This window comes from Streptomyces sp. NPDC001544 (genome assembly GCF_042894285.1).
Taxonomy (GTDB): domain Bacteria; phylum Actinomycetota; class Actinomycetes; order Streptomycetales; family Streptomycetaceae; genus Streptomyces.
Map to the genome: position 1 here is coordinate 445053 of NZ_JBIAVN010000003.1, position 175097 is coordinate 620149.

143 protein-coding genes and 7 pseudogenes (1 of these 150 only partly in view) are annotated in these 175097 nt (G+C 70.9%); 93 read left to right on the top strand and 57 right to left on the bottom strand.

Annotated features, from left to right (window positions below):
- The 3 genes in view from ACFY0F_RS12055 to ACFY0F_RS12065 are tightly spaced (each overlapping or abutting the next) and all read right to left on the bottom strand, a layout consistent with a single transcriptional unit that may run on beyond the window.
- Positions 1–1974: the 5' portion of an ABC transporter permease gene (locus tag ACFY0F_RS12055; protein ID WP_388792132.1), read on the bottom strand. The gene continues 357 nt to the left of window position 1, outside the view; only the first 1974 of its 2331 coding nucleotides appear in the window; it begins with the start codon at positions 1972–1974; its stop codon lies off the left edge, out of view.
- Positions 1971–2660, bottom strand: a complete 690-nt coding sequence (locus ACFY0F_RS12060) for an ABC transporter ATP-binding protein (protein WP_388792134.1) — start codon at positions 2658–2660, stop codon at positions 1971–1973. Before ACFY0F_RS12060 ends, ACFY0F_RS12055 begins: the two co-directional genes overlap by 4 nt.
- On the bottom strand, positions 2657–3181 hold the full coding sequence (locus ACFY0F_RS12065) for a PadR family transcriptional regulator (protein WP_388789524.1): 525 nt from the start codon (positions 3179–3181) through the stop codon (positions 2657–2659). The genes ACFY0F_RS12060 and ACFY0F_RS12065 overlap by 4 nt, the downstream gene beginning before the upstream one ends.
- Before the next feature lie 318 nt (positions 3182–3499).
- On the opposite strand from ACFY0F_RS12065, the gene ACFY0F_RS12070 reads away from it, so the two are divergent.
- On the top strand, positions 3500–5887 hold the full coding sequence (locus ACFY0F_RS12070; RefSeq protein ID WP_388792136.1) for a transglycosylase domain-containing protein: 2388 nt from the start codon (positions 3500–3502) through the stop codon (positions 5885–5887).
- Positions 5888–6542: 655 nt separating this feature from the next.
- A pseudogene (locus ACFY0F_RS12075) lies at positions 6543–6659 on the top strand (DUF397 domain-containing protein); the annotation flags it as partial.
- Positions 6660–6993: 334 nt separating this feature from the next.
- On the opposite strand, the gene ACFY0F_RS12080 reads toward ACFY0F_RS12075, so the two are convergent.
- The 7 genes from ACFY0F_RS12080 to ACFY0F_RS12110 all read right to left on the bottom strand — a co-directional run bounded on the left by ACFY0F_RS12080 (position 6994) and on the right by ACFY0F_RS12110 (position 19927).
- Positions 6994–7425, bottom strand: a complete 432-nt coding sequence (locus ACFY0F_RS12080) for a hypothetical protein (RefSeq protein WP_388792138.1) — start codon at positions 7423–7425, stop codon at positions 6994–6996.
- Positions 7426–7480: 55 nt separating this feature from the next.
- Positions 7481–7762 (bottom strand): DDE-type integrase/transposase/recombinase, encoded by a 282-nt coding sequence (locus ACFY0F_RS12085; RefSeq protein WP_388792140.1) that lies wholly within the window; start codon positions 7760–7762, stop codon positions 7481–7483.
- Between the two features lie 530 nt (positions 7763–8292).
- A complete protein-coding gene (locus ACFY0F_RS12090) occupies positions 8293–12618 on the bottom strand; it encodes a hypothetical protein (protein WP_388792142.1) in 4326 nt (1441 codons plus the stop codon).
- A 642-nt stretch (positions 12619–13260) separates the two neighbouring features.
- Positions 13261–15354, bottom strand: a complete 2094-nt coding sequence (locus ACFY0F_RS12095) for a SpoIIE family protein phosphatase (RefSeq protein WP_388792143.1) — start codon at positions 15352–15354, stop codon at positions 13261–13263.
- Positions 15355–15631: 277 nt separating this feature from the next.
- A complete protein-coding gene (locus ACFY0F_RS12100; RefSeq protein WP_388792145.1) occupies positions 15632–16345 on the bottom strand; it encodes a DUF402 domain-containing protein in 714 nt (237 codons plus the stop codon).
- Between the two features lie 84 nt (positions 16346–16429).
- Positions 16430–17815 (bottom strand): class II fumarate hydratase, encoded by a 1386-nt coding sequence (locus tag ACFY0F_RS12105; protein ID WP_388792147.1) that lies wholly within the window; start codon positions 17813–17815, stop codon positions 16430–16432.
- Between the two features lie 417 nt (positions 17816–18232).
- Positions 18233–19927: a fumarate hydratase gene (locus ACFY0F_RS12110; RefSeq protein ID WP_388792149.1), complete on the bottom strand. Its 1695-nt coding sequence runs from the start codon at positions 19925–19927 to the stop codon at positions 18233–18235.
- A gap of 379 nt (positions 19928–20306) precedes the next feature.
- On the opposite strand from ACFY0F_RS12110, the gene ACFY0F_RS12115 reads away from it, so the two are divergent.
- A complete protein-coding gene (locus ACFY0F_RS12115) occupies positions 20307–21008 on the top strand; it encodes a DUF1707 domain-containing protein (protein ID WP_388792151.1) in 702 nt (233 codons plus the stop codon).
- A gap of 173 nt (positions 21009–21181) precedes the next feature.
- The gene (locus ACFY0F_RS12120) at positions 21182–21559 is read left to right on the top strand and encodes a WhiB family transcriptional regulator (protein WP_388792152.1); all 378 of its coding nucleotides are present in this window, start codon (positions 21182–21184) and stop codon (positions 21557–21559) included.
- Between the two features lie 114 nt (positions 21560–21673).
- Here ACFY0F_RS12120 and glpX read toward each other — a convergent pair whose 3' ends face one another.
- On the bottom strand, positions 21674–22708 hold the full coding sequence (glpX, locus tag ACFY0F_RS12125; protein ID WP_388792153.1) for a class II fructose-bisphosphatase: 1035 nt from the start codon (positions 22706–22708) through the stop codon (positions 21674–21676).
- Between the two features lie 127 nt (positions 22709–22835).
- On the opposite strand from glpX, the gene ACFY0F_RS12130 reads away from it, so the two are divergent.
- A complete protein-coding gene (locus ACFY0F_RS12130; RefSeq protein ID WP_388792155.1) occupies positions 22836–23360 on the top strand; it encodes a DUF4245 domain-containing protein in 525 nt (174 codons plus the stop codon).
- A 61-nt stretch (positions 23361–23421) separates the two neighbouring features.
- On the opposite strand, the gene ACFY0F_RS12135 is transcribed toward ACFY0F_RS12130, so the two are convergent.
- From ACFY0F_RS12135 to xseA, 3 genes are all read right to left on the bottom strand, one after another.
- A complete protein-coding gene (locus tag ACFY0F_RS12135; RefSeq protein ID WP_388792157.1) occupies positions 23422–24012 on the bottom strand; it encodes a malonic semialdehyde reductase in 591 nt (196 codons plus the stop codon).
- Positions 24013–24145: 133 nt separating this feature from the next.
- Complete coding sequence (locus ACFY0F_RS12140; RefSeq protein ID WP_388792159.1) at positions 24146–24370, bottom strand: exodeoxyribonuclease VII small subunit; 225 nt, start codon at positions 24368–24370, stop codon at positions 24146–24148.
- A 9-nt stretch (positions 24371–24379) separates the two neighbouring features.
- Positions 24380–25588, bottom strand: coding sequence for an exodeoxyribonuclease VII large subunit (gene xseA, locus ACFY0F_RS12145; protein ID WP_388792161.1), 1209 nt, complete (start codon positions 25586–25588; stop codon positions 24380–24382).
- Positions 25589–25680: 92 nt separating this feature from the next.
- Here xseA and ACFY0F_RS12150 point away from each other — a divergent pair, with 92 nt between their 5' ends.
- Entirely contained in the window at positions 25681–26697 is a 1017-nt protein-coding gene (locus ACFY0F_RS12150; RefSeq protein ID WP_388792163.1) for a 4-hydroxy-3-methylbut-2-enyl diphosphate reductase, read from the top strand.
- Between the two features lie 50 nt (positions 26698–26747).
- On the top strand, positions 26748–27518 hold the full coding sequence (gene ppgK, locus ACFY0F_RS12155) for a polyphosphate--glucose phosphotransferase (RefSeq protein WP_388792165.1): 771 nt from the start codon (positions 26748–26750) through the stop codon (positions 27516–27518).
- A 4-nt stretch (positions 27519–27522) separates the two neighbouring features.
- Here the strand turns inward: ppgK and ACFY0F_RS12160 are convergent, their stop codons facing one another.
- Positions 27523–28113, bottom strand: a complete 591-nt coding sequence (locus tag ACFY0F_RS12160) for a DUF6542 domain-containing protein (protein ID WP_388792167.1) — start codon at positions 28111–28113, stop codon at positions 27523–27525.
- A gap of 189 nt (positions 28114–28302) precedes the next feature.
- Between ACFY0F_RS12160 and ychF the strand changes: the two genes are divergently transcribed.
- Positions 28303–29391 (top strand): redox-regulated ATPase YchF, encoded by a 1089-nt coding sequence (gene ychF, locus ACFY0F_RS12165; RefSeq protein WP_388792169.1) that lies wholly within the window; start codon positions 28303–28305, stop codon positions 29389–29391.
- A gap of 90 nt (positions 29392–29481) precedes the next feature.
- Here the strand turns inward: ychF and ACFY0F_RS12170 are convergent, their stop codons facing one another.
- Complete coding sequence (locus tag ACFY0F_RS12170) at positions 29482–30024, bottom strand: hypothetical protein (RefSeq protein WP_388792171.1); 543 nt, start codon at positions 30022–30024, stop codon at positions 29482–29484.
- A gap of 130 nt (positions 30025–30154) precedes the next feature.
- Here ACFY0F_RS12170 and ACFY0F_RS12175 point away from each other — a divergent pair, with 130 nt between their 5' ends.
- Positions 30155–34222, top strand: a complete 4068-nt coding sequence (locus ACFY0F_RS12175) for a hypothetical protein (protein ID WP_388792173.1) — start codon at positions 30155–30157, stop codon at positions 34220–34222.
- 421 nt (positions 34223–34643) lie between these two features.
- On the opposite strand, the gene ACFY0F_RS12180 is transcribed toward ACFY0F_RS12175, so the two are convergent.
- Positions 34644–35702 carry a sugar ABC transporter substrate-binding protein gene (locus ACFY0F_RS12180; protein ID WP_388792175.1) on the bottom strand — a complete coding sequence of 353 codons (1059 nt, stop codon included), beginning with the start codon at positions 35700–35702 and terminating at the stop codon, positions 34644–34646.
- A 142-nt stretch (positions 35703–35844) separates the two neighbouring features.
- Positions 35845–36285 carry a MarR family winged helix-turn-helix transcriptional regulator gene (locus ACFY0F_RS12185; RefSeq protein ID WP_388792177.1) on the bottom strand — a complete coding sequence of 147 codons (441 nt, stop codon included), beginning with the start codon at positions 36283–36285 and terminating at the stop codon, positions 35845–35847.
- 101 nt (positions 36286–36386) lie between these two features.
- On the opposite strand from ACFY0F_RS12185, the gene ACFY0F_RS12190 reads away from it, so the two are divergent.
- The gene (locus ACFY0F_RS12190) at positions 36387–36926 is read left to right on the top strand and encodes a phenolic acid decarboxylase (RefSeq protein WP_388792179.1); all 540 of its coding nucleotides are present in this window, start codon (positions 36387–36389) and stop codon (positions 36924–36926) included.
- 28 nt (positions 36927–36954) lie between these two features.
- On the opposite strand, the gene ACFY0F_RS12195 is transcribed toward ACFY0F_RS12190, so the two are convergent.
- A complete protein-coding gene (locus tag ACFY0F_RS12195; protein WP_388792181.1) occupies positions 36955–38160 on the bottom strand; it encodes a serpin family protein in 1206 nt (401 codons plus the stop codon).
- Between the two features lie 142 nt (positions 38161–38302).
- Here ACFY0F_RS12195 and ACFY0F_RS12200 point away from each other — a divergent pair, with 142 nt between their 5' ends.
- The 6 genes from ACFY0F_RS12200 to ACFY0F_RS12225 all read left to right on the top strand — a co-directional run bounded on the left by ACFY0F_RS12200 (position 38303) and on the right by ACFY0F_RS12225 (position 44758).
- The gene (locus tag ACFY0F_RS12200) at positions 38303–39460 is read left to right on the top strand and encodes a DUF4190 domain-containing protein (protein WP_388792183.1); all 1158 of its coding nucleotides are present in this window, start codon (positions 38303–38305) and stop codon (positions 39458–39460) included.
- A 147-nt stretch (positions 39461–39607) separates the two neighbouring features.
- Positions 39608–40360, top strand: a complete 753-nt coding sequence (locus ACFY0F_RS12205) for a GntR family transcriptional regulator (RefSeq protein WP_388792184.1) — start codon at positions 39608–39610, stop codon at positions 40358–40360.
- Positions 40361–40691: 331 nt separating this feature from the next.
- Positions 40692–40889 carry an SPOR domain-containing protein gene (locus ACFY0F_RS12210; RefSeq protein WP_388792186.1) on the top strand — a complete coding sequence of 66 codons (198 nt, stop codon included), beginning with the start codon at positions 40692–40694 and terminating at the stop codon, positions 40887–40889.
- A gap of 30 nt (positions 40890–40919) precedes the next feature.
- Complete coding sequence (locus ACFY0F_RS12215; RefSeq protein WP_388792188.1) at positions 40920–41318, top strand: (deoxy)nucleoside triphosphate pyrophosphohydrolase; 399 nt, start codon at positions 40920–40922, stop codon at positions 41316–41318.
- A 115-nt stretch (positions 41319–41433) separates the two neighbouring features.
- Positions 41434–41862 carry an ATP-binding protein gene (locus ACFY0F_RS12220; protein ID WP_388792190.1) on the top strand — a complete coding sequence of 143 codons (429 nt, stop codon included), beginning with the start codon at positions 41434–41436 and terminating at the stop codon, positions 41860–41862.
- Between the two features lie 310 nt (positions 41863–42172).
- Complete coding sequence (locus ACFY0F_RS12225; protein WP_388792192.1) at positions 42173–44758, top strand: SpoIIE family protein phosphatase; 2586 nt, start codon at positions 42173–42175, stop codon at positions 44756–44758.
- A gap of 262 nt (positions 44759–45020) precedes the next feature.
- On the opposite strand, the gene ACFY0F_RS12230 is transcribed toward ACFY0F_RS12225, so the two are convergent.
- The gene (locus tag ACFY0F_RS12230) at positions 45021–46577 is read right to left on the bottom strand and encodes a hypothetical protein (RefSeq protein ID WP_388792194.1); all 1557 of its coding nucleotides are present in this window, start codon (positions 46575–46577) and stop codon (positions 45021–45023) included.
- 86 nt (positions 46578–46663) lie between these two features.
- Between ACFY0F_RS12230 and ACFY0F_RS12235 the strand changes: the two genes are divergently transcribed.
- Both ACFY0F_RS12235 and ACFY0F_RS12240 read left to right on the top strand, forming a co-directional pair.
- Positions 46664–47806 carry a hypothetical protein gene (locus ACFY0F_RS12235; RefSeq protein ID WP_388792195.1) on the top strand — a complete coding sequence of 381 codons (1143 nt, stop codon included), beginning with the start codon at positions 46664–46666 and terminating at the stop codon, positions 47804–47806.
- Between the two features lie 36 nt (positions 47807–47842).
- Positions 47843–48160 carry a hypothetical protein gene (locus ACFY0F_RS12240; protein WP_388792197.1) on the top strand — a complete coding sequence of 106 codons (318 nt, stop codon included), beginning with the start codon at positions 47843–47845 and terminating at the stop codon, positions 48158–48160.
- On the opposite strand, the gene ACFY0F_RS12245 is transcribed toward ACFY0F_RS12240, so the two are convergent.
- Genes ACFY0F_RS12245 through ACFY0F_RS12260 form a run of 4 tightly spaced genes read right to left on the bottom strand, consistent with a single transcriptional unit; the run spans position 48141 to position 52011 of the window.
- Complete coding sequence (locus tag ACFY0F_RS12245; protein WP_388792199.1) at positions 48141–48911, bottom strand: succinate dehydrogenase/fumarate reductase iron-sulfur subunit; 771 nt, start codon at positions 48909–48911, stop codon at positions 48141–48143. The two genes, ACFY0F_RS12240 and ACFY0F_RS12245, sit on opposite strands and share 20 nt — an antisense overlap.
- Positions 48908–50848, bottom strand: coding sequence for a fumarate reductase/succinate dehydrogenase flavoprotein subunit (locus tag ACFY0F_RS12250; protein ID WP_388792201.1), 1941 nt, complete (start codon positions 50846–50848; stop codon positions 48908–48910). Before ACFY0F_RS12250 ends, ACFY0F_RS12245 begins: the two co-directional genes overlap by 4 nt.
- Positions 50849–50865: 17 nt before the next feature.
- The gene (locus ACFY0F_RS12255; RefSeq protein ID WP_388792203.1) at positions 50866–51687 is read right to left on the bottom strand and encodes a hypothetical protein; all 822 of its coding nucleotides are present in this window, start codon (positions 51685–51687) and stop codon (positions 50866–50868) included.
- A 33-nt stretch (positions 51688–51720) separates the two neighbouring features.
- Positions 51721–52011, bottom strand: a complete 291-nt coding sequence (locus ACFY0F_RS12260; protein ID WP_388792205.1) for a hypothetical protein — start codon at positions 52009–52011, stop codon at positions 51721–51723.
- A gap of 286 nt (positions 52012–52297) precedes the next feature.
- Here ACFY0F_RS12260 and ACFY0F_RS12265 point away from each other — a divergent pair, with 286 nt between their 5' ends.
- The 9 genes and pseudogenes from ACFY0F_RS12265 to ACFY0F_RS12305 form a co-directional block, all read left to right on the top strand.
- A complete protein-coding gene (locus ACFY0F_RS12265; protein ID WP_388792207.1) occupies positions 52298–54439 on the top strand; it encodes an ABC transporter family substrate-binding protein in 2142 nt (713 codons plus the stop codon).
- Between the two features lie 244 nt (positions 54440–54683).
- Positions 54684–56591 (top strand): translational GTPase TypA, encoded by a 1908-nt coding sequence (gene typA / locus ACFY0F_RS12270; RefSeq protein WP_388792209.1) that lies wholly within the window; start codon positions 54684–54686, stop codon positions 56589–56591.
- A gap of 187 nt (positions 56592–56778) precedes the next feature.
- The gene (locus ACFY0F_RS12275) at positions 56779–57813 is read left to right on the top strand and encodes an ABC transporter permease (protein ID WP_388792211.1); all 1035 of its coding nucleotides are present in this window, start codon (positions 56779–56781) and stop codon (positions 57811–57813) included.
- 84 nt (positions 57814–57897) lie between these two features.
- Complete coding sequence (locus tag ACFY0F_RS12280) at positions 57898–59706, top strand: ABC transporter substrate-binding protein (protein WP_388792213.1); 1809 nt, start codon at positions 57898–57900, stop codon at positions 59704–59706.
- 92 nt (positions 59707–59798) lie between these two features.
- Positions 59799–60779 carry an ABC transporter permease gene (locus tag ACFY0F_RS12285; RefSeq protein ID WP_388792215.1) on the top strand — a complete coding sequence of 327 codons (981 nt, stop codon included), beginning with the start codon at positions 59799–59801 and terminating at the stop codon, positions 60777–60779.
- Between the two features lie 25 nt (positions 60780–60804).
- Positions 60805–61869 (top strand): ABC transporter ATP-binding protein, encoded by a 1065-nt coding sequence (locus ACFY0F_RS12290; protein WP_388792217.1) that lies wholly within the window; start codon positions 60805–60807, stop codon positions 61867–61869.
- A 42-nt stretch (positions 61870–61911) separates the two neighbouring features.
- Positions 61912–63027, top strand: coding sequence for an ABC transporter ATP-binding protein (locus ACFY0F_RS12295; protein ID WP_388792219.1), 1116 nt, complete (start codon positions 61912–61914; stop codon positions 63025–63027).
- A 197-nt stretch (positions 63028–63224) separates the two neighbouring features.
- Positions 63225–63992, top strand: a complete 768-nt coding sequence (locus ACFY0F_RS12300) for an alpha/beta hydrolase (RefSeq protein WP_388792221.1) — start codon at positions 63225–63227, stop codon at positions 63990–63992.
- A 239-nt stretch (positions 63993–64231) separates the two neighbouring features.
- Positions 64232–64605 (top strand): annotated as a pseudogene (locus tag ACFY0F_RS12305) (transposase); the annotation flags it as partial.
- A 63-nt stretch (positions 64606–64668) separates the two neighbouring features.
- On the opposite strand, the pseudogene ACFY0F_RS12310 reads toward ACFY0F_RS12305, so the two are convergent.
- The 4 genes and pseudogenes from ACFY0F_RS12310 to ACFY0F_RS12325 all read right to left on the bottom strand — a co-directional run.
- Positions 64669–64773: pseudogene (locus ACFY0F_RS12310) on the bottom strand (IS5/IS1182 family transposase); the annotation flags it as partial.
- Positions 64773–64945, bottom strand: a pseudogene (locus ACFY0F_RS12315) (IS5/IS1182 family transposase); the annotation flags it as partial. The pseudogenes ACFY0F_RS12310 and ACFY0F_RS12315, both read right to left, overlap by 1 nt.
- 156 nt (positions 64946–65101) lie before the next feature.
- Positions 65102–65722: a DinB family protein gene (locus ACFY0F_RS12320; RefSeq protein WP_388792223.1), complete on the bottom strand. Its 621-nt coding sequence runs from the start codon at positions 65720–65722 to the stop codon at positions 65102–65104.
- Between the two features lie 190 nt (positions 65723–65912).
- A pseudogene (locus tag ACFY0F_RS12325) lies at positions 65913–66437 on the bottom strand (transposase); the annotation flags it as partial.
- Between the two features lie 34 nt (positions 66438–66471).
- On the opposite strand from ACFY0F_RS12325, the pseudogene ACFY0F_RS12330 reads away from it, so the two are divergent.
- The 7 genes and pseudogenes from ACFY0F_RS12330 to ACFY0F_RS12360 form a co-directional block, all read left to right on the top strand.
- A pseudogene (locus ACFY0F_RS12330) lies at positions 66472–66826 on the top strand (translational GTPase TypA); the annotation flags it as partial.
- Between the two features lie 566 nt (positions 66827–67392).
- Complete coding sequence (locus ACFY0F_RS12335) at positions 67393–69051, top strand: ABC transporter substrate-binding protein (RefSeq protein WP_388792225.1); 1659 nt, start codon at positions 67393–67395, stop codon at positions 69049–69051.
- Positions 69052–69234: 183 nt separating this feature from the next.
- On the top strand, positions 69235–70161 hold the full coding sequence (locus tag ACFY0F_RS12340; protein ID WP_388792227.1) for an ABC transporter permease: 927 nt from the start codon (positions 69235–69237) through the stop codon (positions 70159–70161).
- A 33-nt stretch (positions 70162–70194) separates the two neighbouring features.
- The gene (locus tag ACFY0F_RS12345; protein WP_388792229.1) at positions 70195–71115 is read left to right on the top strand and encodes an ABC transporter permease; all 921 of its coding nucleotides are present in this window, start codon (positions 70195–70197) and stop codon (positions 71113–71115) included.
- A 48-nt stretch (positions 71116–71163) separates the two neighbouring features.
- Complete coding sequence (locus ACFY0F_RS12350; RefSeq protein ID WP_388792231.1) at positions 71164–72210, top strand: ABC transporter ATP-binding protein; 1047 nt, start codon at positions 71164–71166, stop codon at positions 72208–72210.
- On the top strand, positions 72203–73348 hold the full coding sequence (locus ACFY0F_RS12355; RefSeq protein ID WP_388792233.1) for an ABC transporter ATP-binding protein: 1146 nt from the start codon (positions 72203–72205) through the stop codon (positions 73346–73348). The genes ACFY0F_RS12350 and ACFY0F_RS12355 overlap by 8 nt, the downstream gene beginning before the upstream one ends.
- An 83-nt stretch (positions 73349–73431) precedes the next feature.
- Positions 73432–73869 (top strand): VOC family protein, encoded by a 438-nt coding sequence (locus ACFY0F_RS12360; RefSeq protein WP_388792235.1) that lies wholly within the window; start codon positions 73432–73434, stop codon positions 73867–73869.
- 68 nt (positions 73870–73937) lie between these two features.
- On the opposite strand, the gene ACFY0F_RS12365 is transcribed toward ACFY0F_RS12360, so the two are convergent.
- Both ACFY0F_RS12365 and ACFY0F_RS12370 read right to left on the bottom strand, forming a co-directional pair.
- Complete coding sequence (locus ACFY0F_RS12365) at positions 73938–74846, bottom strand: aldo/keto reductase (RefSeq protein ID WP_388792237.1); 909 nt, start codon at positions 74844–74846, stop codon at positions 73938–73940.
- 253 nt (positions 74847–75099) lie between these two features.
- A pseudogene (locus ACFY0F_RS12370) lies at positions 75100–75520 on the bottom strand (ATP-binding cassette domain-containing protein); the annotation flags it as partial.
- A gap of 309 nt (positions 75521–75829) precedes the next feature.
- Between ACFY0F_RS12370 and ACFY0F_RS12375 the strand changes: the two are divergent.
- From ACFY0F_RS12375 to ACFY0F_RS12395, 5 genes are all read left to right on the top strand, one after another.
- Positions 75830–77452, top strand: a complete 1623-nt coding sequence (locus ACFY0F_RS12375) for an ABC transporter substrate-binding protein (RefSeq protein WP_388792239.1) — start codon at positions 75830–75832, stop codon at positions 77450–77452.
- Positions 77453–77458: 6 nt separating this feature from the next.
- On the top strand, positions 77459–78382 hold the full coding sequence (locus ACFY0F_RS12380) for an ABC transporter permease (protein WP_388792241.1): 924 nt from the start codon (positions 77459–77461) through the stop codon (positions 78380–78382).
- Positions 78375–79355: an ABC transporter permease gene (locus tag ACFY0F_RS12385; protein WP_388792243.1), complete on the top strand. Its 981-nt coding sequence runs from the start codon at positions 78375–78377 to the stop codon at positions 79353–79355. The genes ACFY0F_RS12380 and ACFY0F_RS12385 overlap by 8 nt, the downstream gene beginning before the upstream one ends.
- 181 nt (positions 79356–79536) lie before the next feature.
- The gene (locus ACFY0F_RS12390) at positions 79537–80523 is read left to right on the top strand and encodes an ABC transporter ATP-binding protein (protein ID WP_388792245.1); all 987 of its coding nucleotides are present in this window, start codon (positions 79537–79539) and stop codon (positions 80521–80523) included.
- The gene (locus tag ACFY0F_RS12395; RefSeq protein ID WP_388792247.1) at positions 80504–81589 is read left to right on the top strand and encodes an ABC transporter ATP-binding protein; all 1086 of its coding nucleotides are present in this window, start codon (positions 80504–80506) and stop codon (positions 81587–81589) included. The genes ACFY0F_RS12390 and ACFY0F_RS12395 overlap by 20 nt, the downstream gene beginning before the upstream one ends.
- Positions 81590–81699: 110 nt before the next feature.
- Here the strand turns inward: ACFY0F_RS12395 and ACFY0F_RS12400 are convergent, their stop codons facing one another.
- Positions 81700–83832, bottom strand: coding sequence for a prolyl oligopeptidase family serine peptidase (locus ACFY0F_RS12400; RefSeq protein ID WP_388792249.1), 2133 nt, complete (start codon positions 83830–83832; stop codon positions 81700–81702).
- A gap of 189 nt (positions 83833–84021) precedes the next feature.
- On the opposite strand from ACFY0F_RS12400, the gene ACFY0F_RS12405 reads away from it, so the two are divergent.
- From ACFY0F_RS12405 to ACFY0F_RS12420, 4 genes are all read left to right on the top strand, one after another.
- Entirely contained in the window at positions 84022–84216 is a 195-nt protein-coding gene (locus tag ACFY0F_RS12405; RefSeq protein WP_190013027.1) for a hypothetical protein, read from the top strand.
- A 155-nt stretch (positions 84217–84371) separates the two neighbouring features.
- The gene (locus tag ACFY0F_RS12410) at positions 84372–87956 is read left to right on the top strand and encodes a DEAD/DEAH box helicase family protein (RefSeq protein ID WP_388792251.1); all 3585 of its coding nucleotides are present in this window, start codon (positions 84372–84374) and stop codon (positions 87954–87956) included.
- Positions 87957–87988: 32 nt separating this feature from the next.
- Positions 87989–89557: a restriction endonuclease subunit S gene (locus ACFY0F_RS12415; protein ID WP_388792253.1), complete on the top strand. Its 1569-nt coding sequence runs from the start codon at positions 87989–87991 to the stop codon at positions 89555–89557.
- A complete protein-coding gene (locus ACFY0F_RS12420) occupies positions 89554–91137 on the top strand; it encodes an N-6 DNA methylase (RefSeq protein ID WP_388792254.1) in 1584 nt (527 codons plus the stop codon). Before ACFY0F_RS12415 ends, ACFY0F_RS12420 begins: the two co-directional genes overlap by 4 nt.
- An 8-nt stretch (positions 91138–91145) precedes the next feature.
- Here ACFY0F_RS12420 and ACFY0F_RS12425 read toward each other — a convergent pair whose 3' ends face one another.
- The gene (locus ACFY0F_RS12425) at positions 91146–91355 is read right to left on the bottom strand and encodes a DUF397 domain-containing protein (RefSeq protein ID WP_388792256.1); all 210 of its coding nucleotides are present in this window, start codon (positions 91353–91355) and stop codon (positions 91146–91148) included.
- Positions 91352–92227, bottom strand: coding sequence for a helix-turn-helix domain-containing protein (locus ACFY0F_RS12430; protein WP_388792258.1), 876 nt, complete (start codon positions 92225–92227; stop codon positions 91352–91354). The genes ACFY0F_RS12425 and ACFY0F_RS12430 overlap by 4 nt, the downstream gene beginning before the upstream one ends.
- Before the next feature lie 154 nt (positions 92228–92381).
- On the opposite strand from ACFY0F_RS12430, the gene ACFY0F_RS12435 reads away from it, so the two are divergent.
- From ACFY0F_RS12435 to ACFY0F_RS12480, 10 genes are all read left to right on the top strand, one after another.
- On the top strand, positions 92382–92849 hold the full coding sequence (locus ACFY0F_RS12435) for an ATP-binding protein (protein WP_388792260.1): 468 nt from the start codon (positions 92382–92384) through the stop codon (positions 92847–92849).
- A gap of 222 nt (positions 92850–93071) precedes the next feature.
- Entirely contained in the window at positions 93072–93977 is a 906-nt protein-coding gene (locus tag ACFY0F_RS12440; RefSeq protein ID WP_388792262.1) for a helix-turn-helix domain-containing protein, read from the top strand.
- A 143-nt stretch (positions 93978–94120) separates the two neighbouring features.
- A complete protein-coding gene (locus ACFY0F_RS12445; RefSeq protein ID WP_388792264.1) occupies positions 94121–94783 on the top strand; it encodes a hypothetical protein in 663 nt (220 codons plus the stop codon).
- A 53-nt stretch (positions 94784–94836) separates the two neighbouring features.
- Positions 94837–95718, top strand: a complete 882-nt coding sequence (mshB, locus tag ACFY0F_RS12450; RefSeq protein WP_388792266.1) for an N-acetyl-1-D-myo-inositol-2-amino-2-deoxy-alpha-D-glucopyranoside deacetylase — start codon at positions 94837–94839, stop codon at positions 95716–95718.
- On the top strand, positions 95715–96131 hold the full coding sequence (locus tag ACFY0F_RS12455) for a DUF6113 family protein (protein ID WP_388792267.1): 417 nt from the start codon (positions 95715–95717) through the stop codon (positions 96129–96131). Before mshB ends, ACFY0F_RS12455 begins: the two co-directional genes overlap by 4 nt.
- Positions 96132–96288: 157 nt before the next feature.
- Positions 96289–98631: a hypothetical protein gene (locus ACFY0F_RS12460; RefSeq protein ID WP_388792268.1), complete on the top strand. Its 2343-nt coding sequence runs from the start codon at positions 96289–96291 to the stop codon at positions 98629–98631.
- Between the two features lie 359 nt (positions 98632–98990).
- Positions 98991–99926, top strand: coding sequence for an ABC transporter ATP-binding protein (locus tag ACFY0F_RS12465; protein ID WP_388792270.1), 936 nt, complete (start codon positions 98991–98993; stop codon positions 99924–99926).
- Positions 99923–100663: an ABC transporter permease gene (locus tag ACFY0F_RS12470; RefSeq protein WP_388792272.1), complete on the top strand. Its 741-nt coding sequence runs from the start codon at positions 99923–99925 to the stop codon at positions 100661–100663. The genes ACFY0F_RS12465 and ACFY0F_RS12470 overlap by 4 nt, the downstream gene beginning before the upstream one ends.
- A 5-nt stretch (positions 100664–100668) precedes the next feature.
- Positions 100669–101862 carry a sensor histidine kinase gene (locus ACFY0F_RS12475; RefSeq protein WP_388792427.1) on the top strand — a complete coding sequence of 398 codons (1194 nt, stop codon included), beginning with the start codon at positions 100669–100671 and terminating at the stop codon, positions 101860–101862.
- Positions 101859–102473, top strand: a complete 615-nt coding sequence (locus ACFY0F_RS12480) for a DNA-binding response regulator (RefSeq protein WP_388792273.1) — start codon at positions 101859–101861, stop codon at positions 102471–102473. The genes ACFY0F_RS12475 and ACFY0F_RS12480 overlap by 4 nt, the downstream gene beginning before the upstream one ends.
- A gap of 22 nt (positions 102474–102495) precedes the next feature.
- Here the strand turns inward: ACFY0F_RS12480 and ACFY0F_RS12485 are convergent, their stop codons facing one another.
- On the bottom strand, positions 102496–103347 hold the full coding sequence (locus ACFY0F_RS12485; RefSeq protein WP_388792275.1) for a tetratricopeptide repeat protein: 852 nt from the start codon (positions 103345–103347) through the stop codon (positions 102496–102498).
- An 18-nt stretch (positions 103348–103365) separates the two neighbouring features.
- Positions 103366–104400 carry a GNAT family N-acetyltransferase gene (locus tag ACFY0F_RS12490; protein ID WP_388792277.1) on the bottom strand — a complete coding sequence of 345 codons (1035 nt, stop codon included), beginning with the start codon at positions 104398–104400 and terminating at the stop codon, positions 103366–103368.
- Positions 104401–104540: 140 nt separating this feature from the next.
- Here ACFY0F_RS12490 and fdxA point away from each other — a divergent pair, with 140 nt between their 5' ends.
- A complete protein-coding gene (gene fdxA / locus ACFY0F_RS12495) occupies positions 104541–104861 on the top strand; it encodes a ferredoxin (RefSeq protein ID WP_030669097.1) in 321 nt (106 codons plus the stop codon).
- A gap of 105 nt (positions 104862–104966) precedes the next feature.
- Positions 104967–106064 carry a bifunctional succinyldiaminopimelate transaminase/glutamate-prephenate aminotransferase gene (locus ACFY0F_RS12500; RefSeq protein WP_388792280.1) on the top strand — a complete coding sequence of 366 codons (1098 nt, stop codon included), beginning with the start codon at positions 104967–104969 and terminating at the stop codon, positions 106062–106064.
- A gap of 99 nt (positions 106065–106163) precedes the next feature.
- Here the strand turns inward: ACFY0F_RS12500 and ACFY0F_RS12505 are convergent, their stop codons facing one another.
- Both ACFY0F_RS12505 and ACFY0F_RS12510 read right to left on the bottom strand, forming a co-directional pair.
- The gene (locus ACFY0F_RS12505; protein ID WP_388792282.1) at positions 106164–106670 is read right to left on the bottom strand and encodes an ATP-binding protein; all 507 of its coding nucleotides are present in this window, start codon (positions 106668–106670) and stop codon (positions 106164–106166) included.
- Positions 106671–106955: 285 nt separating this feature from the next.
- Complete coding sequence (locus ACFY0F_RS12510; protein ID WP_388792284.1) at positions 106956–107897, bottom strand: heavy metal transporter; 942 nt, start codon at positions 107895–107897, stop codon at positions 106956–106958.
- A 179-nt stretch (positions 107898–108076) separates the two neighbouring features.
- Between ACFY0F_RS12510 and dapE the strand changes: the two genes are divergently transcribed.
- Together dapE and ACFY0F_RS12520 are read left to right on the top strand one after the other, a co-directional pair.
- Positions 108077–109156 (top strand): succinyl-diaminopimelate desuccinylase, encoded by a 1080-nt coding sequence (gene dapE, locus ACFY0F_RS12515; RefSeq protein ID WP_388792286.1) that lies wholly within the window; start codon positions 108077–108079, stop codon positions 109154–109156.
- 112 nt (positions 109157–109268) lie between these two features.
- Positions 109269–110027 (top strand): TIGR00730 family Rossman fold protein, encoded by a 759-nt coding sequence (locus ACFY0F_RS12520; protein ID WP_388792288.1) that lies wholly within the window; start codon positions 109269–109271, stop codon positions 110025–110027.
- A 393-nt stretch (positions 110028–110420) separates the two neighbouring features.
- On the opposite strand, the gene folP is transcribed toward ACFY0F_RS12520, so the two are convergent.
- Positions 110421–111281 (bottom strand): dihydropteroate synthase, encoded by an 861-nt coding sequence (folP, locus tag ACFY0F_RS12525; protein WP_388792290.1) that lies wholly within the window; start codon positions 111279–111281, stop codon positions 110421–110423.
- A gap of 125 nt (positions 111282–111406) precedes the next feature.
- On the opposite strand from folP, the gene ACFY0F_RS12530 reads away from it, so the two are divergent.
- Positions 111407–111757: a DivIVA domain-containing protein gene (locus tag ACFY0F_RS12530; RefSeq protein WP_388792292.1), complete on the top strand. Its 351-nt coding sequence runs from the start codon at positions 111407–111409 to the stop codon at positions 111755–111757.
- The gene (locus ACFY0F_RS12535; protein WP_388792294.1) at positions 111754–112338 is read left to right on the top strand and encodes a DNA-3-methyladenine glycosylase I; all 585 of its coding nucleotides are present in this window, start codon (positions 111754–111756) and stop codon (positions 112336–112338) included. Before ACFY0F_RS12530 ends, ACFY0F_RS12535 begins: the two co-directional genes overlap by 4 nt.
- An 11-nt stretch (positions 112339–112349) precedes the next feature.
- Here the strand turns inward: ACFY0F_RS12535 and ACFY0F_RS12540 are convergent, their stop codons facing one another.
- Positions 112350–113153: an enoyl-CoA hydratase/isomerase family protein gene (locus ACFY0F_RS12540; RefSeq protein ID WP_388792296.1), complete on the bottom strand. Its 804-nt coding sequence runs from the start codon at positions 113151–113153 to the stop codon at positions 112350–112352.
- A gap of 380 nt (positions 113154–113533) precedes the next feature.
- Here ACFY0F_RS12540 and ACFY0F_RS12545 point away from each other — a divergent pair, with 380 nt between their 5' ends.
- Positions 113534–113701 (top strand): DUF3117 domain-containing protein, encoded by a 168-nt coding sequence (locus ACFY0F_RS12545; protein ID WP_018544333.1) that lies wholly within the window; start codon positions 113534–113536, stop codon positions 113699–113701.
- A 195-nt stretch (positions 113702–113896) separates the two neighbouring features.
- Here ACFY0F_RS12545 and ACFY0F_RS12550 read toward each other — a convergent pair whose 3' ends face one another.
- On the bottom strand, positions 113897–114568 hold the full coding sequence (locus ACFY0F_RS12550) for an O-methyltransferase (protein WP_388792429.1): 672 nt from the start codon (positions 114566–114568) through the stop codon (positions 113897–113899).
- A 259-nt stretch (positions 114569–114827) separates the two neighbouring features.
- On the opposite strand from ACFY0F_RS12550, the gene sigE reads away from it, so the two are divergent.
- The 5 genes from sigE to ACFY0F_RS12575 all read left to right on the top strand — a co-directional run bounded on the left by sigE (position 114828) and on the right by ACFY0F_RS12575 (position 120164).
- A complete protein-coding gene (sigE, locus tag ACFY0F_RS12555; protein ID WP_388792431.1) occupies positions 114828–115535 on the top strand; it encodes an RNA polymerase sigma factor SigE in 708 nt (235 codons plus the stop codon).
- A complete protein-coding gene (locus tag ACFY0F_RS12560; protein WP_388792298.1) occupies positions 115532–116512 on the top strand; it encodes an anti-sigma factor family protein in 981 nt (326 codons plus the stop codon). The genes sigE and ACFY0F_RS12560 overlap by 4 nt, the downstream gene beginning before the upstream one ends.
- Before the next feature lie 363 nt (positions 116513–116875).
- Complete coding sequence (locus ACFY0F_RS12565; protein ID WP_388792433.1) at positions 116876–118663, top strand: trypsin-like peptidase domain-containing protein; 1788 nt, start codon at positions 116876–116878, stop codon at positions 118661–118663.
- A 205-nt stretch (positions 118664–118868) separates the two neighbouring features.
- Positions 118869–119318 (top strand): sec-independent translocase, encoded by a 450-nt coding sequence (locus tag ACFY0F_RS12570; protein WP_388792300.1) that lies wholly within the window; start codon positions 118869–118871, stop codon positions 119316–119318.
- 174 nt (positions 119319–119492) lie between these two features.
- Positions 119493–120164: a hypothetical protein gene (locus ACFY0F_RS12575; RefSeq protein ID WP_388792301.1), complete on the top strand. Its 672-nt coding sequence runs from the start codon at positions 119493–119495 to the stop codon at positions 120162–120164.
- Between the two features lie 76 nt (positions 120165–120240).
- Here ACFY0F_RS12575 and ACFY0F_RS12580 read toward each other — a convergent pair whose 3' ends face one another.
- The 3 genes from ACFY0F_RS12580 to ACFY0F_RS12590 are packed head-to-tail and all read right to left on the bottom strand — an operon-like array spanning position 120241 to position 123343.
- Positions 120241–121374 (bottom strand): Mrp/NBP35 family ATP-binding protein, encoded by a 1134-nt coding sequence (locus tag ACFY0F_RS12580; RefSeq protein WP_388792303.1) that lies wholly within the window; start codon positions 121372–121374, stop codon positions 120241–120243.
- Positions 121375–121416: 42 nt separating this feature from the next.
- On the bottom strand, positions 121417–122040 hold the full coding sequence (locus tag ACFY0F_RS12585; protein WP_388792305.1) for a DUF1003 domain-containing protein: 624 nt from the start codon (positions 122038–122040) through the stop codon (positions 121417–121419).
- Positions 122030–123343, bottom strand: a complete 1314-nt coding sequence (locus ACFY0F_RS12590; RefSeq protein ID WP_388792307.1) for a magnesium transporter MgtE N-terminal domain-containing protein — start codon at positions 123341–123343, stop codon at positions 122030–122032. The genes ACFY0F_RS12585 and ACFY0F_RS12590 overlap by 11 nt, the downstream gene beginning before the upstream one ends.
- Positions 123344–123741: 398 nt before the next feature.
- Here ACFY0F_RS12590 and ACFY0F_RS12595 point away from each other — a divergent pair, with 398 nt between their 5' ends.
- The gene (locus ACFY0F_RS12595) at positions 123742–124488 is read left to right on the top strand and encodes a hypothetical protein (RefSeq protein WP_388792309.1); all 747 of its coding nucleotides are present in this window, start codon (positions 123742–123744) and stop codon (positions 124486–124488) included.
- Positions 124489–124881: 393 nt separating this feature from the next.
- Here ACFY0F_RS12595 and ACFY0F_RS12600 read toward each other — a convergent pair whose 3' ends face one another.
- Positions 124882–125400, bottom strand: coding sequence for a hypothetical protein (locus tag ACFY0F_RS12600; RefSeq protein WP_388792311.1), 519 nt, complete (start codon positions 125398–125400; stop codon positions 124882–124884).
- A gap of 34 nt (positions 125401–125434) precedes the next feature.
- Positions 125435–126553: a magnesium and cobalt transport protein CorA gene (locus ACFY0F_RS12605; RefSeq protein WP_388792313.1), complete on the bottom strand. Its 1119-nt coding sequence runs from the start codon at positions 126551–126553 to the stop codon at positions 125435–125437.
- 480 nt (positions 126554–127033) lie between these two features.
- Here ACFY0F_RS12605 and ACFY0F_RS12610 point away from each other — a divergent pair, with 480 nt between their 5' ends.
- Positions 127034–127618 (top strand): suppressor of fused domain protein, encoded by a 585-nt coding sequence (locus ACFY0F_RS12610; protein WP_388792315.1) that lies wholly within the window; start codon positions 127034–127036, stop codon positions 127616–127618.
- A gap of 30 nt (positions 127619–127648) precedes the next feature.
- On the opposite strand, the gene ACFY0F_RS12615 is transcribed toward ACFY0F_RS12610, so the two are convergent.
- Positions 127649–128872 carry an MFS transporter gene (locus ACFY0F_RS12615; protein WP_388792317.1) on the bottom strand — a complete coding sequence of 408 codons (1224 nt, stop codon included), beginning with the start codon at positions 128870–128872 and terminating at the stop codon, positions 127649–127651.
- A 155-nt stretch (positions 128873–129027) separates the two neighbouring features.
- On the opposite strand from ACFY0F_RS12615, the gene ACFY0F_RS12620 reads away from it, so the two are divergent.
- The 3 genes from ACFY0F_RS12620 (at position 129028) to ACFY0F_RS12630 (ending at position 131332) form a co-directional block, all read left to right on the top strand.
- Positions 129028–129669: a DUF6758 family protein gene (locus ACFY0F_RS12620; RefSeq protein ID WP_388792319.1), complete on the top strand. Its 642-nt coding sequence runs from the start codon at positions 129028–129030 to the stop codon at positions 129667–129669.
- A gap of 109 nt (positions 129670–129778) precedes the next feature.
- On the top strand, positions 129779–130636 hold the full coding sequence (locus tag ACFY0F_RS12625) for a PHP domain-containing protein (RefSeq protein WP_388792321.1): 858 nt from the start codon (positions 129779–129781) through the stop codon (positions 130634–130636).
- 90 nt (positions 130637–130726) lie between these two features.
- Positions 130727–131332 (top strand): MarC family protein, encoded by a 606-nt coding sequence (locus ACFY0F_RS12630; RefSeq protein ID WP_388792323.1) that lies wholly within the window; start codon positions 130727–130729, stop codon positions 131330–131332.
- Between the two features lie 89 nt (positions 131333–131421).
- Here ACFY0F_RS12630 and ACFY0F_RS12635 read toward each other — a convergent pair whose 3' ends face one another.
- Complete coding sequence (locus tag ACFY0F_RS12635) at positions 131422–131574, bottom strand: hypothetical protein (protein WP_388792325.1); 153 nt, start codon at positions 131572–131574, stop codon at positions 131422–131424.
- A gap of 193 nt (positions 131575–131767) precedes the next feature.
- Between ACFY0F_RS12635 and ACFY0F_RS12640 the strand changes: the two genes are divergently transcribed.
- Complete coding sequence (locus ACFY0F_RS12640) at positions 131768–132673, top strand: NYN domain-containing protein (protein WP_388792435.1); 906 nt, start codon at positions 131768–131770, stop codon at positions 132671–132673.
- Here ACFY0F_RS12640 and ACFY0F_RS12645 read toward each other — a convergent pair.
- On the bottom strand, positions 132670–133551 hold the full coding sequence (locus tag ACFY0F_RS12645) for an alpha/beta fold hydrolase (RefSeq protein ID WP_388792326.1): 882 nt from the start codon (positions 133549–133551) through the stop codon (positions 132670–132672). The two genes, ACFY0F_RS12640 and ACFY0F_RS12645, sit on opposite strands and share 4 nt — an antisense overlap.
- A 108-nt stretch (positions 133552–133659) precedes the next feature.
- On the bottom strand, positions 133660–136170 hold the full coding sequence (locus tag ACFY0F_RS12650; protein ID WP_388792328.1) for a DEAD/DEAH box helicase: 2511 nt from the start codon (positions 136168–136170) through the stop codon (positions 133660–133662).
- Between the two features lie 491 nt (positions 136171–136661).
- Between ACFY0F_RS12650 and ACFY0F_RS12655 the strand changes: the two genes are divergently transcribed.
- Positions 136662–137408, top strand: a complete 747-nt coding sequence (locus tag ACFY0F_RS12655) for a ferritin-like domain-containing protein (protein ID WP_388792330.1) — start codon at positions 136662–136664, stop codon at positions 137406–137408.
- Positions 137409–137462: 54 nt separating this feature from the next.
- On the opposite strand, the gene ACFY0F_RS12660 is transcribed toward ACFY0F_RS12655, so the two are convergent.
- From ACFY0F_RS12660 to ACFY0F_RS12675, 4 genes are all read right to left on the bottom strand, one after another.
- Complete coding sequence (locus ACFY0F_RS12660; protein WP_388792332.1) at positions 137463–137732, bottom strand: hypothetical protein; 270 nt, start codon at positions 137730–137732, stop codon at positions 137463–137465.
- Positions 137733–137926: 194 nt separating this feature from the next.
- The gene (locus ACFY0F_RS12665) at positions 137927–138154 is read right to left on the bottom strand and encodes a DUF3107 domain-containing protein (protein ID WP_355936001.1); all 228 of its coding nucleotides are present in this window, start codon (positions 138152–138154) and stop codon (positions 137927–137929) included.
- 163 nt (positions 138155–138317) lie between these two features.
- Positions 138318–138959: a TetR/AcrR family transcriptional regulator gene (locus ACFY0F_RS12670; RefSeq protein ID WP_388792334.1), complete on the bottom strand. Its 642-nt coding sequence runs from the start codon at positions 138957–138959 to the stop codon at positions 138318–138320.
- A gap of 180 nt (positions 138960–139139) precedes the next feature.
- Entirely contained in the window at positions 139140–139367 is a 228-nt protein-coding gene (locus tag ACFY0F_RS12675; RefSeq protein ID WP_388792336.1) for a hypothetical protein, read from the bottom strand.
- A gap of 208 nt (positions 139368–139575) precedes the next feature.
- On the opposite strand from ACFY0F_RS12675, the gene ACFY0F_RS12680 reads away from it, so the two are divergent.
- The 12 genes from ACFY0F_RS12680 (at position 139576) to moeZ (ending at position 154327) form a co-directional block, all read left to right on the top strand.
- The gene (locus tag ACFY0F_RS12680) at positions 139576–140619 is read left to right on the top strand and encodes an alpha/beta fold hydrolase (protein WP_388792338.1); all 1044 of its coding nucleotides are present in this window, start codon (positions 139576–139578) and stop codon (positions 140617–140619) included.
- An 8-nt stretch (positions 140620–140627) separates the two neighbouring features.
- Positions 140628–142328 (top strand): DUF3152 domain-containing protein, encoded by a 1701-nt coding sequence (locus tag ACFY0F_RS12685; protein WP_388792340.1) that lies wholly within the window; start codon positions 140628–140630, stop codon positions 142326–142328.
- Between the two features lie 56 nt (positions 142329–142384).
- The gene (locus tag ACFY0F_RS12690) at positions 142385–142480 is read left to right on the top strand and encodes an Ms4533A family Cys-rich leader peptide (RefSeq protein WP_338058722.1); all 96 of its coding nucleotides are present in this window, start codon (positions 142385–142387) and stop codon (positions 142478–142480) included.
- Positions 142481–142632: 152 nt separating this feature from the next.
- Complete coding sequence (locus ACFY0F_RS12695) at positions 142633–144351, top strand: ABC transporter substrate-binding protein (RefSeq protein ID WP_388792342.1); 1719 nt, start codon at positions 142633–142635, stop codon at positions 144349–144351.
- Between the two features lie 4 nt (positions 144352–144355).
- Positions 144356–145348, top strand: a complete 993-nt coding sequence (locus ACFY0F_RS12700; RefSeq protein WP_388792344.1) for an ABC transporter permease — start codon at positions 144356–144358, stop codon at positions 145346–145348.
- Entirely contained in the window at positions 145345–146343 is a 999-nt protein-coding gene (locus tag ACFY0F_RS12705; protein WP_388792346.1) for an ABC transporter permease, read from the top strand. The genes ACFY0F_RS12700 and ACFY0F_RS12705 overlap by 4 nt, the downstream gene beginning before the upstream one ends.
- The gene (locus ACFY0F_RS12710) at positions 146340–147932 is read left to right on the top strand and encodes a dipeptide ABC transporter ATP-binding protein (protein ID WP_388792348.1); all 1593 of its coding nucleotides are present in this window, start codon (positions 146340–146342) and stop codon (positions 147930–147932) included. The genes ACFY0F_RS12705 and ACFY0F_RS12710 overlap by 4 nt, the downstream gene beginning before the upstream one ends.
- Before the next feature lie 191 nt (positions 147933–148123).
- Entirely contained in the window at positions 148124–149923 is a 1800-nt protein-coding gene (locus tag ACFY0F_RS12715; protein WP_388792350.1) for a DUF3492 domain-containing protein, read from the top strand.
- Positions 149920–151185: a hypothetical protein gene (locus tag ACFY0F_RS12720; protein ID WP_388792351.1), complete on the top strand. Its 1266-nt coding sequence runs from the start codon at positions 149920–149922 to the stop codon at positions 151183–151185. The genes ACFY0F_RS12715 and ACFY0F_RS12720 overlap by 4 nt, the downstream gene beginning before the upstream one ends.
- A 206-nt stretch (positions 151186–151391) precedes the next feature.
- Positions 151392–152348: an NAD-dependent epimerase/dehydratase family protein gene (locus ACFY0F_RS12725; protein ID WP_388792353.1), complete on the top strand. Its 957-nt coding sequence runs from the start codon at positions 151392–151394 to the stop codon at positions 152346–152348.
- Positions 152336–153085, top strand: a complete 750-nt coding sequence (locus ACFY0F_RS12730; RefSeq protein ID WP_388792355.1) for a spherulation-specific family 4 protein — start codon at positions 152336–152338, stop codon at positions 153083–153085. The genes ACFY0F_RS12725 and ACFY0F_RS12730 overlap by 13 nt, the downstream gene beginning before the upstream one ends.
- Before the next feature lie 63 nt (positions 153086–153148).
- On the top strand, positions 153149–154327 hold the full coding sequence (gene moeZ, locus ACFY0F_RS12735; protein ID WP_388792357.1) for an adenylyltransferase/sulfurtransferase MoeZ: 1179 nt from the start codon (positions 153149–153151) through the stop codon (positions 154325–154327).
- Between the two features lie 80 nt (positions 154328–154407).
- Here the strand turns inward: moeZ and ACFY0F_RS12740 are convergent, their stop codons facing one another.
- The 3 genes from ACFY0F_RS12740 to ACFY0F_RS12750 all read right to left on the bottom strand — a co-directional run bounded on the left by ACFY0F_RS12740 (position 154408) and on the right by ACFY0F_RS12750 (position 160499).
- A complete protein-coding gene (locus ACFY0F_RS12740) occupies positions 154408–155949 on the bottom strand; it encodes an alpha/beta hydrolase (RefSeq protein ID WP_388792359.1) in 1542 nt (513 codons plus the stop codon).
- Between the two features lie 163 nt (positions 155950–156112).
- Positions 156113–157651, bottom strand: coding sequence for an alpha/beta hydrolase (locus ACFY0F_RS12745; RefSeq protein WP_388792361.1), 1539 nt, complete (start codon positions 157649–157651; stop codon positions 156113–156115).
- Positions 157652–157748: 97 nt separating this feature from the next.
- The gene (locus ACFY0F_RS12750) at positions 157749–160499 is read right to left on the bottom strand and encodes a lysylphosphatidylglycerol synthase domain-containing protein (RefSeq protein ID WP_388792363.1); all 2751 of its coding nucleotides are present in this window, start codon (positions 160497–160499) and stop codon (positions 157749–157751) included.
- 186 nt (positions 160500–160685) lie between these two features.
- On the opposite strand from ACFY0F_RS12750, the gene ACFY0F_RS12755 reads away from it, so the two are divergent.
- From ACFY0F_RS12755 to nudC, 5 genes are all read left to right on the top strand, one after another.
- The gene (locus ACFY0F_RS12755) at positions 160686–161072 is read left to right on the top strand and encodes an MGMT family protein (RefSeq protein ID WP_388792364.1); all 387 of its coding nucleotides are present in this window, start codon (positions 160686–160688) and stop codon (positions 161070–161072) included.
- A gap of 257 nt (positions 161073–161329) precedes the next feature.
- Positions 161330–164749, top strand: a complete 3420-nt coding sequence (locus tag ACFY0F_RS12760) for an ATP-dependent helicase (protein WP_388792366.1) — start codon at positions 161330–161332, stop codon at positions 164747–164749.
- Between the two features lie 101 nt (positions 164750–164850).
- Positions 164851–168438, top strand: coding sequence for a UvrD-helicase domain-containing protein (locus tag ACFY0F_RS12765; RefSeq protein ID WP_388792368.1), 3588 nt, complete (start codon positions 164851–164853; stop codon positions 168436–168438).
- A 10-nt stretch (positions 168439–168448) separates the two neighbouring features.
- The gene (locus tag ACFY0F_RS12770) at positions 168449–169852 is read left to right on the top strand and encodes a dipeptidase (protein WP_388792370.1); all 1404 of its coding nucleotides are present in this window, start codon (positions 168449–168451) and stop codon (positions 169850–169852) included.
- A gap of 90 nt (positions 169853–169942) precedes the next feature.
- Entirely contained in the window at positions 169943–170887 is a 945-nt protein-coding gene (nudC, locus tag ACFY0F_RS12775; RefSeq protein ID WP_388792372.1) for an NAD(+) diphosphatase, read from the top strand.
- Positions 170888–170952: 65 nt separating this feature from the next.
- On the opposite strand, the gene ACFY0F_RS12780 is transcribed toward nudC, so the two are convergent.
- Positions 170953–171195: a mycoredoxin gene (locus ACFY0F_RS12780; RefSeq protein WP_388792374.1), complete on the bottom strand. Its 243-nt coding sequence runs from the start codon at positions 171193–171195 to the stop codon at positions 170953–170955.
- 182 nt (positions 171196–171377) lie between these two features.
- Here ACFY0F_RS12780 and ACFY0F_RS12785 point away from each other — a divergent pair, with 182 nt between their 5' ends.
- The 4 genes from ACFY0F_RS12785 to ACFY0F_RS12800 all read left to right on the top strand — a co-directional run bounded on the left by ACFY0F_RS12785 (position 171378) and on the right by ACFY0F_RS12800 (position 174929).
- Entirely contained in the window at positions 171378–173576 is a 2199-nt protein-coding gene (locus tag ACFY0F_RS12785) for an ATP-dependent DNA helicase UvrD2 (protein WP_388792376.1), read from the top strand.
- 164 nt (positions 173577–173740) lie between these two features.
- Positions 173741–174067: a hypothetical protein gene (locus tag ACFY0F_RS12790; RefSeq protein ID WP_388792378.1), complete on the top strand. Its 327-nt coding sequence runs from the start codon at positions 173741–173743 to the stop codon at positions 174065–174067.
- Between the two features lie 173 nt (positions 174068–174240).
- Positions 174241–174609, top strand: a complete 369-nt coding sequence (locus ACFY0F_RS12795) for a WhiB family transcriptional regulator (protein ID WP_388792380.1) — start codon at positions 174241–174243, stop codon at positions 174607–174609.
- Positions 174606–174929, top strand: a complete 324-nt coding sequence (locus ACFY0F_RS12800; protein ID WP_388792382.1) for a hypothetical protein — start codon at positions 174606–174608, stop codon at positions 174927–174929. The genes ACFY0F_RS12795 and ACFY0F_RS12800 overlap by 4 nt, the downstream gene beginning before the upstream one ends.
- The last annotated feature ends 168 nt before the right edge of the window (positions 174930–175097 follow it).

Below are 175097 nucleotides of genomic sequence, written 5' to 3' on the forward strand. Positions count from 1 at the left end.
GGCCCCGACGAGCAGACCGGTGCGGATGGAGGCGAACTGGGCGGACCGCTGGCTGGACGTCCACACCATGACGTCCGTCATCGGGGAGATCTGCGCGGCCGTGTTGCGCGCGTACTCCTCCACGTCCGGAACGGACTTGTCCAGCGACAGATAGACGTGTTCGTACAGCCCCCCGGCCGCCTTCGCGGGCAACGCGCCGGTGGTCATCAGGATGCCGCCGCGCCGCACGTTCGTCGGGTCCGCGATGGACCGGGCAGGCTTGATGTGCGGGGGCACGGTCCAGGCGACCTCCTTGCCCGGGTCGTCGGAGAACGACGGGTCGAAGTACAGCGTCCGGCCGGGACGCGCGAACTTCGACACGTCGGTGCCCTGCTCGCCTCCCTTGACGAGGAAGACGTCACCGTCCCGGCAGGACGGCAGCGTGGCCAGCTCGCGCAGGGCGTCGCAGTCGCCGGCGCTGAACTGGCTGTAGGTCTCGGAGCCCTTGCGCCTGGTCGCGAGATCGCCGTCGGCCAGGGCCGTTGCCTTGCGCACGCCCTTGGTGCCGGCGAACTTCCGGGCCGCCGAGGTCAGTGGCACCCCGTTCGGCACCCGTACCTCCATCTGTGCCCGGCTCAGGTCGTTGGTCGACTGCTTGGTGTATTCGCTGTCCACCCCGGAGAACAGCATCTGCAGCGCGATCGCCCCGGCCACCGCGACGGCGATGCCGTTGACCATGCGCGCGGCCGTGCCGCTGCTCAACTGAAGCCTCCGTACGGCCAGTTGCCAGGCGACCCCGCCGGAGCCGAGCCGGGCGACGACCGTCTCCACCACCCACGGCAGCAGCGCCGTGACGCCGACCAGCAGCAGGATGACACCACCGGCGACCAGGTACTGGTTGAAGTCCCCGTTGTCGTGGCCCTTCCCGATCATCGGGTAGAGCATGGTCACCCCGGCCAGCGGCAGCAGCAGCCGCCACCACAGGCGCCGGCGGGGCGGACGTGCCGTACGGACCACACCCAGCGGCTCGATGACCACCCCGCGCAGCGCGAACAGCGTGACCGCCACGGCCGCCGCCGGGACCGCGACCGCGACCAGGGCGACGAGCAGGGGGGAGGGGTTGAGGTAGCTGGGGAAGACGCTGAAGTCCATGATCTCGACGGAGCCCGCCGCCTCACGGCCGATCAGGAAGAAGACAGTGCCGAGGGCCAGCCCGAGCAGCGCGCCCGCGAGGGCCTCGCCCGCCGCGATCCGGCGGGTCATCCGGCCGTCGGAGCCGACCAGGCGCAGCGCCGCCAGCCTGCGGTCGCGCCGCTCGCCACCGAACCGTACGGCCGCGGCGATGAACACGGCGACCGGCATCAGCAGCACGACGAAGACGACGAGGACGAGCAGGAGCAGCACCGGGTCCGTCTTCTCCTGCGTCGGCTTCCGGTCGCCGTAGCTGTCGATGCGGTCCACCTGGGAGTGGTCGATCCGCGCCGCGAGCCCCTTCGCCCCCGCGTAGTAGGAGAGTTCGTGCGAACCGACCACACCGCTCTCCCCGATGGTCCCGGCGATCCGGTACGGCAGCCGCTCCCGCAGCAGCTTCCCGTCCTCAGAGGCCAGCAGTGACTTCAGCGCGGGGGAGACCAGCATCTCGCCGGTCGCCGGGTACTTCTCCACACCGGGCGGCAGCGGCGCGTGCGGCCCCTCGGGCTCCACCAGGCGCCCGCGGATCTCGCTCTTGCGGAACTGCGAGTCGACGTCGGCGATGACCAGGGTGTCGTCCGCCTTGGGCATCGTCTTCTGGCTGTACGTGTAGTCCCGCCGCGCCTGCTCGCGCTCGTGGCGCACCGTGAGCGCGTTCGGTATCGCCGTCGTCATCAGCAGAAGCGCCACGCCGAGCCCGACGCCGACGCCCGTCAGCAGCATCCGTACCCAGCCCTCGCGTCCGCCGGTGACGGCGAACCGGGCCCCCATGGCCAGATCCCTGGACCACTGCTTGAGGTTCATATGGCCCGCTCCATGTCCCGCGACTTGCCGTCCCGTACGACGATCTCGCGGTCGGAGTAGGCGGCCACCCGGGCCTCGTGCGTCACCAGCACCACGGCCGCGTTGGTCGACCGGGCCGCGTCCGTCAGCAGTTCCATGACGCGCTCGCCGTTGAGCGAGTCGAGCGCGCCGGTCGGCTCGTCGGCGAACAGCACCCGGGGATCGGTGACGAGCGCCCGGGCCACCGCGACACGCTGCCCCTGCCCGCCGGAGACCTCGCCGGGCCGCTTGCCCTTGAGGTCGTCGACCTCCAGTCGCTCCATCCAGGTGAGCGCCGTGCGCTCGGCCTGCTTGCGGGACGTGCCGTTCAGCCGCAGTGGCAGCGCCACGTTCTCCACGCAGGTCAGCTCGGGCACCAGCTGGCCGAACTGGAAGACGAACCCGAACTCGCTGCGCCTGAGCGCACTGCGCTGGGCGTCGCTCATCGTGGCGAGTTCCCGCCCGTCATAGAGGATCGAGCCGGAGTCGGGCGGCACGATCCCGGCGAGACAGTGCAGCAGTGTCGACTTCCCGGAACCCGAGGGGCCCATCACGGCGACGACCTCGCCCGGGTGGATGGAGAACCCGGCGCCGTCCAGGGCGAGGGTCGGACCGTAGGCCTTGCGCAGGTCCTCGGCGACGAGCAGGGAGCCAGGGGGAGGAGTCATCGGGTTACCGCCTCACGGAGCTTGTCGAGGCGCGCGGCGGTCAGCTCCAGCCAGCGCAGGTCGGCCTCGAGGTGGAAGAGGGCGTGGTCGCAGATCAGCTGGTCCGCGAGGTCACCCCTGCGCTTGCGGTCGGTCAGGATCCGCATGCCGCGTAGGTGCTCGGAACGCTGGGTGTCGAGGATGTCGGCGGCGTTGCGGTGGGTGAGCAGCGCGAGCACGACCTTGGTGTACAGGGTCGACTGGAGGTACGGCTCGGGCTGCTCCGGCGTCGCCAGCCACCGCTCCACGTCGGTGATGCCGGCGTCGGTGATCGCGTACCGCTTGCGCTCGGGCCCGTCGCCCGCCTCGATCCCGTCGACCTCGACCAGGCCGTTCTTCAGCAGCCGGGACATCGTCGAGTAGACCTGGCCGTAGTGCAGTGGCCGGTCGTGACCGAACTTCTCGTCGAAGGCCCGCTTCAGGTCGTAGCCGTGGCGCGGGCCGGACTCCAGGAGTCCCAGAAGGGTGTGACCGATGGACATGGCCGCACACTACACACGGTGTATACGCGGCATGTATACGCCGAGTGTGTAGCCCGTGGCGGGCAGTGCCGCCCTGCAGGTGGGGGCCGATTGTCACGGTTCTGCTACACGGCGGGATCGGGCTCTTCCCGGGGATTTTGGCGTTCCGGGCAACCCCGCGACCCTGAAGACCGTCGGTTCCCTTGGGGGGAGTACTGGTTGCCCCGCGATGGCGTGCTGATTGTCACGTCCGTAAAAGAGCGGATCGTATCTCCTTTGTCATATAGAGCGGTGTTAGCTTTCAGAGCTGACCTGAGACGGAAGCGAGCGTAGGGATTCATGGGACGAGCGGAAGAGAGACGAGCGCGACAGCGCGGTGGCCGCCGCGCGGCGCCCAAACGCCACCGCTCGCAGCCCACGGCGAACGCCCCGGCCGCGACGGACGCCCAGCCGGCGGCGAACGCAGAACCCACGGCGCACATCAGCCGCGCCGCGACGAGAGGCAGAGCCGCCAAGTCCGCCAAGCCCGCCAAGGGCCGGATACGCAGGCTGTTCACCTGGAAGAAGATCCTCGGCACGGTCTTCGGGCTGTGCCTGCTGGGCATCGGCGGGTTCACCGCGCTCTACCTGTCCGTCGACATTCCCAAGTCGGCCAACAAACTCGCGCAGGGCGAGAGCAACGTCTACAAGTACAGCGACGGCAAGATCCTGGCCCGTGACGGCACGATCAACCGGGAGTCCGTGGACCTGTCGAAGGTGCCCAGGAAGGTCCAGCTGACCTTCGTGGCGGCGGAGAACAAGAGCTTCTACCACGACAACGGCGTCGACCTCCGGGGCACCGCCCGCGGCCTGATCAACACCCTGTCCGGCAAGGGGAAGCAGGGTGGTTCGACGATCACCCAGCAGTACGTCAAGAACTACTACCTCGACCAGGACCAGACCGTCACGCGCAAGCTGAAGGAACTGGTCATCTCGTTGAAGGTGGACCGCGAGGAGCACAAGGACGACATCCTCGCCGGCTACATCAACACCAGCTACTACGGCCGCGGCGCCTACGGCATCCAGGCCGCCGCCCAGGCCTACTACGGCGTCGACGCCGAGAAGCTCAGCGTCGCGCAGGGCGCCTACCTCGCCGCACTGCTCCAGGCGCCGAGCCAGTACGACTGGCAGGCCGCAACCTCCACCGGCAAGAAGCTGGTGAGGGCACGCTGGAACTACGTCCTGAACAACATGGTCGAGGAACACTGGCTGGACGCCGCCCAGCGCAAGGACATGACGTTCCCGATTCCCAACGAACCCAAGGGCGACCCGGGCCTGAACGGCCAGAAGGGCTACCTGGTCGCTCTCGCCAACACGCAGCTCGAGCAGCAGCTGATGAAGAAGGAAGGCCTCTCCCAGTCCGACGCGGAGGCCAAGGTCCGCAGGCAGGGCTGGACCATCACCCTGAACATCGACAAGAAGAAGCAGGCCGCGCTGGAGCAGGCCGTCAAGACCCAGCTGATCAGCAAGCTCGACCCGAAGAAGCGCAAGGTCGACGACGACGTCCAGGCCGGGGCCGTCTCGGTCGACCCCAAGACCGGCAGGATCGTCGCCCTGTACGGCGGCCGCAACTACCTCGACCACTTCTACAACAACGCCACCCGCAGGGACTACCAGCCCGCGTCGACGTTCAAGCCGGTGATCCTCGCCGCGGCGCTGGAGGGCAACGCGAAGACGCAGGACGGCAAACCGATCACCGCTGACACGGTCTACGACGGCACCAGTGGCCGCCAGGTCGTGGACAACGGCACCAAGGTCGGCTTCGGCCCGCCCAACGAGGGCGACGCGAGCTATGGCAAGATCACCGTCCAGCGGGCGATGAACCTGTCCGTCAACTCCGTCTTCGCACAGATGGGCGTGGACGTGGGGATGGAGGAGGTCATGTCCACGGCGAACAAGCTCGGCATGGACACCAAGGGCATGCAGGCGGTGTATGCGCAGACGCTGGGCTCCATGGGCGCCAGCCCGCTGGAGATGGCCGGGATCTACGCCACCTTCGACAACCACGGCAAGAAGGTGACGCCCACCATCGTCAAGTCGGCCGAGAAGAAGGGCAGCGAGGTCGACATGCCCGACCCGATCGGCAGCGAGGTGATCAGCCGGAAGGCCGCCGACACGGTCACCTCGGTACTGACCGGCGTGGTCGACGACGGTACGGCCAAGAGGTCCGTGGCGGACAACCCGCTGCGCGACGGCCAGCAGGTGGCCGGCAAGACGGGTACGTCGGACAACAACAAGTCCGCCTGGTTCACCGGCTACACACCCGACCTGGTCACCTCCGTGGGCCTGTTCGGCGAGGCCAAGAAGACCGGCGCCCACGTCCCGATGTACGGGGCGGGTGGCCTGCCGCGCGTCGACGGCGGTAAGTTCCCGGCGCAGATCTGGGCGGCGTACACCTTCGGCGTCACGCAGAAGGCCAAGTTCGACCTCGACACCACGCAGGGCGCGGCGGTCGAGCCGACGAAGAGCCCCACCCTCTCCCCGCCGCCGTCCCCGAGCACGTCCGCGCCGCACAGTTCCGCGCCGCCATCCTCCCCGCCCCCGTCGTCCTCGTCACCGTCGGCCCCGGCGAGCAGCAGCCCGCCGCCGTCGTCCGAGCCCCCGTCGTCGTCGCCACCGGCGAGCCCGTCGAACTCGGCGACGACGCCCGACAACCCGGAAGATCCGATCAACCCGCTCGATCAGTAGCAGCAACAGCGAGGAGCGCCCGGCGGGTGCCGGGCGCCCCTCGCGTTCTCGGTGGTGCTGTCGATCCGCCGTGTGGCGGTGTCTCAACTGGTGACGTCGGCGTCTTTCTACGGGTGTCGATGCGTCCCAAGGGACTGCCGGAGGTTCCGGTGCCGCCGCCGTTCTGCTCCGAGACCACAGCAGTGCCAGTGCGGTCACGAGGGCAACGCCCCGGCCGGACTCATCCATCGCGGGTGGCGTGTACCAGGATCGGCAGGGCGCGGGGGTCGCGGCGCAGTTGTTGTCGTAACTCAGGTACGGACTTCGCGGTGGTGAGCATCGTGACGTGTGCGGCGAGGCCGCTCACCGGTCGGCCGCTTCGCGGAGCACGGTGGCGAGCGCGCGGGCAGTCGCGGTGTTGCTGCCGAGCTTGATGAGACCGTCGGGTGGTGCGTACGTACGCGCGAACATCGGCAGATCCATGTCCAGGAAGGGCAATGTGATGCCGTTGCACTGCGTGTCGCGGTTCGGCGGCGCAGCGGGTGCTGTCGTCGGGGGTGGGTGGTCGCCTGTCCTGGCCGGACGCCTTCCTGTGCCCTGTGCAAACAGCGACGGCTCGATGCGTTCCGATGGATCTTGAGCGTCACATGGACCAAGCGTGGTCTGATACAAGAGCAGCAATGGCGACGGCGGCGACTGCGTGGAGGTCGCCGACGGCGTGCCCGGCATTGTCCAAGTCCGCGACAGCAAGAACCAGAACGGGCCTGCGCTCGTCCTGGCAGCCGGTACGTGAGCGCCGTCCGTCGGGGTGCTCAAGGCGGGGCGCCTGCAGAGCTGACAACAGGGGCTGCAGCGGGGTGCCGCTATGTCTTTCGCCAAGGCGCCCCTGCCGGGTGTCGGGCGGACGAGGCGAAGGAGGACCTGGGGCCGGTCCTGCCGCGAGCTCGGCGGTTTCTCGGCCGGGCCCTCGCCCACAGATCCGCGTCAGCACGAGCGCGGCGCTCCCGGTCGACAGCTACCCGCCGTCCGCGTGCTCGGCGCCCGATTGTCGGGCGCCTGCCCCGAGCCGGTGTGCCTCCCCTCGGCAGGAGTCGCGGGAAGGCACACGGGTGACGGCAGAGCAGGCGTCAGGAGACGCCAGCCGAGCAGTAGTTCAGCAGGTGCGAGCCCTCGAATCGGGCGACCTCGATGCCGAGGTCCCAGATCCCGCTGACCCCGCCCGCGGTGGCGGATGTGTCGAACTCCTTGGAGGTGCCGTATCCGTCGTAGTCCGAGTGCCAGGGGTAGTACCCCTTGGAGCCGTCGGCGTAGTACGCCACCACACGGATGCTCACATGGTGGCCGTCCTCGACCCAGTCATAGACCTTGAGCTTGATGGACGGCACCGTCCTCTGGCCGACGCCGCGTTGCCACCCGCTGGTGGCTATGGAACCGCTGGCACCCTCGGTGCTGCAATCCCCGTGGTACCTGTAGTCCGCAGCGTGCGCGGGAGTCACCCCGAGCCCCAGAGCGAGAGCCAGGCCGGCCACGAGTGTGCCGAACTTTGCTTTGCTAGCCATGCAATTACCCCCAGAAATATGTTGATCATTTACTACAGCAGGACCGGAGGAGATGTCAACGGATATTTATCTCCGGTGTCGTCGCTGTACTTGAAGAGGTTGGCCTGAAGCACGCCTGCGCCCGGGTCTGCCAGGCCGTGGTGCCGATCTCGGATTTGAGTACGGCGAAGAAGCTTTCCGCGGCGGCGTTGTCGAAGCAGGAGCCGGTTCGGCCAGTGCTCTGACGGATATCCGACTCGGCCAGGGATTCCCGGAATTGGCGAGATGTGTATTGCGATCCGTGGTCGGTGTGAAAGATTGCGTTACCGGCCGTATGCTCGCCGCCATGGGGTCGCATATCGCCCTCTGCGCGCGCAGAAAAAGCTGTGAGCCGGTGTCGTGTGCTCCTGGCACGCTGATGGCCTGTTTTGACGCCAGTGGTCCGTACCTGGAGCGCTTCCGGTGAAAGCGAATGCTCTCGGCGCGGCAACTACTCGCCTGCTGCCTGACCACCCACCGGCAACTCGGCCCCTCGTGTCAGCCGTTGTGAGAAGACCTGCTCGGCCTGCGTTCCCTGCGGCGAGCCCGCGGCCCCTCCAAGGCTCCGGATGCCTCCACGATGATCCGCACGACGGACGAGGAAAGCGCAAGGACGGCCGACCCGATGAAAGCTCCGTTCCAGAGGAAGCAACTCAGCAGGGCGAGCAGAGCACAGACCGCCGCAGCGGCTGCGCCTGCCTTCCTTCGGAAGGGGAACAGCACCCAGGGCAGAAACGGGGAGAGGAAGAACATGGCGAAGCCGATGAGCAGGGCGCCAGCCGCCATCGTGCGGGGCCTTTCTGTGGAGCGAGGAGCGTGGTCGCCCTCTGAACGAGGGCGACCACGAATCTAGCGAGTGTACTCAGGGTCAGGTTTCTTGTCGGGTGCGTTGCAGAAGTGGGTCGAATCCGGGTCCACCCCGGGGTTCGGTGAGAGATAGACGTTGATGTTCCACGGGTTTCCGGAGTGGCCTCCGGTCATGGTGCAGTTCGAATAGGGGTCATCCGTGCTCGGCGGCGAGGCGGGCCCGCTGAAGTGGTAGAAGTCCCCGGTGGTGATCGGTGCACTCGAACCGGTGTAAGCGCCGTCCAGGTCGATGGCCTTGCCGTTGCGGTAGAGGTACTGGCTCGGCATGTAGCTGGACCGCAGGATCGATGCGCCGCTGACCTTTTTGATGGTGCCGTCGGCGCAGGACTTGAAGTCCAGCTCCTGCCAGATGGGCGGCGCCTGGCCGAAGATCGAACCGGTCAGTCCCGGTTTGAAGAACATGTTCCGGATCTCCTGGGACATGAGAGCAACGGGGTTGTCCGACGACCCCGTGTCGTCGGAGACCCGCTTGACCCAGTCGGCCACGCTGTCGGTGAGATGCTGGTCCGCCAGGGCGGGCCGGTAGCCGATGGATCCGCCGGCCGTGTGCATCACGGCGACGCAGGTGCCGCTGTCGTCGGTGACGACCTTGTCGTTGTTGTCGGTGACGACCGGCCTGACGCCGATCGACTGGTACGCACGTCCGGGAAGGATGCCGTCGCTGTTGGTCGAGGTGGTGACCGGTCGGCCGTTGTGGACGTTGAGGTCCTTCGCGACGTAGTCCAGGTCGGGCGGCTGGGTGCCGTAGTCCTTCTTCAGCGCCGCGAAGAAGTTCCGAACGAAGTCCGGCATGTGCGTGTCGGCGGTGCGGTCGTCGTAGGAGACGCTCTGACTGCCGTTGATGATCTTCCCCGACGAGGTCTTGATGTACGACACGGTCGCCTTGTTGTACATCTTGTAGGCGGCGTCGTCGGTGCCGAACCACGAGGGTTTGCTGTCCGAGGTGGGGCGCTTGGTGTAGGCGTTGGCGAAATGCATCCACTGGGGCACGCTGTGCCCGTCGGGATGGTCGGTCGTGCTCGTGCCCGCCGCCTTGACATCGGCCTTCCACTGCTCGACCGCGGCCTTGGTCTCCGGCTTCACGCACGTGGGAGCCCCCACGTCGATGCAGGTCGGCAGATCGGTGATCTTCTGCGAGGTCTTGATCGCCCAGTCGTACAGGTCCTGCCGCGACTTCAGTGGCGTGTTGAACATGCTCGACTCGGGCCGGACGTCGATGTTCTGGTCCTCGTCGAAGAACGCGTCGGCCTCGATGGAGTCCGAGACGTAGGTGCCGGTGACGGGCTGGAAGGCGATGGCGCCGAAGGCTATGTCGTCATCGCCGGTGCCGTCGGGCGTGTAGTTCGTCAGGCTGACGCTCGGTGTGGAGGTGAACTTGTAGGCCCCCAGGGACACCCATTTGCCGTTGTTGTCGTTCTGGACGACGTACCGGTCGTAGGGGCCGCCGAGAGCGCCGCGGACCACGTAGTGCGCGTTCTTGGTCTGCGCTCCGGTGTCCGGGACGTGCACCCACACCTGGGCCAGGTCCATCTTCTCGCCGAGTGTCCAGGTGCCGTCGATCGACATCAGACCACCGTCACCGCCGAGATGGTCCTCGTTGCGGGTGTGGGTGTACCAGAAGTGACCGCCGTAGCCGCCGCCCACCTGGTGCAGATCGGCCTTCGCCTCGAAGTGGGTGCCCAGTGTGTCCGCGTTGAACGTGAACTGGAAGGTGCCCGAAGAGGTGGCCTGTCCACAGTCGCCCCATGTTTCGGTGCCGTTGGGCACCGACGCGACGACGTGCGCGCCGGTCGGCGCACCGGAACAGACGGGCATGCCGTTCTTGAGGCGGTAGCCACGCCCCGGTTCCGGTATCAGCGTCTGGTACTTGATCAGTTCGTGCCCGCACTGGTTGGCGCAGGTCGCCTTCCACGTGGCGTTGGGCTTGTTGTACCAGTACTTGGCGTAACAGGTCTCCGTACCGCAGTTCGGCGGCGTGGCCGGGTCGCAGTTGTTGTCGCTGTTGCAGAAGGTGCTGAGCGGCGGTGAGACCTGGCTCCGCGCGGCATTGGTGTTCCACCAGGCCGGCCGGAAGCCGGCCGAGGAGTAGCCGGACTCGCCCTTCCAGTCCTGGCGGCCGTCGGTGCCGTAGGAGTAGCCGGTGTCGATGGACCAGGCGGACCAGCCCATCACCTTCTCCTCGTAGGGCCAATCCTGCGGGTGGGCGGCGTCGTGGTTGGCTTCGGTGCCGTCCACGTCCGTGTCCATGAACGGGTGGTTCCAGCTCTTCTTGTAGATGGGGTTGGCCGGGTTGTTGTACCAGCCGAGCCCCCAGTGCCCGTCGTGCTTCGAGGCGTCGGAGGGCGGGTTGAAACCGAGGTTGTAGTTCCAGACCGCGGTGAACCAGTTCTCCACGTAGGAGGGGTCGTCATTGTTGACGGTGATCGTCTGGCCGGCCTTGTGGACCTCGTTCCACTTGTCGGCGAGGATCTTCATCGAGGCGGCGATGTTGGTCGCGTAGTCGATGGCGACGGCCTTCTGCAGGGCCGGCGACAGGCTCGTCTCCCCGGGCTTCTCGTGACCGGCGATGCGCATGCCGTCGGTGACCTGTCCGACGCCGTAGCCGCAGTCGGACTTGTCCCAGTTGATGGCCCAGTACGACTCCGGGGCGCCCGGGTCGATCTTGTGCCCGTAGTAGCCGTCGACCGCCGCGAGGGGGCTGCCCATCTGGCCGGGGATGGAACCGGACTCGGCCTGCCACAGGTTGGATTCCTGGGCCATGATGCCGAGCATCACGTTGGCGGGGATACGGCCGCCGCCGGTCAGGGTGGGCGGCGGGAACAGACCCTGCGGGTCGATGCTGCTCATCCCGGTCTGGTTGCGGTAGCCGCCCTGCCGGATGTAACTGGCGTGCAGATTACCGCGTACGGCCATGTCGACGGCCCACTCCACCTGGTTGGGAGTGGGCTGGAGCGCCTGTGCCTTGACGTCGTTGCGCGAGACGGAGCACCAGCGGTCGGGATCGGTCGGGTCGTGCGACACGATGATCGACGAGCTCCGTGACGGCTGCCCGTGCTTGCCCGTTGCCGAACCCGGTGCGCGGCCGGCGGTGAGCGCGGGCGACAGGTGCTCCTTGCCGGCGGGCTTCGCGGCGGGGGCGACCTTCTGGCTGATCTTCGAGCCGGTGGTGGTGGCGATGGAGGTGACCGTCACCGGCGTGGTCGCGGTCAGCGTGCCCGGGGCCTGTGCCGGACCGTCCTGCGTGTTCGGCTCGGTCCTGGTGAAACCCTTGCCGGCGTTCTTGACCCGCTCGATGCCGGCCCGGACGCCGGGAGTGAGTACGGGCTCGACGGCCAGCCGCCCCTGACTGGAGATGTCGGTGTCGGCCGGGGCGTTCACCCGGGTGATCCCGCTGCCCGCGGTGTGCAGGCTGCCGACGGGATGGCCGGTGAGGAACACCTGCGCCGATCCGCCGCGCTCGAGGTCGAGGTCGCCGAGCTTTCCGGTGGCGATGGTGGTGGTCGCCCCGCCGTTACCGCCCCACACCCTGGCCCGCGCGCGGTTGCTGCCGTCGCGTTCGACGAAGGCGATCTTTCCGCCCTTCACCGGGTGGAGGTCGAAGGCGACGCCGCCGGTCGTGAGGAGGTTCTTCACCTTGCCGGAGCGGTCGAGGTGGACCAGACGGCCGCCGACGGCGGCGACCGCGCCGTCCTTGACCGGGACGGCGCTGGTCAGCTCACCCTTCGTCGCGGCCTTGATGAGGGTCTTGCCGGCGGTGTTCACCGTCACGACCCGGGTCCTGGTCTTCGCGGCGTCGTTCATGTCGCGGAACGCGGTGAACGCGGCGGTGTGCGTGGCCGGATCGCACGAGGGGTCGAAATACGCCAGCGACGCGGTGAACGGCAGCTTCGTCACCTGGCCGGTGCCGAGGTTCACGATCGCGGCGAACGCGCCGCCCTGCATCAGGTCCGGCTTGTTGGTGAACGTGCGTGGTGCGTACACGGCGGCGACATGGTCGCGGTCCATGAGGCACTGGTTGCCGAGCCAGGAGTCCGCGGGCATGCCGGGCTCGGAAAGGACCGCGGCGGTCTTCCAGGCGTAGGCCTTCGCGCTGTCGGCGACCAGGATGTGCAAGCCGTCGCTGTCGGCCGCGGCGGTGACGGCGCGGTCGTCGGAGGTTCGCCATCCCTTGCCGAGCTTGCGGCCGGGGTCGCTGACACCTCCCCGCTGTGCCGACTCGCCCTTGCTTGAACTGGAGTTCGAACTGGGGGCGGCGGTGGCCGGCAGGGCTTGCAGGAGCGCGCTGGCGAGCGCGGCGGAAGTCACCACCGCGGCCAGGGGTATGAGTGTTGCTCTTCTGGGTCTCAAGAGAGACATTCCCCGTTTCTCGTTGAGTTGGTTCCCCGCTCCTGGGGGTCAGGCGCGGCGAGCCCGCCCGCGCCCGCTGACCGGGCCGGGCAGGAGACCTTGTGTCGCAGGGGTGGTGCGGGAGGGTTACCGGGGCCTCGCGGCCGTCGTTCCGGACGCGGGAGCGCGTGAAGTCCCGGGATGCGTCCACCGGATGAGCGGGCGGAGGGTGCTGAGAGTGCGCGGCCTCGTTGCCGCCGGGATCTGCGTCGGCTCAAGGGTGGCCGCAAGCTGCCCGTTCACCGGGGCAGGGCGACGCGGTGTGCATCATGCAGAGAAGTCCCCCTCACTGATCACCCGCTCGCGAGGGCCGGTGTGGTCAGTTCCGGTTCTCTGAGCGCCAGGTCACCTTATGCGAGGCATGGACACGCCATGCAAGGGTTTGATCCGGCCATGGCCGAAAATTCATTACGGCGCACCACAGCACCAAGGGACTCGTGCACCACACAAGTCACCGTCCCAGTCGCGGAGTTGCCGCGGCCAAGCCATGGCTCGGCGGTGATGCCCTCCGCTGGGAGGCGACTTGTTCTCGCTGTCAGTCCTGTGGTGGCCAGGCCGGCGCCATCAGCCCCGCGGCGCCGCGCCGTTGACCTCGAACCAGACCACCTTGCCCGTGCTCAGCCGGGTCGCACCCCAGCGCCGGGCCAGCCGGTTCACCAGGTACAGGCCGCGCCCGCCCTCGTCCGTGGCACGCGCCTGACGCAGCCGCGGCAACTGGGGCACGTCGTCGCCGACCTCGCAGCGCAGCACGTCGGTGCGCAGCAGCCGCAGCGTGACCGGGCGGGAGGCGTAGCGCACCGCGTTGGTGACGACCTCGCTGACCAGCAGCTCCACCGAGTCGCTGAGCTCCTCCAGACCCCAGCGGGCCAGCGCCCGCCGGGCCAGCCGGCGGGCCCGGCCGGGGGCCGCGTCCTCCGGCTCCAGGAACCAGTACGCCACATCGCTCGGCGCGATCCCGTCGAAACGGGCGGCGAGCAGCGCGATGTCGTCGTCCCGGTCGCCCGGACCCAGCATGTCGAGCACCTCGTCGCACAGGGCTTCGAGCGGCGGCGGATGGTCCGGCCCGGTCAGCTGCGCGGTCGCCGCCAGCTTCTCGCGCAGTTGCTCTATGCCGGTCCACACGTCCCTCAGCCGGGACTCCACCAGTCCGTCGGTGTAGAGCAGCAGCGTGGCCCCGGCCGGCGCGTCCAGCTCGACGGCCTCGAAGTCGACGCCGCCGACGCCGATGGGCGCACCCGCCGGCACCCGCAGCACCTCGGCCCGGCCGCCCAGATGCAGCAGGACCGGCGGCGGATGACCGGCGTTGGCGATGGTGATCCGGTGCGAGACCGGGTCGTACACGGCGTACAGACAGGTCGCCATCCGGTCGGTGCCCAGGCGCTGCGCCTGCTCGTCCAGGTGGTGCAGCACCTCCTGCGGGGGCAGGTCGAGCCCGGCGAGGGTCTGCGCGGTCGTCCGCAGCTGGCCCATGATCGCCGCCGAGGTCATGGAGTGGCCCATCACATCGCCGACGACGAGGGCGACCCGGCTGCCGGGCAGCGGGATCGCGTCGTACCAGTCGCCGCCGACCCGCGCGGTCTCCGCGGCCGGCAGATAGCGCGAGGCCAGCCGGACACCGGTCGGGCGGGGCAGCGTCTCCGGCAGCATGGTGCGCTGCAGCTCGTCGGCGATGTAGGCCTCACGGCCGTAGAGCACCGCCTTGTCGATGCCGAGCGCGCTGTGCGTGGCGAGCTGGGCGGCGACCAGCAGGTCGTCGGCCTCGAACGCCAGCCGCTCCGTGCGGCGCAGGAACAGCGCGGCACCGATGACCCGGCGCCGGCCGCGCAGCGGGGCGAGGATCGCGTGCCGGCCGTCGGGGACGAGCGACTCGCCGCCCTCGCCCAGCAGCTCGGGCAGCGCGGCACGGGCGGCGGGGGAGTCGGCGAACACCGGACGCACCCCCCGCAGCACCTCGTTGAGCGCGCCGCCGGGCCGCACCTCGCACAGCTCGGCGGTCACCGACGACAGCTCCGGGAGCTCGCTCTCCGCCGTCGGCGCGGGCAGGAAACCGCCCTCGGTGTCCCGCTCCTCCGGAATCCGGTCGGTACGGCGCAGCCGCAGCAGCACGGGCCCGGTCGGACGTTCGTCACCGATCGGCAGCGGGTCGCGCAGATACACGAGGATCGCGTCCGAGAACGTCGGCACGGTGGCCCGGCACAGCCCCATCACGATCTCGTCGAGATCGAGACCACGGGCGATCCGCCGGGTCGCGGCACCCACGAAGCGCAGCCGGTCGCCGTCCCGCCGCATGGGCAGCGGCCGTCCCGGCGGCAGTCCCCGTCCGGTACGGCGTTCCTGCCCGCCGGAACCGTCCTGCTGCTCGGCGACCGGCTGGACCGGGATGTGCTCGGCCGCGGGCCGCGGGCGGTGTGCGTCCGGTTCCGCCGCGGATGGCTGGGCGTGCTCGGGGCCGTTGACTGGGAGCTCCTTCCCCTTGCCGCAGGGCGTCGTGGTACCCGGCGAGGAGGGCGTCTCGCCGGCGCGGGCCTGTGCGGGTAATGCGGTGGGGCCGAGCGTCGTCGGGGTGTGCAGGAGCGCCCCGCGGGGCTCCGCGGGGTCGACGCCCGCCTGGGGGCGTTCGTATGAGGTCGGCTGCTCCGTCACGCGTGTCGAATCCATCCGTCCGGGGCCGCGTGTCGTGCACGCAGTTCGTCCCGCAGAAAACCCGATACCCGGAATACGTGCCCCGGGAACGGAATTCCCGCGTGGTCAGCGGACGGCCCTGTGCCGCCGGACCGTCGCGGGCCCGCGGTGGTGCTGCCCTCGTACCACTCGCTCACGTCCTGCCGCCCCTCGGTGACATTGGGTCAAGCCCGGTACAAGCCCCGGGAGTTGCGTCCGATCCTCCTTACGGAGGACGATCCTACGGTTGTGCACCGGGGGCGCATCAAGGGTCTCATGAGGACACGTGCGCGGGCGTACGGTCCCAGTCCTCCGGCAGAGACGGTACCGCCCAGGACGGGTCGGGGCGCCAGTGCGGCCAGCCGTCCGAGAACGGCGGGCCCCAGGCGCGGATCACGTCCACCGCGGCACGCCCCGCCGCCCGCACCCGTTCGGCGAGCCCGGCGTCCATCAGACCGTCCCGCTGGGCCTGCGCGAACTCGTCCTCGTCCCGCCAGTGCCAGCTGCGGTCGGGGTGCACGGAGATGTCGAGGAAGTGGTCCTCGGAGTCCACCCCGCCGTCCCAGCGGGACAGCGGCTCCTCGAGATTGACGTACCAGTTCTTGAACTGCCAGCCGGGCTCCCAGAACAGCCACACCGACCAGGGCTCCCCGGGCCGGGCCAGCTTCAGCACACCCGTCCCGAACCACCGGTCGCGCTGCACCGAGCGGGGCTTGGTGTAGCGCGACCGCAGCGGCTCCAGGTGTACGGGCGTGCCGTCGGCGAGCACCGGGCGCACGCACTCGGTGCCCGGCGCCAGCCACACGGCGAGCAGTTCCTCGTCGTCCCGGACGACGGTCACGGGGCGCGCGATGTGGAGGCGGTCGCCGGCGTTCTCCCGGTACCGCCACAGGATCTGACTCCCGGGCGTCCAGAACGCCGTACCACCGGCCGTAGTGCCACCCGCGTCCCCGCGGTCCACGCGTCTCACCGCTCCACCGTCTGCCATGCACAGATATTAGGTGCCCCAGGCATGCGACGCGGTGTCACGCGTCACGGTTCCGGCCGGTCGGCGCGAATGGTTTCCGGCCCGTCACGGGTGCGTCATACGCAGGACATCCAGCGCCTCGTCCAGCTGCTCCTGGGTCAGGTCGCCGCGCTCCACGTAATCGCTCTCCTCCATCACCTGCCGGATCGTCTTACGTTCCGAGAGGGCCTTCTTGGCCACCTTCGCGGCCTCCTCGTACCCGATGTACCTGTTGAGCGGGGTGACCACGGAGGGCGAGGACTCGGCGTACTCGCGGGCCCGGTCGCGGTGGGCGACGATGCCGTCCACGGTCCGGTCGGCGAGCAGCCGCGTGACGTTCGCCAGCAGCCGCACCGACTCCAGCACGTTCTTGGCGATGACCGGGAGCATGACGTTCAGTTCGAAGTTCCCGGCGGCGCCGGCCGTGGCGATGGTGGCGTCGTTGCCGATCACCTGGGCCGCGACCATCAGCGCCGCCTCCGGAATGACCGGATTGACCTTCCCCGGCATGATGGAGGAACCGGGCTGGAGGTCGGGCAGCGAGATCTCCGAGAGTCCCGTCATCGGGCCGGAGGACATCCACCGCAGATCGTTGGCGATCTTCGTCAGACCGACCGCGATGGTCCTGAGCTGCCCGCTCGTCTCCACGATCCCGTCCCGGGCGCCCTGCGCCTCGAAATGGTCGCGCGCCTCGGTGAGCGGCAGCCCGGTGGTCCGGGCGACCTCCGCGATCACGGCGGCTGAGAACCCCCGCGGGGTGTTGATGCCGGTCCCGACGGCGGTACCGCCCAGCGGCAGCTCGGCCAGGCGCGGCAGGGAGGCGTTCAGCCGCTCGACGCCGTACCGCACCTGGGCGGCGTACCCGCCGAACTCCTGACCGAGGGTCACGGGCGTGGCGTCCATGAGATGGGTGCGCCCGGACTTCACGACGTCGGCGAACTCCTCGCTCTTGCGGCCGAGCGCGTCGGCGAGGTGCTCCAGGGCCGGGATCAGGTCGTGGGTGACGGCGGCCGTGGCGGCGATGTGGATGGAGGAGGGGAAGACGTCGTTGGACGACTGGGACGCGTTGACGTGGTCGTTGGGGTGCACGGGCCGGCCCAGCCGCTCCGTCGCCAGCGTGGCGATGACCTCGTTGGTGTTCATGTTGGACGAGGTCCCCGACCCGGTCTGGAAGACGTCGACCGGGAAGTGCTCGTCCCACTTCCCCTCGGCGACCTCCTTCGCCGCCTCCTGGATCGCCTCGGCCACGTCCTTGTCGAGCACCCCCAGTTCGGCGTTCACCTTCGCCGCGGCGCCCTTGATCCGCGCCAGCGCCTCGATGTGCGCCCGTTCGATCCGCTGCCCGGAGACGGGGAAGTTCTCGACCGCACGCTGGGTCTGCGCCCGCCACTTCGCGTCGGCGGGGACACGGACCTCGCCCATGGAGTCATGTTCGATCCGGTATTCGCTCATATCCGTTACAGCGTTCGCGGCGGTGACGATGTTCCGCCCGGTGCGCCACCAGGGTGGCCCGCGGTCGAAGGGGCGGAGCCCCTGGGGCGGGAAGGGCATGGGCGGCGGGGGCGAGACCCGTCCCGGCGCGAATCCGCGACAGCGGCCCGATCTCCGGGGGGTGAAAGTGCGGGCGGGAATGCTGTACAGTGGATCTTGAGCTCGCCGCCACAAACGGGCAGGGCTCAATGCGTTGGTGGTCCAAGGAAAGACGTCCCGCTTCCTGCGGGGAGATGCAGGTGCAAGGCCTGCCCGGCGCTCCATGGAAAAGGGCCCGCCCCCGGTCGACCGGGGGCGGGCCCTTTTCGCATTCTGCGTGCCGTTCGGTCACAGGCCCCCCGGCGTCGCCGGGGGGCCTGTGCGGCTCTCAGGGGCGACTCAGGACAGGCCGGGCCCCCGCACCGGGATGCTGGTGAACGTCGGCTGAGAGAGTTGCTGCGGGCTGAAGAAGTCGTTGCCCTTGTCGTCTACGACGATGAACGCCGGGAAGTCCTCGACCTCGATCTTCCACACGGCCTCCATGCCGAGCTCCTCGTACTCGACGACCTCCACCTTCTTGATGCAGTCCTGGGCGAGCCGCGCCGCCGGCCCGCCGATGGAACCGAGGTAGAAGCCGCCGTGCGCGGCGCACGCGTCGGTGACCTGCTTGCTCCGGTTGCCCTTCGCCAGCATCACCTTGGATCCCCCCGCCGCCTGGAACTGCTCGACGTAGGAGTCCATACGGCCGGCCGTGGTCGGCCCGAAGGAACCGGACGCGTAACCCTCCGGGGTCTTCGCCGGACCGGCGTAGTACACCGGGTGGTCCTTCAGGTACTGCGGCATCTCCTCACCCGCGTCCAGCCGCTCCTTGATCTTGGCGTGCGCGATGTCGCGGGCCACGACCAGCGGGCCGGTCAGCGAAAGCCGCGTCTTCACCGGGTACTTGGTGAGCTCGGCGAGGATGTCGTCCATCGGCTGGTTGAGGTCGATCCGGACGACGTCACCGGACCCCGCGGCGGAGCCGCTGTCGGACTCAGTCAGGTGCTCGTCCGTGGTCTCCGGCAGGAATCGCGCCGGGTCGGTCTCCAACTGCTCCAGGAACACGCCCTCGGCCGTGATCTTCGCGACGGCCTGCCGGTCCGCGGAGCACGACACCGCGATGGCGACCGGGCAGGACGCCCCGTGCCGCGGCAGCCGCACCACCCGCACGTCGTGGCAGAAGTACTTGCCGCCGAACTGGGCGCCGATCCCGATCTTCTGCGTCAGCTCGAAGACCTTCTGCTCCAGCTCCTTGTCCCGGAAGCCGTGCCCCAGCTCGGAGCCCTCGGCCGGGATCTCGTCCAGGTAGTGCGCGGAGGCGTACTTCGCGGTCTTCAGCGCGTACTCGGCCGAGGTGCCGCCGACCACGATCGCCAGGTGGTACGGCGGGCAGGCGGCCGTACCCAGCGAACGGATCTTCTCCTCCAGGAACCTCATCATGGAGGCCTCGTTCAGGACGGCCTTCGTCTCCTGGTACAGGAACGACTTGTTGGCGGAGCCGCCGCCCTTCGCCATGAACAGGAACTTGTACGCGCCGCCGTCGGTGGCGTACAGCTCGATCTGCGCGGGCAGGTTCGAGCCGGTGTTCTTCTCCTCCCACATGGTGAGGGGAGCCATCTGCGAGTAGCGCAGGTTCAGGTTCAGGTAGGCGTCGTAGATGCCGCGGCTGAGGGCCTCCTCGTCGCGGCCCTCGGTCAGCACGTTCTGACCGCGCTTGCCCATGACGATCGCCGTGCCGGTGTCCTGGCACATGGGCAGCACGCCCGCCGCCGCGATGTTGGCGTTCTTCAGCAGGTCGAGCGCGACGAACTTGTCGTTGGCGGAGGCCTCGGGGTCGTCGATGATGCGGCGCAGCTGCGCGAGGTGGGCCGGGCGCAGGTAGTGCTGGATGTCGTGGATGGCCTCCTCGGCCAGCTTGCGCAGCGCCTCAGGCTCCACCTTGAGGAACGTCCGCCCGTCGGCCTCGAAGGTGGAGACACCCTCGGAGGTCACCAGCCGGTACGGGGTGGTGTCCTCTCCCTGGGGGAGCAGATCGGTGTACGCGAACTCAGGCATCTCAGCCCATTCCTCACTCTGCGGACGTCGGCCCGCCGACGTTGGCGGGCGCCCACCAGCGTAGAACCTGGCTCGGACAGTGCACCCGTGAGGTCGGGCTCACTCAGCCACGCCGAGGTTGTCCACACCTCGAGGGTCTGTCCGGCAATAGCCGCCTGGCCCGTGACGCCTGGCACGCACTCCCTCACGCTCGGCTTCGCTCGCGAGGGGGGACCCCCATCGAGGGCGCTCCGGCGCCTTGCGATCGCACGCTCCCCACGCTCGAACCAGAGCTCGCGCGGGACCCCATCGTCGCCACGGGGCCCGTCCTTCGAGCGGACGGCGGGAATTGCCGGACAGGCCCTAGTCGCGATCTATCGCGTTTCGGTACGCTGCTGCCGTGGACCTTCAGAAGCAGGCTCGACAGCAGGACGCCGGACAGCGCGTCGCGGAACTGCGCGCCTCCGACGCCGATCGTGACCGCATCGCCGACCTCCTGCGCGAGGCCCTCGCCGAGGGCCGGCTGACCGCGGACGAGCACGCCGAGCGCGTGGAGGGGGTGCTGGGCGCCAAGACGGTGGGCGAGTTGGAGGTCTTCATACGGGACCTGCCGGCGGCGCACGACCGTCAGGCGCCCCCGGCGTACACGCCTGTGCCGCCCCGCCCGGCCGCCGGTGCGATACCGGCCGAGGCCGATGCCAACGTGGTGGCGGTGTTCAGCAGCGCCGTCCGCCGGGGCCGTTGGCGCGCCGGGCGCCGACTGCACGCGTACGCCGTTTTCGGCAGTGTCGAGATCGACCTCAGCGAGGCGATCTTCGAGTACCAGCAGGTCGTGATCAAGGCGGTGTCTGTCTTCGGCAACGTCGAGATCCGGGTACCGGAGAACGTGTCGCTGCGCGGCACCGGCGGCGGCGTGCTCGGCAACTTCGAGGTGGACACGCTGGATTCGGTCGAGTCCGACGCCCCCGTCGTCTATGTGGACGGATGGGCCGTGCTGGGCAACGTGGAGGCGCGGCCGAAGCGCGGCAAGCTCGTCGCGGACATCCTCGACCGCGTGCAGCGCAAGGTGGACAAGGGTTTGCGCAAACACCTGGACCGTTGACGGTAGCGAAGGCGCGCGAAACGGAACGTTTCGGTCCTTCGACCGCGGGCGCACAGGGTCGTGAACCAGCCGCCGCGCTCCCAGGGCCGGGAACGCAGTGCATAGGCGCGCGCACAGCGGGTAGGGCTTGCTGCATCGTCTCTCGCTCGCGAAGCCGTCGTCAGGAGTAGACCGTGCTGCAACCGCCGCATTCGTCCCTGCAGGTAGCTGCCGTTCCGGCCCAGCGGGTGCCAGTGCGGGACAGGGACCAAGACGCACCCTGGCACACCGAGGCGGTGTGCCGGCGCGACGAGGCAGGCCTGTTCTTCGCCCCATCGAAGGAACCCACCGCCGCCCGGCTGTCCAGGGAGGAAGCGGCCAAGCGGGTCTGTGCGCGCTGCCCGGTGATGGTCGAGTGCCGCGAGCACGCGCTGCTCCAGCCCGAGCCGTACGGCGTCTGGGGCGGTCTCACCGCGGCGGAGCGACGCGTGGTCCTCGCCCGGCGCCGCCGGCGCGACATGGAGCTGAAGAAGGCGGCCCGCGCGGCGAGCCGCATAGCCGCGGCGGGATAGCTCCCGCTCACGGCACCGCCCACGCGAACGGGGCGCCCCCTCCGCACCGGGAGCGCCCCGTTCGCGTACTGCCCTGGGGCTGCCCGCCCCGGCGCTTCCCGCACGTCCTGGCGACTACTTCGCCCTGTCGAAGTCGATCGCGCTGTAGGCCCGCAGCTTGCTCAGCCGGTGCTCGGAGTCGATCTTGCGTACCGTCCCGGACCGGGACCGCATCACGATCGACTCGGTCAGCGCGGTCTCCGGCCCGTACCGCACACCGCGCAGCAGTTCACCGTCGGTGATGCCGGTCGCCACGAAGAAGACGTTCTCCCCGGACACCAGGTCGTCGGTGGTGAGGACCCGGTCCAGGTCGTGTCCGGCGTCGATGGCGCGCTGCCGCTCCTCGTCGTCCTTGGGCCACAGCTTGCCCTGGATCGTGCCGCCCAGGCACTTCACGGCGCAGGCCGAGATGATGCCCTCCGGCGTGCCGCCGACACCGAGCAGCAGGTCGACGCCCGTGCCCTCGCGCAGCGCGTAGACGGAGCCGGCCACGTCGCCGTCGGAGATGAGCTTGATGCGTGCGCCGGCCTCCCGGACCTCTCTGATCAGGCCTTCGTGCCGGGGCCGGTCCAGGATGACCACGGTGACGTTCTCGGGCGTGGACTTCTTGGCCTTGGCGATCCGCTTGATGTTCACGGCCACGGGCGCGTCGATGTCGACGAAGTCCGCGGCGTCGGGGCCGGTGACCAGCTTGTCCATGTAGAACACGGCGGACGGGTCGAACATGGCTCCGCGCTCCGCGGCCGCGAGGACGGCGATCGCGTTGGGCATGCCCTTGGCGGTGAGCGTGGTGCCGTCGATCGGGTCCACGGCGATGTCGACCTCGGGCCCGGTGCCGTCGCCGACGTGCTCTCCGTTGAAGAGCATCGGGGCCTCGTCCTTCTCGCCCTCGCCGATGACGACGACACCGTTCATCGACACGGTGGAGACGAGGGTCCGCATGGCGCGCACCGCGGCGCCGTCGGCGCCGTTCTTGTCGCCGCGCCCCACCCAGCGGCCCGCGGCCATCGCCGCGGCTTCGGTCACCCGGACGAGTTCCAGGGCGAGGTTGCGGTCGGGAGCCTCGGCGGGGACATCGAGCTCGGACGGCAGATGATGGTTTTCGGTCATCGGAGCGCACCTTTCTGATACGACGACGGCCGGATGAGGGTGTTGGCCCCGACTCTAGCGCCAGACAGACAAAATGAGCAGGGGACCCCACGGATGAGCGGGCCGGGCACCTGCGACGATAGAGGACGTGGCAGGCATGAAAGGCAAGCAGAAGACGGTCCGGGACATGATCCTCTCCCTGGCCGTGGTCGGGCTCGCGGCGGGAGTCATCTATCTCTTCGTCCCGCACGACGACCACACTCCCGACCTCGAAAGGGTCGACTACCGGGTCGAGCTGCTCACGGCGCGGCGCGCCGCGGACTACCCGGTGGCCGCGCCCGAGGGCCTGCCCAGCACCTGGAAGGCGACGTCCGTCCGCTTCCAGGGCGACCAGTTCGACCGCTGGCATCTGGGTTTCCAGAATCCCGGTGGTCAATACGTGGCGGTGGAGCAGTCGACTCAGAAGCGCGCCGACTTCATCGACACCGCGAGCCAGGGGGCGAAGGCCACCAAGGTGACCGAGCGGATCGGCGGCCGCACGTGGAGGCGCTACACCGGCGGACGCTACGACGCCCTCGTCCTCCAGGACACCCCCGGCTCCACGACGGTGGTGGCGGGCACGGCGTCGTTCGCGCAGCTCACGAAGATGGCCGAGGCGCTGAAGATGGCGTGAGCCGCCGACATGACGACAGGCCCCCGGCGGATGCCGGGGGCCTGTCGTATGCGCGCGGGGCTCAGACGGTGGTGACGACCTCGTCGTAGGCCAGGCGCGGCGAGCGCGGGTGGGAGGCGTTCTCGCCCGGCTTGCCGATGTTGACGACCATCAGCGGGGTGTGGTCGTCGTCGAGGAACTCCTTGCGGACGCCCTCGGCGTCGAAGCCGGTCATCGGGCCGGCGGCGAGGCCGGCGGCGCGGACGCCGATGATGAAGTACGCGGCCTGCAGGGCGGCGTTCATTCCGGCGGAGTGCTCACGCACCGGGCGCTCGCTGAAGAAGGCGTCCTTGGCCTGCGGGAAGGCCGGGAACAGCGTCGGCAGCTCCTCGTGGAACTCGTTGTCCGCGGAGAGGATCGCGACCAGCGGCGCGGTGGCCGTCTTGGGCCGGTTGCCCTCCATCATGTGCTGCACCAGGCGCTCGCGGGCCTCGGGGGAGCGGACCAGGGTGATGCGCAGCGGGGTCTGGTTGAAGGCGGTCGGGCCGAACTTGACCAGGTCGTAGATCGCCTGTACCTGCTCGTCGGTCACCGGCTCGTCGGTGAAGGCGTTCGCGGTACGGGCCTCGCGGAAGAGCAGGTCCTGGGCGGCGGGGTCGAGCACGAGGGACATGGCTGAACTTTCTCCTGATGACGTCGGGATCCGGCGTGCCGGACCGGCTGACGGCACGACCGTACGACAGGGAAGTTCAAAGTTCAACAAATCCCGGAGGTGCGTGATCCACTTAACAGCCCGCGACCCGCGCCTACTCCCCCTTCTCCCGCTCCTCCTCCTCGGCCAGCGCCGCGTCCAGCCGGGCCCGGGCCCCCTCCAGCCACCGCCGGCAGACCTTGGCCAGCTCCTCGCCGCGCTCCCAGAGCGCGAGGGACTCCTCCAGCGTCGTACCGCCCGCCTCGAGCCGTCGCACGACCTCGATCAGCTCGTCCCGCGCCTGCTCGTAACCGAGCGCCTCTTCCACCTTGCTGGTCATCCGCCCACCCTATGTGTCCACTCGTACGGAGAACTCGCCCTCGGCGACCCGCGCGCGCAGCGCCTCGTCCGCCGTCACCTCACCCGGATCGCGCACCACGTGGCCATCGGCCTTCTGCAGCACCGCGTACCCGCGCTTCAGGGTCGCGGCGGGGGACAGGGCCACCACGCGCGCGTGCGTGTGCGTCAGCTCCGAGTCGGCCCGGTCCAGGAGATGGCCGAGAGTGCGCCGGCCGCGGTCGACGAGGGACGTCACCTGGTCGGCACGCTCGTCGACCATCCGGTGCGGATCCTCCATGCAGGGCCGCGCGAGGGCGTGCGCGAGCCCCCGTTCCTCGCGCTCCACCAGCGCCGTCGCGCACCGCCGCGCCCGGTCCCGCAGCTGCCGCACCCGCTCCAGCTCCTCGCCGACGTCCGGCACGACCTTCTTGGCCGCGTCGGTCGGCGTCGACGCCCGCAGGTCGGCGACGTGGTCCAGCAGCGGGTTGTCCGGCTCGTGCCCGATGGCCGACACCACCGGCGTACGACAGGCGGCGACCGCCCTGACCAGCTGCTCGTCGGAGAACGGCAGCAGATCCTCCACACTGCCACCGCCACGCGCCACGATGATCACGTCGACGGCGTCGATCTCGTCGAGCTCCTTCACCGCCTGCACGACCTGCGGGACGGCGTGCACACCCTGCACGGCGACATTGCGCACCTCGAAGCGGACCGCGGGCCAGCGGTGCCGGGCGTTCTCCAGCACGTCCCGCTCCGCCGCGGACGCGCGCCCGCACACCAGCCCGATGAGCTGCGGCAGGAATGGCAGCGGCTTCTTCCGCTCCGGCGCGAACAGTCCCTCGCCCGCCAGGGTCTTCTTCAGCTGCTCCAGCCGGGCCAGCAGCTCCCCGACCCCCACGGGCCGTATCTCGGCGGCCCGCAGCGACAGCTGCCCGCGCGGGGCGTACCACTCGGGCTTGGCGAGCACCACGACCCGGGCGCCCTCGCCGACCACGTCGGCGACGGCGTCGAACACCTGCCGGTAGCAGGTGACGCTCACCGAGATGTCGTACGAGGGGTCGCGCAGCGTCAGGAACACCACCCCGGCCCCCGGCCGCCGCGACAACTGGGTGATCTGCCCCTCGACCCACACCGCGCCGAGCCGGTCGATCCAGCTCCCGATGAGCCGCGAGACCTCGCCGACGGGGAGCGGGGCGTCCGCGGACGTGTTCACAGCCATGCGCCCGAGCGTAACGGCCGGTACCGACAACCACCGAGGGCGCGGCTCCCGCCGTGGGCGCACGATCTTCGCCCCCCGGACGCGGCCTTACGATGGATGCCATGACTGCTTCGCCTGGCCGCCGTGTCCTGCTCGCCGCCCCCCGGGGCTACTGCGCGGGTGTGGACCGCGCCGTGATCGCCGTCGAGAAGGCCCTGGAGCAGTACGGGGCCCCGGTCTACGTCCGGCACGAGATCGTCCACAACAAGTACGTCGTGCAGACCCTGGAGAAGAAGGGCGCCGTCTTCGTCGAGCGGACGGAGGAGGTGCCCCCCGGCAACATCGTGATGTTCTCCGCGCACGGTGTCGCCCCGGTCGTGCACGAGGAGGCCGCCCGCGGGCGCCTCGCCACCATCGACGCCACCTGCCCCCTGGTCACCAAGGTCCACAAGGAAGCCGTCCGGTTCGCGAACGACGACTTCGACATCCTCCTCATCGGGCACGAGGGCCACGAGGAGGTCATCGGCACCTCCGGCGAGGCCCCCGACCACATCCAGCTGGTCGACGGCCCCGAGGACGTCGCCAAGGTCGAGGTCCGCGACCCGTCCAAGGTCGTCTGGCTCTCCCAGACCACGCTCTCCGTCGACGAGACGATGGAGACCGTCGACGCCCTCAAGGAGAAGTTCCCGCAGCTCATCTCCCCGCCGAGCGACGACATCTGCTACGCCACGCAGAACCGCCAGCTCGCCGTGAAGCAGATGGGCTCCGAGGCCGAGCTGGTCATCGTGGTCGGCTCCCGCAACTCGTCCAACTCCAAGCGGCTCGTCGAGGTCGCCAAGCTCGCCGGCGCCCGCGACGCCCACCTCGTGGACTTCGCGAGCGAGATCGACGAGGCCTGGCTGGAGGGCGTGACCACCGTCGGCGTCACCTCCGGCGCCTCCGTCCCCGAGGTCCTGGTCGAACAGGTCCTCGAGTGGCTCGCCGAGCGGGGCTACGGGGACGTCGAGATCGTCAGGGCGGCCGAGGAGTCCATCACCTTCTCCCTGCCCAAGGAACTGCGCCGCGACCTGCGCGAGGAGGCGGCCGCCCTGGTGGCGGAACGGGGCGGCTCCGGGCCCGCCGAGGGCTGACCCGCCCCCTCCGGAACATGGCAGTCCCCCGTACGTCGTAGCGTGGATCCATGCAGATCTTCGGTGTGGACATCGGCGGATCCGGGATCAAGGGCGCTCCCGTGGACCTGGAGAGGGGCGACCTGGCCCAGGAGCGCCACAAGGTGCTCACCCCGCATCCGGCGACGCCGGACGGGGTGGCCGACGTCGTCAAACAGGTCGTGGAGCACTTCGGCTGGACGGGCCCGGTCGGGCTCACCTTCCCGGGAGTGGTCACGGGCGGGGCGACGGTGCGTACGGCGGCGAACGTCGACAAGAACTGGATCGACACGGACGCGCGCGCGCTGTTCGGCGAGCGGCTGGGCGGTCTGCCGGTGACCGTCGTCAACGACGCGGACGCGGCCGGCGTCGCCGAGATGGCGTTCGGCGCCGGCCGGGGCCGCCGCGGCACGGTCGTCCTGCTCACCTTCGGCACCGGCATCGGCAGCGCCGTCTTCGTCGACGGCGTCCTCGTCCCCAACACCGAGCTCGGCCACCTGGAGCTGCACGGCCACGACGCCGAGAAGCGGGCCTCCAGCAAGGCACGGGAGGACGAGGACCTGTCCTGGGAGAAGTGGGCGCACCGGGTGCAGAAGTACCTCGCCCACGTCGAGATGCTCTTCTCCCCGGAGCTCTTCGTCATCGGCGGCGGCGTCAGCCGCAAGGCGGACAGGTTCCTGCCCCTCATCGAGGGCATCCAGGCGGAGATCGTGCCCGCTCAGCTGCAGAACAACGCGGGGATCGTGGGAGCGGCGATGCGGGCGGCGAAGGACGGTCAGGAGGCCGCCCCGCTGTCGCCGTGAGCCCTCAGCCGGTGCGCCGCCGCAGGGCCCGGCGGCGCACCAGCCGTGCTCTGCGGACGAGCACGATCACCCCCGCGACGAGCGTCCCCCCGTACAGCCATCCCGCCTGCGTGGCCAGCGCCGTCACCAGCCCCATCACCCGGCCCCCCATGCCCCCGCTGCTCTCCGCCACCGGGACCAGCCCCACGGCGAAGGCGATCGGCGCGACCACGGGTGCGGTCATCAGGTCGCCGCCGCGCACCCACAGCGCGGTGAGCACGCACACCGGCAGGAACAGCACCCCGTACAGCGTCAGGGAAGCCCCGAACAGCAACTGGTCGAGGAAGCCCAGCAGGAACATGGCCGCCGCGCCGAACAGCCCCCCGCCGAGCCCGGTGAGCCGGGGGTGGGGCAGCGGCCGCCCCGCCGGTTCCGGACGTGCCGCCGACCGCGCCGCTTGTGCCGGCCGTCCCTGTGCCGGCCGCCCCGCCCGTGGCGCTCCCGACCCGGGCCGCCGCTCATCCGCCTGGCGGCGCCTGGCCTGGGGCGGAAATGCCGTCGGTGGGGAACCGCGTCGCGGTCCGTATCGCTCGGGTGGCGTCCTGTGTTGCTCCATCGGACCAACCTAGGTCGGTTTATGTGCCGAATAGCCCGTCTGACACGCCGTAGGACCGAGCTTGTCCGGGCGTTCGACGCGGCCGTCGGGCGGTCGCCGGGACGCCGTAGACTGGTGGATCGGCCGGTCAGTCCCCTGGCCCCTCACCCCTGGCAGCCTCTGGCCCACTCACGTACGGGAAGTCGCAACGTGTCGCTCACGATCGGAATCGTCGGCCTGCCGAATGTCGGCAAGTCGACCCTGTTCAACGCCCTGACCAAGAACGACGTGCTGGCGGCCAACTACCCGTTCGCCACGATCGAGCCCAACGTCGGCGTGGTCGGTGTCCCCGACCCCCGCCTCGCCGAGCTGGCCTCGCTCTTCAAGTCGGAGCGGATCCTGCCGGCCACGGTCGACTTCGTCGACATCGCGGGCATCGTGCGCGGAGCCTCCGAGGGGGAGGGCCTGGGCAACAAGTTCCTGGCGAACATCCGCGAGTCCGACGCGATCTGCCAGGTCATCCGCGCCTTCAAGGACGAGAACGTCGTCCACGTCGACGGCAAGGTCTCGCCCAAGGACGACATCGAGACGATCAACACCGAGCTGATCCTCGCCGACCTCCAGACGATCGAGAAGGTCCTGCCGCGCCTGCAGAAGGAGTCGCGGATCAAGAAGGACATCGCGCCGAAGGTGAAGGCCGTCGAGGAGGCCAAGGAGATCCTCGAGAAGGGCGACACCCTCTTCGCGCACGGCATCGTCCAGGGCACCGAACGCAACGAGCTCCTGCACGACCTGCACCTGCTCACCACCAAGCCGTTCCTGTACGTCTTCAACGTCGACGAGGACGAGCTGGTCGACGAGGACTTCAAGAACGAGCAGCGCGCCCTGGTCGCCCCCGCCGAGGCGATCTTCCTCAACGCCAAGCTGGAGGCGGACCTCGCCGAGCTGGACGAGGACGAGGCCCTGGAACTGCTGCAGTCGGTCGGCCAGGAAGAGCCCGGCCTCGCCACCCTCGCCCACGTCGGCTTCCGCACCCTCGGCCTGCAGACCTACCTCACCGCGGGCCCCAAGGAGTCCCGGGCCTGGACCATCAAGAAGGGCGCCACCGCCCCCGAGGCCGCCGGTGTCATCCACACCGACTTCCAGAAGGGCTTCATCAAGGCCGAGGTCATCTCCTTCGACGACCTGGTCGAGGCCGGCTCCGTCGCCGAGGCCCGCGCCAAGGGGAAGGCGCGGATGGAGGGCAAGGACTACGTGATGCAGGACGGGGACGTGGTGGAGTTCCGGTTCAACGTCTGATACTCCGGTGAGAGGCGGCCTGACCTGCGGCGGAGCGGCTGTGTCGCTCCGCCGGCCGGTGACCGGGGCCCGGCTCGGGCGCAGGCTTCGCTAAGCGGGACCGCTCGGGAACAGCGGCTCGTACGGCAGGTGATCGTCGTCCGGTACGCGTGGCAGGTAGTCGGGAGCCGTGCGTGCGACCACGGCCAGCAGCCGAGCGGCGGCCTCCTCCTCGGAGACGGGAGCGAGCCCGAGGGCGTGCAGGAGGCGGTCGCGCTCGGCGTCGAAGTCCGGGTGGTCCGCCCGAATGTCCGCGCCGAGCCCGCTGATCGGGAAGCCCTTCGCCAGGTCGCGCCAAGAAGGCAGTACGGCGATGAGTGTGACGGCCTCGACGAGGTCGGCGCCGATCAACGCGGCCTGCCCCTCGGAATCGGCGTACAGGACGGGCCGCTCCTCGTCCCCGGCCTCCCCGCAGAGGAAGTAAGTGCCGCCGGCGCCGCATCCGGCTACCGGGTGCAGCGGCCTGCCGGACGGCAGGACGAGATCCTCGACGGGATCCCGGCGGCCCATGTCGAAGTCCCCCGGCCAGGCCAGCGCGTCGGCGAGCGACGCGTCCTGCTCGAGGCGGCGGAGCAGAGCGTCCGATGTGGTCATGGGCGGAAGGTAACAGGGCCCTCGGACAGTGCGTCGCGGGGTGCCCGCAGCCAGGCCTGTCGATCGGCGTTGTCAGTGGCACCGCGTAGCGTTCGATCATCGGACCAGCACTGCGGGGGAAGGCCGGGGCATGGGCACGCGCGTGGAAAAAGGCGGCTACACAGCGGAACTGACGGACGAACTGGAGGTCGTCTACCGCAATCCGCAGGGGCGGAGGCTCAAGAAGTTCCCCGATGCGATCTCGGGTGCTCCCGGGCTCGTAGCCCTGCTGGGGGCGCGGACGCGCCTGCGGAAGCACCGGGAGGCGTGCCGTCTGCAGGCGGGTGAGTGGGCGTCGGACGGAATCCGTGCGCCGCGTGCCCTCGCCGACGCGGACCCGCTGTGGCGGGAGGCCCTGGAGGCCGAGTCCGTCGAGCTGACCGACGAGCCGGGTGACGGTGGCCTGTGGGCCCGTACGTACACGGGGTCCGACGGCCGCACGCTGACCCAGGTGCTTCCCGAACAGCTCATCCCGTACCGCGACCGCTTGATGCGCGGGCAGCTATGGGAGCCGCACGGCCTCTTCTCCACCGGCATACCGGACCCCTCCGACGGTGCCCTTCCCTTCCCCGAGCGGGTCGTCGCCGCCCAGCCCGGCCTCGAGGAGCCGGCCACCGAGAAGATCCTGCTCCTGCAGGAACGCACGCAGCAGTGGCGGTCCGTCTACAAGGCGGACGTCGACAGCGTCCTCCAGGACGTGGAGGAGTCGCTCCCCGCGCTGCTGGTCACGTTCCTCGACGAGATGGCCGATCTGGCCCTGCGCCAGGGTGAGCATGCGACAGCCGCCGCCTGGTTCGGGCGCGCCCGGGCCGCCGAGCGGGTGCAGGCGCGCAAGGTCGACAAGGAGTGGCTGCTGGGCAGGTACCTCGCATACGCCGAGGGCAAGGCCCTGTCCGCCACGGTCCTGCGGGCCTGGGCTCGCGAGCTGGCCGTCAAGGGAGAGGCGACCGAGGCGGATCTCTCGCGGTTCCGCCAGGTGGTGGTCCGTCGTGTCCAGGCGTCGTCCGAGGTGTATCCGCAGCTGGCCGTCGATGTGCGCAAGCTCGCCAGGGCCGTCGGTCTCGAACCGGAGGCGGAACTGGCCACGGTGCTCGGGGAGATGTTCGCGGTCGGCGGCGTCTCGCTGTCGGAGGTCAAGTTCTGGACCGACTGTCTCAAGGGCCGGGCCATGGACCTGCTGGGCAGGCGCGCGCCCGAGGCCGCCCGCCAAGTGCTGAGGCTGCGTCCCCGGCGTTTCGGCGAGAGCTCCCAGGTGTGGCGGGAACTGCTGGAGCGCACCGGTGCGCTGGCGCTGCTCACCGGCGAGGTCCCTGGGCTGCCCGTCGGCGAGGCCGCGGCCTGGCTGTCCGCGTGCGTCCTGTCGAACAGCGACGGGGATGGCCCCTGGCCCGTCATGTACGAGCTCGCCGAGCGGATCGCGCCCAGGCTGGCCGCCGACGGTGTCCCCGTGCGGTTCCGTTACCGGCGCATGGACGAGTACAGCGGCGGCAAGACGCCTCTCGACCTGATCGACCTGCTTCTGGAGCACGGGGCCCCGGTCGCCGACCCTCCGGAGCTGCTCGGCCCGTCGCGGCTGTACAGCATCCAGCTCAGCCGCCGGCCGAAGCTGGAGCACCTGCAGGCGGACGAGCGCTTCGCCCGGGAGCTGCGGGCGAGGGTGCGTGCCGACCTGGAGATGACCATCAAGGGCATGGACTCCAACAGCTGGTACCAGCCGCACGACACCAAGGGCTGGCAGCGGATCCCCGAGCTGTTCGACAACCCGATCGGACACGCTGAGATCCGGGCCTGGTTCGGCCGTGAGAGGGCGAAGCTGCGCGCGGGCGTCGACTTCGAGGAACTGGTCCTGCTGCTCGGCCGGCTGGTGCACGTGGGCGTGGCGGTGGACCTCCTCCTCAAGGACGCGGAGGCGGCGGCCGAGTTCGCGGCCGTGGACGTCGTGACGCTGCTGATGGCCCAGCTGCCCGACACCGTCTCGCGTGCGCAGGTCGAGGAGTTGCTGGGGAGGCTTCAGCCCTACTACGTCGAGCGGGAGGGCGTCCGGGGACCCAATCGCGGACCGATCCTGGAAGCGCTGCCACAACTGGGCGAGCCGATTCACAGCCTGGCCGCCCGCGCCCTGGTCATGGCCGTCAACTGCCGTGCGGGACTGGAGCGGCTGGTCGGCTGCCTCACCCCTGGCGAGGGTGATGTGTCATCGACCGCCGGCGCGGGCGAGCAGGAGCCGGAGGACAGGATCAGCCGTCGGATCATGGCGCTCGCCAAGGAGGGCACGGCCGTTTGGGGCGGTGATCTGGGGCAGGCCACCACCACGTTCGACCGCCTGCCACGCAACGGGAACCGGTTCCGGCACACCCACGCGTGCGCTGCGGCACTCGCCCTGTGCGTCGTCTCCTCGCCGAAGGGCGGCTCGGCGGCCCGGTCGCTGATGACGTACGCCGCCCACCCCTTCGTCACCGGTGAGCCGGGCCACTGGCGGATCGTCCACTGCGAGGTTCCCGAGGACTGTGCCGACATCAACGCCCCGCTTCCCGGGACCGTCTTCCGGACGGACACGTCCGTCGCCTACGTCCTGGCCAGTGGAGGCAGAGACCCCCGGCGCACACTGTGGGAGTACTCCCCGGACGGCGCCCACCCCGAGGACGGCCCACTGGCCCTCGCGGGCGTGAAGCTCACACGGGCCCATGTGCTGGAGCCCGTGCGTCCGGGCGCCTGGTTCACGCGCTTCGCGGAGCTGTACCGCGAGCACGGACCTGCACCGGCGCGCCCGGAGCTCGCCCGGGCCTTCGCGGAGCGCCTGGGCCTCTCCCATGCGGAGGCCACCGCGCTGCTGACCGCACACGTGCCCTGCGCGCCCTACCAGCTGGACGAGGAGGACGGCTACCTCTCCGGCCACTACTCCACCGACCTGGAGGCCTGGAAGATCCGGTACAAGGAGGCGGAACGAGCGGTCGCCGCACTGACCGACGCGCTCGGCCCCCGGTTCTTCACCACGTTGTACGACAAGCTCCTTCCCGACGACCCCGAGCAGCTGTGGGTCACGGGGCCCGACGTGGACCGGGCCGCCGGGTGGTGGCTGGCGGAGCTGGGCAGCCCCCTGCCCGTGCCCACCGCGCTGGTGCCCCTCGCCGCCAAGGAGACCCTCCCGCCCCAGGGCGAGGCGGCCCTGGCCCGGCAGCCCCACGGGGACCACCGGAGCTGGTGGCCCCACCTGCGGCTGCCCGCCCTCCTCGGCCGGCTCGCCACCGGCGCGGACTGTCTGGCTTCCCACCGTGCGGGCCTGGGGGGCGAACCGCACCTGCTGGCCCTGCCGAGGATCGCCGCCTGGCTCGCCTACCGCACCCCGGTCGGCGACCCGTCGCGCCCCGCGGCGGGCGCGGCGATCTCCCGGCTGTGCGAGGAGCTGTCCTCGGGCCCCGGTCCGCTCACCCTCTTCTCACTGCAGAGCAACTACCTGATGGGCCCGCCCCCTTCGACGGAGGTGCTCACCGCTCACCCGGCGGTCACGGAGGTGGCCGACGCGGCGTACGACATGCGTCAGCTGCGGGTGGACCCTGCCGCGCTCGACGGACCCGATGATCCTCTGCTGGACGCGTTGGACGCCTACCTCGACTCCGTACTGCCCTCCCAGTGGCTGCCCAGCCCCTCGGGACTACCCGCCGTCGCGGACCTGCGACTGCTGCTGAGCGACGACTTCGCCGCGCTCGGAACCCACCTGCTCACCGACGGTGAGCGGACTCCTGGCCGGGAGCAGGACCCCGCGCGGTCGGTGCCGCATCTCGTCGAGGACTGCGCCGAGGCCTTCGGTCTGGGCAAGGACGCCGCGTCGCTCTACCTGATGCTGCTGGCGCTGCCGGACCCGTCGGACCGCAACGTCAAGGCGTGGACCGGCTGGCAGCCCGGCCGCCTCAGAAAGGCGGAGGCCGAGCTGCACGCGTCGGGCCGAGTGCTGCGTGCCCTCCGGTCGCGAGCGGGCCGCTCCCTCTTCCTGCCGGGCGCCTGGCAGGAGCGGAAGCCGCCTCGCCTCCCGATCGAGGCGTCGAAGCTCGGCCTGCTGCCTCTGGCCAGGGAGCACCGCTCGACATCACACCTGGCCGCGGTGCCGTACGCCCCGCTGCCGCTGCTGTTCACGCGGGCGTGGGAGGGGGCAGCCCGGTAGCGGCGGAGGATGCTCGAAGGCTCGGAGCGGCCCGCGACGTCGTGATCGGGTGACCCGCCCACGGACGCCGAGCGGCCCCTCGGGACCGCTCGGCAGGGCGTTGGGTGGGGCTCAGGGGTGATCGGGCTGCTGTGCCGGAGGCACTCCGCCCCCCTCTCCTCCTCCCTTGGCGCCCTTGTCCGTGCCGTGCGGGTGACCGCTCGCGCCACCGTCCGCCTGGCCCGCCTTCACCTGGCGGCTGTCCTCAGGGGTGGCGGCACCCTTGTCGTTGCGCCTTAGTTCAGGCTGCTGTGGATTGGGCATGCGCCGTACCTCCTCCTGGTGGTTGTTGCTCTCGGCGGCGTCCGGGTTCCCGGGTGAGCCCGTGTGACGCACGGTGCCCGCGAATCCGTGCCGCGCCGCGTCCGGGGGCGGCGCGGCATCAGCCGGAGCTGTTGCCCCACAGGGAGGGGTCGGTGCTCTTCAGGCTGGGGACGCCGCTGTAGGTGCCGCCGTCGGCGGTGACGAGCGGGGCGGAGAGCTGGTCCTCCAGCATGCCCTTGCGGATCTGGACGATGGTGCTGTCGTGGTCGGTCCGGCCGGGCTTGAACGTCTTCCCCTCGATCGCGGCCTTCAGGTAGTACAGCGCGTACTTGGCGTAGAGGTCGACCGGCTGTGACACGGTGGCGTCGATGTTGCCCTTGGTGATGTCCTTGAGCTCCCTGGGGACACCGTCGTTGGAGACGACGAACACGTGCCTCCTGTCCTTCGGGCCGACCAGGAGGCCCTGCTGGTGCAGTACTTGGAGTGTGCCGGACAGGGCCAGGCTGGACTGCGTGTAGATGCCCTTGATGTCCGGGTGGGCTGTCAGGTCTGCCTGCAGCTTCTGCGCGGCGACGGCGCCGTCCCAGTTGGTGGCCTCGCCGAACACCGTGACGCCGGGGTAGTGCGCCGCCATGCACTCGTTGAACGCCTCGGTGCGGTCGCGCCCGTTGATCGAGGAGAGGTCGCCCTCCAGCATCACGACCTTGCCCTTGCCGCCCAGCTTGGCGCCGAGGTACTTGCAGGCCTTCTCGCCGTAGGCGCGGTTGTCGGCGCGCACCACCATGAAGACACGGCCGGTGTCGGGGCGGGTGTCGACGGTGACGACCGGGATCTCCTTGGCCTCCAACTGCGCCAGGATCGGTGCGATGGCGAAGGTGCTCTGCGGGGCCATCGCTACGCCCTTGACGTGCTGGACGATGAGCGTCTGCACGTTGCCGCTGAGCGTGGCGAGGTCGTTCTGGGAGTTGGTGGTCTTGAGCGCGAGGCCGAGCTGCTTGGCGAACTCCGGTGTGTACCTGATGTAGGAGCTCCAGAAGTCGGTGTCCGACCGCGGGTAGTCGACGCCGACCAGCGGCGGGTCGCCCGCCTCCGCCACCGTGCCGTCGCCGCAGCCACTGAGCAGTGGCAGGGCGGACAGGACGGAGGCGGCGGCACAGAGCACGGTTCTGAGCCTCATCGGTACTTCCTCGCGCTGGGCCTCGAAGCTCGGTGCCGCCGTCCACTCACGGGGATGGCGGCGGGCTCACTTGGCCAGCAGATACGTCAAAACACCCGTTCACCCAATATACGCGGGCAATCCGTGCGCCTCGCGGTGGCGGTCACCCGCGCCCGTCCTCCAGTGCGCCGAGCAGTTCGGTGAGGGCCGGCAGCGCCTCCGCGATGGCCTGTCGGCTGTCCGGGGCGAGCTCGGCCAAGGCGCGCCGCAGCGCGTCGGTGCTGACCCGGTCGTAGCGGCTGAGCAGGTCGAGGGCGCGGGGGGAGGCCGCGAGACTCGCGGTGCGGAGGTCGGTCGACGACGCCCTGCGCTCGACCAGTCCCGATGCGGTCATGGTCCGGACCAGGTTGCTGACCGTCGAGGGGGCGACCCGCAGCCGGGCGGCGGCCTCGCGTGGGGCGAGCGGGCCGGCGTCGGAAAGGACCCGCAGGAGTTCGATCTGTGCCTCGGGGAGGTCGGGGAGGTCCTCCGCGCGGCGGGTACGCAGGAGTACGGCCCGCCGCAGTGGGCCGATCAGGCGGCCGAGATCAGTCGCGGTGTCCATGACCTCATCATGCCGCAACAGCATGTTTTGCGACAAAATAATTTTGTGACAAAATGAATGGGTCGCCACCGCGGCATGCAGTGCAGCAAGGAGGTACCCGAATGACCACCAACGGAGCACACGAGACCACCGTCCAGAACCCGGTCCCGCCGCAGGAGCTCTCCGGCATCGTCGGCCACCGTTTCATCTACACGTACGCCAACGGCTGGCAGTACGAGATGTACGTGAAGAACCCGACCACCATCGACTACCGGATCCACTCCGGCATGGTGGGCGGCCGCTGGGTCAAGGACCAGCGGGTCGATCTCGTCCAGTTGGACGACGACCACTACAAGGTCTCCTGGAACGAGCCCACCGGTACGTCGGTCTCCGTCAACGTCATGCCCGGCAAGCGGCGCCTGCACGGCGTGATCTTCTTCCCGCACTGGGTCGAGGAGCACCCCGAGCGCACCGTCCTCTACCAGAACGACCACCTCGACGAGATGCGCGCCTACCGCGACCAGGGCCCGACCTACCCGGTCTGCGTGGTCCCCGAGTTCGCGAAGATCACCCTCTTCGAGTTCGTCGGTCCCGACGACGACACCGTCATCGCCACGGCCCCCGGAGGCCTCCCGGAGGGATGGTCCGACCGCACCGACTGACGCGGGTGCGGCCGACGGCTCAGGCCCTCTACCGGCTGCCGTTGAGATACACGACCGGATGGAGCGTCGGCTCCGTCACCCAGCCCGCCACCAGTACCAGCCGCGTCTCCCGGTCCACGGCGAGGAAGGCGAAGGGGCGGTCGAGGACGGCGCGGAGGACCGTGGACTCGTGGCGGAACTGGGGCGGTCCCGAACCGGCGACCGGCATCAGGGCCGTCACCGAGGCGGCGCGGAAGCCCTGGGCGGTGAACTGTGCCACCGTCGACTGTCCGGCCGCGCCGATGGCGAGCGGGTCGGCGCTGACCCCGGGGAAATGGCCGTACCGGGTGTCCTGGGCCGTCGTGAGGCCGAACAGACGGTGCCGGGCGAGCAGGTCGTGCTCCGTGCGCACCTCGAACGCCACCGTCGTCACGTCCAGCGTCGTCGGCTCCGGGGAGACCGTGGGCTGCCGCTCGACGTACAGGCCCGGACCCACGTGCCCGTACGGCAGCCGCCCGCCCCCGGTCACCGTCAGCGTCCGCTCCGCGACGCCCACACCGGCGGCCAGCACCTGTCCCGGCGTCATCGCGTCCTCGCCGAGGACGAGATGGACGTCGAAGCCGTTGTCGCCGGCCACCTTCAGGGCCGTGACGTGACCGCCGGGGGTGCTCGCCACGCCGATCCGGTCGGGCCGGACGCCCCGGCGGTGCAGGCTCGTCAGGTAGCGGCCCTGCCACGGCCCGGTCTTGGGGCGCAGCACCTGCTCGTCGAAGGGGCGCGCCCAGTCGGTGCGCAGCGCCAGCGCGCCGGCGAGGACCATCCTGGCGTCCTCCGTCAGCGTCACCGGCATGCGCTCCACGAGCCCTCCGGTCCGCTCGACCGCCCAGGCGTCCAGGGCCTCCTGGTCGGCCGACGGGTCGCCGCTCAGCACTCCGTGTGAGCCCGCCGGCAGCCCGGCCCGCCATTCCTGCCGCAACTCCAGCGTCCGGTCGGTCCACAGGCCCACAGCCGTGTCCAGCCCGGCCATGTCGTCCATCGCGGCGAGCAACTCCCGTGCCGCCCCCGCCGCCTGGTCGGCGGGCAGCCCGAGGGCCTCCGTCAGTTCCGCGCGTGCCGGGCCGGTGGCCCCGTCGGCCAGGAAGGCCAGCAGCGGCCAGACGCCCGCCGCCGAGAAGACCGTGCCGCCGTCCACGGCCCCCGCCCACCGGGCGGTGAGCCGGTTCAGCGCCCGGACCGTCGCACTCGCGACCCGCATTCCGCCCCCATCAGCCGCGCGCCTACCATGCGCGCAGTCGTACGTCAGTCCAGTCGTCGGTTCTCAGCTGTGGTTCCCAGCCGTGGTTTCCCGGCCGCCATTTCAGCGCTGCCGCCGCCCCGACCCCAGGAGCACGGTACCCGTGTCCATACCTCCGCCTCCCGGCCCCCACCAGCCACCGTCGCCGTACTCGCCGTACCCGCAGGGCCCCTACGGGCAGCCGCCGTACCAGCCGTGGGCGCAGGGGTACAGCCCCTACAGCCCCTACAGCCCCTACAGCCGTCCGGCGGCGGTGAACGGGCTCTCCATCGCCGCGCTCGTGCTCGGCGTCCTCTGCTTCCTGCCGGGCGTGGGGCTGGTGCTGGGGCTGGTGGGGCTGGCGCAGATCAGGAGGCGGGGGGAACGCGGGAAGGGCATGGCGATCGCCGGCTGCGCGCTGTCCGGGATCGGGCTCGCGCTGTGGGCGCTGGCGCTGGTGACCGGCGGGGCCGCCGAGTTCTGGAAGGGGTTCAAGGACGGCGCGCGGGACGGGGCGAGCATCTCACTGGTGAAGGGCGAGTGCTTCGATGCGCCCGGCGGTTCCCTGCAGGGCGAGACGTACGACGTCGACAAGGTGCCCTGTTCCGGGAAGCACGACGGCGAGGTGTTCGCCTCCTTCGAGCTCGCGGGCGGCGGGTGGTACCCCGGTGACTCCTCCGTCAGAAACCGGGCGGACGACCGCTGTTACGGACTGCGGGACAGCTACGCGATGGACGGCTGGGCCGTTCCGGACGACGTCGACGTCTACTACCTGACGCCCACCCCGGACAGCTGGGCGGTGGGCGACCGCGAGGTCACCTGCGTGTTCGGCAACACCGACGAGAAGGCAGGACTGACCGGCTCGCTGCGCAACGACGAGACCGTCCTCGACGCCGACCAGGTCGCCTATCTGAAGGCCGCGCACGTCCTCAACGCCGCCATGGACACCGCGCCCGACGCGGAGTACGTCGAGGACGACCTGCCCGGCCACAAGGCCTGGGCGCGACGTGTGGCGGCGGCGCTGGAGAAGCAGTCCGGGATGCTGCGCGGGCACGACTGGCCCGCGGGTGCCGAGAAGCCGGTCAGCACGCTGGCCGGTGATGTCGACGAGGCGCGGACGGAGTGGGCGAAGGCTGCGGAGGCCGCCCACGCCGACGTCTTCTCCACGCACTACGACAAGGGCTTCAAGCTCATCGACCCGGACCGCACGGTCACCGCGCGCAAGGCTCTGGGGCTGGCCACCACTCCGCCGTCCTCGGACGACACGGGTCAGGAGGTGTGACGCGCGCTATAGCGGGGAGAAAGTGCCTGCGTAAAGCACTCACCAGGCGGATGTCATCACATCGAGTGATTCTTTGGCCTTTGCTTGCGCGGCACAACCCACCGTTGCCACGCTGTTGCTGTCTGTACAACCTGATGGGAGCGGCCCGTGACTTTCGGTGAGCAGCCGGCGTACCTGCGTGTCGCGGGTGATCTCCGCAAGAAGATCGTCGACGGTCTGCTGCCGCCCCACGCCCGTCTGCCCTCCCAGGCCAGGATCCGTCAGGAGTACGGCGTCTCCGACACGGTCGCCCTCGAGGCGCGCAAGGTACTGATGGCCGAAGGGCTGGTCGAGGGCCGCTCCGGCTCGGGGACGTATGTGCGCGAGCGGCCCGCGCCCCGGCGTATCGCCCGCTCCGGCTTCCGCCCGCCCGCCGGGGCCACGCCCTTCCGGCAGGAACAGGCCGATGCCGCCGCGCGCGGCACCTGGGAGTCCCGCAGCGAACAGGCCGAGGCGAGCGTCGCCATCGCCGACCGGCTGGGCGTGCGCCCCGGCGACCGGGTGATGTGCACCAAGTACGTCTTCCGGGACGCCGGCGAGCCGATGATGCTCTCCACCTCCTGGGAGCCGCTCGCGGTCACCGGCCGGACCCCCGTCATGCTGCCCGAGGAGGGCCCCCTCGGCGGCATGGGCGTCGTCGAGCGGATGCGCGCCATCGACGTCATCGTGGACAACGTCACCGAGGAGGTCGGCGCCCGCCCGGGCCTCGCCGAGGAGTTGCTCACCCTGGGCGGCGTGCCGGGCCATGTGGTCCTGGTCGTCCAGCGCACCTACTACGCCTCCGGCCGCCCGGTGGAGACCGCCGACGTCGTGATCCCCGCCGACCGCTACAAAGTCGCGTACCACCTGCCAGTGAAGTAGCGCACACCCCCGGGGCAGTTGCACGGCCCGCACACGCGACGCCCGCACGTCCTCGGGCCGTTGGGATTTCGCCGTTTTCGCAGGTGGTACCCGATGTGTCGGGCACCCCGTCAAACCGACGCATCGAAGCGCACGGACGGCGCATTCGTCATCGTGCGCCCCCTGCGTTCTGGCCGGTTGCGTACCTGTTGGTGAAAAGCCGTATTCGCTGCGTGAAGGTTAGGCGTACGCTCGCGCATATGCGTACTGCGGTTTCCTCAGCGGGCGGGGCACGGCGGGAGCCGGGGACGGGAGACGGCCGGGCGAGGGCCGGGAGACGAGGTGGGGTGCGATGAACGACGTCAACGGCACGGTCTCGCTGCCCTGGCTCGTCATACGGCAGGACGACAACGGCAATCGCTACCGCGTGGGCCGGTACGCGACACGCGCCGAGGCGCAGAAGATCGCCGACAGCCTGGACGACCGCGGACACAAGCAGATCTACTGGGTCGAGCGCATCGGCCCCAACGGGAACGGCTCCCGCGGCTGACCTCCCGGAGGCTCACGTAGGCTCCGGCGCATGACGGAACGGATCGTGGTGGTCGGAGCCGCCCTGCTCGACGGCGGCCGCCTGCTCGCCGCCCGCCGCAGCGCGCCCCCCGAGCTGGCCGGCCGCTGGGAGCTGCCCGGCGGCAAGGTGGAGCCCGGGGAGTCGCCCGAGGACGCCCTGGTGCGCGAACTGCGCGAGGAACTCGGCGTCGAGGCCGAGGTCGTCGAGCGGGTGCCGGGGGAGTGGCCGCTGAAGGCCCCGTACGTCCTGCAGGTGTGGACCGCCCGCCCGCGCACCGGTTCTCCGGGCCCCGAGCCCCTCCAGGACCACGACGAACTGCGCTGGCTCACGCCGGACCGGCTGTGGGACGTGGACTGGCTCGATCAGGACGTCCCGGCGGTGCGGGAAGTGGCCGCACGTCTGCTGTGAACCGGAGCGTGTGACCCCGCGCCGGAGCCATCAGGCGTCACATGGCACTCTCCAGGGCGGTACTCGGCACTGGATATCGGGTATGTGCCCATTAACCCCACGAAACAGGACATGGGTGGGCTTGCTGGCCTGGGAAGTGATCGGCGTGATCGACACCGATGGCGACTGCGCCGAGTGGACCTTTCCCGAGGAGCCGGGCGCCGTACGCGCCGCCCGCGCGGCGGTCCGCGACCAACTGCGCGGCTGGCGCCTCGACAGCCTCGCGGACCTCGCGGCGCTGCTGGTCAGCGAGCTGGTGACGAACGCCCTGCGGCACGCCACGGGCCCCGTCGGCGTACGTCTGGTCCGACCCGCCGAGCTCGGCGACACCCTGCTGGTGGAGGTCTCCGACCCGCTCCCGGACCCGCCGCACGAGCGCGTCCCGCGCCCCGACGAGGAGAGGGGCCGCGGACTCCAACTGGTCGCCGGTTCCTCGCGCCGCTGGGGCACCCGGCCGGGAGACACCGGCAAGACGGTCTGGTTCGAACTGGCGGTGCCGGGATGAGCCCGGGCGGGCGAGCCTGAGCCCGACGTGCGCCCGCGTGTACGCGCCTGGGCCCGCGCTGCACCCGCCTGTACACCCGGCGGAGCCGTACAGAGGCCGGTTCGGTCCCGGAAGGTTGCCGTCGCGCGTGATTCGACGACGTGTTGCCTGGTTAGAAGACTGGAAGTGTTGTCACGGCCCGGACCGAAAACCACCGGGAACGTGCTGTGATCGTGAACACCGTGTTGTGCGGCGCCGTAGTGCTGGATACTGCGGGCAGCCGCAGCCGGTGACCGGTGCCGGACGCGGTGAGCTGGAGGGGACGGTTCGCGTGAGCGAGATACCAGCGAAGGCCACGGAGTCCGAGGACCCGTCGGACGGCGCGAGGGGCAAGGCCGCGGACGAGCGGCCGCCCGGCGACGCCATGTGGCAGAGCAGTCCGCCCGGCTCCATCTACGACTACATCAAGGTGGCGTCCTTCTCCATCAGTCCCAAGGGGCTGGTGGACCAGTGGAGTCTGCGCGCCGAACAACTCTTCGGCATCCCGGCCGAACGCGCCATCGGCACGGACCCCGTCGACGCCTTCATCGACCCCGATCTGCGCGAGCGCGGTCAGCGGAAGATGGCCGAGATACTCGACGGGCGGGAGTGGACCGGGGTGGTCCCCTTCCGGATGCCGGACACGGCGGACGGGGAGTGCGGCCGGGAGGGCCTCGCCGAGGTCTATGTGATGCCCACTCGCACTGCGGAGGGTGACAAGGCCGCCGTCTGCATCGTCGTCGACGTCCGCACCCTGCGCAGCATCGAGACCGATCTCGCCGCCTCGCAGGCGATATTCGGTCAATCTCCGTTCGGTTTCCTCCTGATCGACACCGAACTGAGGGTCCGTCGTGCCAACGAGCAGTTCGCCAACACGTTCGGCGGCAATCCCGACGACCACCGGGGCCGCGGCGTCCACGACTACCTGCTGCGCGGCGAGGCCGAACGGGTCGCGGCCACCCTGCGCCGGGTCCTGGAAACCGGCAACTCCATCACGGACATGCACGTCACGGGCTTCGTACCGGGCTCCGAGGAGCGGCGGCACTGGTCCATCAACCTCTACCGCGTGCACAGCGGCAGCGGCCGGCCGATCGGCGTCGCCTGGCTCGGCACCGACGTCACCGCCCGCCGGGACGCCGCCCGCGAGGCCGCCGCGGCACGGCGCAATCTCGCCCTGCTCAACGAGGCGGGCGCCCGCATAGGGAACTCCCTCGACCTGGAGACCACCGCCCGCGAACTCCTCGACGTCGTCGTCCCCGGCTTCTGCGACCTCGCCACCGTCGACCTCTACCAAGGTCTCCTGGTCGGCGACGAGACCCCGCCCGGGCTCGCCGACGGCAGTGCGGAACTGCGCCGTGTGGCCTTCGCCAGCGCGGTATCCGACGCCCCCTTCGTCGGCGGCGGCAAGTCGGTCGCGGTCGGCGCGGTCCACCACTACCCCTTCAACTCGCCCTGCGCGGACGCGCTGCGCACCGCCCGCCCGCAGTCCGTGCCCGCGGAGGACGGCGGCCTCGTCCAGTCCACGCTGGCCGTTCCCATGGTCGCCCACGACACCGTCGTCGGACTCGTGCAGTTCGCCCGTACGAAGGGCAGCGAGCCGTTCGGCGACCGCGACCGGGACCTGGCCTGGGAGCTGGCGGCGCGCGCGGCCGTCTGTATCGACAACGCCCGCCTCTACCGCCGCGAGCACGAACGGGCGTTGATACTGCAACGGTCCCTGCTCCCGCCCGGCGACCCGGAGGCCTCCGGGCTGGACATCGCCTGCCGGTATCTGCCGGGCAACGCGGCGACCGAGGTCGGCGGCGACTGGTTCGACGTCATAGAACTGCCCGGTGCACGGACCGCGCTGGTGGTCGGCGACGTGATGGGCCGGGGCCTGCGCGCGGCCGTCGCGATGGGCGAACTGCGCACGGCGGTGCGCACGCTGGCCCTGCTCGACCTCGAACCGGCGGAGGTCCTCGCGGCGTTGGACGAGATCGCCCGCGGCCTCGGCACGCCCGGCGGAGTCCAGCAGGCCACCCGTACGGCCCGTCAGCCGAGGGACGCCGACCTGTCCGAGGTCTATCTCGCGACCTGTGTGTACGCCGTCTACGACTCGGTGACCAGGCGGTGCACCTTCGCCAACGCGGGCCATCTGCCCCCGGTGCTGGTGGAGCCCGGCGAGGACGCGCTGATGCTGGACGTGCCGCCCGGCATGCCGCTGGGCGTGGGCGGCGAGCCCTTCGAGGAGGTGGAGGTCGAACTCCCCGAGGGTGCGCTCCTGGCGCTCTACACGGACGGGCTGGTCGAATCCCGCGACCATCCCCTCGACGAGGGCCTGCAGGCCTTCGTCGGCGCGCTGACCGACCCCTCCCAGCCGCTGGAGGACGTCTGCGACCACGTCCTCAACACCCTCGACACCCACCACGGCGAGGACGACATCGCGCTGCTGATGGCCCGTGTGCAGGGGCTGCCCGCCGAGTCCGTCGGCGACTGGACCCTGCCGCGAGAGCCGCGCAGCGTCGGCCGCGCCCGTGAGTACGCGCGCGGGCAGTTGCTCGGCTGGGACCTGGAGCCGCTGGTCGACACCGCCGAACTCCTCGTCAGCGAGCTGGTGACGAACGCGCTGCGGTACGGGGAGGGCGAGATACGGCTGCGGCTGCTTCTTGACCGCACCCTGGTCTGCGAGGTCTGGGACTCCGGCCTGGTGCAGCCCCGGCGGCGGCGTGCCCGTGACACCGACGAGGGGGGACGGGGGCTGCAGCTGGTCGGGCTGCTCAGTGCCGCGTGGGGCTCCCGCCGGACGCCCCGGGGCAAGACGGTCTGGTTCGAACTCCCGCTGCCCGACGGCGGGGCCGGTCTGACGGATCCGGCGGAGGCGCTGCTGAGCCTGTTCTGAGCGGCCCGCGCCTGTGCCGGTCTCAGGGCTGAGGCCCGGTTCTCCTCGCCCCCGCCGCCCCTGCCCTTCCCGTCCCCAGGGGCTGCGCCCCTTCGACCCCGCCGGGGCTGCGCCCCGGACCCCATCGGCCTGAACGGCCTCGTCCTCAAACTCCCCCAGAGGGGGCACCCCCGGACGGGCTGTAATGCCAGCGGGCTGGGTGGTGGGTGGGCATGGGCCCGGGGGTCTGGGAGCGGAGCTCCCAGGGGCCAATGAGGTAGCCCTAGACTCGGAAACGTCCCCTGGTTTCCGGGCCGCCGAAGCTCGCCGGAGGCCCCGCGTCGGGGTCCTCGGCGAGAAGGATGCCGCCCAGGACGGCACCGCTGAGCCCGGTGGTGGTCTCCCCGGCGTAAGGGGTCCCGTGCGCGCGGACGTCGCGCTCGGCGAGGTCACGGGCCTCCCGGGCGAGCTGGTCGGCCAGGGCGAGCCCGGGGCCGCGGCCGGCCAGGAGCCGGGCGGCCTCCGCGAGCCGGGTACGGGCCTCGGCCCCCACGGCCCCCCGGTGCGTGCCGACGAAGTCGTCCGCGGCGCCGACCGCGCCGCGGGCGACGAGCAGCGCCGCCGCCGACACGACTCCGGTCCGGCCGCCCCCCAGCGGCTCGACGGCCCGCGCTATGTGCCGCAGGGCGTCCAACGGGTCGTACGACCCCCCGGTCACTTGCCTGCGTACGGCGGCCAGCGCACCGCCGGCCCGGGCGATCCGCGCCCGCAGCTCCCCGGCGGGAACGCCGGCCGGCCCGGCCCCGCGGGCGGCCGCGATCGCCGCCTCCGCGCCGGTCAGCGCCGCCGGCACCAGTTCCGCCGCCTCCCGCACCCCGGCCGCGAGCCGCTCCACACCGGTGACCAGGACATCGGCCTGGGCGATGGCCCCCTCGGCGGCGCGCAGATGGCGGGCCGCCCGCTCCAGGTCACCCGCATCGGCCGTCTGGCGGCACGCGTTGAGGTGACCGGTGGCGAACACCAGGCGGTCCTTGGCCTGTTCCAGATACCCCGTCACCGGCTCCACGGTCGACGCGGCGAACCGCCCGCCCAGCCCGCCGAGCGTCACCGCCGCCCCGCCCGTCCGCGCCGTCAGCTCCCGGAACCGTCCCTCGGCGACCTCCAGCGCCTCGCCCACGCCCTCCTCCAGCGCCCGCAGCCGGTCGAACGCGGGCGTCTCGGCGTCCAGCCGCCGCCCGGCCTCCGCGCACCGCCCCACGACACCCACCAGCGCCTGCCGCCGGGCCACCTCGTCCTCCGGCACCCCCTGCTCGTACCGCCGCCGTATCGCGAACGCGGCCGCGAGCTCCGTCTCCGCGGCCCGCAGCGCCCGTACGAACGGTGCCACCGCCGCCGCGCCGAACCGCGCCTCGGCGAAGGAGAGTTCCTCACGGCTGGTGCGCACGCTGTCGTCCGCGACGACCAGCGCGGTCCGCGCCTGCCGCTCCAAGTCACCCCCCGTCGGCACGGGCGGCCGGACGGACACCACCCCGGGCGTCGTCCGGGTCCGGGACCGTCGGCTGCGCCGTACGTACCCGTAGGCGGCCAGCACGCCCGCCGCGCCCACCGCCACGAGCGGCAGCAGCAGATCGGTGACGGACGTCTCGTCGCGCTCCGCGGCGCCGGCAACCACGACCGGCCCGGCGTGGGCGACGGGAACCGGATCTTCGGCGCTGATCGTCATCCCCGGCAACAGCAGCCACACGAACCCCGCGACCCCGCCCAGCACGGCGTGCGCCACCCGCACGGCTATGTGCGACGTGGCGTGCCGCGGCCGGCCCCGGATCAAGGTTGACGTCACATTTCGGAGCGTATGGGCAGGTAAGGGGCACCGCGACCGGGGCGGGCGGTCGGGGGACGGGGACGACGAGGACGGGGAGCACGGGGATGGACGCGGAACCGACGCAGGAACGAACCCAACCGGTGGCCGCCGACGGCGAGGACGTCCCACAGGCTGCGGAGGATGTCCCGCAGGCTCCGGAGGACGCCCCTCAGGGCCCGCCCGCCCCCGGCACCGGACGCAGGAAACGCCGCCGGATACGCCGTACGGCCCTCGCCCTGGCCCTGCTGTTCCTCCTCCCCCTCGTCACCGCCGAGGTCGCCCTCCGCGTCAACTACACCGGCGACACGGCCGACGGCACGTACACCCGGGGCAAGGACGCCATCTGGCTCGGCCACGCCTGGATCGACGGCAGGAAGGACGACCAGGACGTCGAAACCCTCGCCCACCGCCTGCGAGGCACCGGCATCCGCGACCTGTACGTCCATTCCGGCCCCCTGGAACACGACGGCACCCTCCCCCCATCGGACTACCCGGAGTCGGGTTGGCTGATAGCAGCCGTCCACCGCGAACTGCCCGGCGTCCGGGTCCAGGCCTGGCTCGGCGACGTCCTCGCCACCGAGTCACCGGACGGTATGCGCCTGGAGCGCGCGGCGACCCGGGCCGCCGTCGTCCGCTCCACCCGCGAGATCCTCGCCGCCGGTTTCGACGGCGCCCACTTCGACCTGGAGCCGCTGCACTCCGGCGATCGCGACTACCTCGACCTCCTCGACGACCTGCACCGCGTCACCCGCGACCACCACGCCCTGCTCTCCGTCGCCGCCCACCAGATCGACCCGCTGCCCGCCTTCCACTCCGTCTGGGGCACTCTCGCGGGCCACCCCAAGTGGTGGACACAGGCGTTCTTCGGCGAGGTGGCCCGCCGCGTCGACCAGATCGCCGTGATGTCGTACGACACGATGCAGCCGCTGCCGAGCCTGTACGGCGGGTACGTCGCCCAGCAGACCTCCCTGGCCCTGGAGGTCACCCCGCCCTCCACCGACCTCCTGATGGGCCTGCCCTTCTACCACGAGAACAATTTCGACCACTGGAACCACGCGGAGACGGTCCCCGCCGCCGTCCGGGGCGTCCGCCTGGGCCTGTCCCGCACCGACGCCGACCGCGCCCGCTTCGGGGTCGCCCTGTACGTGGACTTCGCGGCGACGGAGGACGACTGGAACGCGTATCGGAATGACTGGGTAAAGAGGTAGTGCCCCGGGGGGCACACCGGTGCCAAGCTGATCGTCATGCACATCTACTTGGTGGTGGCGGCCGCCCTGGCCGTGGGGCTGCTCGCGGCGGCCGGTATCGCGGCGGTCGCGCGGGACTGGGTGGTGCCGTGGGGCCGGGGGCGGATCGTCCGGCCGCGGCTCTGGGGGTACGGGGCGCTGCTGGGCGCGGTGGGCACGGCTCTCTTCCTGTTCCTGGGACCGCTCGCCGACGCGGAACCGCGCCCCCTGCCGGTCGTCGGCCAGCTCATGCTCATGGCCGGGCTCCTGCTCCAGTACCTCGCCCAGCGCCCCGGCCGTACCTCCGCACCGCCCCCTACGAGCTCCGCCTCCTGATCTTCGACCCCAGCCACACCAGCGGGTCGTACTTGCGGTCGACGGCACGCTCCTTCAGGGGGATCAGCGCGTTGTCCGTGATCCTGATGCCCTCGGGGCACACCTCCGTGCAGCACTTGGTGATGTTGCAGTAGCCGAGCCCGTGCTCGTCCTGGGCCGTGGTCCTGCGGTCCAGGCCGGCCTCGGCGGCGGCGTCCAGGGGGTGCATGTCCAGCTCGGCCACCCGCATCAGGAAGCGGGGACCCGCGAACGCCGGCTTGTTCTCCTCGTGGTCACGGACCACATGACAGGTGTCCTGGCACAGGAAGCACTCGATGCACTTGCGGAACTCCTGCGGCCGGTCCACGTCCTCCTGCATCATCCGGTACTCGCCGGGGGCGAGCCCGGGCGGCGGCACGAAAGCGGGGACCTCCCTGGCCTTCTGGTAGTTGAAGCCGACGTCCGTCACCAGGTCGCGGATCACCGGGAAGGCGCGCAGCGGGGTCACGGTGATCGTCTCCTCGCGGTCGAAGACCGACATGCGCGTCATGCACATCAGCCTGGGCCGCCCGTTGATCTCCGCGGAGCACGAACCGCACTTGCCCGCCTTGCAGTTCCAGCGCACCGCCAGATCGGGCGCCTGGGTGGCCTGCAGGCGGTGGATGATGTCGAGCACCACCTCGCCGTCGTTGACCTCGACCTTGAAGTCCTCCAGGCCGCCGCCCCCCACATCACCGCGCCACACCTTGAAGCGGGCCTCGTAGCTGCTCACTCGTACAGCTCCTCTTCGGCGAGGTACTTGACCAGCTCCTCCTTCTCGAAGAGGGCGAGCAGGTCGGGACGGATGGGATCGGTGGTCTCCCGGGAGAGCGTGATCTGGCCGCGGACCGGGTCCGTCGCCGCGAGGCCCCCCGTGGGGTCGGTGAGCCGGCACAGCAGGTTGATCCGGCGCCAGTCGCGCTCCATCGCCGGGAAGTCCTCCCGGGTGTGCCCGCCGCGCGACTCCGTGCGCTCCAGCGCCGCCCGGGCCACGCACTCGCTGACCAGCAGCATGTTCCTGAGGTCGAGGGCGAGGTGCCAGCCAGGGTTGAACTGCCGGTGCCCCTCGACCCCGGCCCGCCGCGCCCGTACCCGCAGCTCCCCGAGCTTCTTCAGCGCCTGCTCCATCTCGCTCTCGCGGCGGATGATGCCGACCAGGTCGTTCATCGTCTGCTGGAGTTCCTGATGGAGGCCGTACGGGTTCTCCGGCGGCCCGCCGGCGGGTTCCGCGCCCTCGGCCTCGGCCGAGAAGGGCCGCAGCGCCTCCGCCGCCGCCGCGTCGACCTGGGTGTCGTCCACCGGTGGACGGGCCGCGGCCAGGGCCGCCGTGTACTCGGCGGCGTGCCAGCCCGCCCGGCGCCCGAAGACCAGCAGGTCGGAGAGGGAGTTGCCGCCGAGCCGGTTGGAGCCGTGCATGCCGCCCGCGACCTCACCGGCCGCGAACAGCCCCGGCACCCCGCGCGCCGCCGCCGTGTCGGAGTCGACCGCGATGCCGCCCATCACGTAGTGGCAGGTCGGCCCGACCTCCATCGCTTCCGCCGTGATGTCGACGTCGGCCAGCTCCTTGAACTGGTGGTACATGGAGGGCAGCCGGCGCCGGATCACCTCGGCCGGCATCCGCGTCGACACGTCCAGGAAGACACCGCCGTGCGGGGAGCCGCGGCCCGCCTTCACCTCCGCGTTGATCGCGCGGGCGACCTCGTCGCGGGGGAGGAGCTCCGGGGGACGACGGTTGTTGTCCGGGTCCTCGTACCAGCGGTCGGCCTCGTCCTCCGACTCGGCGTACTTGTCCTTGAAGACGTCCGGGACGTAGTCGAACATGAACCGCTTGCCGTCGGAGTTCCTCAGCACCCCGCCGTCGCCCCGGACGGACTCGGTGACCAGGATGCCCTTCACCGACGGCGGCCAGACCATGCCCGTCGGGTGGAACTGCACGAACTCCATGTTCAGCAGCGGCGCCCCGGCGAGCAGGGCGAGGGCGTGCCCGTCGCCGGTGTACTCCCACGAGTTCGACGTCACCTTGAAGGACTTGCCGATGCCGCCGGTCGCGATCACCACGGCGGGGGCCTCCAGGACGAAGAAACGGCCGGTCTCCCGCTCGTAGGCGAAGACCCCGCAGACGCGGCCACCGTCCTTGAGCACCCGGGTCACCGTGCACTCCTGGAAGACCTTCAGCCGGGACTCGTAGTCCCCGGTCTCCCGGTGGTCCTCCTGCTGGAGCGCGACGACCTTCTGCTGCAGGGTGCGGATCAGCTCCAGGCCCGTGCGGTCGCCGACGTGTGCGAGGCGCGGGTACTCGTGGCCGCCGAAGTTGCGCTGCGAGATCCGGCCGTCCTTCGTACGGTCGAACAGGGCGCCCCAGGTCTCCAGCTCCCACACCCGGTCCGGTGCCTCCTGGGCGTGCAGCTCGGCCATCCGCCACTGGTTGAGGAACTTCCCGCCGCGCATGGTGTCACGGAAGTGGACCTGCCAGTTGTCGTGCTCGTTGGCGTTGGCCATCGCCGCGGCGATGCCGCCCTCGGCCATCACCGTGTGCGCCTTGCCGAACAGTGACTTGCAGATCACCGCGGTACGGGCACCCCGCTCGCGTGCCTCGATGGCGGCCCGCAGTCCGGCGCCGCCCGCGCCGACCACGACGACGTCCCACTCCTGACGGTCGACCACGGACATCAGAAAGCCTCACTCAGCTAGAAGAAGCGCGGATCGTCGAAGACCCCGGACGCGACCAGGTAGACGTAGAAGTCGGCGAGCGCCACGCTCACCAGCGATGCCCAGGCGAGCTGCATGTGGCGGGCGTTCAGCCGTCCCACGAACTGCCACATCCGGTAGCGGACGGGATGCCGGGAGAAGTGCTTGAGCTTGCCGCCGACGATGTGCCGGCAGGAGTGGCAGGAGATCGTGTACGCCCAGATCAGCGCGATGTTCGCCAGGAAGACGAGGGTGCCCAGGCCCATGTGGCCCCAGCGGTAGTGCTGGTCGCGGAAAGACAGCACGGTGTCGTAGGTGAGCACCCCGGCGACCAGCAGGGCGGCGTAGAAGAAGTACCGGTGCAGGTTCTGCAGGATCAGCGGGAAGCGCGTCTCGCCGGTGTAGCCGCGGTGCGGCTCGGCCACGGCGCAGGCCGGCGGGGACGCCCAGAAGCTGCGGTAGTACGCCTTGCGGTAGTAGTAGCAGGTCAGGCGGAAGCCGAGCGGGAAGATCAGGATGATGATCGCGGGGGAGATGCCCCACCAGCCCCCGAAGAGGTCGGCGTTCGGGCCCGCGTGCATGGTCCGGCAGTTCTCCGCCAGGCAGGGGGAGTAGAAGGGCGAGACGTACGGCGCCGCGTAGTAGTCCGCGTCGGCGAACGCCCGCCACGTCGAGTAGACGACGAAGGCGAACAGGCCGGCCGCGGTGACGGCAGGGGCCAGCCACCAGCGGTCGGTCCGCAGGTGCGGGGCGGTGATCGCGGCGCGTGTGCGGGTGCGTACGCCGCCGCTGTCGGGTTGGGATTCCGTACCAGTGGCCAAAGCAGGGCTCCGCTTCCATCGGCTCCGGTCGGGTCAGGGGGCGTGCCGGTCGCGGGCGCCGAGACCCTCGTCGTCCGAGTCCGTCCACAGGGTGACGTCGTACGGGGTGTCGGAGATGGTGACGAGGTCGGGCCGGTTGGCAGCGGCCGGAGCCGCCGCCGCGTCGCGCAGCAGGGCCACGCTCTCGCGCAGATGGTTGGCGTCCGTCCGGACCCGGCGGATCTCCAGGCCACTGCTGCCGAGCTGCTTCTCCAGCCGTCCCAGCGACCGGTAGAGGTCGTCGAGGCAGCGCTGGACTGACGTCAATTCGTCGTGCACGGACATGACTTGCCCTCACTTCCACGGGTCCCGCGGGCTCTGCGGCAACGTTCGTGCGCCTGCGAGTGTTGCGCGTCACACCTCGTGATGTGAAGAGACGTGCACCGATTGGCCGGGGGCGTGCGGGTGCGTCTTACGGGTGTGTTGCGCCGCACGGGTGGGGTTGCCGTCCGTCGCCGCTGTGTCGCCCTCTGTTGCCGGATCCTTTCCTCTTCAGTGGGTGCATAGATCTGATCAGCTCCATATACCGACAAACGTGATCATAACCCCCGCGGCTCCCGGAGGTAAGCAGATGTCCCACGACGGCGTCGGACTGCGCGCGGCCATGCGCTCGGTCGCCTTCCTCACCGCGGGCGCACTCGCGGTGCCCCTCATCGCCGGCTGCGGCTCGGACGACGAGGCGAGCACCCCGCTGGCCGGGCAGGACATCGCCCCCGCGGCCCGCGCCCAGGTCGCCGACGGCGGCACCCTGCGCTGGGCCGTGGACGACGTACCGGAGACCCTGAACACCTTCCAGGCCGACGCCGACACCGGCACCACCCGGGTGGCGCAGGCCGTCCTGCCGTCGATGTTCCGCCTCGACGCCAAGGGCCGCCCGGTGCGCAACCCCGACTACCTGGAGTCCGCCAAGGTCGTCGAGACCGAACCCCGCCAGGTCGTCCTGTACCGGCTCAACCAGCAGGCCGTCTGGAGCGACGGCCGTGAGATCGGCGCCGCCGACTTCGCCGCCCAGTGGCGTGCCCTGTCCGGCAAGGACAGCGCCTACTGGACCGCCCGCAACGCCGGCTACGACCGCATCGCCAAGATCGAACGCGGCACCAACGACCTGGAGGTCCGGGTCACCTTCAGCCGCCCCTACGCCGACTGGAAGTCGCTGTTCTCCCCGCTGTACCCGAAGGACGTCATGGGCACCCCCGACGCCTTCAACGACGGAGCCCGCCGCAAGCTCAAGGTCACCGCCGGCCCCTTCAAGGTCAAGAACGTCGACACCGCGAAGAAGGACGTCGTCCTCACCCGCAACCCCCGCTGGTGGGGCCACCCCGCCAAGCTGTCCGAGATCGTGCTGCACGCCGTACCCCGCGACAAGCGCGCCGCCGCGCTCGCCGACGGCAAGGTGGACCTCGCCGACGTCGACGCCGCCGAGGCCCAGCGCATCGACCTGGCCACCCGCGCCAAGGGCACCGGCACGCCCCTGATGGGACCCGGGCGCACCTCCGCGAAGAAACTCCGCGAGTCCGTCACCACCTATCTGCGCCGGCAGCAGGGGCTGCGCGACTTCGAGGTCCGCAAGTCCCTGGAGCCCGCCTACACCCAGCTCGCCCTCAACGGCGCCGAGGGCCCCCTCGCCGACGAGCGGGTCCGCCGCGCCGTCGCCCGCGCCATCGACCGTACGGAACTCGCCAAGGCCGTCCTCGGCCCCCTCGGCCTGCCCGCCGCCCCCGTCGGCAGCCACCTCGCCCTGGCCGGTGAGGCCGGCTACACCGACAGCAGCGGCGTCCTCGGCGGCCAGGACACCGCCGCGGCGCAGGCGCTGCTCGCGGACGCCGGGTGGGTGCTCGGCGGGCCGGTCAAGGAGGAGAAGAAGGCCGACAAGGCGGCCGGCCCCGAGCACAAGAAGGGTGACGAGTCGCAGGGCGGCGACGACGGCGCGTACATCGTCGGCGAGGACAACAAGGACGTCCGCGACCACCAGGACCACACCGGCAGCGACGGGGGCGACAAGCACCTCGCGCAGGACGGCAGGCAGCACACCGGAAAGCAGGGCGGAGCGCAGGGCGCGTACGCCCCGAAGGGCACCGCCGCCCCGGCCGGCGCCGCGGCCGGGGCGCTCGCCAAGAACGGCAAGGCGCTGATCCTGCGCTTCGTGATCCCCTCGGGCCCCGGCTCCGAGGCCCTGCGCACGGTCGCCGACCGGATCTCGCAGATGCTGCGCAAGGTCGGCATCCGCACCGACGTCACGAAGGTCCCGGACGACAGCTTCTTCAAGGACCACGTCGCCTCCGGCCAGTACGACCTCGCCCTGTACTCCTGGCCGTCCACCCCCTTCCCCGCCACCGACGCCCGCCCGATCTACGCCAAGCCGGTCGCGGCCGCCGACGGCTCCCTGAACGTCGAGCAGAACTACACCCGGGTCGGCACCGACCAGGTCGACCAGCTGTTCGACCAGGCCGCCGCCACGCTGGACGACGACGAGGCCCGGGACCTGATCCGCGAGGCCGACTCCCGGATCTGGGCGGCCGCCGCGTCGATCCCCCTCTACCAGCGGCCCCAGCTCGTCGGCGCCCGCAAAGCCCTGGCCAACGCCGGTGCCTTCGGCTTCCAGACCCCGATCTACGAGGACATGGGCTTCCTGAAGAAGGGGGCGAAGGCCTCCGGCGGTAAGGCGAGTGCGAGTGCCTCTGCGACTGCGAGTGCGAGTGCGACCAAGGAGTAGGGGGGCGTGCGCCGTGGTCGGGTGCGGGTGCTCGGTGGCTTGTCGCGCAGTTCCCCGCGCCCCTGGGTAGGCTACCTGGGCGCCTCTCACAAGGCCCCTGAGCTGCACCGATGTACCCGAGACCCCGAACCCCCGCAGAGCCCCGTACCATGGGGTGTGGCCGTGGCGTGTCCAGCCCGGCAGGGCCCGCGCAAGACAGACGTCCGCGCAGGGCGATCCTCACACTCCGGGAGTACGGCAACCTATGGCCACGCGCCACGACATCCGCAACGTCGCCATCGTCGCCCACGTCGACCACGGCAAGACCACCATCGTCGACGGCATGCTGAAGCAGGCCGGTGCCTTCGCCGCCCACCAGCTGGATTCGGTGGACGACCGCATGATGGACTCGAACGACCTGGAGCGTGAGAAGGGCATCACGATCCTCGCCAAGAACACGGCGGTGAAGTACCACCCCAAGGACGGCGGGGACCCGATCACGATCAACATCATCGACACCCCCGGCCACGCCGACTTCGGCGGCGAGGTCGAGCGCGGTCTGTCGATGGTCGACGGTGTCGTGCTGCTCGTCGACGCCTCCGAGGGCCCGCTGCCGCAGACCCGCTTCGTGCTGCGCAAGGCCCTCCAGCAGCGCCTGCCCGTCATCCTGTGCATCAACAAGACGGACCGCCCGGACTCCCGCATCGACGAGGTCGTCAACGAGACCTACGACCTCTTCCTCGACCTGGACGCGGACGAGGAGCAGATCGAGTTCCCGATCGTCTACGCCTGCGGCCGTGACGGCGTCGCCTCGCTGACCAAGCCGGAGGACGGCACCGTCCCGGCCGACTCCACCAGCCTGGAGCCGTTCTTCTCCACGATCCTGGAGCACATCCCGGCCCCGACCTACGACGAGGCCGCCCCGCTCCAGGCCCACGTCACCAACCTGGACGCCGACAACTTCCTCGGCCGTATCGCGCTGCTGCGCGTCGAGCAGGGCGAGCTGCGCAAGGGCCAGACGGTCGCGTGGATCAAGCGGGACGGCAGCATCAGCAACGTCCGCATCTCCGAGCTGATGATGACCGAGGCGCTCACCCGCAAGCCCGCCGAGAAGGCCGGCCCCGGTGACATCTGCGCCGTCGCCGGTATCCCGGACATCATGATCGGCGAGACCCTCGCCGACACCGAGAACCCGGTCCCGCTGCCGCTGATCACGGTCGACGAGCCCGCGATCTCGATGACCATCGGCACCAACACCTCCCCGCTGGTCGGCCGCGGCGGCACCGGCAAGGGCGCCGACGCGAAGGCGGCCGTCAAGGACCGCAAGGTCACCGCCCGTCAGGTCAAGGACCGCCTGGACCGCGAGCTGATCGGCAACGTCTCCCTCCGGGTGCTGGAGACCGAGCGTCCGGACGCCTGGGAGGTCCAGGGCCGTGGTGAGCTGGCGCTCGCCATCCTGGTCGAGACCATGCGCCGGGAGGGCTACGAGCTGACCGTCGGCAAGCCGCAGGTCGTCACCAAGGAGGTCGACGGCAAGGTCTACGAGCCGGTCGAGCGCATGACGATCGACGTGCCGGAGGAGCACATGGGCGCGGTCACGCAGCTCATGGGCGTCCGCAAGGGCCGCATGGACAACATGTCGAACCACGGCTCCGGCTGGGTGCGCATGGAGTTCGTGGTGCCCTCGCGCGGTCTGATCGGCTTCCGGACCGAGTTCCTGACCCAGACCCGCGGCACGGGCATCGGCCACTCCATCCACGAGGGCTTCGAGCCCTGGTTCGGCACCCTGCAGACCCGCAACAACGGCTCGCTGGTCGCCGACCGCGCCGGTGCCGTCACCGCCTTCGCGATGACGAACCTCCAGGAGCGCGGTGTGCTGTTCGTCGAGCCCGGTACCGAGGTGTACGAGGGCATGATCGTCGGCGAGAACTCCCGCTCCGACGACATGGACGTCAACATCACCAAGGAGAAGAAGCTCACCAACATGCGGTCCTCGACGGCCGACGTGGCCGAGTCGATCGTGCCGCCGCGCAAGCTGTCGCTCGAGCAGTCGCTGGAGTTCTGCCGCGACGACGAGTGCGTCGAGGTGACCCCGGAGGCCGTCCGCATCCGCAAGGTCAACCTGGACGCCCGCGACCGGGCCCGCGCCGCCAGCCGCGCCAAGCACGGCTGACGATCCGGCACGGCTGACGACCCGTCGGCACACAGCCCGAAGCCCGGGTGCCCCCATGGGGCACCCGGGCTTTTTTTCAAAGGTCTAGGCGTCAGCCGTGACCGAACTGAAATTCACTTGACGGTGGTCGCCGTCTGCCGCATGCCAGATAGTGAGGTCACTGTGCGGAGGCGGGGGGCATCGAACCGTGACCAGTTCTACCGACACCGAGGCCGGCGGACCACCGGTCGCCGTCGAGGGTGAACCAGGGCCGCAGACGGAACCCGGGGCCGCCGAGTTGGCCGGCCGGTCCCCCGGCCAGATGATGTGGATCCGCTACAAGCGCGACCGGACCGGAGTGATCTCGGCCTGTGTCGTGGGCTTCTTCTTCCTGATCGGGCTGCTCGCCCCGCTGATCTCCAAGCTGTACGGCAAGAACCCGTACACGGTCTACGCGGACGAACGCCCCGAGCTCTTCGACAGCGCGGGTGTGCCGGTGCGGCCCAACGGCGGCATCAGCGGCGAGTTCTGGTTCGGCCTCGAACCCGGCAACGGCTACGACGTCTTCACCAAGCTGCTCTACGGCATCCGCACCTCGCTGATGATCTCGGTCGCGGTCACCGTCGCGGTCGTCGTGACCGGGATCCTGCTCGGCGTCGCCGCCGGCTACCTGGGCGGGAGGGCCGACTTCGCCATCGGCCGGCTGATCGACTTCCTGCTCGCCTTCCCGGCCCAGCTGTTCTTCATCGCGAGCATGCCGGTCGTCGTCTCCCTGTTCGTCAGTCCCCGGGACGAGACACCGACCTACGTCCGGGTGGTCGCCCTGATCCTCGTCCAGTGGTTCCTGGGCTGGATGAGCCTCGCCCGTATCCTGCGCGGCACCTCACTCTCCTTACGCGAGCGGGAGTTCATCGAAGCGGCCAGGGTCAGCGGCGCCTCCCCGTGGTGGATCATCCGCAAGGAGGTCCTGCCCAACGTCGTCACACCGCTCCTGGTGCAGTCGACGTACCTGCTGCCGGGCTTCGTCACCGCCGAGGCCGGGCTGTCCTACCTGGGCGTGGGCATCGTCGAACCGACCCCGGACTGGGGGCAGATGTTCGCCAAGGCGTCCACCGAACTCGTCATGCAGAACGACATCACGTACATGTTCTTCCCCGGCATCTCGATGATCGTCTTCGTCGTCGCGTTCAACCTGCTCGGGGACTCGGTCAGAGACGCCTTCGACCCCAAGACCGCGCGCTGACCTGTGAGTTGTGGGCGTCCGCGCCCGGACAAGGCATGGCACTTCCCTCGCACTGCTGACACACAGATGGGTGGAAACCGAGTGATGAGCAAGGGCGGACGCCGCGCACACGCCGCACTGTCGGTGCTCGCGGCCGGGACACTCGTGCTGACCGGCTGCAGCAAGGGCGGCAGTCACTCCGGCGACAACAGGAAGCAGGACCAGGAGAACGCCAAGCGCCAGCAGGCGTCCATCAAGTTCGGCGGCGCCGCGGACTCCCGGGGCCCGGCCCCCGCGGTACCGGGCGCCAGGAACGGTGGCACCATCAGCGTGCCGAACCGCGACAGCCTGGCCCACCTGGACCCGGCCCAGATCTACGTGTCGAACGAGAGCCAGGTCGCCCAGCTCTTCCACAGAGGGCTCACCGGCTACAAGGCCACCAGCAACGACGGCTCCCGGCACGAGGTCGTCGGTGACCTCGCCACCGACGCCGGCACCACCACGGACGGCGGCAAGACCTGGAAGTACACGCTGAAGGACGGCATCAAGTTCGAGGACGGGTCACCGATCACGTCCAAGGACGTCCGCCAGACCTTCGAGCGGCTGTTCGCGCCCTTCATCAACACGGGCCCCGCCTACATCCAGCAGTGGCTGGCGGACACCCCCGGCGCCGACTACCGCAAGCTGCTGCCGGACGGCCCGTACAAGGGCAAGCACCTGCCGGACAGCGTCCTTCGGACGCCGGACGAGAAGACCGTCGTCTTCCACTTCAGGACGGCGCACCCCGATCTGCCGTACGCCTTGGGCCTGGTGGGCTACTCGATCGTCTCCCGGAAGGGCGACACCAAGGAGAAGTACGACAGGAAGCCGCTGGTGACCGGCCCCTACAAGATCCAGTCGTTCAAGTCCGGCAAGTCGATGGTGCTCGTGAAGAACCCCCAGTGGGACCCGAAGACGGACCCGCTCCGGCACCAGTACGTCGACCGGTTCGACATCACGTTCAACCAGCAGTACGAGGACTCCACGAAGGCGCTCATCGCGGACAGCGGCGGCGACCGGACCTCCGTCAGCTTCCAGAACTCGGTCGACGCGGGCAACCTGGCCAAGGTGCTCGGCGACCCGAAGATGAAGTCCCGCACGGTCAGGGGCTACCAGCCGTTCGTCGGCCAGATGAACATCAACCTCAGCCACCCGGCGATGAAGGACAAGAAGGTCCGCGAGGCCATCGCGTACGCCCTGCCCGTCTCCGCGTTCCAGCGCGCCTACGGCGGCGCCGACGCCATGGAACTCCCCGGCGGCCTCATCGGCCCGACCGTCAGCGGCTACGACCCGGGCTTCGACCCGTGGGGCAGGAAGAAGAAGCCCGCCGGTGACCCGGACAAGGCCAGGAAGCTCCTCCAGGAGGCCGGCAAGGTCGGCATGAAGCTGACCTTCGGCTACATCAACTCCCAGGAAGGGCAGTCGTACTCCACCGCCATGGCGGCCGGCCTGAAGAGGGCCGGATTCGACGTCCAGCGCCAGGAGATCCCCGCCGAGTCGTACTACGACCAGGTCGGCAAGATCAAGAACAACTACGACATCTTCAACACCAACTGGGCCGCCGACTGGCCGTCCGCCTCGACCGTGATCGGGCCGCTGTACGACGGCCGCACGATCGCCGACGGCGCGTCGAACTACTCGCAGATCAACGACCCGAAGGTCAACAGCGAGATCGACCGCATCAACGGGATCACCGACCCGGTCAAGGCCGCGGCCGAGTGGGAGAAGCTCGACAAGTACCTCGTGAAGGACGTCATCAACGTCGTACCGACCGGCTACTTCAAGCAGGTCCAGATCGCCGGCTCCGGGATCGGCGGCCTCGCCTACGACGACGTCATCGCCGGCATCGACCCGCGTCGCCTGTACGTCAAGTAGTCCCCGCCCGGCCGGTGCCCGGCGTCCGCCCGCCCCGCCGCGGGCACGCCGGACACCGCCCGGTCCGCCGACGCCTGAGAGCTGCCACTGCCATGCTGCGCTTCCTCGTCCGCCGGTCGCTCGGCGCGCTCGTCATCCTCTTCCTGCTGAGCATCGTCACGTTCCTGCTGTTCTTCGGAATGCCGCGCGACCCCGCACTGCTGATGTGCGGCAAGGGATGCACGCCGGCCAACCTCCAGAACATCCACCACGTCCTCGGTCTCGACAAGCCGATCCCGGAGCAGTACGGGATCTTCCTGCACAACCTCGTGCTGGGCAGCCACGACTTCGCCCAGGGGCCCTGCCCCGCGCCCTGCTTCGGCTACTCGTACCACACGAACGAGCAGGTCTGGCCCACCCTGATGGACCGGCTGCCCACCACCGTCTCCCTCACCCTCGGCGGCGCCGTCTGCTTCCTGATCCTCGGTCTCGGCACCGGCCTCGTCGCCGCGTGGAAGCGCGGCACTCTGATCGACAAGAGCTTCACGGCCGGGGCGATGGTGATCAGCTCGATGCAGATCTACTTCCTGGGCCCCCTGGCCCTGGCCATCCTCGTCTACCACACGCACCTCCTCGACAAGCCGGCCTACAACGACCTCACCGCCGACCCGGTCGGCTGGTTCACCGGGCTGCTCCTGCCCTGGGTGGTGCTGTCGACGATCTTCGCCTCGCAGTACACCCGTATGGCACGCTCCTCGATGATCGAGCAACTCCAGGAGGAGCACGTAAGAACCGCCCGCGCGAAGGGCATGTCCCGCCGGTACGTCTTCTTCCGCTACGCCTGGCGCGGCTCGCTGATCCCCATCGTCACCATCTTCGGCATCGACCTCGGCTCCCTGCTGGGCGGCGCCATCATCACCGAGTACACCTTCGGCCTTCCGGGGCTCGGCCGGCTCGCCGTGGAGTCGGTGTTCTTCAGCGACCTGCCTCTGCTGCTGGGGGTCATGCTGTTCTCGGCCACCATGATCCTGCTCTGCAACATCGTCGTCGACGCCTGCTACGCCTTCATCGACCCGCGCGTGCGGCTCTCCTAGAGGCCGCCGAGGAGGAGTCACCGCCGTGACCACTGTGACCAAGGAGGCCGGAGCCCCCGACCCCGCCGACGCCGGCGTCTTCCTGTCGGTGCGCGACCTGCACGTCAGCTTCCGCACCGAGGACGGGATCGTCCGGGCCGTCGACGGACTCTCCTTCGACCTCGAAAGAGGGCGCACCCTGGGGATCGTGGGGGAGTCCGGCTCGGGGAAGTCGGTCACGAACCTGACGATCCTGGGCCTGCACAACCCCATGTTCACCACCGTCGAGGGCGAGATCGTGCTCGACGGACAGGAGCTGACGACCGCCCGGGAGTCCGAGCTGGAGAAACTGCGCGGCAACAAGGTCGCGATGATCTTCCAGGACCCGCTGACCGCGCTGTCCCCGTACTACACGGTGGGCCGTCAGATCGCCGAGCCGTACATGAAGCACATGCGTGCCTCCAAGAGGACGGCCTGGGAACGGGCGGTCGAGATGCTCGGCCGGGTCGGCATCCCCCACCCCCGGCAGCGGGCGAAGGACTACCCGCACCAGTTCTCCGGCGGTATGCGCCAGCGCGCGATGATCGCCATGGCCCTGGTCTGCGACCCCGACCTGCTGATCGCCGACGAGCCGACCACCGCACTGGACGTGACCGTGCAGGCCCAGATCCTCGACCTGCTGGGGGACCTCCAGAGCGAGTTCGGCTCGGCGATCATCTTCATCACGCACGACCTCGGGGTCATCGCCGACATGGCCGACGACATCATGGTGATGTACGCGGGCAGCGCGATCGAACGCGGCGCCACGGACCAGGTCCTGCGCGCGCCCCAACACCCCTACACCTGGGGCCTGCTGAACTCCATGCCGCGCCTCGACTCGGACCCCCGCGCACCGCTGTCACCGATCCCCGGCACCCCGCCCTCACTGCTCGCCCCGCCCCCGGGCTGCCGCTTCCACCCCCGCTGCGCGTTCCAGGACCGGGTGGCGGGTAGCGGCCGGTGCGTCGGGGAACGCCCCTTGCTGGGACCGGACCGGTCCTCGGCCTGCCACCTGACGGCACAGCAGAAGCGCGCCATCTTCATCGACGAGTTCAAGCCCCGGCTGCGTTAGGGCTCCAGGCACGGGAGGGGCTAGGCATTGGAGGACACCGGCATGAAAGAGGACCTGGTCCTTCCTGCTCCGCGGGAGTCGGCCGCCGGGGCGGACGGGGAACCCCTGCTGGAGGTCACCGGGCTGACCAAGCACTTCCCGGTCAAGGGCGGGTTCCCGATCCGGCGGACGGTGGGGCACGTCCAGGCCGTGGACGGCATCGACCTGGCCGTACGCGTCGGGGAGAGCTTCGGCCTGGTGGGGGAGTCGGGCTGCGGCAAGTCGACGACGGGCCGGCTCATCACACGGCTGCTGGAGCCCACCAGCGGGACGATCTCGTACCGGGGAAAGGAGATCAGCCACGCCACGCGCAGACAGTTGGCCCCCATCCGGTCCGAGATCCAGATGATCTTCCAGGACCCGTACTCGTCGCTGAACCCGCGTCAGACCGTGGGCCGGATCATCACCAACCCGATGGAGATCAACGGGATCGAGCCGGAGGGCGGGCGCGAGAAGCGGGTCCGCGAGCTGCTGGACATCGTGGGCCTGAACCCCGAGCACTACAACCGTTTCCCGCACGAGTTCAGCGGCGGCCAGCGCCAGCGCATCGGCGTGGCACGGGCCCTGGCCCTGGAGCCCAAGCTGATCGTCGCCGACGAGCCGGTCTCGGCCCTCGACGTCTCGATCCAGGCGCAGGTGGTCAACCTGCTCCAGCAGGTGCAGCGCGAACTGGGCATCGCGTTCCTGTTCATCGCCCACGACCTGGCCGTGGTCCGCCACTTCTCGCAGCGGGTGGCGGTGATGTACCTCGGCAAGATCATCGAGGTGGGCGACCGGGACTCGATCTACGCCCGGCCCCGGCACCCCTACACGCACGCGTTGCTGTCGGCGGTGCCCGAAGTGGACCTGAGGGACGAGGAGTCCGGCGGGCGCGAACGCATCCGCCTGGCCGGTGACGTCCCGTCCCCCATCTCCCCGCCGTCCGGCTGCCGCTTCCGCACCCGTTGCTGGAAGGCTGAGGACAAGTGCGCGGCCGAGGAACCGCCACTGGTCCAGATCACCGGCAACACCCCCGGCCACCTCACGGCCTGCCACTTCCCTGAGGAGCCCACGACCGGGGCCCGCGACGAGGACATCGTCCTGGACCCGGCCCTTACGGCGACGGAGGAGACGGAGTGATCGTGTCTCAGGGAAAAAGCCTGGCAGGCCAGTTGATCAATCTGATAGCTTCAAGCTGTCCGTGACACCGTCAGAGGAGGTGAGACCCATGAACGCTGTATCGACGTGGGTGCTCCCCCTTCCCGTCACGGCCGGCGACTGACGTAGGCGTCGCCGGGAGCGCCTCGACAACAAGGCACTCCCGAAAGGCAACACCTGTGTCCTCTCTCAAGTTCACCGCCGAGTCGCTCTCGAACGGGATCGTCGAGCGCGACTTCACCCTGGGCGACGTCCCCGGTGTCCTCTGGTCGCCGGCCTCCGGCGCCACCGATCGCGCCCCCCTGGTCCTGATGGGCCACGGCGGCGGCAACCACAAGAAGCACCCGGCGATGTCCGGCCGGGCCCGGCTCCTGGTGACCGGCTGCGGCTTCCACGTCGCGGTCATCGACGCGCCGGGTCACGGCGACCGGCCGCGCACGGAGCACGACGAGGCGGAGATCGCCGAACTGTTCCGGGCCAGGGCGGCCGGCGAGCCGGAGGGCCCGGTCGTGGTCCGCTACAACGCCCACCTGGCGGAGCAGGCCGTCCCCGAGTACGTGGCGCTCCTGGACGCCCTCCAGGAGCTGGAGGAGATCGGCACCGACGGGCCGGTCGGCTACTGGGGGATCAACATGGGCACCGCGATCGGCATACCGCTGGTGGCGGGCGAACCGCGGATCACGGCCGCGGTCTTCGGCCAGCACTGGCCCGACGTCCTGGCCGAGAAGGCGAAGCGGATCACCGTCCCGGTCGAGTACGACATGCAGTGGGACGACGAGCACATCTCCCGCGAGGAGGGGCTCGCGCTGTTCGACGCCTTCGCCTCGCGGGAGAAGTCGCTGCACGTGAACTCCGGCAGGCACAAGGAGCTGCCCCGGTTCGAGGCCGACAGCGCGGTCCGGTTCTTCGCCCGGCATCTCGGCGGAGCGGCCACCGCGTCGGCCTGACGGGTGCGAGGCGGCGCTCGCCAACCGGTCGGTCACCGCCTCGCACCTCGTACCTGACCCGGACGGACGTGCCGTCGAGCTGGGGGCTGCCGACCTGCCGGACGGATGCCGTCGATCGCCTTTCAGCCACCTCGGCCACGACCCTGGTCCCACCTTCAACCGCTCGGAGGCATGTGCCCATTACTCGCATTACATCCCTATTTTTGAGGGGGCTGAACGGACAAAGGGTGTGATGCTTCGGCATGGGCGCCAGGCTCGGCGCCGAGTTCATCGCCGCCACGGGCGGGGACATGAACGCCTTCGGCAGTGCCAACCGCTTGGCCGACTTCGCCGGCCTGGCCCCGCAGCCCCGCGACTCCGGTCGTGTCAGTGGCAACCTGCACAGACCCCGCCGATACCACCGCGGGCTGCTGCGGGCGATGTACTTGTCTGCACTAGCAAGCCTCAAGTGCTGCCCCGCCTCCAAGGCGTACTACCAGCGAAAGCGGAGCGAGGGGAAGGGACACGAGCAGGCCCTCCCGGCCCTCGACCGCCGACGCGTCAACGTCCTGTGGGCAATGATCCGTGACAGGAGTGCTACCAAGTTTCACCCCCCGTCGCAGTCGCGGCTTGACATCAGCATTGGGAAGTCCCGTAATCGATCTCGGACGTGCCGTTTGACCAGCTCGCTTCCCCGTTACGCGGCGAGCGTGAGGTTGTGCAGGCGGGCGATGCCGAGCATGGCCTGGTGAACACCATCAACCTCGAGACGGCAGTCGCGCAGGATCTTCCAGGTCCTCATGCCACCACCGGCAGCACCCGGTCCTCCAGCGGCAGGCTCCACGGCTGGCCTCTGCAGACCGGATCGGCGCACTCGCGCCACAGCGCGGTGATCAGTTTGCCGGACTGCTTCGGTCTCAGCCCGGTGAACGGGGCTACCCAAGACGCTCCGACGCCGTGATCACACCAGCCACGGCCAAGATCGTCGCATGTGCGTGAGCGGCTCCACTGCCCGCTCCGGATGCGAGGTCGCTCCTGGGGCGCAGGAGACAGAACACCTCGTCTTCGCACGGTTCTTTCCCTGAAACGAGACCTGGCTGCCGCGCCGTGTAAGCCGCTGGTGACGAGGGTCAGCGCGGTCGGGCGCGGTAGAGGTCACGCAACAGGGCGATCTCGGCCCCGTGGTGCAACAATTCCTGGTTGACCCACCACACGATGTTGATGAACGGCTCCTCGGAGTCGCTGCCGTGCGGGTAGGTGCAACACCCCACGGTGTCGAGCTCGGGGTCGTCGACGCTCAGCAGCGCATTCCGCCAGGCCGCGGCACCGGCGTCGAAGGCCGCGATCGCCCCTGCGGCGTCCCCACTGGCGGGGTAGTCGTTCCGGGTCAGCGCGTGTCCGCCGACGGTGTGGTCTGCGCGCAGTGCCAGCATTTCGCTGAGGTGGCTCAGGCGCCACGCGATGGTGGTGAAGGGCGGCGGCCAGGGATGCGGGTAGGAGGCGGCGTCGCGTCCCCAGTCGCCGGTGCCGGCCAGGAAAGTCGCGCGCGGTCCTGGCCCGCCCACGCGTCGCCGTACCGACCAGCAGTCAGGCACCGGTTCCCAGAGGTATTCCTCGTCGGTCATGGGGCCAACCTCGGTGTCGGCCCCGTCGCCGCTGTCCATGACCGGCCCTGTCATGCGGTCGGCGAGACGTTCGCGTGTGAAGTCGAACTGCTCCAGCAGCGGGGACAGGCGGGACGGTGTCGTCATCAGACACTCCTGTGCCGAACGGTCCAGGGACGATCCGCCAGCCTGGCACAGCCAGCACTACAGCCACATCTCTATTTCTTAGGACCTTTACCAGAGCTGACCGAAGAGACTCACCCACCGGACTGCGCGTCAGCGAACGACACCGCGGGGTCTCGCCCAGCAGTTGCGGGACAGCCCCCAAGCTTGATCTTTAACCTGTGCGGCGGGGCCGTGGGGTGGTCGACTTCTTCTCTTGGGACGTGGTCGTGGCGGTCTGGCGGGGTGTGCGGACGTCGTGGCGTGGGGTGGGCCGGGTGTTCTTTCGCCCGGGTGGTCGTCCGGGTCCGGGGTGGGCACATTTCGGTGCCTGGGCGGGGCAGGCGGTCCTCGGGCGGATGTGCCGGAAGTCGCGGCGGACACGTGCGGGGGTGAGTTTGTCCAGGGAGACGGGCCTCTCCCACGGGCGGCGCCGGTCGGCCGCGAGTGGCCGGGTCAGTCGCAGTCGGGTGAAGGCCGCGAGGATCAGCCAGGGCCAGCGGTCGGCCGCCTCGGGGGTGCGGATCTTCGGACAGGTCCAGCCGAGGGTCTGCTTGAACAGGCGGAAGGTGTGCTCGATGTCGAAGCGCCGCAGGTATGCCTGCCAGAAACGGTCGGTGTCTGCTGCGGTGGCGTCGGTGCCCGACCACCACAGCCAGACCGGCTTCGGGGTGGCTCCGCTGGGCAGATGCTCGATGTCGTTACAGGGCAAACGTTGCCTGATACGGCACTAGCTGGTCGCCGACCGCGCCGGTGCCGTCACCGCGTTCGCGATGACGACAGCGCGGCGTGCTGTTCGTGGAGCCCGGCACCGAGGTGTACGAGGGCATGATCGTCGGCGAGAACTCCCGCTCCGACGACATGGACGTCCACATCACCAAGGAGAAGAAGCTCACCAACATGCGGTCCTCGACGGCCGACGTGGCCGAGTCGATCGTGCCGCCGCGCAAGCTGTCGCTCGAGCAGTCGCTGGAGTTCTGCCGCGACGACGAGTGCGTCGAGGTGACCCCGGAGGCCGTCCGCATCCGCAAGGTCGACCTGGACGCCCGCGACCGCGCCCGGGCCGTCAGCCGCGCCAAGCGCGGCTGAGTGCTTGCGGTCGAGGCGACACCGACAACCACATGAGACGGCCGGGCTCCCTCGGAGCCCGGCCGTGCTGCGTATAGAGGGTTTTCCCTATGACTTTCTGCCAGGACCCGCGCAGGAGCCCTCCGGGTTGCTACCCGCTGGTAAAGTGACCGTATTACGCGGCATGCGGTCTCTCGCGCCGGTCTGTCCCGCGTCATGGCGTTGACACAGCGTGGTCCGCCGTCAAATGCAACAGATTTTCCAGCCCATCTGTCCGGAATGCGGACAGTCATGCCCGATAGTTGTGTAACAAGTCCGTTTCGCAGGCATCTTTCGGCAAACCCTTTGTCCGGATTTTGGAAGAAGTACGCGTCAGGTGTGATCGAACCGAGACCTTGAAGGTGTGGTTCGCTCCCTGGCGCATGGCAGATAGTTAGGCGCGTAGAGCTCGGGATAGACGGGGCACGCGCTGACGGCGGCGCCGACTCACGAGCGCGGGGGCACTTGACCATTTCAGGCACCGGTAACGGTGATGCGTCTGGTGTCCCCCCATGCGGTGAATCATTGGACTCATGAGGAGGAGCCCCATGCGTGGTGCCAAGAGCGCCAAGTGGGTTGCGGGTGCGATAGTCGTTGCTCTGGCCGCGACGGCCTGCGGAGGCGGCGACGACAACGGGGGCGGCAACGACAGCGGCAAGGGCTCCGGCAAGAACGGTGGCACCTGGCGCATGGGTATCACCGAGCCCGTCGCCATCGACCCGTACAACGCGCAGGAGTCCGAGGGCATCCTCGTCGCGGACAACCTCTTCACGGGTCTGTACGACCCGACCCCCGACGGCCACATCAAGCCGGAGCTGGCCACCTCGAAGAAGGTCAGCGCCGACGGCAAGACCTGGACCTTCACCATCAAGAAGGGCACCAAGTTCACCAACGGCGAGGACGTGAACGCCGAGTCGTTCATCCGCGGCTGGAACCGTGTCGCGGTGAAGTCGGCCGCGTCCGACGTGGCCTACCACATGGCCGGCATCCAGGGCTTCGACGACGTGCAGTCCGGCAAGGCCAAGACCATGTCCGGCCTGACCGCCCCGGACCCCTACACCCTTCAGGTGAAGCTGTCGAAGCCGGACTACGAGTTCGACATCAAGACCACGCACCCGGTCTTCAGCCCGGTTCCCAAGGCCGCCGGCGACGCCCACAACAAGGCGTACAACGACGCCCCCATCGGTAACGGCCCGTTCAAGATGCAGGGCAAGTGGGAGCACAACAAGTCGATCACGCTCGTCCGCAACGACGACTACGGCCTGACCAAGGCCCACCTGGACAAGGTGCAGATCGACATCCTCAACGCCAACAACGGCGTGAACCTCGAGTACCAGGGCTTCGAGTCGGGCCAGTACGACTGGGCGCGCATGCCCACCCCGCAGCTGCCTGCCGCCAAGGCCAAGTACAGCGCCCAGAACGAGTGGCTGCAGTACGAGGCCCCCGGCATGAACTACCTGATGCCCGTCACGGACAACAAGCCGCTGGACAGCGTCAAGGCCCGCCAGGCGATCTCCTACGCCATCGACCGGGACGCCATCATCAAGGGCGTCTTCCAGGGCATGATGACGAAGTCCGCGACGATCCTGCCGCCCTCCTTCAAGGACGTGTACCAGAAGGACCTGTGCACCTCCTGCATCAAGCAGGACAAGGCCAAGGCCAAGCAGCTCGCCAAGGAAGCCGGTCTGAAGCCGGGCACCACCATCGAGCTGGGCTACAACACCGGTTCCGGCCACGAGGAGTGGATCCAGGCCGTCCAGCAGCAGCTTGAGGACGTGCTCGGCGTCAAGGTCAAGACGAACGGCAAGCCGTTCGCCGAGCTGCTCTCCGACGAGACCAAGCCGAACGCCACGGGTCTGTACCGCTACGCCTGGGGCGCGGACTACCCGACGCCGGACAACTTCCTGTTCCCGCTGCTGGACTCCGCGTCCATCAACAAGGACGCCTCCGGCAAGGTCACCGGTGACAACCGGGCCCGCTACAGCAGCAAGAAGTTCGACGACCTGGTCGCCAAGGCCCGCGCCACCAAGGACCAGGCCGGCCGCAACGACCTGTACAAGCAGGCCGAGAAGGTCGCGCTGGACGACCAGGCGCTGATCCCGCTGTGGAACCGCACCCAGTTCCGTCTGGCCAACACCAAGAAGTACGGCAACGTCCAGATGGACTTCCACGAGGACCCGAACCTCCAGGACATCAGCCTGAAGTAGTCGGGGGCCGCTGACGCGGCGTCCATCGAGGGGGCCGTGGTGCCGAGCCGGGTGCTCGGACGCTGCGGCCCCCGACGACCGTCGGGAGGGTGCGATCCGCCCTCCCGGCCCCACCCCCACAACCCCCATATGGGGCTGGGAAGCTGCCTGGGAAGCGGCAGCGAAGGCGCAGAGAGGCATGTCATGGGAAGGTATGTGGTCCGCAGACTGGGCCAGTTGGTCGTCGTCACGCTCGGCGCGACGTTGATCCTGTTCGCCTGCCTGTTCGTTCTGCCGGGCGACCCGGTGGGACAGATCGCGGGTAGTGACAAGGCGCGCGACCCCGCCGTCATCGCGCAGTTGCACAAGCAGTACGGGCTGGACAAGCCCCTGGTGGTGCAGTACGGCAACTACGTGGGCAAGCTCGTCACCGGCGATCTCGGCACGGACTACACGCAGAGTCGTCCGGTCACCGAGATCCTCGCACCGAAGCTGGGGAACACGGCGAAGCTGGCGGTGTTCGCCATCGTCGTCGATGTCGTCATCGGCATGGCCGTCGGCATCCTCGCGGCGATGAAGAGATATTCGGTCTGGGACGTGTCGGCCACCTTCCTCACCACCATGGCGATCGGCGTCCCGTCCATCGTTCTCGGCATGATCATCCAGAGCATCTTCGTCGTGAAGCTGAACTGGTTCCCGCTGATCGCCGACGGAAGCTTCAAGTCCATGGTGCTGCCCGGTGTCACATTGGCGATCATCGACGCGGCCCTGGTAGCCCAGCTGGCCCGCAGCAGCATGCTGGAAGTGCTGCGCGCCGACTATGTCAAGACCGCGGTGGCCAAGGGCCTTCCCAGCCGGACGGTGCTCTTCCGGCACATCCTGCGCAACTCCGTCATCCCGGTGATCACCTACATCGGTATCTCCTTCGGCAGCCTGCTCGGTGGTGCGCTCATCACGGAGACGATCTTCAACTGGAACGGCATCGGTCTGGCCCTGGTCCAGGCGATCCAGCAGAACAACAACCCCATCATCACGGGAGTGGTGACGATCAGCGTGGCGGTCTTCGTCGTGCTGAACCTCGTCGTCGACCTGCTGTACGCCGCCCTCGACCCGCGCATCCGCCTCGCCTGACCGGCAGGGTCGTCCCCAACTAGGAGTCACACCATGACCGAACTCGTCACGGGCACGGGAGAGCCGCTCCAGGCCGGCCCCGCGGCACAGCAGGGCGCCGAACCCAGCGTCGCCCGGGTCAGCCAGTGGTCCGACATCCGGCACCGCTTCCTCGCCAACAAACTCGCCGTCCTCGGACTGGCGATCATCGTCGTCCTGGTCATCGTCGCCGTGCTGGCTCCCGTGCTGGCGCCCTTCGACCCGCTGAGGCAGGACCTCAACGCGACCCTGCAGTCGCCGGGCGGCAAGCACCTGCTCGGTACCGACGCCCTCGGCCGGGACCAGTTGTCCCGTCTCATCTACGGCAGCCGCATCGCGGTGATCGTCGGTCTCGCCTCGATCCTCGTCGCGCTCGTCATCGGCGTCGTCCTCGGCGCACTGTCCGGCTACTTCGGCGGCTGGGTGGACACCGTGATCATGCGCACTGCGGACATCTTCTTCGCCTTCCCGCTGCTCATCGGGGCCATCGTCATCATCCTGCTGATGGGTCGCGGTGTCCTGCCGGTGGTTCTCTCCCTGGGCATCTTCACCTGGGCCACGTTCGCCCGTCTGCTGCGCAGCCAGATCCTCTCCGTGCGCGAAATGGACTACGTGCACGCGGCGAAAGCGCTGGGCGCGAGTCAGGGCCGGATCATCCGCAAGCACATCCTGCCCAACTCCATCACCGCGGTGATGGTGTACGGCACGAGCAACGTCGGCATCGCGATCGTCGCCGAGGCGTCGCTGTCCTACCTGGGCGTCGGTGTGGAGCCGCAGGTCGCGGAGTGGGGCAACATGATCTCCGCCGGCCGCAACTTCATGGGCGTCAAGGACTACATGTGGACCTACCCGAGCCTCGCCATCGTCGTCACCGCGCTGGGCTTCATCCTGTTCGGCAACGGTCTGCGCGACGCGCTCGACCCGAAGCTCCGGTGAGGTACCGCCGTGAGTCAATCCCCTCTCAAGCAACACGAAGGTGATGGCATGACCAGCCTGGAGATGGCGCCCGCGAACACCGGGCCGGACGGAACCGCGCCGCTGCTCGAAGTCCGCGACCTGCACGTGGAGTTCAAGGTCCGGGACGCCGTGACCAAGGCCGTCAACGGCGTCAACTACAGCGTCAACGCCGGTGAGACGCTCGCCGTGCTCGGGGAGTCGGGCTCCGGCAAGTCCGTCACCGCGCAGGCGATCATGGGCATCCTGGACAGCCCGCCCGGACGGATCAGCAAGGGCCAGATCTTCTTTCAGGGCCAGGACATCCTCGCCCTGCCGGAGAACGAGCGGCGCAGACTGCGTGGCGCCAAGATGGCGATGATCTTCCAGGACGCCCTGTCCTCGCTCAACCCCGTGCTCTCGGTGGGGTACCAGCTCGGCGAGATGTTCCGGGTGCACCAGGGCATGTCCAAGAAGGACGCCAAGGCCAAGGCCATCGAGCTGATGGACCGGGTGCGCATCCCCGCCGCGCGTGACCGCGTCGGCGACTACCCGCACCAGTTCTCCGGCGGTATGCGCCAGCGCATCATGATCGCCATGGCCCTGGCCCTCGAGCCTGACCTGATCATCGCCGACGAGCCCACCACGGCCCTCGACGTGACCGTCCAGGCCCAGGTCATGGACCTGCTCGCCGAACTGCAGCGCGAGTACAACATGGGACTGATCCTGATCACCCACGACCTCGGTGTGGTCGCCGACGTGGCGGACAAGATCGCCGTCATGTACGCCGGCCGGATCGTCGAGACCGCGCCGGTGCACGAGCTGTACAAGCGGCCCGCCCACCCCTACACCCGGGGCCTGCTGGACTCGATCCCGCGCCTGGACCAGAAGGGGCAGGAGCTCTACGCGATCAAGGGACTGCCGCCCAACCTGCAGCAGATCCCCGCGGGTTGTGCCTTCAACCCCCGCTGCAACAGGGCGCAGGACATTTGCCGCACCGACGTTCCGGCGCTCGTTCCGGTGACGGAGGAGGACGGTACGGAACTTGTGGGCCGCGCTTCCGCGTGCCACTTCTGGAAGGAGACGATCCGTGGCTGAGCTCAGGAAGGACGACGGGGCCGACGCCACGCCCAACGTCTCCGACGTCGAGGTCGTGGACGCCACCACCGAGGAAGAGGCGGTGGCCGCTGTCGAGGCGCCCGTCGCGCAGGGCGAACCTATCCTCCAGGTACGCAACCTGGTCAAGCACTTCCCGCTGTCCCAGGGCATCCTGTTCAAGCGTCAGATCGGCGCCGTCCGCGCCGTCGACGGCGTCTCCTTCGACCTGCACCAGGGCGAGACCCTGGGCATCGTGGGTGAGTCGGGCTGCGGCAAGTCGACGGTGGCCAAGCTCCTGATGAACCTGGAGCGGGCAACGTCCGGCGAGATCTTCTACAAGGGCCAGGACATCACCAAGCTGTCCGGGCGTGCCCTGAAGGCCGTGCGGCGCAACATCCAGATGGTGTTCCAGGACCCGTACACCTCGCTCAACCCCCGGATGACGGTGGGCGACATCATCGGTGAGCCCTTCGACATCCACCCCGAGGTGGCTCCGAAGGGCGACCGGCGCCGCAAGGTGCAGGAGCTGCTGGACGTCGTCGGTCTCAACCCGGAGTACATCAACCGCTACCCGCACCAGTTCTCCGGCGGTCAGCGCCAGCGCATCGGCATCGCCCGCGGCCTCGCGCTCAACCCCGAGGTCATCATCTGCGACGAGCCCGTGTCCGCGCTGGACGTGTCGGTCCAGGCGCAGGTCATCAACCTGATGGAGCGACTGCAGGACGAGTTCAACCTGTCCTACATCTTCATCGCGCACGACCTGTCGATCGTCCGGCACATCTCGGACCGGGTGGGCGTGATGTACCTCGGCAAGATGGCCGAGATCGGCACCGACGAGCAGATCTACGAGCACCCGACGCACCCCTACACCCAGGCGCTGCTGTCGGCGGTCCCGGTGCCGGACCCGGAGGCCCGTGAGCACCGCGAGCGGATCATCCTCACCGGCGACGTGCCGTCCCCGGCCAACCCGCCCTCGGGCTGCCGCTTCCGCACCCGCTGCTGGAAGGCGCAGGACAAGTGCGCCGAGGAGGTCCCGCTGCTGGCGATCCCCGAGCCGTTCGCGGGCGTGGACACGCCGGCGGCCCACGAGTCGGCGTGCCACTTCGCCGAGGAGAAGGACGTCGTGGGCGCGGCGTGACACCGATCGGCCGATGAACGCGGGGCGCCCCGGCGAGTACTGCCACTCGCCGGGGCGCCCCTTTTGACGAGCACGGGAGCGAGATGATTCACCACGTCGAGCTGTGGGTCCCCGACCTCGCGCGCGCGGAGCGCGAATGGGGCTGGCTCCTTGCCCGGCTCGGTTACCACCCGTACCAGGAATGGCAGCACGGTCGCAGCTGGCGTCAGGGGTCGGCGTACCTGGTCGTCGAGCAGTCACCGGGGATGAGCGGCACCCACCACGACCGGACGCGCCCGGGACTCAACCACCTCGCATTCAACGCCGGTAGTCGTCAGGACGTCGACGCGCTGGCGGCCGAGGCGCCCGCCCACGGATGGGCGCCGCTCTTCGCCGAGCGGTATCCACATGCCGGCGGCCCCCGGCACTACGCGGCCTATCTGGCGAACACGGACGGATTCGAGGCCGAACTGGTGGCCGGCGACCCGCCCGCGCCCACCGACCCGCCTCCGCCCGCCGTTACTCAGAGGGTCCGCCAGTAGGGCGCTGGCGGACCCTTTCAGTGCGAGCGGTGGCCGGCGGAATGGATTCCGGCCCCGCAGCGGCGCCGCTAGGCTCCGGCCGACCGCAGCGAGGTAAGGCGTGCCATCTCGTCTTCCGAAAGCCGCAGCGCGCCAGCCGCCACGTTCTGCGCGAGGTGGTCCGGATCACCGGTCCCCGGGATAGCCAGCACGTGCGGACCCTGCTGCAAGGTCCAGGCCAGCCGGACCTGCGCGACGGACACACCGTGCGCACGGGCGACGGCGCACACCGCCTCGTGGTCACTGGCAGCTGGACCCGCCTCGCGCCCGGGGCCAGCGATCGCGAAGAACGGGACGAAGGCAAGGCCGAGTTCACCGCAGAGCCGCAGGAGTGCCCGGTCCTCGCTTGACGCACCGATCCCGTAGGGGTTCTGCACGCAGACGACCGGGGCGATGGCCCGGGCCTCGGCCAGTTGCTCAGACGTGACGTTCGAGACGCCGAGGTGGCGGATAAGCCCGGCATCGCGCAGTTCGGCCAACGCGCCGAAGTGCTCGCCGATCGAGCCGGTCCGCCGGCTCGGAGGCACGCGCAGGTTCACCACGTCCAGGTGGTCGCGACCGAGTTGGCGCAGGTTCTCCTCGACCTGGCCGCGCAACTGCGCTGGCGCGGCCCACCACCAGGCGCCCGAGGTATCGCGGCCCGGCCAGACCTTGGTGGTGATGACCAGGTCCTCCGGGTATGGCGCCAGCGCCCGGTTGATCAACTCGTTGGCGGAACGCGTCGCCGAGAAGTAGAACGCGGCGGTGTCCATGTGGTTCACGCCGAGCTCGATCGCCCGCCGGAGCACGCCGATCGCCCGATCGCGGTCAAGCGGCACGCCGCGGTCGAAGGGGGCGGTACCCGTCAGGCGCATCGCGCCGAACCCGACCCGGTTGACGGTCTGGTCACCAAGTTGCCACGTACCCGTGGCAGGCACGGTGTTCGTCCCTGGACTCATGACATGGATCTCCTCTTGCGGTTAGGAACAAAGAACCGATGGGTGAGGCGCGGCGCGTTCAGGTCGCTCGGCAGAGCGAGAACCTCGAAGCGGGTCCACCAGCATCGAGGCAGGCGGGCCTCCGGGCATGAAAAAAGCCTCCCCGGCGGATCTGAATCCGCACCGAGAAGGCTTGTGTGCTGACCAGCATTCTAGCAGGGCAGGGCGTCCACCAGCAGGTCATCGGATACGGGGGCTTCGAGGGCGTGTATCCCAGCGGTAGTGCCTCACCGCGTACCGAGGCGTCGAGCGAGGCCACCGGCTCGTCCTCGACGAGGAGTTCGGGCTCCAGTACCAGAGCGCCGGCGATCACCACCCGCTGGCGTTGTCCCCCGGACAGCTCGTACGGATAACGCGGGAAGAAGCGCTCTGGTGGACGCAGGCCGCAGCGGGACAGAGCCTGTGCCACGTTCGTCCCCGGCCCAGCCGTGGATCCGCAGCCCCTCGGCCACCGCGTCGTACACCGTGTGCCGCGGATTCAGTGAGCCGCTCGGATCCTGCAGCACCAGTTGCACCCGCTTGCGGTAGGCCTTCAGGGCTCGCGAGGCGTACGTCAGGGGCTTCCCCTGGAAGCTGATGCTTCCCTGCGTCGGCGCTACCAGCCCGAGCAGGGAACTCGCCGGCGTCGTCCTGCCTATCAGCGGTGGTCTGTGTGCGTCAACGGCGCCTGCAGCCGGTGTGGCCTGTCCAGACCGGTGAAGCGGGCCTGGAGCGCCGACGGCGGCCAGGGAGCGGATCCGGTCACCGGGGCGATCTCGGGACCGGAGTGTCGACGTCCCTCCCGGCTGCCGTCGGCGCGTCACCCCTCGTTCGGGTGCACTCTCTCGCGTACGGACCGCCCGGCTGTGCATTATGCGTTATTTGTGGCGATATTGTCCATGAGGTATCGGAGGTCAGACGCTGGCGCCATAGCGCAGGGATGCGCATTCTCGAGGAGGCACTGCATGCGTGGAACGACGCACGCCCTGCGGGCCGCCTGCGCGGCGGTGGTGGCGCTCGCCGCGACGGGCTGCGGGGGCAGTGCCGGCGGCAGTGGCGACGGCGCGGTGCTCAGTTCCTCCTGGGGCGACCCGCAGAATCCCCTGGAGCCGGCCAACACCAACGAGGTGCAGGGCGGCAAGGTCCTCGACATGATCTTCCGGGGCCTGAAGAAGTACGACCCGAAGACCGGCGCGGCCCAGGACATGCTCGCCGAGCGGATCGACACCTCGGACTCGCAGAACTTCACGATCACCGTCAAGGACGGCTGGACCTTCTCCAACGGGGAGAAGGTGACCGCCAAGTCCTTCGTCGACGCCTGGAACTACGGTGCGAGCCTCAGGAACAACCAGCGGAACGCCTACTTCTTCGGCTACATCCAGGGCTACGACAAGGTCCACCCGGACAGCGGCTCACAGAGCGCCGACACGCTCTCCGGCCTGAAGGTCGTCGACGGCCGGACGTTCACCGTCAAGCTCGCCCAGAAGTTCTCCGGCTTCCCCGACACCCTGGGCTACCCGGCGTTCGCGCCGCTGCCCCGGGCGTTCTTCTCCGACCACACGGCCTGGCTGGCCAAACCGGTGGGCAACGGACCGTACGCCGTCGACTCGTACACCAGAGGGGCGCAGATGTCCCTGCGGAAGTGGGGCGGCTACCCCGGCCCGGACAAGGCACGGAACGACGGCGTGGACCTCAGGGTCTACACGGACAGCGACACCGCCTACACCGACCTGCTGTCCGGCAACCTCGACCTGGTCGACGACGTACCCGCCTACCAGCTGAAGAACGTCAGGAACGACCTCGGCGGCCGCTACATCAGCACCCCCGCCGGCATCATCCAGACCCTCGCCTTCCCCTACTACGACAAGGACTGGGACAGGAGCGGCTCGGAGAAGGTCCGCAAGGGCCTGTCCATGGCGATCAACCGCAGACAGATCACCGACACGATCTTCCAGAAGACCCGCACCCCGGCCACCGACTGGACCTCGCCCGTCCTCGGCGCGGACGGCGGCTTCCAGGCCGGGCTGTGCGGGGACGCCTGCGACTACAACCCCGCCGAGGCCAAGAAGCTGGTGAAGGAGGGCGGCGGGCTCCCCGGCGGACAGGTCAGGATCACCTACAACGCCGACACCGGCTCGCACAGGATGTGGGTGGACGCGGTGTGCAACTCCATCAACAACGCGCTCGGCAACGACAAGGCCTGCGTCGGCAACCCGGTCGGCACCTTCGCCGACTTCCGCAACCAGATCACCCAGCACAAGATGTCGGGGCCCTTCCGCGCCGGCTGGCAGATGGACTACCCGCTCATCCAGAACTTCCTCCAGCCGCTCTACTACACCGGCGCCTCCTCCAACGACGGCAAGTGGTCGAACAAGGATTTCGACCGACTCGTCGACCAGGCCAACGCCCAGACCGACACCGCCAAGGCGGTGCGGACCTTCCAGCAGGCCGAGGAGGTCGTACGGGACAACATGGCGGCCATCCCCCTCTGGTACCAGAACGGCAGCGCCGGCTACTCCGAGCGGCTGTCCCACGTGGCCCTCAACCCGTTCAGCGTCCCCGTGTACAACGAGATCAAGGTCGGCTGAGCCGCCATGGGGCGCTACGTCGTCAGGCGGCTGCTCCAGATGGTCCCGGTGTTCGTCGGGGCCACCCTGCTGATCTTCCTGATGGTGAACGTGATGGGCGACCCCATCGCGGGCCTGTGCGGCGAACGGCAGTGCGACCCGGCGACGGCCGCCCGGCTGAGGCAGGAGTTCGGCCTCGACCAGCCCGTCTGGCAGCAGTACCTGACCTACATGGGGAACGTCTTCACCGGCGACTTCGGGACGGCGTTCAACGGCCAGCCGGTCATCGAGCTGATGTCCACCGCGTTCCCCGTCACCATCCGGCTGACCATCGTGGCGGTCGTCCTCGAGGTCGTCATCGGCATCACCCTGGGCGTGGTCACCGGACTGCGCCGCGGCCGGCCCGTCGACACCGGCGTACTGGTGGGCACCCTGGTGGTCATCTCCGTCCCCGTCTTCGTCACCGGCCTGCTGCTGCAGCTCCTGCTCGGCGTCAAGTGGGGCTGGATCAAGCCGTCGGTCCCGCCGGAGGCCACCTTCACCGAGCTGCTCGTACCCGGTGTGGTCCTGGCCTCCGTCTCGCTCGCCTACGTCACCCGGCTGACCCGCACCTCCATCGCGGAGAACAAGCGCTCCGACTACGTCCGCACGGCGATCGCCAAGGGCCTGCCCAGACACCGCGTCACCACCCGGCACCTGCTGCGCAACTCGCTCATCCCCGTGGTCACCTTCATCGGCACCGACATCGGCGCCCTGATGGGCGGCGCGATCGTCACCGAGCGGATCTTCAACATCCACGGCGTCGGCTACCAGCTCTACCAGGGCATCCTGCGCCAGAACACCCAGACGGTCGTCGGCTTCGTGACCGTGCTGGTGCTGGTCTTCCTGGTCGCCAACCTGCTCGTCGACCTCCTGTACGCCGTACTCGACCCGAGGATCCGCTATGCCTGAGCAGCCGTACGAGCCCGAGGGCGCCATCGCGGGCACCGGCATGGGCGGCGCCATGGACCTGGCGACGAGCGAGGCGGCGACGCTGGAGCGGACCCCGGGAGGCCCGCAGGGGACCGGCCCGGCGGGCAGACCGAGGTCCCTCTGGTCCGACGCCTGGTGGGACCTGCGCCGCAACCCCGTCTTCCTCGTCTCCGGGCTCGTCATCCTCTTCCTCGTCGTCATCTCCCTGTGGCCCTCGCTCATCGCCTCCGGCAGCCCGCTGCAGTGCGACCTCGCCAAGGCCCAGGAAGGCTCCCAGCCGGGCGCTCCCTTCGGGTACGACGGCCAGGGCTGCAACGTCTACACACGGACCGTCTACGGCGCCCGTACGTCCGTCACGGTCGGCGTCTGCGCCACGCTGGGGGTGGCCCTCCTCGGGTCCGTGCTGGGCGGGCTCGCGGGGTTCTTCGGCGGGGCGTGGGACTCGCTCCTGTCCCGCCTCACCGACATCTTCTTCGCGATCCCGGTCGTGCTCGGCGGTCTCGTCCTCCTCTCCGTGGTGACCAGCAATACGGTCTGGCCCGTCGTCGGGTTCATGGTGCTGCTCGGCTGGCCGCAGATCTCCCGCATCGCCCGCGGCTCCGTCATCACCGCCCGGCAGAACGACTACGTCCAGGCCGCCCGCGCCCTCGGCGCCTCCGGCCCCCGCATCCTGCTCCGGCACATCGCGCCCAACGCGGTCGCCCCGGTGATCGTCGTGGCGACCATCGCGCTCGGCACCTACATCGCGCTCGAGGCGACCCTGTCGTATCTGGGCGTCGGCCTGAAGCCGCCCAGCGTCTCCTGGGGCATCGACATCTCCGCCGCCTCCCCGTACGTCCGCAACGCCCCGCACGCCCTGCTGTGGCCCTCCGGGGCGCTCGCGGTCACCGTGCTGGCGTTCATCATGCTCGGCGACGCGGTACGCGACGCCCTCGACCCGAGGCTGAGGTGACGGCGCGGTGCTGCTTCGACTGCGGGACACAGGTGCGGGTTCCGGGACCCCGGGCGGGCTGAGCCGGGCACGGCCCCGGCCGCGACCCGGCCGTGCGTCGGCGGTCCTGGTGCCGGCCTTCGTCACGAGCGCCGAGGTGGCGTGCGTCGTCCTCGGCCGTCCGAAGCGGAGGTGAGCCGCCGTGCTGCTGGAAGTGCGGGATCTGCACGTGGAGTTCCGGACCCGGGACGGGGTCGCCCGGGCCGTGAACGGGGTGAGCTACGGGGTGGACGCCGGGGAGACGCTGGCGGTGCTCGGGGAGTCCGGCTCGGGCAAGTCCGTCACCGCGCAGGCGGTCATGGGCATCCTCGACGTGCCGCCGGGGCGGATCACCGGCGGGGAGATCCTCTTCCGGGGCCAGGACCTGCTGAAGCTGAAGGAGGAGGAGCGCAGGAAGGTCCGCGGCGCCGGAATGGCCATGATCTTCCAGGACGCGCTGTCCGCGCTCAACCCCGTCCTCTCCGTGGGCGACCAGCTCGGCGAGATGTTCGTGGTCCACCGGGGCATGTCGAGGAAGGACGCGCGGGCCAGGGCCGTCGAGCTGATGGAGCGGGTGCGGATCCCGGCCGCCGCCCAGCGGGTGCGCGACTACCCGCACCAGTTCTCCGGCGGCATGCGCCAGCGCATCATGATCGCCATGGCGATGGCGCTGGAGCCGGCGCTCATCATCGCCGACGAGCCCACCACCGCCCTCGACGTCACCGTCCAGGCCCAGGTGATGGACCTGCTCGCGGAGTTGCAGCGCGAGTACCGCATGGGGCTCATCCTGATCACCCATGACCTCGGGGTCGTCGCCGACGTGGCGGACCGGATCGCGGTGATGTACGCGGGGCGGATCGTGGAGTCGGCCCCCGTGCACGACCTGTACAAGGCACCCGCCCACCCCTACACGCGCGGCCTGCTGGACTCCATCCCGCGCCTGGACCAGAAGGGCCGGGAGCTCTACGCCATCAAGGGCCTGCCGCCCAACCTCATGCACATCCCGCCGGGCTGCGCCTTCCATCCCCGCTGCCCGATGGCCCGGGACGTGTGCCGCACCGAGGAACCGCCGCTGTACGAGGTCGACGCGGACCGGGGGAGCGCCTGCCACTTCTGGAGGGAGTGCCTGCATGGCAGCCTCGACGACTGAGCCGATCCTGGAGGTCACCGGGCTCGTCAAGCACTACCCGCTGACCCGGGGCGTCCTGTTCAGGAAGCAGATCGGCGCGGTGAAGGCCGTCGACGGCGTCGACTTCCGCCTGGGCAGGGGCGAGACCCTGGGCGTCGTCGGCGAGTCCGGCTGCGGCAAGTCCACGCTCGCCAGACTGCTGTGCAGCCTGGAGCGGCCCACGGCGGGTTCCATCCGCTTCAAGGGCGAGGAGATCACCCGGCTGTCCGGCCGGGCCCTGAAGGCCGTGCGGCGCAACATCCAGATGGTCTTCCAGGACCCCTACACCTCCCTCAACCCCCGTATGACGGTGGGCGACATCGTCGGGGAACCGTACGAGATCCACCCCGAGGCGGCCCCCAAGGGCGACCGGCGCCGCAGGGTCCGGGAACTGCTGGACGTGGTCGGCCTCGACCCGGAGTACATCAACCGCTACCCGCACCAGTTCTCCGGCGGCCAGCGCCAACGCATCGGCATCGCGAGGGGATTGGCGCTCCGGCCGGAGATCATCGTCGCCGACGAACCGGTCTCGGCGCTGGACGTCTCGGTCCAGGCCCAGGTGATCAACCTGCTGGACCGGCTCCAGACGGAGTTCGAGCTCTCCTACGTCTTCATCGCGCACGACCTGTCGATCGTGCGGCACATCTCCGACCGGGTCGGGGTCATGTACCTCGGGCGGATCGTGGAGACCGGCACGGAGACGGAGATCTACGACCATCCCACGCACCCCTACACCCAGGCCCTGCTGTCCGCCGTGCCCGTCCCCGACCCGGACGCCCGCGAACACCGCGCGCGGATCATCCTCTCGGGTGACGTTCCGTCGCCCACGGACATCCCCTCCGGCTGCCGCTTCCGCACGCGCTGCTGGAAGGCGCGGGAGCGCTGCGCGCTGGAGGTGCCGGCGCTCGCGGTCCCGGAGGAGTTCCGGCACACGACCGGTCCGGCCGCGCACGACTCGGCGTGCCACTTCGCGGAGGACGTGTCGGACGCGTGCTCGGCGCCGGGGCGGGGCGCGCCGCTGGAGGAGCAGGGCAACGGGCCGGGGTGACATGGCGCACCCCGGCCCGTTCACGGCACCCGCACGGCCGTACGCTGTTCAGCCTCGCGCGTCCGTATATCGGTACCGCTTCCGCGAAGTTGCCTGCGTGTTAACGCGGTTCATGCGGTTTTGCCCGGCAATGCCAGGGACCGCCGCAGGAAGTCCAGCTGGAGCCGCAGCAGGTTCTCGGCGACGGTCTCCTGCGGCGTCATGTGCGTGACGCCGGACAGCGGCAGCACCTCGTGCGGACGTCCGGCGGCCAGCAACGCCGAGGACAGGCGCAGGGAGTGGGCGACCACCACGTTGTCGTCGGCGAGACCATGGATGATCATCATCGGGCGGTGCGGCTCGGCCGCGTCGACCAGCCCCGCGTCGTCGACCAGCGAGTTGCGGCGGTAGACCTCCGGCCGCTCGCCCGGGTGCCCGAGGTACCGCTCCTGGTAGTGGGTGTCGTACAGGCGGAGGTCGGTGACGGGAGCGCCCACCACGGCGGCGTGGAAGACGTCGGGGCGGCGCAGCACGGCGAGGGCCGCGAGGTAGCCGCCGAAGGACCAGCCGCGGATGCCCACCCTGGTCAGGTCGAGCGGGAAGTCGGAGGCAAGTGCCTGCAGCACGTCCACCTGGTCCTGCAGGACCACCTCGGCGAGATCGTCCCGGACCGCCTTCTCCCAGGCGGGGCAGCGGCCGGGTGTGCCGCGGCCGTCGGCGACGACCACGGCGAAGCCCTGGTCGGCGAACCACTGCGAGGTCAGATGCGGATTGTGCGCGGCGACGACACGCTGGCCGTGCGGGCCGCCGTAGGGGTCCATGAGGACCGGCAGGGGAGTGTCCCCGTGGTAGTCCCGTGGCATAAGCACGGCGCATGGAATTCGGCGTGCGCCCCCCTGGGTGAGTGTCACGCGCGGGGACAAACCGGGATCTTCTGCGTACGACGTGACAGTCGCCGCCTGTTTTCCGTCACGCATTACCTGGACGGAAGCGCCCGGGCGGTCAAGCGTGGCGGAGGCCAGCACGGTCACGCCCCCGGCGCGCACCGCCGAGTGCACGCCGGGCCCCTGGGACACGCGCTCCACACCGAGCTCATTGACCCGGTAGACGTGCACCTCACCGATCTCCGGCGCCTCGGCCTCCTCACCCGCCGAGGCCGAGACCAGCACGTCGTCGGCGGTCACGTCCAGCACCGCACGGATGTGCAACTGCGGCCCGGTCAACGGGCGTCCGCCCACCGACAGCACCCGCGCCCCGCCCTCGTCCGCGATCCGGACGAGCTGTCCCGAGGGACTCCAGCAGGGCACACCGGGGAAAAGATCAAGCCATGTTGGATCTTCATCGGCATGGACCATCCGAGTCGCCCCCGACTCCGGGTCCACCGCGAGGAACAGCTGGCTGCGCTGGTCCCGCGCCTGCACCAGAAGCAGCGGTGCCCCCGCGTCTGACCAGTGCACACGCGCCAGATAGGGGTAGCGCGCCCGGTCCCAGACGACCTCCGTGCGCCCGCCGTCGAGCCCGACCACGAACAGGCGCACGTCCGCGTTTTCCGTCCCCGCGGCCGGGTACGCGACAGAGTTCGGCTCACGCTCCGGGTGGGCGGGATCGGCGATCCACCACCGCCGCACCGGCGTGTCGTCCACGCGCGCCACGAGCAGCCGATCCGACGCCGGGGACCACCAGAACCCACGCGAACGAGCCATCTCCTCGGCCGCGATGAACTCGGCCAGCCCATAGGTGACGCCCTCCGACTCCGGCTCCGCCAACGCCCGGTCGCCCTCGCCCTCGGCGCCCACGACCCGCAGGGCGCCCTGGGCGACGTACGCCACGTGCCGTCCGTCGGGCGCCGGGCGCGGGTCGATCACCGGTCCGGGGACGGGGAATTCGCGTGCGGTGCCCGCCCTCAGCTCGGCTGTGAAAAGCCGCCCTGACAAGGCGAAAGACGCCAGTTCCAGGGCCGCGTCGGTGGCGTAGCCGACGATTCCGGCACCCCCCTCACGGCTGCGCTCACGGCGCGCCCGCTCCTCGGGCGAGAGCTGTTCGGAAGCGCCTTCGAGCAGGGTGCGGGGGTCGGCCGCCACGCGCTCGCCGCCGTCCGCCAGGTCCAGGACCCAGAGGGAGTTGGCCCGGTCCGTACCGGAGGGCGAGCGCAGGAACGCGACACGCGAACCGTCGGGCGCCACGGTGAACGAGCGCGGCGCGCCGAGGGTGAACCGCTGGGTGCGGGCGTGCCGTCGGGGAAAGGAGACAGGCTCGGTCGTCATGCCCTGACCATATTGGCCATGCGCCCCCTTGTGCGGCCGTGCGCCCAGCGATGCTCGAGCACCGATAGTTATGATCACTACCGCTATGTGGGTATGAACCTGCTGGCTACTGTATGGATTTGCTGGATCGATCTACACCCCCCATAGTCCGACCCCCCACATCCCTGGGATCTTTGGAGGTGAGCCGCCGTGGCACTCTCGATTTCGGCGGTGGTGCTGCTGGCGATCATCGTCTTCCTGCTGGTCAAGAAATCAGGGCTGAAGGGCGGCCATGCGGTCGTCTGCATCCTCCTCGGCTTCTACCTCGCCTCCTCGACGGTCGCTCCGACGATCAACGAGCTGACGACCAACGTGGCGAGCATGATCGGCAGCATCAAGTTCTGATGAGGCTGCGCTGAGACGGGGCAGCCGGCAGGGCCCTGCGACCGAGCCCGGTCCTTCGGCTGTCGCGTTCTGGTGCTTTCTGGTGCCCGGCTCCGTAAGCTTTACGGTTCTAGGACCAGTGAGGCTCAGGGGGGCGGCGCGTGGACGGTCGGGACGTGGACAGACGGCTCCGGGAGCTGGCCAAGGCATCGCCCAACTTCGGACGTCTCTACGGCTACCAGCCGCTCCTCGCGATCTACGGGTCGCAGGCAGAACTCACCGTGCTGACCAACCCGAACGCCGCCTACGTGAGCGCCGGGCAGTTCGGTGAGGTGCTGGCCGAGGAGTTCGTCACCCGTACGGGTACCCGTGTCGAGGGCACCAACCAGGTCGACCGCATCAACGCTCTCACACGGGCCGGTGTTCTCGTCGGCTGGAGCCGTGACGCTTTCCACAAGCTGCGCCGGGGCCGCAACGACGCCGCGCACAACCACCTCTTCGACACGACGAAGGCCCTTGAGGCCCTGAAGCTCTGCTGGCAGCTCGGTGACCTCTTCGACCGGGCCATGGGGGGCACGCGCGCGGTAACGGCGTTCGTACCGCCCACACTGCCCACTGAGGCGACGCTGACCGACCCCGAGGAGATCGCGCAGCTACGGGAGGCGCTGGACGGGCACCGGCGCACGTTGGCCGAGTCCCGCGTCAAGCTGTCGGAGACCAGCGACCGGCTGGAGGCCGAGCGGCGGGCCCGCGCCGAGGCCGAGGCACTCATCGCCAACGCTGAGCAGGCCAAGGCCACGTACACGGCGCAGATCGAGGAACTGCGGGCACAGGTCACCGAACTGCGGGCCGCGCACCAGCAGCAGTACGACCGCGAGCGGCTGCGACCCCGCAAGGTCGCCTCCGCCGCGCGCGACGCCATCGTGGAGCGCGCCCAGCGCCCGGCGCCCCTCAACGAGGTGCAGGCGCGGGCGAAGATTGACGCGATGCTCGCCAAGGCCGGCTGGGTGATCCAGGACAAGGCGGATGCGAACCCGCTGGACGAGCGCGGCAGGGGTGTCGCCATCCGCGAGTTCACCGTGGCGACCGGCCGTGCCGACTACGTCCTCTACGTGGACGGAAAGATCGTCGGCGTCATCGAGGCCAAGCGCGAGGGCGCATCGCTGGCCGGTGCCCTGACCCAGAACGAGCGGTACGCGGCAGGGGTGCTCAAGGAACACGCCATGGCCGTGTGGCGCCGCGAGGAACCCTTCGCGTTCCGCTACGCCACGACCGGCACGGAGACGTACTTCCTCAACCGGATCGACCCCGAGGCCCGCTCGCGCGAGGTTTTCACCTTCCACCGCCCCGGGACACTCGCAGCGTGGATGCGCTACGCCGACGAGCACCCGGACGCCCCAACGTTCCGGGCGGCGTTGCGCACGAGCATGCCGCTGCTGGAGACGCACGGCCTGCGCATGGCCCAGGTGGAGGCGATCACGGGCCTGGAGGACTCCCTGGCCGCCGACAAGCCGCGCGCCCTGATCCAGATGGCCACGGGCGCCGGCAAGACCTTCACGGCCGTCACGGAGACCTATCGGCTGCTCCGCCACGCGGGTGCCCGCCGCGTTCTCTTCCTCGTCGACCGCAACAACCTCGGCCGCCAGGCCCGTGCGGCGTTCGACAAGTACCGGACGCCGGACGAGAACCGGAAACTGACCGATCTCTACAACGTGGACATGCTGGGCCGCGGCGGGCTCCAGGAGACCTCCTCGGTCGTGATCTCGACGATCCAGCGGATGTACGCACTTCTCAAGGGCGAGCCGCTGCCGGACGAGCCGGAGGTCGAGGACTGCGAGGACGAGAACGCCTCGCCGCTGGACGAGAGCTACGCGACGGACGAGCCGATCAGCGTCGATTACAACCCGGACGTACCGATCGAGTCGTTCGACGTGATCATTGTGGACGAGTGCCACCGATCGATCTACGGACTGTGGCGCGGCGTCCTGGAGTACTTCGACGCCCACCTCGTAGGCCTCACCGCCACGCCCACCCGCCAGGCCAAGGGCTTCTTCGACCACAACGAGGTCTCGAAGTACACCTACGAACAGGCTGTCGCCGACGGAGTCAACGTCGACTTCGACATCGTGCGCCTCAACACCGACCTGCGTGAGAACGGCGGGGCGAAGATCGAGGCGGGTACGACGGTCCGCATCCGCGACCGGCAGACGCGCGCCCAGCGTTACGAGGAGCTGGACGAGGACTTCACCTACACCACCGCACACCTCGGCCGTACGGTGATCACTGAGGACGAAATCCGGGCCGTGCTGACGACGTACAAGAACCACTGGCAGCGGTGGTTTCCCGGCCGGGCCGACCTCCCCAAGACCCTGATCTTCGCGGGCCCCAAGGACGACCACGCCGACGAGGTGGTCAAGCAGGTGAAGGAGGTCTTCGGCCGGGGCGAGGAGTTCGCGAAGAAGATCACCTATAGGTCGCGGGAGAACGGCGACGACCCCGAATCGCTCATCAACGACCTGCGTAACTCGCCGAGGCTGCGGGTCGCGGTCACCGTCGACATGATCGCCACCGGCACGGACGTGAAGCCGCTGGAGTGCGTGATCTTTCTGCGGTCGGTGAAGAGCCCGGTGCTCTTTGAGCAGATGAAGGGGCGTGGGGCCCGCTCCATTGACCCGGACGATTTGAAGAAGGTGACTCCAGACGCGGCCTCTGACCTGAAGAAGGACCACTTCGTCCTCATCGACGCGGTCGGCGTCACCGATTCCCCGCTGGTGGACGCCCGGCCACTGATCCCTGCCGGGGAGCAGCGGAGCGTCCCGCTGGCGAAGCTGCTCGACAAAGCGGGCACGCGGTCGCTCACGGCGGATGAGGCGGAGGTCCTGGCGCGCCGCCTGGCCCGCATCGACCGCCAGCTCGGCGACGAGGAGCGGGGCCTGATCGCCCAGACGTCCGGAGGCGTCACCCTGGCCGACCTGGCCCGCCGTATCACGGACGCGGTGGATGTCGACACGCAGGACGAGGCTCGTCATGAGGGCGGGCCCGAGCTGGCCCGCAAGCGGGTCCATGATGCTGTGGCGCCCCTCACCTCCAACCCGGAGCTGCGCAAGCTGATCCTCGAGATCCGGCACCAGCAGGACCTGACCTACGACGAGACGACCGAGGTGCTGGTCACCGAGCTGCGCGAAATACCCCGTGAGGAGCGTGCGCGCAAGGAACTGGCCGAGTGGAACGCCCTGCTCACCAAGGAGCAGCGTGACGAGAACGCGGCGATCCGGGTCGCTCTGGGCAGCGGGGCGCGTGTCGCTCCGCGCGAGGCACGGGCGGCACTGAGGGAGCTCGCGACCAAGGTGCGGGCGACCAACCGTGCCTGGACGACGACGGTCCTCTGGGACCACTACGAGCAGCTCGGCAGGGCGGCGGCGAGCCCCGGCAAGGAAGCCGGCCTGGGCGACCTCGTACGGCTCATCCGCTACGAGCTCGGTGCGGACGACGAGCTTCGCCCGTACCGTACGGTGGTCGAGGAGCGCTTCGAGGGCTGGCTGCTGCGGCAGCGGCAGGCGGGCGTGGAGTTCACGGACGACCAGCTGTGGTGGCTGGAGCGGATAAGGAACGCCATCGCCACCGACATCGGCATCGAGCCGGGAGACTTCGGGCACGCACCTTTCTCCGAGCGCGGCGGAGGCCGAGGCTTCATGCGGGCGTTCGGGGACAAGGACAGGGCGCTGGAACTGTTGGATGAGCTGAATCAGGAACTGGCTTAAATGAGCTTCCTGGATGCACGGAGAGGGGCCAGGTGGCGCTGACTGTAACACCAGCGGAATTGGTTGCTGCTGCGGAAGCATCGGGCTCGCCGGGGCTGCTTGGACGGCACCCCTCATGGGAGCGTGTTCCGTTGAAAGCCGTTGCCGAAGTTCTCAATGGATTTCCGTTCAAGTCTGATCAGTTCAACATCGAAGGCAAGGGAACCCCTCTAGTAAGAATTCGGGACGTGGGGCGTCAGATTCCCCAAACATGGTATGTGGGGGAATTTGATCCTGCTTATCTTATTAATTCGGGTGACATTCTAGTTGGGATGGACGGAGATTTTCGAGTCGCTGCATGGCGCGGGCCCCAAGCCTTGCTGAATCAGCGTGTTTGCAAGATCTCTGTGCGGAATCATAAATTCTATGACGAGCGTTTCTTGGTGCTTTGCTTGCAAGGTTACTTGGATGCTATTGCTGCTGCTACTTCATCGGTCACCGTGAAGCACTTGTCTTCTCGGAGTGTCGAGAACATCCCGCTTCCGCTGCCGCCGCTCGCGGAGCAGCACCGCATCGTTGAGGCTCTCGAGGAGCAGCTTTCGCGGCTGGAAGAGGCGAAGGCCCAGTTTATGCTGGTCGATGCCAGGATTGAGGCACTTATCGCCCGCTGTATGGACGACCTGGTCCTTGGTGAAGGTTGGAGGACGCGGGGGACGCTGTCTGCGGACCTGTTGACACGCCTCGGGTCATCCAAGACGAAGCGGTTCCGCTATGAAGCCCTTCCGCAGTTGCCTTCGGGGTGGCAGTGGTGCAGGGCCGAGGAAGTGTGTGTCAGTATTTTTTGCGGGTCGACACCTAAGCCGCATCTGATGCACTCCGGTCGGGGCGCGGTTCCCTTCCTCAAGGTTTACAACATCATGAAGGCGGGAGGCATCGATTTCTCCGTTAATCCCACCTTCGTTGACGTTGAGACCCATGAGGGGTTGCTGAAGCGCTCCCGCGTGAGGCCGGGTGACGTAGTGACGAACATTGTTGGGCCGCCGCTAGGAAAGACAGCGCTAATTCCGTCATCGCACCCTGAGTGGAATATCAATCAGGCGATTGTCGCCTTCCGGGGTGGCGACTCAGTCACTCCCGACTGGTTGGCATTGGTGCTCAGGTCGCCCATGATCTTGAGCCTGCTCCAAGCGACGGCGAAGGCGACAGCAGGTCAGTTCAATGTCGCGCTCTCTACGTGTCGTGACTTGCCTATCCCGGTTCCGCCTGTATCCGTACAGCAGGAGATCACGGCGCGGGGGCAGACGCTCTTGGATGGCATTGAGCGCCTGAGGCCGGTCAGCTCCACAGTTCGTCGCCGCGCAGATGCGCTGCATCGTGCGTTGCTGGGCAAGGCGTTCAGAGGAGCCTTGGTGCCGCAGGATCCGAACGACGAATCACCTTCGGTATCCCTGACGCGAATTGCTGGTGAGCAAGAGGTGCAGTCAAAGGCCAAGCGTCCCGGTAAAACTACGGCAAGGAAGCTAACCAAGGCCCCCGCCCCGCGAGCCGCCGAGGCAAGCAGCCCCGCCCCCGAGCCGACCCCCGCCCCCGCCCTCGCCGTACAGCAGGAGTTCGACCTGTGACCGCCCCCGCAGACGCACAGCAGCCCGCCGAGAAGGCCAAGGTCGCCGCGCAGACCAACACCCTGGTCTCCAAGCTCTGGAACTACTGCAACGTCCTCCGCGACAACGGCATGTCCACCATCGAGTACGTCGAGCAGCTCTCCTATCTGCTCTTCCTTAAGATGGTCGACGAGATTGAGAACGACCCCTGGGACGGGCACGACATGAGTGCGATCGTCCCTGCCAAGTACAACTGGCAGTCACTTGTGGGCAAGCGCGGCCCCGAGTTGGAAAAGCACTACCGCGAGGTTTTGGAGCATCTCGGACGCGAGCCCGAGACCACGATCGGCACGATCTTCGCCGACGCTCAGAACCGGATCACCAAGCCTGCCCTCCTCGAAAAGCTCGTCGTCGAGCTGATCGGCCGGGAGGAGTGGACAGTCACCGGGACGGACCTGAAGGGTGACGCTTACGAAGGTCTGCTCGCCAAGGGCGCCTCGGACACCAAGACCGGCGCCGGCCAGTACTTCACGCCCCGCCCGCTCATCGACGCCATGGTCGAGGTCATGCGGCCAGGCCCGGACGACACCATCACCGACCCGGCCTGCGGTACGGGCGGCTTCCTCATCGCGGCGCACGCCTACATCCGCGAGCACCACATGAAGACCATGTCGCTGGACGAGCGCATGGCCTACGACAGCGGACGCAAGATCTGGGGCAACGAACTCGTCACCGGCACCGCACGCCTCGCCGCGATGAACATGCTCCTTCACGGCATCGGCAAGAGCGACGGCCCCAGCCTCATCGACGTCGGCGACGCCCTCGCCGACAAGCCCAGCGGCAAGCACGCCACTCTGGTTCTCGCCAACCCTCCCTTCGGCCGCAAGTCCGCGATCAGCGTGATCGGTCAGGACGGCGAGGTCGAGAAGGAGGACATCCAGTACGACCGCGACGACTTCACCGCGACCACGACCAACAAGCAGCTCAACTTCCTGCAGCACATCATGTCGCTCACGGCTGTCGGAGGGCGTGCCGCCGTCGTCCTGCCGGACAACGTCCTCTTCGAGGGCGGGGCCGGTGAGAAGGTCCGCCGCAAACTGCTGAGCGAGTGCAACCTGCACACCATCCTGCGGCTGCCCACCGGCATCTTCTACGCGGGCGGGGTCAAGGCGAACGTCCTCTTCTTCGAGAAGAACTCCCCGCGCGCCGACGGCAAGCCGCAGACCACGGAGACCTGGGTCTACGACTTCCGTACCGGCCAGCACTTCACGCTGAAGCAGCGTCCGCTCACCCGCGCCCACCTGGACGACTTCGTGAAGGCCTACCGTCCGGGCGATCCCCTGTCGTCCCGCGTCGAGTCCGAGGACGAGAACGGGCCGTTCAAGAAGTTCAGCTACGAGGAGCTCATCGCCCGCGACAAGGTCAACCTCGACATCACCTGGATGAAGGATCCGGCCCTCGAAGACGCCGACAGCGGTCTGCCGCCCGAGGTGATCGCCGAGGAGATCGTCCGCGACCTCCAGTCCGCCCTGAACGAGTTCACGGCCATCGCCCGCTCCCTGGGCGGCGAGGTAGATGTACCGGAGGCTGAGGTCGAGTAACGAGCCGGTCAGCCCTCGGACGCGTACGGCACGAAGTCTGCCCAAGCTTCCGGCGAGAGCCGGAGGCTTGGGCCAGCGGTGTGCTTGGAGTCGCGTACGTGGACGATGCCGGTGGTCGTTGCGACCTCAACGCATTCGTTGCTGTTACTGCTGTCGCTGTAGCTGCTTTTGAACCACCGAAGCCCCGGGCCGTCCTCCGCGCAGGTCTTCCGGATCATGTCTCCCCCAGCAGTTGCTCGATGAAGGCCAGCGACTCCTCTGGCGAGAGAGCCTGAGCCCGGATGATGCCACACCGCAGTTCCATGATCCGAAGATGCTTCAACTCGGAGACCGGCCGACTGCCGAAGTCTCCTTCGGCGCGGCCGACTGCCGTGCCATCAGCGAACTTCAGGACTTGGATCTCTCCTCCCATGCCGGCATGGACCGCGCGGTCGATCGGCATCACCTGGATCTCCACGTTCCTCATCTGACCGAGTTCCAGAAGATGTTCCAACTGGCGACGCAACACCATTTTGCCTCCGAGTGGACGCCTGAGCGTCGCCTCTTCCTGGACGAAGCACAGGTCGGGAGCAGGTTCACGCTCGAAGATCGATTTCCGGGCCATACGTGCACCGACCAGCCGCTCCACCTCGTCCTGCGGGTGAGCAGGCCGTCGCATCCCGAACAATGCACGCATGTACTCCGCCGTCTGCAACAAGCCGTGAAGATTGTGGGTCCCGTAAGCAGTCAGCTCGGCCGCTTTAGCCTCCATTCGCGCAAGGTCCCGAACCGTCTTGGGGTAGCGGACCTTCTTCACGTCCTCCTTCATCGCAGAGAGCAGCCCACCAGCCCCCAACACCTTGTCGGCCTTGTCCAGATACTCGGGCCGGGGGATCCTCTTGCCGCCCTCGATTTTGTAGACCAGGTCCTCCCCGTAGCCGACGGCCTTGCCGAACTCGCCGGCCCGCATCCCCACCGCCTCCCGCCGCAGCTTCAACTGCCGCCCCACCGTGGCGATCACGGCCACGCCCCAGTCGTCGTCCGGGTCGACCTCCCAGCCCGGCTCGTCCGCCTCGGTCCTGAGCCGTACCGCCTCGCCGTCCACCGACATCCGCGCCCCTCCGCCGTATCGCCTGGTGCTCGCACGCCCTACCCGTACGCCCGCTGCCGACAGTCCGGACGCCACCGGACAACCACCGGACAGTCACCGTACGCAACTGCGTAGTCACTCATCACGGTAAGCCTCACCAGCCACTCTGAGTGACGTGAATCAGGAAATCGTCGAGACCACGACCCAACTCGACAGCGCTGCCCCCAGCTTCACCGTCCTGCTGTCCTGCACCCCGCGCGGAGCGCGGCTCGCCCGGTTGTTCGCCGCCGACCAGCTCCGCGCCAGGGAGCTCCAGCAGGACCCCGCGACGCACATCGTTGCCGAACTCGCGGCCAACGCCGCCACCCACGGCCGCGTGCCCGGTCGCAGTTTCCGCCTCTCGCTCCACGTGGTCGGCCGCATCCTGCGTATCGAGGTCACGGACACGCGCGGTGACTGTCTGCCCAAGCTTCAGGATCCACAGGCACACGCCGAGTCCGGACGTGGCCTGCTCCTCGTGGACGCCCTCGCCGATCGCTGGGGCGTCACCCAGGACCGGTTCCCACGCAAGTCCGTCTGGGCCGAACTGCAGCTTCCTCCGCCGGAGCTCGCACCGACGGGCTTCGGTGGAATCGGCGACTGAGAAGCAAAGAACCGTGGAGGGAAAGAACCCCCACCAAACCCCACCCCTCCCGCCCGCGGCCCGCGCTCACCCAAGCGGGTGAACATCTCCGGCTCAACTGGATTCCGGAGCCCCCGACGCCCCTACGCTCAGCCCAACACAACCGTAGACATGCGACGGCCCCCGCCGGGACGGCAATCCCAATGCGAGGGCCTGACCACCGAGGAAGGTAAGAGCTTCCCGATGGGTATCCAGAACCCTAGCGTGCCCCCGCACGCTCAGTCCCGCGCTGCGGGCAACAAGCACCCGAACCGGGGCCACCACACCGGCGGGCTCCTTCACGAGCACACCCGCCACACCACCCGCTTCACGGTGATCGGCAACCACCTGGTCCAGCATCCCGACCTCTCCCTCCTCGCGATCGGCCTGGGCTGCCACATCCAGTCGCTGCCGAAGGGGGCCCGCGTGGACATCAAGAGCCTCGCCGCCCGCTTCCCCGAGGGAACGACGCGGATCGCCGCCGCGCTGCGTGAACTGGAAGCCCACGGCTACCTGCGCCGCGAACGCCACCGCGTCCCCGACGGCCGGATCGTCACCCGCACGGTCTCCTGCAACCAGCCCACCGCCTCCCGCAACCAGCCGGCGGCCCGGCGTCACGCCGACAAGCCGGGTTACCCTGACCGGGCCGCCACTCGAACGGCGGCACCGCCCACCAGGCACGCACCCGCCCGCACCCGCAAGCCCCTCCCCGCAGTGCCGCAGCCTGCCTGCACAGCCTCGTCCCTCCTCCAGGCGGCCACTGATCTCCTCGCCGACCTGCGGCGCCACGACTCCCGGCTGTTTCTCTCCGCCCGCGACGCGGCCCACCTGGCCCCCGGTGTCGCCGCTTGGCTGGAGCGTGACGTCAGCCCCACCGCGGTACGACGGGCGCTGACCGCCGACCTGCCGCCCGAGGGGCCGCACCGGCCTGCCGCCCTGCTGGCCCACCGCCTCGTCGAGCAGCTGCCGCCAGCGCCCCCGTTCCGGGAGCCGGCCGCTCCAGCGTCCGTACGACACCCGCTCCAGACGTGCGACGGCTGTGAGCGGGCCTTCCGTGCCCCCGAACCCGGCCGCTGCCGTGACTGCCGCCGCGACGCCCAGGAATCCTGACGTCGAAGGGCGTCTTCCGGATACGGACGGGCCGCTTTCGGTCACCTTGATCGGAAGCGTCACCGCGTGGCTTGACTGGCCCCCCTGCGTCTCGGGAATCGTTCTCGTAGAGATCGTCGCGGGTACTTTTCTCGGGGGAGCGCATGGCCATTTCCAGACCGCGGACGCAGCAGTTCGAGGCGTTCATGACGAATCTTTCCTACGCCCGGCGCATGGTCAAAGCGGGTGCCATGCTGACGCCCTTCCGGTCTCCCACGATCGACATCGACGACTTCTACCGGGCGGCCTGGGTCCAGGCGGTCGCGGCCATCGACCACTGGCTGCACGAGGAAGTGCTGCGCCGGGTCGCCGAGCTGGCGGCCAGGGACAGCCCCGAGATGCCGTACCAACTCCGGGTTTACGAGTTGCCGTTGCACACGGTCGAGGCCGTGCGGCGCGGTGACGTCACCCTGCCGGACGCCGTGGTCGCGCACCTGCGGGAGAAGCTCTCCGGGCAGGCGCTCCAGCATCCCGGAAAGATCTCCGAAGTGCTCAAGCTCGTGACGGAGAAGAAGGTCTGGTACGAAGCGGCGGGCTGCGTCAACAAAGAGTTTTTCCAGGGCCGCACCACACTCAACGAGAAGAAACTCCGCGGCCGCTACCTGGAGATCACCCAGCGGCGCAACAAAATCGCGCACGACGCCGACCTGATCGACGGTGACCTCCAGCAGCGACGTCCGATCGACGAGGCTGAGGTGACGGACGCCATCGACTGGATCGAGCGGATCGCGCTGGCGATCGCCCATGTGCTCGACAGCGGAGAGTGAGAAGCGGCCAGGGACGCGGCGGCCGGCCGGCGAGGAACTCGTAGGCTGGGGCCATGACGGAACTGCCAGCCCGGCGTCTGCTGCTGGTGCATGCTCATCCGGACGATGAGTCGATCAACAACGGCGCGACCATGGCCGAGTACGCGGCCCGGGGTGCCCGGGTGACGCTGGTCACCTGCACTCGCGGTGAGCGCGGTGAGGTCATTCCGCCCGAGATGCGGCATTTGACCGGCGCCGCCCTCGGGGAGTACCGCCTGCGCGAGCTGGCCGCCGCCATGGGTGAACTCGGGGTCACGGACTTCCGGCTGCTCGGCGGCGCGGGGCGTTACTCGGACTCCGGGATGATGGGCATCGCGGACAACGAGGACCCCGGCTGCTTCTGGCAGGCCGACGTCGACGAGGCCGCCGGACATCTCGTCGAGGTGATGCTCGAGGTCCGCCCCCAGGTGCTGGTGACCTACGACGAGAACGGCGGGTACGGTCACCCGGACCACATCCAGGCCCACCGCGTCGCCATGCGGGCCGTGGAGCTGGCCGCCGAGGCGGGCTGGCGGATCCCCAAGGTCTACTGGAACCGGGTCCCGCGCTCCGTCGCCGAGGCCGCCTTCGCCCGCCTCGGCGACGAACTGCCCGGCCTGCCCTTCGGAAAGAGCGCCGCCGTCGCCGACGTACCGGGTGTGGTCGACGACGACCGGATCACCACCGCGATCGACGGCACCGCGTACGCCGCCGCCAAGGCCGCCGCGATGCGCGCGCACGCCACCCAGCTCGACGTCGCCCCGGACGCACCGTACTTCGCGCTCTCCAACGAGCTGGCGCAACCCCTGTTCACCACCGAGTACTACGAATTGGTGAGCGGGGAGCGACCGGCCGTGCAGGAGGCCGATCTGTTCGCCGGGATCGATCTGCTCCCCGAGGTGGAGGAGACGTCATGAGCTCGGGAGGAAGGGGCTCCATGCTCGCGCAGCCGTTGCAGCGGCCCTCCGGTGGGCGGGTGGCCGCCCTGCTGGGGCTGTTCGTGCTCGGTGCGGTCGTCGCCCTCGCCGGGGCCCTGGTGCAGGCCGGCTGGTTCCCGGGCGGACTGCTGCTGGCCCTGGCCGGCGCGGCCGGAGTGTTCCTGGGCGGGGCGTATGCCCTGGGCAGCCGCGCCGGCGCGGTCGCGCCGGTGGCCGGCTGGATCGTCACCGTCATCTTCCTCACCACCAGCCGTCCCGAAGGGGACTTCCTGTTCGGCGCGGGCGGTGGCACCTACCTGTTCCTGCTCGGCGGCATGGCCCTCGCTGTGATCTGCGCCACCCTTGCGCCGGGGCGGCAACCTGGGGGCGACGCGCCCCGACTTGGCAAGTGACGTACCACTTCGCGATGCGGTGCGCGTGCGAGTCCCGTGTGGGTTTCCCAGCGGTCGTGGGATAAGCGCCAGAAGTGGCCAGTATGGTGGTGCGCGCCGCCGAGTCGCCCGAGAGAGGTCGTAACGCGGGCGGCGGAGCCAACCGGGAGAACCTGCCTTGAGTCGTGAAACTGACACTCCGTCCTCCGGCCCCAACGGGCGCGGCGGAGCCGCATACCCTTCGGGCACGCCGCCGTACGGAACCCCCATGGTTTCCGACGGCGGTACGGACGCGGGCCGTTCGGCCGCGCAGCCGGAGGAGCGCAAGACCGAGACCACCCTGACGACCCGGATCCGGATCAACATCCCCGGATCCAGGCCGATCCCGCCGGTCGTGATGCGCACGCCCGTCGCGGACGCCGAGAAGGGCACCGACGACACGGCCGCCGAGCCGCAGCCCGCGGCCGCCACCACGATGTCCACGGGCACCGTCGCGCCGCCCGCCGACCCCGCGGCGCCGGCCGACGAGAAGGCCAGCGACTGGTTCGCGCCCCGCAAGTCCGGCGCGGGCAAGGGCGGTCAGGGCGGCGGCGGCACGAACGGCGCCGGTCTGCCGGGCGGTTCCGCCGCCGGCGGTACGACGGCGCCGGGCCCGGACGCCCCGGGCGGTGGTGCGCGTCCGAACGGTTCCGCTCCCGTGGGCGGTGCGCGTCCGGGTGCCGGGCGCCCCGGCGGTGTGGTCGGTTCGATGAGCGTGCCGGGTGCTTCCCGGTCGGGCGGGACGAACGGCGCGGGGCTTCCCGGCGCCACCGGTGGTCCCGTGGCTCCCGGGCACGGCGGCGGCACCGGTTCCTTCGACGTGACCGAGGCGCTGGCCGCGGGCCCGCTGGGCAGCGGCAACGGAACTCGCCCCGGCTCCGGCTCATCCTCCGGACCGGGGGACAGGGGCGAGCCGCGGCGTGCCGAACTGCCGTACTTCGCGGAGAACGGCCGCGGCGGCCAGAACGGCCCCACCGGTACGAACGGTCAGGGCGGCCAGGCCGGCCCCGGTGGCCCCGGCACCTTCAACGGGCCCGCCGGCCCGACCGGTGGTCCGGTCACCGGCGACGGCCCGCTGGTGCCCCCCGTCGGCGGCGGACAGGGCGGCCTGGGCGACCTCGGCATGCAGCCCGGCACCGCGTTCGAGACCCCGGAGAACTTCAGCGGCCCCGGCCCCGGCGCCGCCCGCACGGCCCCCGGCGCCACCCGTACGGCCCCGGGCGGCCCCCGTACGGCCCCCGGCCCCGGGCAGGGCCCCGGCTCCGCCCAGGGACGCGGCCCGGGTGGCGGCATGAGCGACGACACGGCGATCCTCACCCCGCAGAAGCCGGCGCCCGAGCCCGGCACGCCCGGATACCGCCCCCCGGCGGAGAACGTCTCCGGGCACACCGTCACCAGCGGCATGCCCGTCGTCCCGTCGGGTGGCGACTCCCCGTTCGGACCGGGTGCGCGTACCGGTGGACCGCAGTCGCCCACGCCCCCCAAGCTGCCCGAGCCGGCCGCGCAGAAGGCGGCGGAGAGCAAGCCCAAGAAGCAGAAGAAGGGCCGCAGCAAGCTGGTGCTGCTCGGCGGCGGCGTGGTCATGGTCGCCGGTGTCGCCTACGGCGCCGGCCTGCTGATGAACCACTCCGACGTGCCCAAGGGCACCACCGTGCTCGGCGTCGACATCGGCGGCGGCACCCGTGACGACGCGGTCAAGAAGCTCGACGACGCCTTCGGCGACAAAGTGAACAAGCCGCTGAAGCTGTCGGTGGGCGGCAAGACGGTCTCCCTCACGCCGGACAAGGCGGGACTGCAGTTCGACTTCCAGTCGACGGTCGGCGCGGCGGCGAAGAGCGACTACAACCCCGTCTCCGTGATCGGCTCCCTCTTCGGCCAGAAGCGGGTCGTCGAGCCGGCCATGCCGGTCGACGGGGAGAAGCTCCAGGCGGCCCTCCAGGCCGCGGGCGGCGGCTCCGGCTCGGTCACCGAGGGCACGATCAAGTTCGAGCCCGGGAAGGCCGTCGCGGTCTACGGCAAGGCGGGCAAGGCCATCGACGCCGGCCGGTCGACACAGGCGGTCCGGGAGGCCTACCGCGCGGAGGTGGAGACGGGCACGGCGACTCCGGTGACCGTGCCGACGACCACCAAGCAGCCGACGGTCTCCAACGCCGAGGTCGACCGGATGATGAAGCAGTTCGCGGAGCCGGCGATGTCGGCGAACGTGACCGTGCAGACGGACGCCGCGCACTCGATCCCGATGAGCCCGCAGAACTCGCTGTGGAAGTTCCTCAGGGTGACGGCGGTCGACGGGAAGCTGGTCGACAAGCCCGACCTGGCCGCCCTGAAGAAGCTGTACGGCCAGACGTTCGACGGCGTGCTGATCACCCGGGCCGACGGCAAGAAGACGCCCCTCACGCCCGAGGAGATCTACCTCAACCTGCGCACCGCGCTGATGAGCAGGACCAACCGGATCGCGGTCATCGACACGAATCCCAGCTAGGGCCTGTCCGGCCGACGTGAGGGAGGGGGGGGGGGGGGGCGGGGGGGGGGGGGGGCCCGGCGGGGGCCCGCCCCCGCCCGCCCCCCCCCCCCCCCCGCGCGGCGGGGGGGGGGGGGCCGCCGCCGGGGGGGGGCGCGGCGGGGGGGGCCCCGGGGGGGCCGCCCCCCCCCCCCCCCCCCCCGGGGGGGCCGGGGGGCCCCCCCCCCCCCCCCGGGGCCGGGGGGGGGCCCCCCCCCCCCCCGCCCCCCCCCCCGCCCCTCCCTCACATCCAGTCACACCCGTCGCATGACATCTGTCATCCGGCACTCGGGACCGCCGACACTGACGGCGCACCGGCCGCCGGGGCCAGCATGTACGTCATGACAACGACAGCGGCGACCACCGGCACCCCGGTGGTCGGGTTCGATCAGGTGAGCAAGACGTACGGGAGCACCCGGGCCGTGGACGGGCTCTCGCTGCGGCTGCACCCGGGCGAGACCGTGGCCCTCCTGGGCCCGAACGGCGCCGGCAAGTCCACCACCCTCGACCTGCTGCTGGGCCTCAAGCAGGCCGACGGCGGCACGGTCAGCGTCTTCGGCACCAGCCCGCGCGAGGCGATCGTCGCCGGACGCGTCGGGGCCATGCTGCAGAGCGGCGGGCTGATGGACGAGGTCACCGTCGCCGAGCTGGTCCGGCTCGCCTGCGATCTGCACCCGCGGCCGTACAAGGTCACCGACGTGCTCGCCCGCGCCGGCATCACCCAGATCGCCGACCGCAAGGTCAACAAACTCTCCGGCGGCCAGGCCCAGCGCGTCCGCTTCGCCCTCGCCACCGCCGGCGACAGCGACCTGATCGTCCTGGACGAGCCGACCACCGGTATGGACGTCTCCGCCCGCCAGGCATTCTGGGCCACCATGCGCGAGCAGGCCGACCAGGGGCGGACCGTGCTGTTCGCCACGCACTACCTGGAAGAGGCCGACGCCATCGCCGACCGCGTCCTGGTCCTGCACCGGGGCCGGCTCCTGGCCGACGGCACCGCCGCCGAGATCAAGGCCAAGGCGGGCGCCCGCCGTGTCTCCTTCGACCTGGAGGGCGAGATCGACGAGACCGCCCTGCGCGGCCTGCCGTTCCTGAGCACGATCGGCATATCGGGCCAGACCGTACGCATCCAGTCCACCGACGCCGACGCCACCGTGCACGCCCTGTACGGCCTGGGCGTCTACCCCCGCAACCTCGAAGTCGCCGGGCTCGGACTCGAGCAGGCGTTCGTCGCCATCACCGAGGCCGAAGAGGCCAAGGAGGACACGCAGTCGTGAAGAGCCTCATCAGACTGGAACTCGCCCGCTCCCTGCGCAACCGCAAGTTCCTGTTCTTCTCGGTGATCTACCCCTCGGTCATCTTCCTGCTCGCCTCGAACCAGAACGGCACCCACGGCAAGATCGACGGCACCGGTCTGACCGTCGGGGCGTACGTCATGGTCTCCATGGCCTCCTTCGGCGCCCTGACCGCCGTGCTGATGGGCAACAGCGAGCGGATCGCCAAGGAGCGGGAGAGCGGCTGGGTGCGGCAGCTGCGGCTCACCACGCTGCCCGGGCGGGGGTACGTCCTCGCCAAGACCGCCAGTGCCGCGGTCGTCAGCCTGCCGTCCATCGTGGTCGTCTTCCTGGTCGCCGCCGCCGTGAAGGACGTACGCCTCAACGCCTGGCAGTGGTTGGCCCTGACGGGTGCCATCTGGGCCGGCAGCCTCGTCTTCGCCGCGCTCGGCGTCGCCATCGGCTACCTCGCCTCCGGGGACGCGGTCCGCCCGCTCACGATGATCATCTACTTCGGTCTGTCGATCCTCGGCGGCCTGTGGTTCCCGTCCTCCAGCTTCCCGACCTGGCTGCAGAACATCGCCAAGTGGCTGCCCACGCACGCGTACGCTGCCCTCGGACGGGCGATCGAACAGAGCCAGGCCCCGCACACCCAGGACATCGCCGTCCTCGCCGTCTACTTCCTCCTCTTCGCGGGCGGCGCGGCCTGGCTGTACCGGAAGGACACGCTGAAGGCGTGAGCACGATGACGGAAGACCGACGGTCGGACGAGATCCCGGCGGAGCGGCTCGTGCGCATGGGCGAGGCGCCCCGCAACATGACCGAGGCCATGCGCAAACTGGTGTGGATCGTCCCCTGGCTGGTCTTCCTCGCCTCCCCGGTGAGCGACCTGGCCGGGGGCCACCACACCGCCGGCGCCACCGCGGCCGGCGGGACGGGGCTCGTCACCTTCACCGGGATCTACCTGGGCCTGGTCTTCCGCAACATGGGGCAGCCATTGCCCGGGCGGGTCGTCGGGTCCCTGGTAGCCGTGCTCTTCGTGCTGGCCGTGGTCCTGAACCTCACCCTGGGCGAACACTGGCTCGGCCTGTTCGTGTACGTCTCGGTCACGTGCGGGGCGACCCTCCCGCTGCGCACGGCGTACTGGACGATCCCGGCGACCACCGTCGCGATGATCCTGGTCGGGCTGCGCGTCGGTCCGGACACCGCCTGGGGCCTGTTCCTCGTCGTGCTGCTCGTCGGCTACTCCATGACCGGGGTGCGGCAACTCGTCCGCACGACCGTGGAGTTGCGCAAGGCCCGGGTCACCGTCGCCCAGCTCGCCGCCAACGAGGAACGGCTGCGCCTCGCCCGCGATCTGCACGACCTGCTCGGCCACTCGCTGTCCCTGATCACCCTGAAGAGCGAGCTGGCGGGCCGGATGCTCCCCGACCACCCCGACAAGGCCGCCCAGCAGGTCGCCGACATCGAACAGGTCAGCCGCCAGGCACTGGTGGACGTACGGGAGGCGGTCACCGGCTACCGGCGTCCGCGCCTGGCGGCCGAACTGGCCGGTGCCCAGGTCGCCCTGACCGCCGCCGGGGTCGTCGCCGAGGTGCCCGCCGAACCCGACCTCGCGGGCATCCCCGAGGAGACCGAGGCCGCCCTCGCCTGGGCGCTGCGCGAGGCGGTCACCAACGTCGTACGGCACAGCGGCGCCGACCGCTGCACGGTGGAGGTTTTGCGCCGCCAGACCCTGGACGGCCCCGTCCTCGAACTCGCCGTCGAGGACGACGGATCGGGCGGTTCGGGCAAGGGGCCCGGCAACGGGCTCACCGGCCTGACCGAGCGTCTGGAGAAGGCCGGCGGCACCCTCGAGGCGGGCCGGGGCAGACGGGGTTTCCGGCTGGTCGCCCGTGTACCCGCGCCCACCGCCGGGGACGTAATATCCGGGGCATGAGCAGCACGATCAAGGTCCTCCTCGCCGAGGACCAGTCGATGGTCCGGGAGGCGCTGGCCGCTCTGCTCGGCCTCGAGGACGACATCGACGTCGTCGCCCAGGTGTCGCGCGGGGACGAGGTGCTGGCCGCCGCCCGCGAGCACGGCGTGGACGTCGCCCTGCTCGACATAGAGATGCCGGGCTGCACCGGCATCGAGGCCGCCGCCCAGGTCCACAAGGAGCTGCCCGCGGTCAAGCTGGTCGTGCTCACCACCTTCGGACGGCCCGGCTACCTGCGCAGCGCCATGGAGGCGGGCGCCGACGCCTTCCTGGTCAAGGACGCCCCCGCAGCCCAGCTCGCCGCGGCGGTGCGCAAGGTGCTGGCCGGCGAACGCGTCATCGACCCCACCCTCGCCGCGGCGGCCCTCGCCGAGGGCGCAAACCCCCTCACCGACCGCGAACGCGAGGTCCTGCGCGCCGCTGCCGACGGCTCCACCAACGCGGAACTGGCGGCCGCCCTGCACCTGTCCCAGGGGACCGTACGCAACTACCTCTCCACGGCGATCCAGAAGCTCGCGGTACGCAACAGGGCGGAGGCGGTCCGGATCGCACGGGAGAAGGGCTGGCTGTAACGCCCCGGACCCGCGCCGGCGGTCAGTTCAGCATCGCCCGCGCCGCGTGCGCCTGCTGCCGTACCCGGTCCGCGGCCGTCTCGTCCACCACTTCCACCAGCTCGGCATAGGCGTCGAGTTCGGCCGCGCCCTCGGTGAAGTCCCCTCGCTGCACCAGCAGTTGCGCCCGTTCATAGCGCAGCCGGGCCGGATGGGACGGCAGCAGCAACGACAACTCCACGGCCCACAGCCCCACATCCGACCGCTCCGGCCGGGCCGCCGCCCACGCCCGGACGTTGTTCAGGATCCGCGTCACCACCTCCAAGGGCGCCGCGGGCACCAGCATCGCCGGATCCAGCGGGGCCCCCGTCGCCCCGGCCACCAGCAACTCGGCGTCGGGCCCGGTCAGCACCCGCCCGCCGTCGAACGGATCGGCGAGCACCTGCTCCGCGGCCGTTCCCAGCCCCACCACGAAGTGGCCCGGCAGCGCGACCCCGTACACCGGCGCCCCGGCCCGCCGGGCGACCTCCATCCACACCACCGACAACAGGATCGGCAGCCCGCGCCGCCGCCGCAGCACCTCGTGCAGCAGCGAGGACTCCAGCCGCTGGTAGTCCGCGGCACAGCCCCGGAACCCGTACCGGTCGCCGAGCAGCTCGCACAGCGCCACCGCCCACGCGTGCGGACCACCCGGCCGGAACGGCAGCTCTCCCGCCAGCCGGTCCAGCTCCACCTGCGCCGCGTCCAGGCCGGCCTCGTCCAGGGAGCCGTCCGCCTGCGCGGCGAGCAGCAGGCACAGCGCCGACAGGTCGGGCCGCTCGGACCGCGCCTCCTCGGCGAACCGCTGCCGCAGCTCGACGGTCCGCCCGGGCGGTGGGGGATAGGGGGCACTCATGACAGGCACCTGCCCCGTTCAGACCGATCCGTGCCGCGGGCCGGCGGGGTCCTCCGGCGCGCGGTAGTGGTGGTACGCGTGGTGCGCCGAGAAGCCCAGCCCGGCGTACAGCGCCCGGGCGGCCTCGTTGTCCGTCTCGACCTGCAGCCAGGCCGCCGAGGCGCCCTCCTCCATGGCCCGGCGTGCGAGGGCGGCCATCACGGCCGTGGCCAGCCCGCGCCGCCGTACGGCCGGGTCCACCTCGACGGCGGCGAAACCGGCCCACCGCCCGTCCACGACGCACCGGCCGATGGCGAGCGGTGCGCCACCGCCCTCCCGTGGGTCCGGGGGAACCGTCGCGAACCACACCGACGGCCCCGCGCCCAGCACCTTCAGGGCCACCTCACTCACCCCTTTGCGCTGATACCGCGCCAGCCACGCCTCGTCCGCCTCCCGCGCCAGCGCCACCTCGATGCCCTCGGCCCGGTCGGCGACCGGCGCCGGCGCGCCGATCCACAGCTCGGCACTGACCTCGCGCACCCAGCCGCGCCGCTCCAGCTCCGCGCAGAGCAGCTCCTGGGTGCCCTCGGCGCCGGTGGCGGTCTGGATGTACGCGGGGAGCCCGCGCTCGCCGTACCAGCGTCGTACGGCCGCCAGGGCTTCGTCGAGGGGCAGCCCGGGATCGCCGGCCGGCAACACGCTGTTCGCCCGCCTGGTGAACCCGTCGGCGGCCCTCAGTTCCCACTCGCCGAGCCGCTCGCTCTCCACCGGACGCCACGCCCGGGACGCGACGTGCGCCAGCTCGGAGTATGTGGCGGACGGGCCCCGCCGACGCGCCGGGGCGGCCGGGACCACCTTGCCCGCGACCAGCGCGGATTCCGGAATCCGGACGCTCTCGCCGTTCCGCTGTGTGATCAGCAGCACGCCGTCGTCCCATGATGTGAGAACACCCACCGTGTCGGTGAACTTCTCCTCCGACGCCTCAGTGTCCCTCAAGCGCCGTACGGAGACTCGTTTGCCCACGTCAGCAGCGGTGACACGGACTGTGAAGTGCCCAGCGGCCGAGATTTCCACAGGTCAGTTCACCCCTCCTGTTCGGATCATGCCCAGGAACGGAGATACTAGGGGCGGGCATCGACGACGCCGCGCTCCCGCGCGCCAGGCGGCGGAGCCTGAGGAGGCCCGCCAGCGCCCTATCGAGGAGGAACGACAGCGTGACCTACGTCATCGCGCAGCCTTGTGTCGACGTCAAGGACAAGGCGTGCATCGAGGAGTGCCCGGTCGACTGCATCTACGAGGGCCAGCGGTCCTTGTACATCCACCCGGACGAATGCGTCGACTGTGGTGCCTGTGAGCCGGTCTGCCCGGTCGAGGCGATCTTCTACGAGGACGACACTCCGGAGGAGTGGAAGGACTACTACAAGGCGAACGTCGAGTTCTTCGACGAGCTCGGCTCCCCGGGCGGCGCAAGCAAGCTGGGGCTGATCGAGCGGGACCACCCCTTCATCGCCGCGCTGCCGCCGCAGAACCAGTAAGAGCGGCCGCATCCGCGCTCCTTCGGTCCCGTACGGCACGATCGCCCTGATCGCCGCCGTACGGGACCGAGGCGTTCGCCGAAGCAGAAAGTGAGCCAGATCCCCGTGTCCGCAGTCTCCGACCGGCTCCCGACCTTCCCCTGGGACAAGCTGGAGCCCTACAAGAAGACGGCCGCGGCCCACCCGGACGGCATAGTCGACCTCTCGGTCGGCACGCCGGTGGACCCGGTCCCCGAGATCGTCCAGAAGGCCCTGATCGCCGCGGCCGACTCCCCGGGCTACCCGACGGTCTGGGGCACCCCGGCGCTGCGCGACGCGATCACGGGCTGGGTCGAGCGCCGCCTCGGTGCCCGTGGGGTGACCCACCGCCACGTGCTGCCGATCGTCGGCTCCAAGGAGCTGGTGGCCTGGCTCCCCACCCAGCTGGGCCTGGGCCCCGGTGACAGGGTCGCCTTCCCCCGTCTGGCCTATCCGACGTACGAGGTCGGCGCCCGCCTGGCCCGGGCCGAGTACGAGGCGTACGACGATCCCACTCAGCTGGACCCCGAGGGCCTCAAGCTGCTCTGGCTGAACTCACCCTCCAACCCCACCGGACAGGTGCTGGCGAAGGACGAGCTGACCCGGATCGTCGCCTGGGCCCGCGAGCACGGCGTGCTGCTGGTCTCCGACGAGTGCTACCTGGAGCTGGGCTGGGAGGCCGACCCGGTCTCGGTCCTGCACCCGGAGGTGAACGGCGGCTCGTACGACGGCATCGTGGCCGTCCACTCGCTGTCCAAGCGCTCCAACCTGGCGGGCTACCGCGCGGCCTTCCTGGCCGGCGATCCGGCCGTCCTGGGCCCGCTGCTGGAGATCCGCAAGCACGGCGGCATGATGACCTCCGCCCCCACCCAGGCGGCCGTCGTGGCGGCGCTGGGCGACGACACCCATGTCCACGAGCAGCGCGAGCGCTACGCGGCCCGCCGCACCGCCCTGCGTGACGCCCTCCTCGCCCACGGCTTCCGCATCGAGCACAGCGAGGCCAGCCTCTACCTGTGGGCCACCCGCGACGAGTCCTGCTGGGCCACGGTCGCCCACCTGGCCGACCTCGGCATCCTCGTCGCCCCGGGCGACTTCTACGGCCCGGCGGGCGAGAAGTTCGTCCGCGTCGCCCTGACGGCGACGGACGAGCGGATCGCGGCCGCGGTGCGCAGGCTGACCGACTAGGGCCTGTCCGGCGGATCATGCCGCAGACGCGGGCGGCACAGGGCGAAGGGGCCCGGGAGACATCCCGGGCCCCTTCGCCGCGAAGATCGGCAGCCGGACTCAGGCGCCGAGCTGGGGCACGCCCTTGGTGCTCGGCAGCGACGCGGCCGGGAGCGAGGACGTCGGCAGGCCGCCCTTGGCCACCGGGAGCGACGCCCCCGGCACCCCGCCCTTGGTGAGGGAACCCGTCGGCAGCCCGCCCTTGGTGGCCGTGGAAGCGGTGTCGCCCACGACACCGCCGGTGGTTCCCGCCACTTCCCCGGCGGTCCGCTGCGCCGCCGGCGTCGCCTTCTTCAGAAGCTTGCCGCCGGTCTTGCCCGCGGCGGGCACCGCCTTCTTGACCGCCTGGCCACCGGTCTCACCCGCGACCCCGGTGACGTTCTGCGTGGTGCTGTCGATGGCGTTGCCGGCGCTGGCCCCGTCCAGTGCGGTCAGCCCGCCGGTGTTCGGGGTGGCAGGCAGGTTCGTGGCCGCGCCGGCGGAGCCGGCCGCACCGACCCCGGCGGCCGCTCCCGCTGCGACAAGCAGCGCGGCACGGGCGATCCGGCGGGTCAGGGGGAGGGACATGATGCTCCTTCGCGGAAGGGAAATGAACTGATCGTCCGGACTCGGACGCAGTGAATACCGCACGAGTCCCGCGAAGGTTGCGGAGGCGACGGGTAACGAATTGATAACGCATCGCATTATCTGCTGTGGATAAAAGCGGGCGAAAGGTGTTCCGAGGGGTGCCTTGCAGAAACCTTACGGCCCTTTTTTCGCAAGGGTTCGGCGAGCCGGAGGGTGACCGCGCGAAAACCTGCGCACCCGCACCCCCGACCCGCACCGCATGACCCCGACGGGTGAGTTCCCGTACTACTGCCCGGTCACGATCCGCACGGCATCCGTCGCCGTCCCGGCGCCGCCGGCGCTCGTGGACCCGGTGCTGCGCCACCGGCTCCGCGTGCTCCCGGCGGCCCACTCGCGCCCGGCGTAGGACACCCGCTCGATGTGCAGGGCCGAGGAGTTGGCCACCGCCCAGTGTGCCAACTGCCAGCCGCGCTCCCGCGCCGTCCGCTTCGCCCGCTCCGTCCGGCCGTTCGTGCCGTGCGCCGGCACGTCGACGGGCACCGGCACGGTCACCGTCCGCCCGTGCGCCTCGGCCGTCACGCTCGGCGACGGCGTCGCCGCCCCCTTGTCGCTCACCTCGGCGCCGGCCTCCTGCAGGGCGTCGCGCCCGAAGTCCCGCACCAGTGCGGTGCGCACCCCGTCCGGGCCGACCGCCGCGACCTGTGTCCCCGGACGGCCGTCGCAGGTCAGGGTGGCCGCCGCGCGCCCGGTCAGCGCGGCGGCGAGCAGCGTGGCGTCGGATTCGTGCTTGGCGTACGCCTCCGGGTAGCCGCTGCGCTGCACGCGTTGCGCGGCCACGGTGAGCGGCAGCTCCGCGTAGTCGGGGACCTTGGCCAGGTGCTCGTAGAAGATGCCCGCCGCGTACGCCGGGTCCATGATCTGCTTCTCGGTGCCCCAGCCCTGCGAGGGCCGCTGCTGGAACAGGCCCAGCGAGTCGCGGTCCCCGTGTTCTATGTTGCGCAGCCCCGACTCCTGCAGCGCGGTCGCCAGCGCGATGGCCACCGCCCGCTCGGGCATGCCGCGTCCGGTGCCGACGGCGGTGATCGTCGCCGCGTTCACCGCCTGTTCGGGGGTGAACTCGTAGGACGCCCCGTCGCCCTTCGCCGAGACGACCCGGCAGCCCGGAGCGCCCCCGCCCCCGGTGACGTACTGGACGACGAGATAGCCCGCGACGGCGAGGAGGACCACGAAGGCCGCCCCGAAACGGAGGAGGCGGCCACGGCGCTTGGGGGCGTTCGGAGTACCCGGACTGCCGGGACCACTGGGAACGCCAGGGGTAGTTGGGGACGGCTCTGGCACCCGTACAAGGTACTGGAGCTCCCTGTGGTCCCCGAGCCGGGTGCCGGTGGCAGGTTAGGGTCGAAGTCATGGCCGACACCACGCTTGACCTCACTCTGGACGCCGCCGCGCTCACCGCGCGGCTGGTCGACTTCCGCTCCGAGAGCGGTGCCGAGAAGCCGCTCGCGGACGCGATCGAGAGCGCGCTGCGTGCCCTGCCGCACCTGAGGGTCGACCGGTACGGCAACAACGTGATCGCCCGCACCGACCTCGGCCGGGCGGAACGGGTGATCCTGGCCGGCCACATCGACACCGTGCCCATCGCCGGCAACGTCCCCTCGCGCCTCGACGAGGACGGCGTCCTGTGGGGCTGCGGCACCTGCGACATGAAGTCGGGCGTCGCGGTCCAGCTCCGCATCGCGGCGACGGTCCCGGCCCCCAACCGCGACCTCACCTTCGTCTTCTACGACAACGAGGAGGTCGCCGCCGACCTCAACGGCCTGCGGCACGTCGCCGAGGCCCACCCGGAATGGCTGGCGGGCGACTTCGCGGTGCTCCTCGAACCGTCCGACGGCCAGGTCGAGGGCGGCTGCCAGGGCACCCTGCGGGTGCTGCTGAAGACCAGGGGCGAGCGGGCCCACTCGGCGCGCGCCTGGATGGGCTCCAACGCGATCCACGCGGCGGCCCCCGTCCTGGCCCGCCTGGCCTCGTACGAGCCGCGCCACCCCGTCATCGACGGTCTGGAGTACCGCGAGGGCCTGAACGCGGTGGGGATCAGCGGCGGCGTGGCCGGCAACGTCATCCCGGACGAGTGCGTGGTCACGGTCAACTTCCGCTATGCGCCCGACCGTACGCAGGAGGAGGCCGTCGCGCACGTCCGCGAGGTCTTCGCCGACTGCGGTGTCGAGGAGTTCGTGGTGGACGACCACAGCGGCGGGGCGCTGCCGGGGCTGTCCCACCCGGCGGCGGTCCGGTTCATCGAGGCGGTCGGCGGCACCCCGCAGCCGAAGTACGGCTGGACGGACGTCTCCCGGTTCTCGGCCCTGGGTGTCCCCGCGGTCAACTACGGTCCCGGCAACCCGCACTTGGCGCACAAGCGGGACGAACGAGTCGGAACAGGGAAGATCCTGGCGGGTGAGGAACGGCTGCGCGCCTGGCTCACGGACTGACCGGACGGGCGCCCCGGCCGCCGCTTCGTGGCGGACACGCGCACGTCCCCCGTCCGTAACCCCCGGCGATCTACGCTGAGGCGGAAAGACCCGGCAAGCGGAGGGAGCGCACATGGCTACCGGCAACCCCGAGGGCAAGAAGCAGCCACCGGAGGAGCAGCGGCTGGGACCGGTCCTGAGACGGCGCGGACAGGTGACCGCGAGCACGACGGACCAGCGTCTGCTGGACGAGCGCGCCCCCACCGACTGGGTGCACACGGATCCCTGGCGGGTCCTGCGCATCCAGTCGGAGTTCATCGAGGGCTTCGGCACCCTCGCCGAACTCCCGCCCGCCATCAGCGTGTTCGGCTCGGCCCGGACGCCCGTGGACTCACCCGAGTACGAGGCCGGCGTCCGCCTCGGCCGCGGCCTGGTCCAGGCGGGCTGGGCGGTCATCACGGGGGGCGGCCCGGGTGCCATGGAGGCGGCCAACAAGGGTGCCTGCGAGGCCGGCGGCACCTCGGTGGGCCTCGGCATCGAGCTGCCCTTCGAGCAGGGGCTCAACCCCTACGTCGACATCGGGCTCAACTTCCGGTACTTCTTCGTCCGCAAGATGATGTTCGTCAAGTACGCCCAGGGCTTCGTGGTGCTGCCCGGCGGCCTCGGCACCCTCGACGAACTCTTCGAGGCCCTCACCCTCGTCCAGACCCAGAAGGTCACCCGCTTCCCCATCGTCCTCTTCGGCAGCGCGTACTGGGGCGGTCTGGTCGACTGGCTGAAGAACACGCTGGTGGCCCAGGGCAAGGCAGCGGAGAAGGACCTCCTCCTCTTCCACGTCACGGACGAGGTGGACGAGGCGGTGGCCCTGGTCTCCAAGGAAGCGGGCCGCTGACGCGGGGTCTTGGTGGGTGGGCATCGTGCCCTGCTGGGGGCTCCGCCCCCAGACCCCCGGGCCTATGCCCACCCACCCACCCGTGCGGGTCGGCTGGAAGGCGCGGCCATCCAATCCAGCCCGTCCGGCGTTTGAGGACGAGGCCGTTCAGGCCGACGGGGTCCGGGGCGGAGCCCCGGCGGGGTGCAGGGGCGGAGCCCCGCGGGGGTCCAGGGGGCGCAGCCCCCAGCGGGGTCGAAGGGGCGGAGCACCTGGGGACGGGAAGGGTAGGGGCGGCGGGGGCGAGGAAACCGCGGGCGAGGGCCTGGCCGGGGCGTGCCGGGGCCGGGAAGCCTCATCAGCCCCCGGCCGGGGCACCGCGGGGGCGAGAAAGCGCAGGCGGCCCCCGGTGGGCTACGCCAGGCCCCGGCGGGCGACCGCCGGGGGCCGGTGGCCCGCGATCGACGCCACCATGTCCAGCACCTGCCGGGTCTCCGCGACCTCGTGCACCCGGTACACCCGCGCCCCCAGCCACGCCGAGACGGCCGTGGTCGCCAGCGTCCCCACCACCCGCTCCTTGACCGGTCGGTCCAACGTCTCGCCGACGAAGTCCTTGTTGGACAGCGACACCAGCACCGGCCACCCCGTGGCGACCATCTCGTCCAGCCGCCGCGTCGCCTCCAGACTGTGCCGCGTGTTCTTCCCGAAGTCGTGGCCGGGATCGATCAGCACCGACTCCCGGGGCACCCCGAGCGAGACCGCCCGCTCGGCCAGCCCCAGCGTCACCCGCAGGATGTCGGCCATGACGTCGTCGTACGTCACCCGGTGCGGCCGGGTCCGCGGCTCGGCGCCACCCGCGTGCGTGCACACCAGCCCCACCCCGTACCGCGCCGCGACCTCCGCCAGCCCCGGGTCCACCCCGCCCCACGCGTCGTTGAGCAGATCCGCCCCGGCCTCGCAGACCGCCGCCCCCACCTCGGCCCGCCAGGTGTCCACGCTGATGACCACGTCGGGGAACCGCCGCCGCACCTGGGCGACGAACCCGACCGTGCGCCGCGCCTCCTCCACCGCGGACACCTCCTCGCCGGGCCCGGCCTTCACCCCGCCGATGTCGATGATCGCGGCGCCCTCGGCCACCGCCTGCTCCACGCGCGCGAGGGCCGGCTCGTCACGGAAGGTGGCCCCCTGGTCGTAGAAGGAGTCCGGGGTCCGGTTCACGATCGCCATGATCACCGGCTCGTGCGGCCCGAATTCCCGCCTGCCCAGCCTGAGCATCCCCTGTGACCTCTCCTAGTACGTCCGTCTCCGCAGCCGCCTGCGACCCTAACCGTCAGCCTCGCATGGCACGATCGGACCCAGCACTTTCGACAACGAGTACACGAGCGTGGGGACCCTCAGCGATGGTTATGTTTCTGTTCCTGGTCGTCGCGCTCGCCGTCGTGGTCGCCGCGGTGACTCTCGCCGTGGTGGGCGGCGGCGAGAGCGGTCCGCTGCCCGAGGCCGCCCCGGACCGCCTGGACGACCCGCTGCCGCCGGACCGCCCGGTCGTCCGCGCCGACGTGGAGAACCTCCGCTTCCCGCTCGCGCCCCGCGGGTACCGCATGGCCGACGTGGACGACGCACTCGGCCGCCTCGCCGCCGAACTCGCCGAACGGGACGCCCGTATCGCCGACCTGGAGTCCGCGCTGGCCGGCGCCCACGCGGCGGCCCACGCCCCGCAGGACAAGCCCGCCCAGGAGGAGCAGCAGTGAGCGACGGCACCGCCCTCGCCGGCCCGGACGGGCTGCCGCGCTGCCCGTGGGCGCTGTCCGCCCCGGAGTACGTGACGTACCACGACGAGGAGTGGGGCCGCGCGGTCCACGGCGACGACGCCCTCTACGAGCGGCTCAGCCTGGAGGCCTTCCAGTCGGGCCTGTCCTGGATCACCATCCTGCGCCGCCGCCCGGGCTTCCGCGCCGCGTTCGCCGACTTCAGGATCGAGGCGGTGGCCGCCTTCACCGACGAGGACCGAGAGCGCCTGCTCGCCGACCCCGGCATCATCCGCAACCGTGCCAAGATCGACGCGACGCTCGCCAACGCGCGCGTGCTGGTCGACTGGTCTCCGGGGGAGCTGGACGAGCTGATCTGGTCCCACGCACCCGACCCGGACGGCCGCCCCGCGCCGAAGACCCTGTCGGACGTCCCGGCGGTCACGCCCGAGTCGACGGCCCTGTCGAAGGCCCTGAAGAAGCGGGGCCTGCGCTTCGTAGGCCCGACGACGGCCTACGCGCTGATGCAGGCGTGCGGCCTGGTGGACGACCACCTGGTGACCTGCGCGGCGCGACGGGCCTGAGCGCCCGGACCTCACCGGCCCAGGTACTTGGGCCTCTCCTTGTTCACGAAGGCCTGCACCGCGATCGCGTGGTCCTCGGACTGTCCCGCCCGGGTCTGGAGCTCGTCCTCCTTCTCCAGGGTCTCCTCGAGGGAGTGGGTGAGCCCGTACGCCACGGCCTCCTTGAGCGCCGCGTACGCCACCGTGGGCCCCTCGGCCAGGGCCCGCGCCGTCTTCTCGGCCTCCGCCCGCAGCTCACCGGCGGGCACGAGACGGCCCGCGATACCGAGTTCGTAGGCCTCCTGCGCGGTGATGCTGCGCGGGAAGAGCAGCAGGTCGGCCGCGCGGGCCGGGCCGACGACCCGCGGCAGCGTCCACGAGATCCCGGAGTCGGCGGTCAGGGCGACGCCCGCGAAGGACGTGTTGAAGGCCGCCGTGTCCGCCACCACCCGGTAGTCGGCCGCGAGCGCGAAGCCGAAGCCCGCCCCCGCCGCGACCCCGTTCACCGCCGCGACCACCGGCTTCGGCGCGCCGGTCAGGGCTCGCACGATCGGGTTGTAGTGCTCCCCCACGGTGCTCATCGTGTGCCCCGAGCCGGTCTCCCGGTCGGCGGCCAGCAGCCCGATGTGCTCCTTGAGGTCCTGTCCCACACAGAACGCCCGGTCCCCGGCCGCGGTCAGCAGCACCGCCCGTACGGCCTCGTCGGAGGCCGCCGCCTCCGCCGCCTCCCGGAGCACGACCTTGGTCGCGATGTTCAGCGCGTTCATCGCCTCGGGGCGGTTCAGCGTGATCGTCGCGAGCCCGTCGCTGACCTCGTAGAGCACGGTGTCGGCCATGGCGTGTCCCCTCCGGTTCCGGTGTCACGGCCCGGCGTACCGCTCGGTACGTCCGGTGTCTGAAGGACAGCATGGCCGAGATCGCCGTCGGCGTATCGGACCGGACGTGTGACCTGCGTCAAAGAATGTTCTCGCGTCCTGGGCCCCCCGGACGTCCGCGTGGTGGCGCAGTATCGCAGTCGCATCGCCGAATTGAGTGGTTTTGCTCGCGCGCGTTGCCCAAGCGATGCCTACTGATGTTGGTCATCGGGTCGTGCGATGCGGGATAATGGCCTGGAAGCAATGTGTTCGATGCCGGTGTCGCGTGTCCGTCCGGACCGTGCGTGCCCGCCCAGGGCCGTCGGCTGACGATGAGCTGGGTTTCAGGAAGGGGAACGAGCATGGCGGCCATGAAGCCGCGGACGGGTGACGGCCCGCTCGAGGTGACCAAGGAGGGGCGGGGCATCGTCATGCGAGTTCCGCTCGAAGGCGGCGGTCGGCTCGTCGTCGAGCTGACTCCCGACGAGGCCGAGGCGCTCGGCGACGCCCTCAAGAAGGTCGTCGTCTGACGCGCCGGCGATCCTGTACTTCCGGTCGGCCCCGGCGCCTCCATGGTGCCGGGGCCGGCCGCGTCCCCAGACTGTCCCCACTCTCGCTTTTCTCGCGTACCCGCCCGTCGGGCGTTCACGCCCGGGCGCGCCGGACGGCACGACGGACGGCGTGACGGACGGCCGCGACGGGCGCCCACGACGTACGGCCACCTGTCACCGCTTGACCGCGCACAGCAGGCCGTCGCCCACCGGCAGCAGGGACGGGGCCAGTTCCTGGCTCTCCCGGACCGTGCGCAGCAGCTCCCGCAGCCGCAGCACCTCCGTGGGCTGCGGTCCCGAGTCCATCGTCCGGCCGTGCGCGAAGACGCCCTCGAACACCACCAGGCCCCCCGGACGCAGCAGGCGCAACGATTCGGCGAGGTAGTCCAGGTACTCCAGGCGGTCACCGTCGCAGAAGACCAGGTCGTAGCCCGCGTCCGCGAGGCGGGGCAGCACGTCCAGGGCGCGGCCGGGGATGAAGCGGGCGCGGTTGCTGGCGAAGCCGCAGGCACGGAAGGCCTGCCGGGCGAACTGCTGGTGCTCCGGTTCGGGGTCCACGGTGGTCAGCACCCCGTCCGGGCGCATCCCGTGCAGCAGGTGGATCCCGGAGACGCCGGTACCGGTGCCGATCTCCGCGACCGCCTTCGCGTCCACGGTGGCAGCGAGCAACCGCAGCGCGGCGCCGGTGCCGGGCGTCACCGAGCGCAGCCCGGCCTCCCTGGCCCGGTCACGGGCCCAGCGCAGAGCGTCGTCCTCGGCGACAAAGGCGTCGGCGAACGCCGAGCTCGTCAGCCGGTTGCCGGTAATGGCCCTCTCCTGTCCCGTGTTTGCCTGGCGTGACTGTATCCGTTGCCCCGGGAACCCGCAGATGGGACCGGGCGTTTAAAGGGGTGAGCGAGTCACGGGGGATCCCGACGGGGGGCTGGAGATGGAGCAGGGCGCCGAGCAAGTGCTGACGCAGCCGCACGAGCCGTGTCAGCACAGATCAAATTCTCGTAAAACCGCTTATCCGGAGCTAACGGACGAGGTGGCTATGGTAGGGGCTCCACTGGACACCACCAGAGCTGACAGGGGAGGTGCGGCCACGCCTTTGGACCGGGGAGGAGTGCTGCGGCGCTTCCTCGGCTCGGCGGGCAGGCCGAAATCCGTGAACGACACCGCTGCCGACCACGGCCACACGGCCGACGTCGCCCAGACCGCGACCTTCTCCACCGACGCGGACGGGCAGGCGTGGACTCCGCCCACCTGGGAGGAGATCGTCAGCACGCACAGCGGCCGGGTCTACCGGCTGGCGTACCGTCTCACGGGCAACCAGCACGACGCCGAGGACCTCACCCAGGAGGTCTTCGTCCGTGTCTTCCGCTCCCTGTCGACGTACTCGCCGGGCACCTTCGAGGGCTGGCTGCACCGCATCACCACCAACCTCTTCCTGGACATGGTCCGGCGCAAGCAGCGCATCCGCTTCGACGCCCTCGGTGAGGACGCCGCCGAGCGCCTGCCCAGCAAGGAGCCGACCCCCCAGCAGATCTTCAACGACGCGCACTTCGACGCGGACGTCCAGCAGGCCCTGGACACCCTCGCGCCGGAGTTCCGCGCCGCCGTCGTGCTGTGCGACATCGAGGGGCTGTCGTACGAGGAGATCGCCGCGACCCTCGGCGTGAAGCTCGGCACGGTGCGCTCCCGCATCCACCGCGGCCGCTCCCAGCTCCGCAAGGCCCTGGCGCACCGCTCGCCGGAGGCCCGGGCGGCCGAGCGGCGGCGCTCCTTCGTGCCCCGTGTCCCCGTCCTGGGAGGAGGGGGCGCGACCGCGTGAGTGGATCACGGCCGAAACCTGCCGAGGGGCAGTTGGCAGAGCAGCATCTGGGAGACCGGCTCTCCGCCCTGGTGGACGGAGAGCTCGGTCATGAGGCCCGTGAGCGCGTCCTGGCCCACCTGGCCACCTGTGCCCGGTGCAAGGCGGAGGCGGACGCCCAGCGCCGTCTGAAGAACGTGTTCGCGGAGGCGGCCCCGCCGCCTCCCTCGGAGAGTCTCCTGGCCCGTCTCCAGGGGCTCCCTGGGGGAGGTGATGCGGATGGCGGTGGCTCGCCGTCGCCCGGGGGGTTCTCCGCAAGGGCCGCCGACACCGGCGTCTTCGGAGTGAGCCGCGGCGAGCGGTTCGCCTTCGGGTACGTCCCCGCCCGCCCGCACACCCCCGCCGCCGTCGCCGACCGCGGTTTCCGTATCCATCCCGTCGGCCGCGCGGACGCCGACCGGTCCGCCTCGCGAGGGCGGAGGTTCGCGTTCGTCGCCGCCGGGGCGGTGTCCCTGGCCGCGGTCGCGCTGGGCGGCGTGACCACCGGTTTCCCGGCCGACCCGGCCGCGGACGCGCGTGGCGGTTCGGGCACCGGCGGAAGCGTGGCTCCGGCCCGCACGACCGGCTCCGGGGCGACCCCGGCGTCCGAGAACCAGCGCCGCCGTCAGGCCGCACCGCTGCTGGCGCAGGGCACACGGCTCGGGCAGACGTCTGCGGCGCCGACCTCGGTGGCCGCGCCTCTGCTGCCCGGATTGCCGTCCCCCGCCGGGCGGGAGCAGCAGACCGCGTCGGCCACTCCGCTGGTGGCCGGTGCGGGCGTCATGTCCCCGTTGATACGGCCGATCGGTCCCACCCCGCCGTTCACCCTGACCACGTGGTCCTCGATCCCCGAGGTCACCGGACCTGGCCTGCTCGCCGCACCCGTCCCCGACAGCACCTCCGTTCCCGTCGTCCCCTCGCCCTCCACGCCCTCCACGTCTTCCCGCACGGCTCCCTGACCCGGCGCTCTGCGTCACGGCCCGCACACCTGGTTGAATCCTGTGTGGGTCGTGCCCGCGGTGTGACGGGGGCGCGGAATCGACGATCCGCGGCCACCACGGACAAGCCGGGCCGCGGCGAGCGGTGGGGAGAACATGAACGAGGGGAACGGGGCCCAGCAGGGGGAGACCGGGCAGGGCGGCGCCGACTTCGAGCCGGCCCGAGCCGCACGCGCCGCCACGGCCGAGGGCGACTTCGAACTGGCCGACCCGGCACCGGTCCCGACGCGCGGCCCCGGCGGCCCTGCGACCGGCCCGGACGATCCCGTGGCCCCGCGCGTGGCCGGAGAACACGAGGCAGGCACCGCGCCTTCTGACGCACCGATGCCCGGCCGGGAGGCAGTCCCGGAGCCTGCGGCTCCGGTGGGGCCGGTTGCGGGGGAGTCCGGTGGGCCTGGGGTGGTGCGGGGGCCTGCGGTTCCGGGGGCCCCGGCCGTGCGGGACTCCGTCGTGGAGGCGGCAGGGCCACCGCGGGGTGCGCCGGGCCCGGCCGTGGGGGAGCCCGAGGGGACGGTGGGCGAGGCTGCGTCGCCGGCCGGGCAGGACGCCGGTGAGCCGGTGGGCCGGGGGTCCGCTGCCGACCCGGTGTCCGCTGCCGGTCCGGTGTCCGCTGCCGGTCCGCTGTCTGCTGCCGGTCCGCTGTCCGCAGTCGGTCCGGTGTCCGCAGTCGGTCCGGTGTCCGTCGCCGGTCCGGCTGCCCCGTCCGTCGAACGGCCCAGGCCCCTGCACGACCCCGACCCGTACAGCACGCCGCCGTACGGCCGGCCGGGGCCCTGGGCACCTGCTCCGCCGGTCCAGCACCCGGCGGCGACCCACACACCGGCGGTTCCGGCGCCCGCGGGCCCACCGCCTGCCGCGCCCCCCGCTGCCCCCGCCCAGCTTCCCCCGGACGCGCCGCCCCCCGGCCCCTGGCACCGCTACGACCCCTGGGCCGCCGCGTCCCCGGCGCACGCCCCGTTCCAGCAGACCGGTGCCGCCGTGCCCATGGCGGGGCAGCGGCGCGGGCGGGCCGGCCGGGCCCTCGCGGGCGGGGCGTTGCTGCTCGCGCTCGTGTCCGGGGGCGTCGGCGGTGTCGTCGGCGCGTATCTGGAGCGCGACGGCGGCCCGGGGACCGTACGGCTGCCGCAGGCCGGCAAGGAGCCCACCGGGCGCCCCGCGGACAGCGTGGCGGGGATCGCCGCCCGCGCGCTGCCCAGCGTCGTCACCCTGCATGTGAAGGGCGACGGCGAGCAGGACACCGGCACCGGCTTCGTCCTCGACACGCGCGGCCACATCCTCACCAACAACCATGTGGTCCAGCCCGCCGCGGCCGACGGCGAGATCACGGTGGCGTTCAGCAACGGCGAGACCGCCAAGGCCCGGATCGTCGGCCGGGACACCGGCTACGACCTGGCCGTCGTCCAGGTCAGCGGTGTACGCGGGCTGAAGCCCCTGCCGCTCGGCAACTCCGACAACGTCCAGGTGGGCGATCCCGTCGTCGCCATCGGCGCGCCCTTCGACCTCGCGAACACCGTCACCTCGGGCATCATCAGCGCCAAGGAACGGCCCATCACGGCGGGCGGCGAGAGCGGGGACGGCAGCGACGTGTCGTACGTCGACGCGTTGCAGACCGACGCCCCGATCAACCCGGGCAACTCCGGTGGGCCGCTGCTCGACTCCCTGGCCCGTGTCGTCGGCATCAACTCGGCCATCCGCTCCGCCGACAGCGGGTCGGACTCCGGGGGCGGCCAGGCCGGCTCCATAGGCCTCGGTTTCGCCATCCCGGTCAACCAGGCCAGGCGCGTCGCGGAGGAACTGATCAACACGGGCAAGGCGACCCACCCGGTGATCGGCGTCATCCTCGACATGGACTACAGCGGCGACGGCGCCCGCATCGGCGTCAAGGGCGGGGACGGCGGTCCCGCGGTCACCGTCGGCGGCCCCGGCTACCGGGCCGGCCTCAAGGCGGGTGACGTCATCACCGAGGTCGACGGCAAGGCCGTGCACTCGGGCGACGAGCTGATCGTCAGGACCCGCGCCCACCGCCCCGGCGACCGGCTTCTCCTCACCGTCCGGAGCGGCGGGCGGACGCGGGAGGTACCGCTCGTACTGGGGTCGTCCGGCAGCAACTGACGGAAAACCTCACAGCTCGGGCCCCCACTCATGGTCCGACAAGGCAAACAACCCGGAAAACCGGCCGTCCACACCCGGTCGGACACCTCGGGACGGTACCGGTCCGACGGGAACGCCGGGTACCGTGGATCCGGCCCGGACCACGGAAGACCCGCACCGCAGACCGCTGAGGGCCGAGGACCGAGGACATCGCGAGGAGCTTCAGGTGTTCAATGACATAGGACCACTCGAGCTGGTGACGATCATCGTGCTCGCCGTGCTCGTCTTCGGTCCGGACAAGCTCCCGAAGGTGATCCAGGACATCACGCGGACGGTGCGGAAGATCCGCGAGTTCTCCGAGAGCGCCAAGCAGGACATCCGGCAGGAACTGGGCCCCGAGTTCAAGGACTTCGAGTTCGAGGACCTCAACCCCAAGACCTTCATCCGCAAGCAGCTGGACAACGACGAGCTGGGGCTGAAGGAGATCCGCAACGGCTTCGACCTGAAGAAGGAGATGGCCGAGGTCACGGACGCGGTCAACGGCCACGGGGCGGAGGCCTCCGCCCCGTCGGGTGCCGGCTCCTCCGGTTCCGCCGGCGGGCGTGTCGACATGGCCAAGAAGCCCGAGGACCCGGACAAGGACGACCGTCCGCCCTTCGACGCGGACGCCACCTGAGCATCGCGCCCCCGCGCTGAACCGGCCGCCCGTGCGGACGCACGTGCCGGGCGGCTTCGCTGCTGCTCCCGGCGGTGTGGATATGCTGCCGAGTTGTTGTGCGGGCCGGGCGAGTACGCCCGAAAGGGGGGCGGGCCGTCCCGGCCCGACGAGAGCAAGGAGGCGTCCGGGCACATGGAGACGACAAGTCGGTCAGCCGCGCAGGCGCCGGCCGCGGAGGGCGGACAGCAGGCCCCCTCCGCCCGGCGCACGGTCGACGGCTACCTGCTGGCGCCCTTCCCGTGGTACGGCCTCGACGAGGCGTTCACCGGGCCGCGCCGGCTGATGCAGGTCGGTACGGCGGCCGACGGCGCCGTCACGCACGGGTCGATAGGGCACGGCGACGAGCCCTCCGTACGCAACGAGCACGTCGCCCCCGCCACGGACGAGCCGAGGGAGAAGTTCGCGGTCGTGGTCACCGTGGCCGCGAACCCGCCCCGCAGGAGCGCCGACGGCACGGGGCTGCTGGAGGCGACGTCGGTCTCCTCCGCGGCCTGGCTGGCCGGCGTGGGCCTGCTGTCCTGCACCTGGCCCGGCCACCTGGACCACAGCCTGCGCGACGACTGGCTGGAGCAGCAGACGGAGACGGCGTGGGCCCTGGCGGACGACCTGGACGGCCCCGAGTGGTCGACGCTGTCGCTGCCCGTGGACGGCGTACCGGCGCCGTTCCACTACCGTGAGTCCGAGTTCGGCTGGGTGCTCGCCGGGACGACGCAGCAGGGGGTGCACCTGGGGGCGTACGGCAGGGGCATGAGCGCGTACGGGCTGGGCTTCGCCGTGATCAAGGATGTTTCCGCCTACACGTGACGAAGGGGCGCCGCTGGGTTTCGGCGCCCCCTCGCCGTAGGGCCTTGTGCCGTCGGGCGGCTCCGGGCCGCCCCCGTCAGAACTTGTTCTTCGGCGTGATCCCCAGCGACAGCCCCGACAGCCCCCGCTGCCGGCCGCCCAGCTTGCCCGCGATGGCGCGCAGCGCGGAGCCCGCCGGGGAGTCCGGGTCGGTGAGGACGACCGGCTTGCCCTCGTCGCCGCCCTCGCGGAGGCGGACGTCGATCGGGATGTTGCCGAGGACCGGGACCGTCGTGCCCGTCGTCCGGGTGAGGCCGTCCGCGACGAGCTGGCCGCCGCCCGTGCCGAAGACGTCGACCATCTCCCCGCAGTGCGGGCAGGGCAGCCCGGACATGTTCTCGACGACGCCGACGATCTTCTGGTGGGTCTGGACGGCGATGGAGCCCGCCCGCTCGGCCACCTCGGCCGCCGCCTGCTGCGGGGTCGTCACGACCAGGATCTCGGCGTTCGGGATCAGCTGGGCCACGGAGATGGCGATGTCGCCGGTGCCGGGCGGCAGGTCCAGGAGCAGCACGTCGAGGTCACCCCAGTAGACGTCCGCCAGGAACTGCTGCAGGGCGCGGTGGAGCATCGGGCCGCGCCAGACGACGGGGGCGTTGCCCGGGGTGAACATGCCGATGGAGATGACCTTCACGCCGTTCGCGGACGGCGGCATGATCATGTTCTCGACCTGGGTCGGGCGGCCGTCGGCGCCCAGCATGCGCGGCACCGAGTGGCCGTAGATGTCGGCGTCGACGACACCCACCTTCAGACCGTCGGCCGCCATCGCCGCCGCCAGGTTCACCGTCACCGAGGACTTGCCGACGCCGCCCTTGCCGGAGGCGACCGCGTACACCCGGGTCAGGTTGCCGGGCTTGGCGAACGGGACCTCGCGCTCGGACTGGCCGCCGCGCAGGGCGTTCGCCAGTTCCTTGCGCTGCTCGTCGCTCATCACGTCGAGCGTGACGTCGACGCGGGTGACGCCCTCGACCCGGGAGACCGCGTCGGTGACGCGCTGCGTGATCGTCTCGCGCATCGGGCAGCCGGAGACCGTCAGGTACACGGTGACCGCGACCGCCCCGTCCGCGCCGATCTCCACCGATTTGACCATCCCCAGTTCGGTGATGGGTCGGTTGATCTCGGGGTCGTTCACCGTCGCCAGTGCCTCGCGCACCGCGTCTTCCGTAGCCATACGACGATGGTACGGCGCCCCGAGGGGCCTCCGGGTAGCCCCTCAGCGGTCGTCTGCGTCACGTCCCGGCGACCGTTCCGTCCGCTCTGCCGGAACTGCCGGGACCACCGGAATCGTCATGTGCCCGTCGTGGTGCCGCCGCTCCTCCAGCTCCTTGACGAGATCCTGGAGCTCGGAGCGGATCCAGTCGCGGGTGGCCACCTCGCCCAGGCCCATCCGCAGCGCGGCGATCTCACGGGTCAGGTACTCGGTGTCGGCGATGGACCGCTCGTTCTGCTTGCGGTCCTGTTCGAGGTTGACCCGGTCCCGGTCGTCCTGCCGGTTCTGCGCGAGCAGGATCAGCGGCGCCGCGTAGGAGGCCTGCAGCGACAGCATCAGGGTCAGGAAGATGAACGGGTAGTTGTCGAAGCGCAGGGCGGCCGGCGCGGCCACGTTCCACACCACCCACAGCACGATGACGACCGTCATCCAGACGATGAACCGGCCCGTGCCCAGGAACCGGGCGATCTTCTCCGACAGCCGGCCGAAGGCCTCCGGATCCCACTCGGGCAGGAACCGGTGCCGGGGCGGCCGTGGCTGGTCCAGGCGCGGTGCGCGCGGCCGGGTGGTGGCCGTGGCCCCCGCCGGGGTGCGCTCGCGCGTGCCGCTCTCACGCTCAGGAGCCATGGACACCAGCCCCCTCGCCCGCCGCCGTGCCTCCGGTGTCCTCTTCGTTCAGGTCGAACTCCGTCTCCCGCCAGTCCTCGGGCAGCATGTGGTCCAGTACGTCGTCCACGGTGACCGCCCCCAGCAGCGCCCCGGACTCGTCGACGACGGGTGCCGCGACCATGTCGTACGTGGCGAAGAACCCGGCGACGACCGGCAGCGCGGCGTCCGGGTCGAGCGGTTGCAGGTCGTCGTCGACGAGCGAGCTGACCAGCGTGTACGGGGGGTCGCGCAGCAGGCGCTGGAAGTGGACCGTGCCCAGGTACTTGCCGGTCGGCGTCTCGCCGGGCGGGCGGCAGACGTAGACCTGGGCGGCGAGCGCGGGGGACAGGTCGGGGTTGCGGACCCGGGCGAGGGCGTCGGCGACGGTGGAGTCCGGCCGCAGCACGATCGGCTCGGTGGTCATCAGACCGCCCGCGGTGTGCTCCTCGTACGCCATCAGACGCCGCATGTCGGCCGCGTCCCCGGGCTGCATCAGGCTCAGCAGCCGCTCCTTGTCCTCCTCGGGCAGCTCGGCGAGCAGGTCGGCCGCGTCGTCGGGGTCCATGGCCTCCAGGACGTCCGCCGCGCGCTCCTCCTTCAGCTTGCCGAGGATCTCGATCTGGTCGTCCTCCGGGAGTTCCTCGAGGACGTCCGCGAGCCGGTCGTCGTCGAGGGCGGCGGCGACCTCGGCACGCCGCTTGGCGGAGAGGTGGTGCAGCACGTTGGCCAGGTCGGCGGGGCGCAGCTGCTCGAAGGTGGCGAGCAGGCTCTCGGCGCCCTGCCCGTGCTCCTCCAGCGAGAACCCGGTCACGGCCGACCACTCGACGGTCAGCGTCTCGCCCTTGGCCCGGCGGAAGGCGCTGCCCTTCCTGCCCCGGCGCACGAAGACACGGTCGATCTCCCAGTCCCGGCGGGCCGGCAGCTGCTGCACCGACAGGTCCAGTACGGTCACCTCCTCGCCGGTCTCGACCAGGGTGACGCGCCGGTCGAGCAGCTCCCCGAAGACCAGGCGCTCGGTGGGCCGCTGCTCGAAACGGCGCACGTTGAGCACCCCGGTGGTGATGACCTGTCCGGACTCGATGCCGGTCACCCGGGTCATGGGCAGGAAGATACGGCGCCGGGTGGCCAGTTCGACGACCAGTCCGAGCAGCCTCGGGGGGCGTCTTCCGACGCGCAGCATGACGACCAGGTCGCGGACGCGGCCCACCTGGTCGCCGGTCGGGTCGAAGACGGGGACACCGGCGAGGTGCGAGACGAAGATCCGGGGGGCGCCGGCTGCCATGGTTGCGCTTCCTTCTCGTACGGTGTGCTTCGGGCTGTCGCGCTAGGGGGTGTCCTGTGGATCAGGTCGATATGGTCCGGCGGTGCCTGAATGTCTGGGCCGAGCGGGGCCTGGTGCGTGCAGCTGCAAGGCGGAGGAGGGCGCCAACGCGGAGCGTTGGCAACCGACGACAACGCCGCAGATGTGCGTGCCAGGGCCCGCGACCTCGGCATGATCCACAGGACACCCCCTAGGTGCGCTCCTTTTCCGAATTGCCCGCTCGGGTGGGCTTCAGGCTAGCCCGTCCCGAGGGCGGGTGCGCCGGTGGGCAGTCCGGACGGACCGGCTCCGCCCGCGGTCCGGCGCCCCGGTACGCTGCCGTACGCCGCTCAGGACCCGTCAGAAAGGCAGCCCCACCTGTGACTGCGATTGCCCAGGGCCGTACCCGCCGGGCCGCGCTGGTGAGCGCGACGTGCGCACTGGTCGTGACAGGGGCGGCGCTCGCGGGGTGCAGCAGCGAGGATCCGGACGCGGGCACCAACGGGGTGGGAAAGCTCGGCCCGGACCGGATCCAGTCCCAGGCGCTGACGGCGGCCCGGTCCGCGGGTGCGGTACGGCTGTCGGGGACCGTGGTCACCAGCGGGCGCACGTACACGCTCGACATGCGCCTGAAGGACGACGGCGGCACCGGGTCGGTCACGTCGAAGGGGGCGGCCTTCCGGCTGCTGCGGGTCGGCAAGCAGCTGTATCTGAAGGCGAACGCGGACTTCTGGAACCACGCCGACGGCAGCGACGGCACCGCGGGGGCCGTGGGCAAGCTCGACGGCAAGTACGTCAGGGTGCCGACGCGCGACCCCGCGTACAAGAAGTTCAGCGGTTTCACGGACAAGGACCTCCTCCTCTCCGGACTGCTGGCCCTGCACGGCACGCTGGCGAAGGACGGCCACTACGAGCAGTCCGGCGTCCGTACCGTCCGCATCACCGGCGACAAGGGCTCCGGCGGCACGCTGGACGTCTCCCTGGAGGGCAAGCCGTACCCGCTGCGCCTGGTCCGCGGCGGCGGGGCGGGGACGCTCCGCTTCTCGGACTGGGGGAAGGACTTCTCGGTCGCGCAACCGGCCAAGGGGGAGACGGTGGACTACGGCAGGCAGCTGCCGACGTCGTAGGGGTGCGGGGGCCTGCCGGGCGGGTGGCGGTTGGTTCGGCACCGTTGCCTGCCGGGGGGCTGCCGGGCGGGTGGCGGTCGGTTCGGCACCGTTGCCTGCCGGGGGCTGCCGGGCGGGTGGCGGTCGGTTCGGCACCGTTGCCTGCCGGGGGCTGCCGGGCGGGTGGCGGTCGGTTCGGCACCGTTGCCTGCCGGCGGGCTGCCGGGCGGGTGGCGGTCGGTTCGGCACCGCCGGGGGCCGACGTCGTGGCTGATCGCCGTCGCGGCGGACTATCCCGGGCCGGGGCCCACGGGGGTCTGCCCGGGCCTGTCCGAACAGCGGTCGGAAACGCCTGCCGCGACGCCGCTCAGCACCACGGTGGCCGCCGGTCGTGCCGAGCCGAGGCCGGCCCCGCTACCTGCCCTTGCGCCGCCGCGCGAGCAGCCGCGGCAGCCCCGCCGGGATCGGCCGACGCGTCGTCGCGGGCGTCGGCAGCGGCGGCTCGGCCAGGCTGCCCGAGGGCAACGGCACCGACACCCCCACCGGAACCAGGCGGAGCACCCGGCACTCGCTGAGCCAGCGCCGCGTCATCGCCTCGCCGTCCGGCGCGTTCAGCCGCTTGCCCTTCAGCTCGGCGACCGCCGCCTCCCACGCCTCGGAGCCGGGCGCCAGCTCGGACACGGTGGCCGTCCAGGTGACCAGCCGGCCGCCCTTGTCCTTGCTGCGCACGGTGACCTCGGCCGAGCCGCCGTCGGTCAGGCCGGGCAGCGGCTGCTCCCCGGGCCCGTCGCCGACCAGGCACACGGCACCCTCGTGCCACACGTGCCACAGCGCACGCGCGGCGGGGGAGCCGGCGCCCTTGACCCAGATGAGGCCGGACTTCTTCGTGGCCTCCTCGACGAGGGCCCGGTCGAGCAGCTCAGGACTTGTCATGGCGCCCAGCCTAACCAGGCGTCGACAGGCGGCCCTACAGCCAGCCGTTGCGCTTCAGGGTGCGGTGGATGCCGAGGCAGATGACCACCGTGATGCCCATGATCACCGGGTAGCCGTACTTCCAGTGCAGCTCGGGCATGTACGTGAAGTTCATGCCGTACACCCCGCACACCATCGTCGGCACGGCGATGATCGCGGCCCAGGCCGTGATCTTCCGCATGTCCTCGTTCTGCGCGACGGACGCCTGCGCGAGGTTGGCCTGCAGGATGGAGTTCAGCAGCTCGTCGAAGCCCAGCACCTGCTCCTGCACCCGGGCGAGGTGGTCGGCGACGTCCCGGAAGTACTTCTGGATGTCGGGGTCGACCAGCCGCATCGGCCGCTCGCTCAGCAACTGCAGGGGCCGCAGCAGCGGCGACACCGCGCGCTTGAACTCCAGTACCTCACGCTTGAGTTGGTAGATCCGGGCCGAGTCCACACCGCGCGACACCCCGCCCTTGCGGCCGGGCGAGAAGACCTCGGTCTCCACCTCGTCGATGTCGTCCTGCACGGCGTCGGCCACCGCGATGTACCCGTCGACGACGTGGTCGGCGATGGCGTGCAGCACCGCCGAGGGGCCCTTGGCGAGCAGCTCGGGGTCGTCCTGCAGCCGGTGCCGCAGGGCCCGCAGCGAGCCCTGGCCGCCGTGCCGGACGGTGATGAAGAAGTCCCGGCCGGTGAAGCACATGACCTCGCCGGTCTCCACGACCTCGCTGTCGCCGGTGAGCCGGTCGTGCTCGACGTAGTGGATGGTCTTGAAGACGGTGAAGAGCGAGTCGTCGTAGCGCTCCAGCTTGGGCCGCTGGTGCGCCTGCACGGCGTCCTCGACGGCCAGCGGGTGCAGCCCGAACTCGGTGGCGATACCGGCGAATTCGGCCTCGGTCGGCTCGTGCAGCCCGATCCACACGAAGCCCCCGTCGCGCCGCACCTGGCGCATCGCCTCCTGCGGCGTCGGCGACTTGCCGAAGTCCACGCGGGAACCGTCGCGGTAGACGGCGCAGTCGACGACGGCCGACGGCGTGGCGGGGTCACGGGTGGTGTCGTACACGCCGGCTTCCTTGCGCAGCGAGACGCGGGAGGGGCGGACGACGGCACGCAGATCGCGGATCATCGACATGGGCAGGCTCCTTCGCGGGCGAGCAACGAAAGACCGCCGGCGGCGGGTGGAACTACCCGGAATGAGGACGTTTTCACCGCGGATGTTTGGCACGTCCACAAAGCGGGGAGCACCGCACCGTCGCGGTGGCGTCTTCGCTACTGATGCAGAACTGATGGAGATCAGGCAGATCAGGCAAAGCGAACGAAGTGCTCTTCCGAACGACGGCCGAACGACGACCGAACGACGACGCGAACGTGAAGGCGGCAGCCAGCCAGAAACAGAATCAGCAGCCGGAAGAGCGAGTGGTACTGCACGGTCGACTTCGATCCATGACAGCCCCACCTCCTCCGGCCGGTCCCTCGTAAGGGAGTCTCGTCGGCGTCGGGACCCGATAGCCACGCTTCTGCGTGCTGCCCCGAACCACCGGCTCAGAGTATCAGTCGCCCGAAGTGTCAAGGCGCCGCTTTGCCCGCTGCTGACGAGTTCTATGCTCACCGCATGGTTGATGTTCTTCCTCTGGTCGAGGCACGGTTGAGCACCGCGCTGGGTGAACCGGACGCGCGCGCCGCGGTCACCTTTCTCGGCACGGACCGCATCGAGGTGCTCCGCTTCCAGGAGGGGGACGTCGTCCGCTACGCCACGCTGGGCATGTCCGCGCACCCCATGACGGACCCCACGGCGGTGCTGGCCGACCCCGTGAAGGGCCCCCGCGCCGAGCTGGTCCTGTCCGTGCGGGCGGGCGTGGCGGAAACCGACAAGGTGCTCCGTCCGCTGGCGGTGCTCGCCGCGTCCCCGCAGGTGGAGGGCGTGGTGGTGGCCCCGGGCGCCTCCCTGGACGTGGGTGAGCCGCTGTGGCCCGGTGCCCCCTTCACCTCGGTGCTGGTCGGTGAGCCGGGCGGTCTGGTCGAGGACCTGCGGCTCGACGAGCCGCTGGACCCGGTGCGGTTCCTGCCGCTGCTGCCGATGACCCCGAACGAGGCCGCCTGGAAGCGGGTGCACGGTGCGCAGGCCCTCCAGGAGCGCTGGCTGACGAACGGGACGGACCTGCGGGATCCTTCCCGCAGGTCCGTCCCCCTGGAGTGAGCAAGCTCACCAAGTCCCGTCGGCGGACGCTCAGTTGGCGAAGACGGTGACGCTGTCCTCGGTGGCGTGCCGCGGCTGCAGTTCTTCCGCCTCGTGGGTGAGGGCGCCCCGTCGTACGAGGACGACCAGCGCGGCCAGCACCGCGGTGACCGCCGCGGCCAGGAACGGGATGTGGATGTCGGTCCACTCCTCGATCTTCGGCGCGAAGTAGGGCGCCGCCGCGGCCGCGAACCACCGTACGAAGTTGTAGCCCGCGCTCGCCACCGGGCGCGGCGCGTCCGACACGCCCAGGGCCAGCTCGGTGTACACCGTGTTGTTCAGGCCGATGAAGGCGCCGGACAGGATCGTGCAGACGATGGCGGCGGTGTGGCCGCCGTAGCCGAGGACGAGGACGTCCGCCGCGAGCAGCACCAGCGAGCCGCCGAGCACCTTGAGCGAGCCGAACCGCTCCTGCAGGCGTGGTGCGACGAGCACCGAGAAGACGGCGAGCAGCAGGCCCCAGGCGAAGAACACCGCGCCCGAGCGGTACGGGGTCATGTTCAGCACGAACGGCGTGAAGGCCAGCACGGTGAAGAACGTGTAGTTGTAGAAGAAGGCCGAGGCCGCCGCCGTGGCCAGACCGCCGTGGCCGAGCGCCTTGAGCGGGTCGAGCAGCGAGGTCTTCCGTGCGGGCTTCGGCTGCTCCTTCAGGAACGCCGTGATGCACAGGAAGCCGATCGCCATCAGCGCGGCCGTGCCGAAGAACGGGTAGCGCCAGCTCGCGTTGCCGAGCGCCGCGCCCAGCAGCGGGCCGCAGGCCATGCCGAGGCCGAGGGCGGACTCGTACAGCAGGATCGCCGCAGCGCTGCCTCCGGCCGCCGCGCCGACGATGACCGCGAGGGCCGTCGACACGAACAGGGCGTTGCCCAGTCCCCAGCCGGCCCGGAACCCGACGAGCTCGGCGACCGAGCCCGACGTGCCGGCGAGGGCGGCGAAGACCACCACGAAGGCCAGGCCGAGCAGCAGGGTCCCGCGGCCGCCGATGCGGCTGGAGACGAAGCCGGTGAGCAGCATCGCCACGGCGGTGATCAGGAAGTACGAGGTGAAGAGCAGGGAGACCTGGCCGGGGGTGGCGTTCAGGCCCTGGGCGATGGACGGCAGGATCGGGTCGACCAGACCGATTCCCATGAAGGCGACGACGGACGCGCCGGCCGTCGCCCAGACCGCCTTGGGCTGCCGCAGGAGCCCGCCGGCTCCCGCATCGAGGGTGTCCATGCCTTTCTCTCCCATCGGATAGTTGGTATTTACACATAATAGGTTAGGGTTGCTAATTAATGCAAGATACATCTAAGTCTTGCCGGTCAGGCGATTCGCGCCGGACGGGTGATCGTCCTTGACGTGAGGCAGCAGGGGTAGGACCGTGGAGCCCTATGAGGGGCGAACCCAGTTGCCCGAAGTGTGGTGGCCGGGTCAGGGCTCCCGGTCTCTTCGCCGATGCCTGGCAGTGCGATGTGCACGGGTCGGTGTACCCCCTGCAGCCCGTGATCCCGCCCAGCGTCGAGGCCCTCGGCGTGGTGGTGCGCCGCACGCAGGTGCCGGTGTGGATGCCGTGGCCGCTGCCGGTCGGCTGGCTGTTCACGGGCGTGCGGTACGCGGGTGACGACCGCAGCGGTGGCCGTGCCGCCGCGGTCGCCTGCTCCGGACCCGGCCCCCTCGGCGGCGTCGGTGAGCTGATCCTGGTGGCCGAGGAGCTCGGCGTCGGCCTCGGCGCGCGCTATGCGGGCATCGACGCCCCCGACCCGGGGCCCTACATGAACGTCGAGAAGCCGCCCCAGGCCAAGGTCCTCGCCGCCGGCCGTCCGACCCCGCTCTGGCACGTCTACCGCACTCCCGACGACCGCGCCGTCTTCGCGGGTGAGGCGCTGGGGCTGTGGCTGTGGGCGGTGGTGTGGCCGGAGACGACCGGACTGCTGATGTACGACGAGCTGGTGCTGACGGATCTGCGGGACGCCGGGGCGGAGCTGGACCTGGTGCCGTGCGGGGCGCTGTCCCCGCGACTGCTGGAACCCTGAGCACCGGCTGTAGGGGGCGCAGCGGGGCTGCGGGTGTGACCAGAGGGCCGCTCGGTGCCGCTATCCTTAGGTGTCCCCTTCCGAACCGCCCCCGCCTGGAGCCCGCGTCGTGCGCATCGACCTGCACTGCCACTCCACGGCCTCCGACGGTACGGACACCCCGGCCGAACTGGTGGGGAACGCCGCCGCGGCCGGCCTGGACGTGGTCGCGCTGACCGACCACGACACCACCCGCGGCCACGCCGAGGCGATCGCCGCACTGCCCGCGGGCCTCACCCTGGTCACCGGCGCCGAGCTCTCCTGCCGGGTCGACGGCATCTCCATGCACATGCTGGCCTACCTCTTCGACCCCGAGGAGCCCGCCCTGCTCGCCGAGCGCGAGCTGGTCCGGGACGACCGGGTGCCCCGGGCCAAGGGCATGGTCGCCAAGCTGAACGAGCTGGGCGTGCCGGTCACCTGGGAGCAGGTCCGGCGCATCGCCGGGAACGGCTCGGTCGGGCGCCCGCACGTCGCCTCCGCGCTCGTCGAGCTGGGTGTCGTACCCACGGTGAGCGACGCGTTCACCGACCAGTGGCTGGCCGACGGCGGCCGGGCGTTCGTCGAGAAGCACGAGACCGACCCCTTCGAGGCGATCTGCCTGGTCAAGGGTGCCGGCGGAGTCTGCGTCTTCGCCCACCCGGCCGCCGCCAAGCGGGGCCGCACGGTGCCCGAGGCCCGGATCGCCGACATGGCCGCGGCCGGCCTGGACGGCATCGAGGTCGACCACATGGACCACGACACCGACGCCCGGACGCGGCTGCGCGGGCTGGCGAAGGAACTGGGGCTGCTGGTCACGGGGTCGTCGGACTACCACGGCAGCCGCAAGACGGTGGCGCTCGGCGAGTACACGACGGACCCCGAGGTGTACGGGGAGATCACGCGACGTGCCACGGGGGCGTTCCCGGTGCCGGGCGCCGGCGGAGCCTGAGCTCGGCCCACCCCTTCACGTTCGTCCCCCTTTCCTTTCCCCTCCCCGCTTCCCCTTCCCCCTTCCTCCAGCAAGGCCTGTTCCTCACCCATGTTCGACGTCGCCGTCTTCGGCTCCCTGTTCCTGACCCTTTTTGTCATCATGGACCCCCCTGGGATCACCCCGATCTTCCTGGCCCTTACCGCCGGACGCCCCGCCAAGGTGCAGAAGCGGATGGCCTTCCAAGCGGTCTGTGTGGCCGGCGGAGTCATCGCCGTGTTCGGCGTCCTGGGCCACCAGATCCTGGACTACCTGCACGTATCCGTCCCCGCGCTGATGATCGCGGGCGGGCTGCTGCTCCTGCTGATCGCGCTGGACCTGCTCACCGGCAAGACGGACGAGCCCAAGCAGACCAAGGACGTCAACGTCGCCCTGGTTCCGCTGGGCATGCCGCTGCTGGCGGGCCCGGGGGCCATCGTGTCCGTGATCCTGGCCGTGCAGAAGGCCGGCGGTGTCGCCGCCCAGGTGTCCGTGTGGTCCGCGATACTCGCGATCCATGTCGTGCTGTGGCTGGTGATGCGCTACTCGCTGCTGATCATCCGGGTCATCAAGGACGGCGGCGTCGTCCTGGTGACGCGGCTCGCGGGCATGATGCTGTCCGCGATCGCGGTGCAGCAGATCATCAACGGCGTCACCCAGGTGATCAAGGGCGCCTGAGCCGCTCGTACGGCCACCGATGCGCAGAGCCCCCGTACGGCAGCGTTGCCGTACGGGGGCTCTGAAGCTTCTGCGGTGATCCGCGTCTGTTATGAGGCCGAGGTCTCGGCCGGTCGGATCCACAGTCGCTGCCCGATGGCCGCGGCCTGCTGCACGATCCGGTTGACGGAGGCGGCGTCCACGACGGTGCTGTCCACGGTGGTGCCGTCGACCTCGTCGAGTCGCATGATCTCGAAGCGCATGGCTTCTCCCTTCGTCTGGTCATCCTCCTGCGGAGAACTACTGGTGTCGTCGTGACATACGTATTCAACGAGCTGTGTGTTACAAACATTCCCTACGCTAATAAAATTTTTCGAACGGCTAACTACTGACCGGTAAGGCCGGTTCACGAGACTGACCGGGACCAGTTGTGTTCGCAGCGTGACCGCCGGGACAATGGAGTCGATGAACGACGACCTCTCGGCCCTGCGCGCGCGCATCGACCGGACCAACGAACTGCTCGAGCGCATGCTGCTCGAAGTGGCGAAGACGCCCTCGACCCATGCGATCTTCGTCGACGCGGGCTATCTCTACGCGGCCGCCGGCCGGCTGGTGGCCGGGACCGAGGACCGTCGCGCCTTCGACCTCGACGCCGAGGGCCTGATCGACGCGCTGATCGACCGCGCCCGCAGCATCTTCGCGGACAGCAGGCTGCTGCGCGTCTACTGGTACGACGGCGCCCGGCGCCGCATCCACACCGCCGAGCAGCAGTCCATCGCCGAACTGCCCGACGTCAAGGTGCGCCTGGGCAACCTCAACGCCAACAACCAGCAGAAGGGCGTCGACTCACTCATCCGCTCCGACCTGGAGTCCCTCGCCCGGCACCGGGCGATCAGCGACGCCGCCCTCCTCGGCGGCGACGAGGACCTCGTGTCGGCCGTGGAGGCGGCGCAGGGGTACGGCGCCCGCGTCCATCTCTGGGGCATCGAGGCCCCCGAGGGCCGCAACCAGGCCGAACCGCTGCTCTGGGAGGTCGACAGCCAGCGCACCTTCGACCTCGAGTTCTTCAAGCCGTACGTGTCCCGGCGCACCGCCCCCGCCTACGACGTGTCCGCCGCCGCCCGGCCCACCCGCGACGACGTCCGGTTCACCGGCGCCCAGATCGCGGCGAAGTGGCTCGCCGCCCGGGGCCGGGACGCCCTGGTGGAGCTGCTGCCCGGCCACCCCTACCTGCCCGGCTCCGTGGACCAGGACCTCCTCGTCGAGGCCGAGGGCATCCTCCAGTACTCCCTGCGCGGCCAGGCCGACCTGCGCCGCGCCCTGCGGGACGGCTTCTGGGAGCACCTGCAGACGCAGTACTAGGCGGGGGAGCCGGACCCGTCCCAGAAGCCGGCGATCGCACGGGCCGTGGCGAGCGGCTGGTCGGTGTTGGGCGAGTGTTCCGCGCCCTCGATGACCGTGCGGTGGGCGCCGAGCCGTACGGCCATCTCGTCCAGGAGCGGCACCGGCCAGGTGTCGTCGACCGCGCCGGACAGCACATGGCAGGGCAGCGGCACGGCGGCCAGCTCGGCGACCCGGTCCGGCTCGGTGCACAACTGGCGCCCGGTGGCGATGAGCTGGGCCGGCTTGTTGCCCAGCCAGCGCCGCCGCAGGTCCGCCCGGTCGTCGAGACCGCCGTCGAGCTCGCCGGCGTCGGTCCCCTCGGGCAGCTCCATCGCCTGGATCGCGTCCCACACCTGAGCCATCGTCATCACGGCGAGCGCGTCCCGCAGCAGCTTCACGCGCTGCTGCTGGCCGACGGAGATCTGCGCCGGCCCCGACGCCATCAGGGTGAGCGAGCGGAAGGGGGAGTGGTCGACGAGGACGGCCGCGCGGGAGATCTGCCCGCCCAGGGAGTGCCCCAGCAGGTGCACCGGCGTACCGAGCGCCTCGGCCTGCGCCAGCACGTCCCGCGCCAACTCCTCCTGTGCGTAGGCGGACTCCTCGTGCTCCGGCCCGTCGGACTCGAACTGGCCGCGGCCGTCGACGGCGACCGTCCGGTACCCGCGCTCCGCGAGCGGCACCTGCAGCGGGTTGAAGTCCTCCTTGCTGCCGGTGAACCCGGGAACCAGCAGCGCGACCCCCTTGGGCTCGACACCGGCGACCACGGGCATGTCGACGACGGCGAACTCACCGCGGGCGGTGCGCAGCGCGTACGCGCGGGCGCCAGGAGGCGGGGCGAAGGTGGGCGGCTGACTCATGCGCAGAGGCTATCGGGAGCGGGAGAAGGGCGGTACGCCGACGGCCCGGCCCACACGAGGTGGGCCGGGCCGTCGGTCACTGCGTCGCTTGCCGCTTTGCGGGGCCGGTCAGGCCTCCGGGGCCTCCACGGCCGCCGTCGCCTTGCGGGTCCGGCGGGGCTTCGGCTCCGCGACCTCGGCCGCGTCGACCGCCGCCTCGGCCGTCTTGCGGGTACGGCGCCGCGGCTTGACCTCCGGCTCGTCGCTGGCCTGCGCCGGGATCTCGGCGACGGCCGCGGTCTTGCGGGTGCGGCGAGCCGTGGGCTTGGCCTCGGCTTCGGCTTCGGCGGGTGCCTCGGGGGCGGTTGCCGCGGTCTTGCGGGTGCGGCGGGGCTTGGCCTCCGTGGCCTCGGCCGTGTCGGCCGCGGTCTCGGCGGGAGCCGCGGTCTTGCGGGTGCGGCGTGCCGTGGGCTTGGCTTCGGCGGGTGCCTCGGGGGCGGTTGCCGCGGTCTTGCGGGTGCGACGGGGCTTGGCCTCCGTGGCCTCGGCAGTGTCGGCCGCGGTCTCGGCGGCGGCCGCGGTCTTGCGGGTGCGGCGTGCCGTCGGCTTGGCCTCGGTGGCTTCGGCCGTGTCGGCCGCGGTCTCGGCGGGAGCCGCGGTCTTGCGGGTGCGGCGTGCCGTCGGCTTGGCCTCGGCTTCGGCGGGTGCCCCGGGGGTGGTCGCCGCGGTCTTGCGGGTGCGGCGTGCCGTCGGCTTGACCTCCGTGGCCTCGGCGGTGTCGACCGCTGCTTCGGCCGCCTTGCGGGTGCGTCGGCGGGGCTTGGCCTCGGCCTCGGCCGTGTCGACCACGGTCTCGGCGGCGGCCGCGGTCTTGCGGGTGCGGCGTGCCGTCGGCTTGGCCTCCGTGGTCTCGGCCGTGTCGACCGCTGCCCCGGCGGAAGCCGCCGTCTTGCGGGTGCGGCGGCGCGGCTTCTCCTCCGGCGTCTCCACGACGGGGGTCACCTGGGCCTCGACCGCCGGTGCCTCCTCGGCCGGTGCCACGACCGGTTCCGCCGACTTGCGGGTGCGGCGGCGGCGCGGCTTCTCGGCGGCGTCGGCCGTGGCCTCGCCCTCCGCCGTCGCGACGGCGGCCTCAGCGGCCGGGGCGGACTCGGTCGCCGGCGTCTCGACGGCCGGTGCCGCCTCGGCCGCGGCCCCGCCGCGGGTACGGCGACGGCGGCGCAGCGTGCGCGGCGCGGTCGTCTCCTCCGCCGTGACCGCCTCGGCGGCCGGCGACGCGGACTCGACCGGCGCCGTACCGGGCGCGGACTCCAGCGCGGTGCCACCGCGCGTGCGGCGGCGTCGGCGCGGCGTACGCGCCGGACGCTCGCGCTCGGCCGTGCGGGCCTGGCCGTCGCGGGAGTCACCGCGACCGCCCCGGCCACCGCGACCACGTCCACCGCGGCCGCCGGTCTCGCCCAGGTCCTCCAGCTCCTCCGCGGCCAGCCCGGCGCGCGTACGCTCCGAGCGCGGCAGGGTGCCCTTGGTGCCCTCGGGGATACCGAGGTCCGAGAACAGGTGCGGGGAGCTCGAGTAGGTCTCCGCCGGGTCGTTGAAGTCGAGCTCCAGCGCCTTGTTGATCAGCTGCCAGCGGGGGATGTCGTCCCAGTCGACGAACGTGATCGCCGTACCCTTCGCGCCCGCGCGGCCCGTACGGCCGATGCGGTGCAGGTACGTCTTCTCGTCCTCGGGGGACTGGTAGTTGATGACGTGGGTGACGCCCTCGACGTCGATGCCGCGCGCGGCGACGTCGGTGCAGACGAGGACGTCCACCTTGCCGTTGCGGAACGCGCGTAGCGCCTGCTCGCGGGCGCCCTGGCCGAGGTCGCCGTGGACCGCGCCGGAGGCGAACCCGCGGTGCTGCAGCTGCTCGGCGATGTCGGCCGCCGTGCGCTTGGTGCGGCAGAAGATCATCGCCAGCCCGCGGCCCTCGGCCTGCAGGATGCGGGCGACCATCTCCGGCTTGTCCATGGAGTGCGCGCGGTAGACGAACTGCTTGGTGTTCGCGACGGTCGCACCCGTGTCGTCCGGCGCGGTGGCGCGGATGTGGGTGGGCTGGGACATGTACCGGCGCGCGAGACCGATGACCGCGCCCGGCATGGTGGCCGAGAAGAGCATGGTCTGGCGCTTGACCGGAAGCATGTTGATGATCTTCTCGACGTCGGGCAGGAAGCCCAGGTCGAGCATCTCGTCGGCCTCGTCCAGGACCAGGCTCTTGATGTGCTTCAGGTCGAGCTTGCGCTGCCCGGCCAGGTCCAGCAGCCGGCCCGGGGTGCCGACGACCACGTCGACGCCCTTCTTGAGGGCCTCCACCTGGGGCTCGTAGGCCCGGCCGCCGTAGATCGCGAGGACGCGCACGTTGCGCACCTTGCCCGCGGTCAGCAGGTCGTTGGTGACCTGGGTGCACAACTCGCGCGTGGGGACGACGACGAGCGCCTGCGGGGCGTCGGTGAGGGCCTCCGGGGCGGCGCGTCCGGCCTCGACGTCGGCGGGGACGGTGACGCGCTCGAGGAGCGGAAGGCCGAAGCCCAGCGTCTTGCCGGTGCCGGTCTTGGCCTGGCCGATGACGTCCGTGCCCGAAAGGGCCACGGGGAGCGTCATCTCCTGGATGGGGAAGGGAGCGGTGATGCCGACGGCCTCCAGGGCCTCGGCGGTCTCGGGAAGGATTCCGAGTTCACGAAACGTCGTAGTCAGGGTGCTGCCTCTTCTGTGTGTGCGGCGCGAGGCGAGCGCGGGGGTCGTGTCGGACCGTGCCGGGGACGTCGGCTGCCGTACGGGCGAACCGCCATGGGCAAGCCGTGGCACGGGACCTCTGCCGACGCTCTAGCGCTCGAACCGCTTGAGGGTCCCTCCGGTTGTCGTAAGCGTCGAGCTGTACGGCCGGGAGGGCTGTCGGGTCGGAGCCGATCGGGCCACCGACCGGGCATCCTCATGCGTGCGGCCTGTCGAGGTACGTCGAGAAAGGTCGGCGTATCCAGCAGGCGCATTACCACCATACCCCGGATTCGCGCACATGCGATGGCCGATTCGGTCACGTCGTCGTCGTCACACTGGTTGACCAGGGGCTTCCGAGGGGCGGCGAGCGGGTTATTGTGCGCTTCATGACGAGCTCTGACAAGCCTGACAACGCCACCGCCGAACACACCGGGGTCGCCGCCCAGGACTGGGCCAAGGCCTCAGCCGACCCGCAGTACCGCGCCGCGGTCGTGGACCTGCTCGGCGCGCTCGCCTACGGAGAGCTCGCGGCGTTCGAGCGGCTCGCGGAGGACGCCAAGCTGGCGCCCACCCTGGAGGACAAGGCGGAGCTGGCGAAGATGGCGTCGGCGGAGTTCCACCACTTCGAGCGGCTGCGGAACCGGCTCACGGAGATCGGCGCGGAGCCGACCCAGGCCATGGAGCCGTTCGTCGCGGCACTGGACGGCTTCCACAAGCAGACCGCGCCCTCCGACTGGCTGGAGGGCCTGGTCAAGGCGTACGTCGGCGACTCGATCGCCAGCGACTTCTACCGTGAGGTCGCGGCCCGCCTCGACTCCGACACCCGTGAGCTGGTGCTGGCCGTCCTCGACGACACCGGGCACGCCGGCTTCGCGGTGGAGAAGGTGCGCGCCGCGATCGACGCCGACCCGCGCGTCGGCGGGCGGCTCGCCCTGTGGGCGAGGCGTCTGATGGGCGAGGCCCTGTCCCAGTCCCAGCGGGTCGTCGCCGACCGGGACGCGCTGTCCACGATGCTGGTCGGCGGTGTCGCGGACGGCTTCGACCTAGCCGAGGTCGGCAAGATGTTCTCCCGCATCACCGAGGGCCACACCAAGCGGATGGCGGCGCTGGGCCTGGCGGCCTAGCACTTCGTAGGCAGCGGCCCCGGCCCTGCCGGTGGCCGCGCCCCCGGTCGCCGGCTACGCCGGCGCCGATCGTCGGCGCAGGCGGCCCGCCGGCCGCAGCAGCAGCGAAAGCGAGGCCGCGGAGACGACCGCCGCACCGAGCAGGCTCGGCAGGACGATGCCGGTGCCCAGCGCGCTGTGCGTGACGAAGTCACCGAAGAGGGCTCCGGCGACGCCCGTGCCGAACACCAGGGCGCGGGCCGGAAGCCGGTGCGCCAGCCGGTGCGCCGCGGCCCAGGCGAGTCCCAGACCGATCAGGGCGGAGCCGAGAGCTTCCAAGAACATGACGGGGGTCCCTCCCACGCGGCCGGCTGCGCTTCACGGTCGTAGCCCGTCATACCCGTGACCTGCGGAATGCAATCCTCCCTGGGTGCGTCCTGTGCAGGCTCGTGGGCCCGTGCGCGGACATGGTGAAGGGCCCGGCGGCGACCGGCCACCGGGCCCTTCACACTGCGCTCAGGACGTCTCGCGCGTACGGACTACAGCGGGCCGAAACCCACCTTGCGGACCGTCGGCTCGCCGAGCTCCACGTACGCGAGACGGTCCGCCGGGACCAGGACCTTGCGGCCCTTCTCGTCCTCGAGGCTCAGCAGCTGCGTCTTCCCGGCCAGCGCCTCGGCCACCACGCGCTCGACCTCCTCCGCGCTCTGACCGCTCTCCAGAACGATCTCGCGGGGCGCGTGCTGCACGCCGATCTTGACCTCCACGGCTATGTCCCTCCGACGGTCAGTGAGTGCGCGACCTTCCGCGCCGTACCAGCACACATTAGCCCGGTGAGGGGACCCGCATGCTTCGCGCGAGAACGCCAGGAGCGAACAGCACGCGCGAACAGACGCCCCGAAGCGTGTGGTGCCGAGGGGGCGCGTGGTCCTAGTGGTGCTCGATGCCGTGCAGCGGGAAGCCCGCGATGCCCCGCCAGGCCAGCGAGGTCAGCAGCTGCACCGCCTGATCGCGCGGGACGCTGCGGTCGCTGTGCAGCCAGGAGCGTGCCACCACCTGGGCGAGGCCGCCGAGACCGGAGGCCAGCAGCATCGACTCGGGACGCGACAGGCCGGTGTCCTCGGCGATGACGTCGCAGATCGCCTCGGCGCACTCGTTCGTGACCTTGTCGACGCGCTCGCGTACCGCGGGCTCGTTCGTCAGGTCCGACTCGAAGACCAGGCGGAAGGCGCCGCCGTCGTCCTCCACGTACGCGAAGTAGGCGTCCATCGTCGCCCGGACGCGCTGCTTGTTGTCGGTCGTCGACGCCAGCGCGTTCCGCACGGACTGGATCAGCGACTCGCAGTGCTGGTCCAGCAGGGCGAGATAGAGGTCGAGCTTGCCCGGGAAGTGCTGGTAGAGCACCGGCTTGCTGACCCCGGCGCGCTCGGCGATGTCGTCCATGGCGGCCGCGTGGTACCCCTGCGCCACGAAGACCTCCTGGGCGGCGCCCAGGAGCTGGTTCCGGCGGGCACGGCGCGGCAGGCGGGTGCCCCGCGGGCGTGCCGCCTCTGTCTGCTCGATGGCTGTCACGCCGCCTCCAAAATCACGTCCACATGCGGTGTGCGCCGCGCGGCCATCGTACTTTTCGGTAACCGTGCTGTGCGCGGTGAGAGCGCAGAATTTCACGTACCGGACGCCGGCGAAAGACGTACGGACCCCCCTGAACCGGGCAGCTCGCCGTGGACCGGGGCGCCGACGGCCGGCCGCCGGTCAGCGGTAGTCGTCCTCGTCGAGGGAGACGACCCGTGCCTGTTCGACGAGATCCGCCTCGCTGGCGCGGTCCGGGTCCACACCGGTGAGGGGGTCGTCGTGGGCGGGGGCGATGTCCGCGTGCTGCTCGGCGGCGTCGACCTCGGGGGCCTCGACGTCGATCTCCGTGAGGCCGTTCTCGGCCTCGTGATCCTCGAACGTCTCGGGATCGGTGGGGTCATAGGCCATGGTGGGCTCCCTTCCTCGAACGTCCCTGGAATCAGCAGGGGCCACATGCGGGTGCCCTGTGTAAGAGCGTAGGAGACACCCGATGTGGGCGCTATGCCGTGTGCCGCCGATCGTTGTGCGGCTCACCAGTGACTGACCGGAGAGGAACGTTCCACTCTGTGACGGCGAACACATGAACCACTACGTGATCGTCTCGTAACATTGCTGCATGTCTTCGACCGAATTGCCGTCCGTCCCGGCCGCGAGCGTCCTCCCGAGGGTGTCGCCCGTCAGGGTCGCGGAGGGCGAGCGGCTCAGGTCGGTGAGACTGCCGGGGGTCACGCTGAGCGTCCGGTCACGGCCGCCCGCGCGCGAGGGGCTGCCGCCCGCGCTCTACGTCCACGGGCTCGGCGGTTCCTCGCAGAACTGGTCGGCCCTGATGCTCGAGCTCGACGGCGTCCTCGACGGCGAGGCGGTCGACCTGCCGGGCTTCGGGGACTCCCCGCCGCCGGACGACGGCGACTACTCCGTCACCGCCCACGCGCGCGCGGTGATCCGCCATCTCGACGCGTCCGGGCGCGGTCCCGTCCACCTCTTCGGCAACTCCCTGGGCGGCGCGGTCGCCACGCGCGTGGCCGCCGTCCGGCCCGATCTCGTACGGACCCTCACCCTGGTCTCGCCCGCCCTCCCCGAACTGCGCGTGCAGCGGACCGCGGTGCCGACCGGGCTGCTGGGCGTGCCCGGCGTCGCCGCGCTCTTCACCCGGTTCACCAAGGAGTGGACGGCCGAGCAGCGCGTCCGCGGCGTCATGGCCCTGTGCTACGGGGACCCCGGGCGGGTGTCGCCCGAGGCGTTCCGGCACGCCGTGGAGGAGCTCGAGCGGCGGCTGCGGCTGCCGTACTTCTGGGACGCCATGACGCGCTCCGCGCGCGGCATCGTGAACGCCTACACGCTCGGCGGCCAGCACGGTCTGTGGCGCCAGGCCGAGCGGGTCCTCGCCCCGACGCTGCTGATCTACGGCGGCCGTGACCAGCTGGTCGGCTACCGCATGGCCCAGAAGGCGGCCCGTGCCTTCCGTGACTCCCGGCTGCTGTCCCTGCCGGACGCCGGGCACGTGGCGATGATGGAGTACCCGGAGACGGTGGGCACGGCGGTCCGGGAACTGCTCGCCGAGGTCGGGGACCTGGGATCGGTCCGGGGCGCCGCCGCGGGCGCCGCCGGTGCGGATGCCGGGGGCGACGGCGCCGTCACGGGTACGGGTACGGGGGGCTGAGGGGCGACGTGGGACGCCACAGCCGCCGCGAGAAGGCACCCAACGGTGACTCCGCGGAGACAACCGCACAGACCGCAGCCGGGAGTGACACCGGGCCCGGCCCCGCGCCGGACCGGCACCAGTCGGGCGCGGCCCGGCCGACGACGCCGGGGGCCCGGCCGGACACCGCTCCCGTGCCGTTGCCCGGACAGCGCCGGGCGCCTTCGAGCGGGGGACCGGCATACGGAGGGCCGCGGGTACCCGACGGCAAGCCCGTGACGGGGGCTCCGCGGCCGCCCGACGGCACGCCTGCTCACGGTGGGCCGCGTTCACCCGACGGCACGCCTGCCCGCGGTGTGCCGCGTTCACCCGACGGCACGCCTGCTCGTGGTGTGCGGCGTTCGCCCGACGGCACGCCTGCTCACGGTGGGCCGCGTTCACCCGACGGCACGCCTGCTCGCGGTGTGCCGCGTATGCCGGGTGGCGGACCAGCTCAAGGGGTGCCGCGCGCGGCCGACGGCACTCCGGCGAAGGGGACTCCGCGGCCGGCCGACGGCACGCCCGCCCGTGGTGTGCCGCGTCTGCCGGACGGCGCCGAGGCCGCTGGTGTGCAGCGGGTTCCCGGCGGTGCCGTCGGCCACAGCGGCCCCCAGGCTCGTGGCGGGCACCCCGAGCAGCGGGAACCCGGCGGTGGCTGGGGCGAGTTCCGGGGCCGGGCCGTGCGTTCCGGCGCGGCCGGGCCCGGGACCGGCGTGCCGAGACAAGGCGGTCCCGGTGGTCCCCGGAAGGAGTATCTGGACGCCTTCGACGAGGACGGCGGCGTCTTCACGCCCCGGCCGGCAGTCGGCAGGCAGCGCGCCGATGCGTACGTCCCCGCCCCCGGGGCCGCCGACGCGGACGACGTCGTACCGCCGACCGGTGAGCCCAAGCAGGCGAAGGGAGCCAAGGGGCGGACGTTCGCCGGCATCGCGGCGGCCGCCGTCACCACCGTGCTCGCGGTGATCGTGGCCGGGCAGGTCACCCACGGCCAGGACGGCACCGCCGCAGGGTCCGGGGCCGCCACCGGCCAGGCCCCCGGCGCCGGCGACTCCGCCTCGCACGGGACCTCAGCGGCGCCGGGCGCGGCGCCGCTGACGTACGCGCAGAAGATGGGCGAGAAGTACCCGCTGAGCGCCACCCTGCGGGGCCCGGGGAAGTTCGACGCGGTCCCCGGCGCGGACAAGGCCCCCGGCAAGGGGCGGAAGTACACCTACCGCGTCGACATCGAGCAGGGACTCGGCCTGGACGGCGGGCTCTTCGCCGAGGCCGTGCAGAAGACCCTCAACGACGACCGCAGTTGGGCCCACGCCGGCGCCCGCACCTTCGAGCGCGTCGGCTCCGGCAAGGCCGACTTCGTGATCACGCTCGCCAGCCCCGGAACCACCGCCGAGTGGTGCGCCAAGTCGGGTCTGGACACCACCGAGGACAATGTGTCCTGCGACTCGGCCGCCACCGAACGCGTGATGATCAACGCCTACCGCTGGGCGCAGGGCTCGAAGACGTACGGCGACGAAATCCACCCCTACCGTCAGATGCTCATCAACCACGAGGTCGGCCACCGGCTCGGCTACGGCCATGTCACCTGCGACAAGGACGGCGAACTGGCCCCCGTGATGCAGCAGCAGACCAAGTTCCTGAACCACGACGGGATCCACTGCCTGCCCAATCCCTGGCCGTACCCGAGGAGTTGACAGGCAGCGCTTACGTCACATTGACACGCGCCGAAAGTTCGTTCATATTTCTGCGCATGTGGTCTAGTCATGCCGTCGACAGCAGCGCCGCCATCGAGCTGGCGCTCATCGGCGTGACCGCGCTCTGCGTGGCCGACATCCACTGTCGCTGACGCCGCCCCCTGGCGTTCGCGTCGCGACGTTTCCTCACCTCTCCGTGACCCGGTCACGGTTTTTTCGACGACCCGGCGCCGGGGCAGACGTCTGTTCATTTTCGTCTCACCCCTCGTCCATCTGTCTCATCATCCGAGAGGTCGTCATTCCGATGCGTCAACCGTCCATCAGAGCGCGCCGCCTGGCCGCGGCATCCGTCAGCCTGGTCGTGGCAGCGGGCGCCGCCGCGTGCGGGCCGAAGGACAACGATGCCAAGGCCTCCGGTGGTGACTCCACGCCCCACAAGGGCGGCACCCTCACGGTCCTCAACTCCGAGCCGCAGACGGACTTCGACCCCGCCCGCCTGTACACCTCCGGCGGCGGCAACGTCCCGTCCCTCGTCTTCCGCACGCTCACCACCCGCAACCGCGAGAACGGCGCGGCCGGCGCCAAGGTCGTCCCCGACCTGGCCACCGACACCGGGCGCCCGAACAAGGACGCGACCGTGTGGACGTACACCCTGAAGAAGGGCCTCAAGTACGAGGACGGCACCCCCATCACCTCGGCCGACATCAAGTACGGCGTCGAGCGTTCCTTCGCCCCCGAACTCTCCGGCGGCGCGCCCTACCTGAGGGACTGGCTGGTCGGCGCGGCGGACTACCAGGGGCCGTACAAGGACAAGAAGGGCCTGTCCGCCATCGAGACGCCGGACAGCCGGACCATCGTCTTCCACCTGAACAAGCCCGAGGGCGAGTTCCCCTACCTGGCCACGCAGACCCAGTTCACGCCGGTCCCGAAGAGCAAGGACACCGGCACCAAGTACGAGAGCCACCCGATCTCCTCGGGCCCGTACAAGGTCGTCAAGAACGAGAACGACGGCGAACACCTGGTCCTGGAGCGCAACAAGTACTGGTCGACGGCCGTCGACGCCGAGCGCAAGGCCTACCCCGACACCGTCGACGTAAGGTCCGGGCTGGACTCCTCCGTGATCAACCAGCGGCTGTCCGCGTCCCAGGGTGCGGACGCCGCCGCGGTCACCACCGACACCAACCTCGGCCCGGCCGAACTCGCCAAGGTGAGCGGTGACAAGGAACTGGCCGCGCGCGTGGGCACCGGCCACTTCGGCTACACGAACTACCTCGCCTTCAACCCGAAGGTGAAGCCGTTCGACAACGCCAAGGTGCGGCAGGCGATCTCCTACGCCATCGACCGGTCCTCCGTCATCAACGCGGCGGGCGGTTCGGCGCTGGCCGAGCCCGCGACCACCTTCCTGCCGGACCAGAAGTCCTTCGGCTACACGCCGTACGACCCCTTCCCGGCAGGAAAGACCGGCGACCCGGCCAAGGCAAAGGAACTGCTGAAGGAGGCCGGCTACAAGTCCGGGCTCACCCTCACCCTCACGCACTCCAACAGCAAGGACTTCGAGACCAGCCCGGAGATCGCGACCGCCGTCCAGGACGCGCTGAAGAAGGCCGGCATCACGGTCAAGCTGCAGGGCCTGGAGGACAACGACTACCGGGACAAGATCCACAGCGTGAAGACCGAGCCCGGTCTCTTCCTCGCCCACTGGGGTGCCGACTGGCCCTCCGGCGGTCCCTTCCTCGCCCCGATCTTCGACGGCCGGCAGATCGTCAAGGACGGCGCCAACTTCAACACCGGGCAGCTGAACGACAAGTCGGTCAACGACGAGATCGACGCGATCAACAAGCTGACCGACCTGCAGGCCGCCGCGAAGCGGTGGGGCGCGCTCGACAAGAGGATCGGCGAGCAGGCCCTCGTCGTGCCGCTGTTCCACCCGGTCTACAAGCGCCTGGTCGGCAAGGACATCAAGAACGTCGTGATCAGCGACTGGACCGGCGTCCTGGACATCTCCCAGGTCGCGGTGAAGTAGCACCGTGAGCGAGGCACTCGTCGCCGTCGAGGCCGCCGGGACGGACACCTCCGTCCCGGCGGCCTCGGGGGCCCGTCAGTTCTGGCGGCGGCTGCGGCAGCAGCGCGCCGCCCTCGTCGCGGCCGTCGTCGTCGCGCTGCTGGTCCTGGTCGCGCTCGCCGCGCCGCTGCTCACCGCCCTGGAGGGCCAGGACCCCACCACGTACCACCCTTCCCTCATCGACTCCGCGCGCGGTGGCGTGCCCGTCGGTTCGTTCGGCGGCGTCAGTGCCGACCACTGGCTCGGCGTGGAGCCGCAGACCGGCCGCGACCTGTTCGCGCGGCTGGTGTACGGGGCACGGGTGTCCCTCGGGGTCGCGCTGGCGGCGACGGTGGTGCAGGTCTCCCTCGGCGTCACCGTCGGTGTCATGGCCGCGCTCGGCAACCGCTGGGTCGACCAACTGCTGAGCCGGGTCACCGACATCATCGTCTCCATGCCGCTGATGATCATGTCGCTGGCGCTGCTCGCGATCGTGCCGTCGAGCTTCCCGCGGCCCGTCCTGGTCACGCTGGTCATCGGCCTCATCGCCTGGGGCAACACGGCGAAGATCGTGCGCGCCCAGACGCTCACCCTGAAGGGGCTCGACTACGTCTTGGCCGCCCGGCTGAGCGGCTGGGGGACCTGGCGCATCGCCCGCCGCGAACTCCTGCCGGGCCTCGCCGCCCCCGTCATCACCTACGCGGCGCTCCTCGTGCCCACCAACATCTCCATCGAGGCGGCCCTGTCCTTCCTCGGTGTCGGCGTGAAGCCGCCGACCCCGTCCTGGGGGCAGATGCTCACCGCCGCCGACGTCTGGTACCAGGCGGCGCCCCAGTACCTGCTGCTGCCCGCGGGCGCGCTCTTCGTCACCGTCCTCGCCCTCACCGTCCTCGGTGACGGCATACGCACGGCCCTCGACCCGCGCGCGGCCTCACGCCTGCGCGTCGGCACCGGCCGGAAGCGGGAGGCCAAGGCATGAACGGCTTCGGAGGTTTCGTCCTGCGCCGCGCCGCCGGCGCCCTGGTCACCCTGTTCGCCATCTCGGTGATCGTCTACGTCGTCTTCTACGCCACCCCAGGCAACGTCGCCCAGATCACCTGCGGCCCGCGCTGCTCGCCGGAGCAGGTGCACCAGGTCGCCCAGCAGCTCCGGCTCGACGACCCGCTGTACGTGCGCTACTGGCACTTCCTCGTCGGTCTGCTGGCCGGCCAGGACTACTCGACGGGAACGTCGGTGGCGCACTGCCCGGCGCCCTGCCTCGGGCTGTCCTACCAGAGTGACCAGCAGGTCACCGACATCATCCTGTCGAAACTCCCGGTCAGCCTGTCGCTGGTCGTGGGCGCGATGGTGCTCTGGCTCGTCCTCGGCGTCGGCACCGGCGTCCTCTCCGCCTGGCGGCGCGGCCGGCTCACCGAACGGGTGCTGACCGCCCTGACCCTGGCGGGCTGGGCCACGCCCGTCTTCGTCATCGGCCTGATCCTGATGATCGTCGTGTGCGGCGAGCTCCAGCTCCTGCCCTTCCCGCAGTACGTGAAGTTCACCGACGACCCCGAGCAGTGGGCGTGGAACCTGCTGCTGCCCTGGCTGTCGCTGGCGCTCGTCGAGGCCGCCGCGTTCGCGCGCCTGACCAGGGCGGCGATGCTGGAGACGCTCGCCGAGGACCACATCCGCACCTTCCGCGCGTACGGCGTGGGGGAGCGGTCGATCGTCGGACGGCACGCGCTGCGCGGCGCGCTGGCGCCCGTCATCGCGCTGAACGCCAACAACGTCGGCTCGGCCGTCGGCGGCGCGGTCCTCACCGAGACCCTCTTCGGCCTGCCCGGCATCGGCCAGGAGCTGGTGCACGCGGTGAACGTCGTCGACCTGCCGGTGGTCGTCGGCATGGTCCTGGTCGTCGGCTTCTTCGTGGTCCTCGCCAACGCCGTCGCGGACGTGCTGTACGCGGTGGCCGACCGACGGGTGGTGCTCGCATGAGCCTGGTGGAAGTCACGGACCTGAGCGTCGCGTTCGGGTCCCTCAGGGCCGTGGACGGACTCTCGTTCCGGCTGGAGCCGGGCGCCGCCCTCGCCCTCGTCGGAGAGTCCGGGTCCGGCAAGTCCACGGTCGCCGGCGCCCTGCTCGGCCTGCACCGGGGCACAGGAGCCCGGGTCGGCGGCTCGGTCCACGTCGCCGGCACCGATGTGCAGCAGGCCTCGGACGAGGAACTGCGTCGGCTGCGCGGGGCGAAGGCCGCCATGGTCTTCCAGGACCCGCTGTCCTCCCTCGACCCGTACTACGCGATCGGCGACCAGATCGCCGAGGTGTACCGCGTGCACACGCGCGCGTCACGGCGGGCGGCACGCGCGCGTGCCGTCGAGGTGCTGGACCGGGTGGGCATCCCGGACGCCTCGCGGCGGTCCCGTTCCCGCCCGCACGAGTTCAGCGGCGGCATGCGCCAGCGCGCCCTGATCGCCATGGCGCTGGCGTGCGAGCCGGAGCTGCTCATCGCCGACGAGCCGACCACCGCCCTCGACGTGACCGTCCAGGCCCAGATCCTCGACCTGCTGCACAACCTGCGCGAGGAGACCGGCATGGGCCTGCTGCTGGTCACCCACGACGTCGGCGTGGCCGCCGAGAGCGTCGACGAGGTGCTGGTCATGCGACACGGCAAGGCGGTCGAGCACGGCTTCGTCGGCTCCGTCCTCGGGGCGCCCACCGAGCCGTACACCCGGGAACTGCTCGGCGCGGTGCCCCGCGTGGACGCGCCGCGCGCCGCCTCGCGGGCGACCGAGGAGGTCGTCCTGGAGGCGACCGGTCTGCGGCGCGAGTTCGGCCGGGGCAAGGGTGCCTTCGCCGCCGTCGACGACGTGTCGCTGACCGTCCACCGGGGCGAGACCCTAGGTGTCGTCGGCGAGAGCGGCAGCGGCAAGACGACGCTCGGGCGCATGCTCGTGGGACTGCTGGAGCCGACGGCGGGCGAGGTCCGCTTCGAGGGCGGCGCCGTGAGCGGCGTGAACCCGGCCGTGCAGATGGTCTTCCAGGACCCCGTCTCCTCCCTCAACCCCCGCCGCAGCGTGGGCGAGTCCATCGCCGACCCGCTGCGCGCGCGGGGAGACCGGGACGAGGAGCGCATCCGCGGGCGCGTGACGGAACTGCTGGAGCGCGTGGGGCTCGAAGGGGCGCACTACGACCGCTACCCGCACGAGTTCAGCGGCGGACAGCGTCAGCGCGTGGGCATCGCGCGGGCCCTCGCGGCCGACCCGCGCGTCATCGTCTGCGACGAACCCGTCTCCGCGCTGGACGTCACCACCCAGGCCCAGGTGGTGGCCCTGCTCGGTGAGCTGCAACGCGAACTCGGGCTCGCGCTGGTGTTCGTGGCGCACGACCTCGCGGTGGTACGACAGGTCAGCGACCGGGTCGCGGTGATGCGCCGCGGGCGGATCGTGGAGTCCGGGCCCGCCGACCAGGTGTACGACCACCCGCAGGACCCGTACACCGAGCAGTTGCTGGCCGCCGTACCCGCCCTCGACCCCGACGTCGCGGCCGAGCGGCGGGCTGCCCGCCGGGAGCCGGCCGCGGCGTGACGCCACGCGTCCTCCCGATCGCTTAGCGCGACAGAACGCGACCCGCACGGGAAAGTTACGACCGTTCACCCCTTTTGGTGGCGCGATGGACAACCGTCCGTCGCGCCACCTGCTTGTCCGCATACGTTCGTCCCGCTGCTAGCCGCCGGGACCAACGGCGGCCGACCAGACGTGAGATCGGGGGTGCACACGTGCGCATCGGACTGCTGACGGAGGGTGGCTATCCGTATGTGGGCGGTGACGCCGGACTCTGGTGCGACCGGCTCGTACGCGGGCTCGGGCAGCACGAGTTCGACATCTACGCGCTCAGCCGCAGCCGGCGTCAGGAGGACCAGGGATGGGTCCCGCTGCCACCGCACGTCAGCCGGGTGCGCACCGCACCGCTGTGGACCGCCGAGGACGACGGGGCGGCATACGGCAGGCGCGCGCGCCGACGCTTCACCGAGTGCTACGGCGAACTCGCCGCGGCGGTCTGTGCCGGGCCGGACGCCACGTCCGACGCCGGATCCCACGCCGCCTCGGACGCCGCGTCCGGCACGGCCTCGGGCACGGCCGCCGGAGCAGGCCCGCACGGGGCCTCCGACGCGGTCTCCGTCGCTGCCCCGCCTCACCTGACGGACCGTTTCGGCAATGCGCTGTTCGAACTCGCCGAACTGGCCCGCGAACAGGGCGGGTTACCCGGCGCGCTGCGCTCCGAGACCGCCGTACGCGCCCTGGAGCGCGCCTGTCGCGCGCCCGGCGCCCAGCGAGCGGCGCGCGAGGCCCGCGTTCCCGAACTGCTCACCGTCGCCGCCCGTCTCGAACGCGTCCTGCGCCCCCTCGCCCTCGACTGGTACGCGGACGACGGCCTCGGCTCGGTGGACCTGTGCCACGCGGCGGCCGGCGGCCCCGCGGCCCTGACCGGACTCCTCGCCGGCCACTTCTGCGAGGTACCGCTGCTGGTCACCGAGTACGGCGTACAGCTGCGCTCCCACTACCTGACCTCCGGCCCCGGCACCGCGGCCCCGGCCGTACGATCCCTGCTCGCCGCCTTCCACCGCCTGCTCGCCACCGAGGTCTACCGGCGGGCCGCGATCATCACGCCCGGCAACGCCCACGCCCGCCGCTGGCAGGAGCGCTGCGGCGCGGACCGCGCCCGGATCCGCACCGTTTACCCGGGGCTGGAGGCATCCCGCTTCGCGGAGGCCGGCGAGTCCCCGGACCGCGCCGATCCGGACACCCTGGTCTGGGTCGGCCGGGTGGACCCGGCCAAGGACCTCGTGTCGCTGCTGCACGCCTTCGCCGAGGTACGCAGGGCCGAGCCCGCGGCACGGCTGCGCATCGTGGGCGCGGCGACCGGACGCGAGGCCCAGGAGTACCTGGGCCATTGCAAGGTGCTCGCCGCCCAGCTCTTCCCGGACGAGGCGACGGGCGCCCACGCGGTCGGCGAGAACCCCGTCTCCTTCGAGGAGATCGGCGCTCCGGAGGCACCCACCCTCGCCGACGCCTACGCGGCGGGCACCGTCGTCGTCCTCTCCAGCGTCGTCGAGGGCTTCCCGGTCAGCCTGGTCGAAGCCATGTTCTGCGGCCGGGCCACGGTGTCCACGGACGTCGGCGCGGTGGTCGAGGCCGTCGGCGGCACGGGACTCGTCGTCCCCCCGCGCAATCCGCGGGCGCTCGCCGAGGCGTGCGTGGCACTCCTGCGCGACCCCGAGCGTCGTGCGCGCCTGGGGGCCGCCGCCCGCGCCCGCGCCCTCGAACTGTTCACCGTCGAGCAGAACGTCGCCGCGTTCCACCGCATCTACCTGGAGATCGTCGCGCACTGCCCCGTGCGCCGCCCGATCCTCGACGAGACCGGTGACCCCCTCCCGTTCGCCGTCCCCGCCGAGGCCCACCTGCCCGGCCACTGGCCCGACCCCGCGGCCCGCGTCGTCGGCCACGGTGGCCCGGGACGGTCCGGCGGCGACGCACTGGCACGGGCCACCGGGCCGGCGACGGAGGGGGCACGATGAGCAGCCTGGAGGAACTGGACCACCCGGGAACCCCCGACGGTCCCGGAGCATGGGCCCACGACGGCACCGAGGACTCGGACGGCACCCGCGGGCACGCCCGCCGCCGAGGGGCCGCCGACCCGGTCAAGGGGCTGATGCACCGTCACCGCGCGCTGTGCGAAGGGGCCGTGGACCCGCTGGAGATCGCGGCGGGCCTCGAGGCACACGGCGTCACCGACCGGACCGCCGCACGCTTCCGGCACCGGGACGTCTTCTCGCTCGCCGAGGAGATGTTCGCCCGCGTGTCCCGCGACGGCGAAACCCGTACGCCCGCAGACACCACCACACCTCCCCGGGCGCACCTCGGCTGGGCGCTGCTCACCCTCCTGCCCGGCGCCCTCGGCGCGGCGGTGGTGACAGGACTGCACATCACCCCTGGCCGGCCGCGTCCTGTCATCGCCGCGGCCGGCCTCCTCGCCGTGCTCCTCGCCTTACGCGCGGTCCTGCGCCGGGGCCCGCTGAGCACACCGGCCGACACACGCGCGTGGCACACGGCGACCGGCACACGCGTGTCGACCGCGTGGCTGCTGGCCTACGCCCTGCTCGGCGACGGCCTGCTCCGAGCCGCCCTCGACGGCGGCCCCCACGGGCTGCCGAGCACGACGGACGGCCCCTGGCCCCTGGCCACCGCACCCTTCCTGGCCCTCCTCCTGAGCTGCGCGCCGGCGGCCTGGTGCGCCCACCTGTTCACCGTGCGGGCCCGCCGCAGACTCGCGTCCAGCCGGGGCCTGGAGGAGTTCTCCGCCGCCGTGCGACCGCTGCTGTTCGGCGCGTTCGTCCTCTACCTCGGCGCCCTCGCCGCCCTGCTCGCCCTCTGCGGCGCGGCCCTGCATCAGCCCGCCGGCCACCCCCAGGCCCTCGCCCTGGGCGGCCTCCTCCTGACGGCCCGCCTGCTCACCGTCCACCGTCACCGCCACGCCCCGGCGCTCGTCCTGGCCGCCGCAGCCGTGACCGAGGCCGCGGCCCCCGCCCTGATCCTCGCGGGCCGCCTGACCGGACGCCCCTTCCTGGCCACCCCCGTCCAGTCCCTCGTGGACACCTGGGGCCCGGGGAGCGTACCCACTCTCGTCTGCGCGACCGCTGCCCTGGCCCTGCTGGTCCACGCCGGCCGCGCCCTCACCCGGGCCTCGGCCCACGCACCGGCGGAGGACCGGACGGACCGGGCGGAACGGTCGGGCCGGATGGAAGACCCGACGGCAGAGGGGACGCGAGACCGGACATGACGAGAGACCGGACATGACGGACCCACGGTCGGCTCCCCGCCCCATGGCGGCCGCCCCGTGATCTGACCACCCAGCCGCAGGCGCCGGCCCACCGCCGGAGGCAACCGCACCACCCCCCTTGAAGGAGAACACCAGATGACCACCTCCCGACCCGGAGCATCCGGAGCCACCGGAGCATCCGGAGCACGCACCCCGGGAGCCGCCCGATGAGAGTCCTGCTGATCGGAGCAAACGGCTACCTCGGCCGCTTCGTCGCCGACCGCCTGCTCGCCGACCCGGCCGTCCAGCTCACCGCACTCGGCCGCGGCGACGACGCCGACGTCCGCTTCGACCTCGCGACGGGCAGCCCCGGCGCCCTCACCCGCTTCCTCGACGCGGTCCACCCGGGCGTCGTCATCAACTGCGCGGGAGCCACCCGCGGTGGTGCCCGCGAGCTCACCCGGCACAACACCGTCGCCGTCGCCACCGTCTGCGAAGCCATGCGCCGCAGCGGCTGCGTCGCCCGGCTGGTGCAGATCGGATGCGGCTCCGAGTACGGTCCCAGCCAACCCGGCTCCTCCACCGCCGAGGACGCCGTGCCCCGCCCCGGCGGGCCGTACGGCGTCAGCAAGCTCGCGGCCACCGAACTGGTCCTCGGCTCCGGCCTCGACGCCGTCGTACTGCGCGTCTTCTCCCCCGTCGGCCCCGGCACGCCGGCCGGGTCCCCGCTCGGCCGGCTCGCCGAGGCGATGCGCCGCGCCATGCAGTCCGGCGACGGCGAGCTCAAGCTCGGCGGGCTCGGTGTCCAGCGGGACTTCGTCGACGTACGCGACGTCGCCCGCGCCGTCCACGCCGCCTCGCTGTCCGCCGCGCAGGGGGTCATCAACATCGGCTCGGGTCGCGCCGTGCGCCTGAGGGACGCCGCCTCCGTCCTCGCCCGAGTGGCCGGGTACGGCGGCGCACTGCACGAACTCGACGGACCGCCCGGACCGCTGCGGCCCCCCATCGGCCACCCCCGCCCCGACGGCGACCACTCCCCGGTGGCGTACCCGTACCCGGACGGGTGTGGCAGCTGGCAGCAGGCCGACGTGCGGACCGCCCGGGACCGCCTCGGCTGGCGACCGCGGATCAACCTCGAGGAGTCCCTGGCCGACATCTGGATGGAGGCGGCATGCCGCATGTGAGCGGCACCAGGTCGGGCACGGCGAGTACCGGCGTCCGTACCGGCCTGGGCGTGCCCGGCTACGCCCACCCTCTCGTCGCGCCGACCGACTGGGCCGGACTGACCCGGCCCGGCACGCCCCTGGACTGGGTCGTCCTCGACGTCGCCCAGGGCCCCGGCGTCCGCCCCGACCCGGACTGTCTCCAGGCGGCGGGTCGGCTGCGCAACGCCGGTGTCCGCGTCCTCGGCCACCTCGACGTCGCGTACGGCACCCGGGCCTTCGGCGAGCTGGTCGCCGACGCGCACCGCTTCCTCGACTGGTACCAGGCCGACGGCTTCCTGCTGGACCGCTGCCCCGCCGAACGCGCCGCGCTCGGCGAGGTCCGCCGCACGGTCGCCGCCCTCCGTGTGCTCCGCCACGACGCCCACATCGTCCTCGGCCACGGCACCCACCCGTATCCGGGCTACGCCGAGAACGCCGACCAGTTGGTGACCTTCTCCGGCTCCTGGAGCGACTACCGCTGGTCGCAGGTCGCCGAGTGGACCACCGACTACCCGCCGGACCGCTTCTGCCACTTCGTGCACGGTGTGCCCCGCGGCCACCTCGACGAGGCGCTGCGCATCGCCCGCTGGCAGGGCGCGGCGACCATCTGGTTCACCGACCGCACGGACCGCGGCGGCCGCGCCGACCCCTGGCAGGGCATGCCCGGCTACTGGGACGAGATCGTCTCGCGTGTCGGAACGGGTGTCTCGGAATGAAAAAGGCCGTGGCAGTGTTACGGGAAGAACAACCGTACTGTTTGACCGACCAACGGAGTCCCCGTGTCGCTGCCACCCCTGGTCGAGCCCGCTCCTGAGCTCACCGTAGACGAGGTCCGCCGGTACTCCCGCCACCTGATCATCCCGGACGTCGGGATGGACGGGCAGAAGCGGCTGAAGAACGCCAAGGTGCTCTGCGTGGGCGCCGGCGGCCTGGGCTCGCCGGCGCTGATGTACCTGGCCGCCGCGGGCGTCGGCACGCTCGGCATCGTGGAGTTCGACGAGGTCGACGAGTCGAACCTGCAGCGCCAGATCATCCACAGTCAGTCCGACATCGGACGCTCCAAGGCCGAGTCCGCGCGGGACAGCGTCAAGGGCATCAACCCCTACGTGAACGTGATCCTTCACCAGGAGCGGCTCGAGGCCGACAACGTGATGGACATCTTCAGCCAGTACGACCTGATCGTCGACGGCACGGACAACTTCGCGACCCGTTACCTGGTCAACGACGCGTGCGTGCTGCTGAACAAGCCGTACGTGTGGGGTTCGATCTACCGCTTCGACGGTCAGGCCTCGGTCTTCTGGTCCGAGCACGGCCCCTGCTACCGCTGCCTCTACCCGGAGCCCCCGCCCCCCGGCATGGTTCCCTCCTGCGCCGAGGGCGGCGTCCTGGGCGTGCTGTGCGCGTCCATCGGCTCCATCCAGGTCACCGAGGCGATCAAGGTCCTCACCGGCATCGGTGATCCGCTGGTCGGCCGCCTGATGATCTACGACGCGCTGGAGATGCAGTACCGCCAGGTCAAGGTCCGCAAGGACCCGAACTGCGCCGTCTGCGGCGACAACCCGACCGTCACCGAGCTCATCGACTACGAGGCCTTCTGCGGCGTCGTCTCCGAGGAGGCCCAGGCGGCGGCCGCCGACTCCACGATCACTCCCAAGCAGCTCAAGGAGTGGATCGACGAGGGCGAGAGCATCGAGATCATCGACGTCCGGGAGCCCAACGAGTACGAGATCGTCTCCATCCCCGGCGCCCGGCTGATCCCGAAGAACGAGTTCCTCATGGGCACCGCCCTCGAAGGCCTCCCGCAGGACAAGAAGATCGTCCTGCACTGCAAGACGGGCGTCCGTAGCGCGGAGGTCCTCGCCGTCCTGAAGTCCGCGGGCTTCTCGGACGCCGTACACGTCGGCGGCGGCGTCATCGGCTGGGTCAACCAGATCGAACCGGACAAGCCCGTCTACTGAGCCGCGGCTCGCCCCGCTCGTCCCGCTCGTCCCGCGTCGGGGGCTTCGTGCACCAAGACTGCGTGGAGCCCCCGACGTCGTCATGAGCAGACCTTGCCGTCCTTCGGTGCCGTGCCGTTCAGCAGATAGGCGTTCACCGTCGAGTCGACGCAGTCGCTCCCGCGGCCGTAGGCCACGTGGCCCTCGCCCTTCCAGGTGAGCTCGATGCCGACGCCCCGGCCCAGTTCGTCGGCCATTTCGCGGGTGCCCTCGTACGGCGTCGCCGGGTCGCCGGTGTTGCCGACCAGGAGGATCGGCGCCGCGCCCGGTGCGCTCACCTCCGGGGTCTCGAACTGTCCGGCCACCGGCCAGTCGTGGCACCAGCCGGCCGTGTCCCAGCCCAGGAAGTCCCCGAAGACCGGCGAGATCTTCTCGAACTCGGGCAGCAGCTTCCTCGTCTCCCGGAGCGTGGGCCGCTCCTTGTCGTCCAGGCACGATATGACCCGTTGGGCGTGGGTCGCCGTGCCGTAGTGCCCCGCGGAGTCCCGTTCGTTGTAGTCGTCGGCGAGTGCGAGCAGTTCCGTACCGTCTCCCTCTTCCGCCGCCGCCAGAGCGCTGGTCAGTTCCGGCCAGCGGGACTCGCTGTACAGCGGCAGGACGATGCCGGTGACGGCCTGTGTCTGCGTCAGTTTCCGCCCGGAAGAGGTGGGCAGCGGCCGCGCGTCGATGCGCTTCAGCAGGTCCGCGATCTTCTGTGTGCCCTGCTTCGGGTCCTGGCTCCGCGACCTCAGGTAGTCGTCGAGTGCCCGCTGGAAGCCCCTGGCCTGGTTCTCGGCGTGGCCCACGGCGTCCGCGCTGGGGTCGACCACCGCGTCGAGGACCAGGCGGCCCACGTGCTTCGGGAACAAGTGGGCGTACACGCCGCCCAGTTCGGTCCCGTAGGAGAAGCCGAAATAGTGCGTCCTGGCGTCGCCGAGCACCTGGCGGATCAGGTCCATGTCGCGGGCGGTGTCGGTGGTCGAGACATGGGCCATCAGTTTCCCGGCGGCTCGCGCACAGCCTTTGCCGAAGTCGGTGGCGTCCTGGAGGTAGGCCCTCTCCTCGGCCGGGGTGTCGGGGGTGGCGTCCACCGACTCGGCGGCCTGGATGTCCTTGTCGCTGCGGCAGCGGATGCCCTCGCTCGCCCCGACCCCGCGCGGGTCCCAGCTCACCAGGTCGTACCGCTCGCGCAGCGCGGACATGGTGGCCCCGAAGGCCGGCATGGCCGACACGCCCGAGCCGCCGGGTCCGCCGAAGTTGAACAGCAGCGAGCCGATGCGGTCACCGCCGGTGGCCTTCGCGCGGACGAGCGCCAGGCCGATGGTGTCGCCCTCGGGCCTGCTCCAGTCGAGCGGCGCCTTCAGCGTCGCGCACTGCCACTCACCGCTCGGCGCGGAAGAGCCCCCAGTGGCCTTGCAACGGCCCCAGCCGAGCTTCTGCGACGCGAGCGAGGCCGGGAGGTCCGCGGCGGACGTGCCGGTCGGCGTCGCCGATGGCGGGCCGGACCGCCCCTTGCCCTCTTCCGCGCCCGACGACCCGCCGCTGCACCCGGCCACCAGCAGCGCGGCGGCGACCGCGGCCGACCACCGTACGAAACGCGACATGCGCACCCCCGTTCCCGTGCCCTCCGCGTCTCGTGGCGGTGAGCTCTCCGGCCATGGTAGGCGGATCTTCCGGAACCGTTTCCGGCCTGTGGATAACTTCCTGACCTGCGCATTCATGGGGATTTCGAGGTCGTCGGGAACAGCGTGGTCGTCCGGAACAGCGTCACGAACAGACCGTCCCGGCGGCGGGCACCTTCCCGTCCAGCAGATAACCGTTCACCGCGTCCTGCACGCACCTGTTCTTGCTGTCGTACGCGCCGTGTCCCTGTCCCCTGTACGTCAGCTCGACTCCGACGCCCTTCCCGAGCGCGTCCACCATCTTCTTCGCACCCTCGTACGGGGTCGCCGGATCACCGGTGTTGCCGACGACGAGGATCGGCGCCGACCCGGGGGCGCTCACGTCGGGATGCTCGGCGGCGCCCGGCACGGCCCAGCCGGTGCAGCCGACCAGACCCCACGCCAGGTAGTCCCCGAACAGGGCCGAGGCGGCGCGGAACTCGGGCAGTTGCTGCTGGACGTAGGCGGTGGTGTAGCGGGATTTCTCGTCGGAGCAGTTGATGGCGATGTTCGCCGCGGTGATGTTGCTGTACTCGCCGTTCTCGTCGCGGCCGTTCATCGAGTCGGACAGCAGCATGAGGATCTTGCCGTCGCCGCCGTAGGCCTGCTGCAGTCCCTCGGTGAGGTACTCCCAGAAGTCCTTCGAGTACAGGGACTGCGCGATGCCGTTGGTCGCGTCGGTCTGGGTCAGCTCACGTGGGAAGACCCCGGGGATCGGCTTGCGCTCGAGGTCGCTCAGCAGCTTGGCGATGCGGGCCTTGACGTCCTGCGGGGTGTCGCCGATCGGGCACTCGGTGGTCTTGGAGGTGCAGTCCTCGGCGAAGTTGTCCAGCGCGAGCTGGAAGCCCCTGGCCTGCCCGAGCGAGCTCTGTTCGGCGTTCTGCGTGGGGTCGACGACCGCGTCGAACACCGCGCGGCCGACGTGCTTCGGGAAGAGGTGGGCGTAGACGGCGCCCAGCTCGGTGCCGTAGGAGATGCCGAAGTAGTACAGCTTGGCGTCGCCGAGGACCTTCCGCATCAGGTCCATGTCGCGGGCCGCGTCCGTGGTGCGCACATGCGGCAGGATCTTCCCCGAGTGCTTCTCGCAGGCCGCGTTGAACATCTTCGTGCGGTCCAGGAGCCGGGCCCGTTCGGCGGCGTTGTCCGGTGTGGCGTCCTGCTGGAAGTACTCGTCGAGCTGGGCGTCGCTCTCGCACTCCACGGGGGAGCTGCGGCCCACGCCGCGCGGGTCGAAGCTGACCAGGTCGTAGCGGGTGCGCAGCTTGGCGTAGTCCTCGCCGAACGCGGGCAGCGTGGTGACCCCGCTGCCGCCGGGCCCGCCGAAGTTGAACACCAGCGAACCGATGCGCCTGCTCGCCGGTCCGCTCGCCGCGGACCGGATCAGCGCGAGGCCGATGCGATCGCCGTTCGGCTTGCTCCAGTCGAGCGGCGCCTGCAGCGTGGCGCACTGCCACGCCGTCCCGCCCGGCAGCGGCGAGGGGGCGCTGCCACCGCCCTCCGCCGCCGAAGGAGCGGGGCAGTCCTTCCAGTCCAGTTTCTGCGCCGTCAGGTCTCCGTCCTTGCCGCCGCCACCGCACCCCGCCGGCAGCAAGGACAGCAGCACGGCGGACGCCAGGGCGGCGGCTCGGATCCGGAAGCGGCGCATACCTCCATCCTGGGGGCGCGTCCGCCGGGGCGCGCGGGGCGCGGGCCGTACGAGGTACGCCCCGCGTGCGTCCGGGCCGGAGTACGCCGGGCAGGGCCTACAGTGCGCCCTTGCGCGTCAGCTGGTTGAAGGCCAGCCAGCCCGGCAGGACCGGCAGCCACAGCGTCAGCAGCCTAAACAGCAGGACGGCCGGTGCGGCGACCTCCTTGGGCAGGCCGACGGCGATGAGCCCGACGGTCAGGGTGGCCTCGACCGCGCCGACGCCGCCCGGGGTCGGCGCCGCGGAACCGAGCGCGTTGCCGGCCAGGAAGACGACGGCGACGCTGGCGATGCTCAGCGAGGTCGTGCCGTCACCGAACGCCCGGATCGACGCGTCCAGGCACATCACGAAGCAGGCCGTCAGCAGCAGCATGCCGCCGATGCCGGTGACCAGCTTCTGCGGGCGCTGCAGAACGTCCAGCATGCGCGGCACAACACCGGCGAACAGCGACCGCACGCGCGTGACCACGAACTTCCGCAGGAACGGCACCGAGGTCACCACGAGTACGAGCACCGCCACCGTCAGCAGACCGGCGATGACCGTCCGGGACGGGGAAAGCGACGGCGTCTTCTCGGTTCCGGTCAGATAGCCGAAGGACAGCAGCATCAGGATGTGGCAGCCGAGCCCGGCGAGCTGCGAGCCGCCGACGCTCGCCACCGCGAGCCCCGGCCGCACTCCGGCGCGCTGCAGGAACCGCGTGTTGAGCGCCACACCACCGACCGCGGCGGGTGCCACGATCTTCACGAATGAGCCGGCCACCTGAGCCGCCACGGCCCGCGCGAACGACACCCGCTCCGGCACGAACCCGAGGAGCTGCATCGCCGCCGCGACGTAACTGAGTGCGGCGAACAGCACGGCCGCGACGACCCAGCCCCACTGTGCGTTCGCCACGAGCGGTCCGAACTCGATGTGCGTGAGCTGCGTCAGCAGGAAGTACGCGCCGATCGCGCCGGCGATGAAACTGATCAACGTGCGCGGTCGTACCCGCTCCAGCCGGGCCGGCTCCACGGGCGCCTGAGGCCTGATGCGCAGCACCTGGTGCCGGATCTGGGTGAGCAGGTCCTCCTCGCGCGCTTCCTCCAGGGCCTCGTCGATGGCCCGCTTCTCGGCCCGCTGCTCGGCCCGCACGGTCTTCTTGTCGGGCTTCTCCAGCGCGGGTCTGCTGTCGTCCGAGGCTTCCTCCAGGCGGGCCTGTTTGGCCTGCCGGGACGCCTCGAGCACGGCGTCACGCTCGCGTTGGGCCCGCTCCCGGGCCAGTTTGCGCAGCGTCGCGCGCGTGGAGCGGGTCAGTGCGATCGGCTGGAGCATCGGCAGGCAGTCTGCGACCGCGTCGGGGCCGAGGACACCGACCGCGGAGGCCACCGCCCGTTCGGCGCCCACCCGCAGGCCGAGCGTCGTGACCAGCTGGGCGACGTCCATGCGCAGCAGGAGGTCACCGGCCGCGATCTCGCCGCCGCGCAGGTCGGTGAGGATCACCGTGCCGGAACGATCCACCATAATCGCGTCACCCGCGAGCCTGCGGTGCGCGATGCGCCGGGACTGCAGGGCCTGCACCTGGTGCCAGGTGTTGCGCAACAGGTCGTCGGTGATCTCCTCGTCGGCCAGCGAGTCGAGGGTGCGCCCGCCGGTGTGCTGGTAGACGAGCATGACGGCGTCGGGGCCCAGCTCCGAGGTGGCGATCAGCTTCGGCGCGTTGGCACCCGCCGCGATGGCCGCATACGCCAGCAGCGCCTCCTGTTCGAGAGCCTGGCGCAGCGACTGGAGGCTGGAGCGGGTGGCGAAGCCGCGCAGGGTGAGGTTGCGCCACGCGCGGTAGAAGAAGCCCTGGGCCTGCTGCTCCCGGTCGACGACCGTGACGTCCAGCGGCGGGCCGTCCTCCAGGGTGACGAAGTAGCGTCGGCCGCGGTCCCCGTCGGTGTCCGGGGCGTCCTCGCGGGCCGCGCTGACCGGGTGGAAACCGACGTGCCGCAGTCCTGCCATCAGGGTCTGTCCGGTGGGCCGGACGTTGGGGGAGCCGACCGCGTACAGGGTGCCGTAGGCCACCGTCCAGCCGATCAGCACGGTCAGGATGATCGAGAACGGTGTCGTGTAGCCGGTGACCAGCATCGAGAAGGCGTCGAGCAGCAGCACGATCCACAGCACCGCCCGCCAGCGTGGCCGCCGGGACATGCCCACGGCCGTCATGTAGGCGATGACGGGGGCGAGGTAGCCGTGGACCGGGTCGGTCAGGGCGTGGATGTCACCGGGGGAGGGCTGGGTGAGCGCGTCCTGGATGGACGGCGGGGCGGCCCGGGCGACCCACAGGTCGGTGGCGAGCGTCACACCGTGCGCGAGGACCGCCGCGAGCACGCCGTCGGCGATGCGCAGCCCGTCCCGTTTGATCAGCCGCTCGATCGCGAACGCGACCGGGACCAGCAGGATCGCGATGCTCGACGCCAGCCCCGCGAACCTGATCAGCAGGTCGGGTGCCTGGCCGGTGCCCTTGTTGATGTCCTGTTCGAGGCCCGAGGTGGTCCCGTGGGCGAACGCGGCGATCGCCAGCAGTACGGCGACGGCGAGGATGCCCACCAGCAGCCGCATCAGGTCGGAGGGACGGTGCACGCGCGCGGGGAGCAGCGGTTCGTCGCCCTCCACGGCGTCGGCGTGCACCTCCTCAGCAGCGGGTCCGGGGCCGGGGGCGGCATCCTTGTCGGGCCGCCGGGTGTCCCCGGGGCCGGAGTCCTGCCCGCGCGGTCCGGCGGTGCCCGGGCGCGACGCCGCTGCAGAGGTGCCCTCCGCGCCTTCGGGGTGCACGCCCTGCTGTTTCATCGTCTCTTCTTGGTCTCGTATCACCAGTCACCGCCCGCACGATGGTGGCATGTCGCACCGACACACGGGGGCATCAGGGTGCAAACGCGGGGGCGCACAGTCTGCCGGAAGCGCCGCCGGAGGGCGAGAGGTGGTCCTGCCGCGGCCCGCGTCCCGTTGTCGGTGGCGTGCGGCAGGATGGGGCGGATGAGCGAGCAGGGGTTTCCGGAGGACGCGGGCGCGGAGTACGCGGACGCGCTCCCGAGGTACGCCGAGCGGGTCCTCGACGTGGCCGAGCGCATCCCGCCGGGGCGGGTCATGACGTACGGGGACGTCGCGGAGTGGCTGCAGGAGGGCGGCCCGCGCCAGGTGGGCCGGGTGATGGCCCTGTACGGCGGAGCCGTCCCGTGGTGGCGGGTCGTCCGCGCGGACGGCGTCCTGCTGCCCGGCCACGAGCTGCGCGCACTCGAGCGGTACCGCGCCGAGGGCACCCCCCTGAAGGAGGCGGCCAGAGCGGCCGAGGGCCATCTGCCCCGCCTCGACATGAGGCGGGCCCGATGGGACGGCGACGAGTGCGCGGAGGTTCACACCTGACAGCTTCCGCCATCGGACACCGAAGAGGGGAACCTGTGGCCCGTAAGGGGGACAGGGGGGACGTCCGTGGCATGACGTACGTTCGTGAGGGATGGGACCCGCGTGGCACGAGGGCCGGAAGGGATGAAGTGGAGCACCTGCTTCCGCTCTTTTTCCCGGCGTAGCGTCGGCTGCGCGCGTTCCCCTCACCCCGCGGCCACCGTCACGTACGCGTGACCGCCTGCCAACCAGCACACCCACCAGGACCGGCGAACCACGTGAGCTCCTCTTCTTCCACCAGGCGCCTGCCCCACCCTCCGGTGCGGCAGGGGAACAGTGGCGCTTACAGACTGGTGCGTACCCCTCCGGCCGAGCCGGATCCCATCCGTCTTGACGCCGCCCAGCGCGCCGTGGTTGATCACCGGGCCGGCCCCTTGCTCGTCCTTGCGGGTCCCGGCACCGGCAAGACCACCACGCTCGTCGAGTCCGTGGCCGCCCGGATCGCCCGGGGCGGGGACCCCGAGCGCATCCTCGTGCTGACCTTCAGCCGCAAGGCGGCCGTCGACCTGCGCGACCGCATGGCCCGGCGCACAGGGGCCGCCCGCGCCCCCCAGGCGACCACCTTCCACTCCTACTGCTACGCCCTGGTCCGCGCCCACCAGGACAGCGACCTGTTCGTGGAGCCCCTGCGCCTGCTCTCCGGCCCCGAACAGGACGTGACCGTCCGTGAGCTGCTCGCGGGACAGCCGGAGCTGGAGCGGCTCGGGCTGCACCATGTGCGCTGGCCGGACGAGCTGCGCGCCTGTCTGACCACCCGGGGATTCGCCGACGAGGTCCGCGCGGTCCTCGCCCGGAGCCGCGAGCTGGGCCTGGGCCCTGATGCCCTGGACGCCTTCGCCCGGCGGATCGGCCGCCCCGACTGGCGGGCCGCGGCCGCCTTCCTGGCCGAGTACCTCGACGTCATCGACCTGCAAGGCGTCCTGGACTACGCCGAGCTCGTCCACCGCGCGGTGCTCCTCGCCCGCCGCCCGGAGGCCGCCGCACACCTCGCCGCCCGGTACGACGCCGTGTACGTCGACGAGTACCAGGACACCGACCCGGCCCAGGTCCGCCTGCTGCACGCCCTGGCCGGTGGCGGCCGCACCCTGGTCGCCTTCGGCGACCCCGACCAGTCGATCTACGCCTTCCGGGGCGCCGACGTGAACGGCATCCTGGACTTCCCGCGGGCCTTCTCGCGCGCGGACGGCCGCCCGGCGCCCGTCGAGGTGCTGCGCACCTCCCGCCGGTCCGGCGCGGCCCTGCTGGACGCGACCCGGCTGCTGACCCAGCGCATGCCGCTGACCCGCCTCCCGGCCGACAAGGTACGCGCCCACCGTGAGCTCACCCCCGTGCGGGACGGCGGCCGCGTCGACGTCCACACGTACCCCACACCCGGCACGGAACTGGACAACATCGGCGACATCCTCCGCCGGGCACATCTGGAGGACGGAGTGGCCTGGCGCGACATGGCCGTCCTCGTGCGCGCCGGGTCCCGCACCATCCCGACGGTCCGCCGCGCCCTCACGGCGGCCGGCGTCCCGCTGGACATCGACGGCGACGATCTGCCCCTGCGCCATGAACCGGCGGTGGCACCGCTGCTGACGGCGCTCCGCGCGGTGGCTGCCGCCGAGGCGGCAGGACAGCCCGGCCAGGCCCGCCGGCAGCCGGGTCAGGCTCCCCAGCAGTCCGGCCAGGACTCCGAGCCGTCCGGCCAGGACTCCGAGCCGTCTGGCCAAGACTCGGAGCAGTCCGGCCAGGCCTCCGAGCCGTCCGGCCAGGACTCCTGCTGGCTCGACACCGAGACCGCCCTCACGCTGCTGGCCTCTCCTCTCGCCGGCATGGACGCCGCGGACCTGCGACGGCTGGGCCGCGCCCTGCGCGAGGAGGAGCGGGCGGCCGGCAACCCGCTGCCGCGGCCCTCGGACGAACTGCTCACGCTGGCGCTCGCCGAACCGGAGCGCCTGGTCGCCCACGACCCCGCGTACGCGCGCGGGGCCCAGCGCCTCGGAGCGCTGCTGCGAAAAGCCCGTGAGCGCCTGGCGGGTGGTGGTACGGCCGAGGAGGCGCTGTGGGACCTGTGGGAGGGCACCCCGTGGCCCACCCGCCTGGAGCGGGCCGCCCGACGCGGTGGCGCGGCCGGCCGCAACGCCGACCGTGACCTGGACGCCGTGTGCGCCCTGTTCGCGACCGCCGCGCGCGCGGAGGAGCGCACCGGCGGCCGGGGCGCCCTGAACTTCCTCGAGGAGATCGAGGCCGAGGACATCGCCGCCGACACCCTCACCCGACGGGCGCTGCGCCCCGACGCCGTACGTCTGATGACCGCGCACCGCTCCAAGGGCCTCCAGTGGCGCCTGGTCGTGATCGCCGGTGTCCAGGAAGGACTGTGGCCGGACCTGCGCCGCCGCGGCTCCTTGCTGGAGGCCGACCGCATCGGCCGTGACGGGCTCGCCGAACCGCTCACCCCGGGGGCGCTCCTCGCCGAGGAACGCCGCCTGTTCTACGTCGCCGCCACACGCGCGCGTGACCGCCTCGTCGTCACCGCTGTGAAGGCGCCCGCGGACGACGGCGACCAGCCCTCCCGGTTCCTCACCGAACTCGGTGTCGAACCACAGGACGTCACCGGCCGCCCGCGCCGCCCGCTGTCCGTGGCCGCGCTGGTCGCCGAACTGCGCGCCACGACGGTCGACCCGCGAGCCTCAGCGGCCCTGCGGGAGGCCGCCGCCCGACGCCTGGCCCGGCTCGCCGCCCTTGCCGACGAGGACGGCCGTCCTCTGGTCCCCTCCGCGCACCCCTACCGCTGGTGGGGCATGTTCGAGCCGACCGAGAGCAAGGTGCCGTTGCGCAACCGGGACCAGCCGGTCGTGCTGTCCGGCAGCGCCCTGGACCAGCTCGCCAACACCTGCGCCCTCCAGTGGTTCCTGGGCCGCGAGGTGAAGGCCGACACGCCCGCCACCGCCGCGCAGGGCTTCGGCAACGTCGTCCACGTGCTGGCCGACGAGGTCGCCTCCGGACGTACCCCTGCCGACCTCGACGTCCTCATGGAACGCCTGGACTCCGTGTGGAACGCGCTGGCGTTCGACGCCCCCTGGAAGTCGGAGCAGGAGAAGGGACACGCGCGCGCGGCCCTCGAACGCTTCCTGAAATGGCATGTGCTCGACCAGGCCGTGCGGACACCGGTGGCGAGCGAACACGACTTCGACGTCACCCTCGCAGCCGGCGACTACGAGGTGCGCATCCGCGGCCAGATGGACCGGGTCGAGGCGGACGGCGAGGGCCGGGCCTACGTCGTCGACTTCAAGACCGGGAAGCAGGCGCCGACCGCGCGCGAGGTGGAACGGCATCCGCAGCTGGCCGTCTACCAGCTCGCCGTCCGAGAGGGCGCCGTGGACGACGCCTTCGACGGCGGGCGCCCCGAGCCCGGCGGCGCCGAACTCGTCCACCTCAGGCAGGGCGCCGCGCAGCGGGACGGCGGCGAAACCCTGCCCAAGGTGCAGGCCCAGGAACCGCTGGAGGGGGAGTGGGTCGGCGAGCTGCTGGCCAACGCCGCCGGGAAGGTCCTCGACGAACGGTTCACACCGAGCACCGGCCAGCACTGCACCCACTGTGCCTTCCGGGCGTCGTGCAGCGCGCGGCCCGAAGGCCGACAAGTCGTCGAGTGACCCGGGTGACGGACCACACCCCCGGTGCTGACCTGGGCTGCAACCCGCGCTGGGGGCCGGTTCGGCATCGGCTGTCAGTGGCCGCCACTAGCCTCTGAGGAATGCCCGCACGTATCACCGACACCGAGCAGCTCAAGGAGCTCCTCGGTATCCCCTTCACCCCGGAGCAGACGGCCTGCATCACCGCACCGCCCGCTCCGCAGGTGATCGTGGCCGGAGCCGGGTCGGGCAAGACCACGGTCATGGCCGCACGCGTGGTGTGGCTGGTCGGCACCGGACAGGTCGCGCCCGAACAGGTCCTCGGCCTCACCTTCACCAACAAGGCCGCCGGAGAACTCGCCGAACGCGTCCGCAAGGCCCTGATCCGGGCCGGCGTCACCGACCCCGACCTCATCGACCCCGACAACCCGCCCGGCGAACCGGTGATCTCCACCTACCACGCCTTCGCCGGACGCCTGCTGACCGACCACGGACTGCGCATCGGTCTCGAACCGACGTCCCGGCTGCTCGCCGACGCCACCCGCTACCAGCTCGCCGCGCGCGTACTGCGCGAGGCACCCGGTCCCTACCCGGCGCTGACCCGCTCCTTCGCCGACCTCGTCAGCGACCTCCTCACCCTCGACGCCGAACTCGCCGAACACCTCGTACGCCCCGAGGACCTGCGCACCTGGGACGCCGACCTGCTGCGGACCCTGCAAGGCGCCAAACTCAGCAACGCCGAACTGCGCAAGGTCCCCGAGACGGCCGCCGCCCGCCGCGAACTCGCCGAGCTGGTGCTGCGCTACCGGGCCGCCAAACGCGAGCGCGACCTGCTCGACTTCGGCGACCAGATCGCCCTGTCCGCGGCGCTGGCGCGGATCCCCGACGTCGGCCGGGCCCTGCGCGAGGAGTTCCGCGTGGTGCTCCTCGACGAGTACCAGGACACCTCGGTGGCCCAGCGCGTCCTCCTGGCGGGCCTCTTCGGCGGCGGCACCGGGCACCCGGTGACCGCCGTCGGCGACCCCTGCCAGGCCATCTACGGCTGGCGCGGCGCCTCCGTCGCCAACCTCGACGACTTTCCCGAGCACTTCGCGCACGCCGACGGTCGCCCCGCCACCCGCCAGGCACTCAGCGAGAACCGCCGCAGCGGCGGCCGCCTCCTCGACCTCGCCAACGGCCTCGCCGAGCCCCTGCGCGCCATGCACGCGGGCGTGGAGGCCCTCCGCCCGGCCCCCGGGGCCGAGCGGGACGGCACCGTCCGCTGCGCCCTGCTGCGCACCCACGCCGAGGAGATCGACTGGATCGCCGACTCCATCGCCCACCTCGTCGGCACCGGGAAGGCCCCCGGCGAGATCGCCGTGCTGTGCCGCGCGGCGACCGACTTCGCCCAGATCCAGGGCGCCCTCGTCGCCCGGGACATCCCCGTCGAGGTGGTCGGCCTCTCCGGACTGCTGCACCTGCCCGAGGTCGCCGACCTCGTCGCGGTCTGCGAGGTGCTCCAGGATCCCGGCGCCAACGCCTCCCTGGTCCGCCTGCTGACCGGCCCGCGCTGGCGCATCGGCCCCCGCGACCTCGCCCTGCTGGGGCGGCGCGCGCGTCTGCTCGTGTCCCACGCGCGCGTGGGCGCCGAGGACGACCCGGACCGTCGGCTCGCCGAGGCCGTCGAGGGAGTCGACCCGTCCGAGGTGACATCGCTCGCCGACGCACTCGACACGTTCCTCGAATCGCCTGTCGAGGACAACGCGGACGACGACGGGCTGCCCTTCTCCGCGGAGGCGCGCGTACGGTTCGCGCGCCTGGCGGCCGAGCTGCGCGAGCTGCGCCGCTCACTGGCCGACCCCCTCATGGACGTCCTGTACCGCGTCCTCGCCGTCACCGGCCTGGAGGTGGAACTGTCGGCGTCGCCGCACGCCCTCGCCGCGCGCCGCCGCGAGACCCTGTCGAACTTCCTGGACATCGCCGCGTCCTTCGCGGCGAACGAGAGCGAAGCCTCCCTGCTGGCCTTCCTCGGCTTCCTGCGTACCGCCGCCCAGTACGAGAAGGGCCTCGACAACGCCCTGCCCGGCGGTGAGAACACCGTCAAGGTGCTCACCGCGCACAAGTCGAAGGGCCTGGAGTGGGACGTCGTCGCCGTACCCGGCCTGGTCAAGGGCGCCTTCCCCAGCAGCCAGGGCCGCGAGAAGTGGACCGCCCAGGCCAAGGTGCTGCCGCACCGGCTGCGGGGCGACGCGGACACCCTGCCCGACGTCGAGAACTGGGACTCCCGGGGAATGAAGGCCTTCCACGAGGCCATGAAGGACCACCAGCACACCGAGGAACTCCGCCTCGGCTACGTCACCTTCACCCGCCCCCGCTCCCTGCTCCTCGGCTCGGGCCACTGGTGGGGCCCCAGCCAGAAGAAACCCCGCGGCCCGTCCGACTTCCTCCAGGCCCTGTACGACCACTGCGCCGCCGGTCACGGCGAGATCGAGGCATGGGCCGACGAGCCGGAGGAGGACGAGGAGAACCCCGCGCTGCACCGGGCGACCGCCGACCAGGTCTGGCCGCTGCCGCTGGACGACGCGGCACTGGCCCGCCGCCGCGCCGCCGCCGAGACCGTCCTGGCCCACCTCGATGCCTTGGCCACCGGGGATCCCGGCCACCCGGTCGCCACCCATGACCCCGGCGCCCACGACGACCCGGACTGGCCGGCCCCGCCGGACGAGGAAGGGTCCCCGTATGACGAACAGCCTCCGTACGACGAACAGCCTCCGTACGACGAACAGCCTCCGTACGACGAACAGCCTCCGTACGACGAACAGCCTCCGTACGACGAACAGCCCCCGTACGACGAACACGACCCCTTCGCGGAGGACCCGGCCGACTGGGACGCGTGGGACACCGACCGCCCCACGGTCCCGCACCAGGCGAAGGCCCCCGAGCCGCCCGCCGCCCGGCCCCGTCCCCCCGAGCCGGAGGCCCCGGCGCCGCTCACCCCCGAGGAGGCCCGCACCATCGCCTCCTGGGACCGCGACCTCGACGCCCTCACCGGGGAGCTCCAGCGCGCCCGGCAGAGCGTCACGGAGGTCCCGCTGCCGACCACGCTCACCGCGTCCCAGCTACTGCACCTGACCGCCGACCCCGACGGGTTCGCGCAGGAACTCGCGCGCCCCATGCCGCGCCCCCCGCAGCCGGCCGCGCGCCGGGGCACCCGGTTCCACGCCTGGGTGGAGGCCCGGTTCGAGGAGCTGACGCTGCCCATGCTGGAGCCGGAGGAGCTGCCCGGCGGCGATGCCGAGATCGCCGACGAACGCGACCTCGAGGCGCTCAAGGACGCCTTCGAGCGCACCGAGTACGCACACCGCACCCCCTACCGTGTCGAGGCACCCTTCCAGCTCGCCCTCGCCGGCCGCGTCGTACGAGGACGTATCGACGCCGTCTACCGGTACGACGACACGGGGGACGGGGCTGGGACGACGTACGAGATCGTCGACTGGAAGACCGGCCGCAACCGCACCGCGGACCCCCTGCAGCTCGCCGTCTACCGGCTCGCCTGGGCGGAGCAGCAGGGGGTGCCACCGGAGTCGGTCACCGCCGTGTTCCTGTACGTGCGCACCGGCGAGGTCGTACGGCCCGGGCGGTTGCCCGGCCGGGAGGAGTTGGAGAGGCTGCTCCTGGGACAGGCAGAGTGTGACGAACCGCCCGCCGAGGATGCCCGGGCGGGCCGATAGGCTCGTGAGCATGAGCCAGACCCCGGACAGCGCCGTCCGCGCGTACATCGAGCAGCACCGCACCGCCTTCCTCGGCGACCTCGCCGAGTGGCTGCGCATTCCCTCCGTGTCGGCCCAGCCCGACCACGCGCACGACGTGCGGCGCAGCGCCGACTGGCTCGCCGCCAAGCTGAAGGACACCGGTTTTCCCACCGTCGAGGTCTGGGAGACCGCGGGCGCCCCGGCGGTCTTCGCGCACTGGCCCGCCGCCGACCCCCAGGCGCCCACCGTCCTCGTCTACGGCCACCACGACGTCCAGCCGGCCGCCCGCGAGGACGGCTGGGACAGCGAGCCCTTCGAACCCGTCGTCCGGGACAACCGCCTCTACGCGCGCGGTGCGGCCGACGACAAGGGCCAGGTGTTCTTCCACACACTGGGCGTCCGCGCCCACCTCGCCGGCACCGGCCGCACCGCCCCCGCCGTCCATCTGAAGCTGCTGATCGAGGGCGAGGAGGAGTCCGGCTCCCCGCACTTCCGCGCCCTCGTCGAGGAGCACGCCGAGCGTCTGACCGCCGACGCCGTGATCGTCTCCGACACCGGCATGTGGGCCGAGGACACCCCCACCGTCTGCACCGGCATGCGCGGGCTCGCCGAGTGCGAGATCCACCTGTACGGCCCTGACCAGGACATCCACTCCGGCTCCTTCGGCGGAGCCGTGCCCAACCCGGCGACCGCAGCCGCCCGCCTGGTCGCCGCCCTGCACGACGAGCACGCACGCGTGGCGGTCCCCGGCTTCTACGACGGCGTCGTCGAACTCACCGACCGCGAGCGCGCCCTCTTCGCCGAGCTCCCCTTCGACGAACAGCAGTGGCTGCGCACCGCCAAGTCGCACGCCACCCATGGCGAGGCCGGACACACCACCCTGGAGCGGATCTGGGCCCGCCCCACGGCCGAGGTCAACGGCATCGGCGGCGGCTACCAGGGCCCCGGCAGCAAGACGATCATCCCGTCCTCCGCCATGGTGAAGCTCTCCTTCCGGCTGGTCGCCGGACAGGACCCCGACCACATCGAGAAGGCCGTCCGCGCCTGGGCGGCCGACCAGGTGCCCGCCGGAATCCGGTACGAGATCACCTTCCGCCCGGCCACCCGCCCGTGCCTGACCCCGCTCGACCACCCCGCTCTGCAGTCGGTGGTCCGCGCCATGGGCCGCGCCTTCCAGCAGCCTGTCCGCTTCACCCGTGAGGGCGGTTCCGGGCCCGCCGCCGACCTCCAGGAGGTCCTCGGCACACCCGTGCTCTTCCTGGGCATCTCCGTCCCCTCCGACGGCTGGCACGCCCCGAACGAGAAGGTGGAGCTCGACCTCCTGCTCAAGGGCGTCGAGACCAGTGCCTACCTGTGGGACGACCTCGCCGCACACTGGCGCCATGAGCCCTGACCGTCCCGCTGCCGTACGTCCCGCCGAACCGCCCGCCGCAGCACATCCCGCCGAAACACATCCGTTCCACCGGGGGAGTTGGAAGCACCCGTGACCACCTGGACCGACCACACCGCCGACCGACCCATCTCGCTCACCGCCCCGAGCGGCATCGACCGGGCCGCCCACCACCGGCTCGACGAGGCCTGGCTCGCAGCGGCGTGGAGCCACCCCACGACCCGCTGCTTCGTGGTCTCCGGCGGCCAGGTCCTCATCGACGAGACGCCGGACGGCCGGACCGAACTCGTCATGACCCCCTCCTTCGAGGCGCCGCTGACCGAGGCCCACCGCTACTTCCTGGGCATCGACGAAGAGGGCGTCAGCTACTTCGCGCTCCAGAAGGACGCGTTGCCCGGCCGCATCGACCAGTCCGCGCGCCCCGCTGGCCTGCGTGAGGCGGGCCTGCTGCTCTCGCCCCGCGACGTCGGACTCATGGTGCACGCGGTCGGCCTGGAGAACTGGCAGCGCACCCACCGCTTCTGCTCCCGCTGCGGCGAACGCACGGTCATCGCGGCCGCCGGCCACATCCGCCGCTGCCCGGCCTGCGGCGCCGAGCACTACCCGCGCACCGACCCCGCCGTGATCATGGCCGTCACCGACCAGGAGGACCGCATCCTGCTCGGCCGCCAGGTCCACTGGCCCGAGGGCCGCTTCTCCACGCTCGCCGGTTTCGTCGAACCCGGCGAGTCCATCGAGCAGTCGGTGCGCCGCGAGGTCCAGGAAGAGGTCGGCATCAGCATCGGCCAGGTCGAGTACGTCGCCAGCCAGCCCTGGCCCTTCCCGTCCAGCCTCATGCTGGGCTTCATGGCCCAGGCCACCTCGACCGAGATCGATGTCGATGGCGACGAGATCCACGAGGCCCGCTGGTTCTCCCGGGAGGAGTTGCGCGCCGCCTTCGAATCCGGTGAGGTGCTGCCCCCCTACGGCATCTCCATCGCCGCCCGGCTGATCGAGCTCTGGTACGGCAAGCCGTTGCCGACCCGCACCTTCGTGTGAGCCGCAGAACGGCAGAGGGCGGCACCCGGAGCCGGGTGCCGCCCTCTGCCGCTGCCGCGCGTTGCTCAGGCGCCGATCTTCTGCTTCACCTGGGCCAGTGACGGGTTCGTCAGCGTCGAACCGTCGGCGAAGAGCACCGTCGGGACCGTCTGGTTTCCGCCATTCGCCTTCTCCACGAACGCGGCGGAATCCGGGTCCTGCTCGATGTTGATCTCGGTGTACGCGATGCCCTCGCGGTCCATCTGGCTCTTCAGCCGGCGGCAGTAGCCGCACCACGTGGTGCTGTACATCGTCACGGTGCCCTGCATCTCGCTCGCGCTCCTCTGTGGCACTCGGGGAAGGTCGTCCAGGAGGGGAACGCAGGCGACCGGGCCGCCATTCCCGCCCGGGCAGGCGCCCCGGCGTGACGCCTGCCGCATTAGTACGACCGCGAGGCCCTGCCTGTGGACAACCGTCACAGCCGTCTCCGGCGACCTGGCAGCATGGCTGTGTGACAGCAGCAACGCACTCCACCCTCTTCCCGCAGGTACCGGACTCTGCCGACGCGGTGCTCGAAGGGCTCGACCCCGAGCAGCGCGAGGTGGCCACCGCCCTGCACGGTCCGGTGTGCGTCCTGGCGGGCGCCGGCACGGGCAAGACCCGGGCGATCACCCACCGCATCGCCTACGGGGTGCGCGCCGGGATCCTCCAGCCTTCGAGCGTGCTCGCCGTCACCTTCACCAACCGTGCCGCGGGCGAGATGCGCGGCCGGCTCCGGCAGCTGGGCGCGCACGGCGTCCAGGCCCGCACCTTCCACTCCGCCGCGCTGCGCCAGCTCCAGTACTTCTGGCCGAAAGCGATCGGTGGCTCCATGCCCCGGCTCGTCGACCGCAAGATCCAGCTCGTCGCGGACGCGGCCGCCGCCTGCCGCCTCCGCCTCGACCGGGGCGAGCTGCGGGACGTCACCGCCGAGATCGAGTGGTCCAAGGTCACCCAGACCGTGCCGGCCGACTACCCGCTCGCAGCCGCCAAGGCGGGCCGCGAGGTCCCCCGGGACCCGGCCGAGATCGCCCAGCTCTATTCCGTCTACGAAGACCTCAAGCGCGACCGGGCGGTCATCGACTTTGAGGACGTCCTGCTGCTGACCGTCGCCGTCCTCCAGGACCGGCACGACGTCGCCGACCAGGTCCGCTCGCAGTACCAGCACTTCGTGGTCGACGAGTACCAGGACGTCAGCCCCCTCCAGCAGCGCCTCCTGGAACTGTGGCTCGGCGACCGGGACAGTCTGTGCGTCGTCGGTGACGCCAGCCAGACGATCTACTCCTTCACCGGTGCCACCCCGGACCATCTCCTCGACTTCCGCACCCGGCACCCCGGCGCCACGGTCGTCAAACTGGTCCGCGACTACCGCTCCACCCCGCAGGTCGTCCAGCTCGCCAACGGCCTGCTCGCCCAGGCGCACGGCCGCGCCGCCGACCACCGGCTGGAACTGGTCTCCCAACGCGCCCCCGGCCCCGAGCCCGTCTACGCCGAGTACACCGACGAGCCGGCCGAGGCGGAGGGCGCCGCCCGCCGTATCCGCGAACTCATCGACACGGGCGTCCCGGCCGCCGAGATCGCCGTCCTGTTCCGTACGAACTCCCAGTCCGAGACCTACGAACAGGCCCTCGCCGATGTCGGCGTCCCCTACCAGCTGCGCGGAGCCGAGCGCTTCTTCGACCGCCCCGAGGTCCGCAAGGCGGGCGTCGCGCTGCGCGGTGCGGCCCGCTTCGGCGGCAACGACTCCCTCCTGGACGACGCCGTGACCCTGCCGTCCCAGGTGCGCGCGGTGCTGTCCGGTGAGGGCTGGACCAGCGAGCCCCCGGCCGGATCCGGTGTGGTCAGGGAGCGCTGGGAGTCACTGGCCGCGCTGGTCAACCTCGCCCATGACTTCGCGGCCGCCAGACCCGACGCCACGCTCGGCGACTTCGTCGCCGAACTCGACGAGCGGGCGAACGCCCAGCACGCCCCCACCGTCCAGGGCGTCACGCTCGCCTCGCTGCACTCCGCCAAGGGCCTGGAGTGGGACGTGGTCTTCCTGGTCGGCATCGCCGAGGGCATGATGCCGATCACCTACGCGAAGACCGAGGAGCAGATCGAGGAGGAGCGCCGTCTGCTCTACGTCGGCGTGACCCGCGCCAGAGAACGGCTCCATGTCTCCTGGGCGCTGGCTCGATCGCCCGGCGGCCGCGCCGCCCGGCGGCCCAGCCGTTTCCTCGACGGCCTGCGTCCCGGCTCGGCCGCCACCGTCGGCCGCCCGGCCGCCGGAGCCTCGGGGGGTGTCGAGCGCGGTTCGGTGAACGGCCCGCAGGCCCTCGCCCCACGGCGGGTACGGCGCACCCCGGCCCGCTGCCGCGTCTGCGGCCGCACGCTCACCGACGCGGGCGAGATGAAACTGATGCGCTGTGAGGACTGCCCCACGGACATGGACGAGGGGCTCTACGAGCGGTTGCGCGAGTGGCGTGCGGAGCAGGCCCGGCGCAGTGGACAGCCGGCGTTCTGTGTCTTCACCGACAAGACACTGATGGCCATCGCCGAGGCGGTCCCCGAGGACGACGGGGAGCTGGCCCGCATCCCCGGGGTCGGCATGCGCAAGCTCAACCGCTACGGAGCCGATGTTCTGGCCATCTGCGCAGGCCAGGAAGGTGCGGCAGACGCCGGGGAAGACTGACGCGAACTCGTCGGAAAAATAGTTTGCGCATGCCGTGGGAATCCCCATAGGTTCTAGGCACGGAAGCGGCGGCCTTCTCCAAGACCCCGATTCCGTGATGTACTTGCATATCCGAACGGGCTGGTTCACCCCAGTCCCATAGACGCCGAGAGGAGGCGAGTCCAGTGATCAGCATCAACACCAGCATCAGCACCGTCAGCACGGCCAAACTGACCGATCGCTCGACCGTCTCCCTGTGCATTCTCGGCGCCTCGGACCTGGGCACCGGTCTGTCCGGCATCTCTGCCGTGCGTCCGGCGTCCTCCGTTGCCTCCGCGGGCCTTCCCGTCCGTGAGCGCAATGAGCGACCGACCAAGGCACTGGAAGCAGTAGTGGCACAGGCACAGGCCTATGCCTTTACGGCGGCCGGTGCCGGATACCGGAAGCAGACGACGCAGCACCACCTGATGTGGGCCTTCCGTGGGCCAAAACCCTGGAGTGATCCAGCCTGATCGACGATCAGGTCGGCGCCTTCAGGGCCGCGGAACCCCATCCGGGATCCGCGGCCCTTCTGTTTTTCCCCGAACGGGGAGGGCGGAGAAGGGGCCTCGGGACAAGAAAAGAACCCGGTACCAAGCCGACACCCGGTCAACCGGCCGGACCGACCAGACGAGGAAGACGAATCGTGCAACTCGAAGCGCACGCCCCGTCCGTACCGCCTTCCGAAACGATCCCCCCGCCCGGCCTCACGAAGGACCCCACCTTGATCCCGCTCACCGCGCTCACCGCGCTCGACGACGCCATCGAGAACCTCGGCGTACCCGTCCCCTGCCGTTCCTACGACCCGGAGGTCTTCTTCGCCGAGTCGCCGGCGGACGTCGAGTACGCCAAGTCCCTCTGCCGCACCTGCCCGCTGATCGAGGCCTGCCTCGCCGGGGCCAAGGAGCGGCGTGAGCCCTGGGGCGTCTGGGGTGGCGAGCTGTTCGTCCAGGGTGTCGTCGTCGCCCGGAAGCGGCCGCGTGGCCGCCCGCGCAAGAACCCGGTCACGGCATGAACATCGCAGGAACAATCGACCGCCCTCTCACGCACGATCCCCAGAAGCAGGCCCCGATGAAGCCGTCCACCAGCGAGCCCACAGGCTCCGCGACCCCAGACTTCACCACCACCGGCGCGACCGACTCGCGTCAGAACAGGACCCGAGAGATGCAACTCATCCCAGAAGCCCTGGCTCGTGCCCATATGCACGAGCGCCTGCATGAGGCCGAGCGGGAACGCCGGGCCGTGCGCCTGGCGACCGCCCGGCGGATGCAGCGGCGGGCCGAGCGTGCCTCGCTGCGCGCCCGCCGGGCGCTCGCCATGGCGGTCATGCAGTAACCGACCCACCTGAAGCGGTGGCCTCCCGATCAGGGGAGGCGGTGGCTTCCCGCGGGGGCCGGTCCGTCCGCACGACGCTGTTGGTTAATCCCGGCCTTCGCGTGACGTCGGTTCCCCAGACCTTGTTGTGGTCTGGGGAGCCGACGTTGTCGTATGGGGAGGGTGTCG

Coding starts and splice junctions, on each gene's coding strand:
- ACFY0F_RS12060 (WP_388792134.1), bottom strand. CDS start 2,660: ATGACTCCTCCCCCTGGCTCCCTGCTCGTCGCCGAGGACCTGCGCAAG.
- ACFY0F_RS12065 (WP_388789524.1), bottom strand. CDS start 3,181: ATGTCCATCGGTCACACCCTTCTGGGACTCCTGGAGTCCGGCCCGCGC.
- ACFY0F_RS12070 (WP_388792136.1), top strand. CDS start 3,500: ATGGGACGAGCGGAAGAGAGACGAGCGCGACAGCGCGGTGGCCGCCGC.
- ACFY0F_RS12080 (WP_388792138.1), bottom strand. CDS start 7,425: ATGGCTAGCAAAGCAAAGTTCGGCACACTCGTGGCCGGCCTGGCTCTC.
- ACFY0F_RS12085 (WP_388792140.1), bottom strand. CDS start 7,762: ATGCGACCCCATGGCGGCGAGCATACGGCCGGTAACGCAATCTTTCAC.
- ACFY0F_RS12095 (WP_388792143.1), bottom strand. CDS start 15,354: ATGGATTCGACACGCGTGACGGAGCAGCCGACCTCATACGAACGCCCC.
- ACFY0F_RS12100 (WP_388792145.1), bottom strand. CDS start 16,345: ATGGCAGACGGTGGAGCGGTGAGACGCGTGGACCGCGGGGACGCGGGT.
- ACFY0F_RS12105 (WP_388792147.1), bottom strand. CDS start 17,815: ATGAGCGAATACCGGATCGAACATGACTCCATGGGCGAGGTCCGTGTC.
- ACFY0F_RS12110 (WP_388792149.1), bottom strand. CDS start 19,927: ATGCCTGAGTTCGCGTACACCGATCTGCTCCCCCAGGGAGAGGACACC.
- glpX (WP_388792153.1), bottom strand. CDS start 22,708: ATGACCGAAAACCATCATCTGCCGTCCGAGCTCGATGTCCCCGCCGAG.
- ACFY0F_RS12135 (WP_388792157.1), bottom strand. CDS start 24,012: ATGTCCCTCGTGCTCGACCCCGCCGCCCAGGACCTGCTCTTCCGCGAG.
- ACFY0F_RS12140 (WP_388792159.1), bottom strand. CDS start 24,370: ATGACCAGCAAGGTGGAAGAGGCGCTCGGTTACGAGCAGGCGCGGGAC.
- xseA (WP_388792161.1), bottom strand. CDS start 25,588: ATGGCTGTGAACACGTCCGCGGACGCCCCGCTCCCCGTCGGCGAGGTC.
- ACFY0F_RS12150 (WP_388792163.1), top strand. CDS start 25,681: ATGGATGCCATGACTGCTTCGCCTGGCCGCCGTGTCCTGCTCGCCGCC.
- ppgK (WP_388792165.1), top strand. CDS start 26,748: ATGCAGATCTTCGGTGTGGACATCGGCGGATCCGGGATCAAGGGCGCT.
- ACFY0F_RS12160 (WP_388792167.1), bottom strand. CDS start 28,113: ATGGAGCAACACAGGACGCCACCCGAGCGATACGGACCGCGACGCGGT.
- ACFY0F_RS12170 (WP_388792171.1), bottom strand. CDS start 30,024: ATGACCACATCGGACGCTCTGCTCCGCCGCCTCGAGCAGGACGCGTCG.
- ACFY0F_RS12175 (WP_388792173.1), top strand. CDS start 30,155: ATGGGCACGCGCGTGGAAAAAGGCGGCTACACAGCGGAACTGACGGAC.
- ACFY0F_RS12180 (WP_388792175.1), bottom strand. CDS start 35,702: ATGAGGCTCAGAACCGTGCTCTGTGCCGCCGCCTCCGTCCTGTCCGCC.
- ACFY0F_RS12185 (WP_388792177.1), bottom strand. CDS start 36,285: ATGGACACCGCGACTGATCTCGGCCGCCTGATCGGCCCACTGCGGCGG.
- ACFY0F_RS12190 (WP_388792179.1), top strand. CDS start 36,387: ATGACCACCAACGGAGCACACGAGACCACCGTCCAGAACCCGGTCCCG.
- ACFY0F_RS12195 (WP_388792181.1), bottom strand. CDS start 38,160: ATGCGGGTCGCGAGTGCGACGGTCCGGGCGCTGAACCGGCTCACCGCC.
- ACFY0F_RS12210 (WP_388792186.1), top strand. CDS start 40,692: ATGAACGACGTCAACGGCACGGTCTCGCTGCCCTGGCTCGTCATACGG.
- ACFY0F_RS12215 (WP_388792188.1), top strand. CDS start 40,920: ATGACGGAACGGATCGTGGTGGTCGGAGCCGCCCTGCTCGACGGCGGC.
- ACFY0F_RS12235 (WP_388792195.1), top strand. CDS start 46,664: ATGGACGCGGAACCGACGCAGGAACGAACCCAACCGGTGGCCGCCGAC.
- ACFY0F_RS12240 (WP_388792197.1), top strand. CDS start 47,843: ATGCACATCTACTTGGTGGTGGCGGCCGCCCTGGCCGTGGGGCTGCTC.
- ACFY0F_RS12250 (WP_388792201.1), bottom strand. CDS start 50,848: ATGTCCGTGGTCGACCGTCAGGAGTGGGACGTCGTCGTGGTCGGCGCG.
- ACFY0F_RS12260 (WP_388792205.1), bottom strand. CDS start 52,011: ATGTCCGTGCACGACGAATTGACGTCAGTCCAGCGCTGCCTCGACGAC.
- ACFY0F_RS12265 (WP_388792207.1), top strand. CDS start 52,298: ATGTCCCACGACGGCGTCGGACTGCGCGCGGCCATGCGCTCGGTCGCC.
- typA (WP_388792209.1), top strand. CDS start 54,684: ATGGCCACGCGCCACGACATCCGCAACGTCGCCATCGTCGCCCACGTC.
- ACFY0F_RS12280 (WP_388792213.1), top strand. CDS start 57,898: ATGAGCAAGGGCGGACGCCGCGCACACGCCGCACTGTCGGTGCTCGCG.
- ACFY0F_RS12285 (WP_388792215.1), top strand. CDS start 59,799: ATGCTGCGCTTCCTCGTCCGCCGGTCGCTCGGCGCGCTCGTCATCCTC.
- ACFY0F_RS12295 (WP_388792219.1), top strand. CDS start 61,912: ATGAAAGAGGACCTGGTCCTTCCTGCTCCGCGGGAGTCGGCCGCCGGG.
- ACFY0F_RS12320 (WP_388792223.1), bottom strand. CDS start 65,722: ATGACGACACCGTCCCGCCTGTCCCCGCTGCTGGAGCAGTTCGACTTC.
- ACFY0F_RS12335 (WP_388792225.1), top strand. CDS start 67,393: ATGCGTGGTGCCAAGAGCGCCAAGTGGGTTGCGGGTGCGATAGTCGTT.
- ACFY0F_RS12340 (WP_388792227.1), top strand. CDS start 69,235: ATGGGAAGGTATGTGGTCCGCAGACTGGGCCAGTTGGTCGTCGTCACG.
- ACFY0F_RS12345 (WP_388792229.1), top strand. CDS start 70,195: ATGACCGAACTCGTCACGGGCACGGGAGAGCCGCTCCAGGCCGGCCCC.
- ACFY0F_RS12350 (WP_388792231.1), top strand. CDS start 71,164: ATGACCAGCCTGGAGATGGCGCCCGCGAACACCGGGCCGGACGGAACC.
- ACFY0F_RS12360 (WP_388792235.1), top strand. CDS start 73,432: ATGATTCACCACGTCGAGCTGTGGGTCCCCGACCTCGCGCGCGCGGAG.
- ACFY0F_RS12365 (WP_388792237.1), bottom strand. CDS start 74,846: ATGAGTCCAGGGACGAACACCGTGCCTGCCACGGGTACGTGGCAACTT.
- ACFY0F_RS12375 (WP_388792239.1), top strand. CDS start 75,830: ATGCGTGGAACGACGCACGCCCTGCGGGCCGCCTGCGCGGCGGTGGTG.
- ACFY0F_RS12380 (WP_388792241.1), top strand. CDS start 77,459: ATGGGGCGCTACGTCGTCAGGCGGCTGCTCCAGATGGTCCCGGTGTTC.
- ACFY0F_RS12385 (WP_388792243.1), top strand. CDS start 78,375: ATGCCTGAGCAGCCGTACGAGCCCGAGGGCGCCATCGCGGGCACCGGC.
- ACFY0F_RS12395 (WP_388792247.1), top strand. CDS start 80,504: ATGGCAGCCTCGACGACTGAGCCGATCCTGGAGGTCACCGGGCTCGTC.
- ACFY0F_RS12400 (WP_388792249.1), bottom strand. CDS start 83,832: ATGACGACCGAGCCTGTCTCCTTTCCCCGACGGCACGCCCGCACCCAG.
- ACFY0F_RS12425 (WP_388792256.1), bottom strand. CDS start 91,355: ATGATCCGGAAGACCTGCGCGGAGGACGGCCCGGGGCTTCGGTGGTTC.
- ACFY0F_RS12430 (WP_388792258.1), bottom strand. CDS start 92,227: ATGTCGGTGGACGGCGAGGCGGTACGGCTCAGGACCGAGGCGGACGAG.
- ACFY0F_RS12440 (WP_388792262.1), top strand. CDS start 93,072: ATGGGTATCCAGAACCCTAGCGTGCCCCCGCACGCTCAGTCCCGCGCT.
- ACFY0F_RS12445 (WP_388792264.1), top strand. CDS start 94,121: ATGGCCATTTCCAGACCGCGGACGCAGCAGTTCGAGGCGTTCATGACG.
- mshB (WP_388792266.1), top strand. CDS start 94,837: ATGACGGAACTGCCAGCCCGGCGTCTGCTGCTGGTGCATGCTCATCCG.
- ACFY0F_RS12455 (WP_388792267.1), top strand. CDS start 95,715: ATGAGCTCGGGAGGAAGGGGCTCCATGCTCGCGCAGCCGTTGCAGCGG.
- ACFY0F_RS12465 (WP_388792270.1), top strand. CDS start 98,991: ATGACAACGACAGCGGCGACCACCGGCACCCCGGTGGTCGGGTTCGAT.
- ACFY0F_RS12475 (WP_388792427.1), top strand. CDS start 100,669: ATGACGGAAGACCGACGGTCGGACGAGATCCCGGCGGAGCGGCTCGTG.
- ACFY0F_RS12480 (WP_388792273.1), top strand. CDS start 101,859: ATGAGCAGCACGATCAAGGTCCTCCTCGCCGAGGACCAGTCGATGGTC.
- ACFY0F_RS12485 (WP_388792275.1), bottom strand. CDS start 103,347: ATGAGTGCCCCCTATCCCCCACCGCCCGGGCGGACCGTCGAGCTGCGG.
- ACFY0F_RS12505 (WP_388792282.1), bottom strand. CDS start 106,670: ATGTCCCTCCCCCTGACCCGCCGGATCGCCCGTGCCGCGCTGCTTGTC.
- dapE (WP_388792286.1), top strand. CDS start 108,077: ATGGCCGACACCACGCTTGACCTCACTCTGGACGCCGCCGCGCTCACC.
- ACFY0F_RS12520 (WP_388792288.1), top strand. CDS start 109,269: ATGGCTACCGGCAACCCCGAGGGCAAGAAGCAGCCACCGGAGGAGCAG.
- folP (WP_388792290.1), bottom strand. CDS start 111,281: ATGCTCAGGCTGGGCAGGCGGGAATTCGGGCCGCACGAGCCGGTGATC.
- ACFY0F_RS12530 (WP_388792292.1), top strand. CDS start 111,407: ATGGTTATGTTTCTGTTCCTGGTCGTCGCGCTCGCCGTCGTGGTCGCC.
- ACFY0F_RS12540 (WP_388792296.1), bottom strand. CDS start 113,153: ATGGCCGACACCGTGCTCTACGAGGTCAGCGACGGGCTCGCGACGATC.
- ACFY0F_RS12545 (WP_018544333.1), top strand. CDS start 113,534: ATGGCGGCCATGAAGCCGCGGACGGGTGACGGCCCGCTCGAGGTGACC.
- ACFY0F_RS12565 (WP_388792433.1), top strand. CDS start 116,876: ATGCCCGGCCGGGAGGCAGTCCCGGAGCCTGCGGCTCCGGTGGGGCCG.
- ACFY0F_RS12575 (WP_388792301.1), top strand. CDS start 119,493: ATGGAGACGACAAGTCGGTCAGCCGCGCAGGCGCCGGCCGCGGAGGGC.
- ACFY0F_RS12580 (WP_388792303.1), bottom strand. CDS start 121,374: ATGGCTACGGAAGACGCGGTGCGCGAGGCACTGGCGACGGTGAACGAC.
- ACFY0F_RS12585 (WP_388792305.1), bottom strand. CDS start 122,040: ATGGCTCCTGAGCGTGAGAGCGGCACGCGCGAGCGCACCCCGGCGGGG.
- ACFY0F_RS12590 (WP_388792307.1), bottom strand. CDS start 123,343: ATGGCAGCCGGCGCCCCCCGGATCTTCGTCTCGCACCTCGCCGGTGTC.
- ACFY0F_RS12600 (WP_388792311.1), bottom strand. CDS start 125,400: ATGACAAGTCCTGAGCTGCTCGACCGGGCCCTCGTCGAGGAGGCCACG.
- ACFY0F_RS12605 (WP_388792313.1), bottom strand. CDS start 126,553: ATGTCGATGATCCGCGATCTGCGTGCCGTCGTCCGCCCCTCCCGCGTC.
- ACFY0F_RS12610 (WP_388792315.1), top strand. CDS start 127,034: ATGGTTGATGTTCTTCCTCTGGTCGAGGCACGGTTGAGCACCGCGCTG.
- ACFY0F_RS12615 (WP_388792317.1), bottom strand. CDS start 128,872: ATGGACACCCTCGATGCGGGAGCCGGCGGGCTCCTGCGGCAGCCCAAG.
- ACFY0F_RS12620 (WP_388792319.1), top strand. CDS start 129,028: ATGAGGGGCGAACCCAGTTGCCCGAAGTGTGGTGGCCGGGTCAGGGCT.
- ACFY0F_RS12630 (WP_388792323.1), top strand. CDS start 130,727: ATGTTCGACGTCGCCGTCTTCGGCTCCCTGTTCCTGACCCTTTTTGTC.
- ACFY0F_RS12635 (WP_388792325.1), bottom strand. CDS start 131,574: ATGCGCTTCGAGATCATGCGACTCGACGAGGTCGACGGCACCACCGTG.
- ACFY0F_RS12640 (WP_388792435.1), top strand. CDS start 131,768: ATGGAGTCGATGAACGACGACCTCTCGGCCCTGCGCGCGCGCATCGAC.
- ACFY0F_RS12645 (WP_388792326.1), bottom strand. CDS start 133,551: ATGAGTCAGCCGCCCACCTTCGCCCCGCCTCCTGGCGCCCGCGCGTAC.
- ACFY0F_RS12650 (WP_388792328.1), bottom strand. CDS start 136,170: ATGACGCTCCCCGTGGCCCTTTCGGGCACGGACGTCATCGGCCAGGCC.
- ACFY0F_RS12660 (WP_388792332.1), bottom strand. CDS start 137,732: ATGTTCTTGGAAGCTCTCGGCTCCGCCCTGATCGGTCTGGGACTCGCC.
- ACFY0F_RS12675 (WP_388792336.1), bottom strand. CDS start 139,367: ATGGCCTATGACCCCACCGATCCCGAGACGTTCGAGGATCACGAGGCC.
- ACFY0F_RS12680 (WP_388792338.1), top strand. CDS start 139,576: ATGTCTTCGACCGAATTGCCGTCCGTCCCGGCCGCGAGCGTCCTCCCG.
- ACFY0F_RS12690 (WP_338058722.1), top strand. CDS start 142,385: ATGTGGTCTAGTCATGCCGTCGACAGCAGCGCCGCCATCGAGCTGGCG.
- ACFY0F_RS12695 (WP_388792342.1), top strand. CDS start 142,633: ATGCGTCAACCGTCCATCAGAGCGCGCCGCCTGGCCGCGGCATCCGTC.
- ACFY0F_RS12705 (WP_388792346.1), top strand. CDS start 145,345: ATGAACGGCTTCGGAGGTTTCGTCCTGCGCCGCGCCGCCGGCGCCCTG.
- ACFY0F_RS12710 (WP_388792348.1), top strand. CDS start 146,340: ATGAGCCTGGTGGAAGTCACGGACCTGAGCGTCGCGTTCGGGTCCCTC.
- ACFY0F_RS12720 (WP_388792351.1), top strand. CDS start 149,920: ATGAGCAGCCTGGAGGAACTGGACCACCCGGGAACCCCCGACGGTCCC.
- ACFY0F_RS12725 (WP_388792353.1), top strand. CDS start 151,392: ATGAGAGTCCTGCTGATCGGAGCAAACGGCTACCTCGGCCGCTTCGTC.
- ACFY0F_RS12730 (WP_388792355.1), top strand. CDS start 152,336: ATGCCGCATGTGAGCGGCACCAGGTCGGGCACGGCGAGTACCGGCGTC.
- ACFY0F_RS12740 (WP_388792359.1), bottom strand. CDS start 155,949: ATGTCGCGTTTCGTACGGTGGTCGGCCGCGGTCGCCGCCGCGCTGCTG.
- ACFY0F_RS12745 (WP_388792361.1), bottom strand. CDS start 157,651: ATGCGCCGCTTCCGGATCCGAGCCGCCGCCCTGGCGTCCGCCGTGCTG.
- ACFY0F_RS12750 (WP_388792363.1), bottom strand. CDS start 160,499: ATGAAACAGCAGGGCGTGCACCCCGAAGGCGCGGAGGGCACCTCTGCA.
- ACFY0F_RS12755 (WP_388792364.1), top strand. CDS start 160,686: ATGAGCGAGCAGGGGTTTCCGGAGGACGCGGGCGCGGAGTACGCGGAC.
- ACFY0F_RS12765 (WP_388792368.1), top strand. CDS start 164,851: ATGCCCGCACGTATCACCGACACCGAGCAGCTCAAGGAGCTCCTCGGT.
- ACFY0F_RS12770 (WP_388792370.1), top strand. CDS start 168,449: ATGAGCCAGACCCCGGACAGCGCCGTCCGCGCGTACATCGAGCAGCAC.
- ACFY0F_RS12780 (WP_388792374.1), bottom strand. CDS start 171,195: ATGCAGGGCACCGTGACGATGTACAGCACCACGTGGTGCGGCTACTGC.
- ACFY0F_RS12800 (WP_388792382.1), top strand. CDS start 174,606: ATGAACATCGCAGGAACAATCGACCGCCCTCTCACGCACGATCCCCAG.